This is a genomic window from Caulobacter sp. BE254 (assembly GCF_031457295.1).
In the GTDB taxonomy this organism is placed as follows: Bacteria; Pseudomonadota; Alphaproteobacteria; order Caulobacterales; family Caulobacteraceae; genus Caulobacter.
The window spans coordinates 682811-907912 of the sequence record NZ_JAVDWJ010000001.1; the positions used below are offsets into that span (position 1 = coordinate 682811).

Genomic DNA, 225102 nt, shown 5'->3' on the forward strand with positions numbered 1-225102 from the left:
TGCTGGCGACCCTCGCGCCCGTTGCGCACGCGGCGGATCTGGACGACGGCGGCGACGTCTCGGCGGTGGTCGTCAACGGCAAGCGCAACGCCAGCGCCGCGCAGCAGGTCGAGGCGGTCGGCGCGACCAATGTGCTGTCGGCCGACCAGATCCAGCGCAACCCCGACCAGAACGTGGTCGACGCCCTGGCGCGCCTGCCCGGCGTCTCGGTCTCCCCCACCGACAACATGGGCTCGCCCTCGCAGGGCAACCACCACGGCGTCGACGCCGCCGGTCGCGGCGAAGGGGCCTTCGTCAGCCTGCGCGGCCTGAACGGGGCCTACAACGTCAACCTGCTCAACGGCGTCAACGCCGCTCAGGGCATGCCCTACAGCCGGCAGATCGAGCTGAGCCTGCTGCCGCCAGTCGGCCTGGACCGGATCGTGGTGTCCAAGACCTCGACCGCCGACATGGACGGCGACGCCATCGGCGGCACGATCGACTTTCGCACCCCCACCGGCCTGGACTTCCAGGAACCGATGACGCGGATTTACGTCCAGGCCGGCCTGGCGCAGCTGCCGCTGCGCTACGGCCTCAAGGGCGGCTCGGGCCTGGCCCAGGCGGAACTGGCGCGTCGGTTCGGCCCCGACAACCGGTTCGGGATCTACGCCACCGCCTATTACGGCCAGCGCAACTTCGCCTCGACCATGCAGGACTACCAGGCCGGCCAGTGGGAGCACGCCATCTCCGACGGCGAGCAGGGCAGCAACCCCGTCGGCATGGACAAGAGCGACAACCTGCTGCTGACCAGCCTCAACGCCCAATTCACGCGCGGCCAGCAGAAACGCTACGGGGCGATCGCCTCGCTGGACTGGGAGGGCGAACGCACGACGCTGTACGCCCGCGGCAGCTTCGCTCGCTCGAACATCGACCAGGAGGTCTATCAGAAGAGCATCCAGGCCGACGGCTATTCGGCCGGCGTCCAGCGCCCCGACGGCCTGTACCAGAACGCCGAGGACGACGGCGAGTACCACTACTGGTTCGAGACCTCGCCCGAGGTCTCGGAGCTGGACTCGTTCCAGCTGGGTGGCCAGTCGAAGTTCGGCCGGCTGACCGTGGACTACAACGCCTTCTACAGCTGGGGTGAGAACTCGGCCCCCGATCACGCCGAGATCACCTACCAGACCGACGCCGACAACGACCTCAACGGTCCGTTCACTGTGGCCTATCGCGATCGCTATCCCATTCCGCAGCTGACGCCCGCCCAACTGGCGCGACTGAACGACAGCCGCCTATTCCTGGTCGGCGAGGACAGCGGCGAGTTCACCAGCTCCCACAGCGAGCAGCGCAAGACCGGCGGCAAGGTCGATTTCCACTACGACGTCGATGGCGACGTGCTGCGCGACCTGGCGTTCGGCGCGAAATATGTCGAGAGCCGCCGGGAGACCAGTTCACGCGACTACAGCGGCCTCAATCCCTATCCGGCAGGCTCGACCCTGGCCGACAGTCCATTGATCGACAGGACGCTGGGCCAGACCATCAAGGGCGTCTACCCGTACGCCCTGCCGATCGGCGACGGCGCGGCCCTGACCGACCTGATGGCCGGGCTGTCCAAGGACCAGATCCTATTGGCCGACGACTTCAACAAGAACACCATGTCGGGCACGGAAAAGGTCTCGTCCGTCTACGTGCTGGCCAATCTCAAGCTCGGCGCCGTCGAGGTGCAGCCCGGCCTGCGCTACGAGCACACCGATATCCATGACACGTTCTGGAACCAGGTCACCAATCCGGACGACAGCGCCGGCGCCTCGGCCTTCGCCGCCAACCAGACGCAGTACGATTTCGTGCTGCCGAGCGTGCACGCCAACTACCGTCCCAACGCCGACACAGTGGTGCGGGCCTCGATCTGGCGCAGCTATGTGCGGCCGGCCTTCTTCCAGCTGGCCGGCGGCCGGCGCACCACGCTCAACCCCGACGGCTCGATCGACATCACCGAGGGCAACCCGAACCTGAAGGCGATCTCGGCGATCAATTACGACGTCTCCTACGAGCACGCCGGCGCCACGGGGACCCAGTTCATGGTCGGCCTGTTCCTGAAGGACATGTCAAACTACCTCTACGACCGCGGCAACACCTACCGCGCCCAGGCCGTGGCGCAGACGGGGATTTCCTCGATCAGCCGCCCGGAGAACGGCGGCGACGCGCAGGTCTACGGCCTGGAGATGTCCGGCCGGCGCCAGTTCACGGAACTGCCGGGCCGGCTGGCCGGCCTGGGCGTCAGCGGCAACCTGACCCTGCAGCGCTCGAAGGTCGACCTGAGGGATCCGGACACCGACAGCGGCATGCGGATGCAGGGCTCGCCAGACCTGCTCTACAACGCCTCGCTGTTCTATGATCGCGACGGGGTGACCGCGACCCTGTCCTACCGCTACGGCGGGCCGACCCTGGTCAGCTATCGCTTCGGCGACTACGGCGGCGCCGACCTCAACGAGTGGCAGCGCACCACCCGCACCCTGGACGCCAGCGTCGCCTACCAGTTCCAGAGCGGACTGAAACTGACCCTGTCTGCCTCGAACCTGCTCAACGACTACGGCTACTACCGGACGGTCGGCCGCGACAGCGGGACAATCCCGCAACTGGTTTCGTCGGGTCGTAACGCCTTCATATCAGCGGCCTATAGCTTCTGATCCTTCCCTCGCCCGGCCGCTTCGTGCTCCCCCTAGCGAAGCGGCCCAACCGGAGCGTTCCATGCCCTTCACCCGACGCCGCTTCATGAAGACCGCTTCGGGTGTGGCCCTGGGCGCAGCCGTGGCCGGCGGCCCCGCCCGGGCGACCGCGCCCGGGCGGGGTTCGATCCGCGACGTCGAGCACGTGGTCATCCTGATGCAGGAGAACCGCTCGTTCGACCACTATTTCGGAACCCTGCGCGGCGTGCGCGGCTTCGACGACCCGCATCCCGTGCTCAAGCCGAACGGCGATCCGGTGTGGATGCAGAAGCAGCTGGACAAGGACGGCGGCGAGACGGTCATGCCGTTCCGGCTGAACACGGGCGCGACCGCCGCCCAATGCCTGTCAGGCCTCGACCACAGCTGGAAGGGCAGCCACGACCGCTGGAAGAACTACGACGTCTGGATGCCCGAAAAGGGCCCGATGAGCATGGGCCATCTCACCCGCGAGGACATCCCCTACTACTACGCCCTGGCCGACGCCTTCACGATCTGCGACGCCTATCACGCCTCGGTGCACGGGCCGACCGGCCCCAACCGCCTGTTCCTGTTCTCGGGCACCAACGGCCTCAGCGTCGGCCAGGTCACGGTCTCGGCCGTCTCCAACGAGGGCTCGGACGATAACGGCTGCGCCGACATGGCCAAGGACGATCCGGCCTTCGCGGGCTACGGCTGGACGCCCTACGCCGCGCGCCTGGAGGCGGCCGGCGTCAGCTGGAAGGTCTACCAAGAGTACGACAACTACAGCGACAACCCGCTGGCCTATTTCCCGATGTACCGCAACCTCGACCGCGGCTCTGTGGCCCACAGGCGCGCCCGGGCCTGGGTGGCGGGCTCGACCAAGGAGAACGTCCCGGAGACGACGGGCCAGCACCTGGTCGACGCCTTCGCCGCCGACGTCGCTGCCGACGCCCTGCCCGCCATCTCGTGGATCGTCGCCCCGTTCAAGCTGTGCGAGCACCCCGACGCGCCGCCGGCCTATGGCGAGACCCTGACCGCCCGGCTGATCGCCGCCCTGGGCGCCCATCCGGAGGTCTGGAAGAAGACCGTCTTCATCCTGAACTACGACGAGAACGACGGCTTCTTCGACCACGTGCCCCCGCCGATCCCGGCGATCCGGCCGGACCTCGGGGCCAGCACCGTCGACCTGCGCGGCGAGGACTATCACGGCCAGCCGGTCGGCCTGGGTTTCCGGGTGCCGATGCTGATCGTCTCGCCCTGGACCCGCGGCGGCTGGGTCAATTCGCAGGTCTTCGACCACACCTCGGTGCTGCAATTCCTGGAGCGTCGGTTCGGCGTGGCGGAACCCAACATCGGGCCATGGCGGCGCGCGGTGTGCGGCGACCTGACCTCCGCTTTCGACTTCGACATCTCCGAGGCCGAGCGGCGCGACACGAGCTGGTTGCGGCAATTGCCCGGCACCAGCGACTACAGGACGCGCAGCGACGCGTCCTGCCGCCTGCCCAAGCCCGGCTACGCCCAGCCGCCGACGATGCCGCGCCAGGAACCCGGCATCCGCCCCGCGCGCGCCCTGCCCTACGACCTGGAGGTGCTGGAAAATTGGGCCGACGACAAGCTGACCCTTAACTTCCTCAATCGCGGCCGGGCCGGCGCGGTGTTCACGGTCTATCGCGACGGCGACGATACCGGTCCGCGCTACTACACGGTCGAGGCCGGCAAGACGTTGTCGGGCGCCTGGCCGCTCGCCCGTTCGGACCAGGCCCAGGGCTTCGCCGTTCACGGTCCCGGCGGCTTTTATCGCAGGCTCCACGGTGATCCAGCGTCGCGCCGAGCCTGAAGATCGAACCTCCGGCCTGGCTAGCTCGTAGAGAGGCGTGGAAGCGCCATGTGTTCACCCTAGCGTAAAATCCAGCTGGGCCGGACGGACGCCATCGGCTTCGGCGACCAGTCGCGCCTTGCCGGCTTGGCCGGGACGGGTCCGCAGGATCACCTGGCACAGGCCGCTGAACAGCTGGCGCGTCGGCTCGGTTTCGATCTGCAGGCTGGAGGGATCGCCATTGCCCGTGCCCGCCAACCAGAGAGGACCGTCGAGCGCGAAACGCACGGGCAGTTCCGCGGTCGGCACGGGCCTGCCCGCCGAGTCGACGGTCGAGACGCGCACGATCGCCGTGTCCTGCCCATCCGTCTTGAGCCTGTCGCGCACCGCCGAAAGCCGCAACGCCGCGGGGGCGCCGGCCGTTTCGCGCACGGAACTGGCGATCAGGCGTCCCTGACGATAGCCGCGCGCCTCCAGCTTGCCGGCGGCGAAGGGAACCTGCCAGGTTGAATAGCCGAACTTCTCGACCGTCTTGCGGCCAAGGCTCTTGCCGTTGAGCCGAAGCTCGACCTCATCGAGATTGCTGTAGCACCAGACATCGATCGGCTGGCCCTCACGCCCCACCCAGTTCCAGTGCGGCAGGAGGTGGACCAGCGGCTCGTCCAGCCGCCACCAGGCCCGCATGTAGTAGGCTGTATCCTTCGGAAAGCCGCAGCTGTCGTAGACGCCGAACTGCGAGCCGACGCTGGGGAAGGTGTAGAAGGGCGAGGGCTCGCCATGATAGTCCAGGCCTGTCCACACGAAGCCCCCGGCCACATAGGGCTTGTTCTCGATATCGGGCAGCCACTCGTGCGCGAACTGGCCCCAAGGCACCTTCTCGTTGTCGTAGGCTCGCACGTGCCGACGCTTTTCGTCGCCGACGTAGACGCCGCGCGTACCGACGCTCGACCCCGTCTCGCTGGCGATGACGATCGTCTTGGGAAAAGTCTCGTGCACCTTCACCAGTTCGTTGGGGTTGTAGTTGACGCCGACGAAGTCGAGCGCGCTGGCGAGCGCTTGCGGCTTGGTGAAACTGTTGTCGAACGCCGCGCCGACCAATCGGGTCGGGTCGAGCCTGCGCACGGCGCGGATCATCGTTCGCGCGACCCGGGCACTGCGCACGCTGCCTTCCTGCGGCTCCTCGTTGCCGATCGACCAGAGGATGACACTCGGCCGGTTGCGGTCGCGCAGCACCAGCCGCTTAAGCTGGTCCAGTCCCGCCTCGCTGGAAATCATCTGGCGGTTCTCGGCGATGACCAGCAGGCCCATCTCGTCGCACAGGTCCATGAACTCCGCCGACTGCGGATTGTGCGAGCAGCGGACGGCGTTGCAGCCCATCTCGACCATGCGTTCCAGGCGGAAGCGGTTGAGTTCCTTGGTGACCGCGCAGCCCACGCCCGCATGGTCCTGATGGAGATTGGCGCCGCGAAGCTTGACCGGGCGGCCGTTGAGGAAAAAGCCGCGATCGGCGTCGAAGCGGATGTCCCGTAAGCCGAAGCGGTTCTCGGTCTGGTCGACCACGACGCCGTCGACCTCGACCGCGGTGCGCAGCGTGTACAGTTCGGGACGGTGTACGTCCCAGAGGCGCGGCGACGCGACGTTCAGCGTCTGCGGAACGGTCGCTTCGCCCCAGGGGCTGAGCGCGGTCGTCGACGAGCGCTGGCTGGCGACGACCTTGCCATCCGGGTCCAGCAGGGTCGAGACGACCACGGCGTCGACGGCCTTGTCATCCGCCTGGCGGAGTTGGGTGGCGATCTCCACGCGACCGTCCGCGCGACCGCGGATCAGGACGCCCCATTGGGGCACATGAAGGGACGCCGTCTTCACCAGGTGCACACGGCGATAGATGCCGGCGCCCTCATAGAACCAGCCTTCGCCCAGGGTCGCATCGACGCGGATGGTGATCAGGTTGTGGCCGTCCGGATTGGCGACGTCGGTGAAGTCGACGCTGAAGGGCGCATAGCCGCTTTCGTTGCGGGCCAGGATGTAGCCGTTCACCATGATCAGCGCGTCGCGGAAGATCCCGTCGAACTCCAGCGTCAGCCGCTTGCCCATGTCCGCCTGCGACAGGTCGAACCTGTAGCGGTACCAGCCGATGCTGGTGGCCGGATACTCGCGGCCCAGCGGCTTGAAGCCGTGGCCGTTGCGCGGATCCTCGCTCTTGGGCCCTGTGGCCTTGAACCGATCATTGGGGGTGAACGGCAGCGAGACGGCCCAGTCGTGAGGCAGGATCACGTTCTGCCAGCCGCTGTCGTCGAAGTTCGTCTTGCCCCACTGGATGTCGGTGAAATCCGGCGAGGCGACGTAAGACACGCCGACGCCCTGCTTAGCGTAGGTGCGCTGCAGCGCGCCGAAGCCGAAATCACGATCAGGCTCATGGGCGTCGCCCAGGCGGAATTTCCAGCCCGCGTCGATCGCCGTGCGCTGGCGCAGCCCGCCAGGGCCGGCCGCTTCTGGCGAGACGACGCCAGCCGATGCGGCCGCGGCTGCGGCAGGCAGCGTGACGGCGGGCAGGCTGCCGAGCAGCGTCAGGACGTTGCGCCGGTTGATCATGTTACTCGTCCTTTGATGGGCATTGGCGTCGGCTAGGTGAAATCGTCGCCGGTCGTGTTTCGCGGGTTTGGCGGGTCGTGGTGACACAACTCAGCCGCCCGGCGCCGCTTACGGGGCCTTGCAGTGACGATCGATGAAATCCTGATGCGACGTGACCGCCCGCGCCGAGCGCATGATCTCTTCGCGGCGCAAGTCCATGCCCGTGCGGATCTGCTCCAAGGGATAGAGATCGGCCGATATGTTGTAGCGCGCCGGAATGACGCCGTTGCCCAGCAGGATGGCGAGCCAGCTCGGCTCCATATAGGACTCGGAATCGCCTAGCGCGATTTGTCCGCTGGCGTTCCAGACATCAAGCTTGTGCCGAAGGCTGTCGGGGATCTCGATGTCGCGGCACGCCGCCCACAAGGGCTCGGGACGGCGCGAGAGATAGTAGTGCGCGATGATGAAGTCGCGGATACGCTCGATCTCGCGGGTGGAGAGTTGGTTATATTCGTCGCGCAGAACCGGGTCGATGGTCCGTTCGGGGAAATATCGAAGCAACTTCAAGACCCCCATGACGATCAACTGCAATCCTGTCGATTCCAGGGGTTCGAGAAAGCTGGAGGCGAAACCGATCCCCACGCAATTGCGGTTCCAGAACTGCTTGCGATGGCCGGAGGTAAAACGGAACAGCCGTGGCTCGGCCAGCGGTTCGCCGTCGATATTGCCCAGCAAGGCCTCGCGCGCCCGGTCGTCGCTCCAGAACTCCGAACTATAGACCATGCCATTGCCGCTGCGGTGTTGCAGCGGAATGGTCCAGCGCCAGCCCCCGGCGTGCGCGGTGGATCGCGTAAACGGCGTGGGCGCGTCGGGGCGTTTCGAGGGCGCCGCCATGGCCCTGTCGCAAAGCAGCCAGCGCGACCAGTCGACGAACGGCGTGCCCAGCGCCTTTCCGAGCAATTCTGAGGCGAATCCGGTGCAATCCAGGAACAGGTCGCCAGCGACCGTAGCGCCATTGGCCAGATGGATGGCGGCAATATTGCCGGTCTCGCCGTCCAGATCGACGTGCGTCATCTTGCCTTCGATGCGCTGCACGCCCAGCTCGGTCGCCACGTCCCGCAGATAACGGGCGTACAAGGCGGCATCGAAATGATAGGCGTGGTGATAGCGCGGATTCTGCGGATCGGTCGGGGCGAATTTGTTGTGTTTCGCGACGGCGTAGGCGAACGAATAGTCATCGATCGGATGGTCTTCGCCTGATTGCCGCAACCTCAGCCAATAATGGTGGGTCGCCACCCCTTCAACCTGGTGACCATAGTCGCTGAACGCATGGAAATGCCGGTTTCCGGCAACGCCCCAGTCGCAGAACTCAATGCCCAGCTTGAACGTGCCCTGGGTGCGGCGAATAAAGTCGAATTCATCAATGCCGAGCAGGGCGTTGCATTGCGCCAGCACCGGGACCGTCGCCTCGCCGACGCCGATGATGCCGATCTCCTCGGATTCGACCAGAGTGATGCGCGTTTGATGGCGACCGGTCTTCTTGGCCAGCAGCGCGGCCGCGATCCACCCCGCCGCGCCGCCACCCAGAATGACGATATGCTGCTGATGGCCGCTGTTCATAAACATGCCTCGCCACGAACGTACCCGGCGCGGTGCCCGCCGGATGGGTTTCAGGCCTATGCGGGGGTGGGAGGTCGGTCAAGGCGGGCCAACCGGCCGCGCCCGTGACCTGCGACCCGGCATGAACCGGCCGCGATACTGTAGTCGAAAAGGGAAGGACGCTTCCCGATGAAGCGCCCTCCCCCGTTCAGGCCGTTAGAAGCGCGCCCGCATGGTGACCTCATAGCGCCGATCGCTGACGTTATGGTCGTAGGGCGCGAACACGCCAGGTATGGGCTCCTGAACGGTTTTCGACTTGGTGTCGAGAAGGTTGTTCGCGTTGAACGAGAGGGAAACCTTTTCGCTCACCTTGTAATCGAAGCCCATATCCAGGTAACCGGCCGCCGCCATGTAGGCCGGAACCATGTTGTAGACGGGATAGGAATGGGCCGAGTCAAAGTTGGTCGGGCTGGTGTTGAGGGTGTAAGGATTGCCGCCGCTCGTCGCATAGGACAGCGGATTGACGTTGGTCGACAGCAAGGCCTTGTCGCGCCAGTTGTACGCCAGGCGGGCGTTGATCTTCTTGTAGCTGTACAGCAGCTGGATGTTGTAGGCCCACTTCGACAATCCGGCGTAGGGGAGATTGGGGTAGGTCTGCGGCACGGTGCCGTCCGGATTGAGGCCCCCGTTGGCCGTGCGCGGGCTCAACACGTTGTTGGCCTGCTGGGCGGGGTTGCTGCTTTCGATGTAGGTCACGTTGCCTTCGAGGCCCAGCCCGCGGAACAGGCCCGGCAGATGGTCGAAGAACTTGCGGCCACCGATCTCGAAGCCCTTGATCTTGGCCTTCTCCGTCGACGTCTGGTTCTGCATAAAGACCCACTGAAGATCCAGGCTTGTCTGTGTCACATTCGGATTCGTCTCCACCCCGTTGACCAGCGCCGGTGTCTCACCATTGGGGTATGCCAGCGCCGGAATGGGAAGATTAGGCGCGGTGAACGAGTGGAACACCGGGTGATCCTCGATCTGCTTGGCGAACAGATCGACGTAGAAGAAGCTGGACGACGACGGATAGAATTCGAACGTCACATCTTGGCTGTTGATCATGGTCGGCTTCAGATTTGCGCCCGAGTCGCGGGCGACAACACCCGTGAGAATCGAGGGCGCCTGCGGATTGACGTTGGAAACCGACCTGGCGTCGATGTAACCGCCCGCGCGAATGTCATTGAGGTTCGGCGGAGCAGACGACCGCGACGCCGCACCGCGAATGATGAACTTGTCGGTTACGTCGAACTTGACGTTGAACGAAGGCAGAACGCGCGTGTAATCATAGCTGCGGGTCTGCGTGGAATAACCTCCAACCAACCCATAGAGCGTCGGGAACACCGGCGACGAATTCGGATTAGCGGCCTTCGCTTGCTTCGCGTCGAAGTACGCATTGCTGTCCGCTAGGGTCAGAGCAAGGTTCGCGGCGGCCGGCGTTCGCAGCAGACCGCTCGCCCGCAGAGATTCGTGGAATACACGAACGCCGATATTGCCCGAGAACGCCGGAATGAACCCGATACCATCATGCGCGAACTTGGCCTGGATATAGGCAGCCTTGTTGACGATTCGGCTATCGGTCTTGTTCAGGCCCTGATCGATATTGTCCTGCCAAAACTCAGCCCTGGTCCGAGGCCGTCTCTGCCCGCTGCCTGGAGGATCTTCGATCAGCTGGCCGTTATACGTCTGGAGCAAATGGTACCAGTCATAGCTCTGCATGAGCGATTGGCTGGCGACGTAAAGCTGTCCCGGAACGGCCACTTTGCCGCCGAAGAAATTCGGGAAGGTGGAGACTTCATAATCCGACGTCAGGACATTGGGGTTGCTGAGATACATAATATTCCCCGGCCCAAAGTTTGGGTCGTTCGGATGTTCCCCCCACGGATTCCCCAGCCAGGACTGGCTCAGCGGCGCCCAGTACGTCCCCACGAAGTTGTCGTTTTCGATGCGGTTGGCGGTACGAGCGCCAACAGCGATGCTGCGCAGGAATCCATCGTCGCTGACCCGGTATTCAAGGTCGAGGTGGGCGGCCACCATCTCCCCCGTATTCTTGGGTTCATGATAGCCCATCGCGGACAAGTACGCCGTTTTCTTATCGAGCATGCCGGCGGCGGACAGGCCAGACACGGCCGGCAGGTCCCCCGTCAGATCGACGTCCATCGTCGTCACCAGCGGGCTGGTCTGACTGAGGCCGACATACATGTCCTGCCCGGTCTTACGGGACCGGACATATTGTACAGCGCCACGCACCGCCACCCGATCCGCAGGGGTCCAGACGAAGCTCTGCGAAATATCCAGCGTGGAACTCTTGCTGTGCGATGCCGACGACCCGCTGTTGGGATTCATCGTGCCGGAAGAGCCGCACTGCGCCAGACGCCTACCATTCCAATCCGCAGGGGGATGCGCCGGATCGATACCCCCATCAGCCGACCAGTCCCACTGAATCGTCGACGCGGGAGCGCCATAGGTGGAGCCGCAATCGAGCTGGTACCAACTAGGCACCCAGCCGGGGGTGATGTTCTGGAACTCCACCGCATTGCCGGTGGATCCTTGCGTGAGGCGTCCCTTGCGGAAGGCGCCGTTGGCGTCATACTCAACCGGGGCGCCGAGAACGGGCATAACCGCGGCTGACGTGGATGGGATCCCCCCCACCTGACCGCTGTTCCCATGGCTATCCTCGACATATTGCGAGAAGAACACGGTGTTGGTCAGCGTCAGGTTCGAAGTCGGCTTCCACTGAAGAGCCTGATAGGCGCCGTACCGGTCGCGCTGGCTCTTGTTATAGTTCCAGTTGAACGAGCTGGGAACAAAGGCAAGATCATCGTCGCGCGTGGAGGTCGGCACATACTGGCCGAACATGGCGCCCACCTGCAGGTTGCTGCTTTGCTGGTTCAGACGGCTGTAGGCCAGATCCCACAACACGCCAAATTCGCCGATATTGGTATCGAAACGCTTCGAGAACATGGCCGAAACGCGGGGCGAGGCCTTCTTCACCTGGGTGCCGTAGCTGCCGCCCGCGGTGAGGTTGACCTGGGTGTCCTTGAAATCGAAGGGCAGATGCGTGCGAAGATTGACCGCCGACGCGCCCCCTTCGACAAGGTCGGCGCGTGTGGCCTTGTAGACATCGACTCCCGACATCAATTCGGGCGTAATTTCGTTCCAGCTGATGGCGCTCGCGCCATTGGCGCTGAACACCTGCCGTCCGTTGAGTAGGCTCGAATTGAAGGGAAGGCCGCGCACGGTGATGCCCGTGCCTTCGATCTGGAACGCGCTGCTGCCGCCGTTGCCCGCAGTGAAACGCGAGATCGACACGCCCGACACGCGCTGAAGAACTTCGGTGATCGACGCGTCGGGCAGCTGGCCGGCTTCGTCGGCGACGACCGAGTCGACGATCGTGTCGGAGCTCCGCTTGATCTCGATGGCGCTCTGCAGCGCCTTGCGGCGTGCGGTGACGACCACTTCCTTCACGGTGTCGACGACCTGGTCGTCCTTGGCCGCTGAGGGCGCGTCCTGCGCCGCGACCGGCCCGGCCAGCGCGCAGAGAACACCAAGCGAAGCGCCAGCAACTAGCAAATGGCGCGCGCGGATCGAATTTCTCACGTCAACTCCCCTCCCCAGGGTCCCCTGCGAGCGCCGGTTTGTCGACGCCACTTTCACATATGCTATCCGTTTTTATCTTTTACAGGTCAACAACATTTCATGAGCGCTGATGCGGAAACGCCAAGCTGGGATGCAATGAGCGCGTTGGTCGCAGCCAGGCGGGCCTCGTGGAGCCGGCCAGCCAAGCTCACGGCTGAATCCGCCGGCCGGGAACTGGCGGTTTTTCAAGAATGGCTTGGCGAGGGGCGAAGCCCCCCCTCGATCGCCGGATCATGGATCGACGGCGAGTCGGTTTACGGCTAGAGCCGGCCGCGCGATCCTCAAACCAGGCGGCCGGATCCAGCTTTTTGTTTTCACATGGTTCTTGCGCAAAACCGCCCGCCGGTTCTCCGCATGAACCGCCAAACGCCCCAGTCAGGCGCGCAGCCGATCACAAGCCGGGACCGCCGTCGGTCTTCAGCATCGCGCCCGAAGCCAGCGCGGCGACCTAGGCCGGGAAATTGTCCTTCAGCCGCAGCCTTCTGGGCCTGCTTTTCGCCGCCCCTGCTTCCGCCCGGCCATCGGCCGACAAGGGAACGATGCGTTCATCCCGTTCAAACCAGCCCAATTCCGTGGAGATCCGCTTGGCGGTCGACGCCAGCTCGGCCTGGGCGGCGTATTCGTCGAAGACCTGCGAGCCGTCGATGCGAGCCATGAAGGGAATGGTCAAGGCGGCGACGACGCGGCCGCCAAGACCGAAGATCGGATAACTGATGTCGGTCACGCCGTTGGTGCGCGCACTGGGCCGCATTTCAAAGCCGCGGCTGCGGACGAGCTTGAGGCGGTTCATCACGGCCGCGCGGTCCTTGGGAGACAAGGCCATGTCAGCTTCAAGAACATCGGCGACCCACGCATCGTCACCGAAGCCCAGCAGCACCTGGCCCGAACAACTCCTCACAAGATCCAGGTCCGCGCCGAGCCTTACGATGAAGGCGATGTCACCAGGATTTTGTTGCCTCAGCACGACAAGGCCTCGCCGACCGTTCGGCATCACCAGGTGACAAGATTGATCAATCTTATTGGCGAGTTCACGCATGTGCGGGCCGGCCATGACCGTGAGCTCTTCGGCCGGCGTCGCGCGGAATACGATCTCAAGAATTCTGGAATTTACACTATATTGATCCGTCTCCGGATCTTTATTCAACCATCGGCGACGTTCCATGACGACAATGATTCGAAAGATCTCGCCGATCGAAAGGTCCAGGCCGGCGGCGATTTCACTGGCCGTCAGGCCGCGAGGGGCCTGGGCCAGCAGTTCGATGACGTTGAAGCCTCTCTCGAGCGCCGGCGCGGAATAGGTTTTCGGCGCGGAACGCGGCTCTTGATCGTGTTTCGAGGAGGAGGCACCCATGCCGAGATGGGTATCCCATGGATTTTGCATTTGCAAGCAGCTCGCACAACCAGACCGACCCGAGCGACGACAGGGAAATGATCAGGTCGAACGTTCTTGAGTTCACTCCAAGGTTAGATGCAGCGCCTTGGCGGCATAGTCGCCCGCGAACGATCGTCGATCTTCAGCAGAATATCAATCCGCGGCGCCCGAAAGGTTCGGACACGGGCCGTTCCATGACGGCGGATATGGGCCGCGCGATCTCCTTGCGAAAGATGCAACATCGCCCGCCTATCTCTCCAAAGCGCCCTTCCCCGCGATGATCTTGCCGCGGAACTTCTCGATCCGCGCCAGGCGGGTCGAAGGCTGCTTGGCTTGGTTCAGGGCCAACAGGTAGCTTCTCTGGCGACCTGGCGTCAGCGCATGGAAGGCCTCGCCCAATTCCGGGTCTGCATCCAGCACCTCGACCAGTTCGTTCGGCATGTCGACCTCGCGGTCGGTCTTCGCGGGCCGGGTTCCCGCTTCGGCGTGATCCATCAACTGTCGCAGATAGGCCCGGATCACAGCCTCCCTCTCGCCGACCTGCTGCGTAGCGGTGAAGCGGATCATGCCCGGCGTTCGACTGTTGGGGCCTTGCGGCTCCAGGATGCCCTCGCTGTCGACGAGCAGGCCCGCGTTCATGAAGCTGAGCCGAAAGTCGCCCCGAAACGCTCCGAGGATCGCGATATTGCGCCCGGCGTGCAGGTAGCACGGGTGGGCCCATTTCACCGTTTCTTCCAATCCAACGTCCAAGCAGATCCGGCGCAGGTCGTTCAGCCCATCGATCCACTGCCGGGTCGAACAGTCCGTCGTCGCGAACCTGGCGCACCGACCGCAGCCCTTGGTGAAGAAGTCGTCAGGATTGGTGATCATCGCCATGGTCACATTCCCCCTTCGGCCCGGTCGGTCCTTGTATCAATCGCCCTGAGTCGAGACAGTTCTAGTCTGGGACAGTGGAGACGCAAGGTCGGCCACAGAGCCGGTTGGCCGCCGCCCCCGCCGGTTCATTCCGCCCTCTCCGCCGCTACCGGCGCATCCGGATTGGAGCGGGGCTGCGCCAGCGGCGATCCCGGGTCGGCGCAAGAATACGATCGAACCCGTGGTGTCCGGGATGCGGGCGACCTCAGCGGTCAGCGCTGGATGTCGGGATCTTAGTGGCGCCACGCGATCCCGGAGGCGACGAACCTCCCGCAGGCCGGCAGGCTCATCAGCGGAATAGGCCATCTGCCTCAGCCTTGCCGACGTGCAGCGTATCATCGCCCGGCCCCGGCGCGTCGGGGCTCAAGGGCTTCGCCAGCTCGCGACGATCGGCAGTTTCAGCTTGCCGCCAAATACCTGGCCGACGCGGCCGACATCGCCCCGGCGGAACCGACGCGCCGCCGCGCTGAGCCCCCTCAGACCGAGGACCACCCGCCGTCCGAGGCCAGGACCGCGCCGCTGACGTTCTTGGCCTCGTCGCTGAGCAGCCAGGTGATCGCCGCGGCGATGTCGTCGGCGGCGGCCAGTCCGGGCGCGGCGGCCATCAGCACGGCCATCACCGACTGAAACCCCTTTTCCGACCGCGGCGTGGCGTCGATGCCGGTGATCACGCCGCCGGGCGCGACCACATTGACCCGCACCCCCGTCCCCTTGCAGGCGAAGGCGGCGCTGCGGCCCAGGCCGATCACCGCGTGCTTGGCCGCCGTGTAGGACACCCCGCCCGCCGAGCCGCGAAGGCCCGCCTCCGAGGCGACCTGGACGATCGATCCCGCGCCGGCCGGCTCCATCAGCCGCACCGCCGCGCGGGTGCATCGCATCACCGCCGTGACATTGACCGCCAGCACCCGGTCCCAGGTCTCGTCGTCGACCTCGGCGATCGGCAGGAAGCCGTCCATGACGCCCGCGACATTGGCGAGGCCGTCCAGCCGCCCCTCGCAGGCGTCAAACACCGACGCGACCACGGCGGGCTGGGTGATGTCGCCGGAGACCCTCAGGCCGGCGGCGCCCAGCTCGACCGCGTCGAGGCGGGCCGGATCGATGTCGGTGGCGACAACGCGCGCGCCCTCGGCGGCCAGTCGCTCGGCCGTCGCGCGGCCGATGCCCGATCCTGCGCCCGTGACCACCACGGTCTTGCCGGCGAACCTTGAACTGAAATGCGGCATGTAAAGCGCCCTTTGGCGGGAGGAGGCGCCCTGCCCTTCGCGAGGCGCTCGAAACAGGAAAAGGTGCGGGACACCCGATCGGCGAGCGGCCCGTCAGGGTTCCGGCTCAGTGGAGGAGGAAAAACGTCTTCGTGCGCGGGCGATGGAGCCCCCCCGGCGAGGGTCCGAGGCCGCGGCCTGAACTACTTCTTCGCAGGCAAGGCTGCGAAGTCCTTGTCGATGGCCGCCAGGGCGCTGTCGCTGACGGTGTCCTTGGCGAAGCGCTGCAGTCCCTTCAGAGTCAGCGGACGCGCCATCCGGATCTGGGGATTGGCGAAGACCGACGGCAGATGCCTGTCGACCACGGCCTTGGCGGCCGGGGTGTCGAGGATTTCGCCGATCGTGGTGGTCGCCGTGTTCAGCGGCGACGCAGCGACGGCCACGCCCGCGACGCCCATCAGCAACGCGGCGGCCAGAGCGGTTCGGATGGGACGCATGGTCGGCCTCTTCTCAAGGGTCGTTGGCCCCATGATGCCCCGTTCAGGGACTAAGACAATCCTAAATCGAACGATGTCGATCAATTATGGATCAGCGTTTGCCCGTCTCCGATGATCGGCACGGCGCACGGCCGCTCACGTCGCCTCGAACGGGGTGAAGTCGCCGTCGACATTTCTCGTTATTCATTCGCGAACTAGCGAAAACTACGGATCTTCAATGCGGCTTTCATGGGCTCTCGGTCGGGCATGCGCGCTATTCATAATCCCGACGCGGCGACCAAACGGACGCGCCTGGACGCCAAGATCCGCGACCCTGAGACCGATGCGACCGCACCAGAACCCGCCTATCGCCGCAAAGTCGGGCAAAATAGACCTAAACCGTTCGATTATTGACTCGACGACGACGCCGCTGATACTTGGACGGGAAAAGCCATAAGAACCGGGGTGGAACACGTCATGACGATCAAGCTGGCCGCGACCGCCTTCGCCCTGGCCCTGGCCTCCACCAGCAGTCTGGCGTCCGCGGCCGAACGGCTGACCGTCCCGCTGACCGACGGCTGGCGCTTCACCCAGGACGACGCCCTGTCCGGGGCCGAGGCGCCCAGCTTCGACGACAAGGCCTGGGCCGCCGTCAGCGTGCCCCACACCTGGAACCGCTCCGGCTACTACCTATCGGACGGCCCTCATCTGCACACCCCGGCCACGATCAACGCCAAGCAGGGCGTGGGCTGGTATCGGCTGGCCTTCACCGCGCCGGCCGCGATCAAGGACAAGGCCGCCTGGCTGCAGTTCGACGCCGCCAGCCGCAAGGCCTCGGTCTGGCTCAACGGCGTCCACCTGGGCGACCACGCCGGCGGCTTCTCGCGCTTCCGCCTTGACGCCAGCCAGGCGATCCGGCCGGGTCAGCCGAACCTGCTGGTCGTCAGGGTGGACGCGAGCCGGCCGGTCGCCGGCGGCCCCACCGCCGACATCCTGCCCTTGGGCGGCGACTTCTTCGTCCATGGCGGGCTCTATCGCGCGGTCAACCTGGTCGTCACCGACAAGGCCCATTTCGACATGCTCGATTTCGGCGGCCCCGGCGTCTACGCCCGGACCACTGCGATCGGCGACGGCAAGGCCACGGTGGCCGTGCGCTCCAAGCTCCGCAACGACGCCAAGCGCAACGCCAAGCTGACGCTGACCACCCAGCTGGTCGACGCCTCCGGCGCCGTCGCCGTCCAGGTCGTCACCCCTGTCGCACTGGCCGCGGGCAAGTCGGTCGAGGTCCCGCAGGAGCTGGCCCTGGCCGACGCCCACCTATGGCAGGGCGTGAAGGACCCTTACCTCTACCGGCTGAAGTCGGTGATCAAGGACACGCGCGGCCAGGTCGTCGACAGCCAGGACCAGGGCTTCGGCGTCCGGCAGATCCGCATCGATCCCGAGAAGGGCCTGATCCTAAACGGCCAGCCGCTGCGCCTACATGGCGTGGGTTATCACCAGGACCGCGAGGGCAAGGGCTGGGCGGTCAGCGCGGCCGATACCGCCCAGGACATGGCTATCATCCGCGAGATGGGCGCCAACACGATCCGCTTGACCCATTACCAGCACGGGACGGCTATCCACGAGCTGGCCGACCAGTACGGCCTGATCCTGTGGGACGAGATCCCGTTCGTCAGCGTCATGACCCTGGCCGCCGACCAGGTCGAGCCGACGCCGGGCCTGGTCGCCGACGCTCGGCAACAGTTGCAGGAACTGGTCCGCCAGAACTACAACCACGCCTCCGTGGGCGTCTGGGGCATCGCCAACGAGGTCGACCTGCGCGGCACGCCGCCGTCGTTCATGGGCGCGGCCAAGATCGTCCAGCGCGACCCCACCCCCCTGCTCAAGGACCTGCAGGCCCTGGCCAAGGCCGAAGATCCTGACAGGGCCACGACCCAGGCCACCTGCTGCGAAGGCCTGCAGCCGAACGCGCCCGAGGTGGCCGCCATCACCGACACCAGCGGCGCCAACCGCTATTTCGGCTGGTACTACACGCCCTCGGAGCTGCTGGGCCCGGCCCTCGACGCCCTGCGCAAGAAGCGTCCGGACAAGCCGCTGTCGGTCAGCGAGTACGGCGCCGGCGGCGCGATCAGCCAGCACACCGACGATCCGCTGGGCGGCCCGTTCGACTCGTTCGGCCGCATCCAGCCCGAGGAATACCAGGCCTTCGTGCACGAGAAGAACTGGGCGATCCTGGACTCCAAGCCCTACCTCTGGGCAACCTGGCTGTGGAACAGCTTCGACTTCGCCACGGGCGACCGCCACGAAGGCGACGGCGAGAGCATCAACACCAAGGGCCTGGTGACCTACGACCGCCAGGTCAAGAAGGACGCCTTCTACTTCTATAAGGCCAACTGGAGCGCCGAGCCGTCGGTGCATATCACCGGCCGCCGCTATGTCGACCGCGCCTATCCGGTGACCGATGTGCGCGTCTACAGCAACGCCCTATCCACGGATCTGATGGTCAACGGCAAGTCCCTGGGCGCGCTGGCCGACTGCCCGCAAAGGATCTGCGTCTGGAAGAGCGTTCGCCTCGCGCCAGGCGACAACGCCCTAGTCGCCCAGGGCCGGTTCAAGGAAGGCTCCACCGAAGACCGCCTGACTTGGCGCCTGGCGCCCGACGGCAAGGATCGCTTCACGATCGACAGCGGCGCCCTGTTGGTCCCGGCTGGCCTCGGCGTCCGCATGGGCTCGGACGCGTTCTTCGCCGGCGGGACGGCCAAGGCCATGACGGGCCAGGGCGGCGGCGAGCCGGGGGCAGCGCCGTGGCCCGTCACGCGCACCTATCGTGAAGGCGACTTCCGCTACCAGATCCCCGCCGCGCCGGGCCGCTATACCGTCACCCTGACCTTCGTCGAACCGACCTACGCCAAGGGCGAACGCGTGTTCGACGTGCTGGTCAACGACAAGGTCGTGTTGGCCGATTTCGACATCGCCAGCGCGGCCAAGGGCGAGCGCGCCACCGTCGTGCGCAGCGTCCCCGTCGAGGCGACCGACGCGGGCCTGACGATCACCTTCAAGGGCAAGACCGGCAAGGCCATCATCTCGTCCATCGACGTCGCGCCTCGCCCCTGAACGGGCGCGGGGCGATGGTCTCCAGCGCGCCGCCTAGGCGAAGAGCCGTCGGAGCGTCATCTGGACAAGGCGCGTCAATATCGTGCGATCAGCCTGCGGATGGTTGATCGAGCGCACCGCCAGCCCGTCGAACAGCACGTGGACGATCTCGCAGCGCGCTCGAAAGTCGCCGGCGGCGTCGCCGGGCCGCCTCAATGCGTTCATCAGCTCCTCGAAGGCCGCTCGCCCTTGCCGGTCCACGGCGCGCAGGATCTCGGCGACGCGAGGATTGCGCGCGGCCTCGGCGGCGAGCTCGGTCCTGAGCGCGACCCGGCGGGGATCGAAGCACCGGTCGATCGACTGGGGGACCAGGGCGCAGATTTCGTCGAGCAAACCGACAGGGCCGCCGTCCAGCGCGTCGAGCATCGCTCGCATCTCCGCCAGATCGTCGGTGGCGATCTGAGCGATCAGCGCCTCCTTGCTCTCGAAGATCCGATAGACCTGCCCCACCCCGAGTTCCGCGCGCTCGGCGATCTCGGCCATGGCCGCACCGTGAATGCCCGACAGGGCGATGCAGTCGCGGGCCGCCTCGACGATCCGCTCGCGTCGGTCGTCCAACCCCATCGATCGCCGGGACCGCCGGATCATGAGCACAGTCTCCCGGAGCCTTGCCCGCACCCCGCGAAGGACACCGGGCGTCCGATGGCCACCGCCATGCTCACAACCCTCGCGATCGCTCCACCGACGACGACTACGCCTTGGCCTCGCCATCCTTGAGCGGGACCCCAGGCGTCACGACGCGTGGGGTGACCAGCTTCGCCAGGCGCGGCCGCAGCCATTGCTCGAAGTCGTCGACGAACTCGTAGACCACCGGCACCAGGACGAGCGACAGCAGGGTCGAAGTGATCAGCCCGCCGATCACCGCCACGGCCATCGGCTGGCGGAACTCCGCGCCATGCTCCAGCGCCAGGGCGGTCGGCAGCATGCCGGCGGCCATGGCCACGGTGGTCATGACGATCGGCCGCGCCCGCTCGCGGCACGCTTCGATCAGGGCGTCGCGCTGCCGCATGCCGCCACGCTCCAGCTCGATGGCGTACTCGACCAGCAGGATCGAGTTCTTGGCCGCCAGGCCCAGCAGCATCAGGAAGCCGATCAGCGACGGGATCGACAGCGCCTGGTGGAAGGCCAGCAGGCCCAGGAACGCCCCGCCCACCGCCAGCGGCAGGGCCGACAGGATGACGATCGGCTTGAAGAACGAGCCGAACAGCAGGACCAGCACGCCATAGATCATCGTCACCCCGGCGAAGATCGCCAGGCCGAAGCCGCCGAACAGCTCGGCCATCGCCTTGGCGTCGCCGATCGAACTGGCCCGCACGCTGGCGGGCATGGCCTTAAAGACCGGCAGGCCGTGCACGGCCTTGGTTGCAGAGCCCAGGGTCGCGCCCTGGGTCAGTTCGGCCTCGACGGTCATCTGGCGCTGGCGATCCAGACGGTCGATGCGGGCCGGACCCGCCTGGAAGCTGACATCGGCGACCGCCTCCAGCCGGGTCGTCTCGCCGCTGGCGGTCTTCAGGCGTAGCCCGCGGACGCGGTCGAGGTCGGCGCGGGCGTCGGCCGGCAGGCGCACGCGGATCGGGATCCGGCGCTCCTTGTCGTTCAGCTTGGCGACGTTGGCGTCGATGTCGCCGCTGGTGGCGACGCGGGCGGCCAGGGCGATGGCATCCACCGAGACGCCTAGGCGGGCGGCCTCGTCGGCGCGCGGGCGGATGACGATCTCCGGGCCGACCGGCGGCGCCGACGGATGCGGGTCGGCCAGCTCGGGCAGGTCGCGCATCTGGCGTTGCAGCTCGAGCGCGGCGGCGGTCAGCGCGTCGGGGTCGTCGCCGGTCAGAATCTGCTGGAACCCCGCCTGGCCGTCGGCCTTCAGGAAGCCGATCCGCACGTCCGGAATGGCCATGATGGCGGCGCGATAGCGTTCGCGCAGGGCTTGGCCCTTCACCTTGCGGTCAGCCTTCAGCAGCACGGTGACCGAGCCGCTGCGCAGGTCCGCGCCGCCGCCGCCCCGGAACGGGTCGCCCGAGGTCGAGCCGACCGTGGCGAACACGCCGTCCACGGCGGGCTCCTTGGCGAAGACCGTGTCAATGCGCGAGACCGCCTGGTCCATCTGCTCGAGGGTCGCCCCAGGCGCGCCCTGAATCTTCAGGTTCAGATAGTCGGGGTCGCCTTCAGGCGTGAACGCGGTCGGCAGCAGGGGCAGCAGGGCCAGCGAGCCGATGAACAGCATCCCGCCGATGGCGCAGGCCAGCATCCTGTGGTCGAGGCTCCAGTTCAGGACCTTCAGATAGGTCTTGGGCAACGGGGCCGGTTCGTGGGTCTTGGTCCGCGGCTTGAGCAGGTAGGCGGCCATCAGCGGCGTCAGCAGGCGGGCCACGACCAGCGAGAACAGCACCGCCACCGAGATGGTCAGGCCGAACTCCTTGAAGAACTGGCCGGCGATGCCCGGCATGAAGCTAACGGGGGCAAACACCACCACGATGGCGAAGGTGGTGGCGACCACGGCAAGGCCGATGGCGTCGGCGCCTTCCATGGCCGCGTCATAGGGCTGGTAGCCGGCGACGACCCGCTTTTCGATGTTCTCGATCTCGACGATGGCGTCGTCGACCAGGATGCCGATGACCAGGGTCAGGGCCAGCAGGGTCACGACGTTGAGCGAGAAGCCCAGGAACGCCATGGCCGCGAAGGTCGGGATCAGCGAGATCGGCATGGCCGCCGCCGTGATCAGGGTGGCGCGCCAGTCCTTCAGGAAGAAGAAGACCACGACCGCCGCCAGCGCCATGCCTTCCAGCAGCACGCCGCGCGTGGCCTCGAAGCTGGTGCGCGTCTCGTCGACGGTCGCCGAAATCCGCGTGAAGTGGATCTCCGGCCTGGCCTTCTCCAGCGCCGCCAGCGCCTTGACCACCCGGTCGTCGACGGCCACGTCGCTAGCCTCCCGGGTCTTCATCACCTGGAAGCCGACCACGGGGCGACCGTTCAGCCGGGCGAAGCCCCGCGCCTCGGCCGAGCCGTCGCCGACCTCGGCGATGTCGGCCAGGCGGACATAGCCGCCGCCGCTGGTGGGGATGGTCAGGTCGCGCAGTTTGTCCGTCGTCTCCACCTGGCCCAGGATGCGGATGGCCTGCTCGCGACCGCCGATCTCGACGCGGCCGCCGCCGGCGTTCAGCTGGAAGCCGGCTAGGGCGCTGTTGACGTCGGCGGCCGTCAGCCCCCGCGCGGTCAGCTTGTCCGGATCGACCAGGACGTTGATCTCGCGATTGACCCCGCCGACCCGGGTGACCTGGGCCACACCCTTCTCGGCCTGCAGGGCGCGGGCGATGGTGTCGTCGACGAACCACGACAGCTGAGCGTCCGACAACCCGTCGACTGAGACCGCGTAGGTCATGATCGGGGCGCTGTCGATCTCGACCCGCTGGACCGTGGGGGCGTCGATGTCGCGCGGCAGCTGGGCGCGGACCTGCTCGATCTTGGTCCGGACCTCGTCGGTCTTCTTCTGCAGGTCCTCGCCCATCTGGAAGGTGATGTTGGTGGTCGAGGCGCCCTGGGTCACCACCGACTGAACGTTCTCGACGTTCGAGACGCCGGCGACGGCGTCCTCGACCTGACGGGTTATCTGGGTCTCGATCTCGCCGGGCGAGGCGCCGTTCTGGGTGACGGTCACCGACACCATCGGCAGCTGGACATTGGGGTACTGCTTGATCGGCAGTTGCAGATAGCTGAGCACGCCGGCCAGCAGCAGGGCCAGGAACAGCACCGTCACCGGGATCGGGTTACGGATGGCCCAGGCGGAGATCTTCAGGCCGCCGCCCGTGGTCGGCGCGATCATCGGCCCGCCCCCGTCAGGCTCGCCACCGGACGCACTTTGTCGCCGTCGACCAGCAAGGCCGCGGCGTTCTCGACGATCCGCGCGCCGACGGACGGCCCGGCGGTCAGCCGGACCCAGCCGGCCCCGCGATCCCCGGTCTTGACGGGCGCGCGCCGCACGCGGTCGCCGGCCTCGACGACCATGACGCTGGCCCCGCCGGCGTCGTAGCGCACCGCGCTCTCGGGGACCGAAAGGCCCTGGTCCGCCGCGTCGCCGAACAAGGCGCGGCCAAAGCCGCCCGCCCGAATGTCCGGACGGACCGGCAAGGTCAGGCGCACATAGCCCAGCTTGGACTTCGGATCGATCTGCGGGCTGATCAGGCGCACGCGGCCCGTCGCGGTCGCGCCGCTGGGCAGGGTGACGCTGGCCGACTGGCCGACGCGGATCCGCGCCAGTTCCGCTTCGGCCAACTGGGCTTGAAGCTCGATCTGGCCGTCACGCGCCAGGCGGAACCAGGCGGCCTGGCCGGCCGAGGCCGCATCACCCGGGCGCACACCGCGCTCCAGGACCACGCCGCCGACCGGCGCGGTCACCGCCAGCTTGTCGCGGCGGACTTGCAGGTCGCGCAGCGCCGCCTTCTGGGCCTGGACCGTCGCCAGGGCGGCCTTGGCCTGGAAGCGCCGCTGGTTAATCTGCTCCTGGGCCAGGTCGCCCGAGCCGTCGAGGCCGTTGGTGCGGTTGGCCTGGTCCGCAGCCTGGGCGGCTTGAGCCTCGGCCTGGGCGACCACGGCGGCCTGCTGGGCGATCTGGGCTTCGATCAGGGCCGGGTCCAGGCGGGCCAGCACCTGTCCCGCCCGAACCGTGTCGCCGACATCGGCCAGGACGGCGGTGACCCGATAGCCGCTGACCTCGGGCGTGACGGCGGCTTCCTCGCGCGGCGTCAGGTCGCCCGTGGCGGTCAGGCTGCCGGCGACGGCGCGCGGCGCCAGGGTGATCACCGATACCGAACGCAGCTCGGCCGCGTGCGGCGCGGCCGGGGGTCCGCCCCGATGGCATCCGGTCAAGACCGGAGCGACGGCGGCGACGAGCACGGTCGCCGCCAGGAGCTTCTTGCAAGAGGTCATTTCGAGCTCGCGACAGACGAATAGCGATCGACGGGCCAGCCGCCGCCAAGGGCCTGATAGGCCTGCACCGCCCGCCGAACGGCCTGCACCTGAGCCGAGGTCAGCTGGGTGCGCGTCGTCCGCCAGGCCTGCTCGGCCGACAGGGTGGATTGAAGATCGGTGAGGCCGCGCCCGTAGTTGGCGCGCGCGGCGCGATAGGCCCGCGCGGCGCGGGCCTCGCCGTCGGTCAGGAGGGCGACCTGGCTGCGGTCGGCGTCGAGGCCCACCAGTGCGGCCTCGGAGTCCTTGAAGGCCTGGCGCAGCGTCCGCTCGTAGGCGATGGCCGCCTGGGCGGCTTGGGCCTTCTGAACACCCGCCTGCGACAACAGCCTGGGCATGTCGAACAACGGCTGGCTCAGGGCTAGGCCGAGGCTGGTGGTGGTGGTCGCGCCGCCGGTCGAGGGGCGCGAATAGCCGAGGCCGGGAATGAAGCTGACCGTCGGCAACAGCGCCAGGCGGGCCAGGTTGGCGCGGCCGGACGCGGCGGCCAGCCGTGCCTGCGCCTCGCGCACGTCGGGGCGGCGGGCCAGCAGGTCGCCGGGCACCAGGGCGGGCGGAGCCGGCGCGACCCCGACATCGGCGGCGATGGCGATCGAGGCGGTGGGGTCGACAACCCGGCCGACCAGGATCAGCAGCGCCCGCTTCTGGGCCTGCAGCTGCGCCTCCAGCGACGCCACCCGGGCGTTGGACTGCGAGAGGTCTCCGGCCACCCGGTCGGCGTCGGCTACGGCCGACAGGCCCGCCCGCGCCCGCCGCTCGGTCATGTCGTAGAGCTCTTTCTGGACCCGGGCGCTCTCGTGCGCGTCCTGCAGCTGGATGGCCAGGCCGCGGGCCTGGAAGTAGCTGTCGGCGACCTCGGCCGCCACCGAGGCGCGGGTCCCTTCATAGGCGAACCGGGCGGCGGCGAAGTCGGCCTTGGCGGTCCGGCTGGCGGTGGGCAGCCGCCCGAACAGGTCGACCTGCCAGCTGACGTCGAAATCGCCCGTGGTGATGCGCAGGTCCGTGGCGGCGCCGCCCGTCTTGGTGCGCTGCTTCAGGTACGAGGCGCTGGGATCGCCTTGCGGCAGAAAGCTGGTCAGGGCGCCGGACTTGGTGGCCCGCGCCTCCGCCAGGCGGGCGGCGGCGTCCCGCGCGTCCAGGCCGGTCGCCAGCGCCTCGTCGACCAACTGGTCCAGCAGCGGGTCGCCGAACCGGGTCCACCAGCGATCCAACGAGGCCGGCGCCGCGGCGTCAGCCGAGGGGCCTTCGTAGGCGACCGGCAGCCTCAGGTCGGGCTTGGGCGGCGCGGCGCATCCGGCCAGCGCCAGGCCCGCCATCAGCGCCACGGCGAAGCGGGCGTCCGGACGCCGCGACGAAGCGCGCCGCTTCGTGCCGCCGATCAATGGCGCGCTGTCCATGGTTCCCTCCCGACCGTTCCGCGTGACCGTAATTGAACGGTACCGTTCATTTATCTGATCGTCGAGCGGGCCGGTATTGTCAAGCCTCGGTTTTCGCGATGCAGGGGGCGCCGTCGGCAGGCCGAAAACAAAAACGCCTCGTCAAGCCAGCCGAACCGTCGCCGTTCCGGTTTCGACGCCTTCGCCGCGTGCTTCGACACGCACCTCGCCACGACCGCCCTTGGCCCGCAGGATGGCCAGCGCCCGGCCGCGATAGGTCAGGGCCTGGTTCGATTGCAGCGAACCGACGGCCAGGGGATTGGCGCTACCGAAGGCGAGCAGGTCCGCGGGGCCGGTGACCTCCAGCGAAACCTTGATCCCGGCGTCCGGCGTGAGGCGGCCGGTCGCGTCCAGCACATCGACCACGAGGTAGCTGAGACTATGCCGTCCGCTGCCCGCCTGCTCGCGTTCGGCGCGGATCCGCAGTTTCGCCGGCGCCGCGACGGTCTCCAGGCGCTGGCGGCCGATCTCGACGCCCTGGCGCCAGGCGATCGCCTCCAGGACGCCCGGCGCGTAGGGAACCGCGAACTCCGCGCGCATCTTGTCGCCCGCGCTCAACGCCCTTATCCCCACCTGGACGCCGTCCAAGCGCAGCTCGACCCGGTCGCCGGACGTGTAGACACGCACGGCCAGCGGCTGCCCCTCGGCCCCGGGCCAGGTCCAGCTTCGCAGCTCGTCCGACCAGCCCCACTGGCTGACGACCTCGACCTGGCCGACAGGCACGGGACGTTGCACGGCCAGCTCGAGCCCGCTCACGCCCCAGACCACGTCGCGATAATAGGATTGCGGCTTCTGGTCGCCGATCAGGTCGATGTCGCCGCAGTTGGCGACCACCCACGGATACGGCTGGAGGAACGGCAGCTGCGGTGGTTTCGCGCCGTTCGCCGGCGCCGCGCGATGCACGGCCGCGCCGATGCCCGCCTCGCCCAGATAGTCCATGGCCGTCCAGACGAACTCGCCGATCATGTACGGCGCGCGTTCCCCCAGCGCCCAATAGTCGAAGGCGTTGGCCGGATAGGTCTCCGAGGCATAGAGCACCCGCTCCGGATAGCGCGCGTGATCCGGTTCGATGTCGGCGAGCTTGTAGTTATAGCCCGGCACGTCGAGGAAGATCATCGACGCTTCTCGCGGTTTCGTGCCGCCGCCCACGGTGACCGGCCGGCCGCTGAAGGAATGGATCGCCGCCGTGACCGGACGCGTCGGGTCCAGGCGACGCACCTCGTCGGCCAGGCTCCAGGCGTCGCGAAGCCCTTCGCGCGACGCGCGATCGGGAATCTCGTTGCCGATGCTCCACATGATGACGCTAGGACTGTTGCGCGCGCTGAGCACCGTGGCCGCCAGATCGCGACGCCAATGCTCCGCGAAGAACTGGGCGTAGTCGTCCTTGGTCTTGTGCATGCGCCAGACGTCGAAGGCTTCTTCGATCAGCAGCATGCCGTGCCGCTCGCAAGCCTCGCGGAAGGTTCGCGCGCAGGGGTAGTGGGTGCTGCGGATGGCGTTGTAGCCCCGCGCCTTGAGCCGCAGGATGCGGCGCTCGTCCGCGTCGGCGAACGCCGCCGCGCCTAGCAGGCCGTTGTCGTGGTGCAGGCAGCCGCCGCGGACCTTCACCGTCTCGCCGTTGATGGTCATGCCGCGGTCGGCGCTGAAGGCGACGATCCGGACGCCGAAGGGCTGACTCAGCCGGTCGACGACGCGACCGCCGCGCAGCAGTTGGGTTTCCAAGGCATAGAGGTCGGGATGGGTCGGCGCCCAGAGCCGGGGCTTGGCCAGGCGCAGCACCTGCTTGACCTGGCCCCGGGCGGTGGCGTGCGCCTTGGCCTCCACCACGCCGGCAGCCGAGCGCAAGGTAGTGCGCAGCGTCAGGCCCGGCTCCGGATTGTCGATCGTGGTCGTCACGTCGATCACCGCGCCGGCCGCCGTGATCCGCCGGGTCCAGGCCGCGACGCCCCAAAGGGCGATCCGGGCGGGATCGGCGAAGACATTCAGGGTGACGGACCGGTAGATGCCAGACCCGGCATAGAAACGGGCGTTCTCTCCGAGGTTTCGGACACGGACGGCGATGACGTTGTCGCCGATCGGGTCAAGGTGCGGCGTCAGGTCGTAGGCGAACGGCGCGTAGCCATGCACCCGCGACCCCAGGAGATGGCCATTCAGCCAGACGTCGCTGAGGGCGTACACCCCGTCGAAAACGATCTCGGCGCGGGCGGCGTCGGGCGCCAGACGGAAGCGCTTACGATACCAGCCCTCGCCCCCCAGGGTGAACCCGGTGTTGGCTCCTCCCTCGTTTTTGGCGTCGAAGGGGCCGACGCGGTTTGGCGGCGACGGGTTCGGCAGGTCCTCGACGCTCCAGTCGTGCGGGAGATCGACGCTGCGCCACCCGGAGTCGTCCAGCCCCGCGGACTCCCAGGCCGGGCCCGAACCGCGCGAGAACCGCCATCCGAGATCGAAATCCTGGTCCCGTCCGGGGCCGAAGCCGGATCCGATCGCCAGCGCTTCGGCCGCCGGCAGCAGCGCCGAAAGCGCCGCGCCCGACATCAACAGCAGCGCCTCGCGCCTGTGGAGGTGCGCACGCAACGGGGTCATAGGCCGGGCCACGCGTCTGTCGGGAGCGTCCGGAACTCGGCGTCGATGCGCTCGAGCGCGCCGGGCTTCACGACGCCCGCGAAGAACGAGAACGACGCCATTTCTCGCAACGTCACATTGGTCAAGGTCGCGTAGAGGCGCGGCGCGCGCGCCATCTTGCCAAAGCCGGGAACCTCCCGCTCGACGACGGCGAGCAGGGCGTCGGAGCGCAGCAGATCCGCGACGCTGATGGCGTCGACGCCGAATTCGGTCTGCGCCAGGCGAGGCTCGACATAGCCATCCGTGCGAGAATAGAGCGGCGCGTCCACGATCCCTCCTAGGAATTCCACGACCGGCGCTGAAGGGCTGGATCTGGTTGGCGCGAGACCGGCGTGAACCGGTCCCGCTGGCGTCTAGCGCGCGCCGAAGGCGTAGCGCAGCGACACGCCGATCTCGCGCGGCGGCGTATAGCTGGTCCAGCGATAGCCGCTGTCGCCGAAGAACGAGGTCACCGCGCCGGCCGGGGTCGTGTAGTCCACGTCGCGGCTGGTCTCGACGCCCGTCTTGGTCAGGTTGCGGGCGAAGATATTGATGTCCCAGGCGCCGTCCGGCGAGCGCACGCCGGCGAAGACGTTCAGCAGGCCGTAGTCCGGAACCGTGTAGCCGGCGTTGCGGCGCTTGTTCTCCGGATAGTAGCTGAGCAGGCCCCGGACATAGGCTTCCACCCCGCCGACCGGGCGCCAGTACTCGCTTTGCAGCGTCCCGCTCCATAGCGGGTCACGCGATACCGACACGTTGGACTTGCAGGTCGCCACGTGGAGGTTGCGCGAGCGGAAGTCGCTGAGGGTGGGCGTGCCCTTGTCCGGAACGCCGTCGAAGTTGCTGTCGCGGCAGGGCACGATGTCGTTGTCGACCTTGCCGTCGGCGTAGCTGATCCCGCCGCTGATGCTCCAGTTCGGGATGACCTGGAAGGTGCCGTCGAAGTCGAAGCCCTTGACGATCGAGTCGGCGCCCACATTGAAGGTCGAGTTCTGCACCTGGGTGGTCGCGCCGTTGGCGGCGACATAGGGAATGGAGGTCAGCTGGAACAGCAGGCCGTCGTACTTCTGGTAGAAGGCGGCCAGGTTCAGGCGAAGGCGACGGTCCAGCCAGTTGGTCTTGATCCCCGTCTCGAACGACTTGGACTTTTCGTCGGGCAGGAAGATCAGGCTGGCCAGGACTGGGTCGTTCTCGGCGTTGCCCAGGGCGAAGTTGTTAGCGCCGCGCCGCCATGAGGTGGCGAAGGTGCCGTAGGACAGCACCTGGTCCGAGAAGCGGTGCGAGATCGACAGGTTGTAGACCGTCGGCTTCTCGGTGTTCTTCTGCGAGCTGTTCTGGACCGGCGTCTTGCCGGCCGCGATCGGGATGTCGCAGAAGCCGCCGCCATAGGTGCTGGCGAAGCCGGCGGCCGAGCACGGGAAGCCGATGGCGCGCGAGATCATGCCGGCGCCCAGGAACACGGTCTGGACGTTGTCGACCTTGGAGACGATATGGCGCACGCCGCCCGAGATCTCGGTCGCCTCGCCCAGGTGCAGGCGCACGTTGGCGAACACGGAGTTCTCGGTCGCGTTGTTGTTGACGGTGATCAGGGTCGGCAGGCTGAAGCGGCTGTCGAGCACGCGAGGGTTGGCCGGGGCGCCGGGCGAGCCGAATGAGCCGGGCAGGAACGAGGCGACCTGGGTCCCGCCGGTCCTGCTCGGCGCCTTCGAATAGAAGTAGCCGACCGTATAGTCGATCAGGCGGTCGCTGCCGACCGACGACAGCCGAATTTCGTGCGTCGTCTGAGAGTTCCTGGTGTTGAGGTTCTGGAAGTAGCTGCGCCCGATCAGCACGTTGCCGTAGTCCAGCGCGCCGACCGTGGTGGCGTCGCCCTTGGTGTAACCGCCGACATAGCTCAGGCGTTGACCCAGCACTTCCCAGTTCAGCTGGGCGCTCAGGAAGTCGTTGTCCGTGTAGTTGAAGCGCGGCGAGTCATCGACGTCCAGGCGCTGCGAGGCGGTGATCGCCGGGCCGTTGTAGCCCGCCGGCGCGGCCGCCGAGACGCCGCCCACGGCGCCATTGCCCTCGATCTGGGTGAACTGGCGCTTGTGGCTGTTCAGCTTCTGATAGCTGAGCGTAGCGTCGAAGGTCTCGGTCGGCGTGAAGTTCACGCTGATCCGGCCGCTTCGGGTGCTCTTCACCGGCAGGAAAGCGCTGTTGAGGCTGGTGACGAAGTCGCCCTTGTTCTCGTCGACGACGCCGGCCAGGCGCACGCCCAGGACGCCGTCGACCAGCGGGATGTTCGCCGCGCCCTGCAGGTTGCGGCCGCCGTGGTCGGTCGCCTGGGCGCTGACATAGCCGCCGTAGTCGTGGGTGTCGGCGCGGCGCGTGGTCAGGGTGATGGCGCCGGACGGCGCGGTGCGGCCGCGCAACGTGCCCTGCGGCCCGCGCAGGACCTCGATGGCTTGGATGTCGTAGACCGCTTGGAAGGCCACAGTGCCGTCGATCGGCACGTCGTTCTGATAGATGTCGACCGTCGGCGAGGCCTGGGTGCTGGCGTCGTAGGAGACGCCGCGGATCGAAGGCGCGGGCGAGCGGCCGGCGGTGACGCTCGACGTGCCGAGACTCAGGCCCGGCACCAGGGCCGCGACGTCCTGGAATTGGGTGATCGCCAGCTTCTTCAGCGAGTCGCCGCTGACCGCCGAGACCGTCGTGGGCACGTTCTGCAGGTTTTCCGCTTGCCGGCGCGCGGTGACGATCACCTCGCCGACCGTCTCCGGTTCGGCGGCGGCCGGTTTGGCGACCGTCTGCGCATGGACCGCGCCGGCGCTCAGGGTCAGAACGCTGACCCCCGCGAGCATCATGATCCGAGTGTTGTTCATTTCACCCTCCCTGTTCCCTAGGCCGGCCCGACGCCCGGCGATCGCCGCGTTCCGATGGACGGCGACCTGCTTTGTTTTTCGAAGACGAGCACGAACGTTCGCGCCCGGGCCAGGTTCGCCCGCGCCCCTTCGGGCAAGGCGAACTCGGCGGTGGGCTGGGCGGCGTTCGCCGTCCACGAAGTGCGGAAGCACCCGTTCGTCTCCATCCACTCGCGCCGACCCTGAAGATCGGTCTTGATCGTTGCCGCCAGCCCGCACTGTTCGGGCTGGCGAGAAACGCGCCCGCAAAGCTTTTTCGCGGGGCGTTCGCGACGCCGTGAAAGCTAGGCCGGCGCCGCTGACTTGCGTTGTAAACTGTCCTGACCAGTGGTCAACCAAAAACAGACGGAACCGTTCAATTAGGTTCTTCGGCCTTATTCGCCGTCGGGGGCGCGCGCCACCGCATCCTGACGAGACCACGCGAAAACGCGGCCGTCAGGGCGACAATTTGACGCTGATGTATGATTGATGGCGATCTGACGCCTCGGCGGCGGGGGAAAGCCGTCGCAGGATGGTCGGCGACGGCCTACCCGCGGATCGCGGCGGCGAGGCCCGCCGTGGCGGGCGCCTCGCGAAGACGCCTCGGCGATGCGATCGCCGAGGCGTCGGTCGGTAGGGTTCTACTTCGCGCCGAGCTTGGCGAAGTCGGCGTCGATGTCGGTGAGCTTCTGGTCGGTGACGGTGTCGGCGGAGTACTGCTGGATGGCCTTCAGCGTCATGCCGCGCGCCATGTTGATCTGCTCGTTGGCGACTAGGTCGGGCAGGTGTTTCTTTACCACCGCCGTCGCGGCGGGGTTGTCCAGGATGTCGCCGACCGTGGTTTCGCTGGTCTTGAACTTGGCGGCCTGGGCGGCGCCTGGCAGGCTGGCGGGATCGGCGCCGGCGGACGCCGGAGCGGTTTGGGCGACCTGGGCCAAAACGGCCGCCGGCGCGACCAGCAGCGCGGCGGCAAGAGCGAGGGAAGCTAGACGCATGGGGGTTCTCGTTGTTGTGGACGTTCCTCGAACGCGATCATGGCGCGGGGGCGTGCAAAGGCAACCATAATTGCACGATACCGGTCGATTTTATCGTGAGATGTTGTACGGTCGCCGCCCGGCGGCCCATCCCAATGAATCGGGTTGCCCCACCCGCGACAATTGTGAGAGCTGGACTCACGGCTCGCGCCGAAAGATTTGGATACCGCCTTGGTTAGAAGGTCCATGACCGCCGCGCCCCCGCAAGACACTGTTGGCCAAGACTCGCAGGAGGGAACGCCGCAAGCGCCGCTCCGCCCAGGCCGCCCGACCACGGCGCGCTCCGAGGCGATCAATCCGGCCATCCTGGCGGCGGCGCGCGAACATTTCCTGGCGGTGGGCTTCGACGCCACGCCCATGGAATCCGTCGCCGCGGCGGCCGGGATCGCCAAGGGCACGCTCTATTCGCGCTACCCCACCAAGGAGGCCCTGCTGCACGCCGTGGTCGCCGACCGGGTGCAAGCCTGGCAGGCCGCGGCCGACGCCCGCAACGGGCCGATGCCGGCGGATCTCAAGCAGCGCCTCAACCATATCGCCCGCTCGATCCTGGAATCGCTGGCCTCCGAGGAGATCCACGCCTTCCAGCGCGTGCTGACCAGCAGCTCGGACGCCGGCGGCGAATTGGCCCGCGCGCTTCATGAAGCCGGACATCGCAGCGCCATCGACCTGCTGACCCGCAGCCTGGTTGAAAGCACCAGCAACTTCCCCGCTCCGCCCCGCGACCCGGCCCGAGTCGCCGAGATGCTGATGGCCATGCTAACGGGCTGGTATGACGCCCATCGGCGCGTCCGCGAGATCAGCCACGAGGAAGCGATGGCCTATGCCGAGCACGCCGTCGACGTGTTGTTCCATGGCCGGATGGCCTGGTAGTCGCGATCTAGACGCTTACGTCGAATTCGTTCGCTTGGTCGCTCTGCCCGCCGACCGAAGCGGTAAAACGGGGAACTGGTCAGGCCAATTCATCCATGCGGATCATCCATGCGGAACACTGAACCCGGGTGACTCCCCTGCCCCGAGCCGCTAGCAAGAGGCTGTGAAACGGAGGCGGGGCGACATGAGCGCGGTTGACGAGGGGGCGCGACCGGACGCGAAGAAGGCGCTGTTCACGGCCCGACGCGGGCGCCCCAGCGCCGCCCAGCTGGCGGCGATCTCGGACACCATCCTCTCAACCGCCCAGGCCTTGTTCCTGTCCCGGGGCTACGCCAACACCTCGATGGAGGCGATCGTCGCCGCTTCGGGCGTGTCGAAGGCCACCCTTTACGCCCGCTACGCCAACAAGCACGAGCTGTTCCAGGCCATCGTCGAGGCGCGGATCCAGGCCTGGCAGGCGGCCGCGGCGGCGGACAGCGCCATCGAGGACGAACACCCCGACGAGGACATCGCGGCCTGGCTGCGCCACCGCGCCGTGTCGATGCTGCGGGCTTTGAAGCAACCGGAGATCCGCGCCTTCGACCACCTGGCCGTGTCCGAGGGGCCGCGCTTTCCGGAGCTGGCGCGCCTGTTCCACGAGATGGGCTACATGCTGAACGTCCGGGCGATCGCCACGCGCTTGTCGCGGGCCGACGGCCAAGCCGCGCCGACCGCACGGACCCTGCTGGCCGCCAAGCTGTTCGCCTCGGGCTTGGTCGGATGGATCCGCCAGGAGTCCGGCGTCGGCGAGGTGACCGATGCGGCGTGCGAAGCGGCGGCCGACATGATGGCGCGCCTGCTGATCGACGGACAATCAGCCTGGCGCGCCGGTTAGGACGGTCAGGCCAGCTCCAACAGGGCCACGCCTTCGGGCGGCAGGTCGATGACCAGCTCGCGCGTGGCGCTCAGCTTCAGCACCTGCGGCGCCGGCAGCTCGGCGGCCGCACGGATCTTGGCCAGCTGTTCGCGCGTGGGATACTGCGGCGAGCCCAGCGCGCGCCAGGCCGGATAGGGCGAGCCGCGCTCCATGTCGACATAGCTGACCTTGACGGCCTGGCCCGGCTTGGCGCCCTTCAGCCGCACGCGATACCGCTTGGCCTCGCCGACCACCTTGCGCACGCTGTTGGCGCCGGGGATGCCGCTGGCCTGCGGCGCGTCGGCCAGGTTCCAGACCATGACGGCGCTGCCGCCGCCCGTCCGCCCCGAGGCCAGGGCGGGCCCCTCGGCCTTCAGGCGGCGCGTCCCCAGTCTGTTGAGCAGCTTGAACGTGTTGAAGGTCGGACGCGCGACGTTGCGGGCCGAGAACAGCCCCCAGGCGTTGTCGCCCTCCTTGAAGATGAAGTTGGGGACCAGCACTTCCTCGAACTTGCTGACCTGCCAGTAGGACATGCCCTTCAGATAGGGCAGGCAGCCCTTGATGATGTGGGCGATCATCGCCGGGCTGTCCGACGACCACTCGCCCAGCCACAGCTCGGCGTTCTTGTAGGCGCTGGCGGCGATCTGGTCGCTGACCTGCTTCATCGCCGCGGCGTAGATCTCATTCTGGGTGTATTTGCCCGCCTGGCCGAACACCTTGACCTGATTGTCGCCGGCATAGAGGTGGGTCGAGACAAAATCGACCGGCAGGCTGTTCTGCGCGCAATAGGCCAGGAACTCGGGGATCCACTGGACTTTCGAGGTGGCCGGGCCGCCGACCTTCAGGGTCGGGTCGACGCTGCGGACCGCCTCGACCGAGGCCTTGTAGAGTTCGAAATACTGCTGCTGGGTCCCGCTCCAGAAGAAGCCCAGGTCGGGCTCGTTCCACACCTCGAAATACCACTGGCGCACCTCGGCCGCGCCGTAGCGGTCGACGAGGTGACGTACGAACAGGGCGACGAACGCCTTCCAGTCGTCCAGCGACGCCGGCGGGGTGATGTTGCCGCGATAGGTGCCGAAATTGGCGGTTCCGCTGGCCAGTTTGCTGGGCATGAAGCTGAGCTCGACGAACGGCTTCATGCCGGTCTCGAGCACCCCGTCATAGACGGTGTCGACGTTCTGGAAGTTGAAGCTCTGGCCCGCGGCGCCGATCGCGCCCTTGGGCCGCACCGCCATCTCGTCGTCGTTGAAGATGCCGTGGAAGCGCACCCGCTTGATGCCCGCTTCCTTGTAGGCGCGCTTGGCGTCCAGGCGCCATTCCTCGCGCATGGTCAGGCCGGCCCTGTCGGAGCCGACGCACTCGGACCAGATGTGCGCCAACGCTCCCTCTTCGGTCGTCAGGTCGACATCCACGGTCTCGATGGGAAGCGGCGGGAGCGGAGCTTTCGCCCAGGCCGCCTCGGACAAGGCGGAGGTAGCGGCCAGGGCGCCGGCCGTGGCGATAAGGTCCCGTCGGTTCATCATGCTTCCTCCACTACCCGGCCGAGACTGCGATCGGCGCGACTGTCGTTGGCGCATCCTCGGCGCTTCTTCGCGCGCTCGATGGAAGGGCCGGGAACCGCCTCGCGATCCCGGCCAGGATCATCAATGGCGGCGCTTTGGCTGGCAAGTTAAATTAAACGATAATGGTCAATTAAATATGCCACCTCGTCGAACGGACTGGCTTCGTCGCTGCGACACGACGCTGCTTTGGGCGCGAACAGCTCGGCGCGCGCCGGATCTGAAGGCGTGTATGCAAAGCTACAGGCGCATATTCCACTCAGATTTCCGAAAGATTGGCGCCCTCGCCGGCGACCGTCCGGCCTCAACCGAAGCCGTTTGACGAGACGACGACGATTATCGTACACATTCGTTCAATAACGTGACTCCAAGAGCGCCATCACACCGATGGGGACAAAGGGGGAGGACGATTTGGGACCCACGGGCATCGGCCGCGCGCAGGCCAGGCATCGCCTCATCCTGGCGCTCCTCGGCGCCTCGGCCCTGATGATCGCCCCTCGCGCGGCGCTGTCCGCGCCCGCGGGCGACGACTTGGCGGCCGGCTTCGCCGCCCCGCCCAATAGCGCCAAGCCCCGTGTTTGGTGGCACTGGATGAGCGGCAACGTCTCGGCCGAAGGCGCGCGCCTGGACCTGGACTGGATGCAGCGGATCGGGATCGGCGGGGTCCACGCCTTCTCCGGCGGCAAGCTTCCCGAGCCGATCGTCGTCGATAAACCCATCCCGTTCATGTCGCCCGAATGGCGCGCCATCTTCCGGCAGGCGGTGACCCAAGCCCGCGCGGCCGACATGGAGGTCGGCATCGCCGGCTCGCCAGGCTGGAGCGAGACCGGCGGCCCGTGGGTGACGCCCGTCGACGCGATGAAGAAGTACGTTTGGAGCGAGATCACCGTCGACGGCAGCGGCGCGCCCCTCGCCCTGCCCGCCCCGCCCCGCGCGAGCGGCGGCTTCCAGGGCGCCAAGACCGGTAAGTCCCCGGTCGAGGCGTATGGCGACGCGGCGGTGTTCGCCTATCCGACGCCGCCGCTGGAGACAGCCCCTGCCGTGCCGCTGTGGACCACGCAGAGAGGGCCCGCCACGCCGGCCGAGACGGTCCCGAACGCGCCGACCGAGGGCCTGTCGCTGAAGCTGGCCCCCGCCCCGGGCGAGACCGAGGCCTGGCTGGAAGCGCGGCTCCCCGCCGCCGTGACGCTGGGCGCGATCTCGCTGAGCGTCCAGTTCGGCGCCAAAGTCGTGATCGAGGCCGAGACCGCGCCGGGAGTCTTCAAGGCCGTCGGCGAAGGCGTCGTCGAGGCCACCAGCGGCCCGCTGGCGCACGGGGCGCCGCAGCAGACGATCGCCTTCGCGCCGGTGACCACCCAGCGGCTGCGGCTGCGCTTCGCCGCGCCGTCCGAGGACTTCCAACCGCCCGTCGCCAAGGTGATGGGGCGCCCCAAGCAAGCCAGCTTCGCCATATCCCGCCTGTCCCTGCAGACCGGAGCCCGGATCGACGGCTTCGAAGCCAAGGCCGGCTTTTCGCCGAGCGCGCCCGAGGGCGGGCCAACGATGACGATCCCGGCCGGGGCGCTGATCGACCCGGCCAAGGTGGTCGACCTGACCGGCAAACTCCGCCCGGACGGGACGCTGGACTGGACCCCGCCGAAGGGTCGCTGGACGATCGTCCGGCTGGGCTGGTCCCTGACCGGCGCCGTCAACGCCCCGGCCGAGCCGAGCGCCACGGGCCTGGAGGTCGACAAGTTCGACGCCGCCGCCGTGCGCCGCTACCTCGACCACTATCTGGATCTCTACCAGCAGGCCAGCGGCGACGCCCTGGGGCCCAAGGGCGTCCAGACCCTGCTCACCGACAGCTGGGAAGCGGGGGTGCAGAACTGGACGCCGGCCATGCTGGCGCAGTTCCGCGCCCGCCGGGGCTACGATCCGACGCCGTGGCTGCCTGTGCTGACCGGCCGGATGGTCCAGAGCGCCGACGCGTCCGAGCGCTTCCTGTTCGACTTTCGCCAGACGCTGAAGGACCTGGTGGTCGACAACCACTACGCGGTGCTGGCCCGGGCGCTTAAGGCCCGCGGCATGGGCTACTACACCGAGGTCCAAGGCGACTATCCGCGCGCCATCGTCGACGGCATGACGGCCAAGGCCCGCGCCGACATTCCCACGGCCGAGTTCTGGTACCGCCCCTGGTCCACCGCCCCGGGCCAGCCGCCGCTCAAGGCCGACCTCGAGGAGGCCGCGTCCGCCGCCCACGTCTACGGCAAGCCGCTGGTCGCCGCCGAGGCCCTGACCGTGGCGGCCATGCAGGACCCGTGGTCGTTCTCGCCGGCCATGCTGAAGCCAGTCGCCGACGAGATCTTCGCGCGCGGCGTCAACCGCATCCTGCTGCACGAGTCGCACATGCAGCCGCTGGTCGACGCCAAGCCTGGGCTGGGCCTGTTCATCTTCGGCCAGTACTTCAATCGCAACGAGACCTGGGCCGAGCAGGCCGGGCCCTGGGTCAGCTATCTGAGCCGCACCTCGTACATGCTGCAGCAGGGCCGGTTCGTCGCCGACATCGCGTATTTCTATGGCGAGGAGCGCAATCTCACCGAGCTGTTCAGGGACCGCGTCAACACCGATGTGCCCAAGGGCTACGCCTACGACTACATCAATCCCGAGGCGCTGCTGACGCTCCTGTCGGTCAAGGACGGGCGGCTGGTGACCCCCAGCGGCATGAGCTATCGCGTCCTCTTCCTGCCCGACACAGTCCAGCGGCTCAGCCTGCCCGCCCTGCGCAAGATCCGCACCCTGGTCGCCGATGGCGCGGTGCTGGTCGGCCAGCGCCCGGTCGGCGGACTGGGCATGGCCAGTCCCGACGGCGAGATCGCCAAGCTCGCCGACGAGATCTGGGGCGACGGCGCGCCGGGTCGAAGCCTAGGCCGGGGCCGCGTCTACACCAACCTGGCGTCGGCCCTGGCGGCCGAGAAGGTCACGCCGGACATCGCGTTCGTCGACAAGGCGGTCGCCGCGGACCTGCTGACCCTGCACCGCCGCACCGCCGATGCGGACATCTATTTCGTGTCCAACCAGAGCGCCGAACCGCGCGCGCTCGACGCCGTCTTCCGGATCGATGGCCGCGCCCCGGAGTTGTGGCGCGCCGAGGCGGGCCGGCGGGAGGGTTTGGGCTACGAACAGACGGCGACCGGCGTCCGCACCCGACTGGACCTGGCCGGGCATGACGCGGTGTTCGTGGTGTTCGACAAGCCCATGCGCGAGAAGGCCTGGACCGCGCCTCCGCGGCAGGCCAGCACCCTCGCGACCCTGGAAGGGCCTTGGCGCGTCAGCTTCGAAGCCAAGCGCGGCGCGCCTGAAAACGCGGTGTTCGACCAGTTGATCTCGTGGCCCGAGGCCGCCGACCCAGGGATCAAGTACTTCTCGGGCATTGCGACCTACCAGAAGGAAGTCTCGATCCAGCGTGGCTGGCTGAAAGCCGGCCAGCGGATCGAGCTGGACCTCGGCGAGGTCAAGGAGCTGGCGGCGATCTCGGTCAACGGCAAGCCGGTCGCCACCGCCTGGCATGCGCCCTATCGCGTCGACATCACGGACGCCCTGAAGCCGGGCAAGAACGCGCTGACGATCGCGGTGGCGAACCTCTGGCCGAACCGGCTGATCGGCGACAAACAGCCCGGCGCCAAGCCTGTCGCCTTCGCGCCGGTCTCGCCCTATCGCGCGGACTCGCCCCTGCTGCCGTCGGGCCTGCTGGGGCCTGTTCGGCTCCTTGGCCTGCCGCCCGCCACGACGCGGCCATAGCGCCGCCGCGACCGTCGGGCGTCGCCAATTTCCCTTTCGATCCAGAGGTTCGCCATGGTCATCACGCGTCGAGATCTTGTCGCTGGCGCGCTCGCCGTCGCCGCGACGCCCGCGGCTTCCGCCGCCCCCGCCCTGAACTTCCCGAAGGGGTTCGTCTGGGGCGCCGCCGGCGCCGGGCACCAGATCGAGGGCAACAATGTCAACGCCGACCTCTGGCTGTTGGAAAACATAAGGCCGACGATCTACGGCGAGCGCTCGGGCGACGCGCTGAACAGCTTCGAGCTCTGGCCCCAGGATCTGGATCTCGCGCGGGACATCGGCCTGAACAGCTATCGGTTCTCCCTGGAATGGGCCCGGATCGAGCCGGAGCCCGGGCGCTTCTCGATCGCCATGCTCGATCACTACAAAAGGATGATCGAGGGCTGCCGCCAGCGTGGACTGACGCCGGTGGTCACCTTCAACCACTTCACCACCCCGCGCTGGTTCGCCCAGGACGGCGGGTGGACGAACCCGAGCTCGCCAGATCTGTTCGCCCGCTTCTGCGCGACCGCGCCGCGCGTCATCTAGCCAAGGACATCGGCTACGCCACGACGCTGAACGAGCCGAACCTGCCCAGCATCTTCAAGCTGACCCTGCCGTCGGCGATGCTGGAACGGCGCAAGCTGATGCTGGCCGAGGCCGCGCGGGTGACCGGCTCGGCCAAGTTCGTCGCCGGCAACGCCGTGACCCTGGATGACCTCCCGACCTTCAACGCCAACCTGCTGATCGCCCACAAGCGCGGTCGCGACGCGATCAAGACGGCCCGGCCCGATCTGCCCGTCGGCTTCAGCCTGGCGATGATCGACGACCAGGTCGGTCCGGGCGGAGAAGCCTGCCGCGACAGCGTCCGCGCCGAGCTTTACGGCGCCTGGCTTGACGCCGCGCGCGGCGACGACTTCATCGGCGTTCAGAACTACGAGCGCGCCGTTTGGGGACCGGACGGGAAGCTGCCGGTTCCGGCGGGCGTCGAGACCAATGGCTTCCTGGGCGAGGTCTATCCGGCCTCACTGGCCGGCGCGGTTCGCTACGCGCACCAGGTCAGCGGTGCGCCGGTGCTCGTCACCGAGCATGGGGTGGTCACCAAGAACGACGCCATCCGCGCCCGCTTCATCCCGGCCGCCCTTCGAGAGCTTCACAAGGCCATGGACGATGGCGTGCCGGTCAAAGGATACGTTCACTGGTCGCTGGTCGATAACTTCGAATGGTCTCTGGGCTACTGGCCGAACTTCGGACTGGCGTCGGTCGATCGCGCGACCTTCAGGCGTACGGCGAAGCCCAGCGCAACCGTCCTTGGCGCGATCGCTCGGCGGAACGCCCTCTAGCAGGATCGCGCCGGACCGTTCTCGAAGCGGACGGAATTGCGGGAACCGTCGAATTCGAAACTGGTGTAGGACCAGCGTGACCATAGGGGCTTGGGTTAGTCGATCACGTCTTCTCCGACATGGCCTGGCGGGCGAGGCAGCGAAACTCCTTATGGCGGCGCGCAGACTTCACGCTCAACTCGCCCCTGGCCGAAAAACAGCAATTCGTGCCGCCTTCTTCAAAACTTAGCGGCGAGCAGCAGTTCGAGCCGGCGTCGGCGCGGGTTGCCGACAGCCAGGTTGCGTGAGCACTGGAAAGTCCATCTCGCGGGAAAAGGTAGAGGGAGCATTCGACGACCTCCTGAGGACGCTGACGCCCACGAGGGAGCTTTTCGATCTCGCTACGGCCGTTTTCCGTGACCAGTGGAACGCACAAGCCGGAAAGGCCTCGCAAAGGGTCTCAGAGCTGAAGCGAGAGATATCCGACGTCGATCGCAAGGTGGCTGCCCTTCTCGATCGCATCGTCGAAACTGATAGCAAGACTGTCGCTGCTGCGCTCGAATCACGCGTCGAGGAATTGGATCGGCATCGGCTTGCGCTGAAGGAAAACGCGGCAGGCGCGACTGCTCCAATCAGGAGCTATGACGAAAGTTTTCGAACCGCTCTTGGATTCCTCGCAAGCCCCTGGAGTCTTTGGTCTTCCGAGCATCTCGAAGACAAACGGGCCGCTGTGAAGCTTACCTTCGCAAGCGCTCTGCGTTACAGCCGCGCTGAAGGTTTTCGAACCGCCGATTTATCCTTACCGTTCAAGCTCTTAGAAACCAAAAAAAACAGAGGAGAAGCCGATGGCGCGCCCTGCTGGATTCGAACCAGCGACCGCTCGCTTAGAAGGCGAGTGCTCTATCCAGCTGAGCTAAGGGCGCGAACTCCGAAAGGAGAACTTGGGACGGAAGTCCTAGTGGGTCCAAGGCTGCCTACGGCCGGCGGCGAAGTTGTCGGCATAGGCCTTGATGATCCGCTTGGGCGTCTTGGGTTCGAACAGCTGGAACGGGATCTCATGGCGCTGGGCGTAGGCCACGGCCTCGTCGCGGGTCTCGAAGTTCAGGCGCACCTGGCCGTTCATGTCGCTCGACTGGGTCCAGCCCATCAGCGGGTCCGAGCGTCTGGCCGAGGCGGGTTCGAATTCCAGAACCCAGTCCTTGGTCTTGGCCTTGCCGGACTGCATGGCGGTCTTGGCGGGGCGGTAGATGCGCGCGAGCATGAAAGCCTCTCCAGGTCGGTCGTCGCCCCCCGCAAGGGGGTCTAGGTGGTCGGAGCGGCAGGATTTGAACCTGCGACCCTCTGGTCCCAAACCAGATGCGCTACCAGGCTGCGCTACGCTCCGAAACACCGAGCGGGTGCTCTACAGGGCTTCGTGGCCGGGAGCAAATGGAACGGACGCCGAAAACCCGAAAATGAAGTCAGCCCTTCGGGAAGATTTTGTTGAGCACCCGGTCGCCCGGCAGGATGCCCAGTTGCGCCGCCCGGCCGCCGGGGATTTCCAGCACGCCGCGAACCAGTCCTCCGGAGGGCAGCGGGGTCTCGTCGTGCGGCACGGCGTTGCGGGCGATCGACAGCACCCGGCCGTCGGGCGCGATGTAGAGGATGTCCAGCGGGATCAGGGTGTTCTTCATCCAGAACGCCGCCCGCTGCGGCGGATTGTAGGGGAACAGCATGCCGCGGTCCGGCGCCAGGGCCTTGCGGAACATCAGGCCCCGTTCCTGCTCGGCCCTGGTCACGGCCAGCTCGACGGTGAACTTGACCCGTCCCCGGCTGGTCAGGATCTCGACGGTGTCGAGCTTGCTGGACGGCGTGGCGGCGACAGCGGCCGGCTTGGCCCGCGCCTGCCACGCCTGGGCCGGGCCGCTCGCCAGGACGCCCGAAACCAGGGCCAGGGCGACGAACGCCAGGGTTCGCCGTCCGATCGTCGTCATCAAGGTCACCCGCGCCTCGTCATCCTCGCCGCGTCCCGCGACGCGACGATCCTACGACGTCCTGTCGCGAAGGCGAAAGCCGGCCGCGAGGTCAATCGTCGCTGGGCGTGATCTCGGCCACCACCAGGCCCTTGGGCCCCTCGGCGAAGCGGACCATCACGTCGTCGCCAGGTTGCAGGTCTTCCAGCCCGCCGCGGCGCAGGGTCTCGATGTGCACAAAGATGTCGCCCGGCTGGCCGTCGCGAACCACGAAGCCATAGCCCTTGGTGCGGTTGAACCACTTGACCTTGGCGCGCTCGGCCGGGCCAGCCGGCTCCAGCGTCTGGCGGCCGCTGTCGACGCCCGATCGGAATTGGTCGCGGCGCAGTCCCATGCCCCCGTCGCCGAACGAACGCTTGGGACGTTCCATGGGGGCGCTGGCGGCGCTCTCGTCCAGATCCACGACCTCGGACACCTGCCAGCCCTTGGGGCGCTTGACCACGTCGCAGACGATGATCGCCCCTTCCAGCGCGGTCTCCCGACCGCAGTTGCGCAGGGATGTGACGTGCAGCAGCACGTCCTTCAGGCCCGTCTGGCCTGGATCGTCGGGGACGATGAAGCCGTACCCCTTGCCCGTATCAAACCACTTCACGCGACCGCTGATACGCACGAATTCCTCATGCGATCCCGAGTCCTCGAAATCGAAACCAGACATTCCGCCCCTCTGGCTCGCCCAGACAGCCCAGGGGGCGAGCACCACAGAATAACACTGTTCTCGCGAGACGAGAGCCGTCAATAACCAATTGACGTCACGGGGCGGCCAGAACCGCCGCGCGACATTTCGTCGCAGCGGCTAGACCGACATAAACCTGAAATGTCCGTGGAGGGTGGTAGTCCCTAGGGGAGTCGAACCCCTCTCTCCAGAATGAAAATCTGGCGTCCTAACCGATAGACGAAGGGACCACGGCGCCTGCATTAGGCGGGTATTCGCATGTAAAGTCTAAGTAGGCTTCGCGGTGGTAGTCCCTAGGGGAGTCGAACCCCTCTCTCCAGAATGAAAATCTGGCGTCCTAACCGATAGACGAAGGGACCACGTGGCCGCGAAGAGCAGGCGATATACAAAGCTTCCCCCCCAGGCGCAAGCGACCAAGAGCAGTTTTTTCAAGTCATGCGCATGCGGGGGTCGGCGACATCCTCGATCTCCAGCTGGACCCCTTCGCGGCCCATGTAATCATCCGGTTTCAGACGGCCCACGACGTGCAGCGCACCCCCGCCGGACAGCAGGCGCTCGCCCAGCGGGGTCTCGGCCGAGCGCCAGGAGATCGCCTTGATTCGGTCGCCCGACGGCCCGACCAGGTCGACCCGCACGTGGCCGCCCTTCATCGCCATCATCCGCTCGGGCCGCACGCCGGCCAGGGCGAACATCGGCTCGGGATTTCCCGGGCCGAACGGCGCCAGCTGCTGGAACTCGCTCCACAGGGCGCGGCTGGCGGCGCGCGGCTGGACCAGGGCGTCGATCTCGACCCCCTCGACGCCCACCGCCTCCATCTCGCCGGCCAGGCGCTCTTCCAGGAAGGCGCGGAACTCGGGGATCGAGTCCGGGCGGATCGACAGGCCCGCCGCCATGGCGTGGCCGCCGCCGGCCATCAGCAGGCCCGCCTCGAAGGCCGCCTGGATCGCCGCGCCCAGGTTGACGCCGGGCTGCGAGCGGCCCGAGCCCTTGCCGACATTGGCGGCGCGATCGACGCCGATCACCACCACGGGCTTGCGATAGCGCTCGCGCAGCCGGCCGGCGACGATGCCGATCACCCCGGGATGCCACCCCTCCCCCGCCACCACGATGACGGGGGCGTCGAGATCGAAGTTGCTGCCGCGCTCCAGCAAGGCGGCGGCTTCCTCGACCACGGCGGCCTCGACCGCCTTGCGCTCGGTGTTCAGGCCGTCCAGCTCCTCGGCCAGGGCCCGGGCCTCCAGCGGATCGTCGGTGGACAGCAGGCGCGCGCCCAGGTCGGAGCGACCGATCCGTCCGCCTGCGTTGATCCGTGGGCCCAGGATGAAGCCGGCGTGGAACACCGAGGCCGGGCCAGAGCCCTTGCCAACCTCGAACAGCGCCTTCAGGCCCGGATTGCCCCAGCTGGACATCGTCCGCAGGCCCAGGGTGGTCAGGGCGCGGTTGAAGCCGACCAGCTGGGTGACGTCGCAGACCTCGCCCATGGCCACCAGGTCCAGCCACTGGCGCAGGTCGGGCTGGGGCCGCTCGTCGGTGAACAGGCCGCGCTTGCGGGCCTCGCGATTCAGCGCGGCCAGCAGGACGAAGGTCACCCCGGCGGCGGCCAACACGCCCTGCCCGCTCTGGCAGCCCGGACGATTGGGATTGACCACGGCGGCGGCGGCCGGCGGGTCCTCGCGCATCAGGTGGTGGTCGATCACCACGACCTCCAGCCCGATGGTGGCGGCGCTGGCGATGGCGTCATACGCGGCCGCCCCGCAGTCCAGAGTGACCACCAGCTCGGCCCCGCTGTCGCGGATGGTCTTGAAGGCCGCCGGACTGGGGCCATAGCCCTCGGTCAACCGGTCGGGAATATAGATGGGCAGCTCGACGCCCATATGCCGGAACCAGCGCACCAGCTGGGCGGCGCTGGTGGCTCCGTCGACATCGTAGTCGGCGAACACCATGGTCGGCCGGCCGCTCTCCAACGCGTCGATCAGGATCTCGGCGGCGCGGTCCATGTCGGTGAAGCTGGAGGGGTCCGGAAACAGCGCTTTCAGGGTGGGGCGCAGATAGTGCTCGGCATGGTCGACGCCAACGCCGCGCGAGGCCAGGGCCCGCGCCAGGGGCTCGGACAGGCCGTGGACCTGCTGGTGGCTGCGGGCGACCGCCGCGTCGCCCGGCCGCTCGCGCCAGGCCCGGCCGCTGATCGAGCGGGCCACGTCGAGGAAATGGCCGGTGGTGACGGCGGCGTGTCCATCGGCCACGGCTCAGCGCTCCTGTGTGGAAAGGCTGCCGAAAATGCGGAGCTTGGCTGTCGTGGTCATCTCCCGAACCTACGCCCTTTGGCGGATTCGCTCCACGGCCGGTGTGAGGACGGAAGATGAGACACCGATGCGTCAAAAACGGACGCCAGAACGGCGTTTCCATTTGATACCGACAGGCACATCAGCTTTCTTGTAGCTACAAAATAGTTGACGCGCGCATTTTTGTAGCTACCATTAATGAACCACCAAACCGTAGGTGGCCTCACCGCTAGATGGGACCTGCAAATGACCAAAGGATTGAAGCGGCTTAAGTCGCATCCAGCTAGTACGAGGAATTACTTTGGAACTGGAGTGGGATGAAGAAAAGCGCGCCCTAACCCTTGAGAATAGAGGGTTGGATTTCGCTCACGCAGACAGGCTTTTCGGCGGGCTGACGCTCACCGTGGAGGACGATCGTTTCGACTATGGAGAAACGCGTTTCCAAACCATCGGCCGGATCGGTCGCAAGACAGTTTTGGTGGTCTGGACGCCGCGTGGCGAAGCACGACGCATCATTTCGATGAGAGAGTGCAATGTCAGAGAACGCGAAAGATACGAAAGCGCCGTGGGTTGATCCCGACGACGCGCCGGAGTGGACCGACGAGGTCTTCGATCGGGCCGAGATCAAGAATGGTGATCGCTTGGTGCGCGCCGCCACGGGCACGCTCACCAAGCGGGGGCGTCCCAAACTGGAGACACCGAAGAAGCAGGTCACGCTTCGGCTGGATCAGACGGTCGTCGACAAGCTTCGCGAAGGCGGACCGGGATGGCAGAGCCGGATCAATGAGATCCTCAAGAAGGCGGTCGGCGCTTAGCGCCCGCCGCCTTCTCTCATTCTAGGCCGACAGCTCCGCCACCAGCGTCACCTCGTTGGCCGAGCCCAGCACCACCGGTACGCGCTGATGCAGCTTGGTGGGCTGGATGTCGAGGATAGGGTTCACGCCGTCGGTCGACCGACCGCCCGCGCGCTCGACGATCAGCGACATAGGGTTGGCTTCGTAGAGCAGACGCAGCTTGCCTGGCTTGTCGGGCTCGCGGGCGTCCCAGGGGTACAGGAAGATCCCGCCGCGCATCAGGATGCGGTGGACGTCGGCGACCATCGAGGCCACCCAGCGCATGTTGAAGTTCTTGCCGCGCGGCCCGGCCTTGCCTTGCAGGCAGCCGTCGATATAGCGCCGCACAGGCTCGGCCCAGTGGCGCTGGTTGGACATGTTGATCGCGAACTCGGCGGTGTCGGCCGGGATCGCCACGGTCTGGTGGGTCAGCAGCCAGGTCCCGTCGGCGTCCAGGGTGAAGGCCGCCACGCCCTGCGATAGGGTCAGCACCAGCATGGTCTGGGGGCCGTAGACCGCATAGCCGGCGGCCGCCTGGCGGCGGCCGGGCAGCAGGAAGTCAGCCTCGCTGGGCGCCACGCCGGCCGGCGCGGGCAGGATCGAGAAGATCGTGCCGACCGAGACGTTGACGTCGATGTTGCTGGAGCCGTCCAGCGGGTCGAAGGTCACCAGGAAGCCGCCGACAGCGCCGGTGGTCTCGATCACTTCCAGTTCCTCGGACGCCAGGCCCGCCACCAGCGGGCAGCCGTTCAGCGCGTCGCGCAGGATGTCGTTGGTGATGATGTCGAGCTTCTTCTGCTCCTCGTCCTGGACGTTGACCACGCCGGCCGCGCCCAGGTTGCCCAGGATCGCGCCGGACGCGACGACCTTGCTGATCCGGGCGCAGGCGCCGGCCACCACCTCGACGACAGCCTTCACCTCGTCGCCCGCGGGCTCCTGGGCGAGCCATCCAGCGAGATCGGTCAGCGTGGTCATGCGGGGCCTCGTAAACGGGAAAAAGATTCGCGGGCGACCTTAGCGGAAGGTCGAAGCCTTTTCCGCCGATAGGATCGGGAAAGGCCTCTAATCATGGCTTTGACGCATTTTGACGACGAACGGCGGACGCCGCGTCGAAAAATGCTCTAGGCCTTCCGCTTCATCCGCACTTCGCGCACCGTGCCGGTCGACGAGTTCATCACCAGCGTGTGGGTGTGGACGAAGCCGTCCTTGTAGGTCACCCCGTCCAGAAGGTTGCCCCAGGTGACGCCGGTGGCCGCGAAGATCGCGTCGGCGCGGACGATCTCGTGCAGGTCGTACTTCTTGTCGAGCTCGGTGATGCCCCACTTGGCGGCGCGGGCGCGCTCGTCGCCGTTGCGGAACAGCAGCCGGCCCTGGAACTGGCCGCCGACGCATTTCAGGGCCGCGCAGGCCAGCACGCCCTCGGGCGCGCCGCCGGAGCCGACATAGAGGTCGATGCCGGTCGAGGGATCGGTGGTGGCGATCACCCCGGCCACGTCGCCGTCGGTGATCAGGTAGAGCCGCGCGCCGACCGAGCGGATGCTGGCGATGATCTCGGCGTGGCGCGGACGGTCCAGCACGCAGACGGTGATCTGGTCGGGCGCGACGCCCTTGGCGGCGGCCACGGCCCGGATGTTGTCGGCCGGCGACTTGTCCAGGTCGATCACCCCGGCGGGCAGGCCCGGACCGCAGGCGATCTTGTCCATGTAGGTGTCGGGGGCGTTGAGCAGGCTGCCCTTGGGCGCCCAGGCCATCACCGCCAGGGCGTTGGGCATGGCCTTGGCCGTCAGGGTGGTGCCTTCCAGCGGGTCCAGGGCGATGTCGACGGCCGGCCCCTTACCCGTGCCGACCTTCTCGCCGATGTAGAGCATGGGCGCTTCGTCGCGCTCGCCCTCGCCGATGACGATCTCGCCGTCGATGGCCAGTTCGTTCAGCGCGTTGCGCATGGCGTCGACCGCGGCCTGGTCGGCCGCCTTCTCGTCGCCGCGGCCCACCATCGTCCACGAGGCGATGGCGGCGGCTTCGGTCACGCGGACCGCGTCCAGGACCAGCGAGCGATCCAGGGTCTTCGAACTCATCAACGTCTCCCAGCCTATGCGAGGCTTTCCGGTCCGACCGCTTGGCGCGGTTCTCAGATGCGCGCGACGCGCAAAAGGCGGGGACGCTCTAGCACGGCGTGCAATTTTTCGATGCGGCTAATCGCGTCCAGCAGGTTGGATTCGGGAGTCGCATGGGTCACGAGCACGATCGGCACCCCGCCCGCCCCCTCGACGGGCTTCTGCAGAAAGCTGTCGATCGAGACGGCGCACTCGGCCAGGGTCTCGGAGATGGCGGCGATGGCCCCAGGTTCGTCGCGGACCATGATCCGCAGATAGGCCTTGCCCACCGAGCGGGCCGGATCGACGGCCACGAAAGGCTTCAGCTGGCCGGCGGGAGCCTGGAACACCGGGCGCTTGGCGCCGGTCATCACGTCGGCGATGTCGGCGGCCACGGCGGCGGCGGTCGGGCCCGCGCCCGCGCCGGGCCCCTGGATGAAGATCCGGCCGATCCGCTTGCCCTCGATGAACAGGGCGTTGAGCGCCCCGCCCGCCTGGGCCAGCGGATGCTCCAGCGGCACCAGAGACGGATGCACCTTCACGGCCACGCCGTCGTCGCTCTTGGCGGCGCCGGCTACCAGCTTGATGCGGTAGCCCAGGTCCTTGGCCAGCTTGATGTCCAGCAGTTCGACGTCGCTGATGCCCTCGATCTCGGCGGCGTCGAACTTGGGCGCGCAGCCGAAGGCCAGGGCGGCCAGGATGCTGATCTTGTGACCGGCGTCGAAGCCGCCGACGTCCATGGTCGGGTCGGCCTCGGCATAGCCCAGGCCTTGGGCCTCGCGCAGCACGTCGGCGAAGTCGCGGCCGGTCTTCTCCATCTCGCTGAGGATGAAGTTGCAGGTGCCGTTGAGGATGCCGGCCACGCCGACCACCTCGTCGCCGACCATGGCCTCGCGCAGCATCTTCACGGCCGGGGTGCCGCCCATCACGGCGGCCTCGAACAGCAGCGGGGCGTCGTTGGCCTCGGCCAGGGCGGCCAACTCGGCGCCGTGCTCGGCGATCAGGGCCTTGTTGGCTGTGACTACCGGCTTGCCTAGCTTCAGGGCCGCTTCGACCGCGGCCTTGGCCGGACCGTCCGAGCCGCCGACCAGTTCGACGAACAGGTCGACGTCCGGCGACGAAGCCAGGGCGACCGGGTCGTCGAACCAGGCCAGGCCCGAGATGTCGACCGTGCGCGGCCGCGACTTGGAGCGCGCCGAGACCGCCGTCACCACCGCGCGGTCGCCCGCCGGGGCGAAGTCCGGCTGCTCGGCCAGGAACTGCAACAGCCCCCCGCCGACGGTGCCGAGGCCGGCCACGCCGACGCGCCAGGTTTTCTGAGTCATGTTCTGCGTTCCTGGTCCGTACGAGTTTCTGGCGCCGGGGGTCCGCCCTCGTCCTTCGACAGGCTCAGGATGAGGGCTACTTGCGATGTATCAGTAGAAATCCTCATCCTGAGCCTGTCGCCAAGACAACCTTTGGGGGACGAGGATTTCGGTCCCGGCTCAGACCTGTTCCATCTTGTTGTGCGCCTTGGCCAGGATCGTGTCGGCGTTGGCGATGAACTTCTTGACGTTGCGGGCGGCCTGCTTGATCCGCTGCTCGTTCTCGACAAGACCGATGCGGACATAGCCTTCGCCGTACTCGCCAAAGCCGATGCCGGGAGCGACGGCGACGCCGGCCTCCTCGATCAGCAGGCGCGAGAACAGCATCGAGCCGGCGGCCTCGAACTGTTCGGGGATCTTGGCCCAGGCGAACATCGAGGCCGGCGGGTTGGGGATGTCCCAGCCGGCGCGCTTCATCGACGACACCAGGGTGTCGCGGCGGCTCTTGTAGATGCCGCGGATCTCGTCGACGCAGTCCTGCGGCCCGTTCAGGGCGGCGGCGGCGGCCACCTGCACCGGGGTGTAGGCGCCGTAGTCCAGATAGGACTTCACGCGCGCCAGGGCCGCGCAGATGCGGGCGTTGCCGACCACCATGCCGACCCGCCAGCCGGCCATGGCGTAGGTCTTCGACAGCGAATTGACCTCGACGGCGATGTCCTTGGCCCCGTCGACCTGCAAGATCGAGGGCGGCGGGTTGTTGTCGAAATAGATCTCGCCATAGGCCACGTCGCTGATCACCAGCAGCTCGTGCTTCTTGGCCAGCGCTACGGCATCCTTGTAGAAGTCCAGGTCCACCCACTGGGCGGTCGGGTTGGACGGGTAGGACAGGATCAGCACGCTGGCCGGCGGCACCGAGTGCTTGGCCGCGCGGCTGATGTTGGACAGGTACTGCTCGGGGCTCAGCGCCGGCACGTGGCGGATCACCCCGCCGGCCATGATGAAGCCGAAGGCGTGGATCGGATAGGCGGGGTTGGGGCAGATGATCACGTCGCCGGGGGCGGTCAGCGCCTGGGCCAGGTTGGCGAAACCTTCCTTGGAGCCCAGGGTGGCGATCACCTCGGTGTCAGGGTTCAGCTTCACGCCGAACCGGCGGCCGTAATAGCCGGCCATGGCCTTGCGCAGGCCGGCGATGCCCTTGGACGCCGAATAGCGGCCGGCCTTGGGGTCGCGCGCCGTCTCGATCAGCTTGTCGACGATGTGCTTGGGGGTCGGCATGTCGGGATTGCCCATGCCGAAGTCGATGATGTCGGTGCCCTCGGCGCGCAGGCGCGCCTTGATCTTGTTCACTTCTTCGAAAACGTAGGGCGGCAGGCGACGGATGCGGTGAAAATCGGAGGTCATGAAATGCTCATTGCGCCGCAGCGGCGCGCCGGGAGCGGATGTCGGGCATGGATAGACCCCGAGCGGGGCATAGCCAAGCCAGTTACGGGAATTTTATGCCTCCGTCGCCCTATTGGGGCTTGGACGGAGGCGCGGTAGCTCGCTCGCGGGCCGCCTTGGCGAAGGCTTCGGTCGCGGCGCGGTCGGCGTCGGTGGGGGCGGCGGGCGCCGGAACCTTGGCCACGCGACGGGCCTTGGACGCGTAGCCTTCGGTGTCCGACAGGGTCCAGGTGCCGGGCGCGGTGTCGCGCTTCAGCTTGTCGGCGGCGATCTTCTCGGCGCCCACGGCCTTCTTGAACTGGACGGGCGTGCGCACGTCGGTCGGGATGGCCGGAATGTCGATGAAGCGCGGGGCGACGGCGTCCTTGGAATCCTTGGCCGCGGCGTTGGCCGCGGCGGCCACCGGCGAGCTGGGATCGGCCGGCGGCGGCGTGAACGGCGAGAGCGGCGAGGCGCACGCGGTCAGTCCCGCCAGCAGGCTCACCAGAGCCGCGCCGCGAAAGAGTACGCCAAGACGTGCGATTTTACCGGTTTCGTCGTTCATCTTGTCTCAGGTCTTATGCGATGATCGCGTCGAGCGAAAGGCCATCCGAACCGCCAAGGCGAGATGGTCCAAGAGAACACGGTGGAAGGAAGTCCATGGCCACGACCGAAACCTCCCCCAAACCGCGCAAAAAGCCGACCGCCGGGGCCGATGCGGCGGCGACCGCCGCCAAGACCAAGGCCAAGGCCGCGCCGAAGGTTCCGCCGAAAGCCGACCCGCGGCCGGACTCCCGCGCCAAGGCGGCCGAATCGGCCACGCGCCCCGAGCGCCGGGATCCGCCGCCGGTCTCCACCACCCTCCCCGACTTCGAGGCCTTCCTGTCGCCCGACCAGCGCCAGATGCTGGAGACGCTGTCGGCCAACCTGGCCCGGGCCGCTGTCACGGCCCAGGGCGCGATCGCCGAGGCCGCCCTGCGCCAGGCCGACCGCCCCGCCGCCCTCAGCCCCGACCCCTTTCACGTCGGGCCCGCCTTCAACGAGGTGATGACCAGCCTGGCCGCCCAGCCCGACCGCCTGCTGCGCGCCCAGGCCGACCTGTTCAGCCGCTACATGGACCTTTGGCAATCGGCGGCCCGCAAGATGACCGGCGAGCCGGCCCCGCCCGTGGTCGCCCCCGCCCAGGGCGACAAGCGGTTCAGCGACCCGGACTGGGCGTCCAACCCGATGTTCGACATGATGAAGCAGAGCTATCTGCTGTCGTCGAACTGGCTGAACGACCTGGTCTCGCAGGCCGAGGGGGTCGATCCCGCCGCCAAGCGCCGGGTCGAGTTCTTCACCAAGATGCTGACCGACGCCTTCTCGCCGTCGAACTTCCTGATCTCCAACCCCGCCGCCCTGCGCGAGGTGATGCAGAGCAAGGGCGAGAGCCTGGTGCGCGGCATGCAGAACTTCGCCGCCGACCTGGAGCGCGGCGGCGGCCAGCTGGCGATCAGCCAGACCGACCTGGCCAAGTTCAAGGTCGGCGAGAACGTCGCCACCGCCCCGGGCAAGGTGGTCTACCAGAACGACATCCTGCAGCTGCTGCAGTTCACCCCGACCACCGAGACCGTGCACGAGATTCCGCTGCTGATCTTCCCGCCGTGGATCAACAAATTCTACATCCTGGACCTGCGCCCGGAGAACTCGATGATCCGCTGGCTGACCGGCCAGGGCTTCACGGTGTTCGTGGCCTCGTGGGTCAATCCCGACAGCCGCCAGGCCGACAAGACCTTCGAGGACTACATGTTCGAGGGCGTCTACGACGCCACCCAGCAGGTGATGACCCAGTGCGGCGTCGATCGGGTCAATACCGTCGGCTACTGCATCGGCGGCACCCTGCTGTCCTGCGCCCTGGCCCACATGGCCGCCAAGGGCGACGAGCGGATCAATTCGGCCACCTTCTTCGCCGCCCAGCAGGACTTCGCCGAGGCCGGCGACCTGCTGCTGTTCACCAACGAGGAATGGCTGAAGTCGATCGAGACCCTGATCGACCAGCAGGGCGGTTACCTGCCCAGCCAGTCGATGGCCGACACCTTCAACAGCCTGCGCGGCAACGACCTGATCTGGTCGTTTTTCATCAACAACTACCTGATGGGCAAGGAGCCGCGGCCATTCGACCTATTGTTCTGGAACGCCGACCAGACGCGCATGCCCAAGGCCCTGCACCTCTACTACCTGCGCAACTTCTACAAGGACAACGCCCTGACCCAGGGCAAGCTGACCCTGGGCGGCGAGACGCTGGACCTGTCGAAGGTGAAGACGCCGATCTACGTCCAGTCGTCCAAGGACGACCACATCGCACCCTATCGCAGCGTCTATCGCGGCGCCCGGGCGTTCGGCGGCCCGGTGACCTTCACCATGGCCGGATCGGGCCACATCGCCGGGGTGATCAACCACCCCGACGCCAACAAGTATCAGCACTGGACCAACGCGCAGCTGCCCGCCTCGGCCGAGGACTGGCGCGCCGGAGCGACCGAGCATCCCGGATCCTGGTGGCCGCACTGGGCCACCTGGCTGAAGGCCAGGTCAGGCAAGCAGGTCCCGGCCCGGGATCCCGCCAAGGGACCGCTGAAGCCGATCGAGGACGCGCCCGGCAGCTATGTGCGGGTGCGGTCGAATACGCTGGCTTAATCTGCCGCCCTTCACCGTTGTCATCCCGGAAGCCCCGCAGGGGCTGTCCGGGACCCAGGGGACTGGGCTGACGCGGTGCGGTTCACCTGGATCCGGACAAGCGCTGCGCGCTTTCCGGGATGACAACGTGTGGGGGCTAACCAGTCCAAGTTCGATTGTCGCAGCTTCAGATCAGCCCGACTTCGTAGGCCAGTTCGACCGGCATCGCCTCGGCGCGGTCGATCAGGGGCTGCACGCGCTTCAGATGCTCGGTGAAGCGCGGGTCCTTGCGGAAGCGCTCGGCGTCCTGGGCCGTGTCGAAGGACGAGATCAGCACCACCACGCCCTTGGCCGGAGACTTCAGCATCCGGCTGCCGCGCACGCCCTGGACCTGGCCGCGCACGCGCAGGAACTGGGCATGCTGCAAGGCGACGAACTCGTCGAACTTGCCGGGCTTGGTCTGGATGATGCTGACGCTGAAGACCGGCGGGTCGGACAGGGCGGCGGCGACCGAGGCGCGGTCGGGGACGGTCAGGGTGGTCATGCGGGCTCCTGGAAAGGCATTGCCGTGGAAGGAGCCCTCCGTGTAAAACCTCAACTAAAGTTGAGGTCAAGGGCGAATGTCGAACGCTGATTTTACGTTTCCCGGCGGCGGCCTGAGCGTCGGCGAGGTCGCCCGACGCAGCGGCGTGGCGGTCTCGACCCTGCACTTCTACGAGGCCAAGGGCCTGATCCGCAGCCTGCGGACCGAGGGCAACCAGCGACGCTATCCGCGCGGGGTGCTGCGGCGGGTGGCGGTGATCAAGGTCGCCCAGCGCACCGGCATTCCGCTGGCGACGATCCAGGCCGCCCTGGCCCGCCTGCCCGACGGCCGGGCGCCGACCGCCGAGGACTGGGCCGAGCTGTCACGCGTCTGGCGGGCCGAACTAGACGAGCGGATCCGCAAGCTAGGGCAACTGCGCGACCAGTTGGACGACTGCATCGGCTGCGGCTGCCTGTCCCTGAAGGCCTGCCCGCTGCGGAACCCGCTGGACGTCCTCGGCGCCGAGGGGGCCGGGCCGCGCCTGCTGGAGCCGGACGTGGACTGACGTGGCGCACGGCGACCCCTGTTCGCCCAAAACTCGCCAGGATTGTACTGGAGCTTGGCGGCATGGGACTCGACCGTCGGACCGCGCTGGGATTGCTGATCGCGACGCCGCTGGCCGGCGCGGGCCAAGCCTTCGCGCGCCAGGCTCCCGCGGCCAGCGGCGAACGCCTGGCCCAGGCCGCCCGCGCCCAGGTCGGCGTCACCAAGGACTACGACCCAAGCTATCGCGCGATCCCCTACCCCAATGGCGACGTCCTGCGCTCGACCGGGGTCTGCGCCGACGTCCTGATCCGCGCCGCCCGCGACGCCTGGCGGGTCGACCTGCAGCAACTGGTCCACGAGGACATGACCCGCGACTTCGACGCCTATCCGTCGCGGCGGGCCTGGGGGATGAAGGGGCCGGACTCCAACATCGACCACCGCCGTGTGCTGAACCTGGAGACCTATCTGACCCGCCGGCGCGCCCGGCTGGCCCTCGCCCCCGCCAAGGCGGCCGGCGACCGTTTTGACGATCCGCAGCCGGGCGACATCCTGACCTGGCGCGTCTGGGGCGGTCGCCCGCACATCGGCGTCGTTAGCGAAGGCCCCGAGCGGGTGCGCGTCGTCCACAACATCGGCGGCGGCGCGCGCGAGGAGCCGCTGTGGATGTTCAAGCTCCACACGGCGGTGGGGCACTATCGGTGGCGGGTTTAGGGTTGGCTTGAGGTAGGCGCCACACCTAGCAAGCTGCTTAACGGGACATGCGTGAAGGATTGACCTTTGGCTATCCTAAGAATTGCGCCGAGCCGGAAGTTGAGGGCGCCGGCAGCCATTGCGGCGCTCGCCGTCGCGCAGGCGGCGAGCTGTTGCGACGCTAACTAGTGAGTCTGTTCCATCATCCGCTTGGCGGCCTGAACCAACAGGCCGGAGCGGGTCAGGCCGTGCGCTTCGGCGAAACGGTCGATGTCGCGAAGGGCGTCTTCCGGGAGCGTGATATTCACGCGCACAGCCTTCTTCGCCTCGGTAGCCAGGCGCACGATGATGGCGACGCCGTCGCGGTTGCCGGCGTCGGCCATGACGCCCTCCAGGGAGGAAGGCTCGGGGATGGCGTCGCCATCCTCGACCATGCCTTCGACGTGCAGCGCCAGGGCTTCCTCGGCCATGACTCGGGCGTCGTCCAGCGAGGTCCCGGCCGAGATCACACCAGGAAAGTCGGGGAAGGAGACGCCATAGTCGCTTTCGGTGTCCTTGTGGATCAGGGCAATGTAGTTGGCCATCTCGATCACCTCAGGGTCAAACCGGACTGACGCTCGATGGAGCGTAGCGTTCCGACGGGAATGTCTCTCTTCGGATGAGGAACGGTGACACGCCCCGGCTTCGTTGGGTGCTTGAACTGGGCGTGCGAGCCGCGCCGCGCGACTTCAATCCATCCAGCGGCCTTGAGCGCCGTGATGATGTCGCGGCTATCCACATGCGTATAAATACACACTAACAACGCGCCGTCAACATCGAACACACCAATACACACCGGAGCACCAGGCCGGCGCCCTCGCCCGTTACCGACGCGCGATCGGAGCGAACCCGCCCGCCGAGGACGAACCCTAAAGTCCCGCGCCTTCCTTCAGGCCCAGCATTAGGTTCAGGTTCTGCACCGCCGCGCCGGACGCGCCCTTGCCCAAATTGTCGAGCAGGGCGACCAGGCGCACCTGACCACTAGTCTCCGAGCCGAACACGAACAGCTTCAGGCGGTTGGTGTTGTTCAGGCCTTCCGGATCCAGCGTGGTCAGGGCCTTGGACTCGTTCAGCGACGCCACCTCGACGAAGGCCTCCCGGGCGTAGTGGTCGGCCAGGGCGGCATGGATCTGGGTCATCGAGACACTGCCGTTCAGCATGCTCAGGTGCAGCGGCAGCTCGACCAGCATGCCCTGGGCGTAGCGCCCGACGGCCGGGGTGAAGATCGGCCGGGTCAGCAGGCCCCCATGGGCCTGGATCTCCGGCAGGTGCTTGTGGTTCAGGCCCGTGGCGTAGATCCGGTACGGCACCTTGGTGTAGTTCGGCGAGGTCTGGTCCTCGAACTCGGCGATCATCGCCTTGCCGCCGCCGGTATAGCCCGACACGGCGTTGAACGAGATCGGCAGGTCGGCGGCGATGATGTCGTTGGTGACCAGCGGCCGGACCAGGGCGATGGCCCCCGTCGCGTAGCAGCCGGGGTTCGACACCCGCGTCGACCAGGCGACCTTGCCGCGCTGTTCCCTGTCCAGCTCAGGAAAGCCATAGGTCCAGCCGGCCGCGGTGCGGTGGGCGGTCGACGCGTCGATCACCTTGACCTTCGGGTCCTCGATCAGCGCCACGGCTTCCTTGGCCGCCTCGTCGGGCAGGCACAGGATCACCGCGTCGGCGCCGTTCAGCATCGCCTGGCGAGCTTGCGGGTCCTTGCGCTTGTCCGGGTCGATCGAGACCAGTTGCAGGTCCTTGCGGCCGACCAGGCGCTCGCGGATCTGCAGGCCCGTGGTGCCGGCTTCGCCGTCGATGAAGACTTTCGGGGTCATGGACATCCCATTCGCAAGGACAAGGAGACAAGAAAAAGGCGCTTCGGTCGAAACCGAAGCGCCTTTCCATAAGCACGAAACGTGACGCGCTTAGCGCTTCGAGAACTGGAAGCTGCGGCGGGCCTTGGCCTTGCCGTACTTCTTACGCTCGACGACGCGGCTGTCGCGGGTCAGGAAGCCGTGCGGCTTCAGCAGGGTGCGCAGGCCGGGCTCGTAATAGGTCAGGGCCTTGGACAGGCCGTGACGCACGGCGCCGGCTTGGCCCGACAGGCCCGAGCCTTCCACGGTGACGACGACGTCGAACTGGCCTTCACGGTCGGTGACCTGGAAGGGCTGGGCGATCATCATACGCAGCACGGGGCGAGCGAAGTAGACTTCCTGGTCGCGACCATTGATCGTGATCGTGCCCTTGCCGGGCTTGATCCAGACGCGGGCGATCGCGTTCTTGCGCTTGCCGGTCGCGTAGGCGCGGCCTTGGGCGTCGAGCTTCTGGACGGCCGGAGCGGCCGCTTCGGGGTTGCTGGACAGGCTGGCCAGCGCGTCAAAGCCTTGAGCTTCGGACATGACTTAGGCGCTCCGGGTGTTCTTGGCGTTGCGCGAAGCGAAATCGATCACTTCGGGGCTCTGCGCTTGGTGCGGGTGCTCACCGTTGTTGTAGATGAGCAGGTGGGTCAGTTGCTTGCGCGCCAGGGGGCTTTCCTTGGGCAGCATGCGCTCGACGGCCTTTTCGAGGACGCGTTCCGGGAAGCGGCCTTCCAGCAGCTTGCGCGGGGTGGTCGACTTGACGCCGCCCGGGTGACCGGTGTGGCGATAGTAGACCTTGTCGTCCAGCTTCTTGCCGGTGAACTTGACCTTGTCGGCGTTGATCACGACGACGAAGTCGCCGCAGTCGACGTGCGGGGTGTAGTCGGGCCGGTGCTTGCCGCGAAGACGCATGGCGATGAACGTCGCCAGACGACCGACAACGGCGTCCTGGGCGTCGACCACGATCCACTTCTTCTCGACCTCGGCGGGCTTCAGGGAAGCCGTGGTCTTTTGCATGGGATTGATCCGTATTCCTTGTGCGTCGGGGGCCAAGGAAAGCGGCTCCGTCTGCGTGAGGGGCGGCAGGTACAGGACGGTTCGCGGCCTGTCAACAATGCGCGCGCCAGAAACTCCGCAAACCCTTATGGGACAAGGGATTTCGTAATGCGGTATTACGATACCGCATTATTATCCTCGCACCCTCAGTTGTCATCCCGGGCGAAGCGCAGCGAAGCGCAGCGAAGACCCGGGATCCAGGGGCCGTGCGCACCGCCCCTGGATCCCGGACAGCCTCTGCGAGGCTTCCGGGATGACAACAGAGGGGGAGCGACGCGCTTCTTCCCGTTCCCTCCCTAGCCTACTTCGCCGCCGCCGCGTCGAACCCGTAGGCGTGCCGCATGACCTGGTAGAGGTAGCTCTCCTCGACCACGCCGCGCACTAGGTAGGCGCCCGGCCCGTCGGCGAACACGCCCACGTCCTCGCCCGAGTGGGCGCTGCTGGGCAAGTTGGCGACGGCGTTCTGGTGGTAGTCGATGTCGTCGGTGTCTTCCTTGGACGGATCGGCGCGCGATCCGCCGCCCTCGGGGCCGCCGGGGCCCGTGGCGAAGCTGAGCACCGTGTAGGGCTTGCCGTCGCCGGCCACGACCGGTTCGCCCTCGTTGCCGGCCAGGCCCAGGATCGGGGCGTTGCGGGCGGCGTAGCCCGAGATCACCAGGCCGTGGCTGTGGTCGGCGGTGACGATCACCAGGGTGTCGTCCAGGTTCACCTTGTCCAGCACCGCCTGGACCGCCTTGGAGAACTCGACCGTTTCGGTCAGGGTCCGCTTGGCGTTGTTCAGGTGGCTGCCCATGTCGATCTTGCCGCCCTCGACCAGCAGGAAGTAGCCCTTGGGGTTCTTCGACAGCAGGTCGACCGCCTTGGTGGCCATGGCCGCCAGGGTCGGCACGCCCTGCCCCAGCACGGGGCGTTCGACCTCATAGGGCAGGTGCTCGCTGGCGAACAGGCCCAGCACGGGGCCGGTCGTGGCCGGATCCAGCGCCGCCAGCTGAGCGTCGGTGGTCACATAGGCCGCGTTCGGGGTCTTCAGCCATTCGGCGGTCAGGTCCCGGCCGTCGGCCCGCTTGCCGTCCTTGGCGTCGGGCAGGAAGCGCGAGCGCCCTCCCCCCAGCGCCACGTCCAGCCGCAGGCCCGCCGGGGCCTCGACCAGCTGGCGGGCGATGTCCTTGCAGCCGGCGGCCACGGCGTCGGTCGGCATGTCGCCGTCGCCTTCCCAGTCGCGATAGGCGGTGTGGGCGTAAACCCCCGCTGGCGTAGCGTGGGTGACGCGGGTGGTGGTCACCGCCCCCGCCGACAGGCCGTGGGCCTTGGCCAGCTCGGCGATGGTCTCGACGCGGGTCCCCGCCTCGCTGGCGCAGCTCTCGGGCTTGGCCGCCCCGCTCAGGCCGATGACCTTGTTGCGGGTCTTCACGCCGGTGGTGATGGCCGTGATGCCCGCGGCGCTGTCGGTCACCTGGGTGTCGTGGCTGTAGGTCTTGGACAGCGCCGTCCACGGCAGCTTCTCGAACGACAGGGCGTTGCTCTCGCCGTCGACGCCGCGCTGCTGGCCCTCATAGATGCGGCTGGCGACCACGGTCGAGATGCCCATGCCGTCGCCGAGGAACAGGATGACGTTCTTGGCCTTGCCGGTACGGGGGTTGACCGCCAGGGCCTTGGCCAGGGCCGCCTGGCCGGCCTGGTAGTAGGCGTCGCCGGGCGCCGCGTTGGTCACGGGCGCGGCGGGCTTGGGCGCGGCCAGGGCCGAAGCGGCCGAAACGGCGACGAGGGCGGCGGCGAGGAACAGGGAGGCGCGGGTCACGGAAAGCTCCAGCAAGGACGTCGGACGTCCTGTGCTGGCGTTTCGTGACAGTTCTTTGAGCGGTCGCTTCGAAAGCCGCTGGGCCCTAAGGCCGCCGCACCCGCCAGGCGAAGGCGGTGGCCGTGGCCAGCAGGATCGCCGCCCCGGCCTGGTGCAGCACGCCCAGCGCCAGAGGCACGGCGGACATCAGGGTCCAGATCCCCAGGCCAGCCTGCAGACAGACGACGCCGACCAGGACGAAGGCGATCAGCTTGGCCTCCTCCGGCAGGCGGCGCGAGCGCGTGGCGGCCACACCGATGACGATGGCGGCGACGAACAGGGCGTAGGCCATCAGCCGGTGGTGCAGCTGCACCGCGCCCTGGCTGTGGGCGATCGTGCCCCAGAAGCCGTGGCCGGCGTATTCGGCCGGGACCAGAGCGCCGTTCATCAGCGGCCAGTCGTTATAGACCAGGCCCGCGTCGTTGCCGGCCACCAGGGCGCCCAGCAGGCTCTGGAAGAACACCGCGCCCAGGAAACCCAGGGCCCAGCCGCGCCAGTCGGTGCGCTCCTCGACGCGCGGCGAGCCCGACCAGGCGTCGAGGGCCGTCCAGATGAGGAAGACGAACAGGCCCAAGGCCAGGCCCAGGTGGATCATCAGCCGCTCGGGGGCCACCGAGACCCGCTCGGACAGGCCGCTGGACACCATCCACCAGCCGACCAGCCCCTGCAGCCCGCCCAGGCCCAGCAGCACCGCGCAGCGCCAGATCAGCCGCCGGGGGATCAGCCGCCGGACCAGGAAGAACACGAACGGGATGGCGAACACCGCCCCGACCAGCCGTCCCAGCAGCCGGTGCGCCCATTCCCACCAGAAGATGCCCTTGTAGGCCTCCAGCGTCATGCCGGCGTTGACCAGCCTGTACTGCGGGATCTTCTTGTAGAGCTCGAAATTGGCCCGCCAGGCCTCGTCCGACATCGGCGGCAGGGCGCCCATGATCGGCTTCCACTGGGTGATCGACAGGCCGGAGTCGGTCAGGCGCGTCGCGCCCCCGACCACCACCATGCCAAACACCAGGACGGCCACGACGAACAGCCACACGGCCACGGGCCTTGAACGATCGGAACGCAGGAAGGACGTCATGACAGCCGGAAAGAACGCCAGTTAGGGGCCGAAATACGGCGAAGCCTTGCCGTACGCCCCACATGCGCGGCCGTCCATGACCTCATGACGCGTAAGGCCTCACATGCGATAACGCCCTGTGCTGGATCGGAGACCGGGATGAGCGGGGTTGGCGTTTTCGTGGCCGTGGTGATCGGCATCCTGGCCGGCTGGATCGCCGACCTGGTGCTGGCCCGCCGGCACGGGCTGTTCACCAAGCTCTTGATCGGCGTCGTCGGTTCGTTCATCGGGACCTTCATCGCCCAGCGGCTGGACCTGCGGTTCGACGGCTTCCTCGGCAGCCTGCTGGTCTCCAGCGTGGGCGCGATCTTCTTCCTGGCCGTTCTCGGCATCGTATCCAGCGTCTTCCGGAGACCCGCTTGAGCGCTCCCCTAATCCCCGCCCGCCTTCGCAAGCTGATCGGCGGGATCGGCATCCTGGTGTTCCTGGCCGCCTGGATCTGGGCCTTCACCAGCCTCTATGATTTTCTGCCGGACAATCGCGCCGTGCAGCTGATCTATTTCGTCGTCGCCGGCCTGGGCTGGGGCCTGCCGCTGATGCCGCTGATGTCGTGGATGGGCAAGGCGGACAAGCCGGTCGGGCGCTGAGCTCACCCACTTGCCCCCACCTGATCGCTTTGCGATCTGTCCGCCCCCATAGGGGGCGGAGCCTCAGCGGCGCGGCTCTTCCCCCTCTGGGGGAAGACGATCGCGAAGCGATCCGTAGGGGGCAAGTGGTCGCCGCCAAAACGAAAAAGGCCGCCCCGAAGGGCGGCCTTTCCATTCTTCCGGTCTCAAATCCCCGCGAGGAGGAAATGGTCGGAGCGACAGGATTCGAACCTGCGACCCCTTGACCCCCAGTCAAGTGCGCTACCAGGCTGCGCCACGCTCCGATCCGGAAGGAGCGCCCTTATAGGTGCGAGCCTTGCCGGGGGCAATGGGATTTCTCGGGCAATTCCCAGGGATTTGAAGCGCCCCTCAGGCGCCCCGCAAAAGCCCGTCCAGCCGGGCTTTGACGGCCTGCAGGTCGTCCAACGCCAAGACCAGCCGGTCCCGCGCCTCGTCGGCCAGGTCGCCGCGCGGAAGCGAATCGAGGCTCGCGGCGGCCAGGGCGTCCAGCGAGGCCGAGCCGTTGTCGCCCAGGCCCGCGGCGATCACATGGGTCAGGCCCTGCTCGCGGTGCAGCTTCTGCACGCCCTTGATGGTGTAGCCCTCGGCGTGCAGCAGGGCGCGCACGCCGCTCAGCACGGCGATGTCCTGCGGGCGGTAGAACCGCCGCCCGCCGGCCCGCTTCATCGGGCGAATGAACGAGAACTTGGTTTCCCAGAAGCGCAGGACGTGCTGCGGCACGCCCAGCTCGTCGGCGGCTTCGGAGATCGTGCGGAAGGCGTTGGGCCCCTTCGCCACCGCATCGATTCCTTCTTAGCCGCCGAGGGCGCGGTCGATTCGCGCCTTCATGACCTGCGAGGCCCGGAAACCGATCACCCGGCGGGGCTCGATCTCGGCGGGCTCGCCGGTCTTGGGATTGCGGCCCATGCGCGCCCGCTTGTCGCGCACCTGGAAGACGCCGAAACCGGACAGCTTGACCGTTTCGCCCTTTTCCAGCGCCTCGGCGACCAGATCCAGGGTGCGTTCGACCAGGCCCGCACAGTCCTGCCGGGTCAGACCGACTTCCTCATGGACCGCCTCGCAGAGATCGGCCCGGGTCAATGTCGCGCCTTTCATGACGCCCCCTTACGCTGGATTGACAACCCCAGAGCCCGCGCTTCGGACGGGGTGGAGCCCCGTGTTTCTGCAACGCGCTCTCATCAACTCAAGCCTGCATGCCGTGATTATCGCATGGAGTCAAAGGCTGAGCGCCAAGACTTCAGGCAATGACGCAAGCTGACCACCTAAAACGGCCACGCTTGGTCTAAAGGCGTATCACGCAGGCGCCCCAGGTCAGGCCGCCGCCCATCGCCTCGAGCAGCAGCAGCTGGCCCGGCTTGATGCGACCGTCGGCGATTCCCTGGGCGAAGGCCAGCGGGATCGAGGCGGCCGAGGTGTTGGCGTGCAGGGCGACGGTGGAGATCACCTTGTCCTCGTCGATGCCGACCCGATGGGCCACCCCGGCCAGGATACGCTGGTTGGCCTGGTGGGGGATGAACCAGTCGACCTCGGGGATCGTCACGTCGGCCGCCTTGGCCGCGGCGTGGATCGCCTCGGAGATGTTGATCACCGCGTGCTTGAACACCTGGTTGCCCAGCATGCGCAGCTTGCCGACCGTGCCGGTGGTCGACGGACCGCCGTCGACATAGAGCAGCTCCTGCTTGGTGCCGTCGGCCCGCAGGGCGAAGCCGAGCACCCCCTGGTCGGCCGTGGTCCCCTGCCCTTCGCGGGGCTCCAGCACCACCGCCCCGGCCCCGTCGCCGAACAGCACGCAAGTACCGCGGTCGGTCCAGTCCATCAGCCGGGTCATGGCCTCGGCCCCGATCACCAGGGCGCACTTCGAATGCCCGCGGGCCACGAAGCCGTCGGCGACGCTGAGGGCGTAGACGAAGCCCGAGCAGACGGCCTGGACGTCGAAGGCTATGCCGACCGGCGCGCCCAGCTTGCGCTGGACGATGGTGGCGGTGGCCGGAAACGTCATGTCCGGCGTGGTGGTGGCCACGATGATCAGGTCGACGTCGGCGGCGGTCTTGCCGGCCCGCTCCAGCGCCTGCTGGGCGGCGCGGAAGGCCAGGTCCGACACCGGCTGGTCGTCGGCCACCTTGTGGCGCTGGCGAATGCCGGTGCGCTCGACGATCCAGGCGTCGCTGGTGTCGACGATTTCGGCCAGCTGGTCGTTGGTGACGATGTTGTCCGGCAGATAGGCCCCGACGCCAGTGACGGCGCTACGAATTACGCTCACTCGGAAGCTCCCTGGCCTTCGGCGCCCGACACGCCCGCGGCCTCTTGTTCTTCAGCGCCGGACTTGAGGCCGGTCTCGGTCAGGCGTTTCAGGTTGCGGTCGATCTCGGCCGAGAAGTCGCTGCGGGCCAGGTCGACCGCCACGCGGATGGCCGAGGCGTAGCCGAGGGCGTCCGCCCCGCCATGGCTCTTGACCACGATGCCGTTCAGGCCCAGCAGCGGCGCGCCGTTGACCCGCGCTGGATCCAGGCGCCGACGCATCTTCTTCAAGGCGCCCGAGGCGATCAGCGCGCCCAGCATGGCCAGCGGGCCGGAGGTCAGGGTGCTCTTGATCTCGTTGGAGAAGAACCGCGCCATGCCCTCGGCGGTCTTCAGGGCGACATTGCCGGTGAAGCCGTCGGTGACGACCACGTCGACCGTGCCCTTGGCGATGTCGGTGCCCTCGACGAAGCCGCGATAGTCGAAGTCCAGCTTGGTCTCCTTGAGGATTGCGTGCGCCTCGCGCACCTCCTCGTGGCCCTTCTGGTCCTCGGAGCCGACATTGAGCAGGCCCACGGTCGGGCGCTCGGACCCGTGCACCGCGTGGTGGAAGGCCGCCCCCATGATCGCGAACTCGATCAGCTGCTTGGCGTCGCTCTCGACATTGGCGCCGACGTCCAGCACCGCCGAGACGCCCTGCATCGTCGGCCAGTTGGCCACGATCGCCGGGCGCTCCAGGTTGGCCCCCATGCGCAGGATCAGCTTGGAGATCGCCATCAGGGCGCCGGTGTTGCCGGCCGAGACGACGGCGGCGGCCTCGCCGGCGCGGATCGCCTCGACCGCGTTCCACAGGCTGGTGCCCTTGCCCCGGCGCATGGCCTGGGCGGGCTTTTCCTCCATCGAGATGGCCTTGTCGGTGTGGCGGACCTCGCTGACGGCGCGGGCGTCCGGTTGCTTGGCCAGCTGGGCGTTCAGCTGAGCTTCGTCGCCGTGCAGCAGGAAGCGGACGTCGGGAAGGCTCTTGGCGGCCAACGCCACGGCGGGCACGATCACGGAAGGACCGTGATCCCCGCCCATGGCGTCGATCGAAATGACTACGGGGTTAGGCACGAGGCGCTATCGGCTCCTGTAGCGGCGCACCGCCCGTTCGCGGGCGGTGGCGAAGCGGCGGGACGATACAGCCGCGAGAATATCACGCAAGCGGAAGGACTGGGCCATTTCAGGCCCCGTCTCCCCCGGCGTCGGGGTCGCTCTTCAACGCCTTCAACGCGGCGAAGGGCGAAAGGTCCACGGGCTCGGCCGGCGGTTGAAAGACCGCGCCCGGCTTGCGGGGGAACGGGTCCAGCTCCAGGGCCAGGTGCTCGATGACGTAGCCGGAGACGTCGATGGTCTCGCCCTCCAGCACGTCGGGCGGATCGTCGCCCTCGGGATCCAGCGCCAGGTCGCCGTGCTCGTCGGGCGAGGTGTTCTCGCTGTCGGCCGGCAGCACGCGAACCGAGAAGCGCGACTCGACCGGCTCCTCGAACTCGTCGGCCGACACGCTGCACACCTGGGTGACCCGCGCCCGGATCAGGCCCGAGACCTCGGCGCCGTCCATCCACGGCCGCAGGAAGACCTCGGCCTCCAGAGACTCCAGCGAGACCAGGTTCAGGGTCTTGGCGATGTCCTTGCGGGCCGCCGCGTCGAGGTCGAAACGCAGTTCCAGGCCGCGCCCCATGCGGCCCAGCGTGACGCTGTAGGGCCAGGGATCGATCACGCCTTCGGCCATTGGGCCTCTCCTTGCAGCAGGGTCTCCAGCGGCAGGGCCGCCAATTGGTCGCGCGCGGCGACCACATAGTCGGTCAGGCCCGCCAGGTCGCCCTCGCCGCGCTCCTCGAACGCGGTGCGGGCCAGGGCGGCGCTCATCACCGACCGGTCGGGCAAGGCCTTGGCGGCCTCGTCGAACGCCTTGAGCCGGCCATAGGCGGCGCCCACCAGCTTCTTCATCTTCTTGCCGACGGCGGTGTCGGACACGCCGATCTCGCGGAAGGCGTCGTCCAGGCCGCGGGTATAGGCGTTGAAGGTCTCCTGCGAAACCTCGGCCGCCGAGTCGCCCTGGCCCTTCAGCCGCTCCAGCAGCAGGGCCACGTGCAGGGTGAAAAGCTCGAACCGGCCCTCCATCGAATCGTGCACGCCCATCCGGGCGTAGAACGCCGGCGAGCGGGCCTGAGCCACCGCCGAGACGTAGAGTTTGCCCCCCGCCGCCTTGGCGGGCCTGGGTTTGAGCAGCCGGTCCAGAAACATCAGTTCGCCTCGATTTCGCCGCGACGCGGAACTAGTTAGCCGTTCGATCCACGCGGACCATTGAACTAAGCCCGCGCGGGCGATAGGTCAAAGTCAGCCTGCTCAAGGTTCCGGAGCCTCAATGTCTCGTCCCGCCGTTCTCGCCGCCGCCGTCATCGGCCTCGCCGCCGTCGCCGGGGGCTGTACGCCGCTGACGAGCTATTCCGGCTTCCAGGCGATCGAGGCCAAGCCGGCCGACATGAAGGTGGGCGTGGACAGCAAGTCGACGGTGACCGAAAAGCTCGGCTCGCCCTCGGCCACCTCCACGTTCGACGCCAACGCCTGGTACTACATCTCGCAGACCACCGACCGCGTGGCCTTCTACAAGCCGCGGGTGATCAAGCGCGACGTGGTGGCGATCAAGTTCAGCCCGGCCGACGAGAAGGTCGCCTCGGTCGACACCTACACGCTGAAGGACGGCAAGGTCATCGCCTATAACGGCCATGAGACCCCGACCCGCGGCCGCGAGATGACGATCCTCGAACAGCTGCTGGGCAACGTCGGCCGCGGCGGCATGCTGCCGCAGGACGACCAGGACGTGCCGGGCAACCGCCCGCAGGACCGCCGCTAGGCCGTTTTCCCTGGCAAAGCTTGGCCGTACGATCCGTTAAGGACAAGCGGCTGAAATCCTGCGACAATTTGTCGTCCCGTCAACGATTCCTAAACGACGGTCGCCCCATCCTTTGGGCGTGACGGCCCTGCGGCCGTCGCGGCTTCCGGGGGGATAGCTTTGAGCGCGCCCGATCTGCGCCCTTTGACGGTGCTCATCATCGACGACAGCGCGCCGATGCGCGAGATCATCGGCACGGTCCTCAAGTCGCTGGGCGTGCGCAAGATCCTCGAGGCCAGCGACGGCGTCGAGGCGCTGAAGGCCGTCACCGAGCGCGAAGTCGACATCATCTTCACCGACCTGATGATGCAACCGGTCGACGGTCTGGCGTTCATCCGCTGGGTGCGCACCTCGCCCGCCAGCGCAAATCCGTACACGCCGATCATCATGGTCACCGGCCATGCCACCCGCGCCAGCCTGGACGAGGCCCGCATGGCCGGCGTCACCGAGTTCCTGGCCAAGCCCCTGACCGCGCGCGGCGTGCTGCACCGGGTCAACGAGGTAATCAACAACCCGCGCGACTTCGTCCGGGCGGGGGCCTATTTCGGCCCGTGCCGCCGGCGCAAGATCGACCACGACTATGTGGGCCAGGAACGGCGCGGCGCAGCCGAGACGACCGACTTCCCGGTGTTCGCCGACGCCCATGGCCAGGCCGATCCCGCGCCGGTCCTCGACCCCGAAGACGTGTACTGATCACCGCCGCCACATGAACGGAAGACAACGACCGGCTTCGGGAACATTCAGCCGAGATGGCCTTTTATGGCCGCCATCGGACGCGCCGAGCGCCCGACAGGACATCGTCGGAGACTAAGTCATGAAGCGCACTCTTCTCGCCCTGGCCGCCCTGGCCACCGTCGCCGCCGCCCCGCTGGCCGCTCAGGCCGCCCCGTGGCAGACCATCAACCAACGTCAGGCTAATCTGGAGCACAGGATCGACCAGGGCGTCCGCAACGGCTCGCTGACCCGCGGCGAAGCCCTGCGCCTGCGGGGCGAGTTCCGCTCGCTCAGCCGCCTGGAGGCCAGCTATCGCCGGTCCAACGGCCTGTCGATGCGCGAGCGCGCCGACCTGGACGCCCGCTTCGACCGCCTGAGCCGCCAGGTCCGCATCGAGCGTCACGACCGCCAGGACTACCGCCGCAGCTAGGCTGATCGTCCCGCGCCAATGAAAACGCCCAGGAGGAAAACCTCCGGGGCGTCGTCATGTCAGGGTCGTCTAGTACCTTGCGTCCTTCGAGGCCCGCGTTCGCGGGCGCCTCAGGATGAGGAACATCTTGCTGACTTCCTCATCCTGAGGTGCGTAGCGAAGCGAAGCCTCGAAGGACGCACGGCTTTCATCACACCCCGTGGGCCAGGATCGCCAGCAGCAGCAGGGCCACGATGTTGGTGATCTTGATCATCGGGTTCACGGCGGGACCCGAGGTGTCCTTGTAGGGGTCGCCGACGGTGTCGCCGGTGACGGCCGCCTTGTGGGTGTCGCCGCCCTTGCTGTGCAGCACCCCGTCCTTGTCGGTGAAGCCTTCCTCGATCACCTTCTTGGCGTTGTCCCAGGCGCCGCCGCCGCTGGTCATCGAGATGGCGACGAACAGGCCGGTGACGATCACGCCCATCAGCATGGCGCCGAGCGAGGCGAACGCGTCGACCTTGCCGGCGATGGCCTGGATCACGAAGAACAGCACCACCGGCGAAACGACCGGCAGCAGCGACGGCACGATCATCTCGCGGATCGCCGCCTTGGTCAGGATATCGACCGCCTTGCCGTACTCGGGCTTGACCTCGTAGGTCATGATGCCCGGGTTCTCGCGGAACTGGCGGCGGACCTCGGCCACGACCGACTCGGCCGCCCGGCCCACGGCCGTCATCGACATGCCGCCGAACAGGAAGGGCAGCAGCCCCCCGAACAGCAGGCCGACCACCACATAGGGGTTGGACAGGTCGAAGGTCACCGCGCCCATGCCGTCGAAGAAGCTGCCCGGCGCGGCGTTGTCCGAGAAGAACTTCAGGTCCTCGGTATAGGCGGCGAACAGCACCAGGGCGCCCAGGCCGGCCGAACCGATGGCGTAGCCCTTGGTGACGGCCTTGGTGGTGTTGCCCACGGCGTCCAGGGCGTCGGTGGTGACGCGGACTTCCGGCGGCAGGCCGGCCATTTCGGCGATGCCGCCGGCGTTGTCGGTGACCGGGCCGAAGGCGTCCAGGGCGACGATGAAGCCGGCCAGGGACAGCATGGTGGTCACGGCGATGGCGATGCCGAACAGCCCCGACAGATTATAGGCCACCAGGATGCCGACGATGATTGTCAGGGCCGGCAGGGCCGTGGACTCCAGCGACATGGCCAGGCCCTGGATGACATTGGTGCCGTGGCCCGAGACGCTGGCCTGGGCCACCGACTTCACCGGCCGAAAGCCCGTGCCGGTGTAGTATTCGGTGATCACCACAATCGCCGCGGTGACCGCCAGCCCGACCAGGCCGCAGTAGAACAGGTTGTCAGCGGTGAACATCCGGCCGTCCAGCTCGATCGGGATCGGCACCAGCTGGTGGATCACGTACCAGACCGCCGGGATCGACAGCACGCCGGTGACGATCAGGCCCTGGTAGAGGGCGCCCATGATGTTCTGCTTCTTGCCCAGGCGCACCGCGAACGAGCCGATGATCGAGGTGACGATGCAGACGGCGCAGATGGCCAGCGGCAGCAGCATCATCGACGACACCACCTCGGTTCCGCCGAAGAAGATCGCGGCCAGCACCATGGTGGCGACCGTGGTCACCGCGTAGGTCTCGAACAGGTCGGCGGCCATGCCGGCGCAGTCGCCGACATTGTCGCCGACATTGTCGGCGATGGTCGCGGCGTTGCGGGGGTCGTCCTCCGGAATGCCGGCCTCGACCTTGCCGACCAGGTCGCCGCCGACGTCGGCGCCCTTGGTGAAGATGCCGCCGCCCAGCCGGGCGAAGATCGAGATCAGCGAGGCCCCGAAGCCCAGCGACACCAGCGAGTCGACCACCACGCGGTCGGTCCCCTCATGGCCCATGGACAGCAGCAGGGCGAAGTAGCCGGCCACGCCGATCAGGGCGAAGCCCGCCACCAGCATGCCGGTCACGGCGCCGGAGGTGAAGGCCATCTTCAGACCGGCCGCCAGGCTCTCGGACGAGGCCTGGGCGGTGCGGACATTGGCCCGGACCGAGATCAGCATGCCCGCGAAGCCCGCGGCGCCCGACAGGATCGCGCCCAGGGCGAAGCCCACCGGCTGCTCCCACGACTTGAAGAAGAAGCCCAGCAGGGCGATCACCACCACGCCGACGATGGCGATCGTCGTGTACTGGCGCTTGAGATAGGCCTGGGCCCCTTCCTGGATCGCCGCGGCGATCTCCTGCATCTTCGCATTGCCGGGCGAAGCCCGCATCAGAGAGGCGGTCTGCACGGCGCCGTACAGCACCGCCAGCAGTCCGGCCCCTATGGCCACATAAAGCCAAGAACTCATCGGTCAGTCGCCCTCTTCGCGTTTCAATCACGAGGGGTCGCCGCTTCGACAGGATCACGATCGGAAAGACCGCCCCCGGCCGCACGCGACGGGCGGGCCTATGGCCTCATGCCCCCTCGATGCTCCCTGATGACGCCGGGTCGGCGCCAAGGGATGGACAGTGCCAAATGGACGCAGGGTGTCAACCGCTTGCGGGAACGGCGTTCAGTCAGGCTTGCGGCGGCCTTGGGCGCTTGCGCGAACGCTAGGGGACGAGATCGGAGTCGCCGGCCGGCGCCGGGCCCTGCGCCGGCTTGGCCGTCCCGGGCTTGGGCGCCCCGGGCTTGGCCGGCGGCGCCATGAAGTTGCGCGGCGTCTGCTTGACCACCGTCACCAGCGCCACCTTGCCCGGCCCGATCAGGCCGTTGACCTCACGCAGCACCGAGGCCTTGAGGCGAGCTTCGTCGAGGGCGACGTAGCTGTCGGGGCGCAGGAACGGCTTGCTGTGGGCCTCGCGGACGATGGCGTCGCGCAGCAGCGGCTCCTTGCCCTCGAACACCGTGACCAGCACGCCGGGTTTCAGGGTGACGGTCATCTGCACGAACACGTAGTTGACCAGCTTGCCGGCCGCGATGATCGGCAAGGCCATCGATTGCAGCTTGATCACCGGATCGGCCGCGTCCTCGCCCTCCCCCTCCTTGCCGCCCTTCTTCTCCTTCTTGGCCGAACGCGCCAGCGCCGGCGTCGCCAGCAGGGCCAGCGAGGCGGTCAGGAAGGCGCGGCGGGCGACGGGCGAAGGACGGGTCATGCCCCGTCCCTTTAACCGAGAAGGCTTGAGGTTTTGCTACCGGACGCTGTCGCCTAGAACCCGGATCGCCGATGGGCCTCGACCTCTTCCTTCGAAACATCGGAGGGATAACACTTGGGCGCGTAGCCGCCCGGTTTGCTCCAAGCGCTCCGCCCGCCGCACGCAGCACCGTTGCGCATGGCGTTGTATGGGCAAGGACAGCTTCCCGAGTAGCTGTTGATCGAAGCCTGGATGATCGCCTTGCGGATTTCCGCATCGCTCTGGGGCGCCGCGGCGCTGCTTGTTGCAATCACCGAGCCCGCGACGACCGCGTAGATAAACCGCCTTATCATCGCAAGCCCCTGGTTGAGCTTACGGCGCTGAACGGCCGCACCCCACGCCACAGAGATTGCAGACTTCAGAAAATCAACTTTAAGATCAGCACTTTGCCGATCGAAGCGGCTACCCGTGCAGCCAGCCCAGCCGCTCCGGGGTGATGTCCTTGCCCTTGAACAGGGCGCAGATCCCCTCGCCTTCCACGAACTCGCCGATGTCGCGCACCGGCACGCCGGCCGCCATGGCGGCGGCCTGGAAGGCGGCCACGTCGGTGGGATCGACGGCGCAGACAATCTCGTAGTCGTCGCCGCCGGAGGCCAGCGACATCCGCGCCTCGCCGGCTTCCGGCTGGGCGCCCAGCCAGTGGCGGGCGCCGGGCGACAGCGGCAGGCGGTCCAGGTCGACCTTGACCCGCAGGCCGCTGGCCTTGGCCACGTGGGCGGCGTCGGCCAGCAGGCCGTCGGAAACGTCGGCGGCGGCGCGGGCGTAGGCGCGCAGGGCGTCGCGGATGGCCAGGCGCGGCGGCGGCAGGCGATAGCGGCGCACCAGGCCGCCGTCGGGATCCTCGACCTCGCCCCAGTGGGCCAGCAGGCCCAGCCAGCCGTCGCCGATCGTGCCGCTGACCATCAGGCGGTCGCCGACCCGAGCGCCCTTGCGCAGCACCGCGTCGCCGCTGGGCACCCAGCCCAGGAAGGTGGCCGAGACCACCATCGGCCCCGAGGTGGTGACCGTGTCGCCGCCCAGCAGGCTGACATCGTAGAGCACGCCGTCCTCGGCCAGGCCGCGGGCGAAGGTCTCGCGGTCGGTCAGGGTAGTGCCCGAAGGCCAGCCCACCGCCAGGAAATAGCCGTAGGGAACCGCGCCCTTGGCGGCCAGGTCCGACAGGTTGGTGCGCAGCAGCCGCTTGGCCACCACGTCCAGCTCCTCGCCGGCCAGGAAGTGCACGCCGGCCACCATGGCGTCCTTGGTGATCACCAGGTCGTAGCCGGGACGCGAGGGCAAAACGGCCGCGTCGTCCAGCAGGCTCAGCGCCGCCGCGTCGCCGCGGGTCAGCGGCCGCAGCAGCCGCTCGATCAGACCGAACTCGTCGACGGGCGGCGCGGCGGCCGGCGTCGCGGCCTCATCGAACCACGCGTCGTCGACCGCCGGCGCTTGCGCCGTCGGCTCGTCGAACCAGTCGTCGTCAGCGTCTGGCGTCACGCGCAATGGCGTCCAGGGCGCCGTTGATGAAACCGGATTCCGGTCCTTCGAAGAACGACTTGGCGATCTCGACATATTCGTCGATCACCACCTCTTTGGGCACGTCGGGCCGGTGCATCAGCTCGTAGGCTCCCGAGCGCAGCACCGCGCGGGCCGTGGCGTCCAGGCGCTCCAGCTTCCAGCCCGAGGCCAGTCGGCGGACGATGGCCTGGTCGACGGCGGCCTGGTGCGCGACGACGCCCTTGGCCAGCTCGGCGAAGAAGACCTCGTCGGCCTGAGCCAGGCGGTCGCCGTCCGGCCCATCGACGTCGCGGTCGAAGCGGTGCTCGGAGAACTCGCGGACCACCGCGTCGACGCCGACGCCGGAGACTTCCATCTGGTACAGGGCCTGGACGGCGGCCAGCCGGGCCACCGAACGGGGTTGGATGCGATCGCCCCGGCTCATCGCGCTTGTCCCAGCAACTGACGCTTCAGGCCAACGATCTCGAGGCATTGCTGGGCGGCCTTGCCGCCGCGGTCGCCTTCCGAGGCGCGGGCCCGGGTCCAGGCCTGGTCCTCCTCGTCGACATTGACGACGCCGTAGCCGATGGCCAGGCGCTTGCCGAACGACAGGTCGTTCAAGCCGCGCGCGGTCTCATTGGCCATGACCTCGGAATGATAGGTTTCGCCGCGGATGATGACGCCCAGCGCCACGAACCCGTCATAGCGCACGCCGACCGGACGGTTGCCCGCCTCCTCGGCCATAGCGATGGCGGTCGGCAGCTGCATCGTCTCGGATACGGTGATCACGTCGTACTCGGCGCCCTGGGCGTCGATCGCCTGCGCCGCACCTTGCAGCAACGCGTCGGAAAGCCCCGAATAGCGCCGGGCTTCCACGATCAGCAGGCGAATCTTGTCTTCCACCATAGTCCTTTGACTTCTCCTCGACGGGGCAGGTCACTTCGCACCAAACGGCGCCGTCGCCAAATCGAATCGTAGCCCCGGCGGCTTCGCCGCCGAAACCAAATCGTAGAATGGCGGCCTCGCCCCGAAACCAAATCCGCACCGCCGGCTCCGTCGCCGACGGCCGAATCACAGAATGCGCCTATAGCTCATCCTCGGCGACGTCGCTGAGGCCTTCCTGGCCAAGAAACTTCGCGAAATCGCTGGTTTCCCGGAAATCGCGATAGACCGAGGCGTAGCGGACGTAGGCGACGTCATCGAGCGACTTCAACGCCTTCATGACCATTTCGCCCACCGCCGACGACGGCAGCTCGGTCTCGCCCTGGCTTTCCAGCTGCCGGACGATGCCGTTGACCATCCGCTCCACCCGTTCCGGATCGACCGGCCGCTTGCGCGTGGCGATCGAGATCGAGCGCACCAGCTTCTCGCGGTCGAACGGCGAGCGCCGGCCCGAACGCTTGACGATGGTCAGCTCGCGCAGCTGCACCCGCTCGAAGGTGGTGAAGCGGCCGCCGCATTCGGGGCACAGCCGGCGACGGCGGATGGCCGCCCCGTCTTCCGACGGGCGGCTGTCCTTCACCTGGCTTTCCATGTGGCCGCAGAACGGGCAGCGCATGATCTAGGCCCTCCCGCCTGATGCAGGCCTATTAGTTGTAGATCGGGAACCTTGCCGTCAAGGCCAGGACTTCCTCGCGCACCTTGGCCTCGACCTCGGCGTTGCCGTCGGGACCGTTGGCGGCCAGGCCGTTGACGACCTCGCCGATCAGCTGGCCCACGCGAGTGAACTCGGCCGTCCCGAAGCCGCGGGTGGTGCCGGCCGGCGTGCCCAGACGGATGCCGGAGGTGACGGTGAACGGCGCAGTGTCGAACGGCACGCCGTTCTTGTTGCAGGTCATGTGGGCGCGCTCGAGGCTGTGCTCGGCGTCGCGACCGGTCACGCCCTTGGGCCGCAGGTCGACCAGCATCAGGTGGCTGTCGGTGCCGCCCGAGACGATGTTGACCCCTTGGGTCTGCAGCGCCTCGGACAGCGCCCGGGCGTTGTCGATCACCTGCTGGGCATAGGCCTTGAACGACGGCTGCAGCGCCTCGCCGAAGGCCACGGCCTTGGCGGCGATCACGTGCTCCAGCGGACCGCCCTGCAGGCCGGGGAACACCGCCGAATTGACCTTCTTGATGATCGCCTCGTCATTGGTCAGCACCATGCCGCCGCGCGGACCGCGCAGGGTCTTGTGGGTGGTGGTGGTGACCACGTGGGCGTGCGGGATCGGGCTGGGGAACACCCCGCCGGCCACCAGGCCCGCGAAGTGGGCCATGTCGACCATCAGATAGGCGCCGACCTCTTCCGCGATCTGGCGGAAGCGGGCGAAGTCGATGTGGCGGCTGTAGGCGCTGCCGCCGGCGATGATCAGCTTGGGCTTGTGGGCCTTGGCCACTTCCTCGACCGCGTCGTAGTCGATCAGCTGGTCCTGCTGGCGCACGGTGTAGGACACCGGCTTGAACCACTTGCCCGACTGATTGGCGGGGCTGCCGTGGGTCAGGTGGCCGCCGGCGGCCAGGTCCATGCCCAGGAAGGTGTCGCCCGGCTGCAGCAGCGACATGAACACCGACTGGTTGGCCTGCGAGCCCGAGTGCGGCTGGACGTTGGCGAAGCCGGCCCCGAACAGCGCCTTGGCGCGCTCGATGGCGATGGTCTCGATCTCGTCGACATATTCGCAGCCGCCGTAGTAGCGCTTGCCCGGATAGCCCTCGGCGTACTTGTTGGTCAGGATCGAGCCCTGGGCCTCGAGCACCGCCCGCGAGACGATGTTCTCCGACGCGATCAGTTCGATCTGGTTCTGCTGGCGGTTCAGCTCCAGGCCGATGCGGTCGAAGATGTCGCGATCGGCCGCGGCCAGGTCCGCCCCGAAGAAGGCGTTCTTGTCGGCGGTGATGTTGCTGGCCGGTGCGGTCATGGACGCTCTCCTGTCGATAGGTCGGACTCGGGCGAGTTCGGTCGCGCTCTCTTTACCCCCCTTCGCGCCACGATCAATCCGGGAACCTCATCCCGAGCCGGGGCGTTGCGAAGGAAGCGGCGCCGGTAGAACCGGCAGCCAGGCGTTTTGGCGACCTCCAGACAGATCGAAGACAGGGCGGAAAGAGTATGGCGACGGCGTACGGCGAGGCGGAAAACCATGGCGACGACGTCGATATTCTGGGCCTCAGCGCGTCGATCGTGGCCGCCTACGTGGCCCAGAACACGGTCGCCCGCACGGCGATCCCGGAGCTGATCCGCTCGGTCCACGGCGCCCTGTCGTCCCTGAGCGGCGCCCAGGCCGAACAACAGCCCGCCGAGCGCAACAAGCCGGCCGTGCCGGTCTCGCGGTCGGTGCAGCGCGACTACATCGTCTGCCTGGAAGACGGCAAGAAGCTGAAGATGCTCAAGCGCTACCTGCGCACCCATTACGACATGAGCCCCGAGGAATACCGTCGCAAATGGTCGCTGCCCGGCGACTATCCGATGGTGGCCCCGGCCTACGCCGAGCGCCGCTCCGACTTCGCCAAGTCGATCGGCCTGGGCAAGGGGAAGATGCGGGGGCGCTGACCTACCCCTCCCCCTGTGGGGGAGGCGATCGCGCAGCGATCGGTGGGGGGAGTTTTAGGAGCGGAGATCGTAGGACCGGCTATCGGCCGATCACTCCCCCCTCCGTCGGCTTCGCCGACACCTCCCCCACGGGGGGAGGAACTAAGATCTAAGCCGCGTGGCCGCCCATGCGGGCCACGTTGCAGTGGGCCCAGAGCTTTTCCATCGCCCCGACCAGCTTGCGCATCATCTCGTCGGTGTGGAACGGCGTGGGGGTGAAGCGCAGGCGCTCGGTGCCGCGCGGCACGGTGGGGTAGTTGATCGGCTGCACATAGACGCCGTGGTCGGCCAGCAGCATGTCGCTGATCATCTTGCAGTGGACGGGGTCGCCGACCAGCACCGGGACGATGTGGCTGTCGTTTTCCATCACCGGCAGGCCGGCCGCCTTGAACATCGCCTTCAGCGTCTGGGCGCGCTCCTGGTGGGCCTCGCGGACCTCCGGGTGCTGCTTCAGGTACTTCACGCTGGCCAGCGCCCCGGCGGTCAGGGCCGGCGGCAGCGAGGTGGTGAAGATGAAGCCCGAGGCGACCAGGCGGATGGCGTCGACCACCACCGCGTCGCCTGTGATGTAGCCGCCCATCACGCCGAAAGCCTTGCCCAGCGTGCCCTCGATGATGTCGATCTGGTCCATCAGGCCGTCGCGCTCGGCCACGCCGCCGCCGCGCGGGCCGTACATGCCCACGGCATGGACCTCGTCGAGATAGGTCATCGCGCCGTACCGCTTGGCCAGGGCCACCGTGCCGGCCATGTCGGCGATGTCGCCGTCCATGGAATAGACGCTTTCGAACGCCACCAGCTTGGGCGCGTCGGCCGGGGCGGCGGCCAGCAGCTGCTCGAGGTGCGCCAGGTCGTTGTGGCGGAAGATGTGGCGCTCGCAGCCGCCGTTGCGGATGCCGGCGATCATCGAGGCGTGGTTCTGGGCGTCGGAAAAGATGATCAGGCCCGGCAGGATCTTCTGCAGCGCCGACAGGCTGGCCTCGTTGGAAACGTAGCCGGAGGTGAACAGCAGGGCCGCTTCCTTGCCGTGCAGGTCGGCCAACTCGGCCTCCAGTTCGACATGGTGATGGTTGGTGCCCGAGATGTTGCGCGTGCCGCCCGAGCCCGAACCGTGATGGTCGATCGCCGCATGCATAGCGTCCAGCACCACGGGGTTCTGGCCCTGGCCCAGATAGTCGTTCGAGCACCAGACCACGATCTCGCTCTCGCCGCCGTCTGGACGGGTCCAGGTGGCGCGCGGAAAGGCCCCGCGATGGCGCTTCATGTCGGCGAACACCCGGTAGCGGCCTTCGTCGCGGATCTGGTCGACGACACTGCGGAACGCGGCTTTGTAGTCCATGGTCACTTCATCCGACGGACTTCGACGAGTCCGACCGGTCCCTTCTCAAGGCTCGGCTTTTCGCACCGGCGACGCACGCTGTCCACATAGGTGCGTTTACCTATCGTGTCGAACTACGCGATTGAACAGACTGATCGCGCCAATGAACACCTGGAGTGAACACCCTGGCGACGGATCCGCCAACCGGTTCAGTTCAGGTCGGCGATTTTGCCGCGCAGCATCTGCAGCACGGCCGAGAAGTCCTTGCCGCCGAAGCCGTTGGCGTCGAACAGGGCGTAGAGGGCCTCGGCCTGGGCGCCCATCGGGGTGGAAGCGCCCGCCTTGGCGGCGGCTTCCTGGGCCAGTTTCAGGTCCTTGAGCATCATCGCCGTGGCGAAACCGCCCTCGTAGGCGCGATCGGCAGGGGTGGCGGGCCCCACGCCCGGGACCGGGCAATAGGTCGACACCGACCAGCACTGGCCCGACGACTTGCTGGCGATCTCGAAGAACCGGTCGGCGGCCAAGCCCAGCTTCTCGGCCAGGGCGAAGGCCTCGCAGGTTCCCAGCATCGACACGCCCAGCAGCATGTTGTTGCAGATCTTGGCCGCCTGGCCGGCCCCGTGACCGCCGGCATGGATGGTCGCGCGGGACATCGGGGCCAGCGCCGCCTCGACGGCCGGAAAGTCGTCGGCGTCGCAGCCGACCATGAAGGCCAGGGTCCCGGCCTCGGCGGCCATGATCCCGCCCGACACCGGGGCGTCGGCGAACCGGAAGCCCGCGGCTTTCGCCTGCCCGGCCACGACCCGAGCGCTGTCGACGTCGATGGTCGAGCAGTCGATCAGCAGCGCCGACTTGGCCGCGTGGGCCAGCACCTGCTCGCCATAGACGCCGCGCACGTGCGGTCCGGCCGGCAGCATGGTGATCACCACCTCGGCGTCGGCCACCGCCTCGGCCACCGAGCCCGCCGGATGGCAGCCGGCCGCCGCGGCCTTGTCCAGCGCCGCCGCCGACAGGTCGAAGGCGCGCACATGATGCTGGGCCTTGGCCTGGTTGGCGGCCATGCCGCCGCCCATGTTGCCCAGGCCGATGAAGGCGATGCGGGTCATGTGGATGCTCCCTGCGACGGTCGCGCCTTCGTGGGCCGACCCTTTTTATGTTTCACAACAGGTTGTCATCCCGGAAGCGCGCAGCGCTTCCGGAACCCGGGTGAACCGCACCGCCTTCGCCCAGCCCCCTAGGTCCCGGACAACCTCTGCGCGGTTTCCGGGATGACAACTTTTAGGATTAAAGCGCTTGCCGCCTACCGCGCCCCCGCCGGCTTGCGGAACTTGTAGATGAACTGGTCGGTCTTGCCGCGGATCGACGGGTCGAAGACGCTGAGCTTGCGGGTGTCGGACCGGTCGCGCAGCACCCGGCTTTCGCCCTCGAAGATGAAGCCCGCGGCGGTCACCTCGCGCTTGACGGCCTCCGCGTCGATACGGTGCAGGGTCTCGGTGTCGCGCAGGCCCGAGCCCGGTTCGGCCGAGTGGTCGACGACCAGGTAGACGCCGCCCGGCTTCAGGGCCCGGAAGATCTGGCGGTTGACCACCGACAGGTCGGCCGGCCCCATGAACTTGTCGTGCATGTCGTGGTAGTTCTGGGCGGTGAACACCAGGTCCAGTTTCTCCGGCGTGGCGAAGTTGGGCAGGGTGTTGAGGATCACCGACACGTTCTTGTAGGCCGGGTCGCGGGCGATGGCCGTCACGGCCGGCTCGCGCTTGGCCAGCTTGGTCAGTTCGTCCGGCACATAGGCGTAGACGTGGCCGCGCGGCCCGACGGCCTTGGACAGGATGCGGGTGAAATAGCCGCCGCCGGGGATCAGGTCGGCGACCTTGGCGCCCGGCTTGACGCCGGCGAAGGCCAGGGTCTGGCCCGGCAGGCGGTTCTCGTCGCGGACCATGTCGGCGGCCGGGCGCTTCGAATCGGACAGGGCCGCGGCGATGTTGGCGGGAATCGCGGCGGGCGCGTCGGCCGGCGGAGGCGGCGGCGGCGCTGCGGGGCCCATCGGAGTCGTGGCGCAGCCCGCCAGGGCGAGCACGGCGATGAGGCTGAGTAGCGGCTTACGCATGGGTGTTCCTTCCGACGGCGTCTTCTCGTTGCGGGCAAGCTAGCGCAGCAATCACGCTACGTCAGCGGCGACCACTCCTGATCGACCGGGAGCGGCGCGAAAATCTCATCCAACATGGCGTCGGACACATCTTCAAGCTTGGCCGGATCCCATTTCGGCGCGTTGTCCTTGTCGATGATCACCGCCCGCACGCCCTCAAGGAAATCGTGCCGCCGGACCACGCGCGAGCCGATCCGATATTCCATGGCCATGTTGTCAGCGAAGTCGGTCATCGCCGCCCCCGCCTCCAGCTGGCGGAAGGCGACCTTCAGGGTCTGGGGCGACTTGGTCTTCATTGTCGCCAACTGGGCCTTGCCCCAGTCGCTGCTGTCGGCCTCCAGGAACTCGAAGATCTGCTCGACGCTGTCGCCGACGAACAGGCGGTTGAGGTCCTGCTCGAAGCTGACCAGCGGCGCCTTGCCGGCGTCGGCGCGGTACTTCTTCAGCGTCTCCTCGATGCGGCGGGGGTCGGCGATGATCGCCTTCTTCAGCCCCTCGACGGCGCCGAACTCGACGAAATGGGTGGCGATGCCCAGCCGCAGGCAGTCCGCGCCCTTGATCCGCGCCCCGGTCAGGGCCAGCCACAGCCCCGCCTTGCCCGGCAGGCGCGGCAGGTACCAGCCGCCGCCCACGTCGGGGAACAGGCCGATGCCGGTCTCGGGCATGGCGAAGGTCGTCCGCTCGGTGGCGATCCGGTAGTGGGCCGGCATCGAGATGCCAACGCCGCCGCCCATCACCACCCCGTCCAGGAGGGCGACCACCGGCGTGTCGTAGGTGAACAGCAGGTGGTTCAGCTGGTATTCGGTGTGGAAGAAGGCCCGCGCCTCCTTGGCGTCGCCCGCGCCGCTGCGGGCCAGCATGCGGATGTCGCCGCCGGCGCAGAAGCCGCGTTCGCCGGCATGGTCGATCACGACCATGTAGATCTCCGGATCGTCCCGCCAGTCCAGCAGCGCGCCGATCATCGTCTCGCACATGGTCTGGGTCAGGGCGTGCAGCGCCTGGGGCCGGTTCAGGGTCAGCCGGCCGACGTTCTTCTGGACGCGGACAAGGACTTCGGGTTGGTCGGTCATACGGCTTCCTTGGCGGCTTCCTTGGCCCGTTCGGGGTCTTCGACCGGTTCGCAGTCGAGGCGGTCGATCTGGCCGCCGCTCAGCCGAAAGATCGCGTCCTGCGGCACGTCCTGCTCCAGCGTCTGGGCCGGCGACAGGCCAGCATAGGCGCCGCGCAGCAGGCGGCCGGCGATGCCGTGGCTGACCACGATCAGCCGCCGCTCCGGCTCGGCGGCCTGTTCGGCCAGCCAGCCGCCGACCCGCGCCATCAGTTGGTCGTAGGTCTCGCCGCCGGGCGCGGCGAAGAACCAGGTGCGATCGGCGAACAGTTCGGGATGGTCACGCTGCACGTCGGCGCGCAGGCGCCCTTCCCATTCGCCGACCGTCAACTCCATCAGCCGGTCGTCGAACTCGACGGGCAGGCCCAGCTTGCCGCCGATGATCCCGGCCGTGTCCCGCGTCCGCCGCAGCGGACTGGCGACGATGCGCCAGGGCCGGTCGGCGTCGCGCCGGACTAGGTCATGCAGCAGATCGGCCATCGCCCCGGCCTGGGCGCGGCCCAGCGGCGTCAGGTCGGACTCGCACTGGCCCTGCAGCCGATGCGCGCGGTTCCACTCGGTCTGGCCGTGGCGGCAGAGATAGATCATTCAGGTCGCCGATCTCAGGTCAAAACACTCGACGCCATTGGCGACAGCCACCGTCAGCAGAGCTTCATCGCGTGAGACTAGAGGCCAGCCTTCAGCAACAGCCAGCGCGAAATAGGATGCATCGAAGAGGCTGAGACGCGTCGTTCGCGCCAAAAGCGCGAGCTCTTCGATTCCCGCCGCGGAGGCGTGAAGCTGAATATTGAGCCGCTGATAGTTCAATAAGGCCTTGTCGTAACCCTCAGTGGTCAGCAGGCCTCGCCGCACCATGCCGACGAGCACGTTATAGACCTCCCACGCAAAGATGGCCGGCGCCTGGAAGATCGTCGCATCGATTTGGCCTAGAAAGGCGGACGCGGCCTCGGTCGCCTGCGAAGGCAACAGCCAGGCCAAGGCGGCCGAGGCGTCCAGAACGACCGATTTCACTCGCGAGCCATCTGCTTCAGGTCTTCCCAGGTCAGCTTCTCGACCTCCGGATTGGCGGCGGCGATCGAATCGCGAAGCGCCTTGAATCGGGCGACGAGCTCCTTTGCCGGCGTCTTCCGCGCAAGGCCGGGCTCGGCCTGGAGCGCAGGCGCCAACGTGGCCACCGCGCGACCATGGCGCGTGATGGTCACCGTCTCGCCGTCCTTCTCGACGGCGTCGAGCAGGGCCGACAGGTGGGTCTTGGCTTCGAGCACGCCGACTTCGCGCATGGGAGACTCCCAATTCTGACCAGTTATGGTCAGATTAGCACATCACTGCCGGAACATCTCGCGCGCTATGATCACCCGCATGATCTCGTTGGTCCCCTCCAGGATCTGGTGGACCCGCAGGTCGCGGACGATGCGCTCCAGCGGGTAGTCCTGCAGGTAGCCGTAGCCGCCGTGCAGCTGCAGGGCGTCGTTGGCCACTTGGAAGCCGGCGTCGGTGGCGAAGCGCTTGGCCATGGCGCACAGCTTGGTGGCCTGCGGGTCGCGGTTGTCTAGGGCATGGGCGGCGCGGCGCACCATCAGGCGCGCGGCCTCCAGCTCGGTGGCCATGTCGGCCAGCTTGAACTGCAGGGCCTGGAAGTCCTTCAGGGCCTTGCCGAACTGGTTGCGGGTCTCGAGATAGGCCTTGGCGGTGTCGAGCGCGAACTGGGCGCCGCCCAGCGAGCAGGAGGCGATGTTCAGCCGCCCGCCGTCCAGCCCCATCATGGCGAAGCGGAAGCCTTCGCCCTCCTGGCCGATGCGGTTGGCGGCCGGCACGCGGCAGTCGTCGAAGTTCACCGCGGCGGTCGGCTGGGCGTTCCAGCCCATCTTGCGCTCGTTGGCGCCGAAGCTGAGGCCCGGCGCCCCCTTCTCGACCACGAACGCCGAGACGCCCTTGGCCCCGTCGCCGCCCGTCCGGGCCATGACCACATAGACGTCGGAGACCCCGCCCCCCGAGATGAAGGCCTTGCCGCCGTTCAGCACATAGTGGTCGCCGTCCAGCCGCGCCGTCGTGCGCATGTTGGCCGCGTCGGAGCCCGCGCCCGGTTCGGTCAGGCAGTAGCTGGCGATCAGCTCCATGGTGGTCAGGCGCGGCAGGTAGCGTCGGCGCAGGTCGTCGGAGCCGAACCGGTCGATCATCCACGAGGCCATGTTGTGGATGGTCAGATAGGCCGCGGTCGGCACGTCGCCGTAGCTCAGCGCCTCGAAGATGATCGAGGCGTCCAGGCGCGACAGCCCGCTGCCGCCGACGTCGTCCTGGACATAGATGCCCGCGAAGCCCAGGGACGCCGCCTCGCGCAGCACGTCGACCGGAAAGTGCTTGCGTTCGTCCCATTCGGCGGCGTGCGGGGCAAGGCGTTCCGCCGCGAAGCCCGAGGCCATGTCCCAGATAGCGCGTTGATCGTCGTTGAGCGCGAAATCCATGCGCGATATCCTCCCAAGCGGGGCAGGGTGAACCCCTCGCCTTCTTGGCCGCTGACCTGCCGCGCGCCGGCGACTGTGTCAATCATATCTCACTTGCCGACTTTGAATGCCGCAGTGCGCAAAAAGTCGGAACGAAGTGTCGCACCGCCCTTGATCCGCCCGTCCTCGAGTATCAAATCGCGGCCATCGGAGGCGTCGTCTTTCTGTCATGCGTAAGCTCATTGCCGTTTTCGCCGCCCTCGCGGCCCTTGCCAGCGTGTCGTCGGTCCAGGCGGCCGACCTGGGTATCTGGACGGGGCCCAAGGACAATGTCCGGGTCGCGATCAAGAGCTGCGGGACCAGCACCTGCGGCACCGTGGTCTATGCCAGCCCCAAGGCCGAGGCGGACGCGCGCAAGAGCGGCCTGACCACCCTGGTCGGCCAGCAGCTGCTGCGCGACTTCGAGCCCACCCGCAACGGCAACATGCGCGGCAAGGTCTTCGTGCCGACCCTGAAGGTCACCCTGGTCGGCACCGCCGAGTTCATCGACGGCCGCACCATGAAGGCCAAGGGCTGCGTCTTGGGCGGGCTGATCTGCAAGTCGCAGGTCTGGCGCCGGATCGACGGCGTCCAGCAGGCGCGCGCCGAAAACGTCAACTACGCCCCGTAGTTCGAGCGCCCTTAAGCAACCAACCGCCTTGCCTCGCGCCGCCCGCCGCGCGAAACCCTAGGCCATGACCACGCCGCCCCTCGCCCCCTACCCCGCCACCCGCCTGCGCCGCCTGCGCCAGGCCGACTGGACCCGCCGCCTGGTCCGCGAGACCACCCTGGCGCCGTCCGACCTGATCTGGTCGATGGTGGTGCACGAGGGCGAAGGGACGATCCCGGTGGCCTCCATGCCCGGCGTCGAGCGCCTGAGCGTCAGGGACGCCGCCAAGGCCGCCGTGCGGGCCCGCGACCTGGGCATCCCGGCCATCGCCATCTTCCCGCACATCGACGGGGCCCGGAAGGACCCGGCCGGCTCGATCGCCGCCGATCCGGACGGGGTGATCCCCCGCGCCGTCAAGGCCATGAAGGACGCCGCGCCCGAGGTCGGGATCATGTGCGACGTGGCGCTCGACCCGTTCACCGACCACGGCCATGACGGGGTGGTCGAGGGCGGCAGGATCCTCAACGACCCGACCATCGAGCGGCTGATCGAGCAGGGCCTGATGCAGGCGCAGGCTGGCGCCGACATCCTGGCCCCGTCCGACATGATGGACGGCCGTGTCGGCAAGCTGCGCGCCGCCCTGGAAGGGGCCAACTTTCAGGACACCATGATCATGTCCTACGCCGCCAAATACGCCTCGGCTTTCTACGGCCCCTATCGCGACGCCATCGGCTCGGCGAAACTTTCGGCCGGCCAGGGCGATAAGAAGACCTACCAGATGGACCCGGCCAACAGCGAGGAGGCGATCCGCGAGGTCGCCCTCGACATCGCCGAGGGCGCCGACATGGTCATGGTCAAGCCGGGCCTGCCCTATCTGGACATCCTGCGCCGCCTGGTCGACGAGTTCCGCATGCCCACCTACGCCTTCCAGGTCTCGGGCGAGTACGCGATGATCAAGGCCGCCGGCATGAACGGCTGGATCGACGAGGAGCGCGCCATCCTCGAAAGCCTGACCGCCTTCAAGCGGGCCGGCGCGGCCGGGATCATCAGCTATTTCGCGCCCTGGGCGGCGGAAAAGCTGGGCTGACATGGCCGCGCCGAGGACCGCCTTCAGCCAGGGACGGTTCTACGGCGCGCCCACCGTCGAGCGCCGCCTGCCCCAGATCCGCCTCGCCCACCTGTCGGCCACCACCAGCGCCGAGGACGTGCACGAGCACAGCCACGACGACGCCCATTTCGTCCTGGCCACCCACGGCCGCTACCTGACCACCGCCTGGGGCCCGGAGACCGAGGGGCCGGTCCTGGTCTACAACCCGCCCGGCGTGATCCATCGCGACCGCTTCGTCGCCGCCGGCGGCTACTTCCTGGCGGTCAGCTTCGAGGCCCCCGTCTGGCGCGAGCTTTCCGGGGTCTCCAGGCGAGTCGCCATCGATGCCCTGCGCCTGACCGGCCCGGTCGCCCGCCGCGCCGCCCTGCGCCTGACCCGCGCCCTGCTCAGCCGCGACGCCGACCCGGTCACCCTGGAGAGCCTGGGCCTGGAGCTGGCCGGCCAGGCGATGACGCCCGCCGGCGAGGGCGACCATCCGCCGCCGTGGCTGGCCACGGCCGAGACCTTCCTGGCCGACAGCTTCGACCAGCCCATCACCATCGCCGACGTGGCCCGCGCGGCCGGCGTCCACCCGGTCCACCTGGCCCGCGGCTATCGCCGATGGCTGGGCGCGGCGCCCGGCGAGCGCCTGCGGACCCGCCGCCTGGAACGGGCCGCCGACCTGTTGATGCGCGGCCGCGCCTCGATCGGCCAGATCGCCCTGGCGTCCGGCTTCTGCGACCAGAGCCACCTGAACCGCCAGTTCCATCGGGCCTATGGCGTGACCCCCGGCGAGTTCGCGCGACTGTGCGGACGGCCGCTGGATGTTTCACCCGTCCAAGACGCGGTCCAGGCGGCCGGCTAGACGAGGCCCTCAAGCCCCCTTGGCACCTTCGCCCGGAGAGTCCTGTGAAATCGCTGCTGCTCGCCGCCGCCCTGCTCCTGGCCGTCCCGGTGGCCGTTCAAGCCGCGCCGTCGGACTGGCCCACGGCCGCGCCGGCCGCCGAAGGCCTGTCGGCCGCCCGGCTCGAGGCCATGTCGACCGCCATCAAGGCGGGCCAGTTCCAGCAGATCACCAGCGTCCTGATCGCCCGCCACGGCAAGCTGGCGTTCGAGGCCTATTACGACGACGGCAAGCCCGACGGTGGTGCGGAGGCGCGGCGCAACACCCGCTCGGCGACCAAGACGGTGACCGCCATGCTGGCCGGCGCCGCGCTCGACCGCCACGCCCTTCCCGGCGTCTCGGCCCCGATCAAGGTCTATCTCAAGGACCGCCCGCCCGCCGCCAATCCCGATCCGCGCAAGGACAGGGTCACGGTCGAGGACCTGCTGACCATGAGCTCGATCGCCGAATGCGACGACGACAACCAATATTCGCGCGGCAACGAGGAGCGCATGTACCTGATCGAGGACTGGGTGGGCTTCTATCTCGACCTGCCGGTGCGCGGCTTCCCGGCCTGGTCGCCCAAGCCGGAGGCCTCGCCCTACGGCCGTGCCTTCAGCTACTGCACCGCCGGCGTCACCACCCTGGGGGCGGTGATCCAGGGCGCGGTCGGCAAGCCCCTGCCCGCCTTCGCCGACGAGGTTCTGTTCGGGCCCTTGGGGATCGACAAGCCCGAATGGCAGGTCTCGCCCCTGGGCCTGGCCCAGGGCGGCGGCGGGCTGGGCCTGCGCAGCCGCGACCTGCTGAAACTGGGCCAGCTCTATCTGGACCAGGGCCGCTGGAACGGCCGGCAGGTGCTGTCCGCGGCCTATGTCGCCGCCGCCACGGCGCCGCACGCCCAGGCCCAATCCGACGCCGACTACGGCTACCTGATCTGGCTGCAGACCTTCGGCGGCCACAAGGCCTGGGTGATGAGCGGCACGGGCGGCAACAAGGTCGTGATCGTGCCCGACCTGGCCCTGGTGGCGGTGATCACCACCACCAACTTTGGCGTCCGCCAGCCGCACGCGATCTCCGAGAAACTGCTGACGGAACACATCCTGGCGGCGGTCGAGCCCTGACGCGACTCGAACGAGCGGCTAGGCTGGACGCATGACCCCGCCCAGCATCGACATCGTCACCGCCGTGATCCGCGACGCGGCCGGCCGCATGCTGGTGGTCCGCAAGCGCGGCACGGCGATCTTCATGAAGCCGGGCGGCAAGCGCGAGCCCGGCGAGGACGACCTGACCGCCTTGGCGCGCGAACTGGACGAGGAGATCGGCTGCCGGCTGATCGGCGCGACCCTGCTGGGCGCCTTCGAGGCCCCGGCCGCCAACGAGCCCGGCTTCACCGTGCGGGCGGCCACCTACCTGGCGACGGTCGAGGGCCAGGTCGCCGCCCGGGCCGAGATCGAGGAACTTGCCTGGATCGACCCCGCCGCGCCGGGCGACATCGTGCTGGCCCCGCTGATGCGGGTGGTGCTGGCGGCGCTCGCCGCCTAGATCCTGGTTCTAGCAGCCCCAAACGTTGTCATCCCGGCTGTAGCGAAGCGGAAGGCCGGGATCCAGGTGAACCGCACCGCATCCGCCCAGTCCCCTGGGTCCCGGACAGCCTCTGCGAGGCTTCCGGGATGACAACGGCTCTTGGATTCCGACATTCGCGTCCAGTTTTGCGCGCGAAACCTAGATCCGCTCGAACGCCTCGCGCAGGATCGTGGCCCGCCGCCCTTCCGGCCGGATCATCAGGAACTTGCCCGACCACACCGCGGGAATGGACCACTGGCCGCCGATCTCGGTGGCGTCGGCGCTCAGGGCGCCATCATAGGCCACGGCGTGGGTCCAGCCGTTCGTGCCGTCATAGGTCTTGGTGAACGCCACCGCCTGGCCGGCGCGCTTGCCCAGCAGGGTGGCGAACACCTCGCACCAGTCGCCCCACTCGTCCTGCGCCGTTTCGTGGATCGAACCGCTGAGCCAGGCGCCGCTCTCGATCAGGGTGGCTGTGAAGCCGACCGGCGCGAACGCTCCAGGATAGGAATAGAGCCCCTGCCAGATGCCCGTCAGATTGCCGTTCGCCGCCATGGTCGCGCCCCCGCCCTCGCGCGCTCATAGGCGCCACCCCCACGCCTCCCGTCAAGGTCGAGGCCCTCGCGCGAAACCTCGAACGGGCCTAGGGTGTTCCTAGTGTTCGGCCCGAGGCCGCGTACGACGGCCGGGTCCGACCTCAACGACAAGCGGAGGTGACGCATGGACGCCGATTTCAACGACACCGGAAGACCCGAACTGCTGGCCCATGAGCAGACCTATCACGGCTTCAGCATCCTCCTGCGATGGTGCATGCTGGGCCTGGCCACCGTCATTCCGACCCTGACCCTGTGGTTCGCCACCCCGGCCGGCTTCTGGGGCGGCCTGATCGCCGGGATCGTGGTGTTCGCGGTCGGCTACATGATCCTGGTGCGCCACGAGGAAAAGCAGCCGCTGAACCTGTGGGTCGAAGGGCGGTAACGCCCTCGACCTGAGGGATCCGATCGCGGAGACAGTCGGGGACGCGCTCTCACGGCAAGGCGCCGGCCGATTTGCAGGGCGCTTGGGGTGAGTGCGTGTCCCCAACGGACCCGCTGAGTCCGGCGCTGAAGTCTCGTGACGCCGTGGATGGCGTTGGGGACATGCACTCACTCTCTTTGCCGTGGATCGATCCGCGAGGCCTTGCCGTGAGAGCACGTCCCCGGCTGTGCTCGGCGTTCAGCGGACAAACCCCCACGATTCCAACGCCCTGAACTTTCTCGACCCGTTTTGATCCCCACCCTTCCAGACCGCCCTTATCCTGACCTCACCTCGTCGCAGGGAAAGGGCGCATGGCCAGCGACCGATGCGGCGGCGGGGGGCGATCGAGCGGGGAGCTCCGTCGGCGGTCCCTTGGGACCAAACCTCGCGTCTCTGGAGCCGGTCGGGCCTGGAACACAAAAACGACGTGGCGCGAGGGCTGGCGGAGCAACAGGCGGGCGGTGACGCGCTCGCGGTCCGGGACCGGGGTTCGTTGACCTGGCCCGCCCGTCGGAGGCTTCAAGGCGGCGAGGCTCCAACAGGGCTCAGCGCCGCGGGCTTCCGGATAACGACCGCGCGGAGCGATCGGGCTTCGTCGAAACGGTACACAAACTCAAACACTCCGGACGATGTCCGGCGCTCCGCGTCCCTTTCCATACCTTCAGCGGCCAGCCGCGTGAGGCGGCCAAGCCGTGCATCCAAGATCCTCCCCCTGTGGGGGAGGTGTCGGCGAAGCCGACGGAGGGGGGAGTGATCGGCCAATGACCATAGCCCGGATCTTCGACCCTAAAACTCCCCCCACCGATCGCTGCGCGATCGCCTCCCCCACAGGGGGAGGATCGTCGAAAGGCGGTCCGTTGGGGGCAAGTGGTCGTCGCCCTATTTCTCCAACCGCGCCACCAGGCTCGAGGTGTCCCACCGATGACCGCCCATCGCCTGCACCTCGCCGTAGAAGCCGTCGATCATCGCCGTGGCCTGCAGGTTGGCGCCGTTGGCGGCGGCCTCGGCCAGGGCGATGCCCAGGTCCTTGCGCATCCAATCGACCGCGAAGCCGAAGTCGAACTTGCCTTCCGACATGGTCTTCCAGCGGTTCTCCATCTGCCACGACTGGGCCGCGCCCTTGGAGATCGCCGCCAGCACGTCGTCGGTCGGCAGGCCCGCCCGCTTGGCGAAGTGCAGCGCCTCGGCCACGCCCTGGACCACGCCGGCGATGGCGATCTGGTTGCACATCTTGGTCAGCTGGCCCGCGCCCGATGGCCCCATCAGGCGGATGGCCTTGGCGTAGGCCGCCAGCACCGGCTCGACCCGGACGTAGGCGGCCGGGTCGCCGCCGGCCATGATCGTCAGCTGGCCGCTCTCGGCCCCGGCCTGGCCGCCCGACACCGGGGCGTCGACGAACCAGCGGCCAACGGCGCGGGCCGCGGCGTCCATCTCGCGGGCCACCATCGCCGAGGTCGTGGTGTGGTCGACGATCACCCCGCCCTCGCCCATGGCCGGCAGCGCCTGCGCCACGACGTCGCGCACGTCGTCGTCATTGCCCACGCACAGGCAGACCAGTTGCGCGCCCGCCACCGCCTCGGCGATGGTCGGACGGCGGGCGCCGCCATGCTTTTCGATCCAGCGCGCGGCCTTGTCGGGACTGCGGTTGAACACGGTCACCGCGTGGCCGGCGGCCTGCAGGTGGCCGGCCATCGGAAAGCCCATCACGCCCAGGCCGATAAACGCCGTCTTCATCCGCGAAACTCCTCATGGCAGCGGCCGTCCATCGCCCTTCACGGCTCCGATCGCAACGGCATTTTAACGTCCACCCGTCAGGTTCGATCGAACAGGGTTAAGCAGGCTTAAGCACAATGGCCGTCAGCGGCGAACAGCCGATCGTCATCAAGAAGGTCAAGAAGGTCGTCGGCGGGGGTCACCACGGCGGCGCCTGGAAGGTGGCCTATGCCGACTTCGTGACCGCGATGATGGCCTTCTTCCTGCTGATGTGGCTGCTGAACGTCACCAGCCCCGAGCAGAAGCAGGGCATCGCCGACTATTTCGCTCCGGCCTCGATCTCGTCCACCACCAGCGGCTCGGGCGGCATCCTGGGCGGCACCTCGCTGGGCGACGACGGCGCCAAGGCCGACGGCAAGATGTCGGTCGTCCAGCAGATGGCGCCCGAAGCCCCCACCCAGACCGACAAGGACGGTCAGAGCTCGACCACGGCCAGCCTCGATTCCGCCAGCGAGCAGGCCCTGCGCGACGCCTTGGCCAAGAAGGAGCAGGACAGCTTCGCCTCGGCCGCCCAGTCGCTGCGCCAGTCGCTGCAGGAAATGCCGGAACTGGCCGAGCTGTCCAAGCAGATCATGATCGACCAGACCCCCGAGGGCCTGCGCATCCAGCTGATCGACCAGGACGGCCGCTCGATGTTCAAGGAGAACTCGCGCGAGCCCAACGACCGGGCCCGCATCCTGCTGCGCGCCGTGGCCAAGATCATCAACCAGCTGCCCAACCGCATCACCATCTCGGGCCACACCAGCGCCAGCGCGGCCGGCAAGCGTTCGGACAGCGACTGGTCGCTTTCGGCCGAGCGCGCCGACGCCTCTCGCCAGGTGCTCCGTGGCGCCGGGGTCGACGAGGATCGCATCTACCAGGTTTCGGGCAAGGCCAATTCCGAGCCGCTGTACGCGGACGACCCCACCCTGGCGGGCAATCGTCGCATCTCGATCGTGCTGCTGCGCGAGAAACCGGTGCTGCCCGATGGGCTTTGAGGGCGCCTGCGACGTGATGACGCTCGGCGGCGCCGCGGAGCTTGCGCAACCGCCGCGGATGCCGCCTAATCCCTTATCGGCCCAGCATCCAGGGCGTGACGACTAGAGGGATCGGACGCTTTCCGTGACGCAGCATTTTCCGACGCGACAGCTGCGCTTCTTCCTGACGGCGCCCACGCCTTGCCCCTACCTGCCCGGCCGCGAGGAGCGGAAGGTCTTCGCCCACCTGCCGCTGTCCGACGGCCCCACCGTCAACGACAGCCTGACCCAGGTAGGCTTCCGTCGCTCGCAGAACATCGCCTACCGTCCGGCCTGCGAGACCTGCCGCGCCTGCCAGTCGGCCCGCGCCCCGGCCGCCGACTACGTCTTTTCGCGCTCGGAACGCAAGGTCCTGACCCGCAACACCGACCTGGAACGCCACCTGGTCGAGGCCGAGGCCACGTTGGAGCAGTTCGAGCTGCTGCGCCGCTACCTGCTGACCCGCCATGCCGACGGCGGCATGGCCGAGATGACCTGGCCCGACTACGTGGCCATGGTCGAGGACACGGCGGTCCGCACCCACCTGATCGAATACCGCCTGCGACCGCAGGACCGCGGCCCGGGCGACCTGATCGCCTGCGTGCTGGTCGACGTGCTCGCCGACGGCCTGTCGCTGGTCTACAGCTTCTACGACCCCAGCTTGATCAAGCGCAGCCTGGGCTCGTTCATCATTCTGGACCACATCCTCCAGGCCCAGCTGAACGGCCTGCCCTATGTCTATCTGGGCTACTGGGTGCCGGGCAGCGAGAAGATGGCCTACAAGGCCCGCTACTCGCCGCTGGAGATCCTCAAGCCCGGCGGCTGGGCGCTGATGTCGGCCCGCGAGCGCGGCGCTCGCCCGCCCAAGCCGGTGGGCTGCGGCTCCAACGCCGGGGTCGAGCTCAGCGACGCCGAGCCGGCCGAGCTGGGCGGCTTCCCGTCGCCAGGTAAGCCCTAGCTACGCTTGGGAACAGGCGCATGCGCCTGTCCCAGCGGCGACCTCAGCGCGCGAAGCTGACCCCGCCGTCCACGGTGACGGCCGACCCCGTCACATAGTCCCCGGCCCGCGACGCCAGGTAGATCGCCGCGCCCGCCATGTCCTCGGTCGTGCCGATCCGGCCGGCCGGAATGGCCTTGGAGACGGTGTCGGCATGGTCACGGGCGACCTTGTTCATATCCGAGGCGAAGGCCCCCGGCGCGATGCAACTGACCGCGATGTTGTCGGTCGCCAGGCGCAGGGCCATGCGCTTGGTCATGTGCAGCAGGCCGGCCTTGGAGGCGCCGTAGGGATAGGTCTCATCGGTGGTCACCGACTGGCCGTCGATCGAGGCGATGTTGATCACCTTGGCTACGTGATCCTTGCCGGCCGCTCGCAGGTGACCGATCAGGGCCTGGGTCAGGAAGAACGGCGTCTTCATGTTCAGGTCCACGACCTTGTCCCAGCCGCTCTCGGGGAACTCGTCGAACGCCGCGCCCCAGGCCGCGCCGGCGTTATTGACCAGGATGTCCAGCTTGTCCTCGCGCTCGGCGATCCGCGCCACCAGGCCGTTGATGCCTTCCAGCGTCGAGACATCGGCCGGGAGCGAGACGCACTCGCCGATCGCCGACAGCTCCTCGGCCGTGGCGTCGCAGGCGGCCGCCTTGCGGGCCGAGACATAGACCCGGCGCGCGCCATAGGTCAGAAAGCCCTCGGCGATCATCTTGCCGATCCCGCGCGAGCCGCCGGTGACCAGGGCCACGCGGCCCTTCAGGGAAAACAGGTTCTGCATCATGATGGTGTCCTTCAGAAATGGCGGCCGGCGCCGAGCGCGCCCAGCCGCTGGGTGATGTCGAAGGGGCGCTGGCCAGGGGATAGCGGGCGATCCAGCCCATCGGGGCCTGGACGATCGGATATCTGGCGCCCGTATGGGCAAGCCCCCCTGTTGCCGGTCATGGGATCAGCAGCACCCGACCGACGGCCTGGCGGCTCTCGATATAGGCGTGGGCCGCCGCGGCCTCCGAGAGCGGGAAGGTCTTGTCGATCAGCACTTGCAGCTCGCCGCGGGCGGCCTGGTCGATCAGGGTCTGGATCATGTCGTGCACGCGGTCGGTCATGATCTCCGCGCCCAGGAACACGCCGGTCAGGCTGCGGTTGCCGATCATCAGCGACGACACGTCGACCTTGGTCGGCTCGCGTCCCGCCTGGCCAACCAGCGAGATACGCCCCCGATAGCCCAGGGCCAGAATGCTGGCCTGCAGGGTCGGACCGCCGACCGGGTCGACCACCAGGTCCACCCCCTTGCCGCCGGTCAGGGCCATTACCTGCTCGACCACGTCGTCGCGGCCGTAATTGATCCCGTGGTCCAGGCCGAAGGGCTTGAGGCGCTCCAGCCGCGCGTCGCTGGAGGCGGTGGCTAGCACCGTCGCCCCGGCTCGCTTGGCCAGCTGGATCGCCGCGACGCCGACCGCTCCCGCCCCGGCCTGGACCAGCACCGTTTCGCCGGCCTTCAGGTGGCCGGCTCCGAACAGGCATTCGTGCGCCGTGCCGAACGGAACCGGAATGGCCGAGGCCTTCTGGATGTCGAACCCGTCGGGAACCGGCCAGGCGTTGCGGGCCGGCACGCTGCGCAGTTCGGCGTGCGAACCGAAGGCGTTCACAGTGACCACCTTCTGGCCGACCTTCAGGTGCGTGACCTCGGCCCCCACTTCGACGATCTCGCCGGCGGCCTGGTAACCGACGATGTGCGGGCTGCCGGCCATCTGGCCGCCGCCGCGATTGAGGGTGTCGCCGCCCTCGATGCTGACCGCCTCGACGCGGATGACCACGCCGCCTGGGTGGCAGGGCGGATCCGCGACGTCCTCGTACCTCAGCACGTCCGGCGAACCGGTCTCGTAATAGACGGCGGCCTTCATGGCGCACTCCCTGACGCTTGTTCTTGTCGGCCCAACGGGCCCTATTTCGCCGGGTCGACCAGGGCCTGATAGACCAGGGTCGCGGCGTTTTCGTCGATGTGGGCCAGCGCCGGATCGGCCTCCTTGCCCAGGATGTGGATCATGCCCAGCATGAAGAGGTCGTTCTTCGGGTCGATCCAGAACCAGGTGCCGGCCGCCCCGCCCCAGCTATAGGTCCCCTCCCCGCGCAGCGTGCCGGCCCGGGCCGGGTCGGCGACCACCGCAAAGTCGAGGCCGAAGCCGACGCCCCTGGCCGGCGAGAAGGCGGCGCCGGGCGCGGCCATCACCACGTCGGACAAGTGGTTGGACGCCATCAGCTTGATCGTGCCGGGCGCCAGGATGCGCGCCCCGTCCAGCTCGCCGCCGTTCAGCAGCATCTGAGCGAAGCGGGCATAGTCGGTGGTGGTCGAGATCAGGCCGCCGCCGCCCGAAGCGATCGCCGGCGGCATGGTGACGTCCAGCACCATGAAGCTGTCGGCCGGAACCAGTTTCCGCGCCTTGGGATCGATCATGTAGAGCGCCGCCAGACGCTCGCTCTTGGCCGGCGGAACCCAGAAGGCGGTGTCGGTCATCTTCAGCGGGTCGAAAATCCGGGTCTTCATGAAGTCGGCCAGGCTCATGCCCGACAATCGCTCGACGATCAGGCCCTGGATGTCGACCGAGACGCTGTAGCGCCATTCGGTTCCGGGCTGGCTGGCCAGGGGCAGCTTGGCGAGCGCGGCCAGGAACTCGGCCTGGGTCTTGGAGCCCAGCAAGCCGCTGTCGCGATAGGCCTTCTCGACGGGCTGGTCGGTGCGCAGGCCGTAGGCGAAGCCACCGGTGTGGCTCATGATCTCACGCATGGTCGGCGCGCGCGCCGCGGGTTCGGTGACGAAGGTCCCGTCCGGGTTCTGGCTCTTGTAGACCCGCAGGTTGGCCAGTTCGGGCAGGAACTTCGTCACCGGGTCGTCGAGGCGCCACTTGCCCTCCTCGAACAGCATCATCATCGCCACGCCGGTCACGGGCTTGGTCTGGGAGTAGATCCGGAAGATCGTGTCCTTGGCCATCGGCGCGCCGCCGATCGCCGTCCTGCCGAAGGTCTCGTAGCTGACGATCTTGCCGTGGCGGGCGACCAGCGTGATCGCGCCCGGTAGGTGGCCCTGGTCGACCAGGCCCTGCATATAGCCGTCCAGGCGCTTGAGGCGTTCGGGCGAGAAGCCGGTGTTGTCGGGGGCGGCCGGCGCCAGGACCGCGACGGACGCGGCCTTGGGCGCGCTCCACGCTGGCGCGCCGACGAGAGCCAGGGCGGTCATCGCCGCCGCCATCATCACCCGCATTCGCGCTCCCCGTCGAACGATCGTTTGAGGCCACCTTAAACCGGTTTCGCGACACGGCAACTCACGAGGTGAGCGGCCTTGCCCGAGCCCGTCGGTTGCGGCTAAGGAGAACGCCGCCGCCGGATCCCGGCGGACCGGCGCCGGTTTAGCTCAGCGGTAGAGCAGCGGTTTTGTAAACCGAAGGTCGGGGGTTCAATCCCCTCAACCGGCACCACTCTCCTGACGACAAAGCGCAAAAAGACAACCGCCCGATCCGCAAGGGACCGAGCGGCGACATGCGCTCCGACGATGGAATCAGAACGTCTTGCGCAGGGTCACGCCGTAGGTGCGCGGCGGAGTCGGGTAGCCGCTGTAGCTGCCGTCCTGGGCGACGGTCGGGAATGTCGAGATCAGGCTCTCGTCATTGGTCAGGTTGCGCGCCCAGAGGGTGATCTCGACCTGATGGGCGTCATTGGTGACGCCGAGGCTGGCGTTGACGACGTTCTGCCCCCAGCTCGACAGGTTCGGCGGGGTCGTCTCGGTCAGCTGTGTCTTGCTGACATAGTCGTATTCGACGCGCAGATAGCCGGCATAGCCGTTGCCGAGATCATGCGAAACGGTCGCCGAGGTCGAGACGCTCCACTTCGGAATCCCCGCGGGACGATCGCCGGTCAGGTCGCGGAAATTGGGCCGCAGGCCGGTGGCCGGGTTCACCGGACAGCGGGTCGTGTCGTAGTTGACGCAGGCCGCGCCGGTGAACGAGTCATACTTCGGATTCAGGTAGGTCGCCGCCGCTGTCAGCGACAGCCAGTCGATCGGCCGGTAGGCGCTGTCGATCTCGAAGCCCTTCACCGACTCCTCGCCGGCGTTGACCAGGCTGTAGCCGATGCCGGTATAGGCGTTGGACTGGAAGCCCTTGATGGACTGGTCGAAGACCGCGAGGTTCAGGTAGCCGCCCTGGAAGTTGGCCTTCAGACCGGCCTCGTAGACGCTGACGTCTTCCGGCGCGGCGGTGCGGCCTACGCCGTTGGCGTTCGGCGGCCGGCTGTCGGACGACAGGTTGTAGGCCCCCGCCTTCCATCCCGTCGAATAGCTGACATAGGCGTTCACCCAGCCGAAGTCGTAGGCGGCGCGGACGGCGTAGGTGACCTTGTCGCCCTTCAGTTCGCCGGACTCATTGGCGTTGGGGAAGTTGACCGGGCCGTGGGTCGGCGAGTTGCCGTAGTAGAACTGCAGGCTGCCCAGGGCGCCGTACAGATTGCCCGGCAGGCCCAGGGCCGTGAATTGCGGCACGCTCTGCAGGTTCAGGGCCGAGAACGGGTCGCGCAGCACCACGTTCGAAACCACGCGCTTGCGATCATTGAGATACGACAGGCCGCCGGTGATCGTCAGCTTGTCGGTGATCTTGTAGTCGGCCTGACCGAACAGCGAATAGGACCGCTGCTTCATCGCATAGTCGTCGTCGATGCCCTGGCCGGCTTGGAAGTAGGTCTTGCCCGGGACGATCGACGGGGTGGCCAGACTTTGCAGGAACTCCAGCGCGTAGAGATTGGACCGGCCGGTCAGGGCCGGGCGGAGGGCGGGCGGCAAGGCGCCGAGCAGAGCCGCCGGAACCCGGCCGCTCAAGCCTTCGGCATAGGCGCGAATGTCGCCGCCGTAGTCGATCGTCCGGCCCGTATCGAGCTTTTCGTCCTGGTAGAAGCCGCCGACCAGCCAGCTGAACGGTCCATCGCCGCTCGAGGCCAGGCGCAGTTCCTGGGTGAAGGTCTTGATGGTGTTGCCGTCGTCCTTGTTGGCCAGGTCGGCGCCGGTGAAGTCGACGTCCTGGTACGAGGCGCTGGTCTGCTTGCGATAGGCGGTGATCACCGTCAGCTTGGCGAAACCCAGGTCGTGGTCGAGCTGGCCCGAGATCCCCTGCCCGGTTAGACGGTTGGAGGGGTCGGTGTTGAAGACCACGTCGCGGTCGAAGATCTTGCTCGGATCGCCGACCGGCTTGCCCAGGCCGAACGGCGACGGCGCGCCGATAAACTGGGTGGCCGGGCCGTTATAGACCGCGTTCACCGCGCAGCAGACTTCGGTGATCTTGTTGTAGTCGGCGATGATGCGAACCTGGGTCTGATCGGTCGGGACCCACAGCAGGTCGCCGCGGATCGACCAGCGATCGCGATTGTTGACGTCGTTGCCGGTGGTGACGTTGGTCGCATAGCCGTCGCGCTTGTTCACGCTGCCCGACAGGCGCACGGCGACCGTATCGCTCAGCGGGCCGGTGACGGTCGCCTTGACCTGCCGCTGGTCGTAATTGCCCAGGCTGACCTCGGCCTTGCCGCCGAACTCGAACTGCGGCTGCTTGGTCACGATGCTGATAGCGCCGGCCGAGACGTTCTTGCCGAACAGCGTCGACTGCGGTCCACGCAGCACTTCGACGCGCTCCACCTCGGGCAGGTCGTCCAGGGCGGCGGCCGAGCGTGAGCGATAGACGCCGTCGATGAAGACGCCGACAGAGCTTTCGATGCCGTCGTTGCCGTTGCCGTTGCCGAAACCCCGGATGACGAAGTTGGTCTGGCTGGCGGCGTTGAGCTGGGTGACCTTCAAGGATGGCACGACCGACTGCAGGTCAATCAGGTCTCGGATCTGGGCGCGCTCGATGGTCTTCTGGCCCGTCACCGCCACCGAGATCGGCACGTCCTGCAGCGTCTGCTCGCGCTTGGTCGCGGTGACGATGACTTCCTCGACGGTCGAGGCGGTGTTGGCGGGCGGTGTCTGACCCTGCGCCAAGGCAGGCCCGGCCACGGCCAAGGCCAGCAGCGACGCGCCGACGAAATGCACCTTCTTCACGTTATTCTCCCTGGATCTTGTTCTTGTCGTTTTGAATGGGCGATGCGCATGCCGAGGCGATCCGCGTCGATGCGGCCACTTCGGCGATCCTAAATTCGGTTGAGCGGTACGGTGGCCAGGTCGCTACCCTTGAGGGAGCGCGAACGCGGCTCTGCATGGCGTTCGCAGCCATCTCTGTTTCCCCCCAGGCGCGGCCCCTGTCTCGGGGCTTCGCGTCGTTAGGCGCGATTCTAGTACACCCCCGATATTCTAGGGCAAGTTAGAAAATATAGGACGAAACAGAACGCCGTCTTCAACCCGCTTGCTCAGGAAGACGTCCGACCGCTACCACTGCGGAAGTTCCGTGAAGAGAACATCAGAGGGAGGGGAGCCTTGACCGGCGAAGACGACATCGTCACGGCCGCGCCGGACTGCCAAAGATCGCTGTCCCAGAGCCTTAAGTCGGCCAAGAAGCGGGACGCCATTCTCCGGGCGGCCACGGAGATCATCAACATCAAGGGCTATGCCCTGGCCACCATGACCGAGATCGCCGCCGCGCTCGATCTACGCGACGCGGCGCTCTACTATTATTTCCCCAACAAGCAGGCGCTGGTCTTCGCCTGTCACCAAAGCTCGCTGGAGCGCTTCGACCGGGTCTTGAGCGAAAACATCGCCGATGGCGTAACCGGCTTCGAAAGGCTGGAACGGTTTTTGAGAGCCCTGCTCGTGGAGTCCGCCCGGAATGGGCCGCTGCTCTATTTCGGCGATCGATCCTATCTGGATGAAGACCAGCGCGAGGCGATCGCCGCCTGCAGCGAACACCTAACCCGCCGCCTGGAACGGGTCATACAGGACGGCATGGACGATGGTTCGATCGTCCCATGCGAGTCGTCGTTGGTCGTGCAGTTGCTGCTGGGCATGCTGATCTGGCTGGCCAAGTGGGCGCCGACCGTCGAGGGCGTGACGGTCGACCGCCTGATGGCGGCGATCGGCCTAGTCGGCCTGCGAGGCCTGAAGACCACCGTCTAGAGCAAGCCGCGCGATATAAGAATCGCTCGGCTTGCTCTAGATTTTTGTTCTCGCATCGCTTTTGCGGAAAACCCGGCATCCACTTTTTCGCGCGATGCTCTAGGCGCCCAGCAGCGCCTCATAGCGGGCGACGTTCTCGGCCAGCCATTGCCGCAGCCGCTCAAGTTCACCGATGTGGACGTGGGTTTCGTCCTCCACGGAGCCGTCCTCGGTCCGTGCGCCCACTTGCAGTTTGCCGCTGCGCAGGGCCTCCAGGCGCTGATCGAGCGCCTCCTGCTCGGCCTTGTGTCGCTCGACGACGCGATTGATTTCGGCCTTGTCCATACCCGGGTCTCCACTAGGGCCATCGTTCGATCGACGACCAAGCCGCTTAGAGCCCGAGTTTACGGCGCGCGCCGGGGCGCGTCGATCAAACTATGATGCGCAGGCCTGTCCAGACGCCCGCCCCGCCCGGACAAAGGTTCTAGTTTCGCACCCAGTGGCAAACCTTCTGCTTTTGGCCGTGATGGCGCTCCCACTTGCAAACCTTGTGCCCGTGGCAATGATGCGGATCTCGCCCGCTCGCCGACGCGGGCGCCGCGATGGTTAGGCTCAGGGCGGCGACGGTCACGGTGGCGGCTCCGAACAGTTTGGCGAAGGTCATGTGCGTCTTGATCTCCCAGACGTGACGACCGAAAGCGGTCACGGGCACAGTCCCAGGGGGATGTTGTCGCGATATTGCGATGTGTTTCCAAGCCGTCGGACCATGCCGCCGCCCGGCCACCAAACAGCCAAAAAAAGCCCGGCACGAAGGCCGGGCAGTCATTAGGGAGGAAACGCCCAGGAAGGGCAGGAGCGCCAAGGGCGGCTCCACGGGTTGATAACTAGTGCGCCGAAATGGCCAATCAAGGGCAAGACCGCCACGCCTCAAGGTGAAGCTGTGGAGAACGCCTGTTTGTATGCATCGCGTGCAACCGCGTGATCGGCGCCCAAACCCTGAGCGAAAACCTAGGCCCGGAGAGCGAAGGAAAAGGCCGCGAAGAAGCGAAGGCAGGTCTGATCGCAGGTCGATTCGCCGACAGAGCTCGACGTGGACAGCCGAACTAGCGCCGGCTAAACCTTCAGCGCTCGACGGCCAAGGTAAAGACCGATGAACGCGCCCCTGACCAGCGTCTTCGCCGAACGGGTGACCGGCGCCCACCGCTTCGGCCTCGAACGTGTCCGCCGCGCCGTTCGCTTCGCCGTCGCCCACCGCGACCGCAAGCTTCCGCGCCTCGCACAGATCCGCAACCTCGACTATCCCGCCGCCAGCGGAAAGCGCGCCGCCCGGCTCTATGTGCCCCTCCACGCCCCCGCCGTGGGGCCCGCGATCCTGTTCTTCCATGGCGGCGGCTTCGTGATTTCGGACATCGAGACCCATGACGCGCTCTGCCAGCGTCTGGCCGACGCCGCGGGTGTCCGCGTCGTGTCGGCCGCCTACGGCTTGGCGCCCGAACACCCCTTCCCCTCGCAGATCGACGACGCCCGAGCCGCCTTCGCCTGGCTGCTGGACCAGGCCGCCGAACTTGGCGTCGATGTCGACCGCATCGCGGTGGCCGGCGACAGCGCCGGAGCCTATCTGGCCGCCACAGTGGCCAACGAAGCCAACACCCGTCGTCCCGGCGCGGTAAAGGCTCAGGGCCTGTTCTACCCCCTCGTCCACCTGGACGACGAGATCTGGGCCCAGACCCTGCTGCGGGACGCCCGGCTGATCGGAAGGCTCGCCGTGGCCTATATCAACGCCCAACTTGCCCAGGCTCGCGCCCCTTCCCTGCTGGAGGCCGTCGGCTCGGCCACGCCGCCGACCTTTCTGGTTAGCGGCGCGGGGCTCGACCCGGTCCGCCCGGACGCGATGACCTACGCCCAGGCTCTGGAGACGGCGGGCGTGCCGGTGGAACTACGGGCCTATCCGGGCCAGGCCCATGGCTTCGTCAACTTCACCCATGTGCTGCCGGTGGCCGTCGAAGCCGTCGCGGCGCTTGGCGCCCGGTTGGGGAAGGCGCTACGAGACGGCGCATGACCGTTCTCTACATCGACGCCGACGCCTGCCCCGTGAAGGACGAGATCTACAAGGTCGCCGCCCGCTATGGCCTGAAGACCTTCGTGGTCTCCAACAGCTGGATTCGCGTCCCCTTGACGCCCGCCATCGAGCAGATCGTGGTCGACGCCGGCCCCGATATCGCCGACGACTGGATCGCCGAGCGGGCTGGCCCCGGCGACGTGGTGATCACCAACGACATTCCGCTGGCCGATCGCGTGCTGAAAGCCGGCGGCCAGGCCTTGGGCACGACGGGCCGATTGTTCACCCTCGACACCATCGGCTCGGCCCTCGCCTCGCGGATGATCGGCGAGCATCTAAGATCGATGGGCGAGGTCACCAGCGGTCCAAAGGCCTTCGGTCCGGCCGACCGGTCCAAATTCCTGCAGGCGCTGGACACCGCGGTGGTCAAGGCCAGGCGTATGGTCCGATGATCGAGATCACCTCCTGGCTGCGGATCGAGGACGACGAGATCGTCGAAAAGGCCACCCGCGCCTCGGGCCCTGGCGGCCAGCATGTAAACAAGACCAGCACGGCGATCGAGCTGCGCTTCGACGTGCGCAACTCCCCCACCCTGCCCGACGAGGTCAAGACGCGGCTCGAGGCCCTGGCCGGCAGCCGCCTGACCCAGGACGGCGTGATCGTCCTGTTCGCCCAGGGCAGCCGCTCGCAGGAAATGAACCGGCAGGAAGCCCGCGACCGGCTGGTCGAGCTCATCCGCCGCGCGACGGAAAAGCCCAAGCCCCGCCGACCGACCAAGCCGACCTATTCCAGCAAGCTCAAGCGGCTGGAGACCAAGGGCAAACGCGCCGGCATCAAGAGCCTTCGGGGAAGACCTCGCGGCGACGACTAGACCCGAAGTTCGCCCGTCAACCCCGGTTCCAGGCCGGTTCTACGGGACCGGGTCCGAAAGACAGCACTTCGTGCTTCCACTCCGGCTCGGTGATCAGCCCGCCCAGGATCTTTTGAAGATAGGTCGCCAGATTGACCTGCTCCTCTTCGGTCAGCTCGGCGCAGACCTCCTGGTTGATCGGGTGAATGTCCTCGCGGATTCGTCCCAGGACCGCATGACCTTCCGCCGTCAGACGGACCACCACCTTGCGGCGGTCCGACGCCTGGGCCCCGCGCTCGACCAGACCTTCACGGATCAGACCATCGACCGAACGGGTCAAGGTCGTACGATCCGCTGCCGACAGTCGCGCCAGGCGCGTCATCGAACATTCGCCGAACCGCGCCAGCGAAGCCAGCGCCACCCACTTGGCGAAGCTCAATCCATGCTGCGCGATACAGTCGGCCGCCAGGGCGCGCCTATGTTGCTCAGTCTGGTACATCAGATAGCTGACATAGGTCGGCAACGGCAAACCGCGGCCCTCCCCTTGCTTCTGCTCTGACATGGTTCCCCCCACGCCAAATGGCGCGCTTACATGTCACACGCGGAAGCCACATACAATCACGGCTCCGCTTATCCGCGCGCGAACGCACGCGTCTGCATGCTTTTGGAACTCGACGCCGTTCCCCCTGGCGTGAACAATGGCGAACATCGTTCGATCGTGGCTAACGTCGCGTCGAACATACGGTTCCAGACGAAACAGCCTCCGCGAACAAAGTTCGCGGAGGCTGTGTATTTCTCGCCCATGGCGCCTGAAAAATGGATCAGGCGGCGCGGCTGGCGATCGCTTCCGGCATCGTCGCATTGCGCGCCCGAGCTCGGGTCAGCCAGTCGTCGGGATAGGTCTCGCGCACCACGATCGACTTGAACTGACCGACGGGGATGCGGGTGTGCTCGCCGGGATTGAGATCGCGCGACACAGAATGGCCGGCGAACTCTTCGATGATGGTGATCACCTGGCTGCTGCCAGCTGTGTTCTCGATCAAGACCATGTTCATTGGAAAGTGTCCTGGTGTTCTGGCTTCGTCGACGGTCAGGCGGTGTGGCGTTCGATCCGGGCGGCTGGGCGGGCCCATGCCTTGACGTCCGATGGCGAAACCAGCTTGCGGAAGGCGCCGCGGGCGTGATCGTCGCAATAGGAGCCGCGGGCGGTCTTCTCACGGCCGCAGAAGCCGAAGTCGTGGGAGTCAGGATTGCCGATCGGCCAACGGCAGGAATGGATCTCCAGGCCCAGGATGTTCGCGGTCGGCGCCATCTCGGCGATCTCGAGCAGACGAAGAGCGGGACGCTGGGTGGCGGCGGCGTCGCGAACCACACGGGCCCGGGGTTGGGCTCGAACGGCGGTGCGCATGGCGGCGCGTTGGCGGGTGGGGACTTCTCGGACCGTGATGCCCAGACGGTGCACCTTGCCGATCACCGCGCTACGGCTGACGCCGCCCAATTGCCGCGCTACTTGGCTCGCGCTCATACCCTCGAGCCACAGCTTGCGAAGCGTGGCGGTGCGCTCTTCGTTCCAGTCCATGATCCGTTTTCCTACCCGGTCGCCGGAGCAGCCCCTCCGGCGCTTTCTGGGTACGTTTATGGTTAATTCTGGTCAATTTTTTATGTGCAGACCCACGGTTTGTAATCGGGCATTTTGCTTTTACATTCTGTGAGATAACGCGCGTTGTCGCAGGGCGTTCTCTGAAACGTGGCGAGACCTTGACCGGATAACAGCGTTATATATTGGATGCAGGACCCACAGTTGGGCCAGAAAATGAATGCGGCGCCACGCCGCACAGCTTGCGGCATAATGTCAGTCGGGAATTAGTGGATGCGTCAGTTTCAACTCGCCGTCGCGACGGTCGCCTGCGTTCTTTTGGTTGGTTGCTCGAAGCCCAGCGGGGAGGCTTCCGACAGCGGATCAGCCGTTTCGACGCCGGCGGCGACGCCGAACGACGCGGAAAAGCAGGCCTTGCTGGCTGCGCTCCCCGCCCCCTACAACACCGGCGACCTGATGAACGGCCAGAGCAAGTTCGCACTCTGCCGCTCGTGCCACACCATCACCGAAGGGGGCCCCAACATGACCGGTCCCAACCTCTATGGCGTGTTCGGTCGCAAGGCGGGCAGCAAGCCTGACTACAAGTATTCGCCTGTCGTCGCAGCCGCTGGGTTCGACTGGGACGCCGAGCACCTCGACAAGTGGCTGGACAATCCACGCGGCTTCATGCCGGGCACCAAGATGACCTTCGCGGGACTGCACGATCCCAAGGACCGCATAGATCTGATCGCCTATCTAAAGGTCGAGACTGGCTACAAGCCTCCGAAAGGCTGATGGGCGAATAACCATGGAAGACGCGCATGCGCTGCCGACCAAGGTCCGTCCAACACCCCGCCAGCGGGATTTCACCGCTCGTTTCGCCGTGCCGACGCTTGGCGGCGAGGCCTGACGATGGCCGACGCCCGCGACATTGTCGTTCGGCTGCACGAAGCGATCGGCCGTCGCGACGCCGACGCAGCGGCGTGCCTTTTTCACCCCCAGGCTCGATTCCGGAACTATTTGGATGAGGGCGAGGTGATCGGACGGAATGACGTGCGAGCCTTTTACCGAAAGCTGTTTGAAACCCTCGCGCCGAATATCGACTTGATTTCGGTGCGAACCTTGGCCGATGGCCGCGTTCAGGCCGAACTACAAGTATCCGTCCATGATCGCTCGGGTCGCCTCTGGTCAGACAGCCGTGTCACAGCAACCTATGCGATCCGCGACGGCCTGGTTGAGAGCGTCGACTTAGGCCCCGATCGCCCCGCCTAGATCAGCAGGTCGGCGCAGGCGTCGAGGATGGCGTCGGCGTTCAGACGGTACTTGGCGTAGAGATCCGGCAGGTCACCTGACTGGCCGAAAGCCTCCAGCCCCAGCGCCCGCAGCCGCATGCCGCGCACCGAGCCCAACCAGGACAGCGTCGAGGGGGCGCCGTCGATTACCGTCACCAGACCGGCGTCACGGGATAGCGGTTCCAACAAGGTTTCGATCGTTGAAACACGCGGCTTGTCGTTCGTCCAACGCGAGCGGCCCGCCGCGGTCCAGTCACGGTGCAGGACGTCCGCCGAGGTTACCGCCAGCAGGCCCGCACCCGGCTCGTCCTCCAGCACCGCCTCAAAGGCCGCGAGGGCCTCCGGGGCCAGTGCGCCGGCATAGGCGATGGCCAGGCGCGCGCCGGCCGCCGGCGGACGCAACCAGTAGGCGCCCTCGACCACACCCCCGCGCCAGGCGTCGTCCGACCGCTCCGGTTGGGTGATCACGCGGGTCGAGAGCCTCAGGTAGGTCGAGGCGCCCTGCTCAGCCTGAATCTGGCCGAAGGCGTGGGCCATCAGCACCGCCGTTTCGTCGGCGAAGGCCGGCTCGTAGCTGTCCAGGCCCGGCTGGCTCATGCCGATCAACGGCGAGCCGATGGACTGGTGCGCGCCGCCTTCGGGCGCGAGCGTCAGCCCCGAAGGCGTGGCCACCAGCAGGAAGCGGGCATCCTGATAGCAGGCGTAGTTCAACGCATCGAGGCCACGGGCGATGAACGGGTCGTAGAGCGTGCCGACCGGAAACAGGCGCTCGCCGAACAGCGGCGCGGTCAGGCCCAGGGCGGCCAGGGCGATGAACAGGTTGTTTTCGGCGATGCCCAGTTCGATGTGCTGACCGGTCTCGCCCTTGGACCAGACCTGGGCCGAGGGGATCCGCCGGCGCTTGAAGACGTCCTCGTGCGCCCGGCGTTGGAAAACGCCCCGACGATTGACGAAGCCGCCGAGATTGGTCGAGACCGTGACGTCGGGCGAGGTCGTCACCACGCGGCCAGCGAACTCGTCGTCCCGGCGGGCGATCTCGAACATCACCTTGCCGAACGCCGCCTGGGTGGACTGCTCGCCGCCTCCAGCGACCGGGACCAGCAGGTCTTCGGCGGTGGGGATCGCGATGAACGGCGCGACGTGATCGCGCTCAACTTGGGCGGCGAAAGGCGCGCGGGCGACTAGGCCCTTCAGCGCGGTGTGCTCAGCGGCGGACAGGCCCGACAGGGCGTCCCATTCCTCGCCCTCGACCACGCCCAACCGCTTGCGCAACTCGGCGATCTGGGACTCGGTCATCAAGCCGGCATGGTTGTCCTTGTGCCCCTGGAACGGCAGGCGCAGGCCCTTGACTGTGTAGGCGATGAAGAAACGCGGGGCGTCGTCCTGGCTGGCCCGTTCGAAGGCCTCCAGGATGGTTTCCATGCAGTGGCCGCCCAATTCCGTCATCAACTCGCCGAGGTCGACGTCCTTGTAGGTCGCGACCAGCTTCAGAGCGGCGGCGTCTTCGGCCAGGTCGGTGTTCAGCCGCTCGCGCCAGGCGGCTCCGCCCTGATAACTGAGCGCCGCATAGAGATCGTTGGGCGCGGTCTCGATCCAGGCCTTCAACGCCTCGCCCCCGGGCTTGGCGAACGCCTCCCGCTGACGCCGGGACCACTTCAGTGTCTCGACAGTCCAGCCCGCGGCTTCGAAGATCTCGCCGTAGCGGGTGAACATCCGGTCCTGGGTGGTCGCGTCCAGGCTTTGGCGGTTGTAGTCGCCGATCCACCAGGTGTTGCGGATGTCGTGCTTGCAGGCCTCGATCAGGGCTTCGTAGATGTTGCCCTCGTCCAGCTCGGCGTCGCCCAGCAGCGAGATCATCCGCCCCATCCGCTCAGGCTTCACCGCCCCGCGCGCCGCCAGATAGTCCTGGGTCAGCGAGGCGAATGCGGTCATCGCCACGCCCAGTCCCACCGAACCGGTCGAGAAGTCGACATCGTCGGTGTCCTTGGTTCGGGACGGATAGGACTGGGCGCCGCCCAGGGCGCGGAAAGCCTTCAGCTTCTCCAGGCTCTGGCGACCGAACAGGTGCTGGATGGCGTGGAACACCGGGCTGGCGTGCGGCTTGACCGCCACCCGGTCCTGCGGCCGCAGCGCCTTCATGTAGAGCGCCGTCATCAGGGTGGTCATCGAGGCGCAGGAGGCCTGGTGCCCACCGACTTTCAGCCCGTCGCGGCTCTCACGCAGGTGGTTGGCGTTGTGGATCGTCCACGAGGCCAGCCAGAGAATGCGTTCCTCGATGCGTCGCAGAAGCGCAAGCTCCTGCCGCTTCGCCGCCAATACGGCTTCAGCCATGCTTCCTCACCCAGTTCAGACGGGTGAGGCATGCCCCTCCCCGCTCTTCTCGCGGGCTTCATAGTCCTCGATCTGCCGAGAAGTCCACTCCGGAGACTTCGTGAAGCGGGCCAGCAGGTTGTAGAACACCGGCACCACGAACAGCGTCAGCAGGGTCGCGAAGATCGCGCCGGTGAAGATCACCGCCCCGATCGTCTTGCGGCTGCCCGCGCCGGCCCCGGCCCACAGCATCAGCGGCAAGGCGCCCATGGCGGCCGAGATCGACGTCATGATGATCGGACGCAGGCGCAGCGCCGCCGCTTCGATCACGGCCTCGCGCACCTTCAAGCCCTCGTCGCGCAGCTGGTTGGCGAACTCGACGATCAGGATCCCGTTCTTGGCGGCGATGCCGACCAGGATGATCAACCCGATCTGGCTGTAGGTGTTGATCGTCGAGCCGGTGATCAGCAGACCGAACAGACCCCCCAAGGCCGCCAGCGGCACGGTCAGCATGATGACCGCGGGGTGGATCCAGCTCTCGAACTGCGCGGCCAGCACCAGGAAGACCAGCAGCAGCGCCAGGCCGAACGCCAGGCCCACCGCGCCAGAGGCTTCCAGATAATCCTTGGCCTGGCCGCCCCACTTGACGCTGACGCCGGGCGTAGGATGAGCGGCGGCCTGGTCCTGGAAGAAGGTCACGGCGTCGGCGACCGTATAGCCGGGGTTCAGCTGGGTGGTCAGGGTCACCGACCGCAGGCGATCGACGCGCGGCCGATCGGGGGTGTCGCCGCGCAGCTCGGTGGTGACCACCGTCGACAACGGCACCAAGGCGCCCGACAGAGTCCGCACCTGCAGACGGTTGAGGTCCTCGATGCCGCGACGCTGGTCCAGCGCCGTCTGCAGGATGACGTCGTATTCCTGGCCGCTCTTGATGTAGGTGGTCACCTGGCGCGAGCCGAACATCGTTTCCAGCGCCCGGCCGATGGACCGGGGCGAAACCCCCAGGGTCGCGGCCTTGTCGCGGTCGATCTGCACCGACAAGCGCGGCGCCGTCGGCTCGTAGTCGAGGCGCGGCCGCGACAGCCCCGGATTGGCCTGGGAGGCGCTGAGGATGGGCTTGAGCCAGTTGGCCAGCTGGACGTAGTCGTTGCCCACGGCGATCAGGTCGACGTTGGTGCCGCCACCACCGCCTCCACCGCCGCCACGCTGGAACGCGCCGCGCACCGAAGCCACGGCCCGGACGCTGGTGATCTTCGAGAGACTCTTGTTGAGCTCGGCGGCGACGTCGTCGGCGGACTTGTTTCGCTCGCCCCACGGCTTGAGCGCGATAACCGCGTTGCCGGTGTTGAATTGGTTCTGGCCAAAGCGCGGCACGGTGATGATCGTGCGTTCGGCCACCCCGTCCCTCCGATACTGGTCGAGGATCTTCTCGATCCTGTCGGCGACCCTCACCGTCGCGTCGAAGCCGCTACCCTCGGGGCCGTTGATCGTCACGTCGACGCGTCCGCGGTCCTCGGCGGGCACCAGCTCCTGCGGCAGCAGGGCGAACAGGCCGCCGGCGCAGACCGCCAGGACCAGCACCGACAGGCCGGTGACCAAGGTGGCCGAACCTTTGCCGAGCAGGCCTTCCAGCGAGTGGCGATAGCTGTCCTTCAGCGCGTCCATGGCGCGGTCCACCCGGCGCGACAGCCAGTTGGCGTTGGCCGGCCTGAGCAGCTTGGAGGCCATCATCGGCGACAGGCTCAACGCCAGCAGCGCCGAAAAGCCCACGGCGGCGGCGATGGCCACGGCCAGCTCGACGAACAGCCGGCCGATATAGCCGGGCAGGAACATCAGCGGGGCGAACACCGAGATCAGCACCACGGTGGTGGCCACCACGGCGAAGAACACTTGGCGGGTGCCGCGCAGGGCCGCCACCGGCGCGGGCTCGCCCTCGTCGACGCGACGCTGGATGTTCTCGACCACGACGATGGCGTCGTCGACCACCAGGCCGACCGCCAGAACCAGGGCCAGCAGGGTAAGCAGGTTCAGCGAAAAGCCCAGCGGGGCCAGCACAATGAAGGTCGATAGGATACAGATCGGCGCGACGATCGACGGGATAAGGGCCGAGCGCCAGCTGCCCAGGAACAGCAGGTTGACCAGGGCGACCAGGGCGATCGAGATGCCCATGGTGATCCACACCTCGTGGATCGCCTCTGCGGTGAACACCGAGTTGTCGATCGCCACGATCATCTTGGAGCCGGCCGGCAGGGTCTTGTTGATCGTCTCGACTTCCTTGCGGACCGCCTCCGAGATCGCGACGTCGTTGGCCTGCGACTGGCGGGTCAGGGCGATGCCGACCTGGTTGACGCCATTGCCCCGGAACAGCTTGCGGCGTTCGTCCGCGCCTTCCTCGACCCGCGCCACGTCGCCCAGGCGGACCACGAAGCCGTCGGCGTTCCCGGCGCGCAGGGGCAGCTTCAGGAAGTCCTCGGGCTTGGAATAGGCGCGGCTGACGCGGATCGTGAAGTCCTTGGTCGCCCCTTCCAGCGCGCCGGCGGGCAGTTCCACGTTCTGGGCGTTCAGCGCGTTCTCGACGTCGTCGACGGTCACGCCGCGGGCGGCCATCGCGTCGGCGTCCAGCCAGATGCGCATGGCGTACAGCGGCGCGCCGTAGAGGTTGGCCTGGGCCACGCCGGGGATGGTCGACATCCGCTCGACCAGATAGCGGTCGGCGTAGTCGGCCAGCTCCAGGGTGCTGAGCGTGCTCGAGGTCAGGTTCAGGACGATGATCGGCGAGGAGTCGGCGTTGGCCTTGGCGATCTGCGGCGGGTCGGCCTGATCAGGCAGGTTCGCCGCCACCCGGCTGACCGCGTCGCGCACGTCGTTGGCGGCCGCGTCGAGATCGCGGTCGAGGGTGAAGGTGATGGTGATCTGCGAGCGGCCGTCGCGCGAGGAGCTGTTGACCCGGTCGATGCCCTGGATCCCGGCGACCTGTCGCTCGATGATCTGGGTGATCCGCTCCTCGATGACCTCGGCCGAGGCGCCGCGATAGGCGGTCGAGATCGACACCACCGGCGGATCGACGCTCGGCAGCTCGCGGATCGGCAGGCTCTTGAAGGCGGCCAGGCCGATGACGCAGAGAATGATGGCGGCGACCGCGGCGAAGACCGGGCGGCGGACGGAAAGGTCGGAAAGCATCAGCCGGCCTTCTGCTTGCGATCACCCTGGCCAGCTTGAGGGCCGCCCTGAGGCTTGCCGCCGCCGACGCTGACCGGCGCGCCGTCCTGCACGCGGTTGAGGCCGTCGCCAACGATCTTGTCGCCCGCCTTCAGGCCCGAGGTGATTTCGATGAAGCCGTCGGCGTCGACGCCGGTCTGCACCGAGGCGCGGCGCGCGACCAGGCCCTTGGGTCCCTTGGCGATCAGGAACACCGAAGCCTGGGCGCCCTCGAACTGCACGGCCGCCTCGGGAACGGCCACGCCCTGGTGCTGCCCCTGGTCGATGCCGACCTTGATCAGCATGCCGGGCTTGAGACGACCATTGGCGTTGGGAAACTCGGCACGCGCCTTCAGCGCGCGGGTCGCCGGATCGATGCGCGTGTCGATCTGGGCGATGCGGCCCGTGAACATCTCGCCCGGCAGGGCGTCGGGCTTGGCGGTGATCGCCAGGCCCTCGCGCAGGATCGGCAGGTAGCGGTCGGGCACGGAGAAGTCGACACGGATCAGCGAGACATCGTCCAGGCTGACGATGGGGGTTCCGGGGCTGATCAGGGCTCCTGGGGCGATGTCCGAAATGCCCACCCGGCCCGAGAACGGCGCGCGGATGACCTTGTCCAGCTTCTGGGCGCTGGCCGCCGCCAGGGCGGCTTTGGCTGTGTCGCGCGCGGCCATGTATTGCTCGGCCGAAGCACGCGGAGCAATGCCGCGCTCGGCCAGGGTCTTCCATCGCGTATATTCGCGTTCGGCCTGGGCTAGCTGCGCCTGAGCCTCGGCGATGCCGGCGGTCTCCTGGTCGGCCTTCAGCTCGACCAGCACCTGCCCCTTGGTGACGGCCTGCCCATCGCTGAAGTGAACGGCGGTGATCAGTTCGGCCGTGTTCGAGGTGAGGGTGACCGACTGGCGGCCCTTGGCGACGCCGAGCACTTCGATCCGATCGGTGAAGGCGCGTGGCTGGACGACGACCTGAGACACCGGGGTCGCCCGTCCACCGCCGGCCGGGCCGCCCTGCCCTGGCGCCTTGCCGCCGAAAGCCAGTTTCAAGCCGCCAGCCACCAGCATCAGCAGAACAGCGACGACCGCCGCGACGAGAAAGAAGTGTCTGCGGATCACGAAAGGCTCCGGGCGCCGGGAAAGAACGGCTCAGCTAATACAAAGCGGCTCATTAGCCGCCAGCCCTAGCCTGCGTCCAGTGACACACGGATGACCAAGTATTACAGCGCTGAAATATTAGAACCGCCGCCACACCGCCACGACCGGCCCGCGATCGGCGGGGGTTTCGCGGCCCAGGATCGCCTGACGCCAGCCGGCTTGCAGACTCCAAGCGCCCAGGTCGCGCGTCAGGGAGATCTCACTCTTGGACCAGCGCGATCTAACAGGCCGGGAATCCGCCTGGCCAGCATAGGTTTGCACCATCAACAGCCAGCGGCGCGTGGGTCTGACGCCCATCGTGGCGTCGATTCTGGTCTCGTCGGCCAAGCCGCTGCGCTTGAGCCGGGCGACCTGCAGTTCGGCGAAGACGGGCGTCGTACGCCACCGGCCCGAGACCCCCGCCAGCAGGCGCGCCTCCAGATCCATGTCGCCCTGTCCTGGCGCCGCATACCCCGCATTGCGCCCCACGCCGTCCCGAGCGGCGCCCAGATAAAGGCTGACGACTGATCGATCCCTATGCAGCAGCGCGTACCGAAGACCCAGTTCGACGGCCCCCAAACCCTCATAGTCGACGAAACTGTCGTGGCCGCGAGTCAGGGCCGTCTTGGATTGCAAGGTCAGTCGGTCGGTCAGTCCATACTCGCCATACAGCGACAAGGTCTGGTCGTGACGGGGCGCGATCGCCACCTCCACGCCGTCGGGGTCAAAACCCGTGTCCGCCTTCTGGTCCTCGTATTTCAGGATGGCCAGTCCCTCGCCGTCCTTCATCGGCCAGGCGCCCGCCCAGGCGGGAGCGGACAGGCCGCCCGACGCGCAAAAGAAAGCCGCCGCGGCCCCGAAGGCCACGGCGGCGTTTCGTTTTCGCCGTCTGGGCGTCAATCCGCGTAACCGGGGGACTCCCGGTCGAGCTTGCGCAAGCAGCCCGGCCACGCCAGGCCGGCGATCATGCCCATGCCCATGCCGGTCTGGCTGCGGACCTCGGCCTGGGCTTGTTCGGGCGCTTCGAGCACGTTCGCGCGGCCCGCGCTCAACGCCATCACCTGCTGGGCGCAGGCCCGTTCCAGGAAGAACATCCCCAGCCAGCACTCAGCCGCCGTCGTCCCCACCGACAAGGTGCCGTGGTTGCGCAGCATCATCAGCTTTTTCTCGCCGAGGTCGGCCACCAGGCGTTCCCGTTCGTCAAGGTTGAGAGCAATGCCTTCATAATCGTGATAGGCGAGTTGAGGCAAGACAATTAACGACTGCTGCGACAGCGGCAGCAGGCCGTCCTTGTTCGCCGAGACCCCCACGCCCTGGTCAGTGTGCAGGTGCATGACGAAATGGGCGTCCTCGCGGGCGGCGTGGACCGCCGAATGGATCGTGAAGCCCGCCGGATTGATGAAGTAGGGCGTCTTGTCGATGACGTTGCCGTCCAGGTCGACCTTGACCAGGCACGAGGCGGTCATCTCGCCGAAGAACATGCCGTAGGGATTGATCAGGAAATGATGTTCCGGTCCCGGAATGCGGGCGGAGATGTGGGTGAAGATCATGTCGTCCCAGCCGTGGACAGCGACCAGGCGATAGAGCGCGGCCAGATCGACGCGGGCCTTCCATTCGGCCTCGCTGACCTTGTCCTTGAGCGACGTGGTGATGGGCGATGCACCGTCGGCCATGAGCGGATCCTCCGTAGGTTATCATTGTTAGGTTGGAGGGTCGCGCCGCTGGGTCCTTGCGTCAAGCGGCCGTTCGAGGGAGGGACATTTGTCCCCTTCCCATCGGAACGCGTTCCCATGATCCCCTGGCAGCATCTCGACACGGCCCAGGTGCCCGGCGACGGTGAAGACCTGCGGCTGATGCGGCGTGGGACCGAGTTCTCGATCATGACCGGCGGCATCGAGCTGATGAACAGCCGGCTCAGCGGCTCGGAAGAGGCGATGGCCGCCCTGGCCTTCGGGCGCGTCGGCCAGCGCCTCAAGCCCCGCGTGCTGATCGGCGGGCTGGGCATGGGCTTCACCCTGCGCGCCGCCCTCGCCGCCTTCGGGCCCGACGCGGAGATCGTCGTCGTCGAACTCGTGCCCGGCGTGGTCGCCTGGGCGCGGGGGCCGCTAGCGGACCTGCACGGGGACAGCCTCGACGATCCCCGCGTCAGCATCCACCAGGGCGATGTCGGCGAGCCGATCCGCGCCGGCGAAGCGGCGTTCGACGCCATCCTGCTGGATGTCGACAACGGCCCCGGCGGCCTCAGCCGCAAGGAGAACGACGGCCTCTACAGCCCCTCGGGTCTGGCCGCCGCCAAGCGCGCCCTGCGGCCTGGCGGTGTGCTGGAAGTCTGGTCCTCGACCCGCGACAGCGCGTTCACCACGCGACTGAAACGGGCGGGCTATGGGGTCGAGGAGATCGGCGTGCGCGCCCACAAGGGACGCGGCGCCCGGCATGTGATCTGGCTGGCCACGAAGCTTTAGGGAACCAACGGTGATGAAGACCCTGTTGATAGCCGCAACGATCCTGACGGCTTGTACGTCGCCGGCCTTGGCTCAGGACGCCGTCATTCGCGACAATCCGGCGGGCTTGTTCACCAGCCCCCGCTTCACCAATGTCGTCGAGGTTCCAGCCGGCACCGCCCTGGTCTTCGTATCGGGCCTGACCGCCCAGGGTCCCGATGGCGCGGCGCCGACCGACGCCCAAGGCCAGGCGCAGGCGGTGTTCCGCAACCTGCGCACGGCCCTGGCCGCGCGCGGTCTGAAGCCCGCCGACGTGATCCAGATCCGCGGCTTCCTGGTCGACATCCAGACCACCTTGCCCGCCTACCGCCAGGCGGCGGGCGACTTCTTCGGCAAGGCTCCGCCACCGGCCAGCACCGTGGTCGGCGTCGCGGACCTTGTCCGTCCGGACCTGTTGCTGGAGGTGGAACTGATCGCGGCCAGGCCTGTCCAAGCTCGATAGCCGCGAGGCTTGGTGCTCGGCGATCAGTCCCCCCGGTCGCCCTTCATCAGCCGGGCCTTGTCGCGCTGCCAGTCGCGGGCGGCCTCGGTCTCGCGCTTGTCGTGGTTCTTCTTGCCCTTGGCCAGGCCGATCTCCAGCTTGGCCAGGCCCTTCTCGTTCCAATAGAGCTTGAGCGGGATCAGGGTGCGGCCGTCGCGCTGCACCGCGCCGATCAGCTTGTCGATCTGCTTGCGGTGCAGCAGCAGCTTCCGGTGCCGACGGGGCTCGTGGTTGAAGCGGTTGGCGTGGCCGTAGGGCGGGATGTCGGCGTTGATCAGCTTGATCTCGCGCCCTTCCACCGAGGCGTAGGACTCGGCGATGTTGGCCCGGCCCACGCGCAACGACTTCACCTCGGTGCCCGTCAGCATCAGCCCGGCCTCGAAGGTCTCCTCGATGAAGTAGTCGTACCGCGCGCGGCGGTTCTCGGCGATCGGCTTGGTCATCAGACCAGACCCGCCTCGCGCATGGCCTCCAGGATCGCAGCCTTCACCGCCTCGCTGCACGGGGCGATCGGCAGGCGGACGTCGGCCTCGCACAAGCCCAGATGAGCCATGGCGAACTTGGTCGGCGACGGCGAGGCGTCGAGGAACAGCGCCTTGTGCAGCCTCACAAGGCGATCCTGCCAGTAGAGCGCGGTCTCCCATTCGCCGTTCAGGCAGGCATTGACGAAGGTGGCGCAGGCGTCCGGCGCGACGTTGGCGGTGACCGAGATCACGCCGTGGCCGCCATGGGCGACGTAGCCGAGCGCCGTGGGATCGTCGCCGGACAGCATTACCCAGTCGGGACCGCACATGATCCGCTGGAAGCTGGCGCGGGTCAGGTCTCCCGTGGCGTCCTTGATGCCGACGATGTTGGGCAGCTTGGACAGCCGCTCCAGCGTCTCGTTGGCGACGTCCGACCCCGTGCGCCCAGGCACGTTGTAGACCAGCACCGGCAGTTGCACCGCGTCATTGATGGCCTTGTAGTGCTGGTAGACCCCTTCTTGGCTGGGGCGCACGTAGTAGGGCGAGACCACCAGAGCCGCGTCGGCGCCGACGGCCTTGGCGTGGGCGACCAGCTCGATCGCCTCGGCGGTCGAATTGGAACCGGCGCCGGCGATCACCGGCACGCGGCCGCGGGCGGTCTGCACGCACAGCTCGACTACACGCTTGTGTTCGTCATGGCTCAGGGTGGCGGTCTCGCCCGTGGTGCCGACCGGCACCAGGCCGTGCACGCCGCCGGCGATCTGACGTTCGACCAGGGCCACGAAGGCTTTCTCGTCCACCGCGCCGTCGCGGAATGGCGTGACCAGCGCCGGAATGACGCCCTTGAACGGAGAATGAGCCATGACTTGCAATTTGCCGTGAGAAACGCGCCGCGACGGTTGCGGCCTGAGGATGGGGGCGGACAATATGTCCCGCTTCCCATGTCCCGCAACCGGTCCGTGACGCTCTGCACCGATTTGGGGACGTTTCTGCAAGGGTCAATCCGTCGCGAAGCGGTCTATAGGTGCAAATCCGGGATCGCAAGCGCCGCAAATCGGCCCCGCCGCTATCGGAAAACGGCGAGAATGCAGCCCGTGTGGGCCAGAGAATCGAAGGGAGACGACGTTTTGGCGTCAGGGTTGTTGGGTAAGGTGTTGCTGGGCGGATCCGCGGTGGTGGCGCTCTTTGGGGTGGCGCTTGCCCAGGACGACGTCGACCTGCCCCGCGCGCCGCAGCCCTATACGGGCTCGGCGACACCCCAAGGCCTGATCACCACACCGCCGACCGCGACCTACGCCACGCCCGCCGAGGCCGACGCCGCCAACCTGCGCATGGCGGTCAGCAGCCGTGACCCCGCCACCATCCGCATGGCGATGTCCGGCATCCAGGATCCGCTGTCGCGCAAGATCGCCCTGTGGGCGCTGGTCGACGCCGGCGCCGAGAGCATGAGCTTCTTCGAACTGGACCAGGCGCGCCGCGACCTGACGGGTTGGCCCCGCGCCCAGCGCCGCGAGAACGCCGCCGAAAAGGCCCTGGCCGTCTCCGGCCTCGACGCCCAGCGGATGATCGCCTGGTTCGGCGGCCGCGACCCGCAGACCGCGGAAGGCGCCTTGTCGCTGGCCGCCGCCTACCAGGCCGCCGGCCGCGGCAGCGATGCGACCAGCCTTATTCGCCGCTGGTGGCGCGACCAGGTGTTCGAACTCGACGCCCAGCGCGCGATGCTGGCCCGCTTCGGCGCGCTGCTGACGACCGACGACCATGTCCGCCGCGCCGACGTTCTGCTGTACGGCGCGCAAGGCCCCGCGGCCCGCGACATGGTCGCCCTGCTGCCCTACGACCAGCAGGCGGTGGCCCAGGCGCGCATCGCCTTCCGCTCGAACGCCAGCAACGCCAACGACCTCTACGCCGCGCTGACGCCGGCCCAACAGGCCCAGCCCGGCGTCGTCTTCGAACGCGCAGCCTATTTGCGTCGCAAGGGCCTGGACACCCTGGCCCTGCCGCTGGCCGCCCAGTTCCCCGCCCCGCCGCCCAGCGGTGACGCGGCCTCGGCCATCTGGCGCGAGCGCAAGCAGCTGGTGGTCTCGGCCCTGAAGAACGGCGACGGCGCTGGCGCTTACGCCGCGGCCAACGCTCGCCTGAAGGAGGGCGCCGACGCGGCCGAGAGCGAGTTCTACGCTGGTTGGATCGCCCTCACCCGCCTGAAGGACGCCGACCGCGCCGCCGCCCACTTCGCCCGCATCGCCGAGATCGGCGCCTCGCCGATCACCCGCGGCCGCGCCCTCTACTGGCAGGGGCGGGCCGCCGAGGCCCAGGGCGACGGCATCGCCGCCCAGGCCTTCTATGCCGAAGGGTCGCGCTACATCACCACCTTCTACGGTCAGCTCGCCGCCGAGAAGGCCGGGATCAAGGAGATCCGCCTCGACAAGGATCCGACGATCACCCAGGCCGACCGCGCCCGCTTCGAGGGCCGCGAACTGGTGCGGGCGGTGCGCACCCTGATGGCGGCCGGGGCGCGCGACCAGGTGCGGATCTTCGTGCTGTTCATCGACGACCAGCTGCCGTCGGCGGAAGAAGAGGCCCTGCTGGTGGATCTGGCTCGCAGCTACGGCGATCCGGACCTGGCCATGCGTGCGGTCCGCACCGCCGCCCAGCGCGGATTCACCCTGCCCGAGCGCGGCTACCCGCTGCTTGACCATCTGTTCACCCCGGGACCAGGCGCTGCAGAGACGGCCTTCGTCTATTCGATCTCGCGCCAGGAAAGCAATTTCGACCCCAACGCCCGCTCCGCCCCCGGGGCGCGCGGCATGATGCAGTTGATGCCGGCCACCGCCGCCATCGTCGCGCGGCAGCTGGGCGAGAGCCATAGCGTCGATCGGCTGTCGGACCCGTTCTACAACATGCGCCTGGGCTCGACCTATCTGGGCAGCATGGTCAGCAACTTCAGCGGCTCGTACATCATGGCCGCCGCCGCCTATAACGCCGGCCCCGGCCGGCCGGCCGCCTGGGTTTCGCTATGCGGCGACCCGCGCGGCGCGACTACCGATCCGCTGGACTTCATCGAGTGCATCCCGTTCTCCGAGACCCGCAACTACGTGATGCGGACCATCGAGACGACGATGGTCTACCGCGCCCGCCTGAACGGCGGCGTGGCCCCGTTGACCCTGTCGAGCGACCTCAAGCGCGGGGGCTACAGCTATGCGGGTCCGACGAGCGCGACGCCGAGCGGCCTGCCGCCGATCGGGGGAAGCACGACGGCGATCCCGCAAGGCGGCTACGTGCCAGGAACGCGCTAAACCGACCTTTTCGCGGGAGAGGACGAGGCCCGTCGCGCCGCCACGATCAGACCCGCCGGCGTCTCGACCAGAGCGCCGTCCAGCCGGAACACCTCGGCCAGAACGGTCGGCGACAATGCCTCGACCGGCGCGCCTTCCGCCGCCACGCGGCCGTGGTCCAGCACCAGGATTCGATCGCAGCACCGCGCCGCCAGGCCCAGGTCGTGCAGGGTGACGACCACGGCGGCCCCACCGGCCGCCTCGGCGCGCAGCAGATCGAGCGTCAGGAGTTGAGCGTCGGGATCCAGCCCCGCGACCGGCTCGTCGGCGACCAGCAGCGGCGCGCGCGTCGCCAGCAGGCGGGCCAGCAGCACCCGGGCCCGCTCGCCCCCCGACATGTCAAGCACGCCGCGCTGGACCAGATCGGCCACGCCCACCCGGTCCAGGCGTTCTCGGGCGATGGCCAGGGCTTGGCTGGACGGCAGGTCCGGCGCGCCGAAAGCGGCGACCTCAAGGGCCGGCAGGTTCCAGGCCAGACGGCGTTCCTGCGGCAGGTAGCCGACCAGGCGCGCCCGCTCGACGGGGTCCAGTCCGACGACCGGACGTCCGGCCAGCCGCGCCTGCCCCGTCTCCAGCGGCATCAGCCCCAGACCCGCCCGTAGCAGGCTGGTCTTGCCCGCGCCGTTGGGGCCGACCACGCCCAGCACCTCGCCCGGCGCGACGCTCAGGGCCGCGCCGTCCAACACCAGAGCCTTGCCGCGCCGGGCCCTGGCGTCCGCGATGGTCCAGGCCGCGGTCACGACCGCCAGCTCCGCGCCGCGCGCCAGGCCAACAAGGCGAAGACGGGCGCGCCGAACAGGGCCGTGACGACGCCCAGCTTCAGTTCCTGCTCGGTCGGGATCAGGCGGGCGGCGAGATCGGCGGCGACCAGCAGCACCGCTCCCGCCAGAGCCGAGGGCCGCAGCAGCCGGCCCGGATCGTCGCGCACGGCGGTCCGCACCAGGTGCGGCGCGGCCAGGCCGACGAAGCCGATCACCCCCGCCGCCGCGACCGACGCCCCCGCGAGCAAGGCCGAGCCCGCCACCGCCGCCACCCGCAGCCGCGCCATCGGCAGGCCGGACATCTGGGCCGCCTCCTCGCCCAGGGTCAGCATCCGCAGGCCCTTGGCGGCGTAGAGGCAGAGCCCCGCCCCGACCGCCATCGGCCCCGCCCCCCGCAGGATGTCGGTGAAGTCGCGGTTCTCGACCGAACCCATCAGCCAGGCCAGCACCTCGGCGATGGCGACCGGCGACGGCGACAGGTTGAAGACCAGGGCCGTCAGGGCGCCGGCGAAGGCGGACAACGCCACCCCGAACAGGATCAGCACCTCGGGCTCGCGAAACCGCGCCGCCAGGCCGACGACCACCGCGCCGGCGGCCAAGGCCCCAGCCAGGGCCGCCAGCTCGATCGCGCCCGGGAAGGCCGCCAGACCGCCGGCGATGGCCAGGGACGCGCCCAGGCCCGCCGTGGCCGAGACGCCCAGCACCCCGGGCTCGGCCAGCGGATTGCGCAGCAGGCCCTGCATCGTCGCGCCCGCCAGGCCCAGGCCCGCCCCGACCAGGGAGGCCATCAGCACCCGCGGCAACCGGATGGCCCACAGCACCTCGGCCGGCGGGGATCCAAGGTCGGTCAAGGCCTGATGGTACTGCGCCGCGTTCAGCGAGCTCTCGCCCAGGCCGATGGCCACCATCGCCGCCGCGACCAGGACCAGCAGCAGACCCAGTTCCAGACGACGCGGGCTCATCGCGCCGCCTCCGCCAGCACCCGCGCCCCATCGGCGGCGAACCAGGCCGAGCAGCCCAGCATGGCCCCCGGCAGCGAGGCGACCACTCGCCCCCGTGTCGCCTGGCGCAGCGCCGCGTGACGTCCCGGCCCCCACCGGTCGGCCCCGGCCCGGGTCAGGTCGAAGAAGCCCAGCACCACCGCCTTCGGCGGCTTCAGCACCAGGCTCTCCAGCGGCGCGGGGGAGAAATAGGGCTGGGCCGCGGCGTTGGTGAAGCCCGCCGCCCGCAGCATGGCATCGATCATGGTGCTGGGACCGGCCGTATAGCCGCCTGGCGTCAGGTAGAAGGCGGCCCGCCCCTGGCCTGCACCGGCCGAACGCGCCAGGTCGGCGTCCATGCGCGCCAGCAGGGCCTCGCCCGACGGACCGCGATTCAAGGCGTGGGCCACCTGGCGGACATTGGCGCGCACGCCGTCAAAATCGGTGGCGTCACCCAGGCTGATCGTGCGCACGCCGCGCCGTGCCAGGGCGGCCGTCAGACGGGCGTCGCCGCCCCATTGGCGCACCACGACATTCGGGCGCGCGCCCAGCACCGCCTCCAGCGTCGTCCGCCGTTTCGGCAGGTCGATCGCCTTGACGCGAAGGAAGGAATCCGGCGCGGCGGCGCGCGGCGAGACGCCGACAATGGTCTCGCGCGCCGCCAGGGCCAGGACATACTGGTCGGCGCAGGAGTCCAGCGACATCACCCGCTGGGAGCTGGTCTGGGCGACGGCGGGCGTCGCGATCACCGCTAGGCCGACGGCGAGGCCGGCGAGCAAAGCGGCGCGCATGGGTGTCAGTCCGTCACCAGACCGTGCAGCAGCCCGTCCAGCGTGACCTTCATCAGCTCCTCGCGCGGAGCCCAATTGCGGTCGGGCAGGGTGATCAGCAGGGCCACCAGGCCATGGCAAGCGGCCCACAACACTTGGGCGGCGCTCTCGCCGGAGCCGGTGCGCAGACGGCCGGCGGCGGCGATCTCGTGGATCGGACCGCTGAACTCGGCGAAGCAGCGATCGCCCAGTTCGGCGGTGGCGGCCTGCTTCTCCTTGGAGATCACGTCGCGCGAACCGCAAAACACCAATTGATAGGTGTTGGGATTGTCGAGCGCGAACTTCATGTAAGCCTCGAGCATAAGCCGCACCCGCGCCACGGCGTCGATCGGCCGATGGGCGATGTCGACGTTCACGGCCAGAAGCTGGCCGATCGCGTCGTCGCTGATCTCCAGCAGGATCTGGTCCTTGTCGCGGAAGTGCATGTAGAGGGCGGTCGAGGAGACGCCCACGGCGTCGGCGATCTTGCGGATCGTCGCCCCCGCATAGCCTTCGGCGATGAAGATCCTTTCGGCCGCGGCCAGGATCTCTCCGCGACGCAAATGGCCGTCGCCTTTAGGCTTGCGGGCCGACTTGTGCGGCTTCTTCAGCGCGACCGTCACGATTTGGCTTTCCCCTACCTCGTCCCCGAACCCGACACTAAACGGGAATCACCCATGCGTCGCAACTCCCGAGGATTTCCCCAAAACACGTGTTTTTCTGTTTGACACTTCAAGGTTGAAGATTCGCTATCTGCTCGCTGGATCCGATTGTTCGCGGCGGGGGCAATGGCGCGAGAAGAAAGAGACCAGCGGCGACGCGTGTTTGGGAACAAACCGGTCGACAGGGATTGGATCGAGGCGCCCAGGAGCGAACCGGTGGCCGCGGCCTTGCCCGACGGCGCTCATCGCCGCCTGTCGCGTGGCCAATTGATCGGGTTGGCGGTCTTGCTGACCCTCCTGCTCCTTCTGGCGACCTTCCAGACTCGGGCGACGCTGGAAGGCTTTCACCTGCTGTTCTTCGTCGGTTTCATGGGCCACTCGGCCGTCAAGCTGGTCGCCGCCTTCACGCCGCGCCGGCCGATCGCCGCGGCGTCGCTGCCCGACGAAGCCCTGCCCGGCTATACGATCATCGTGCCGCTCTATCGCGAGGCGTCGGTGGCGGCGGAGCTGGTGGCCAATCTCACACGGCTGGACTATCCGCGCGACCGCCTTCAGGTGCTGATCGCCCTGGAAGCCAACGACCATGAGACCCAGGCCGCCTTCGCGGCCCCGGACCTTCCAGCCGGCTTCCAGGTGCTGGTCGCGCCGCCCGGCTCGCCGCAGACCAAGCCACGCGCCTGCAACGTGGCCCTGGAACGGGCGCATGGCGACCTGGTCGTCATCTACGACGCCGAGGATGCGCCGCATCCCGGCCAATTGCGCGAAGCCGCCGCGCGCTTCGCCCAGGCCGACGCGAACCTGGCCTGCCTGCAGGCGCCCTTGCGGATCGAGCCCGACCCGCGCTTCCTGCCCGACCAGTTCGCCCTCGAATACGCCGTGCTGTTCGAGGTCTTCCTGCCGGCCCTGGCCCGCTGGGGCCTGCCTTTCCCGCTCGGCGGCACCAGCAACCACTTCCGCGCCGAGGCCCTGCGCGCCGTCGGCGGCTGGGATCCGTACAACGTCACCGAGGACGCCGACATTGGCTTTCGCCTGGCCGCGGAGGGCTATCGGCTGGATGTCATCAGCCAGCCTACCCTCGAGACCTCGCCCGCCACCTTGAGGGTCTGGACGCCGCAACGGGCGCGCTGGATCAAGGGGCACCTCCAGACCTTGGCCGTTCACGCTCGAGGGCCCGTCGTGCGAACCCCGCGAGGGGCCGTCGCGTTCGTCCTGACCCTGGCCTTGCCCCTGGCCTCGTCCCATCTGCACGGCCCTCTGTTCGCCTGGCTCCTGCTGCAGTGGGCTGGGTCGACGGTCGACCTGTTGCCCGCCGTGCCGGCCATGGACTGGATGCTGGTGTTCTTCGGCTGGACCTGTATCGCGCTCGCCGGAGCTCAAGCCCAACGACGGGCCGGGCATCGGCAACGCCCCCTCCCCCTACTGGGCGCGATCTTCTATTGGCCGCTCCAGAGCGTCGCGGCGGCCAAGGCGCTTTGGCAGTTCGTCGTCGCGCCGTTCCACTGGGACAAGACCCCGCATACGCCCCGTTCCGCGAACCGGTCGCTGCCTCGCCTGCTGGCGCGGACTGGACGGGCCTTGCCCTGAGCGCGTATTGGCGGGGACATGACTCCGACCATCGCCACCGCCCCGCTCGTCATGCGCACCACCGGCTGGGCCGACTACGCCCTGCTCGACAGCGGCCATGGCAGGAAGCTGGAGCGCTACGGCCGCTACACCGTGGTGCGGCCCGAGCCGCAGTGCTTCTGGGCCCCGCGCCTGGACCAGAAGGTCTGGGACAACGCCGACGCCGTCTTCGATCCGTCGGACGAGGACGAGGCCGGCCGCTGGCGCTTCAAGGGCAAGCCGCTGGAGAAGTTCGACCTGGCCTGGGGCGAGACCAAGTTCCATGGCCAGTTCACCCCGTTCCGCCACCTGGCCTTCTTCCCCGAACAGGCCGCCAACTGGGCGTGGCAGGACGCCCGGGTCCGCGCCTTCAAGGGCCGCCAGCCCAAGGTGCTAAACCTGTTCGGCTATACCGGCGTCGCCAGCCTGGTCTGCGCCGCCGCCGGCGCTGCGGTCACCCATGTGGACGCCAGCAAGAAGTCGGTCGGCTTCGCCCGCGAGAACGCCGCCTTCGCCGGCCTGGCCGACAAGCCGATCCGCTGGATCGTCGAGGACGCGCGCCGCTTCGTAGCCCGCGAAGTGCGCCGCGGCTCGCAATATGACGGCATCATCCTAGACCCGCCGAAGTTCGGCCGCGGGGCCGACGGCGAGGTCTGGCGCCTGTTCGAGGACCTGGCCGAGCTGACCGCCAACTGCGCCCAGATCCTGGCGCCTGACGCTTCGTTCCTACTGATGAACGCCTATGCCGCCCGGGTTTCGGGCGCGGCGATGTCGGGCCTGCTGGCCCAGGAGCTGAAGGGACGCGACGGGGTCATCGACTGGGGCGAGCTGTCGCTGGTCGAGGAGAAGGGCGACCGCCAGATCGGCCTGTCGTTCTTCGCCCGCTGGGCTTCGGAAAGGTGATCGCGATGAACGCCCCCCACGCACCGAAGACCGTCACCTCGCTGTCGAACGCCACCGTCAAGGCCGTCCGCGCCCTGCACATGCGCAAGGAGCGCGAGGACAGCGGCCTGTTCCTGGCCGAGGGCTTGAAGATCGTCATCGAGGCGATCGACTGCGGCCACGCGCCCAAGATCCTGATGTACGGTCGCGACGCCGCCGACCATCCGATGCTGCAGAAGGCCAGCCAGGCCTGCCTCAAGGCCGGCGGCGAGGTGATCGAGGTCAATCGTGAGATCCTCGAAAAGGTTTCGCGGCGCGACAATCCCCAGGCCGTGGTCGGTGTCTTCAAGCAGGTCTACACGCCCTTGTCGGCCATCGTGGCGGAGAGCGCCCCGTGTTGGGTGGCCATGCAGGCCGTGCGCGATCCTGGCAACCTGGGCACGGTGATCCGCACGGCCGACGCCGCCGGCTGCGGCGGGGTGATCCTGGTCGGCGACTGCGTGGACCCTTACTCGGTCGAAGGGGTTCGGGCGACCATGGGCTCGATCTTCGCGGTCAAGATCGCCAAGGCCTCGGTGGCCGAGTTCCTGGCCTGGCGCGAGTCCTGGCCGGGCTCGGTGGTCGGCACCCTGCTGACCGCGACGGTCGACCACAAAAGCGCCGACTACGTGAAGCCCTCGCTGATCCTGATGGGCAACGAGCAGCAGGGCCTGCCGCCGGAACTGGCCGCCGCCTGCGACGTCAACGTCAAGATCCCGATGCGCGGTCGGGCCGACAGCCTGAACCTGTCGGTGGCGACAGGGATCATGATCTACACGGTGACGGGTTAGACGAAGTCCAGGACAGGCTCTTAGGCCCGTCCCCGCACCATGGCCTACTTGATCCGCGTCCACTTCTCGGTCTTGCACAGCGGGGCCACGATGCAGCCCTTCAGCTTCAGCTCGTTGGCCGAGAGCAGGGTGATCGTCCCCGAATAGGTGCCGCCGTCGGCGGCGTTGTAGACCTTGCCGCCGGTCCACTTGGTCGGCCCGCCGGTGAAATCGTACAGCATCTGCATGTTCTTCAGCGGCCGGTTGCGCAAGGACGCGTCCTTGTTCTTCTCGTCCTTGACCGACGGGTCGCTCCTGATGTGGTCCGAGCTGACCAGCTTGCCGCACAGGCTGTTGCCGCAGCGGCTGATCTCGACCTGGCCGCCGTTGGTCTGGGTCTGCCACAGGCCCGTGACGTCCTGGGCGAAGACCGGAGCAGCGACGAGGGTCAGGGCGGCGGCGAGGATGGGCAGTTTCATTGGCGTTTTCTCCCGGAGTTGTCGCCCCTTTCTAACGCGCGTTCGGCTAAACCGGCCATGAATTGATGGCCAAGTTCGAACAAGGCTAGCCGAACTAGACCGCACGTCGCTTCAGGCCCGAGCTCGAACAGGTCGTGTAGCCGGTCGCGGTCAGCCGGCCGGCGACCATGCCCAGCTTGCCCGGCAGCTCGCGGACATGCGATACGCCCACCGCCTCGACGGCCGCCAGGGCGACGCTGCCGCAGGCATAGGCGTCCTGGGCCGCGTCGTGGTGCTTGAAGTCGACGCCCAGGAAGTCGCAGACCGCGTTCAGCTTGGCCGACGGCAGCCGCGGCCAGGTGTTCTTGGCCACCTGCACGGTGCAGAGGTAGTCGAAACACGGGAAGGCCAGGCCGTAGAACTCGCAGGTGCGGCGCATCACGCTGATGTCGAACGCGGCGTTGTGGGCGATCACCGTCGCCCGCTCGAGCCGGTCCTGGAGGCGCGACAGCACGGCCGGAAATTCGTCGGCGTCCTCCACATCGGCCGGCCGGATGCCGTGGACGGCGACGTTCCAGCCCGAGAACCGCATCTCGGCCGGACGGATGTAGTGGTGCTCGACCTGCGTGATCCGCCCGTCCTCGATCCAGGCCAGGCCGATGGCGCAGGGGCTGGAGCGCTGCTCGTTGGCCGTCTCGAAGTCGATGGCGACGACAGGCATCAGGTTCTTGCCCTGGAAGTCGGACGACCTTGAGGCCGAACAGTCTGAAAATAGGTTGTCATCCCGGAAGTCTCGCAGAGGCTGTCCGGGACGCAGGGGACTGGGCTGATGCGGTGCGGTTCACCTGGATCCCGGACAAGCGCTGCGCGCTTTCCGGGATGACAACCGTGAGGTGGGTTTCACCTGGAGCGCTCATCCCTAGCTTCCCACCATGGCCAGCCACTCGTCCTCGGTCATCACCTCGACGCCCAGTTCGGTCGCGGTCTTCAGCTTCGAGCCCGCCCCGGGGCCGGCCACCACCAGGTCGGTCTTTTTCGAGACCGACGAGGCGACCTTGGCGCCCAGGGCCTCGGCCTGGGCCTTGGCCTCGTCGCGGGTCATTTTCTCCAGCGCGCCGGTGAAGACGATGGTCTTGCCAGCCACCGCGGTGTCGGTCTTGGGCTTGGCCACCGGCTGGATGTCCAGCTCGGCGATCAGGTTGGCCACCTTCTCCCGATTGTGTTCCTCGGCGAAGAAGCGGGCGATCGACTGGGCCGCCACCGGACCGATCCCGTCGATGGCCGCCAGCTGCAGGTAGTCCTCGCCCGGCGCGCCCTGCCCGGCCTCGGCCAAGGCCCGGGCGAAACCATCCCAGTCGCCATAGCGTTCGGCCAGGGCCGCCCGGGCAGGCTTGTTCAGCTTGGGCACAGCGTGGCCGATCTTGACCTCCAGGCTGTCGGCCTCCGGCCACGGATCGGCCTTCAGCCCGCCCTTGCCCGCCTCGGCCAGCTCGTCGCGGGCCTTGGGACCGACCCCAGCCGCGCCGGCCAGCTCCAGATAGACCGCGCCCGGCAGCTGCCCCGCCGCCCGCTCGGCGGCGGCCTGAAGGTCCTCGAAACGGTTGAAATTGCGGGCCAGGACCGTCGAGGTGGTCTCGCCGATGTCGCGCATGCCCAGGCCGTAGATCACCCGATCCAGGCCGATGGTCCGCCGCGCCTCGATGCCCTTGACCAGGTTGGCGACCGACGTTTCACCATAGCCGTCCCGCGTCCGAAGCTCGGCCAGCTTCTCTTCGTCGCGGGCCAGCTTGAAGATGTCGGCCGGCTCCTTGATCCACCCGGCCTCGAAGAAGGCGGCCAGCTGCTTTTCGCCCAGGCCCTCGATGTCGAAGGCGCGGCGGGAGACGAAGTGGCGAAGGTGCTCGATGCGCTGGAACGGACAGGCGAATTCGCCGGTGCAGCGGCGGACCACCGACTCGGTCCCCGAGGCGTTGACCTCGCGGGCCAGCGGCGTCTTCAACGGGCACGGGCATTCGTGGGGAAATTGATAGGGTTTCGGCGGGGGGCTGGGCCGCTCATCCAGGGCCACTTGGACGATCTGCGGGATGACGTCGCCAGCGCGCTGGATCACCACGGTATCGCCGACACGGACGTCCAGGCGCTCGATCTCGTCGGCGTTGTGCAGGGTGGCGTTGGTCACCGAGACCCCGCCGACCGTCACGGGCTTCAGCCGCGCCACCGGGGTGATCGCGCCGGTGCGCCCCACCTGCAGGTCGATGGCCTCCAGGATCGTGCGGGCCTGCTGGGCCGGGAACTTGCGGGCGATGGCCCAGCGGGGCGAGCGCGACACGAAGCCCAGGCGGCGCTGCTGCTCCAGATCGTCGACCTTGTAGACCACGCCGTCGATGTCGAACGGCAGCTTGGGCCGCAGGACCTCGAATTCGGCATAGGCGTCCAGCAGCCCCTGGGCGTCCTGGACGCGCCGGGCCGGCGGGGCGGTGGTGACGAAGCCCCAGTCGTGGAGCTTTTCCAGCGCCTCCCACTGGCCGGCCGCGAACGGTCCGCTGACCAGGCCCCAGGCATAGGCGAAGAACCGCAGCGGCCGCTGGGCGCTGATCTTCGGGTCGATCTGGCGCAGCGAGCCGGCGGCGAAGTTGCGGGGGTTGGCGTAGGTGCGCTGACCGGCCTCCAGGGCGGCGGCGTTGAAGGCGGCGAAGGCCTCCAGCTCGACATAGACCTCGCCGCGGATCTCGATGACGTCCGGCCAGCCGGAGCCCTTCAGGCGGTGGGGGATGTCGGCCAGGGTGCGCAGATTGGCGGTGACGTCCTCGCCCACCTTGCCGTCGCCCCGGGTCGCGCCCTGGACCAGCACGCCTTTCTCGTAGCGCAGCGAGGCCGACAGGCCGTCGATCTTCGGCTCGGCGGTGTAGAACACCGGCTCGGTCGTCAGCCGCAGGAAGCGGCGGATACGAGCGTCGAACTCGGTCGCCTCGTCGTTGGAGAAGGCGTTGTCCAGGCTCAGCATCGGCACGCCGTGCTCGACCGCCGAGAACTGCTCGGCCCGCGCCGCCCCCACCCGCATCGACGGCGAGTTCTCGCGGATCAACTCGGGAAATCGGGCCTCGATGTCGAGGTTGCGGCGCTTGAGGGCGTCGTACTCGGCGTCGCTGATCGTCGGCGCGTCCTGCTGGTGATAGCGCAGGTCGTGCGCCGCCAGTTCGTCGGCCAGCCAAGCCAACTCGGCGTCGGCTTGGTCCTTGGTGAGGTCGGCGACGGCGATCTGGGACACGGGCGAATCCGGAGGCTGGAGAACGGGGGCAGACTAGCGGGGGGCGGGGGATCGGGGGAGATGTCTTGTGTCGGATCGTGCGCCCCTCCCCCGTGGGGGAGGCGATCGCGCAGCGATCGGTGGGGGGAGTTTTGGGGGTGTCGATCCGGGTTGTGGCCGCCTGCCGATCACTACCCCCACCGTCGGCTGCGCCGACACCTCCCCCACAGGGGGAGGATCTGATTGGCACGGCTTCGCCGCCTCATGCGGCTGGCCGCTGAGCATATGGAAAGGGACGCGGAGCGCCGGACATCGTCCGGAGTTCTTTAAGTTTGTTACCGTTTCGACGAAGCCGATCGCTCCGCGCGGTCGTTTTCCGCCAGCGTCCGGTGGGCAGCCCTGTTGAGGCTTAGCCGGACCCGGTCTCGATCCCTTTCGGGAGAAACCGGACGCCGGGGGCGCGGGCCTATGGGCATACTCGCGCTTTATCCCCGTTCGACGCCGACGGCGGGCGGGCTCCCCAACGATGGAAGGCCCCGGACACGCTGAAGTAACCCCCTCCAGCCCAGTCCCGCTCGATCGCCCCCCGCCGCCGCATCGGTCGCTGGCCATGCGCCCTTTCCCCGCGACGAGGTGAGGACAGGATACGGCGGTCTGGAAGGGTGGGGATCAAATCGGGTCGAGAAAGTTCAGGGCGTTGAAATCCTGAAACTTTATTAGCTGAACGCTGAGCGCAAGCCGGGGACGTGCACTCACGGCACGGCCTTGCCAAGCGACCCGCGGCCCCTGGGTGAGTGCATGTCCCCAACGCCACCCACGGCGTCATGGGACCTCAACACCAAACTCAGCGGGTCCGTTGGGGACACGTACTCACCCCAAGCGCCCTGCAACCTAGCTGGCGCCTTGCCGTGAGTGCGCGTCCCCGCTGATCCTGCAGCCCCACACTGGCCCAGCTCTTGCTGCCGTCAGCCAAAGGAGCCCTTTCCCCATGTCCCAGACCGCCGCGATGTCCCAGAACGGTCCAGGCCGGAACATCGGCCTGTCCCGAGGCGGCGCCCTGGATCTGCTGCGGTTCGTGGCCGCGCTGTTCATCGTGCTCTATCACGTGGCCGAGAGGGCCCCGGTGTCGCTGTTCGCGATCCACCCGGCCCTAGGCCGCGGCTACCTGGCCACCGACTTCTTCCTGATGCTGTCGGGCTATGTCCTGGCCCGCACCTACGGACCGCGTCTGCTCGGCCACGACGTCACCACCGGCGAGTTCCTCAAGCGCCGCATCCTGCGCATCTGGCCCGCCCACCTGGTGATGCTGGCGCTGTTCGTCGCCTTCGTCCTGGGGACCGGCGCCGTCGGCCTGGCCCCGCAGAACCCGCAGTGGTTCCAGTGGCCCCAACTGCTGCCGCAGGTCTTCCTGATGCAGGCCTGGTTCGTGCCCGGCCCGTCGGGCTGGAACATGCCGACCTGGACCCTGTCGGCCCTGATCGTCTGCTACGCCGGCTTCCCGGCCGCCTGGCGGGCGACCGCCAGGATCCGCTCGCCCTGGACCACCCTGCTGATCGGCGTGGCGATCTTCCTGGCCGTGGACTATGCCGCCAAGGCCGTGACCGGCATCCCGGGCCACCAGCTGCCGCTGCGGTTCGGCCTGGTGCGCGGGATCCCGCTGTTCACCCTGGGCATGCTGGTCGCCCGCTTGCCGACGGCGATTTCGTCCCGCTGGGCCGACGGCCTGGCCATCGCGGCCGGCGTCGGCGTCGTGGCCCTGCAGGTCTTCGGCCGCTTCGACCATGCCAGCCTGGCCCTGCTGGCCCTGCTGATCTACGCCGCCGGCGCTTCGGGCGCCAAGGGCTGGGGCTGGGCCGGCCTGGCCGGCCGCCTGTCGTTCTCGCTGTTCCTGACCAACCAGCTGGTCGCCGTGGTCTGGTTCGGCCTGCTGCGCGCCGCGACGAACAAGCTGGGGCTCGACGGTCCACTGCTGTGGACGGCCTGGGCCATGGCCCTGCCCGCCTGCGTCATCGCCGCCTGGCTGTTCGAGCGCTTCGTCGACACGCCGCTGCAGGCCTGGATCAAGGGCTGGTCGCGCAAGGACGTGGCGCCCAAGGCCGAGCCGGCGCTGGCTTGACGGCGGCGCCCAGCATCCTTCGAGGCTCGCCTACGGCTCGCACCTCAGGATGAGGACAACCTTTGCACTGAGTTCCTCATCCTGAGGCGCCCGCGCAGCGGGCCTCGAAGGACGCAGGACCTCAGCCGATCAGCGCCTTGGCCGCGGCCCGCGCCGCCTCGGTGACCTCGGCGCCGGACAGCATGCGGGCGATCTCCTCCTGCCGCTCGGCGGCCGACAGCGGCTCAACCCGCGTGCGGATCGACCTGTCGTCGCCCGACTTGGAGATCCGCCAGTGGGCGTCGGCCCGGGCGGCGACCTGGGCCGAGTGGGTGACCACCAGCACTTGCGCGCCCTTCCCGCTCGAACCATCGGCCAGGCGCTTGAGGCGCAGGCCCACCGCGTCGGCCACGGCCCCGCCGACGCCCTGGTCGACTTCGTCGAAGATCATCAGCGGTTGGGGCCCCTCGCGCCCCGCCAGGGCCGCCTTCAGGGCCAGGGCGAAGCGGGCCAGCTCGCCGCCCGAGGCGATGGCCTCCATCGGCCCGAACGGCGCGCCGGGATTGGTCGAGATCTCGAAGGCCACGCGGTCGGCGCCGGTCGGGCCGGCCCGGTCCTCGTCCAGCGGCTCGACGGCGACCCGGAACCGGGCCTTTTCCAACTTCAGCGGCGCCAGCTCAGCCTCGACGGCGGCGGTCAGGCGATCGCCGGCGGCGCGGCGCTCGGCCGACAGGGCCTGGGCGGCGAACAGATAGGCGGCGCGGGCGTCGGCGGCCTCCCGCTCGGCGGCAGTCAGCGCCTCGGCCGAGGACTCGATGGCCTGCAGCTGGGCGGCGAACTCGGCGCGCTTGTCGGGCAGCAGCTCGACGGCGACGTTCAGCTTGCGGGCCATGCCGCGCAAGGCGAACAATCGCTCCTCGGCCTTCTCCAGCCGGTCGGGTTCGAACTCGAAACCCTCGGCGGCGGCGTCGATAGCGGCGGCGGCCTCCTGGGCCTCGACCAGGGCGCGGTCGACCGCCTCGCAGGCGGCGGCCAGCTTGGTGACGGCCGGACCATCGGCCGGCGCGCCGGCCTGGATGGCGCGATCCCGCGCTCTCTCAAGAGCGCGGAAGGCGCTGGCCAGCTTGCCCGACAGGGCGTCGCCGCCCAGGGCTTCGCTGGCGGCGGCGATGTCGGCCAGGGCCTTCTCGGCCGAGCCCAGCAGGGCCCGCTCCTCGGCCAGGGCCGTCTCCTCGCCCTCGCGCGGGTCCAGGCGGTCCAGCTCCGACAGGCGCAAGGTCAGTTCCTCGGTCTCGGCGGCGGCGCGGTCGGCCAGGTCGCGCAGGGCCGCGGCCTTCTCGCGGGCGGCGCGCCAGGCGCTCCAGGCCGAGGCGACGGCGCCGACCCTGACCGCCCCGAAGGCGTCCAGCAGGGTGCGGTGGGTGCGCACGTCCAGCAGGCCGACGGTCTCGTGCTGGCCATGGACCTCCAGCAGCAGGGCGCCCAGGTCCTTGAGCACCCCGACGCTGGTGGCCTGGTCGTTGACGAAGGCGCGGCTGCGGCCGTCGGGGGACAGCTGGCGGCGCAAGACCAGGTCCTCGTCGCGGGCGTAGTCCAGACCCTTGTCGTCCAGATAGGCGAAGGCGGCGTGGTCGGCCGGCAGGGCGAAGATGGCCGTGGCGCTGGCGTGGCCGGCGGCCCCTCGACGAACGAGCCCCGCGTCGGCCCGCGCGCCCGTCGCCAGGCCCAGGGCGTCCAGGATGATCGACTTGCCCGCCCCGGTCTCGCCGGTAAGCGCGGTCAGGCCCGGGCCGATGGCCAGGTCCAGGCTTTCGATGAGCACGACGTCGCGGATGGAAAGGCCGATCAGCATGGGCCTAGGATCGCCGGGAATCAGCATTTTTCAAAGGGGCCTCGTTCCCGGGCTGTTCTCGTCGCCATCGAAGGACCTTCCGAAACGAAAAACGGGCCGATCCTGGAGGATCGGCCCGTCAAAATCGGACGTTTGCGCCTACATGCCCAGGACGCCCTTAAGGCCGCCCTTTTTCTTCTTGGCCGCGCCCGGCGGGGCCAGGGTGTCGTCCTTGTCGTGGATCAGGCGGTCGAGGAAGTTCTTCTTGTTGCCGGCCTTCAGCGGCTCGACGGCGGGCTTGAGACCGTTGTTGGTGAGCAGCTTGTAGGCCTCGGCGTACCAGGGATCGCCCGGGAAGTTGTAGCCCAGCACCGCGCCGTTGCGCTTGGCCTCGTCCAGCAGGCCCAGGGTCAGGTAGCTCTCGACCAGGCGGTAGAGGGCCTCGGGGGCGTGCGAGGTGGTCTGGTGGCGGTCGACCACGGTGCGGAACCGGCCGATGGCGGCCAGGGTCTGGCCGTTGCGCAGATAGTAGCGCCCGATGGTCATTTCCTTGCCGGCCAGCTGGTCGCTGACCATGTCGATCTTCAGCCGGGCGTCCTGGGCGTATTCCGAGTTGGGGTAGCGCTGGACGACGTCGCGCAGGGCGGCCATGGCCTGCTCGGTGGCGGCCTGGTCGCGGTTGACGTCGACGATCTGCTCGAAATAGCAGACGGCCTTCAGGTAGTAGGCGTACGAGGCCGACGGATTGCCCGGGTACAGGCCGATGAAGCGGTCGGCGTCCGAGATCGCCTCGTTGTACTGGTTGCCCATGTAGTGGGCGTAGCCGGTCATCAGGATCGAGCGGCGCGACCATTCCGAATAAGGGTGCTGGCGCTCGACCTCGCGGAAATAGTCGACGGCCTCGTTCCAGCTGCCGCGGTCCAGGCGGTTGGCGCCGGTCGAATAGAGCAACTCCACCGGGCGCTCTTCGTAGGCCAGGCTCGGCTTCTTGCGCTTGCCGGCGCAGGCGGAGACCGACAGGGCGACCAGCACGGCGGTCGCGACCATGGCCACCTTGCGTCCCGAGATATTACGAAGCACGGACTTTTCACCCTCGAAGCAAACGTGCGCCCCTGCGCCGTGCAAGGCTTCTACACCACGCCGATGCGGGCGCAAATGGAAGCCGAGCCGTGACGAGGATACGCCCCAAGACGCATCCCCCGGGGAATCCGCCCAAACCCTACAGACATCGGCTTTTTGACCAAATCAGGTCGAAGAGCTGCGCCTGGGTATCGGATCGTCAGACGGCCTGAGCCAATTCCACCGAATGGGCGCGCATCCGCCAGGCGGACGGGTTGGCCATCAGGGCCCGGACGACGGCGTTGTTCAGGCCGTGGCCGGCCAGGACGCCCTCGAAGCGGCCGATGATCGGCGCGCCCAGCACATAGAGGTCGCCCACCGCGTCCAGCGCCTTGTGGCGCACGAACTCGTCGGGACGGCGCAGGCCCTCGGGGTTGAGCACCCGGTCGCCGTCGATGACCACGGCGTTCTCCATCGTGCCGCCGCGGGCCAAGCCGATGGCGCGCAGGGCCTCGACGTCGCGGACGAAGCCGAAGGTGCGGCAGTCGGACAGCTCGGCGCGGAACGATTCCTCGTCGACGGTCAGGTCGACGCGCTGGCGGCCGATGGCCTTGCTGGCGAAGGCGATTTCGAAGGCCACCTCGAAGCGGTCCGACGGCGACAGGCTGGCGCGCTTGTCGCCCTCCTCGACCGTCACGGTCTTGAGAATCTCGATGTAGCGGCGGGCGGCTTCCTGCTTGCGGCGGCCGGCGCGGTCCAGGATCTGCACGAAGGGCTCGGACGAGCCGTCCATGATCGGCACTTCCGGACCGTCCAGCTCGACCACGCAGTTGTCGATGGCCAGGGCGGCCAGGGCGGCCATCAGGTGCTCGATGGTCGAGACGCGCACGTCGGCGGCGTTGTTGATGACGGTGCCCAGCTGGGTCTGGCAGACGGCGTCCGGCCCGACCGGCACGCGGTTGTCCCGGTCGTGGACATCGGTGCGCACGAAGACGACGCCGGCGTCGACCGGGGCCGGGCGCACGGCGACCCGCACGTGCGAGCCGGTGTGCAGACCCACCCCGGCGAAGATGACCGGTCCGGCGACCGTATGCTGAAAATAGGCCGAAGCCGACACGTGAGACCCTTACCTTGACCAGCGGGGCGGTTCATCGACCGCCTTCTCGCCCCGTCTAACATCTAGGGAAAATGCTGCGTCGCGGCAAAGCAAGTCCTGTTTCCGATTGTTACCCTCCTAGCCGATTGTTTTTGACGGCTTTTTTGGACGCTTGACGGTCATTTTTTCGTCGCATTGCGAAGCTTGGAGACTCAAGGGGCGATCTTGCCCTTCCTCTGGCTTCGCTGGCATGTCGTCGCTAGGCTCCAGCCTCTTTCCGGCGACAACGCCTCGTGGATACCGCTTCGATGACCAAGACCTTGCGCCTAGCCGCTTCCGCCTTCTCCCTGTCCGTCGCCGCCTTCGCCGTAGCGCCCGCCGCCGTCGCCGCCGAGACCCGCGGCTTCACCGCCAAGGACATGGTGCAGCTGGAGCGGATTAGCGATCCGCGCGTATCGCCGGACGGCCGCTTCGTGGCCTACAGCGTACGGACGATGGACTACGCGGCCAACAAGGCCTCGATGTCGCTGTGGATCGCCGACCTGAAGGCCAGGATGGCCCCGCGCCGGCTGGCGGTCTCGGATGGCGGCGCCAGCAGCCCCCGCTGGTCGCCCGACGGCAAGGCCCTGTACTTCGTCTCGGGACGGACCGGCGGCCTGGACCAAGTCTATCGCACCGACGCGGCCGGCGAGACCGCCGTCCAGGTGACCAAGGCCCCGTTCGACGTCGGCGCCTTCAAGATCGCGCCCGACGGCAAGACCATCGTCATCGCCCAGGCCGTGTTCCCCGACTGCGACACGCTGGAGTGCACCAAGGACAGGCTGGCCGCCAAGGGCGGGCGGAAGACCACCGGCGTCGTCTACGACAAGCTGTTCATCCGCCACTGGGACACCTGGGCGGACGGAACGCAGAATCACCTCTACGCCCTGAAGCTGGACGAAACCGGCGTGGCCACCGGCGCGCCGGTGGCGCTGATGAACGGCTTCAACGGCGACACGCCGACCAAGCCGTTCGGCGGCGACGAGGATTTCGCCATCACGCCGGACGGCAAGGCGGTGGTGTTCTCGGCCAAGCCGGCCGACCGCGAGGAATCGTGGAGCACCAATTACGACCTGTGGCGCGCGCCGCTGGACGGTTCGGCCAAGCCGCAGAACACGACCGGCGCCAACAAGGCCTGGGACGCCCAGCCCGGCGTCTCGCCCGACGGCAAGACGGAGGCCTGGCTGGCCATGAAGCGCCCTGGCTTCGAGGCCGACCGCTTCGCCATCATGATCCGCGAAGGCGACAAGGTCCGGGAACTGAGCCCCGCCTGGGACCGTTCGGCCCAGTCGATCGCCTGGAGCGCCGACGGCAAGACGATCTACACGACCGCCGAGGACGTCGGCCAGACCAAGCTGTTCGCCGTCGACGTCAAGACCGGCAAGGTCACGGCCCTGACCGGCGAAGGCCATGTCAGCGGCTTCAGCGTCGGCCCGCAATCGATCGTCTACGCCCAGGACAACTTGAAAGGCCCGGCCCAGCTCTACGCCCAGTCGACGGTCAAGAAGGGCGAGACGCCCGTCAGACTGACCAACAACAACGCCGAAGCGCTGAAGGACGTCGCCATGGGCGAGCCCGAGCAGTTCAGCTTCCCCGGCTGGAACGGCGAGACCGTCCACGGCTACGTGGTCAAGCCGGCCAATTTCGATCCGGCCAAGAAATATCCGGTCGCCTTCCTGATCCACGGCGGCCCGCAGGGCTCGTTCGGCAACCTCTTCCACTACCGCTGGAACGCCCAGACCTACGCTGGCGCCGGCTATGCGGTGGTGATGATCGATTTCCACGGCTCGACCGGCTACGGCCAGGCCTTCACCGACGCGATCAGCCAGCACTGGGGCGACCGTCCGCTGGAGGACCTGCAGAAGGGCTGGGCCTTCGCCACCGGCAAGTACGGCTTCCTGGACAAGGACCGCGCCTGCGCCCTGGGCGGCTCATACGGCGGCTTCATGATCAACTGGATCGCCAGCCAGTGGAAGGAGCCCTGGAAGTGCCTGGTCGACCACGACGGCATCTTCGACAGCCGGTTCATGGGCTATTCGACCGAGGAGCTGTGGTTCAGCGAATGGGAGAACGGCGGCCCGCCCTACCAGGCCGGCACGACCTATTCCAAGTTCAACCCGGCCGACCATGTGGACCAGTGGAGCGTGCCCGAACTGGTGGTCCAGGGGGGCCAGGACTTCCGCGTGCCGCTCGAGGAAGGCATCGGCACGTTCACCGCCCTGCAGCGCAAGGGGGTGCCCAGCAAGCTGCTGTATTTCCCCAACGAGAACCACTGGGTGCTGAAGGCCCAGAACTCGGTGCAATGGCACGACGAGGTCCTGAAGTGGCTGGACCAGTGGACCAAGAGCGGGAACTAGGGTCAGCCACGAATGGGGACAGGCGCATGCGCCTGTCCCCGACCGTTCCAACTCGATATCAGACCCGCCCGGTCGCCACCGCCCAGGTCAGACGCAGGCGCTTTTCCAGCTCGCCCAGTTCGCGCCCGCCGGTCTGGGCCGTTGCCAGGGCCGCCGGGACGGCGGCGGGGAATGCGGCCACCGGCAACGCCTTGAGCGCCAGGTTCGCCTTGGCCCGCGCCTCCCCCACCCGCCGGCGGACGTCGGCCTGCGACCAGTCCGTTGGCAGCCGCTGGACCCCCGCCCGCCCCAACCGCCACAGCCCCGCCAGCCCGTAGGCCCGGGCGGCGTCCTGCACCGCGTGGGGATCGGCCTTGGGATCCAGCCGCCAGGCGGCCAGCATCGCCGTCGCCCCGGCCGTGGCGTCGACATAGGCCAGGACCTCGGCCTCGGTCTCGAACGGCGCGGCATCGAGATCGGCCATCCGGGCCTCCGCCATCTCGGCCAGGGCGCTTAGGGGATAGCCGGCGGCGGCCACGGCCTCGACCGTGGGGTGGCGGCGCGGCGGCTGGCCGGCGGCGATCTCCTCCATGGCCTCTCGCCACCAGGTCAGGCGGATCTCGCCCATCAGGGCGTTGCTGACCCCGCCGGCCACCCGGGCCAGCTCGTAGTTGAAGGCGTACAGCGCGATCACGTCGGTCCGGGCCTTGGGATCGGCGATGAACCGGCTGGCCAGCCAGCGGTCGGGATCGACGCGGCGCACCAGGGCGTCCAGGTCCGTGTCCGGCGCCTCATTGCGGTGGGCGGTGTCCAGCGTGGTCTTCGGGGTCGTCATGGGCGCGGCTTATGCGCCGCCTGGCCCAAAAGAAAAAGGCCCACGGATCCCGCGGGCCTTCTTCGTTCGATATGGTCGGGCGATCAGTTGAACAGCGTCTGGTACATCGTCATCGTCGCCAGCATCGGGATGCTGAGCAGGGTGTTGATGCGCGAGAACAGCATGGCCATCTTGGCCGCCTTGGCCTTGGCGTCGGCGTCCACCTCGATGATGCCCAGGGCCCTCTTCTGGTTCGGCCAGATCACGCCCCAGACGTTGATGAACATGATCGTCGCCAGCCACATGCCCAGGCCGATGAAGGTGAAGCCCATGTCGACGCCGCGCTCGTAGCCGCCCCACAGGCCGAAGGTCGCCGCCTCGGCCAGATAGCCGCGGCTGAACGCCAGGACCACGCCCATCACCCAGGTGGCCAGGGCCGCCCAGCGGAACCAGAACAGCGCCTCGGGGGCGATGTACTTGGACACCGCCGGCTTCAGCTCGGCCGGGATCTGCGGCATGACGCGGATCTGCACGAAGTTGAAATAGTACAGCAGCCCGATCCACAGGATGCCGAAGAACACGTGCAGCAGGCGGAACACCGCCTGGAAATAGGCCTGGTCGAAGCCGTGCGGGCTGTGGCCGAAGCCGAACGCGATCACCAGCGCCAGCAGGACGCTGACGATGATGGTGTTGCGGAAATTGGAAAGTAGTCCGGTCATGTCCAGGCCCCCTAATGCCCCTGTTGTGGGGTCAGGTATAGGGCGCCCGGCGGAGTCGGCAAAGGGACACGCTGGATAGTCAGGGCGCCGGCGAACAGGCGAAACCCAGGTTGTCATCCCGGAAGCCTCGCAGAGGCTGTCCGGGACCCAGGGGACTGGGCGGAAGGCCTTGCGGTTGCCCTGGGTCCCGGACAAGCGCTGCGCGCTTTTCGGGATGACAACGAAGGAGCGTTCGAAGGCGGCGTCGAGCGTCAGACGGCGATCAGGGCCGCCGCCAGCCGCCGGCCTTCGCTGGCCAGGACGTTGTAGGTGCGGGCCGCGGCCTCGGTGCTCATGAACTCCAGCCCCACGCCCGCCGCCTTCAGGGCGTCGCGCACGGGGCGCGGCGGCAGGGCGTTGACCAGGCCCACGCCCAGCAGCACGAACTCCACCGCCCCGACGGCCGCGAAGACCTCGGCGAAGTCTTCCGGCGTCAGGGTCGCCAGGCTGGTGGCGCTCCAGGACCGCGGCTGGTCGTCGATGATCAGCAGCGAGCCCGGACGCCAGTCGCCGGAGACGCGGAATCCGCCGCCGCCCCAGGCGTCGATCGATGGCGGCTGGCGCAGCATCAGGGCCGGGTGCCGGCGCCGAGCTTGATCGGCGTGGCTTCCTCGTCGCCCCGCTTGACGCCCCAGACGAGGATCAGCGGCAGAGCGATATAGACCGACGAATAGGTGCCGATCAGGATGCCGAAGGTCATGGTGAAGACCAGCGGGAACAGCACCGGGCCGCCGAACACCATCGTGCCGCCCAGGGCCAGCAGGGCCGTGGAGCCGGTGATGATCGTCCGCGACAGACGCTCGTTCTCCGACAGGTCGATGATGTCGCGCAGCGGGGTGGTCTTGTACTTGCGCAGGTTCTCCTTGAGCCGGTCGAAGGTGATGACCTTCTCGTTCATGGAGTAGCCGATCACGGTCAGCAGGGCCGCGATCGAGGTCATCGAGAACTCGATCTGCAGCACTGACAAGAGGCCTAGCGTCAGGATGATGTCGTGGAACACGGCCACCACCGCGCCGACGCCGAACTGCCACTGAAAGCGGAACCAGATGTAGCCCAGCATCAGCACCAGGGCGATGCCCAGGGCCTTGAAGCCGCCCATCAGCAGCTCGCCCGAGACCTTGGCCCCGATGACCGACGGAGCCGGCATGGTCATGCCGGGGAACTTGGAGATGATCTCGGCCTTGACCCGGTTGGCCTCGGCCATGGCGTCGCCGCCGGCCGTGGGCAGGAAGCGGATCATCGCCGCGTTGGGCGAGCCGAAGTTGTCCTGCACCTGGACGTCATGCGCGCCGGTCGCCCGAGCGACCGTGCGCAGGGCGTCGCCGGAGATGGGCGTGGGCATGCGCGCTTCCATGGCGACGCCGCCCTTGAAGTCGATGCCCAGGTTCAGGCCCTGGGTGAAGAACGAGACGCACGAGCCGGCGATCAGCAGGGCGGAGATCGCCGCGGCGACCGGAGCCCACTTCACGAAACGGAAGTGGGTCTGGCGGGGGATCAGGCGGATAAGGGGCCAAGCCATGATGGGAACCTAAGCGATCGGCAGCTTCTTCGGACGGGCGGTCTTGAACCACCAGCCGATGAGCACTTGAGTGATGATGATGGCGGTGAACACCGAGGTGAACACGCCGATCGACAGGGTCCAGGCGAAGCCCTTGATGGGGCCCGAGCCGAACCCGAACATGATCGCCGCGGAGATCAGGCTGGTGATGTTGGCGTCCATGATCGAGACCATGGCCCGGCGGAAGCCGGTGTCGGCCGCCGACATCGGCGATCGTCCCGCCGCCGCCTCGTCCCGCATCCGTTCGTAGATCAGCACGTTGGCGTCGACCGCCACCGCCAGGGTCAGGATCAGGCCGGCGATGCCGGGGAAGGTCAGGGTGGCCTGGGTCATCGACATGATGCCGACGATCAGCAGCACGTTGACCACCAGGGCCAGGGCCGCGAACACCCCGAACAGACCGTAGGCCAGGATGATGAACACGAACATCGCCGCCGCGCCGATGGCCAGGGAGATGGCCCCGGCCCGGACGGCGTCGGCGCCCAGCTCGGCCCCGACGGTGCGCTGCTCTTCCAGGTTCAGCTTGGCCGGCAGGGCGCCCGAGCGCAGCAGCAGGGCCAGCTCGGCGGCGCTTTCCGGCGTGAAGTTGCCGGTGATGATGCCCGAACCGCCCGGCAGCGGCTGGTTGATGCGCGGGTCGGAGATGTACTTGCCGTCCAGCACGATCGCGAAGCGCTTGCCGACATTGCGGGTGGTGGCGTCGCCGAACTTGCGGGCCCCGGCGCCGCCGAAGCGGAAGCCGACGGCGGGCGCGCCGTTCTGGTCGAACTCCTGGTTGGCGGTCACCAGGTCCTCGCCGGTCACCAGGGCGCGCTTGGCGACCGGGATCGGCGGCCTGCCGGGCTCGGTGCTCGGGATGACCACGACGCCGGGCGGGATGCGGCCGGCGACCATGTCGTCCTGCGAGACCGTCTCGTCCACCATCTGGAAGGTCAGCTTGGCGGTCTGGCCGATCACCGCCTGCAGGCGGGCCGGGTCGCTTTCGCCGGCCGCCTGGATGACGATCCGGTTGCTGCCCTGCTTGGTGATGGTTGGTTCCTTGGTGCCCAGGGCGTCGATCCGGCGGCGGATCGTCTCGATGGACTGGTCCACGGCCTTGACGGCGTCGGCCTTGGCGGCCTCCGGCACGAAGGTCAGTTCCAGCCGGCCGTCGCCCTTGTTGCTGACCGAGGTGTCCCGCCCGCCGATGGCGCCGGCCAGGGGCCCGCCGATCGAGCGGCGCAGCAGGCTGACCGCCTGATCCACCTTGGCCGGATCGGTGATGCGGACCCGCACGACGCCGCCGGCCTCGCCCAGCTCGCCGAACTCGATCTGGTCGTTGCGCAGCGTGGTGCGCACGTCCTCGACCATGTTGGTCAGGCGTTCGGCCCGCAGCGCGTCGGTGTCGACCTCGTAGAGCAGGTACGAGCCGCCCTGCAGGTCGAGCCCCAGGTTGAGCTTCTGGTGGGGAACCCAGCCTGGAAGCGCGTCGAGCATCTTCTGCGGCAGCACGTTGGGCAGGGAGAAGACGATGCCGAAGATCACCGACAGTATGACGGCGGTGACTTTCCAGCGGGAGAGGGTCAGCATGGATTACAGGCTCTGGACGACGCTTTTCAGCGTCTAGTGGCGGGCGGCGCCTCGTGTTCGGCGCGAAGGGTGATCAGCTCTTGGGATCGTTGGCCGGGGCGGGTTCGCCCTTGGCGCGGATCTCGGCGATCATGCTCTTGACCACCTTGACGGTCACGCCCTGGGCGACCTCGACGCCGACCTCGGTCTCCTCGACCCGGACGACCTTGCCCAGCATGCCGTTCGACAGCACGACATTGTCGCCGCGCTTGACGGCCGCGATGGCCGCGGCGTGCTGCTTGGCGCGCGTCTGCTGCGGGCGGATCAGCATGAAATAGAAGAGCACGACCATCAGGATGATGGGCGCGATCTGGATCAGTTGGGCTTGCAGTCCACCGGACATGTCGTCTCCAAGAAATTCGAGTAGCGTCCCCGCCCACATGGGGGGTCCGCCAAGTCGGCGGAAGCTATGCGTTCACCTCCCCTTTTGCAATGACGGCTGGGTGGGGCTAGGGAGCAACACATGAACGACGCCGCCCTGCCCCTGCTCGCCCGCATCGCCGACGCCCTGGAGCGCCTGGCCCCGGCCGCTCCGGCCGCCCCCGACTTCGCCGCCGGACGACTGTTCCGGCATGAACCGCAAGGTGGCGGCTTCGTCCCCGCCCCCGACTATCCGATGCCGCTGGACCTGCTGATCGGCGTCGAGCGGCAGAAGGACCGGTTCGTCGAGAATCTCCGCCGCTTCGCCGTCGGCCTGCCCTGCAACCACGTGCTGCTGTGGGGCGTGCGCGGCACGGGCAAGAGCTCGCTGACCAAGGCCGCCTTCATGGGGATGGCCGCCGAATATCCGGCCCTGAAGCTGGTCGAGGTCGATCGCGACGAGGTCACCGCCCTGCCCCCGCTGTTCGACCTGTTGCGCGCCCGTGCGGAACGCTTCGTGGTGCTGTGCGACGACCTGTCGTTCGAGGACGGGGCGGCGGCGGCCAAGGCGCTGAAATCGGCCCTGGAGGGCGGCGTGGCCGGCCCGCCGGAAAACGTGCTGTTCGTGGCCACCTCCAACCGCCGCCACCTGATGCCGCGCGACCATGTCGAGACGCAAGGCGCGATCGCCGCCGCCGAGAACGCCGAGGAGGAGATGAGCGTCTCCGATCGTTTCGGCCTATGGATCGGCTTCCCGCCCATGGACCAGCCCACCTACCTGGCGGCGATCCACGGCTATGCCGAGCGGTTCGGCCTGGAGGTCGAGAACCTCGAGCGCCGGGCCCTGCAATGGTCGCAGCTGCGCGGCGCCCGCTCGGGCCGGGTGGCCTACCAGTTCATCCGTGACCTGGCCGGGGAGCTGGGTGTAAACTTGCCGGCGTAAAACCCTGCGGGAGGCCCGGATGGGCAAGCCTTGGTTTCGCGTGAAGCGCTACGGGTTCGGCGCCGGCCTGCCGTGTAGTTGGGAGGGCTGGGCGCTGCTGGCCGGCTTCCTGGTCGTCGTCGTCACCAGCGGCGTCGTTTTCATGGATCGCAATCCGCTGCTGCATTTTGGCATCGTGCTGGCCGCGACGGCGATCCTGATCGTCGTCAGCTGGCGCAAGAGCGACGGCCCGTGGAAGTGGCGCTGGGGACAGGACTGACCTGATCCTTCTCCGCTTGCGGGAGAAGGTGTCAGCGAAGCTGACGGATGAGGGGTTTCCCCCAACGAAACCGCCGCGACCGGCCCCTCGGCTGATCGCGGCGGTTATGACTTTCAACCCCTCACCCGACCTCCTTCGGAGGTCACCTCTCCCGCAAGGGGAGAGGGATAGGAGCTTATCTCGGCAGCACCAGGCCCGGGTCGACCGGACGCGCCTTGTCCTTCGGGGTCGGGGCGTAGCGGACCTCGAAGTGCAGTTGCGGCTCGGGGACGCCGCCGGTCTGGCCGACCGCGCCCAGGGTGGCGCCTTGGGCGACCTGCTGGCGCATCTTGACCTCAGTGGTCGACAGGTGGGCGTAGGCCGTCACCCAGCCGTCGGCGTGCTTGACCAGCACCAGATTGCCGAAGCCGGGCACCTGGTTGCCGGCATAGACGACCTCGCCGGCCGCGGCGGCGCGGACCGGCGTGCCGGCCGGGGCGCGGATGTTGACGCCGTCGTTGCGCTGGCCCGTGCCCTTGGCGCCGAAGTCCGAGATCGTCTCGCCCTGCAGCGGCCACACGAAGCGGCCGCGGCCGGCGGCGGTGATCTCGGCCTCGGTCGGCGGCGGGCTGGAGCCGATGATCTGGCCGGCCGACGGCGGCGGCGTCACCGGCTGGGCCGAGACCGGCCCGCTGGGCGGACGCGGATAGCTCGTGCCCGGCGACGGCGTATAGGGCCGCGGCGACGAGGGCAGACCGGCCGGCGGCGTCGATGGGGTCGTCGCGGCGGGCGGGGTGTAGCTGGGCGTCGGCGTGACCGGACGCGGGGTCGTCGGACGCGGCGCGGCCGGGGTGGTCGTCACCGTGGTCTTCAGCGGACCCTTGTCCCTGAAGCCGGACGGCAGGCGCAGCTTCTGGCCCTTCCTGATCGCGGCCGAGGTGCGCAGGTTGTTCTCTTCGGCCAGGGCGGCCGGCTTGACGTTGAAGCGCTTGGCCACGTTGGCCAGGGTGTCGCCGGTTTGGACCACATAGGCCTTGGCCGTGGTCGCCGGGCCCTTCAGCTTCTGGCCGGGCTTGATGCGGTACGGCGCGTCGAGGTCGTTGTCCTTGGCCAGGTCCGCGCGGGTGGTGTCAAGGCTGCGGGCGATGGCGTCGATATTGTCGCCCCGCTTGACGGTGTAGGTGCGGCGAGGGCCGGCGACCTCGACCACCGGCCCTGTGACGCTGACGGTCGTGGTGGTGACCGGACGGCCGGCCGGGGCCTCGTCCTCCTCGACCTCGCGGGTCGGAACGGACGTGCGGCCGGGCGTCGAGCCGATCGGCGGCAGGCCGCCGGTCGCCGACTCCTGGGCGACCGGCTGCATCACGGTGGTCCGGCTGGGGCCCTTGTCCCTGTAGCCTTCCGGCAGGCGCAGTTTCTGGCCCTTGCGGATCGCCGAGCCGGCGCTCAGGTCGTTCGCCTCGGCCAGGGCCGCGGCCGTGACCGAGAAGCGCTTGGCGATGGCGAACATGGTGTCGCCGGTCTGGACGACATAGGCCTTGGCGTCCTTGGTCTCCGGCCCCTGCAGCACCAGGCCCGGATGGATCCGGTACGGCGACTTCAGGTCGTTGTCCTTGGCCAGTTGGGCGCGGGTGGTGCCCAGGGTGCGGGCGATGGCGTCGATATTGTCGCCCGCCTTGACCTTGTAGCTCTTGGGCGGGCCGGCGATCGTCACCACGGGGCCGCCGACGGTGGTGACCACCACGGGACGGGCGGCGGGCGCGGGTCGGGTCTCGGCGACCGGAGGGGGCGGCGGAGGCGGCGGCGGCTGGGTGGTCGTCGCCGGGGCCAGGGGCTGGCTGGAGACCCCGACATTGCCGGCGGGCGCGGAGAAGGTGGGTTGCGGCTCGTCCGGCGGGGTCGAGGGCCCTTCAGGCTGCTGGTTGGCCGGCGGGGCCTGGACGATGGGGAAGTTCGGCGTCGGGGTCTGCGTCCGGGTGGGGTATTGCGCGCCGCCCGTGCTCTCGCAGGCCGCGAGGGTTCCAGCCGTCAGGGCGATCACCGCCGCGCGCGTCCACAACTGCCTCATAGCCTCTCCTTTGCCTCGCGAGGCTCCAGTCGCCGTCGCAAGGGTAAATCAATCATTAAACATAGCGCCCCGCCCCGAGAACCCCGTGCAGGACTCACGGGAGAAACCCGGCGGCGCGGCCCGCTATTCGCGGGCGACGCCGTCCAGGATCGGGACGAAACGCACGTCGCACAGGACTTCGACCGTGAAGCCCCCCTTTCCGTCGCCGGCGTAGCGGCGAAGGCTCTGCACCGGCCCCTTGCCCACGGGCGCGACGAGCACGCCCTGGGGCTTGAGCTGCGAAAGCAGAGTTTCGGGTTCATCCTGCGCCGCCGCCGTGACCAGAATGCGGTCAAACGGCGCCTGTTTGGGCCAACCCTCCCATCCGTCCCCGAATTTCGTGATGACATTGGTCAGGCCCAGCACCGCGAAGCGGGCCTCGGCCTCCTTCATCAGGGTGCGGTAGCGCTCGATGGTGTAGACCAGCCGCGAGACGCGGCTGAGCACGGCGGTCTGGTAACCCGAGCCCGTGCCGATCTCCAGCACCCGGCAGCGCGGCTCCAGGGTCAGGGCCTGGGTCATCAGCCCGACGATGAACGGCTGGCTGATGGTCTGGCCGCAGGCGATCGGCAGGGCCGAATCCTCCCAAGACCGCTCCTTGAACAAGTCGGGCGTGAACAGCTCGCGCGGGGTCTTCTCGATGGCGTTCAGCACGGCCGGGTCGGTGACGCCCTGGGCGCGCAGGGCCTTCATCAGCGCCTGCAGCCGGGCCTCGGGCGTGTCGGCCTTGGCCTGGGCCATCACGAGCCGGCCTCCAGCTTGGGCGGCGCGCCGCCGAGCACGCCCTTCATGGCCGCGATCGTCGGGTTGTGGGTCAGGTCGATGTGCAGCGGCGTGACCGAGATTCGCCCCTCATAGACGGCTTTCAGATCCGTGCCCTCCGCCGGCGTGGACGGCTTGAGAACAAAGCCCGTCCAGTAATAGTCGCGACCCCGCAGGTCGGTCCGCTTTTCCATGCTCCGCATGTGCGAGTCGCGGAAGCCCTGGCGCGTGACTTCCACCTCGGTGACCTGTTCGGGGGCAAGGGCCGGGAAGTTGACGTTCATGATGACGTCCCTGGGCCAGCCGATCTCCAACAGGCGGCGCACGACGCCCGGCCCGAAGTGCTCGGCCGTCTCCCAGTGAGCCACCACCTCGTCGTGGAAATAGGTCATGGCCTGGGACAGGGCGATCGACGGGATGCTCAGGGCCATGCCCTCGATGGCGCCGGCCACCGTGCCCGACAGGGTGACGTCCTCGGCCAGGTTCTGGCCGCGATTGACGCCCGACAGCACCAGGTCCGGGGCCGGCCCCTCGATCAGCTGCTGAACGGCCATGGCCACGCAGTCGGTGGGGGTGCCCTCGACGGCGAAGCGGCGATCGTCGACCCGACGCACGCGGATTGGGTCCGACAGGGTCAGGGCCCGGCCGGCCCCGGACTGCTCGTACTCCGGCGCGACGATCCAGATGTCGTCCGACAGCGTCCGGGCGATGCGCTCCAGGCTTTGCAGCCCCTCGGCGTGGATGCCGTCGTCGTTGGTCAGGAGGATGCGCATCAGGCGGCCGCCTCAACAACGGTTGTCATCCCGGACAAGCCCGGCGAAGCCGGGCGCAGATCCGGGATCGCCGGAAGCGCGGCGTTCACGCGTCGGTCCCGGATCTGCGCGCTGCGCGCTTGTCCGGGATGACAGGGCTGATGGATGAACGGGTTGATCACCCCTCCCCCCCGATATGCGTCACGCCGCCCATGTACGGGACCAGCACATCCGGCACCGTGATCCGCCCGGTCTCGTCCTGATAGTTCTCCAGCACGGCCACCAGGGTGCGGCCGACGGCCAGGCCAGAACCGTTGAGGGTGTGGACGTAGTGCGTGCCCTTCTCGCCGGCCTTCTTGAAGCGGGCGTCCATCCGGCGGGCCTGGAAGTCGCCGCAGTTGGAGCACGAGCTGATCTCGCGATAGGTGTTCTGCGACGGCAGCCAGACCTCCAGGTCGTAGGTCTTGCGGGCGCCGAAGCCCATGTCGCCGGTGCACAGCAGCATGGTGCGGAACGGCAGCTCCAACGCCTTCAGCACCGCCTCGGCGCAAGCGACCATGCGCTCGTGCTCGGCCTCGGACTGGTCGGGGGTGGTGATCGAGACCAGCTCGACCTTGTAGAACTGGTGCTGGCGGATCATGCCGCGGGTGTCGCGGCCGCTGGCCCCGGCCTCCGAGCGGAACGACGGCGTTAGGGCGGTCATCCGCAACGGCAACTCGGCCTCGTCGGTGATCTGCTCACGCACGATGTTGGTCAGGGAGACTTCGGCGGTGGGGATGAGCCAGCGGCGGCCCTCTTCGGCGTGCTTTTCCGCAAACCGGGCGACAACGTCGTGCACAGCCTCAGCTTTGTATTCCGGCAGGTGTCGCCGTTCGAGGTGATCGCGCTCAAGCTCCGCCATCAAAGCGGCTTTCCATTCGACGCTTGTCTGGAAAAGATCTTCTTTAAACTTCGGCAGCTGACCCGTTCCAAACAGCGCCTCGTCCTTGACCAGCAGCGGCGGGCTGATCTCGGCGTAGCCGTTCTGGACCGTCTGGAGGTCGAGCATGAACTGGCCCAGCGCCCGTTCCAGCCGGGCGATCTGGCCCTTCAGCACCACGAAGCGGGCGCCGGACATCCGGGCGGCAGCCTCGAAGTCCATGCCGCCCAGGGCCGCGCCCAGGTCGACGTGGTCCTTGGGATTGTTCAGCCGTCCGGCCGGCAGCTTGGACGGATCGCCCCAGCGGCGGACCTCGACATTGCCCGCCTCGTCCTCGCCCTTGGGCACCTCCGGCGCGGGGATGTTGGGCAGGCTGGCCAGTAGGTCCTTCAGCTGTCCGCCGACCTCGGCCTCGGTCTGGGCGGCCGAGGCCATGACGCCCTTCAGATGCTCGACCTCGGCCATCAGGCGCGCGGCTTCCACCTCATTCTTCTTGGCCTTGGCCATGCCGATCAGCTTGGAGCTCTCGTTGCGCTTGGCCTGGGCCTCCTGCAAGGCGGTCAGGGCCGCGCGCAGGGTCGCGTCCAGCCTGACCGCCTCGGCGGCCGCGCCCGAGCGGCCCTTGGCCGACCAGGCGGCTTCGAAGGCTTCGGGATTGTCGCGGATGGCCTTGATGTCGTGCATCGGAACGCTCGGAAGAGAAGTCGTTAAGAAGCGACCTCTCTAAGGCGCGTCGGCGGGGGCGCCAAGCGCGGTGTCTCGCCTCTCCACCGCCCCAACGTCCGTCTTCCTCGGACTTGTTCCGAGGACCCCTGCTTCAACCGAGAAGAAGAATGATCCTTGGAGCGGTGCGTTCGCGGATCATCCCCATCGACAAACCAGCGGACAAAGGGGTCCTCGGAACAAGTCCGAGGATGACGGTCGAGAGCTAGACCGCCACCACGTCCTTGCCCGCTTCGCGCTCGTCCTTGGCCTTGCGGCGCTCGATCAGCCACACGCACCAGATCGAGATCTCGTAGAGCAGGCACATCGGGATGGCCAAAGTCATCTGGCTGATCGGGTCGGGCGGGGTCAGGATGGCGGCGGCGATGAACACCCCGACGATGGCGTAGCGACGGCCCTCGCGCAGCAGCTTGCTGGAGACGATGCCCGCCATGCCCAGCAGCGAGACCACCACCGGCAGCTGGAAGCACAGGCCGAACGCCAGCAGCAGGGTGGTCACCAGGGTCAGGTAGTCGCTGACCTTGGGCAGCAGTTGGATCGAGATGCCGGCGGTGCTGATCTGCTGGCTCAGCGAGAACCACAGCACGAACGGCAGCATCACGTAATAGACCAAGGCCGCGCCCAGCACGAACATGAACGGCGAGGCGATCAGGAACGGCAGGAAGGCGTAGCGCTCGTTCTTGTAGAGGCCGGGGGCCACGAAGCGGTACAGCTGCCAGGCCAGCACCGGGAAGGTCAGGACCACCGCCCCGAACCCGGCCAGCTTCAGCTTGGTGAAGAAGAACTCCAGGGCGGCGGTGTAGACCAGGCCCAGGGCCTTGGTGTCGGTGGCCGGAATGTCCTTCAGGCCCAGCAGGGCCAGCAGCAGGTCGAACGGCCCGTGATGGCCGCCGGCGTGCTGGGCGGCCAGCAGCTTCTGGGCCACGGTGAACGGTTCGACCAGGAACAGGAAGATCCGGTCGGCGAAGGCGAAACAGATCCCGAAGCCGACGAACAGCGCGACCACGCAGATGATCAGCCGCATGCGCAGCTCGATCAGGTGGTCCATCAGCGGGGCGCGCGAGGCTTCGATCTCGTCTTCCGGATCGTGTCCGATGGCGTTGGTCACGAGGCGGTATCCGAATTGGTCGAGGTCTTGGCGGCGCGCTTGCGGGCCGGCTTGGCCGGGACCGACAGGTCGGCCTTGGACGCCTTGGCGGCCTTGGGCTTGGAGACGATCTCGGTCGCTTCGGCCGCCGCCTTCCTGGCCGGAGCCTTGCGCTTGGGCTTGGAGACGATCTCGACGTTGGGGACGGGCGCTTCCAGCGGGGTCGCCGGCTGGTAGGCGTCGTGCGGCGAGACCTTGACGGCGCCGCTGTTGAGGCTGGCGTCGATGTCGGCGAACACCTGGTCGACGTGGCTGGCGTCGCCGGCCTGGGCCGCGGCGTCGCGCATCGGGGCGGTGTACTGCCCCTCGCGCATGGCCTGGACTTCCTTGCGCAGCTCGTCCAGTTCCGACTGGCGGGCCATTTCGTCGAAGCTGGCGCGGAACTCGTTGGCCATGCCGCGGATCTTGGCGACGAACTGGCCGAGCTTGCGGAGCAGCACAGGCAGGTCCTTGGGCCCCACCACGATCAAGGCGACCGCGGCGATGACCAGGAGTTCCGTTCCGCCGATATCAGGGAGCATGGACGCGCCTTAGAGCGAGCGGCCTTGAAAGGCCCGCGCGCGAAGTGAACGATGGTCGCGGCCGCCCTCCCCTCGTGGAAGCGCGGCGCGACGAATCTCCTACGACTTGCGCAGGTCTTCCTTCTCGGCCTCGGTGCGCGGCAGGGCGCCCGTGGACTTGTTGGCGGCGACATCGTCGGACGGATCGTCCTTCAGGCCGTCCTTGAAGGCTTTGATGCCCTTGGCCGCGTCGCCCATGATGCCGGACAGCTTGCCGCGCCCGCCAAACAGCAGGGCCACGACCGCGATCACGATCACCCAGTGGATCCAGCTCATGCTACCCATGACGACGATGCTCCTTGCGACAGCGGCCCATTAGCCGCTGTGGCGTGTCGTTACAATATCTCTGACAATATAGGCCGACGCGAGGCGGGGGGCAAAGCGGCGCCGCACGATAAGCGGGCGCCTGCGACGATGTGTAAAGCCCCTAGCCCCGCTCCAGGTCTCCCAGGAAATCCTGAGCGAATTCCGGCGCCTCGTCGCCGTCCTCCAGCGGGTCCTCGTCCTCGCCGGCCCGCAGGCCCATCGGATCGGGGACGGAGAAGCCCGGCGGCAGGTCCAAGGCCAGCAGGCCGGCCGCGCGCATCTCGGCGATTCCCGGCAGGTCGCCCAGGGTCGCCAGACCGTAGTGCTCGAGGAAGGCGTCGGTGGTGCCGAACGTCACCGGGCGACCGGGCGTGCGGCGGCGGCCGCGCATCTTGACCAGGCCCAGCTCCAGCAGCACGTCCAGCGTGCCCCGGCTGGCCTGGACCCCGCGCACCGCCTCGATCTCGGCCCGGGTGACGGGCTGGTGGTAGGCGATGATCGCCAGGGTCTCCTGGGCGGCCTTGGACAGCCGCCGCGGCTCCTCGCGCTCCTCGGTCATCAGGAAGGCCAGGTCCGTAGCGGTCTGGAACCGCCAGCGGCCGGCCACCTGCACCAGTTCGATGCCGCGGCCGACATAGCGCGCGTGCAGGTCGGCCAGGCCCGCGCCGATGTCCGCCCCCTCGGGCAGGCGCTTGGCCAAGTCCTCGACGCTCAGCGGCTCGGCCGCTGCGAACAGCAGGGCCTCGATGCAGCGGGTGGTGAAGAGCGGGTCGATGGTCATGGATAAATCCTCCCCCTGTGGGGGAGGTGATCGCGCAGCGATCGGAGGGGGGATACGGCCGAGGTGGGACGACTCCCCCCACCGGCCCGTTCGGGCCGCCTCCCCCACAGGGGGAGGATCTTGGAGGACGGGCTCATACGATCGGCTCCAGCGGCTCGGCCCGCGTGCGCAGGTAGATGTCCGAGAAATGCTCCATCTGCCGCGCCTCGAGGATCCCTTCCTTCACCAGCTCCAGGCTGGCCGACAGGGTCGAGGCCAGGTAGCTGGCGGGGCTCGGGCCGTCCGGATCGTCCTCCCAGCGCTCGACCGGGGCGACGCCCGACAGGGTGGTCCAGTCCTTCATCTCCGGCAGCAGGTCGCGCAGGCGGTCGCGGGCGTCCTCCAGCGGGTAGGCCTGGGGCGGGCGCGGGGCGTAGTGGCGACCATGCTCGCGCTTGCGCTGGGTGATGTAGGCGGTCATCAGGGCGTAGAGGTCGCCCTCGAAGCGGGTCGAGGAAACGATCTTCACCGCCTCCGGGTCGCCGCGCATGAACACGTCGCGCTTGAGGATCGGACGCTCCTTCAGGGCCTCCACGGCCTTGCGCATCACGTCCAGCTTGGCCAGGCGGAAGGCCAGCTGGGCGGCCATCTCCTCGGCCGGCGGCTCCTCGGCCTTGGGACGCTCGGGCTTGGGCAGCAGCAGGCGCGACTTCAGATAGGCCAGCCAGGCGGCCATCACCAGATAGTCGGCGGCCAGCGAGAACCGCACGCGGCGGGCCTGCTGCACGAAGGCCAGGTACTGCTCGGCCAGCTTGGTGATCGACAGCTGCAGCAGGTCGACCTTCTGGCTGCGCGCCAGGGCCAGCAGCACGTGCAGCGGACCTTCGTAGCCGTCGATGTCGATGACCAGCGCCGCACCGTCCTCGGCCGCCTCGTTGGCGGCCTCGAAGTCGAGGGTGGGCTGGAAGCCCGTGCTCACGCAAAGCGTCCGTCAAAAGCCGCGTCGAACCGGGCGCGGGCCTCCGCCACGTCCAGCGGCTCGGGAACCTTGACCAGCCGGCCCATGACCGCCTGGACCCGCCGACGGGCCTCGCGCGATAGCTTGCCGACGCCGGACATCACCGCCTTCATCTCGGCCATGTCGCCGTTGCAGTGCAGGACCACGTCGCAGCCGGCGGCCAAGCTGTCCTTGGCGCGCTGCTTGAAGTCGCCCGACAGCGCCTTCATCGACAGATCGTCGCTCATCAAAAGTCCGTCGAAGCCGATGGATTCCCGGATGATCTTCCTGATCGCCTTCTTCGACGTCGTGGCCGGACGGGACCGATCGATCGCCGTGTAGACGACGTGGGCGGTCATCGCCATGGGCATGTCCGACAGCACGCGGAACGGCGCGAAGTCGCGGGCGTCCAGCTCGGCCAGCTTGGCCTTGACCACCGGCAGCTCCAGGTGGCTGTCGCTCATGGCGCGGCCGTGGCCGGGGATGTGCTTGATGATCGGCAGCACGCCGCCGGCCAGCAGGCCCTCGGCCGCGGCGCGGCCCAGGGTCGCCACCTGCTGCGGCGTGTCGCCATAGGCGCGGTCGCCGATGATCTCGTGGCCCTGTGGATCGGGCACGTCCAGCACCGGCACGCAGTCGACATTGATGCCCAGCGACAGCAGGTCATGGGCGATCAGGCGCGCCCCCAGGCGGGTGATCTCGCGGGCGACCAGGGGGTCGTTGGCCACCAGCTCGCCATAGGCGCGGCCGGGCGGATAGGTCTTCCAGTGGGGGGCGCCCAAGCGGGCGACGCGGCCGCCCTCCTGATCGATCAGGATCGGGGCGTCGGCGCGTCCGACCGTCGCCCGCAACGCCGCCGTCAAGGCCCGGACCTGGTTCGGATCGGCGATGTTGCGCTTGAACAGGATGAAGCCCCACGGCTTCACGTCCCGGAAGAACGCAACCTCTTCCGCCGTCAGAGTGGTCCCGGCGCAGCCGAGAATGGCGGCGGAAATGCTGGCCATGGGCCCTGCTCCCCTATTTCACGAAGCAGGATTTGCCGGCGGCGCTGAGGGCGTCGCAGAACGCCTTGGCCTCGGCGCGGCTGGCGAAGCCGGTGACGGCGGTGCGGTAGAGGGTCGTGCCGTTCTTGTCGATCGCCTCGACCCGCTTGCCCTTGCCCGCGGCCAGGCCCGGTGCGATGCGGGCGGCGTCGGACCAGGCCTTATCGGCCAGGGCGGTCGAGGACAGGGCGCCGATCTGCACGCTGGCCGGGCCGCCGGCCGAGGCGGTGGGCGCCGGCGCGGCGGCGGGCTTGGTCGCGGCCGGAGCGGTGGCGCGCGGCGAGACCGCGGCGGTGGCCAGGCCTTCGATGGTCTGGGCCGGCTTGGCGGCGGGCTTGGTCGCCGGGGCGGCCGAGACCGGCGCGCTGGGGCCGGCCGGCGCCGGCTTGGCCGGCTGCAGGGTCGCGGTCTGGACCGGGGCGCTGGGCGGCGGCGGGGTTGGACGGGCCAGCGGCGCCTCCGGCTGGGCGGCGAAAGTCGGCGAGGCCTCGGGCGCCTCGCTCTTGTAGATCTGCAGGCCCGAGGCCGGATCGGCCGGCTGGGCGGTCCCGGCCGGCGGCGCGGCCTTCATCTGGGCGACGGGCTCGCCGACGGTGCGCGGCGGCTCATTGGGGCCGCGCACGCCGCCGCGATAGATCAGCAGCACCGCGACGACCAGGGTCGCCAGCACCACGGCGCTGATGATCAAGGTCATGGGCAGGGGCCGCGAGCCGCGAACAGGCTGACGCGCGTCGAACGAGAGCGGCGCATCGGTGGGCGGCGTATAGGCGCCGCGGTGGGGATCGGACATTCGCGTCGAGGCTCCAGACTTCATGCGCGCGGGATCGCTCACAGCGAATCGGACGCGCGCCAACATAGTTTATCGGAGCCCGGGCCCGCCCAGAACTACCCGTGAACATCGCCGCCCCGCTTTCGCGCGGGCTAGTTCCAGACGTCCAGCTGGAACAGCTTGCGATGTTCCTCGATGGCGAACCGGTCGGTCATGCCCGCGATGTAGTCGCAGACGACGCGAGCGCGGCCGGCCTCGTCGCGGTTCTGCGACCGGGCGAACCATTCCGACGGCAGGACGTCGGGCTCGGCCAAGAAGAGATTGAACATCTCGGCGAGAATGCGGCGCGCCTGGCTGCGCGTCCGATTGACGCGCCAGTGGCGGTACATCCGGGCGTGCAGGAACTGGCGCAGCCGCGCCAGGTCCTCGGCCATGTCCGGCGAGAAGGCGACCAGGGCGTGGTCCAGGGCGCGGACGTCCTGGGCCGATTGCACCCCGGTGGCGGCGGCGCGCTGCAGGGTCTCGCCCATCACGTCGTCGACCATGGCCCCGATCATCCGTCGCACGGCCTCCAGCCGGGTCAGGCGCGGGTCCAGGTCCGGGCGCTCGCTGCGGACGGCGACCAGGATCGGGCCGATCAGCGGCACGTCCATCAGCTCGTCCAGGGTGAACAGCCCCGCCTCGACCCCGTCGTCGATGTCGTGGTTGTTGTAGGCGATGTCGTCGGCCAGGGCCGCGACCTGGGCCTCGGCCGAGGCCCAGGTGTTCAAACCCAGCTTGTACTCGCTGTCGTACTTGGAGATCGCCTTCCACGACGGCTTGCCCAGCTTCTCGGTCACCGGGCCGTTGTGCTTGATGATCCCTTCCAGCGTCTCCCAGGTCAGGTTCAGGCCGCTGAAGTCCGGATAGCGGCGCTCCAGCTCGGTGACGACGCGGAAGGTCTGGACGTTGTGATCGAAGCCGCCGAACGCCTTCATGCACGACTGCAGCTCGTCCTCGCCGGCGTGGCCGAACGGCGGATGGCCGATGTCGTGGCCCAGGGCGATGGTCTCGGCCAGGTCGCTGTCCAGGCCCAGCGCGGTCGCCAGCGAACGCGCCACTTGCGCCACCTCCAGCGAATGGGTCAGGCGGGTGCGGAAGTTGTCGCCCTCGTGGGCGACGAACACCTGGGTCTTTTCCTTCAGCCGGCGAAAGGCCGAGGTGTGGATGATGCGGTCGCGGTCGCGGGCGAACGGGGTGCGCGTGCGGCTCTCGTCTTCCGGGAAGCGGCGGCCCAAGGACTTGGCCGGATCCTCGGCGTAGGGGGCGCGCTGGACGAAGAAAGGAGACGACGACATGGAAGGCCTTTGCTGATCGCCCCTTTCCCTGGGGCGCGCACGCCCTCATATAGGCGAAGTATGGATTTTCCACAGCCATGACCGACACCGCCGTAACGCTTTCTCCCAACGCCGCCCGCCGGCTGCAGACGATCTCGGAGGCCGAGGGCCATCCGGTGATGCTGCGCGTCGCCGTCGACGGCGGCGGCTGCTCGGGCTTCCAGTACCGGTTCGACCTGGTCGACAGCGCCCAGCCCGACGACCTGAAGGTCGAGCGCGACGGGGCCGCGGCCCTGGTCGACGTGATCTCCCTGGCCCTGCTCAAGGGTTCGGAGATCGATTTCGTCGACGAACTGGCCGGCGCGGAGTTCCGCGTGCGCAACCCCAACGCCAAGTCCAGCTGCGGCTGCGGCGTCAGCTTCTCGATCTGAGGCGGCTCAACTTTTAGGTTGTGCTACGCGTTCGCTTATGCCAAAAATTGAGAACAAACCATAAACGGGTTGCGCAGGGCTCGCGCTGGAGAATGGTCGAGAGGATGGCCGCGCCGAAAAGCCAATTGAATCCGGCCCGCTCCAGTCGCAGGATCGACCCATGACCCGCGAAGAGATCGAAGCCAAGCTGGAGGCCGTCGAAGCGCGGACGGAAACCCGCTTCGTCGAACTTAGCGGTAAGATCGATCGGCTGGGTGAAATCCTCACCGGCGAACGCGGCGTCCTGGCGCAAATGGCCGCTCTGCGAACCGATATCTTCGCTCAGATGGCGGCGCTCCGAACGGACGTCTTCGCGCAGATGGGCGCTCTGCGGACAGACACCTTGGAACAGATGGCGACCTTGAGGGACGACATCTCCACGCAAATGGCGGCGTTGCGAACGGATACGTCTACTCAGATCGCCGGCCTGAAGGAAGACGCCACCGCGCAGATGGCGGCTCTCAAGGCCGACAACGTCGCGCAGACGCTCGCCCTGAAAGCGGACAATAAAACCACGCGCTGGACTGTGATCGTCACGATGATCACCTCGGTGTTGGCCGCCGCGGCCCTGGTCTTGAGCGTGCAGGCCAATCTGTTGTCGGCGTTCCAGGCCGGGCAGCCGCAAGGCGCGATGTCGGCGCCGCGCTGACCGGCCTGCGGGAAATCCGGAACCGCGACTTGAGCGGGCCGCCCATGCGCCCTAGCCTCCCGCCGCCGACTGGAGCCCTCGATGCGCATCGCCACCTGGAACGTCAATTCCGTCAACGCCCGCCTGGAACGAGTCCTGGAATGGTTCGAATCGGCCGCGCCCGACGTGGCTGTGCTGCAGGAGATCAAGTGCCTGGACGAGAAGTTCCCGACCGAGGCCTTCGAGCGCCTGGGCTACAACGTCGCCGTCCACGGCCAGAAGACCTATAACGGCGTGGCCTTGCTCTCGAAGTTCCCGCTGGAGGACGTGCGCAAGGGCCTGCCCTTCCTGCATGACGACGAGGTCGATGAGCAGGCGCGCTACATCGAGGCGGTGATCGCCGCCCCGACCCCGTTGCGGATGGTCGGCATCTACCTGCCCAACGGCAATCCGATCGGCACCGAGAAGTTCGCCTACAAGCTGGCCTGGATGAAACGCCTGCACGCCCACGCCCAGGGCCTGCTGGCCCTGGAGGAGCCGCTGGTCATCGCCGGCGACTACAACGTCATCCCCGAGGTCGAGGATGTGGCCAATCCCGAGGCCTGGCTGGGCGACGCCCTGTTCCAGCCCGAGAGCCGGGCCGCGTTCCGGGCCCTGAGGAACCTGGGCTTCACCGACGCCTATATGCAGGCCGACGGCGCGCCGGGCGGCTACACCTTCTGGGACTACCAGGCCGGCGCCTGGCCGCGGAACCTGGGCATCCGCATCGACCACCTGCTGCTATCGCCCCAGGCGGCCGACCGGCTGGCCGGCGTGGCGATCCACCGCGACGAGCGCGACAAGGAAAAGCCCTCGGACCACGTGCCGGTGGTGGCCGAGCTCGACCTCTGAAACCCGTCTGTTCGAAATCAGGGACTCCCGCTAGCCTGATCCCATGAGCGAACTCTGGCGTCTCTTGCTGCTCGTGACCTTGTCGGCCTCCGCGGTGACCTTCGTGGGCAGCGCCGCCATCTGGTTCATGGACGAGGAGCGCCGGATCCGCCGCGCCCTGCGCCATGTGCTGAAGGGGCCGCCGGAGACCGTGATCGTCGCCAAGGGGCGCGGCCGGGGCGCGGGCTTCAACTTCACCACCAACCAGGCCGCCGTGGCCTGGGACAGCGGCGCCTGGTGCCTGATCTACCGCATCGACGAGTTGATGGGCGCGGAGCTGTCGGTCGACGGCCAGGTCATCGGCCGGGTGTTCCGAGGCGAGCAGCGCCGGGCCATCGACCAGATCGTCCAGCAGGCCGCCCAGGTGACCCTGAAGCTGATCTTCGACGACCCGCGCCATCCCGACTTCGAGCTGGACCTGTGGCTGGAGGGCGACCAGCAGCACCGGGAGAGCCGCTCGCCGGCCAACGCGATCCAGGAGGCCAACCGCTGGCTTCTGCGCGCCGACGCCATCGTTCGCCGCCCGCTGGCGCCGAGAGCCAGGGCCGCGCCGCCGTCCGAGCCGTCCCTCCAGTCGCGGCCGTCGAGCGTCGAGCCGGACGTCGCCCGCGCCGCGCACAAGCCCTACACGCCCGCCCTGGAGGCGGTCAGCGCCACGTCGCCGCAGGCGCGCCCGACCGCCACCGCGCCGCTCTTCGACGAGATCGGCACCACCGCCGATCCGGCGGAAGCCCCCTGGGACGACGAATTGAGGGAAGACGACGAACTGGGGAACGCCCTGGACGACGATCCCCCGCTGATCCTGGAAAAGACCTACAAGCCGGTCTCCAAGGCCGACCGTCCGTCCCGGAACGACCAGGACGAGCTGCCTTTCGACCTGGACGATTGATCCCGTTTGACTCCTCGCGCGTTTGACCGCCCAAATGCCTTGTCCGCTTGCCTTGCGAGCCTTGGGGAGTCCCGATCGATGCGCCTGGTTCTCGCCGCCGTCCTCGCCGTTTTCTGCGCCGCGCCGGCCCTGGCCGCGCCCCGACCGCTGGCGCTGACTCCGGCCGACACGGATCGCGACGGCGTGGTCAGCACCGAGGAGGCGGCGACCTGGCTGGATCGCGATCGCGGGGTCATCGTGCCGGTCAGGCTGGGCGCCTCGGCCCGCGCTGCGGCGGCGATGGAGCAGCGCCGCACGATGTTCGACCAGGGCCTGCTGCGGCCCAACGACTTCCGCGCCCCCGCGCCGGAGGACCGCCCGCCGGAAGACCTATTCTACAAGGATTTCAAGAAGATCAAGAAGTAGGCGAGGCGGCGCTCGCCGCCGTTACCAAGCCCGTGGGAGATCCGGATGTCCGTTTCGCGTCCCCTTGCAGCCCTGGCGTTCGGCGCGGCCCTGCTGGCCCCTGCCCTGACTTCCGCCCAGCAAACCCCTCGCCTCCGGCTTGACCTGGCCGACACCGATCATGATGGGCAGGTCAGCGACGCCGAGCGCGCGGCCAGCCTCGCCGAGGCCGACGCCGACCTCGCGCCGGTCGCCGCGCCGGCCGATCCGCAGCCCCGGCTCCGACACGTCGCCCACGATCTTCCTCCAGGCCCCCTCGACATGGCCCGGCGGATCGTCCCGCCCAGCGAGTTCGAGACCCTCTTGGAATATCGCTTCAACCGCGAGGTCGAGCGGCGCGGAAAAAGCAAGGATTGAAGCGCCGGCGCGGGCAGTTCAAAACGGCCCGCCACGGTCCGCCGGAGAGTCAGATGACGAAATCGCTTGTCGAGGCGCGCGCCCGGCTTCGCTGCCTGGTCGGCGTTTGGGACGGCGCCGGCCAGGTTTATCCCAATCCGTTCGGGCCGGACGGCCTGACCTCGGGCCGCTGGACATTCAGGATGGATCCCGACGCGATAAACCTGATCGGGGACTACGCCGAGGAACGCGCCGGCGGACATCGCTTTCACGGCCATGGCGTCCTGACGATCGACCCGGAACGCCTGGATGCGATCTGGTTCTGGTTCGACACCTATGGATTCCCGCCCACCGCGCCGGCCCGCGGCGGGTGGGACGGTGATCAGCTGACGCTGGAGAAGACCACCCCGCGCGGCGCCGGCCGGACCCTGTTCAGGATCGACGGCGACCGGCTCCTGCACGAGGTGTCGGCCCGACTGAATGGCGAGGAGACCTTCCGCCAGATCTCCTCGATGACCCTCGCCCGGATCGACGCGGCGGAATAGCGCTTCAGATGTCGGCGTAGACGTGGGTTTCTTCGGCGGCGCCCGGATGGGTGGTCGCGCCCAGATAGGCCGGTCCCACCAGCTGGGCGAACTTCCAGATCGCGCCGCTGTTGTAGTCGTGCCGACGCGGCTGCCAGTGACGACGGCGGTTCTCCAGCTCAATCGGATCGACCTCGAGGTCGATCGTGCCCTTGGTGGCGTCGATGCTGATGATGTCGCCGTCCTGGACCAGGGCGATCGGACCGCCCACGGCGGCTTCCGGCCCCACGTGACCGATGCACAGGCCACGCGTGGCGCCCGAGAAGCGGCCGTCGGTGATCAGGGCGATGTTCTCCACGCCCTGGCCGTAGATGGCGGCGGTGGTCGACAGCATCTCGCGCATGCCCGGCCCGCCCTTGGGGCCTTCGTAGCGGATGACCAGGACGTCGCCTTCCTTGTAGTCGCGGTTCGACACCGCCTCGAAGCAGGCCGCCTCGCCGTCGAACACCCGGGCCGGGCCACGGTGCACCTGGTGCTTGAGGCCGGCCACCTTGACGATGCCGCCGTCGGGGGCCAGCGAGCCCCACAGGCCCACCACGCCGCCGGTCGGCGACAGCGGATCGGAGACCGGGCGGATCACGTCCTGATCGTCGCGCCAGACCACGTCGGCCAGGTTCTCGGCCAGGGTCTTGCCGGTCACGGTCATGCAGTCGCCGTGCAGCAGGCCGGCGTCCAGCAGGGTGCGCAGCAGCATCGGCACGCCGCCGGCCTCGCCCATGTCCTTGGCCACGTAGCGGCCGCCGGGCTTGAGGTCGGCGATGTAGGGCGTGCGGGCGGCGATCTCGGCCACGTCCTTGAGGGTGAACTCGATGCCGCACTCGTGGGCCATGGCCGGCAGGTGCAGGGCGCCGTTGGTCGAGCCGCCGGTGGCGGCCACGACCACGGCGGCGTTCTCGAACGCCTTGCGGGTGCAGATGTCGCGTGGCCGGATGTTCTGCTCGATCAGCCGCATCACCGCCTCGCCCGAGGCCACGGCGTACTGGTCGCGGTCCAGGTACGGGGCCGGCAGGGCCGACGACAGCGGCAGGGCCAGGCCGATCGCTTCCGACACGCAGGCCATGGTGTTGGCGGTGAACTGGCCCCCGCAGGCGCCGTCCGACGGACAGGCGTGCTGCTCCAGTTCGCACAGGGTCTTGGCGTCCATGGTCCCGGCCGCATGGGCGCCGACGCCCTCGAACACGTCCATCACGGTGATGTCGCGGCCCTGGAAGCGGCCCGGCAGGATCGAACCGCCGTACAGGAACACGCTGGGCACGTTCAGGCGCAGCATGGCCATCATCATGCCCGGCAGGCTCTTGTCGCAGCCCGCGACGCCGACCAGGGCGTCATAGCCGTGGCCGCGCATGGTCAGCTCGACCGAGTCGGCGATCACGTCGCGGCTGACCAGGGACGAGCGCATGCCCTCGTGGCCCATGGCGATGCCGTCGGTCACGGTGATGGTGCAGAACTCGCGCGGGGTGCCGCCGGCCGCCTTGACGCCCTTGGCCACGGCGTTGGCCTGGCGCATCAGGGCGGTGTTGCACGGCGCCGCCTCGTTCCAGCACGAGGCCACGCCCACGAACGGCTGGGCGATCTCCCGCGTGCCAAGGCCCATGGCGTAGTAATACGAGCGGTGCGGCGCGCGGGCCGGCCCTTCGGTTACATGCCGGCTCGGGAGTTGCGACTTGTCCCAGGTGCCGTCGGGTTTCTTGGTCATGATCGTACGCCTTCCAAATAGTGCGCCGTGGTTAGCTCAGCTGACGGCGCGACGGAAGGGTTGGACGCCGAGTTTTTACCGGAAACCGGGCGCTCGACGCCCGTTTCATTGCGAACGGTTCGCGGAAGCATGGCCGCCGCGCATGATCAAACCCCTACTCCTCCAGGCTGCCGCGCCGTCGGCGCCAAGCGGCTATACGGCGGGGCCAGAATAATGGTACCGGTCCCAATGACACCGCTCCAGCACGAGGGCGGACCATTGCAGGAAGGGACCCGCCGCCATGACCACTACCCCCGCCCGGACCTTGCTCCGCAGCGCGATCCTGGCCTCGGCCCTGGCGGCGCTTCTGGCGGGATCCGCCTCCGCGCAGAATAAGCCGGCCATCCGCCACATCGCCATCGACGCCAAGGCCCCGACGACACCGCGCGACCGCTTCTACGACCTGTCGGTGGGTTCGGACTATCCGGGCACCCTGCTGCGCGACGACAGCCTGGCCCAGATGAAGACCGCCCGCGACGAGCTCGGGTTCCGCTATGTCCGCTTCCACGCCATCTTCCACGACGTGCTGGGGACCTATCGCGTCGTCGACGGCAAGCCGGTCTATGACTGGACCAAGATCGACCAGCTGTACGACCGCCTGCTGAAGATGGGCGTCAAGCCGTTCGTCGAGCTGGGCTTCACCCCCGACGCGATGAAGACCTCGGAACAGACGATCTTCTACTGGAAGGGCAACACCTCCCACCCCGACCCCAAGCAGTGGGCGGCCCTGGTCGACGCTTTCGTGCGCCACTGCCAGCAGCGCTACGGCGAGGCCGAGGTGCGGTCCTGGTATTTCGAGGTCTGGAACGAGCCCAATCTGGACGGCTTCTGGGAAAAGGCCGACCAGAAGGCCTATTTCGAGCTCTACGACAACACCGCCCGGACCATCAAGGCCATCGACCCGGCGCTGAAGGTCGGCGGCCCCTCGACCGCCGGCGCGGCCTGGACGCCCGAATTCCTCAGCCACGTCCAGGCTTCGGGCGCGGGGGTCGATTTCGTCACCACCCACACCTACGGCGTCGACGGCGGCTTCCTGGACGAGAAGGGCCAGCAGGACACCAAGCTGTCGCCCTCGCCGGACGCCATCGTCGGCGACGTGCGCCGCGTGCGCCGCGAGATCGAGGCTTCGTTCAAGCCCGGCCTGCCGCTGTATTTCACCGAGTGGAGCACCAGCTACACGCCCCGCGACCCGGTGCACGATTCCTATGTCAGTGCGCCCTACATCCTCAGCAAGCTGAAGGCCAGCGAGGGCCTGCTGCAGGGCATGAGCTACTGGACCTACAGCGACCTGTTCGAGGAACCCGGCCCGCCCTCCGCGCCATTCGAGGGCGGCTTTGGCCTGATGAACCCGCAAGGGATCCGCAAGCCGGCCTGGTTCGCCTACAAGTACCTGAACCAGCTGGGCGACAAGGCGGTGAAGGTCGCCGACGCCGAGACCTGGGCCACGGCGGACAACGGTGGCGTCCAGGCCCTGGTCTGGGCCTTCCGCCAGCCGGTCCAGGCGGTCAGCAACCGCCCCTACTACACCAAGGTCCAGCCGACCCGCGACGTCGAGCCGGTCAGCCTGGACCTGAAGGGCCTCAAGCCCGGCCGCTACGACGTGCAGATCTTCCGCACCGGCTTCAAGGCCAACGACGCCTATACGGCCTATCTGGAGATGGGCTCGCCCAAGACGTTGAGCCAGCAGCAGGTCAGTGACCTGAACGCCTTGACCACGGACAAGCCCGAGACGCGGGCCCTGACCATCGGCAAGACGGGCGCTGCCAGCGTGTCGGTGACGATGCGGGCCAATGACGTGGTGCTGGTGAAGGTGGCGCCGAAGTAGGCGCTCGGCATTCAAGACAGTGTGTGGTCCTCGTCCTTCGACAAGCTCAGAATGAGGACCATTTACGGCCCCAGACAGCAGAAAACTTCATCCTGAGCCTGTCGAAAGACGAGGTTTCGCCCCAGGGCTGATGTCGAACGCGCTAGACGCCCAGCAGGCGGTCGCGCTGCTGGTGGATCACGGCCGCCAGGTGGTCGCCGACCGCGCGCACCGCCGCCAGCCGGCGCAGGTCCTCGTGCACGGCCAGCCACAGGCCGCGGTTGGGCGGCGCGGCGCCTGACCAGCGTCGCAGCCCGGGGTCCGGGTCGGCCATGAAGCAGGGCAGCAGCACCACGCCCAGGCCGGCCCGCGCCGCCGGCTGCAGGATGGCCATGTCGTTGCTGCGGAAGCTGACCGGCCGCCCGGCCGCGAAGGCGCGCAGCCAGGCCTGCTGCGGCAGGCGGTCCATCTCGGCGTCGTAGCTGACCAGCGCCCAGTCGCCATCGGGTTCGTTTGGATAATCGACGGCGGCGTAGAGCGCATAGGCCATCTCGCCGACCTTGCGGGCCACGCTGGTCGGCTCGTCCGGGGCCTGCAGGCGCAGGGTCAGGTCGGCCTCGCGCCGGGTCAGCGACACCAGGGACGCCTCGCCGCGCAGGGTGACGGTGATCGACGGCTGCTCCCGGCGCAGGGCGGCCAGGCCGCCGGCCAGCATGAACATCGCCAGGGCCGGCGGGGCGCTGACCACCACCTCGACCCTAGGCGGCTGGCGCTCGGCCTGGACCAGGCGCTCGACCGCCAGCACCCGGTCCTCCATGTCGAAGGCCAGGGCCGCGACCCGTTCGCCGGCCTCGGTCAAAGCCGTGCCGCGACCGCGGCGCTCCAGCAGGCGCAGGCCAGTCCGCGCCTCCAGGGCCGCGACACGCCGGCCGACCGTGGCGTGGTCGACGCCGAGGGCGCGGGCCGCGCCGGAGAGCGACCCCAGCCGCCCGACGGCGGCGAGATGGCGAAGATCTTCCCAGTCCATCCGTGCGTTTTCGCACATGGCGATTGCGAGATCATGGAATTTTCAGGAGATCGACGCCGGCGCACTCTGGAACTCCAAGGAGAGCCCCCATGATCCGCAGCATCGAACTTCTCGCCCCCGGCGGCGTCGACCAATTCCAGCTGGCCCGTCGTCCGCTCGCGCCGCCCGCCGCCGGCGAGGTGCGGGTCCGCCAGCACGCGGCCGGCGTCAACTTCCTCGATATCTATTACCGGACCGGCCTCTATCCCCTGCCCCTGCCAGGCGTGCTCGGCGTCGAGGGCGCGGGGGTGGTGGAAGCGATCGGCGCCGGCGTCGAGGACCTCGCGGTCGGCGACCGCATCGCCTATGCCGGCGCGCCCCTGGGCGGCTATGCCGAAGCGCGCAACCTGCCGGCCGCGCGGGCTGTCAAGCTGCCCGCCGACATCGACACGCGCCTGGCGGCCGGCGCCATGCTGCGCGGCCTGACGGTCCAGATGCTGCTGCGCGGCCCGCGTCCGCCGGTCCCGGGCTCGACCCTGCTGGTGCATGCCGCCGCGGGCGGCTTGGGACAGGTGCTGACCCGCTGGGCGACGCGGCTGGGCTTCACGGTCATCGGCACGGCCAGTTCCGAGGCCAAGGCCCAGGTGGCGCGCGAGGCCGGGGCGACGCAGGTGATCGTCGGCCGCGACGCCGACTTCGTGACCCAGACCCTGGACCTGACCGGCGGACGGGGCGTCGACGTCGCCTATGACGGCCTGGGCGGCGCCTATCTGCGCAGGACCTTCGACGCCGTCGCGCCGTTCGGCCTGGTGGTCAATGTCGGCCAGGCGGCCGGCGCCGTCCCGCCCGTGCTGGTCACCGACCTCGGCAAGCGGGGCCTCGCCCTGTGGCGGCCCAGCGTCATGGCCTTTGTCGCGGACGTTCCCCGCTACCGGGCGGCGGCCGCCGACCTGCTGGGCGCGCTCGGCCGCGGCGACCTGACGGTCGAGATCGGCGGAACCTATGCGCTAGAGGACGCCGGGAAGGCCCAGGCCGACCTGGAGGCAGGGCGGACGACGGGGAGTCTGTTGCTGGTTCCCTAGCCGCCCGCCGCCTGCTCCACGGCCAGCCCCAGATCCAGCGCCCGCGCCGCTTCCTCGCCCGTCACCACCGGGCGGGGCGCCTCGCCGCGCACGGCCTTGAGGAAGCCGGCGACGCTCTGGCCCAGGGGGTCCTTGCCGGCCGGGGTCTCGGTGAAGTCCTCGATCAGCGGGAACGGGGTGGTGTTTCGGAAGGTGCGGGCCAGAAAGTCGATCTCGACCTCGCCGGAAGGGTAGACGACCTTCATGGTCCGCTCGCGGGCCTCGGCGACGCGCGATGAGTCGAACACGGCGGTGAAGCCGTTGTCGAAGGTGGCTTCGGCCTTCACCCAGTCCAGCGAGGTGGAGCGGGTGATCGCCCCCTCGCCTTCCACGGTCACCGGCTCGCCGTCGCAGAGAGCCAGGGCCAGGTCGATGTCGTGGATCATCAGGTCTAGCACCACCGAGACGTCGAGGTTGCGGTCCGAGGGCGTGCCCCGGCGCACAGCTTCCAGGCGCAGCGGCGGCTCGGGAATGTCCAGCAGGCCCATGGCCTGGAACACCACCCGCTCCTGGTGGCCGCAGGCCAGGGGCAAGCCGGCCTTGGCGGCGGCGGCGACCAGGGCGTCGGCGTCGGCCGGCGTCACGGCCAGGGGTTTTTCGGAATAGACCGGCTTTCCGGCCTTCAGCGCCGCCAGGCCGGCCTTGGCGTGGTGCACGGCGGGGGTGGCGACTGTGACCACGTCGACGGCGGCCAGGAACGCGGCCATGTCGTCGAAGGCCCGCGCGCCCAACGGCTCGGCCAGGGCCCGGGCCCGGGCCAGGTCGATGTCGAACACCGCGACGAGCTCGACGCCGCCCAGCTCGACATACTTCTTGGCGTGATAACCGCCGAACACGCCGGCGCCGACGACGCCCGCCTTGAGAAGATCTTGGGTCATGCCGGCTGTCTAAACCGTTCGCTTTCGTGCGGGAAGCACTGGAGGCGCGGGCGAGACCGGTCTAAACGTTCGTTTGAACAATGCGCCTCGATCACGAGGCTCGGGAGGAACGACCATGGTCACGTCGCGCGAAATCCGTCTGAAGAGCCGCCCGGTGGGCGAGCCCGTGCACGACAACTTCGAACTGGCCACCGTCGAGGTCGCCGCACCGGGCGACGGCGAGATCCAGGTCCGGAACCTGTGGATGTCGGTCGATCCCTACATGCGCGGCCGCATGACCGACAGGAAGAGCTACGTGCCGCCGTTCGAGCTGGGCAAGGCGCTGCAGGGCGGCGCGATCGGCGAGGTCACGGCCTCGAACGACCCGGACTTCAAGCCGGGCGACATTGTGTCGACGATGTTCGGCTGGCGCGAAGCGTTCAATGTCTCGCCCAAGGCCCTGGCCGCCGGCGGGATGGGCGCGGTGACCAAGATCGACACCCACGGCCTGCCGCCCCAGACCTTCCTGGGCGTGGCCGGCATGCCGGGCCTGACCGCCTATGTCGGCCTGCTGCGCATCGCGGCCCTGAAGGACGGCGACGTCGTGTTCGTCTCGGCCGCGGCCGGGGCCGTGGGCTCGGTGGTCTGCCAGATCGCCAAGCTGAAGGGCCACACGGTGATCGGCTCGGCCGGCGGGCCCGAGAAGGTCGCCTTCCTCAAGAGCATCGGCGTCGACCACATCATCGACTACAAGGCCACGCCCGACGTGGTCGCCGAACTGGAGAAGGCCGCCCCCAAGGGCATCGACGTCTATTTCGAGAACGTCGGCGGCGTGCACCTGGAAGCGGCCCTGAACTCGGCCCGTCCCTTCGCCCGCTTCGCCCTGTGCGGCATGATCTCGCAGTACAACGAGACCGGAAAGCTGACCGGCCCATCCAACATCATCCAGGCGGTGGGCAAGAGCCTGCGGCTGGAGGGCTTCATCGTCTCCAATCACTACGACCTGGCCCCGCAGTTCCTCAAGGACATCGCCGGCTGGATCGGCGCGGGGCAGATCAAGTGGAACGAGACCGTGGAAGACGGCGTCGAGCGGGCGCCGGACGCGTTCATCAAGCTGTTCAAGGGCGAGAACCTGGGGAAGATGCTGGTGAAGCTGGGGTAGTCGCTCCTCCCCTGTGGGGGAGGCGATCGCGCAGCGATCGGTGGGGGGAGTTCTGGGATCGTCAGTCCGGGTGTCAGCAACGCCCGATCACTCCCCCTCCGTCGGCTGCGCCGACACCTCCCCCACAGGGGGAGGATCCTTGAGCGCCACTGAGTCGCCCCATCCGCCCCTTGCGGAGCGTGAAAACGGCCCCCATTTGCGCTCCTCACCCCAGGCAACCAACCTGCCCCCATCGCCGCTATCCCAAGCGGTACGCCACTTTGCGCGGCGCCCCTGTGTTAAAGCGGCGCAGCGGCGCGGCAGCCCCTTCCAATGCTGCCGCGTTTCCATATCTAATCCATGTAAGGCGGGTTGTTCGGCCCGCCGGGAGAAAGCGGTCAATGGCCGAGCGAAAGCAAGGCGGACAAAACAACGGCGCGGGCTCTTCGGTCATCACGGAAGTGAAGCCGAAGACACAAAAGCCCTCGCTGTATCGCGTACTGATCTTGAACGACGATTATACTCCGATGGAGTTCGTCGTTTACGTACTTGAACGTTTCTTCAACAAGTCGCGCGAAGATGCGACCCGGATCATGCTGCACGTTCACCAGCATGGCGTCGGCGTTTGCGGCGTTTTCACCTACGAAGTTGCCGAGACCAAGGTCGCGCAAGTGATCGACTCGGCGCGCAGGCATCAGCACCCCCTGCAGTGCACCATGGAAAAGGATTGAGGAGCCTCCCCTTGCCCTCTTTTTCGCGCCCACTTGAAGAATCCCTGCATCGCGCCGTCGCTTACGCCAACCAGCGCAAGCACGAATACGCCACGCTTGAACACCTGCTGCTGTCGCTCACCGACGACGACGACGCGGCCGGCGTCATGCGGGCCTGCGATGTCGACCTCAACGCTCTGAAGAAGAGCCTCGTGACCTATCTCGACGTCGAACTGGCCTCGCTGGTCGTCGACGACGAGGACGACGCCAAGCCCACGGCGGGCTTCCAGCGCGTGATCCAGCGCGCGGTGATCCACGTCCAGTCCTCCGGCCGCGAGGAAGTGACCGGCGCCAACGTGCTGGTCGCCATCTTCTCGGAACGCGAGAGCCACGCCGCCTACTTCCTGCAAGAGCAGGACATGACCCGCTACGACGCGGTGAACTTCATCGCCCACGGCATCGCCAAGAAGGCCGGCGCGTCCGAGCCCAAGGCGGCCAAGGGCGCCACGGTCGAGGAAGACGTCGAGAAGCCCAACGCCAAGACCGGCGGCGAGGCCCTCGAAGCCTATTGCGTCGACCTCAACGAAAAGGCCCGCCAGGGCAAGGTCGACCCGCTGATCGGCCGCGCGAACGAAGTGGAACGCGCGATCCAGATCCTGTGCCGCCGGACCAAGAACAACCCGCTGCTGGTGGGCGAGCCGGGCGTCGGCAAGACCGCCATCGCCGAGGGCCTAGCCCGCAAGATCATCACCAACCAGGTCCCCGAAGTCCTTGCGGAAGCCACCATCTACTCGCTCGACATGGGCGCGCTGCTGGCCGGCACCCGCTATCGCGGCGACTTCGAGGAACGCGTCAAGCAGGTGGTCAAGGAACTGGAGAACCACCCCAACGCGGTGCTGTTCATCGACGAGATCCATACGGTGATCGGCGCGGGCGCCACCTCGGGCGGGGCGATGGACGCCTCCAACCTGCTGAAGCCGGCCCTGGCCTCGGGCACCCTGCGGTGCATGGGCTCGACCACCTACAAGGAGTTCCGCCAGCACTTCGAGAAGGATCGGGCCCTGGTCCGTCGCTTCCAGAAGATCGACGTCAACGAACCGACGGTGGAAGACACCATCAAGATCCTCAAGGGCCTGAAGACCTACTACGAGGACTTCCACAAGCTGAAGTACACCAACGAGGCCCTGAAGGTCGCGGTGGAGCTGTCGGCCAAGTACATCACCGACCGCAAGCTGCCCGACAAGGCGATCGACGTGATCGACGAGGCCGGCGCGGGCCAAATGCTGCTGCCGGAAGGCCGCCGCAAGAAGGTCCTGGGCGTCAAGGAGATCGAGGCCGTCGTGGCCAAGATCGCCCGCATCCCGCCCAAGTCGGTCAGCAAGTCCGACACCGAGTCCCTGCGCGAGCTGGAGGCGGACCTCAAGCGCGCCGTGTTCGGCCAGGACGAGGCGCTGCTGCAGCTGTCCTCGGCCATGAAGCTGGCCCGGGCCGGCCTGCGCGATCCGGAAAAGCCGATCGGCAGCTACCTGTTCAGCGGCCCGACCGGCGTCGGCAAGACCGAAGCCGCCAAACAGCTGGCCTCGACCCTCGGGATCGAGATGATCCGCTTCGACATGTCGGAGTACATGGAGCGCCACACCGTCAGCCGCCTGATCGGGGCCCCTCCCGGCTATGTCGGCTACGACCAGGGCGGTCAGCTGACCGACGCCGTCGACCAGCACCCGCACGCCGTGGTGCTGCTGGACGAGATCGAGAAGGCTCACGCGGACGTCTACAACATCCTGCTCCAGGTCATGGACCACGGGGTGCTGACCGACAGCAACGGCAAGAAGGTCGACTTCAGGAACGTCATCCTGATCATGACCACCAACGCCGGGGCTTCGGACGCCCAACGCCAGGCGATCGGCTTCGGCCGCGACAAGGTGCAGGGCGAGGAAGAGGCCGCGCTCAAGCGCCTGTTCACGCCGGAGTTCCGCAACCGTCTCGACGCGGTGGTGGCCTTCAAGCCGCTGACGCCGGAGATCATCCGGATGGTCGTGCAGAAGTTCGTCCTGCAGATGGAAGTCCAGCTGGCCGACCGGAACGTGACGATCTCTCTGAGCGACGACGCGGCCGACTGGCTGGCCAAGAACGGCTTCGACGAGCTCTATGGCGCCCGCCCCCTGGCGCGGGTCATCCAGGAGCACATCAAGAAGCCGCTGGCCGACGACATCCTGTTCGGACGCCTGGTCCGGGGAGGCCACGTCAAGGTCATCCTCAAGGACAGCAAGATCGACTTCGAGATCGAGAGCAATCCGGAAAAGCCCAGCAAGGCTCCCAAGGAAGACGAAGCCGAACCGGCCCTGGCCGAATAGGCTTTACCAGCGGCAAGACAGCGGGAGGCCCGGAGCGATCCGGGCCTTCTTGTTTTTCTCGCTCGCGAATGACGACTGGACAAAACGAGAACACGCGACTAGGTTGATCGCATGAACGTCGCCTTCGACACCCTCAGCGCCTCGAAACGCCTCCGCGACGCGGGGTTGGAAGAACGTGCGGCCGAGGCGATCGTGGAACTGGTGCAGTCGGCGGCGCACTTTCCAGATGTCTGTGGTTTAGCGACAAGGATCGACATCGCCGACATGGCGACCAAGGCCGACTTCGCCAGCATGGCGACGAAAGCTGACATCGCCGACATAGTGAGAAAAGCTGATATCGCCGACATGGCGACGAAGGCCGACTTGGCCGATCTGGCCAGCACGACCAAGATGGACATCCAGGGCCTGAAGGCGGACTTGGCCATAACCAAGAACCAGATCCTGGCCGAACTGAACGACAAGCTCCGCTTTCAGAGCTTCGCCTTGATGGGTGGCGTGACCGCGATCGTCGGCTTGGCCACCGCCATCCTCAAGCTAGGGCCTTGACGGCGGGCGCTCTCACAGCGCCGCCGCGATCTTCTCCGCCAGCGCCTTCAGTTCCTCGACATCCGCCATACCCTCGCCGTGCCGGCCCAGCGCCTCGCCCTCGTAGCGGGGGATGACGTGGAAATGCAGGTGGAACACGCTCTGGCCGGCGGCGGCGCCGTTGAACTGGGTGACCACCACGCCGTCGGGCTTCAGGGCCGCGGTCACCGCCTGGACCGCCTTTTGCACCGCGCCGATCAGCCGGCCCAGGGTCTTGGTCTCGGCCTCCAGCAGGTTGCGGGCCTGGCTGGTCTTGGAGATCACCAACACGTGGCCGCGGGACTGCGGGAAGACGTCCATGAAGGCCAGGACCTGGTCGTCCTCGAACACCTTCACGGCCGGGATCTCGCCGCGGATGATCTTGGCGAAGATGTTGCCCGTGTCGTAGCTTCCGTGAAGGCTCATGATCGTCTCCTGTCTTGCAGGGCGGTCGTAGCAAACCTCGGGAGGGGCGCAAGCATGGGCATGAAGGACGGCTCCACCGAGCACCTCACCGAACGCCAGAAGAAGTGGTTCGCCTCGGTGCAGGCCAGCCTTGAGCGCGACACCGGCAAGACCCTGGCCCAGTGGGTCGAGATCGTGCGCCGCGACTGCCCGGAGGCCAAGCCTCGCGCCCGCGTCCAGTGGCTCAAGGACGCCCATGGCCTGGGCGTCAACCGCGCCGCCCACATCCTGTCCGAGGCCTTCCCCTCCGAAGGCCCCAACTGGGACGACGCCGACGCCCTGCGCGCGACCCTGTGGACCGACCCGGCCTCGGCCGCGATCCTGGAGGCGCTGCAGGCGGCGGTCGCCGGCTTCGACGGCCTGGTCACCGGCCAGCGCAAGGGCTTCACCGCCTGGTCGCGCGAGTTCCAGTTCGCGGCGGCCAAGCCGGTCAAGGGCGGCGGGGCGATGCTGGGCCTGGCCCTGACGCCCGACGCCTCCCCTCGCCTGTCGCCGGCGAAGACCGAAAGCTGGTCCGAACGCTTGAAGTCCAAGATCGCCTTGGCCGCGCCGGCCGAGGTCGACGCCGAGATCCGGGCGCTGCTGAAGGCGGCCTGGGAGCGGTCCTGATAGCCGGCGCCCAGCCGATCGCCCGGCCCCGCCGTCGCGCGGTGGACGGTTGACGATCTTGGGCCGAATTCCTCGTCCTTCGACAGGCTCAGGATGAGGAACTCTACTGAACCACGTTACCACCAGCCCTCATCAACAGTAGCCCTCATCCTGAGCCTGTCGAAGGACGAGGGAGGCGCCCTCCACGCTAGACGCCTACCTGTCCACAGCGCGCCCTACCGCTCCTCCCGGAACGGCGAATATTCCTCGGTCAGCATCTCCATCTCGGCGCTGACCGCCTCGCGTTCGCGCTCCAGATACCGGGCCACCGGTTCGCGCAGGGCTGGATCGGCGATCCAGTGGGCCGAATAGACCGGGCTGGGCAGGTAGCCTCGGGCGATCTTGTGCTGCCCCTGGGCCCCGGCCTCGACGCGCGGCAGGCCCAGGCGGATGCCGTGCTCGATGGCCTGGTAGTAGCAGAGCTCGAAATGCAGGAACGGCACGTCCTCGGTGCAGCCCCAGTGGCGGCCGTAGAGGCAGTCGTCGCCGATCAGGTTCAGGGCCCCGGCGATCCAGGGCCCGCTCGGCCGGCGGGCCAGGATCAGCAGCACCTTGTCGGCCATCCGCTGGCCCAGCAGCGAATAGAAGGCCCTGTTCAGATAGGGCCGGCCCCACTTGCGGCCGCCGGTGTCCATGTAGAAGCCGAAGAAGGCGTCCCAGTGATCCTCGGTCAACTGGTCACCGGTCAGGGCGACGATCTCCAGGCCGGCCTGGGCGTCGCGGCGCTCGCGACGGATGGTCTTGCGACGGTTGGACGACAGAGCCGCCAGGAAGTCGTCGAAGCTGGCGTAGCCGTTGTTGAACCAGTGATACTGCTGATCCTGGCGACGCAGCATCCCACGCTCGCCCATCCACGCCCATTCGTCGGCCTTGGGAAAGGTCACGTGCAGCGACGAGGCCTTCAGCCGGTCGCAGAGGGTCAGGGCGCCGCCCAGCAGCGCAGAGCGGCCGTCGTCGGCGTCGATGTCGGGCCTGACGATCAGCCGCGGACCGGTGACCGGCGAGAACGGCGCGGAACACTGGAGCTTGGGATAATAGCGCCCCCCGGCCCGCTCGTAGGCGTCGGCCCAGCTGTGGTCGAAGACGTATTCGCCCTGGCTGTGGGACTTCAGATACAGCGGCATGACCGCCGCCACGCGGCCCGCCTCGTCCTCGACCGAGAGATGGTGCGGCGCCCAGCCGGTGCGTTCGACCGCGCAGCCGCTTTCCTCCAGGGCGTCCAGGAAGTCGAAGCTGACGAAGGGATCGCCGTGCGGGGCGGCGCAGGCGTCCCAGGCGTCGCGGCCGATCTCGGCGATGCGCCGGTGGACGTGCACCTCCGCCTTGACGGCTGTCACGCGGCGAAGCCCTCGAAGATCAGGTTGTCGCAATGGCCGCGGACGCTGTCCCACTGCTCGGCCGAGCGCACGGTCCAGGCGATCACCGGCATGCCCTGGGCGCGCAGGGCGTCGGCGCGGGCGTTGGGCAGCATGTCCATGCCCAGGGCCAGGAAATCCGGCCGGGCGATCTCGACCTGCTCCAGGTTGGCCAGGGACTTGCGAAGCTCCGGCGCCAGCTTGCGGGCGTTCTCGTCGGCCCAGCCATAGCTGTCCAGGCCGCGCAGGATCTGCGGCTGGTGCTCGGCGAACCAGGCGTGGGAATAGGGATTGAAGCCGATCACGGCCGTGGGGCCATTGTGGTCCAGCAGGATCTGGCTGACCTGTTTTTCCAACTCGCCGACCTCGCCGAACGGGGTCTTCAGTTCGATATAGACCATCGCCCGGTGACCGATCACGGTCAGGGCGTCGGCCAGGGTCGGGATGGTTTCGTCCGTCCCCGACAGGCTCAACCGGCCCAGGTCGGCGGCCGTGTGGTCGCGCAGCCTGCCCGGCGCGCCCGTCAGGCGCTCCAGGTGGTCGTCATGGAAGACCACGACGTGGTTGTCGGCGGTCAGCTGGACATCCAGCTCGATCGCATAGTCGTGGGCGCAGGCGGCCTGGAAGGCGGCCAGGGAGTTCTCGGGCGGGCCGCCGGGCGACCACAGGCCGCGGTGGGCCACGGCCGGCGCGAACAGGCGCTCCCACGCCTCGCCGAAGACTTCGGTTCCGGGCCGGGGCCGCGCCGCGCGCATCAGTCCACCTCGACCACGGCGTCGACCTCGACCGAGAAGCCCAGCGGCAGCCTGTAGACGCCGACCGCCGAGCGCGCGTGGCGGCCGGCGTCGCCGAACACCTCGACCATCAGGTCCGAGCAGCCGTTGATCACCTTGGGGATGTCGACGAAGTCCTGGCTGACCTGGACGAAGCCGCCCAGCTTGACCACGCGCTTGACCCGGTCGAGGTCGCCGACCGCCGCCTTCATCTGGGCCAGCAGGTTGATGCCGCACAGCCGCGCGCCCTGCTGGGCGGTCTCCAGGTCAACGTCCGTCCCGACCGTGCCCTTCAGGCCGCCATTGGCGTCGAGCGAGATCTGGCCGGAGATGTGGATCAGGTTTCCCGTCGCGACGAAGGGCACATAGTTGGCGACGGGCGCGACCGGTTGCGGCAGCACGATCCCAAGTTCCGCCAGACGCTGTTCGACCTTCGACATCACACACTCCAATGACTTGGACGCATGCTTAGCGCGGCGGGATGGCAGGACAAGAAAAAAGGCCCGAACCGTTGCCGGCTCGGGCCTTCAAACTGTTCTCGGCTCTGGAAGGAGCCGATCGCCTCTAGCGGGCGGCCTGCAGCTTTTCGACGGTCGCGGTGACGCGTTCGTTCAGCGGCTTGACCGAGTCCTTGATCGAGGCCGAGACGATCTCCGAGGCCTTGCTGACCTGGGCGATGTAGGCTTCCAGGGCCGACTTGGCCCAGGCGGTCTGCAGCTCGACGGCTTCCTGGACGCTCTTGGCGCCGGCCAGCGACTTGGCGGCGGCGACCTGGTCCTCGGCGGCCTTCTTCGAATAGGCGAAGGTCTGGGCGCCCAGGGCTTCGGCGCCCTTGGTGGCGGCGGTCACCGAAGCGACCACGGCTTCGAGGTTCTTCTTGGAATGGGTGTTGGCCTCGGCCAGAGCGGCCAGAGACTTCTCGACGCCGTCCTTGAACGCTTGGTTCGAGGCGGTGCTGAATTGTTCGACGGTGTTCTTCAGGGTTTCAGCGGCGGCCATGGGGGAGGCTCCTGGGCAATGGGCGGGGCATGGCGGCGGAGAAGCGGGATCCGGACCATGCGTTGGGACAACACCGGTGTCTCATGTTGCACTGCAGCAGTCAAGAAAATTGTGCAGCGCACCACAACCTGACATGGATTCTAGCTCGCGCGAGGGGCGAGAGCGAAGCTTCGCCGCAACGCCTTGAAATTATCCATCTCTGCGGCGAAATCGCTCACCACTTGTTTACCTTAGCGAAAGGCCACGACGCGCATGCTAGGGTCACGCGTGTGGCGGTGCGGAACCGCTCAGTTCAAATGACGGACGCATTCGCCATGTTCGCCAAGCTTATCCCGGTCCGCTCCGTTCTCGCCGCCCTCGGTCTCGCCGGCGCCATGCTGTGCGGCCTGGCCGCGCCTGTCGCCGCCGAGGCGCAGATCCCGTATCTGCAGATGAACAGCGCCGAGCCGAAATACGCGGCCATCGTCATCGACGCCAATTCGGGTGAGATGCTCTACGACAAAAGAGCCGACAGCCCGCGCTATCCGGCCTCGGTCACCAAGATCATGACGCTGTACCTTACCTTCGAGGCGCTCAGCGAAGGCCGATTGAAGCTGACGGACCGCGTGCCGTTCTCATCGCACGCCGCCGCCCAGAGCCCGACCAAGCTGGGCCTGCAGCCCGGCGACAGCATCAGCGTCGACGAGGCGATCCGCGCCATGACGGTGAAGTCGGCCAATGACGCCGCCGTGGCCATGGCCGAGCGACTCGGCGGCAGCGAGTCACGGTTCGCCGCGCTGATGACCCTGCGCGGCCAGGAACTGGGCATGCGCAACAGCCGCTTCGTCAACGCTTCGGGTCTGCCCGACAGCCGCCAGATCTCGACCGCCCGCGACCTGGCCATCCTGTCGCGCGCCACCATGCGCGACTTCCCGCAGTACTATTCCTACTTCAGCATCAAGGGCTTCGAGTTCCGAGGCCGCTATATCCCCGGCCACAACCGCCTGCTGACCAACATGGAAGGCTTCGACGGCCTGAAGACCGGCTACACCAACGCCTCGGGCTACAACCTCGCCGGCTCGGCCGTGCGCGATGGCCGCCGCCTGATCGCCGTGGTCCTGGGCGGTTCGTCCACGGCCTGGCGCGACAACAACATGGAAGACCTGCTGACCACGGGCTTCGACGTGCTCAAGCGCCGCTCGCACGGCGAGCGCACGACCATCGCCGCCAACCTCTACGAAGACGAGCCGACCGGCCCGATCATGCGCCCCTCCACCGAGGAAGGCGACGGCGACCAGGCCGGCCTGAAGATCGTGCTGACCGACAACCCCCGCCCCCCCGCCGCGCTGAAGGTCTCGCCGACCCTGAAGACGGCCCAGGCCAAGCCCGCGTCGAAGAAGGCCAAGGGCGAATGGGCCGTGCAGGTCGGGGCGTTCAAGTCCAAGAGCCTGGCCAACGAACAGCTGATGCTGGTGCGCTCGCGCTTCTCGAAGTTCGTGGCCGACGCCGAGGGCGCGGTCGAAGGCGCCGCCAGCAGCACCTTCCGCGCCCAGTTTCAGGGCCTGACCGCCGACGCGGCCCGCGGCGCCTGCCGCGCGATCAGCGCCAAGCGCCAGCCCTGCATGGTCCTGGCCCCGCGGTAAGCGGTCACGCCGGGCGTGCGCACTCTCCCCGTTGTCATCCCGGAAGCCTCGCAGAGGCCGTCCGGGACCCAGAGGACTGGGCGAAGGCGGCGCGGTTGACCTGGATCCCGGGTCTTCGCTGCGCTACGCCCGGGATGACAACCCCGGAAATGGCGAAACCTGGGATCGCAACTCCTACTTCCCGTCCAGCAACCGGTCCCGCGCGGCGTTGAGCTGCGCGGCCAGGCCGGCGGTGCCGCCCTTGTCCGGGTGGGCCATGCGGATCAGGCGCGAATAGGCCGCCTGGATCTCCGCCTTCGACGCCTGCGGCCCCACGCCCAGGATCGCCCGCGCCTCGGAAATGCTGGGTCCTGAATTCACGGGCGTCGCCTTTCTGACGGACGGGCGGCGGGCGGTTGTGGCGCTCCAGGCGCCGATCACCAGCAGCACGATGCAGATCGGCCACTCGCTGCGCACGCCGGCATAGGCCCCGCCGGCGAAGGCCAGCAGCGCGGTTATGCCCGCGCCGATCCGCCAGCCGTCGCCCTTCAAGACGCGGGTGGCGCGGCCCGACAGAACGAACAGCAGGATCGCGCCGCCCAGCAGCAGATAAAACATGAGGCGTGAATCCCGGCGCCGACCCTTGCGCTATTGGGCGGCGAGCAGAGTTTCCCCGGAATAGGCCGAAAGGCCAAGGGCGTGCATCAGGGCCCGCAGTTCCTGGCGCGCGGCCAGGTGCTGCAGCGACACCGGCACGGGGCGCACCTGCGGCGACAGGTCGGCGATGGTCAGGCCGAACGGGAACAGCTCGCGATAGATCACCCGGTCACGCAGGCCGGGGCCCATGCGGAAGCCGACCCGCTTGGACAGGGCCGTCAGGCGATCCTCGACGCGCTTGCGGTTGCGGGCCTCGGTGGTGGCCAGGCGATTGCGCAGCACCACCCAGTCCAAGGCCTGGCGCTGCCCCGACAGGGCGCGGGCCTTGCGGGCTTCCCAGACGGTCAGGGAGTAGAGGCTGGGCTTCTGCAGCTCCATGGTCACCGGATCGACATGGCCCAGCATGTCGAAGTCGACGAAGCTGTCGTTCATCGGGGTGACGATCAGGTCGGCCAGGCCGTGGGCCATCCGCGAGATGGCCGTGTCACCGCCGGGGGTGTCGATCAGCACGAAGTCGGCGGCCTCGCGGGCGGCGACGAAGGCGGCCTCGAACTTGGCCACCTGGTCGGCTTCCGGCGCGGCGGCCAGGGCGACGTCGTCGTCGCTGAGCCGGAACGGCAGCGGCTCGGGCAGGGTCACGCCGTTGCCGGCCACCCAGGCCTTACGGTTCTCGAAGAACCGCATCGAGGTGCATTGGCGCAGGTCGAGATCCAGCAGCGCGATCTTGGCGCCGCCATAGAGCAGCGCCGTGGCGAGATGAACGGCGATGGTGGACTTGCCCGCCCCGCCCTTCTCGTTGCCGACGACGATGACACGCGTTTCGGCCATGCCTTCTTTCCTTCTTTTCGCCCGACTCGGCGACTCTCAATGAAAGATTAACATGCAGGAGACGCCCTGAGAGGACGCCACGTCAATCCCGGGGTCCCTTCCCTGTGGACCCATTGTCGCAGGTGGACGCCCGGGCCCGCGTCCGTCATAAGCCAACGCCTGTTCGAGACAGGAGTTCGCCGTGGCCGACCAGAAGCCGAACAAGGCGCTGACCATCGTCCGCACCGTCGCCGACCTGCGCGCTCAAGTCCGCGCCTGGAAGGCGGCCGGCGAGCGCGTGGCGCTGATCCCGACCATGGGCGCCCTGCACGAAGGCCATCTGTCGCTGATCGCCCTGGGCCAGTCCCGCGTCCAGCGCACCGTGGCCAGCGTCTTCGTCAATCCCAGGCAATTCGCCCCGCACGAGGACTTCGACTCCTATCCGCGCGGCGAGGCCCGCGACGCCGATCTGCTGGCCGGGGCCGGCTGCGACCTGATGTTCGCGCCGGGCGTCGAGGAGATGTACGCCCCGGGCTTTTCGACCACCGTCGACCTGACAGGCGTGTCCGAGCCGCTGGAGGGCGCGGCGCGTCCGCAGTTCTTCGGCGGGGTAGCCACCGTCGTGACCAAGCTGCTGATGCAGTCGCAGCCCGACGTCGCGATCTTCGGCGAGAAGGACTACCAGCAGCTACAGGTCATCAAGCGGGTGGTCCGGGACCTGGACATCCCGGTCGAGATCGTCGGCGCGCCCACCGCCCGGGCGGCGGACGGCCTGGCCCTGTCCTCGCGCAACGCCTATCTCAGCCCCGAAGAACGCGCCGCCGCCGTCGCCCTGCCCAACGCCATGAAGGCCGCGGCCCAGGCCGTGGCGGCGGGCGGGCGCATCGACGAGGCCGAGGCGACGGCCAAGGCCGCCATCCTCGCCGCGGGCTTCCGCCAGGTGGACTATGTCGATGTCCGCGAGGCTGGCGACCTGTCGCGCCTGGGCCCAGGCCCGATCGGCCAGGCCGACGGCCGCATCCTGGTGGCGGCCTGGCTGGGCAGGACCCGGCTGATCGATAACATGGCGATCTAGCTCAAGAACCCGTTCATCCCGGCGAATGCCGGGACCCAGATCCTATGGCGTTGCGCCTGAAGGGATGAACTCAGAGCTAGAGGAACCCGCCTCCCAGCCATCCCATCTGGTCCCGGCGTCCGCCGGGATGAGCGGATTATGGGGTGATCACCACGCCCCAAGCTCCCGCAACTGACGCGCCAGGTCGGCCGGCATCTCGGCGGCCTCCGCCTCGGTGAGGTCCGGTGGAACGTCCTCGTGCTTGAGATACCGCCAGCCCTGGAACGGGCGACGCGGCGTGGGCGCGACGCGGACGATGGTCGGATCCACAGTCACCTCGCAGCGTGACGCCTGACCCTCGCCGACCGTGTCGATTCTCAGGATCGTCTGGCGGCACAGGATCTGGCCCTTCATCACCCGGTACAGCGAGCCGCCGTCCAGCACCTCGTCGACGCGCTTGGGCGTCATGCGGGTGTGCATGATCCACGGACGGTCGACTTCGGCGTGCCAGGCGACGAGTTCGTCGATGTTGTCGCAGCCGACGACCAGCTTGATGATGTGCAGGGGCATGACCGGTACTTAGGCGACCGGCTCCAGCTTCGCCAGCACGACGCCTTCGCTCACCTGCCCGCCGGCGACGGCCGACAGCTCGGCGACCACGCCGTCGAACGGCGCGGCCAGGGCGTGCTCCATCTTCATGGCCTCAAGGGTCAGCAAGGTCTGGCCCTTGACCACCGCCTGGCCGGCTTCGACGGACACCGAGACGATCTTGCCCGGCATCGGCGACAGGATCGCGCCGTCCGAGGCGGCGGCATGGGCCCCGCCGGCCTGGTAGGCGAAGTCGAACTCGCGGACGTCGCCGCCCTCGAACACATAGAGCGGGTCGCCGCCGTAGGTCGTGGGCAGCACGTCGACGTCATCCAGCGGCCGGCCGTCCTCGACCGTGATGTCCCACGACCAGTCGTCGCCGGTCCCCCCCGCCAGGGCCACCCGCAGCGGCACGGGCTTGCCATCGATGCGCAGAGGCAGGTCCATCGCCGCCCGGGGCGCGTTCATCCGGAAGCCCAACAGGCGCGACGGCGCGCTGGCCCAGACGTCAGCCCGGGGCTGGTCGACCTCCATGAAGGCCTCCAGGCGCTGACCGATCGCCGCCAGGGTCGAGGCGTCGGAGAAGGTCCGCTGGGTCAGGTCCTCCAGCCGCGCCTCGATGAAGCCGGTGTCGACGTCGCCATCGACGAAGTCGGGATGGCTGGCGCACTGGGCCAGGAAGGCGGCGTTGGTCTTGACGGGATACACCTCGACCAGGCGGCAGGCTTCGGCCAGGCGGGCGGCGGCGTCCTCACGATCGACGCCGTGGGCGATCAGCTTGGCGATCATCGGGTCGTAGAACGGAGTGACCTCGCCGCCCTCCTCCACGGCGCTGTCGACCCGCACGTCGCCCTCGGGAAGGCGGAAGTGGGTCAGGGGTCCTGTGCTGGGCAGGAAGCCGGTGGCGGGGTTCTCGGCATAGAGGCGAGCCTCCATGGCCCAGCCGTCCAGCGTGATCTCGTCCTGGGCCAGCGGCAGGGGCTCGCCCGAGGCGACCAACAGCTGCCACTCGACCAGGTCCTGGCCGGTGACCATCTCGGTGACCGGATGCTCGACCTGCAGTCGGGTGTTCATCTCCATGAACCAGATGCGGTCGGCGCGCAGGCCCTCGGAGGCGTCGGCGATGAACTCGACCGTGCCCGCCCCGACATAGCCCACCGCCTGCGCCGCCTTGACCGCCGCGTCACAGGCCGCGGCGCGGGTGGCTTCGTCCATGCCGGGGGCCGGGGCCTCCTCGATGACCTTCTGGTGGCGGCGCTGCAGCGAGCAGTCGCGCTCGAACAGATGGACGACATTGCCGTGGCTGTCGCCGAACACCTGCACCTCGATGTGGCGCGGACGGGTGACGTACTTTTCCAGCAGCACCCGGTCGTCATTGAAGCTGGCCGAGGCCTCGCGCTGGCAGGAGGCGAGCAAGGCGGCGAAATCCTCGGCCCTGTCGACCTTGCGCATGCCCTTGCCGCCGCCGCCGGCCACGGCCTTGATCAGCACCGGGAAGCCGATCTTGGCCGCCTCGGCCGCCAGGCGCTCGGCCGACTGATCCTCGCCCAGATAGCCGGGGGTGGTGGGCACGCCGGCCGCGATCATCACCTTCTTGGCCGCGTCCTTCAGGCCCATGGCGCGGATGGCCGAGGGCGGCGGGCCGATCCAGACCAGGCCGGCGTCGATCACCGCCTGGGCGAAGTCGGCGTTCTCGGACAGGAAGCCGTAGCCCGGGTGGATCGCCTCGGCGCCGGTCTGTCGGGCGGCGGCCAGGATCTTTTCCGGGACCAGGTAGCTCTCGCGGGCCGGGGCCGGGCCGATCAGGATGGCGACATCGGCCTCCATCACGAACGGCGCCTGCGCGTCCGCCTCGGAATAGACCGCGATCGTCCGCACGCCCAGCTCGCGGGCGGTGCGGATGATCCGACGGGCGATTTCGCCGCGATTGGCGATGAGAACGGACGAGATCAAGACGACATTCCTAGATCTGGGCCAGGGCCAGAAGCGCCAGGCCGACGAGCAGGAGGGAGAAGGAAAACACGGTGGCCCACCAGACGATCAGCGTCTTGAGCGCCGCACCCACGATGCTGGACCCGTAGGCGCCCCGCAGCGTCTGGAACAGGTTCACGGGCGTCCAGAGCACCAGGAGCCCGAACCACCAGGTCTTGGCGGCGTCGGGTAGGACCAGGCCCAACGCGTTGGTCAGGAACGCGAAGGACAGCAGGTTCATCGCCACCAGCAGGTGGTCGTAGATGAAGAACTTGGGCTTGTTGCGATAGACCAGGGCCAGGGCCAGGCCGACGATCGGCAGCAGCAGCACCGCCATGCGGTGGCCCCAGGTGAACAGCACCAATACGTAGAATTCGGGGTTCTCGCGAGCCTTGGCGATGCTTTCCTTTAGCCAGCCGCCGCTCCAGCGGAGGGCCTTGGACGGATCGTGCCCCTTGGCCCTGGCGTCCTTGATCGCGGCTTGGGCTTCCGGCGGAAGGGCCGTCGCGCCGGTTTCCACCTTGCCGTTGTCGCGGACCGTCACGGAAGGAACCTCGCCGTCGCCGCTGAACGACAAGCCGCGAATCTGCTCGGCCTCGGCCTTGCGCTTCTCCTCCGGCGTCTGGCCCATACCCTCGGGCAGCTTGCCCGCCGCCAGCAGGTCGGCCGTGGCGATCGTCTTGGCGTAGTCGGCCTGGGCCTTGGCGACGGCTTCCTGGTAGTCGGCGGGCGCCTTGGTCGCGACCTTCTGGTAGCGCTCCAGGACCCGAGCCTTGTCTTCGTCGGGATCCTTCAGGTCCGCGTCGCGGTCGACGGCGGCCTCGGCCAGGGTCGCGTCACGATCCGTCGCCGCTTCCTTCAGGCTGGCGTCACGGTCCTTGACGGCTTCGGCGCGCAGGCGGGCGGCCTCGGCGGCCCGGCCCCGCGGCGTAGCCAGGGCCTCGGCGCGCTTGTGGGCCTCCTCCTCGGCGTGGTGCTGGGCCGAATGGATGGCGTGCTCGGCCGCGAAGATGAACAGCAGCAGGGCCACCAGGAAGGTGCGGAACGGCGGCACGTGCCGCACGATCCGGCCTTCCATATAGTCCTTGGCCAGGCCGCCCGGTTTCAGGAACAGGGCCGGAAGGGTCAGGGCCAGGCGCCCGTCGAGGTGGAACATCCCCTCGATGGCCTCCCAGATCAGGTGGCCGATCGAGCGATGATGGGTGTCGGCGTTCTGGCCGCAGGCGTGGCAGTAAGGGCCTTCAAGCGTGGTCCCGCAGTTGGCGCACGGCTTTCCGACGCCCTCGAAGGCGTGCTTCCTGCGCCGCTTGAAGAACGCGCTGAACGAGTCCGCCGCCGCCGCTTCCATTTCACCCGTCATATGGCCCCCTGCTCGACTCTAGATGGTCCAGCCGGGTTTACGGCGTTCGAGGAAGGCGCGCACGCCTTCTTGGCCTTCGTCCGACACGCGGCGGCGGGCGATGCGCCTTGCCGTTTCATCGAGCAGGCCGCGGTCGATCTTCTGGCCGACGAAGTCGTTGACCAGGGCCTTGGCGTCGCCGATAGCGCCGGGCGCGCAGGCCGCGACCTCCTCGATCAGCGCCTCCTGGGCCGCGGCCAGCCCAGCCGCGTCGTCGAACACCTCGTCGACCAGGCCGTAGCTCCAGGCGTGGTCGGCGTCGAACACCCGGCCGGTGGCGAACAGCAGCTTGGCGGTGCGCGGCCCCAGGGCGGCGATCACATAGGGACTGATGGTGGCCGGGGTCAGGCCCAGCTTGACCTCGGAGAAGGCGAACCGCGCGTCGGCCGTGGCCAGGGCGTGGTCGCAGGCCGCCACCAGGCCGGCTCCGCCGCCAAAGGCCGGCCCCTCGACCAGGGCCACGGTCAGGGCCCGGATGTCGTGCAGGGCCTTCAGCATCTGGGCCAGAGCCAGGGCGTCGTCGCGGTTGTCGTCCTCGCTCCAATCGGCGGCGGCCCTCATCCACTCCAGGTCGGCCCCGGCGCTGAACGCCCCGCCCACCCCGCGCAGGAAGACGATCCGCACGCCCTCGGCGCCGTGCAGGGTCTCGAAGGCCTGGTGCAGCGCCGCGATGGTCGCCGCGTCGAAGGCGTTCTTCTTGGCCGGACGGTTGATCCAGACGGTGACCGCGCCGCCGGGCGTGGAATCCAGATGGACCAGCGGGGTCATGGCGTCGGTGTCGGGAACTTCGACGATCGGGTCGGCGATGGGGTTGGTCATGGCTTGTCCTTTCCCGGCTTACATCCGGAAGACGCCGAAAGTGGTCTCGGGGATCGGGGCGTTGAGGCTGGCGCTGATCGCCAGGCCCAGCACGTCGCGGGTCTGGGCCGGGTCGATGATGCCGTCGTCCCACAGGCGGGCGGTAGCGTGGTAGGGGTCGCCCTCCGCCTCGTAGCGGGCGCGGATCGGGGCCTTGAAGGCCTCCTCGTCCTCGGCCGCCCAGGTCTCGCCCTTGGCCTCCATCCCGTCGCGCTTGATCGTGGAGAGCACGCTGGCCGCCTGCTCGCCGCCCATCACGCTGATGCGGCTGTTGGGCCAGGTGAACAGGAAGCGCGGGCTGTAGGCCCGGCCGCACATGCCGTAGTTGCCGGCCCCGAAGCTGCCGCCGATCAGCACCGTGAACTTGGGCACCTCGGCCGAGGCGACCGCCGTGACCAGCTTGGCGCCGTCCTTGGCGATGCCGCCGGCCTCGTACTTGCCGCCGACCATGAAGCCCGAGATGTTCTGCAGGAACACCAGCGGGATCTTGCGCTTGCAGGCCAGCTCGATGAAGTGCGCGCCCTTGACGGCGCTCTCGCTGAACAGCACGCCGTTGTTGGCCAGGATCGCCACCGGCTGGCCCCAGATACGGGCGAAGCCGCAGACCAGGGTCGCGCCGTAAAGCGCCTTGAACTCGTCGAACTCGCTGCCGTCGACGATGCGGGCGATCACCTCGCGTACGTCGTAGGGGGCGCGGACGTCGGTGGGCACGACGCCGTACAGGTCCTCGGCGTCGAACAGCGGCGGTTTGCTGTCGCGGATTTCGGTCTCGACCCGCTTGGTGGTGTTGAGATTGGCGACGATCGAGCGGACGATCTCCAGCGCATGCTCGTCGTCATTGGCCACGTGGTCGACCACGCCCGAGCGGCGACCGTGGGTGTCGGCCCCGCCCAGTTCCTCGGCGCTGATCACCTCGCCGGTGGCGGCCTTCACCAGCGGCGGGCCGGCCAGGAAGATCGTGCCCTGGTCGCGGACGATCACCGTCTCGTCGCTCATGGCCGGCACATAGGCGCCGCCGGCCGTGCACGAGCCCATGACGCAGGCGATCTGGGCGATGCCCGCCGCGCTCATCCGCGCCTGGTTGAAGAAGATGCGGCCGAAATGGTCGCGGTCGGGGAACACCTCGGCCTGGTGCGGCAGGTTGGCCCCGCCGCTGTCGACCAGATAGACGCACGGCAGGCGGTTCTGCTGGGCGATCTCCTGGGCGCGCAGGTGCTTCTTCACGGTTATCGGGAAATAGGCGCCGCCCTTCACCGTGGCGTCGTTGGCGACGATCATCACCTCGCGGCCGGACACCCGGCCGATGCCTGCGATCAGGCCCGCGCCCGGCGCCTCGCCGTTATAGAGGTCGCAGGCGGCCAGTTGGCCGATCTCCAGGAACGGCGAGCCGGGATCCAGCAGGCGCTCGACCCGTTCACGCGGAAGGAGCTTGCCGCGCGCCGCGTGGCGCGTCCGGGCGCTTTCGGGACCGCCTAGGGCCGCCTGCGCGACCCTTTCGCGCAGGGTCTCCACCAGCGCGCGATTGTGCGCGGCGTTTTTGGCGAAAGTCTCGCCGTTTTTGTCGATACCCGTGTTCATCTTCGGCATTAGCGAGGCATAGCCTTTTCCGTTTCCCACCGAAAGCCGCAGTTTTTGACCTTCGATGGCCAAGATCCGCGGTTCAAGTTAGCGTCCCACCCGTGGTCACCCTGCCCGACTTCATGGCCGATACGGCCCTCGCCCGGCTCTTCGCGCAAGAACACCGCGAAGGCGACGCCGCCTGGTTCTCCCTTCCAGGCGGCGCGACACTGTACGCGCCCGGCGAGGCGGCGGACTATCTCTACTTCCTGCGCACCGGGCGGCTGGGCGCTTTCCGGCGGGAGGAAGGCCAGGAGCCCCAGTTCCTCGGCGTGATCCGCCCCGGCGAGCCGGCCGGCGAGATGGCGATGATCGCCGGCTCGGCCCACTCGGCCAACCTGGTGGCCCTGCGTGATTCGGAAGTCCTGGCCCTGCCCCGCGCCGCCTTCTTCGAGGCCGTCGAGCGCGATCCGGACGTGATGATCGAGCTGTCGCGGCTGATGATCCGCCGGGCGCGCAACGCCGGGGCCCACGCCTCGATCGGCGATCCTTCGGTGTTCGGCTTCATCGCGGTCGAGCCCGGCAAGGCGATCCGGCCGGTCGTCGAGCGCATCGCCCACGCCATCGCCGTTCTGGGCTATTCGGTCACCGTCGAGGGCGCGGCGTCGCTGCTGGCCCCGACCGAATGGTTCAGCACCGTCGAGCGCGAGCACGACTTCGTCCTCTATGTCGCCGAGGCCGAGGAAACCGCCTGGAAGCACGTGGTCGGCCGCCAGGTGGACCGGCTGTTCCGCGTCGGCCTGGGCGACCGCCGGCCGCCGGCCGTCATTCCGTCCTACGCCTCGGGCCCGCTGCAAGACCAGCGGCTGGTCGACCTGATCCTGCTGCAGCCGGCCAAGGTCACCCATCCCAAGGGCTCGGGCGAATGGCTGGACGCCACCCAGGCCGCGCGGCTGTTCCATCTGCGCGAGAACGGCATGGCCGACGTGCAGCGCCTGGCGCGGGTGCTGACCGGGCAGTCGGTGGGCCTGGTGCTGTCCGGCGGCGGAGCGCGCGCCTACGCCCATATCGGCGCCATCCAGGCCCTGCGCGAGCGCGGCGTGCCGATCGACTTCGTGGGCGGCGCCTCGATGGGCGCGGTCGTCGCCGCGGGCCTGGCCATGGGCTGGGACGATGGCGAGATGGAGACCCGCATCCGCAAGGCCTTCGTCGACACCAGCCCCCTGGACGACATCGCCTTCCCCCTGGTGGCCATGACCCAGGGCCTGAAGGTCAAGGCGCGGCTGGCCGAGCACTTCGACGACATCGAGATCGCCGACCTGTGGCTGCCGTTCTTCTGCGTGTCGTCGAACCTGACCTCGGGCGCCTATCACCTGCACCGCCAGGGCGTGCTGCGCGAGGCGCTGCGGGCCTCGATCTCGCTGCCCGGCGTGCTGCCGCCGGTGGCGGACGGCAATTCGGTGCTGGTCGACGGGGCAGTGATGAAGAACTTTCCGGCCGACGTCATGCGCGCCTTCCAGCTGGGGCCGATCGTCGGGGTGGACGTCACCCGCGGCCGCAGCATCACCGCCGACGACGTCGACCGCCCGGCCTCGCTGTGGCGCTGGCTGTGGTCGGGCGAATGGCGCAAGGGCCCGCCGATCGTCGCCCTGCTGATGCGGGCGGCCACGGTGTCGACGGGCCGCGACCTGGCCGCCAGCCGCGAGGCCTCGGACGTGCTGATCACCCCCAAGCTCAACGAGGTCGACATCCGCGACTGGAAGGCCTTCGAGCCCGCCGTGGCGGCCGGCCGCGCCGCTGCCGCCCTGGTCCTGGACAGCCTGGGCAAGCCCGTGACCGAGCTGCGCCGCCGGCCCAGCCTGGCCGACCTGGCCGCGCGAGAGAGTCTGGGAGCGCCCCTCAGTAGCGGCGGGCGACCACGAACAGCCGGCTGAAGGGGAACAGGGTCACCCCGTCCTCGCGGCGCGGATAGTCGACCGCCAGCCGCGCGCGCCACGCCGCCAGGAACGCCGCCCGCTCGGCCGGATCGCCCAGCGCTTCCAGGTAAGGCCGCAGGCTGGTCCCCGATGTCCAGTCGACGATGGGATCCTCGCCGCCGAGGGCGTGGACATAGGTCGTCACCCAGACGTCGAGGTCTTGGCTCAGCGGCGACAGCCAGTCGTGGTAGGGGCGCGGATCGACGCCGGAGCGCACGCGCTCGACATCGGCCAGCCGCGCCGACCAGGGCCCGTCGAGAGCCGTCTCGCGCAGGCTGCGCCGCCAGCCGTCGTCGGCCACCACGGGGATCTGGCAGGCCAGGACGCCGCCCGGCGCCAGCAGCCCCATCAGGCGCGGGAACAGCGCCTCGTGGCCGTCCACCCATTGCAGGGCGGCGTTGGTGAAGATCAGGTCGGGCGGCATCTCGGGGGCGAAGGTCGCGATATCGCCGAGCACCCAGTCGATGTCGGCCCGCATGGCCCGCCCGCGCGCCAGCATCTCCGGGCTGGAGTCCAGGCCGTGCACGCGCGCGTCCGGGTGGCGGGCCGCCAGCAGGGCCGCGTGCTCGCCCGTCCCGCAGCCCAGGTCCCAGATTTCGCGTGGCGCCAGATCGCGGGGGATCTGCAGCATCAGGTCCAGGGCCGGCCGGTCGCGATAGGCCTTGTAGCGCTGGTAGACGTCGGGATCCCAGACCGGCATGCGGCCCTCCGTGAGCGAACTGCGACAATCGGTCCGGCCATTTGGACCGATCCGTCGCTTTTGTCGCATGGGTGCGGAGGCGCCGAGCGCCTATTCTTTGGTCAAGGCGCGATTTCAGAGCGCCGCAGGATGGAAACAAACGTGAAGCGCCCCGCCGCCACCGCTGTCGCCCTCACCGCCGAACCCTCGGCCGTGGCCCTGTATCGCCTGGGCCTGCTGGCCGTGAACCTTGGTCTTTGGACCCTCATCGTCGTGATCGTGCGGGCCCTCTAGCCCGATCCCGACGATGCGGCCCCGGGTCGCGCTTGCCCCCCTTGCGCGACCCGGGAGTGCCCTTCCGCTCGCCCTCACCCGCCTCTCAACGAAGCAGTCGCAGGCCGCGACGTCCGGTCGCGACATTGCCCCCTTTGCAGGACGGCCGATCGGCGCCCATATTCGTCTTGTGTTGTTCAACAACTGAAAGGAGGTGACCAGTGTCTCATTGTCTCCAACCGTGGTCGCAAGTCGTGACCTGGGGCCTGAAGATCGAGGTCTCCAACTGAAGGCGTTGAACGCCTAAGGTTCGAAGTCACGCTGCGGACGCGGCTACGACGATGGAGGGCCGCCCCGAGCAATCGGGGCGGCCCTTACATTTTGATCCTCCCCCCGGTGGGGGAGGTGTCGGCGAAGCCGACGGAGGGGGTGATCGGGCGATGGTCGATCCCCCGATCGACCCCAAAACTCCCCCACCGATCGCTGCGCGATCGCCTCCCCCACAGGGGGAGGATCTACGCCCCCACCAGCTCTCGCCCGATCAGGAACCGCCGGATCTCGTTGGTCCCGGCCCCGATGTCGTAGAGCTTGGCGTCGCGCATCAGGCGCTCGACCGGCCATTCCTTGGTGTAGCCCGCCCCGCCCAGGGCCTGGATGGCCTCCAGCGACACCCGCACCGCGCTTTCCGAGGCCATCAGGATGGCGCCGGCCGCGTCGAACCGCGTGGTCCTGCCCGCGTCGCAGGCCCGCGCCACGGCGTAGACATAGGCCCGGGCCGAGTTCAGGGCCACGTACATGTCGGCGACCTTGCCCTGCATCAGCTGGAACGAGCCAATCGCCTGGCCGAACTGCTTGCGCTCGCGGACATAGGGCAGCACAACATCTAGGCACGCCTGCATGATGCCTAGCGGACCGGCGGACAGCACGGCGCGCTCGTAGTCCAGGCCGCTCATCAGCACCCCGACGCCGCCTCCGACGGGGCCCACCACGTTCTCTTCCGGAACCTCGCAGTCCTCGAACACCAGCTCGGCGGTGTCCGACCCGCGCATGCCCATCTTGTCCAGCTTCTTGGAAACGCTGAAGCCCTTCATGCCCTTCTCGATCAGGAAGGCGGTGATGCGGCGCTCATCGGTCTTGGCGTAGACCACCAGGGTGTCGGCGTGCGGGGCGTTGGTGATCCAGAACTTCGTGCCGTTCAGCACGTAGCGGTCGCCGACCTGCTCGGCCTTCAGCTTCATCGACACCACGTCCGAGCCAGACCCGGCCTCGCTCATGGCCAGCGAACCGACGTGCTCGCCGCTGATCAGCTTGGGCAGATAGCGCTGCTTCTGCTCGGGCGTGGCCCAGCGGCGGATCTGGTTAACGCAGAGATTGGAGTGGGCGCCGTAGCTGAGGCCGACCGAGGCCGAGGCGCGACTCACCTCTTCCATGGCGATCACGTGCTCAAGATAGCCCAGGCCCAGGCCGCCGAACTCTTCTTCCACGGTGATGCCGTGCAGGCCCAGGTCGCCCATCGGGACCCACAGCTCGCGGGGGAAGGTGTTGGTCTCGTCGATGCGGGCGGCGATCGGCGCGATGCGGTCGGCCGCGAAGCGGGCGGTGGTGTCACGGATCGCGTCGGCCGTCTCGCCCAGCGCGAAGTCCATCGAGGGTGCGGTTTGGTTGGTCATGACCGCCTGCATAGCACAAACGCCCGCGGATCAAGCAGACCCGCGGGCGTTCATGCTCCGGATCATTCCATCCAGGGTCTAGTCTTCGCCGTGCGGATCGGGATCGCCCAGCCGGCGCATCAGCAGATAGGCCGCCGTGGCGAAGCAGATCATGCCGATCACGCTGGCGCCCCAGCCGAACATCTTGACCAGCGACACGCCTTCGCTGGCCGCGACGCTGAGGTTCCACAGGATGCCGCCGCCGAACAGGGCCAGGCCCAGCAGGCCCAGGCAGACCAGCAGGCTGACGCCGCCGAAGGCGTGCGGCTGCACGTGAGCGAAGGCGACGTCCTGGGCTTCCAGTTCGACAGGTCCGCTGGTCGAGAAGCCGCCCAGATTGAACAGCGAACCGCCAGGCGCCGGACGGGCCGTCTCGAACAGACTCGGCTCGGCCGGCGTCGGGGATGCGGCCGACTCGGCGGCTGGCTCCTCCGGCGTCAGCTGGAACGGCGTGGCGGCGGCCGCCGGCTCGGCCGGCGCATGGATGGACGGCGGCGGCGCGGCGGCGGCCGGGACCGGCGGCTCCGGCAGGACCAGGTCCTGGACCGGCGCGACCAGGCCCTGGAACGGCGTGGAGGCGACGGCCGCCTCGTCCGGCAGGATCGCTTCCAGACGCGCGCCGACGGCGGCGGCGGCCTGTTCGCTGGCGCTGGGCCCGGCGCCGGTCAGGGCGGGCGCGGCCGACCCGTCCGCGCGCAGGGCCACGGCCTTGTCGCCGGTCAGGGCGGTGACGAGCGCGGCCGGGGTTTGGCTGGGCACCAGCCGGCCGGCGTCATGGTCGATCTTGGGCCGCAGCACCGAGCTGGGCGCGGCCACCCAGTGGCCGTCAGGCGGGGTCAGGAACAGCGCCTTCTCGGCCGAGCGGCGGCGAACCAGGGCGTCGACGACGATGCGCTCGCCCTCGAAATCGGCCTTGCGCCACACCTCCATCTCGCAGGCGGCCTGCAGCAGCGCGCCCTCGTTGAGCCGGCGCAGCACGTCCGAACGGACGAAATTCTCCGTGCCGATGTTGAAGGCGAAGCAGACCAGAGCGTCGAACTGGTTCTGGTTCAGCGGCGTGTAGACGTTCTCGTTGACCGTGTGGGCCACGGTGATCAGGTCGTAGAGCAGCAGGGCCTCGGCGTCCTGTTCCGAGACGGAAGTTCCGGCGCGCGCGGTCAGGGTGTGGCCATAGCCCAGCGTCCAGCGCCCGTCGGGCAGCTGCGCGGCTTTCATCCGGTAACCCTCGAATCTCTTGATGAGATCGACGGCGGCGCGGGAGACCTGATAACGCGGTTTCATCGCCAAGAATGACCCAGTTTGAGACAGACGCGGATGCGTTCGGGGTGTGCGGCGCAAGATGGGCGCCGCTGGCGGCGCCCCCCGCCCGGTCTAACGGTTGATCATCCAAGACGTCGCGCGGAGCCCCCTTCGCAGTCGGTCCATCGTGCGCCTTTGGGGGCGGTCCTGTCGAACCGAGCGCTGTTAGTGCAACAACAGCGCCGCGATCAGCAGGACGGCGAAGAACCCCGTGAAATCGGTCAGGAAGGTCACGAAGATCGACGAGGAGACCGCCGGGTCGCGTCCCATCTTGGCCAGGGCCAGGGGCGCCAGGATGCCGCCCACCGCCGCCGTGAAGATGTTGGCGATCAGGGCCAGGCCGACGATGATCGCCAGCTTGTCGTGGTGGTCGGCAGGGCCGAAGAACAGGTAGGTCGCCGTCCCCATGACCAGGGCCAGGGTGCAGCCGTTGACGATGCCCACGGACAGTTCGCGCAGGACGATCCGGCGGGCGTTGGCCGTGGTCAGCTCCTTGCTGGCCAGGGCGCGCACGGCCACGGCCAGGGTCTGGGTCCCGGCGTTGCCGCCCAGGGACGAGACGATCGGCATCAGGATGGCCAGGGCCACCAGTTGGGCGATCTCGCCCTGGAACACGGCCACGCCGCTGACGGCGATGGTGGCGGTCACCAGGTTGAGCAGCAGCCACGGCAGGCGCGACTTGACGATGTCCACGACATTGGCGTCGCGGCCGGCGTCGCTCACACCAGCCAGGGCCAGGATGTCCTCCTCGGCCTCCTCGCGAATGACGCCGACAATGTCGTCCACCGTGATCTGGCCCACCAGACGGCCGCCGGGCTCGACGACCGGGGCGCTGATCAGGTGGTACTTGTCGAAGATGTAGGCGACCTCTTCCTGGTCCATGTCGACGGTGATCTCGGTCACCGGCTCCATGATCTCGGCCAGGGGCGTCTCGCGCTTGTTGGTCAGCAGCTGGCTGATCGGCAGGGCGCCGACCGGCGTGAAGGATGGGTCGACCACATAGACGTCGAAGAACAGCTCCGGCAGGTGGTCGCCGGACTCGCGCACGTGATCAATGGTCTGGCCCACGGTCCAGAACTGCGGCGCGGCCAGGAACTCGCGCTGCATCAGGCGGCCGGCGGTCTCGTCCTCGTAGGACAGGCTGGTTTCGATCGCCGCGCGGTCGCCCTCGTCCATGGCGGCCAGCACCTGGGCGCGCTTGCCCTCGTCCAGGTCGTCGATGACGTCGGCGGCGTCATCGGAGTCCAGCTCCTCCAGCGCCCTGGCCAGGGTGGCCGACGGCGTGGCCTCCAGCACCTCCTCGCGCAGGTTGTCGTCCAGTTCGGCGATGATCTCGCCCAGCCATTCCGGGTCGAGGACCGGGATCACCTCTTCGCGATAGCCGGCCGACAGGAAGCCCATCAGGTCGGCGACGTCGGCCGGCTCCAGGGCGTGGACCAGCTCGCGCAGGCGCGCGGTGTCGCCGCGGTCGGCCGCGTCGATGACCATCTCGACATAGTCGGGATTGAGCGCGTAGTCGTCGCCGAGCGCGAGGTCTTCCAGATCCTCGATCGCTTCGGGTTCGGGGATGACCAGGCTGTGGCGCGGATCGTCTGTCAGGTCGGTTGTTTCCCGAGACATGGGGACCTCCTGAACTCTAAAGACGTGCGTCCTGCGCGTGACCTGAAGCTGCGAAGGGCCAAGCCCTCCCCGGAAAATGGTTAGAGCGCCCCTGGCGAGTCGGAAACCGATTTCGCCGGAAGCGCTCTATCCGTTGTCTCACCTGGTGCGGTCGAGAAGACTCGAACTTCCACGGGTTGCCCCACAGCGACCTCAACGCTGCGCGTCTACCAATTCCGCCACGACCGCTCATGGTGAGGCGCGGCAGGTAGCAAACTGAGTTTGATTTGGAAAGAGCGGAGTTGGTTTGGTGCGAGAAAGCCGCCTAGGATTGTCGGCATGAAACCGCCCTGGTCCGTATTTCCCCACATTCCGAACGGCTCGATCGGCTGGCGCATGGGCGAAGGTGAAGACGTGCGAACTCATTTCTATCGAGCGTTCTCGGATCTGTCGGCCAATGCTCGGGACGACTACGAACGCCTCCATCCAGAACCGCCGGGTTGGGAGGGTTTTTACGACAGGATCAGAGCCAGGCCCTGGCCTAATGAGCGCTAAATCGCGCTCAGGTGCCGCCGGCCATGTAGTCGTAGACGTCGGCGGCGCGGGTCACCTGGATGGCGATGCGGTCGTCGCTGATCTGGATCTCGCCCCGGGCGATCGGGTGGTTGTTGGCCAGGATCCAGACCTCGTCATTGGTCTTGGCGTCCAGCGGGATCACCGCGCCGCGGCCCATGCGCAGCAGCTGCTGCATCGGCAGGATCGAGCGCCCCAGCAGAACGGAGATCTCGACATTGACGGCGTTGACCTGGCTCACGAAGTAAGTCCCTGAAGAACACGCGCGACCAAGGTCGGTCGCGCAGCGCCCCTTGCAAGACTAAGGCCGTATGCTTGATCGCCCGTTAAGCCCTGAAAACAAAGCCCTTCCATGGCTGGGAGCGCCCGAAGGCGCGCCGGCCGGGTGGGCGGTTTCGGCCGGGTACGTGCCCTACCCGGCAGCCGTTGCCGCCATGGAAGCCCGCGCGGCCGCCATCGCCGACGGGACGGCCGGCGAACTGGTCTGGCTGCTGGAGCACCCGCCGCTCTATACGGCCGGCGTGTCGTCCAAGCCCGCCGACCTGATCGCCCCCGACCGTTTCCCGGTGTTCGAGAGCGGCCGCGGCGGCCAGTTCACCTATCACGGCCCCGGCCAACGCGTGGTCTATGTGATGCTCGACCTGACCCGGCGGGGCCGTGACGTGCGGGCGTTCGTCGCGGCGCTGGAGGCCTGGATCATCGACGCCCTGGCCGCCTTCAACGTGACTGGCGAGATGCGCGAGGGTCGGGTCGGGGTGTGGGTCGAACGCAAGGGCCCCGGCTGGTCGCGCGAGGACAAGATCGCCGCGATCGGCGTCAAGCTGCGCCGCTGGGTCAGCTTTCACGGGATCAGCCTGAACGTCGAGCCGGACCTGGAGCATTTCAGCGGCATCGTGCCCTGCGGCCAGGTCGAGCACGGGGTCACCAGCCTGGTGGACCTGGGCCTGCCGGTGACGATGGACGAGGCCGACGAAGCCCTGCGGGCGGCCTTCCAGCGGGTGTTCGGACCGGTCGAAGCCGAGGCGCCGCCGTTCTAGGACTCGCCTAGACCGCCGACGCCGGCTTCAGGGGATTGAGGCCATACCGATTGGCGCCCTGCTCGCTCGGCATCACGCCCAGCTCGACGATCGCCCAGACGACGACGCCGCTGAACAGGAAATCCAGGAAGTGCCTCGGGGTCGGCCAGACGGCCACCAGCGACAGCAGCACCAGCGCCGCCCACCAGCCCGACCGGCCACGGTCGTGCAATCGCTTGGACAGTACGCAGGTCGCGAAGAACAGCAGCGGTGGATAAACGAGCCAGCCGGTCAGCAGGTGCAGGGTGATGCCGAACGACTCGTAGAGCACGGCGAAGGCCAGCAGCGCCGCCGAGGCCATCAGGAACGGACCACGCGCCGTCCGGCCCGAGGCCGACAGGAACAGGTCCCACCACTCCGCGCGATCGTTCATTCAGCCAGGCCCCACAGGTCTCCCCACGAACCTAGGCCGCGTCGCGACCGGGCGAAAGAGCCTAGGCGAACACCTTCTCGAGTTCGGGATCGGCGGGCCCGCCAATGCCCTTGGGCGAAGGTCCGAAACGGTTGCGTCCCTGGGTGCCGTCCAGGATGCCCAGGTTGATCAGGGCCCAGAAGCCGCCGATGATCGGAATGAATTCGATCAGCAACCACCAGGCGCTTTGATCGCGGTCATGGCAGCGCTTCGCGCCGAGCGCCAGGCTGGGCCAGAGAAGCGCCAGGGTCACGACCACTTGCAGGATCATGGACGCGTTCGAGTCGCTGGCGACGTCGACGCCCACCACCGCGGCCACGATGTAGGCCACGACCACCAGAACACCCAACAGGATGCTGAGGAGCCAGTAGTCCCGGCGCCGAATCCGGCCTTCGAACGAAAAAAGCTTCTGCGCCAGCGTCATCGAACGTCCCCTGAGCTCAACCCAGGGGCAACATGACCACGTCTAGGCGAACTCCACCAGCACCTCGTCCGCGGCGACGGGGTCGCCGCTCTTGGCGTTGACGGCCTTGACCACGCCGTCGCGCTCGGCGCGGATGATGTTCTGCATCTTCATGGCCTCGAGCACGCAGACGACCTCGCCCTCGCGGACCTGCTGGCCGGGGACGACGTCCATGCTGACCACCAGGCCGGGCATGGGCGAGAGCACCAGCCTTGAGGTGTCGGCGGCCTGCTTTTCCGGCAGCTTGTCGTGCAACTCGGCCGAGCGCGGGGTCAGGACCAGCACCTTGGCCTTGGCGGCCCGGTGACGGATGGTGAAACCCTCGGCGGCCGGGGCCACCTGGACGGTGAAGGCGCGGCCGTCCAGCTTGCCCAGGAACACCGGCTTGCCGGGACGCCAGTCGACGGTCTCCAGGACCAGGGTCCGGCCCTCGTCCGGCAGCTCGACCGACAGGCGCGCGCCTTCGCCCGACAGGGCGACCCGGCGCTTGGCGGGACCGACGGCCACCACCCATTCGGTGCGGACCGGATTGCTGAGCCCGGCCCCCGTCGAGCGGGCCCGGGCGGCGTAGACCCGCTGCATCGCCGCGCCCACCGCGGTCAGGACGTCGACCTGGCCGGGGGTGGGATCCACGCCCTTGAAGCCGCCCTCGAACTCGTCCTTGATGTAGTTGGTCGAGATCGTGCCCGAGCGGAACCGCTCCTGGTCCATCACTGCGGCCAGGAACGGGATGTTGTGGGCGGGACCTTCGATGTGGAAGTCCTCCAGCGCCCGCCCCATGCCGTCGATCGCCGCCAGCCGGGTCGGGGCCCAGGCGCACAGCTTGGAGATCATCGGGTCGTAGTACATCGAGATCTCGTCGCCCTCGCGCACCCCGGCGTCGTTGCGGACCTTATAGCCATCGTGCTCGCCCTCGGCTGGCGGGTCATACCGGACCAGCCGGCCGATGCTGGGCAGGAACTTGCGGTAGGGGTCCTCGGCGTAGATCCGGCTCTCGATCGCCCAGCCGTTGATCGACAGGTCCGACTGGGCGAAGGCCAGCGGCTCGCCCCAGGCGCTGCGGATCATCTGCTCGACCAGGTCCAGACCCGTGATCAGCTCGGTGACCGGGTGCTCGACCTGCAGGCGGGTGTTCATCTCCAGGAAGTAGAAGCTCTTGTCCTGGCCGGCCACGAACTCCACCGTGCCGGCGCTGTCGTAGTTCACCGCCTGGGCCAGGGCCACGGCCTGGGCCCCCATGGCCGCGCGGGTCGCCTCGTCGAGCAGCGGCGACGGCGCCTCCTCGATGACCTTCTGGTTCCGGCGCTGGATCGAGCATTCGCGCTCGAACAGGTGGACGACATGGCCGTGCTTGTCGCCCAGCACCTGGACCTCGATGTGGCGCGGGCTCTCGATGAACTTCTCGATGAAGATGCGGTCGTCGCCGAACGCCCCGGCGGCCTCGGCCCGCACGGCCGGAAAGCCTTCCTCGACGTCCTGGCGGCTCCAGGCCACGCGGATGCCCTTGCCGCCGCCGCCGGCCGAAGCCTTGATCATCACCGGATAGCCGATCTCTTCGGCGATCCGCACCGCGTGGGCGGTGTCGTCGATCTCGCCGATGTGGCCCGGCACGCAGGAGACCCCGGCGGCTTGCGCGAACTTCTTGCTCTCGATCTTGTCGCCCATCGCCGAGATGGCGCCGGGATTGGGACCGATGAACACGATCCCTTCGTCGGCGCAGCGCTGGGCGAATTCGGCCTTCTCCGACAGGAAACCGAAGCCCGGGTGCACCGCTTCGGCCCCCGTCGCCTTGCAGGCGGCGATGATCTTGTCGGCCACCAGATACGACTGGTTGGCGGGAGCCGGGCCGATGTGCACCGCCTCGTCGGCCATCTCCACGGCCAGGCTGTCGGCGTCGGCGTCCGAATAGACGACCACGGTCCGGATGCCCAGGCGACGGCAGGTCTTGATCACGCGGACCGCGATTTCGCCCCGGTTGGCGATCAGCAGCTTCTTGAACATCCGACCGTTCCCTACGCTTTTCTCGTTGTCGTTTGGGACAGGCACTAGCAGGCCGCCGGAGGTTTGCAACGGCGCCGCAGCGTGACATTGTGCATGACACCGGTTTCCATGAGGAGCCGCAACGATAAGCAAGGATTGGCGCGCAAGGTTTCTGCCGCCGTTCGCGCCGCTTGAGAGGAAACTGTCGATGCTTCGTTCCGCCTTCGCGCTGCTGACCCTGGCCGGCGTCCTGGCCGCCGGCTCCGCCCTGGCCCAGACCGTCTCCGCGCCGGGCCCCGCCCCTTCGGCCGCGCCCCATGCTCCGCCGCCAGCCCCGCCCTACGGCCGCCCGGTCACCCTGGCCGAGGCCAAGGTCGCGGCGACCGCCGCCGAGGCCGAGGCCCGCAAGCAGGGTTGGTCGATGGTCATCGTCGTGGTCGAGCCCAGCGGCGCCCTGGTGCTGAGCCAGAAGATGGACGGCGCCCAGTACGGCTCCAACGACGTGGCCCGCCGCAAGGCCGAAACCGCCGCCAACTTCCGCCGGCCCACGTCCTATTTCCAGGAGGCGGTGAAGGGCGGAACGCTCAATTCCATCTTCACCGGCGCCTTGGCCATCGACGGCGGCGAACTGCTGATCGTCGACGGCAGGATCGTCGGCGCCATCGGGGTGTCGGGCGGCTCCGGCGCCCAGGACGGCCAGGTGGCGCGGGTCGCGACGGCGGCGCTGAAATAACGTCGGACGGTCCTCATCCCGGTCTTCGCCGGGATGAGGGAAGCCGAACTTAGTTCTCGAACTCCCGGGCGAACATGGCCACGTAGTCGTCGTGCTGGCCCTCCGGCGCGACCAGCCGGCAGATCGCGGCGCTGAAGGTCACCGGGGCCGAGCCCGGCGCGGTGACCAGCTTGCCGTCGGCCACCGCCTTGGGCGTGTCGACATAGCGCTCGATCCCGGCATAGGCCGGCGCATGGCCGGCCAGCCAGTCCGCGCCGTTCGAGGTGTGGGCCTTGCCGGCCAGGAGCCCAGCCCGGGCCACGGCGACGGTCGCGCCGCAGATCGCGCCGACGATCTTGCCGTCGGCGTGGACCTGCCGCAGCAGGCTGTCGAACGCCTCGTCGCGATAGCCCGGCCAGGCGTCCGAGCCGATCAGCAGGAAGACGTCGGCGTCGGCCAGCACCGGGTCGGAGAACCGATAGTCGGCTGCCGCCAGCACGCCGCCGATCGAGGTCTGTGGCTCGCCGTCCGGCGTGGCGATCTCGATCTGCACGCCGTAATATTCGCGCAGGGCGGCCAGCACCTGCCCGGCCTCCCAGTCGGCCCAGCCCGGTTGCAGAAAGGCGACGGCGACGGTCATGGCTGGATCCTTTCGACGGTTCGGAACGAATGCGCTCGACCGTCTTATGCTCTGGCACGACCGCCCTTGTCAGCAGGCCTTCGCCCTCTACCGCAACGCCCGCCGAGCGCCCATATTGCCGACCATGACCGACACAGCCCCCCTCTCCGCCCAGTCTTCCAGCGGCTTCGACCTGACCCCGCCGACCGAGCCGGAACGCCAGCGCCTGGAGGCCGACCTGACGGCCGAGGAGGCGCGCGTCCTGCTGCACCACGGCACCGAGGCCCCGTTCTGCGGCGGCCTGCTGGGCGAGAAGAGCCCCGGCGTCTATTGCTGCCGCGAGTGCGGCCTGCCGCTGTTCGAATACCGGACCAAGTTCGAGAGCGGCACCGGCTGGCCCAGCTTCTACGCCCCGTTCGACCCGGCCCACGTCAAGGAGGTGCGCGACACCGCGTACGGCATGGTCCGCATCGAGACGCGCTGCGCCCGCTGCGACAGCCACCAGGGCCACGTCTTCCCCGACGGCCCGCCCCCGACCCGGCTGCGCTACTGCATCAATTCGGTATCGCTGCAGTTCGTGAAGGCCGGCGATCCCCTGCCCGACCCGCTGCACCGCGGTGACAAGGTTCCCTAGCGCGCGACGACGTTTCCACCCTCGGTGACCATCGGGTTGCTGTAGGCCAGGTAGCCGCGCTCGACCATGCGCCGCATGGCCTCGTAGACCTCGGCCAGTTCCTCGTAGGCGGCGCGCAAGGTCGCCAGGCGGGCGACCTGCTCGGGCGCGATCGCCGCCCCGCCCTCGGTCATGGCCACGGCCTCGGCCACCCAGCGCGACCGGGCCAGGGCCGCGGCCACCGCCAGGTGCTGGAACTTGCCGCCGTCGCTCTTGCCGAGCACCTGGGCGATCACCGCGGTGTTGGAGGCGAAGGCGGTGTAGTCGATCTGCTCCAGATGGCCGCGCAGGCGGCGCTGGGTCTGGGGATCGGTGTCCTGGGGCTCGAAATGGTCGTGGGTGCGGCGAAAGCTGGAGGTCACGGTCGAGGACATGACGGTCTTCCCTGGGCTCCGCCTTGCCGGCGGGTTGTCGAAAACTCTGCGCCAACAGCCTTAACGGCCGATTGAGAAGCGTCAGCACGTCAGCCGGACGCCTCGCCAAGCTGCGACAGCGCCCGCTCACGCTGGATCTCGGCCGCCGAACGTCGCGGACCGCCTACGTCATCGCCGACCTCAAGCCCATCCGGATCATTCCAATGGCCCGAATGGAACGAATCGAACGATTTTGTCCGACAAAAGGCGTTCGATGCGGCCTGGAAGTAGGGATGGGGATGAACCGATGAACGGTTTTTACGCAACGATCGCGGCGCTAGGCGCAGCCCTTCTCGTGGCGGCTCAACCGGCCACAGCCCAGGACACCGCCGTCACCCCTTTGCATCTCGACGGCAAGGCGACCGGGGCGACGTTCGAGGGCATTGGAGTGGTCGACGGCGGCGGCGCGACCTCGGTCCTTCTGAAGGACTATCCAGAGCCGCAGCGGCAGCAAATTCTCGATCTGGTGTACAAGCCGAAATTCGGCGCGTCCGTGAGCGCGCTCTATGTCGAAATCCCCGGCGACGGCAACTCGACCCAGGGCTCGATGCCAAGCCACATGCACAGCCGGGACGATCTCAACTACGGTCGCGGCTATATCTGGTGGGTCATGACCGAGGCTCGCCGGCGCAATCCCCGGCTTTCGCTCGACGGCGCGGCCTGGAGCGCTCCCGGCTGGGTGGGCGACCGCGGCGTCCGCTATGGCCATGCCGACGAGCCGTTCTTCTCGAAAGACGGGGTCGACTATTACATCTCCTGGCTCAAGGGCCTGCGCGACGTGCACGGCCTGACTCTCGATGCGATGGGCCTTCGGAACGAGAAGGGCGTCAGCTACGATTTCGCCAAGGCCATGCGGCAGGCGCTCAACGCCAATGGCTTCGCCGCCGTCCGGCTTCACGGCTTCGACAATTGGCAGGACGACCGCTTCGACTTCGTCAAGGACATGGCCCGCGACGGGTCCTTGCGCGCGGCGCTCGACATCGCGAGCGCGCATGTCAGCCCGGTGGAAGGGACGAAGGTCTCGCCCGAGGTCAAGCTATTGGCCGCACGGATGGGCAAGCCGCTCTGGAACACCGAGCAGCACGTCTATCAGGCTGGCTACGAAGGGCTCCTCAACACCGTCAAATCGTTCAACGAAGGCTATATCACCGACGGCTTCACCCGGATCACCGACTGGTACGGTATCGCGGGGCTGTACACGATGGAGCCCTATTCGGGAGAGAAAGAGGCGCTTGTCCGGGCGAACTGGCCTTGGAGCGGCCGGTATATCGTCAACCCAAAGCTCTGGGCCTATGCCCACTACGGTCAGTTCACCGAGATTGGCTGGACGTATCTGGTGGGCGGAAGCGGCCCGCTGAAAGGCGGCGGAACCTACGTTGCACTGAAATCGCCCGGCGACGACTACAGCATCATTGTAGAAACCGCCGACGCGAAAGAGGCCCAGTCCGTCCGGCTCGACGCCCTCAATCTCGCTTCAGGGCCGCTGGCCGTATGGCGAAGCACCGCGGCCGACCAGTTCGTGCGCCAGCCCGACGTCGCGTTGTCCAACGGTGTCGCAACCCTCCGGCTTGAGCCAGGGGCGGTCTACTCCTTCACCACGACCCGCGGACAGCAGAAGGGGCGTTTCGACGCGGCGCCCGAAGCCAGACCCTTTCCTTTTCCGTACCGCGAGACGTTCGACGACTATGACCAGCCCGCGCGATGGGGCTATCTGCCCCGCTACTTCGCCGACATCTACGGGGCGTACGAACTGGCGCGTTGTCCGCAGCGCAAGGGTGTCTGCCTTCGCCAGGCGGCGCCAACTCATCCCATATCCTGGGCTCCTGGCTGGCTCCCCTACACCATCCTCGGGGACGACCAGTGGCAGGACTACGCCGTCAGCGCCGACATCTATCTGAAACCCGGCGAAACCGGCGGCGTGATGGGCCGGATCAACAATGTCGGAAGCGGCTACGGCTCCATCCCGAAGGGCTATGTCCTGCGGTTGTCGTCAGCCGGCGAGGTCAGCATCGTGGTCGTCCGAGGCAAGGTCGACAAGAAGGCGCTCGTGGGCGACGCCGTGCAGCAGGCGATCATCAAGAGCGGCGCGGATGCCGGCGAGGGCGGCGAAAAGACCCTCGCGACCGCGCGGCTTGACCGGATGGGGCCTGGTGGCTGGCATCGGCTGAAGCTGCAAATGCAAGGGGACGATTTGACGGGGTTCGTCGACGGCAAGCCGGTGGTGAAGGCCTCCGACACGCTTTATCGGTCGGGAATGGCGGGGCTGCAGGCTGGCGCGAGCGAGCGGTCCATGAGCACGCCCTTCTTTGACGACATTGAGTTGGCCGCTGTCGGAGGGCTGGCGCCTCGCGTCGCGGCGTCGCCGCCCGCGGCAAAGCCGATCTATCCCCGCGCGCGCTAGGTCTGCGTTTTGCGGTCTTGGTGATCGCCCTACCCCAGCGCCTTCCAGCCGAACGTCAGCAGCGGCCGGGCGTGGGCGACGAAGTCGGCGATTACCTCCGCCAACTCCGCCCCGCCGATCTCGGCCCCGGTCAGCGGGCGGCGGACCAGCCAGCGGGTGCGCTTGAGCGCGGCCTCCAGAGGGCCGCCGGCGTGCGCCTCGAAGCCCTTGGGCATGCGCTTGGTCGGCTCGCCCGAATCCAGAGCCAGGCCCTTGGCGGCCAGGGCCTTCTCGACGGCCGCCCAGCCCTTGGGGTCGGCGGCGATGGCCCGGCGAAAGGCGTCGATGTCCGGGCGTTCGGTCAGGTAGAAGCCGGCCGCCGCGAACGGGCCGTTGCCGAAATAGCCCGCCTCGGCCGCCTGGGCCGACGGCAGGGTCGAGGGGTCCAGCGGGTCGATGGTCTCGGGGTCGAAGGCCGGCGCCGGCCCGCCCTCCGGCTCGATGTGCACATAGACCAGGCCCGGCGACAGTTTCTGCCAAGTTCCATCAAGATTGGCGCGGGTGAGCGTGGCCGAGACGTGGGTCTTGTACGGCCGCTTGTCCTTGGAGAACCGCACGTCGCGGTGGATGCGGAACACGCTCTTCTTGGGATCGCCCGCCAGCGGCAGGTCGCGCGCCACGAAGGCCGCGTTCAGGGCGTCGATCAGGGCGGCCAGGGTCGGCTTCAGGCGCTGGTCGTAGACGGCGCGGTTGGCCGTGAACCAGTCGCGGTCGTTGTGGGCGGCCAGGCCCGTCAGGAAGGCCAGGTCGGCGGCGGCGAAGCCGGGGAAGGACGTGCGAGTCATGGCCCGAGGCTAGAGCAGAAGGCGGCCGCCTGTCCCTGCTGACACCTCCTGTCAGCAACCGCGCCGAAGCGGAACCTATGGGGAACAAACAGTCTTGCGCGAAGACTTGGGAGGGTGGACGGTCCGCCCTGGTCCTCACCCCCACCCAGGAGCCTTCCATGAGCATCCAAGACATCGCCGCCGACCTGACAGCCCTTTGCAAGGCCGGCAAGTTCGACGAGGCCGGCGAGAAATACTGGGCCGACGACGTGGTCAGCATCGAGGCCATGCCCGGCGACATGGCCCGCATCGCCGGCAAGGCCGCCGTGCGCGGCAAGGGCGAATGGTGGGCCGCCAACAACGAGGTCCACGGTTTTACGATCACCGGCCCGTTCGTCAACGGCGATCAGTTCGTGGTCGGCTTCAAGATGGACGTGACGCCCAAGGCCACCGGCCAGCGCACGACCCTGGACGAGGTCGGCCTCTACACGATCCGCGACGGCAAGATCGTCGAGGAGCGGTTCTTCTACTGAGGACGGCGCTCTGACCCTTTCTCCCTTGCGGGAGAAGGGGTCAGAGAAACAGCCCTACAGCTCCAGGAACGCCTCGAAGCCGCCGAAGATCATGCGCTTGGTGTCGAACGGCATGTTGGCCATGTCGGCCTTCAGGCGCTCATCGGCCATCACCTTGGCCATGATCTCGTCGCGCGAGGCCTTGTCCTTGTAGGTGATCCACGAGAACACCACGATCTCGTCGTCGGTCGCCTGGACCGCGCGCGGGAACGAGGTCAGCTCGCCATAGGGCACGTCGTCCGCCAGGCATTCGACGTAGGACAGCGCGCCGTACTCCATCCAGACCTTGCCGGCCAGCTGGGCTATCTTCTTGTAGGCCTCGATCTTGGCCTTGGGGACCGCGAGCACGAAACCGTCGACATAGGACATGGCGTCCTCCTCTGCTGGATTGTGAAACAGAGGACGCTCGAAGGCGCGGCGTTCCGACAGGATGGGCGAAAAAAGAACAGCCCGTGGGCTCCCTTCTCGGCTGATCAGGGCTGGACCGTGTAGCCCGCCGAGGCCGGCACCCAGATCAGGGTGTCGTTCATGTCCTGTCGCGCGACGCCGTCCATCGTGACCTGGGCGATCCACCAGTCGCCGCTGCGCCGGTAGGTCGTGCAGACCTCCTTGCCCAGCACGTTCGCCATCGACGCCGCCACCTGGGCTCGGGCGGGCGCAGCGTCCTCTTCAGGCAGTCGACGGCCCCGAACCAAGATCTGGGCCTTGTCGACGCCCGACAGCGGCCCGCAGACCGCGCCGTCGCGCACCGTCACCGGCGACACGGTCCTCATCGTCACCACCGGCGAGGCCTGCAGCACCACCTCGGCCTGGTTCAGGATCTGGCCGCCGGCTCCGAAGGTGTAGCCGGCCATGGCGCGGCAGGTCCTGCGAACCGGATCGGCGCCGTAGCATTGCAGGTCGCCGATCCGGGCCGGCGCCAGCGGATCGGCGACAATGGCTGACGAGGCGGTCGAAGGGGCGGCGGCCTGCACCGCCGCCGCCAGGATGACGCCCAGCACGCCTAGCCTTCCGTCTTCAGGTAGATCTCCGACCCCTGCTCGCGGAACTTGTCGCTCATCTCGGCCATGCCCTGTTCGATGGAGTTCGGCGCCATGCCGGCCGCGAATTCGCGGACTTCCTGGCTGATCTTCATCGAGCAGAACTTCGGACCGCACATCGAGCAGAAGTGGGCGGTCTTGTGGGCCTCCTTGGGCAGGGTCTCGTCGTGGAAGGCCCGGGCGGTCTCGGGGTCGAGGCCCAGGTTGAACTGGTCCTCCCAGCGGAACTCGAACCGCGCCCGGCTGATGGCGTCGTCCCACATGGCCGCGCCGGGGTGGCCCTTGGCGAGGTCGGCGGCGTGGGCGGCCAGCTTGTAGGTGATGACGCCGGTCTTGACGTCGTCGCGGTCGGGCAGGCCCAGGTGCTCCTTGGGCGTGACGTAGCAGAGCATGGCCGTGCCGAACCAGCCGATCATCGCTGCCCCGATCGCGCTGGTGATGTGGTCGTAGCCAGGGGCGATGTCGGTGGTCAACGGGCCCAAGGTGTAGAAGGGGGCCTCGTGGCAGTGCTTGAGCTGCTCGTCCATGTTGGCCTTGATCTTGTGCATGGCCACGTGGCCCGGCCCTTCGATCATCACCTGCACGCCGTGCTTCCAGGCCACCTTGGTCAGCTCGCCCAGGGTGCGCAGCTCGGCGAACTGGGCCTCGTCATTGGCGTCGGCGGTCGAGCCCGGGCGCAGGCCGTCGCCCAGCGAGAACGACACGTCGTAGGCGCGCATGATCTCGCAGATCTCTTCGAACCGCTCGTAGAGGAAGTTCTCCTTGTGGTGGGCCAGGCACCACTTGGCCATGATCGAGCCGCCGCGCGAGACGATGCCGGTGACGCGTTTCGCCGTGAGAGGAATGAACGGGAGACGGACGCCGGCGTGGATGGTGAAATAATCCACCCCCTGCTCGGCCTGCTCGATCAGGGTGTCGCGGAAGACCTCCCAGTTGAGGTCCTCGGCCACGCCGTTGACCTTCTCCAGCGCCTGGTAGATCGGCACCGTGCCGATCGGCACCGGGCTGTTGCGGATGATCCAGTCGCGGATGTTGTGGATGTTGCGGCCGGTCGACAGGTCCATGACCGTGTCGGCGCCCCAGCGGGTGGCCCAGACCAGCTTGTCGACCTCGTCGGCGACCGTGCTGAGCACGGCCGAATTGCCGATGTTGGCGTTGATCTTGACCAGGAAGTTGCGGCCGATCGCCATCGGCTCCAGCTCGCCGTGGTTGATGTTGGCCGGGATGATGGCCCGGCCGCGCGCCACTTCCTGGCGCACGAACTCGGGGGTCACGAAATCCGGGATCGAGGCGCCGAAGTCCTCGCCGTCGCGGATGCAGGGGCGATCCTGTTCGCGGCGCAGGTTCTCGCGGATGGCGACATATTCCATCTCGGCGGTGACGATGCCGGCCCGGGCGTATTCCAGCTGGGTGACCAGCTTGCCTTGGGCGCCCTTGAAGATCGGCCGCTTGGCGGTGAATTGCGGGGCCAGGTGCTTGCCCTGGGCGAAGCCGTTGTCCTCGGGCTTCACCTCGCGAGGATTGGTCACCAGCTCGACGTCGCCGCGGGCCATGACCCAGGGCTCGCGCACGCGCTGCAGGCCCTGCTCGATGTCGATCTTGGCGTGGGGGTCGGTATAGGGCCCCGACGGGTCGTAGATGGTGACCGGCGGCTCGTTGGCGCTGGGATGGACCTCGACCTCGCGGAACGGCACGCGAATGTCGGGGAACAGCGAACCGGCCTGGTAGACCTTGCGGCTGCCGGGGCGTTCGCCCGTCGGAATGGCGCCGATGGCGTCTTTGATCGGCAGTTGGACGTTCATTTCGGGCGCTCCTCAGGCTTGAAGGAGACCCGGACGTGCGCGCTAAGTCGGTCTACGGACGAGCCCTTTCAGGTCGCGTCCGCGTTCCCTCCCTTCGCCGGCATGACCCGGATCAGGTTCTACGGGTCAGGGCTTGCGCCCAATCTCAGCCGCGCGAAGCGGCCCCCCGGTGAACGGGGCGACACTAGGCCGATGGCCGCCAGGGTCAAGGGCGGGCGTCAACGCCGCACCGCTATGTCGCGCAAAGCTAGAGCGTGCGATGTTTGGTCGCGTCGGAGCTTCCTCAACGGTAAGATGTCGTTGATATCCTCAGGTCAAATGTCGGGCGTCGCCTAGAAAAGACGAAGAAGAAGGACGCGGAAATGCGAAGACCGGGGCCCCATGACCTCGGATCGGGCTCAAGGCCGGGATCGACGGCCGGCGCCCACGATCGCCGATCTTCGGCCGAGCCCGCGACGAACCCGTCCGACCGCGCCCAGGAGCGGATCAGCCGGGCCGCCGCCGAGCTGGCCCTGGCCGAGCAGAACCGTCGCTTCGACGCCGCCCTCAGCAACATGCCCCACGGCCTGTGCATGTTCGACGGCGACACCCGGCTGATCCTGTGCAACGCCGCTTACCGGCGGCTCTACGCCCTGCCCGAACACCTGACCCGTCCCGGCACGCCGCTGCAGGACATCTTCGACCACCGGATCGCCAACGGCACGGCTCCCGTCGACTGGGAGGCCTATCTCGACATCGTCGCCGAGTCCGAGCAGCGGGGCGGCGACCTGATCAATCGGCACATCCAGCTGCAGGATGGCCGGACCATCCAGATCACCCACAACCCGATCCCCGAGGGCGGCTATGTCGCCAGCCACGAGGACGTCACCGAGGTCCTGGCCGCCGCCGCCGACCGACACCTGGCCCGCCACGACGCCCTGACCGGCCTGCCCAACCGCATCCTGTTGCACGAGCGGCTCGACCGGGCGCTGGTCCGGTCGCGCAAGACCAACCCGCTGGCGGTGCTGTGCGTCGACCTCGACCACTTCAAGGCGGTCAACGACACCCTGGGCCACCCGATCGGCGACCAGCTGCTGCGAGCGGTGACCGGCCGGCTTACGGCCTGCGTCCGCGAGCGCGACACCGTGGCCCGCCTGGGCGGCGACGAGTTCGTGGTGCTGCTGCCCGGGGTGCAGGGCCGCAGCCAGGCCCAGGACCTGGCCCGGCGACTGATCGAGACGGTCGGAGCGCCGTTCGAGATCCAGGGCCATCGCATCACCATCGGGGCCAGCATCGGCCTGGCCATGGCTCCGGACGACGGCGACGAGGCCGACGCCCTGCTGGTCAACGCCGACCTGGCCCTCTATCGCGCCAAGGCCCAGGGACGGGCCACCGCCTGCTTCTTCGAGCCGGGCATGGACGCCCGGGCCGAGGTCCGCCGTAAGCTGGAACAGGACCTGCGCGAGGCGGTCCAGAACGAGCGTTTCGAACTGCATTACCAGCCGGAGATGGACACCGCGACCGGCGCGATCGTCGGCTTCGAGGCCCTGCTGCGCTGGAACCGTCCGGACCAGGGCATGGTCTCGGCCGCCGACTTCATCGCCCTGGCCGAGGAGACCGGCCTGATCGCCCCGCTGGACGAGTGGGTGATCGGCCGCGCCTGCGCCGACGCCGCCCGCTGGCCGCAGGCGGTGCGGGTGGCGGTCAACCTGTCGCCGGCCCAGTTCCGCAGCCGGACCCTGGTCGACACCGTGGCCTGCGCCCTGGCGGTTTCGGGCCTGGCCCCGGAGCGGCTGGAGCTGGAGGTCAGCGAGTCGGTGCTGCGCAGCGACGGCGAACGGGCCCTGACCACCCTGCACCGGCTGCGCGACCTGGGCGTGCGCATCGCCATGGACGATTTCGGCTCGGGCTATTCGTCGCTGGGCTGCCTGCGGCAGTTCGCCTTCGACAAGATCAAGATCGACCCGTCCTTCATCACCGGCCTGTCCGAGCCCGGCCCCTGCGCCGCCATCGTCAAGGCGGTGGCCGCCCTGGGGACCAGCCTGGGCGTGGTCACCACCGGCGAAGGGGTCGAGACCGCCGAGCAGCTGGCGCGGCTGCGCGAACAGGGCTGCGACACGGCCCAGGGCTACCTGCTCGGCCGGGCCGCTCCGGCCAGCGAGGTCTCGGCGCTGTTCGGGAAGTGAGAGCTTCCTACAGCGTCCGCGCGCCGAAGGTGTCGCAGGCGCCGGGGTCGCCGGCGTCGTAGCCCTTGCCGAACCAGCGCATGCGCTGGGCCGAGGTGCCGTGGGTGAAGCTGTCGGGCATGACGCGGCCCTTGGCCTGCTCCTGGATGGCGTCGTCGCCGACCGCCGCCGCCGCGCCCAGGCCGTCCTCGATGTCGGCCCGGGAGATCTGGATGCCGCCGTTCGAGGCCTCGGGCGCGTGGCGGGCCCAGACGCCGGCGTAGCAGTCGGCCTGCAGCTCCAGCCGCACCGAGCCGCTCTGCGCGCCCCGTGCGCCGAGGCGGCGGGCCTGGTCCGAGGCGCCGGTCAGGGTCTGGATGTGGTGGCCGATCTCATGGCTGATCACATAGGCCCGGGCGAACTCGCCCTTGGCCCCGAACCGCGTCTCCAGCTCGTTCCAGAAGCTGGTGTCGAGATAGACCTTGTTGTCGGCCGGACAATAGAACGGCCCCATGGCCGACTGGCCCGTGCCGCAACCCGTGCCCGTCGCCTGGGTGTACAGCACCACCGCCGCGGGCGGGCGATAGTCGACATTGTGCTTGGCCAGCAGCGGGCCCCAGACGTCGGTGTTGGAGGTCTCGATCACGTCGATGAACTGGCCCTCGCGGTCGCTGACCTGGCCGCGCACGCCTTCCTGAGCGGCCGGCTGCTGGACGCCGTTGACCACGCTCATCGTCTGCTCGGGGCTGATGCCGAAGACGAAGTAACCGACCGCCGCCAGCACCAGCGCGCCGATGCCGCCGCCAGCCACGCCCACCGGGCCCAGGCCGCGCCGATCCTCGATATTGCCTTCGCGCCGTCCCCCACCCCATTCCATGCGATCAGTCTCCTTGCAGCATTGTCGAGGGCGTCAGGACGCCGGCTTGATCGCCCGCAGGCGCGCGTTGCTGGCCGCCAGGGCCTGGTCGGTCAGGCGGTCCATCTGCTGGATGTCGGCGGCCATGGCCTCGGCGCCGGCCCCGCGCGGCGGGGTGGGCGAGAGGGCCGGCCGCAGCGAGGGCTGGGTCGGCGGCGTCGCGGCCTGGTCCAGCGTCCTCAGGGTCAGCTGCGTGGCGTAGCGGTTCTGGGCCGCCGCCTGTTCGCGCTGGGCGGCCAGGGCGTTCTGGCGGGCGATGTCCTGCTGCTGCAGGATCTCGTCGCGCTGACGCAGGGCCCGCAGGTCGGCCTGGGCAAAGGCGGACGCGCCGAGGGCCAAGGCCAGGCCCGTCGCCAGGATCGTCGTGCCAATCGCGGTCATGTCCTCAGGGACTCCGATTCAGGACCCTAGATATAACGCCTTCAAGGCGTTCGGTTCAGGGCCGCTTGACGGTAAAACGCGTGAGTTCCTTTTTGGGCGCGTCCCAATCGGGATCCAGTTCGGCCGCCTTGCTGTAGTCGCGATAGGCGGCCGTCAGGTCGCCCAGGTTCTCGTGGGCGATGGCGCGGGGGTGCGCCAGGTCGTGCTTTTCCGATCGCCAGCATAGCACGGCCGCGCCCGAGCCTGTAGGGAATCGGCCAACGCTCGCCCTTCCGCTCTGCAAGGACGCCCCATGCACCTGGCTCGCTTCCCCCGCGCCCGCTTCGCCCACCTGCCGACGCCGCTGGAGCCCCTGCCCCGCCTGGGCGCCGCGCTGGGGATCGACCTGTGGGTCAAGCGCGACGACTGCACCGGCCTGGCCGGGGGCGGCAACAAGACCCGCAAGCTGGAGTTCCTGCTGGGCGAGGCCCTGGCGCAGGGGGCCGACACCCTGGTCACCCAGGGCGCGGTGCAGTCCAACCACGTGCGCCAGACCATCGCGGCCGGCGCGCGGTTCGGGCTGACGAGCGAAATCATCCTGGAGGAGCGCACCGGCTCCAAGGCCAGCGACTATGTCGGCAACGGCAACGTCCTGCTGGACCGGCTGATGGGCGCTTCGATCCGCTTCGTGCCGAGCGGGACCGACATGGTCGCCGAGCTGGAAGCCAGCGCCGAAGCGGTGCGCCAGAGGGGCGGCAAGCCCTATGTCATCCCCGGCGGCGGCTCCAACACGGTCGGCGCCCTGGGCTATGTCGACTGCGCCCGCGAGCTGGTCGTGCAGGCCGATCAGATGGACCTGAAGATCGACCGCCTGGTCACCGCCACCGGCAGCGCGGGCACCCATGCCGGCTTGGTCGCCGGCTTCGCGGCGCTCAGCATCGACATCCCGATCCTCGGCTTCGGCGTCCGTGCGCCCAAGGCCAAGCAGGAGGAGAACGTGTTCAACCTGGCGGTCGGCACGGCCGAGACGATCGCCGCCGCCGGCCGGGTGACGCGCGCGAGCGTCGTGGCCGACTGCGACTATGTTGGCGCCGGCTACGGCCTGGTCGACCAGGGCGTGATCGACGCCCTGACCCTGGCGGCCCGCACCGAAGGCCTGCTGCTGGACCCCGTCTATTCGGGCAAGGCGATGAAGGGCCTGATCGACCAGGCCCGCAAGGGCGCGTTCGCCGGCGAGCGGGTGGTGTTCCTGCACACTGGCGGGGCGCAAGGGCTGTTCGGGTATCAGAGCGAGTTGGAGGCTGCCCTTGTCTAAGGTGTTGGGCGTCCTCGGCGGCATGGGCCCCGCCGCCACCCTGGATTTCCTGGCCAAGCTGCAGGCGGCGACTCCGGTCAGCCGCGAGCAGGACCACCTGCGGGTGCTGGTCGACATCAACCCCAAGGTCCCCGATCGCAACGACAGCTACGACGCGGCCGGACCGGTGCTGGCGCAGATGGCCGTGGGCCTGCGCGAGGCCGGCGCCCAGGTGTTGGTCATCGCCTGCAACACCGCCCACGCCTATGTCGACCAGGTCAAGGCCAGCGGCCTGCCCCTCATAGACCTGATCGAGACCGCCGGCCTGGCGGCCAAGGCGCAAGGCGCCGAGCGCGTCGGCGTGCTGGGCACGGGCGGCGCCCTGGCCCTCTATCGCCGGACCTTCGCGCACCTGGGGATCGAGGCGGTGACCCTGGACGACCACGAACAGGTCGAGTTCATGGCCCTGCTCTATCGCATCAAGCACGGCGATCTGGGCCCCGACAGCCGTCAGACCATGGCCGCCCTCGCCCATCGCCTAGTCGGCAAGGGGGCCCAGGTGGTGGTAGCCGGCTGCACGGAGGTGCCGCTGGTGATGGACGCGGCCGACCTGGCCGTACCGTTCATCGACGCGACGCAAGCGCTGGCGCGGCGATGCGTGGAGGTCTGCCTAGCTTCCGACTGATCCTCGATCTCCGCGACCAGGCCGACCTACTCGGCCGCGACCACCGCGGGCTCGGCGAACGGCGTCACCACGGCCATCGCCCGCTCGACCCAGGCCGCCTTCTCCCCCACGGGCGCCACATAGTGGATCGCGGCCTCGGCCGCCTCGCGGCCCGCGCCGCGCAGGATCATCCAGGCGGCCAGGTATTGCGAGGCCAGGCAACCGCCGGCGGTGGCGACAGGGCCATTGGCGAAGAACGGCGCATCGACGACGTTCACGCCCGCTTCCACGACCCAGGGCTTGGTGGTCAGGTCGGTGCAGGCCGGGACGCCGTCGATCAGGCCCAGCTTGGCCAGGATCAGCGTGCCCGAGCATTGCGCCGCGATCAGCTGGCGGGCGGGGTCCAGGCGGATCTGGGCCAGCAGGGCCGGATCGGCGGCGATTTCCCGCGTGCGGACGCCGCTGCCGATGATCACCGCGTCGGCCTCGGCGGCGAAGTCGAGGGGCTTCTGCCGGCGCACGACGACGCCGTTCATCGAGGTCACCTCGTCGGTCGGCGCGGTGATGTGCGCCTTCCAGCCCTGCGACTTCATGCGGTTGAGGATCGCCGCGGCGACGAACGAGTCCAGCTCGTTGAAACCGTCGAAGGTGAGAACCGCGATCTGCATGGGCCTGGTCCCTGGAGGCGTTGCGCCTCTCAGGTCTTAGGCGATCCCCGCGCCGTCGTCTTGGGTTTTGGCGGCGGTTTCGGTCGAGAAACCGCGCAGGGCCTCAGTCCGGCGCGGCGCCGGCGGCGGTTCCGCGCCAACGCGGTCAGCGTCCGCAGCAGCCGCCGTGACCGCCGGTCGAGCCGCCGCCATGGCCGCCGCCGTGTCCGCCGCCGCCATAGTGGCCGCCGCCCGAAACCGTCACGCTGGTCGAGGAACTGGCGCTGGAACTGGCCCGGGCGCTCGACGCGGCGCCGGCCCAGCCGCTGGAATAGCCGCCCGAATAGCCCGACCGGCCATAGGACTGGCCGCCGAGCCAGCCGCCGCCGGCCCCGTAACGCGCGCTGGAGTAGCCGTAATAGCCCCCGCCGCCGACGCCGCCCAGCGACTGGGCGTAGCCGTCGCCGGCCATGTAGCTGCCCTGCGAGCTCCAGCCCTGACCTTCCTCGCTATAGCGGCTGGACTCCGACTCGTAGCTTTCCTCGGAGCGCTCGATACCGCCCTCGGCGTGGTCATAGACCCGGCCCTGTTCGTAATAGCCGCGGTCGTCGTCGCAATCGCAGCCGCGACGCTCGACGCGACGCTCCTGGTGTTCGACATAAACCGGCACCCTGACGACCCGTTCGACCGGCACTTCCACGCGCTTTTCGATGATGCGATCGACAGGACGGTCGACATAGACGGGGCGATCCACCGGGATCTCGACGCGCCTCTCGACGACGCGGTCCACCGGACGGTCGACATAGACGGGGCGGTCGACCGGGATCTCGACCCGCTTCTCGATGATGCGGTCCACCGGACGGTCGACATAGACGGGACGGTCCACCGGGATCTCGACCCGCTTCTCGATGACGCGGTCAACGGGACGATCGATATAGACGGGGCGGTCGACGGGCTTCTCGACGATCCTGACGACCGGGATCTCGACCCGCTTCTCGATGATGCGGTCGACGGGCACTTCCACCCGCTTCTCGACGATGCGCTCCACCGGACGGTCGATATAGACCGGGCGGTCGACGGGCACCTCGGTGCGCTTCTCGATATAGACCGGCTGCTTGACGATCTTTTCGACATAGACGGGGCGTTCGACGATCTTGACCCGGGTTCGGACCACGGGCTTCGGCTTGGCGACGGGGGCGACGCTGGCCGGATAGCCGTCCGCCAGCGCGGTCGCCGCGGGTCCCAATGCGGCGAGCATCATCGTAGTCGCTCCGATCAGGAGCACTGCCTTCGGGTTCATTCCAAGCGCCTTTCCGACTACGCCGCCCAGCACCTCCCGACCATTCTCCGCCGAATGATCGAAAAGCGTCCCATTCTGGGTCGCGGCGCAGGCTTGGCAGCAAGCGGCGGGCCATTCCCTCGTTCCCCGGCCGCCCTGGCGTTCGCCGGGCCCGCGGGCGGAAAGTCACAGCCCGAAGAGGCGCCGGAGCCATTTTGGCACACGCCTGGGTCGTGGCACGGGCTCCACGACCTCCGGTTCGGCGCGCTCGACCCGGTCGTGGCGCGGTTCCGGCGGGCCGTCCCGCGCCACCAGCCCGGCTTTCAGGCCGCTGGTCATCACCTCGCGCCAGATGCGGGCCGGCAGGTCGCCGCCGACCACGTGCTTCATCGGCGAATGGTCGTCGTTCCCCACCCAGACCCCAACCACCAGGTCGCCGGTGAAGCCGACGAACAGGGCGTCGCGATAGTCCTGGGTGGTGCCGGTCTTGCCATAGGCCTTCTGCCCCAGGCGCGCGGCCCGGCCGGTGCCCTCCTCAACCACCGCGCCCAGCAGGTCGTAGAGCGCCGCCCGCTCGGCGGTGTCCATGTCGGCGGCAGCGATCGGCGTCGTGCGCGGGCGCCCGTACGGCCGAACCGGCATCTTGCCCGAGGCGACGGCGGCGTAGGCGCCCGTCAGCTCCAGCAGGCTGGTCTCGGCCGTGCCCAGGGCCAGGGTGGCGTCGTCCTCCCGCAGCGGCGAGACGATCCCCAGGTCCCGCGCCGCCCGGACCACCTCCGCCCCTCCCGCCTGCTGGTACACCCGCGCGGCGATGATGTTGTTGGACTGGGCGAAGGCGTCGCGGATCGTCAGGTCGCGTCCACCGCCGCCCTCGTAGTTGCTGGGCGTCCAGCCGCCGATGGTCACCGGATCGCCGATCACCAGGTTGTCGGGCGTGGCCCCATCGCGCAGGGCGGCCAGATAGACGAACAGCTTGAAGGCGCTGCCGGGCTGCCGCCTTGCCTGGACCGCGCGGTTGAACGGCGACTGGCGATAGTTCGCGCCGCCCAGCATGGCCACCACCTGGCCGTCCGGCCGCATGGCGACGACGGCCACCTGCCCGACCCCGGCCTTGACGGCGCCCTTCATCTGCTTGGCCACCGCCCGCTCGACGATCCGCTGCAGGCGGCTGTCCAGGGTGGTGGGCACGCGTACCTCGCCATAGCCCGGCCGGTCGAAGGCCGACTTCACCTGTGGCGAGATCCAGTCCGCGAAATAGCCGCCCACCGGCAGATCGGCGCGGGCGGCGTGGACGACGACGGGGCTGGCCGCGTCGGCCTGCTGGCGGGTGATGGCCCGGGTCTCGACCATGGCGTCCAGCACCAGCCGGGTCCGGGCCTGCGCCGCCTGGGGGTGATCGACGGGATCTAGGTCGACCGGCGCCTTGACGATCCCGGCCAGCATCGCCGCCTCGCCGATGGACAGCTGCTCGGGGGCTTTTCCGAAATAGTGCCGGGCCGCCGCGCCCAGGCCGTAGACCCCGTCGCCAAAATAGATGCTGGACAGGTAACGCGACAGGATCTCGTCCTTGGACAGCCGCAGCTCCAGCCACAGCGCGATCATCGCCTCCTGGCCCTTGCGGCGCAGGCTGCGCTCGGGCGTCAGGAACGCGTTCTTGGCCAGCTGCTGGGTGATGGTGCTGCCGCCCTGGACTGTGCGGTGGGCCTTGGCGTTGGCCAGCAGCGCCCGGGTCGCACCTTGAAAGTCGATGCCGATGTGGCGGTAGAAGCGGCGGTCCTCGATGGCCACGAAGGCGGCCGGCACGGTCTTGGGCAGCGCCGCGATGACCACCGGCGCCTCCTTGTAGGCCCCGCGCCGGGCGAACGGCCGGCCCTGGTTGTCCAGCAGGATCAGGGCGCGACTGGGCAGGGGTTCCAGGGCGCGCGAAATCGGCAGGCTGGCGCCCAGCCAGACCAGCAGCACCGCCAGCGGCAGCAGCGCCCCGATCCCGGCCCCAAACCACAGCCGGTGGCGCAAGACGAAGCCGCGCGCCGCCGTCCAGGCGACCGCCAGCCTTGTCTTCGCCTGCTCCGGACTCATCAGCGACGCGCCTCCGCGACCTCAGCGCCGCTCAAGCTTGCACAACGGCCCGGCAGGGTGGCGGTTCACCGTGTCAGCAGATGGGCGGTCCTTCGAACGGGCTCAGGCCAGCGACATGAAGGCGTCGACCTTGTCGAGGGCCGCCAGCGGGGCGTGGATGCGGCAGCGCAGGCCCTCGGGGCGATAATCGACATCCACCGCGCCGCCCAGTTCGTTGGGCAAGGCCAGCTCGACGATGCGCGAGCCGAATCCGCGCCGCTCGGGTGGATGGACGGGCGGGCCGCCCTTCTCGGTCCAGGTGATGTCCAGCTGGTCGCCGCGCGCCGCCCAGCCGATGTCGACATGGCCGCCCGCCGCCGACAGGGCGCCGTACTTCAGGGCGTTGATCGCCAGCTCGTGGAAGGCCAGGGCCAGCACCACGGCCGGCTTGGGCGAAACCATCAGGTCGTCGCCGCTGATGGTCAGCTGGGACGGATTGCTGCGATAGGGCGTGACCGAGCCGTCGATGATCTGGCGCAGGCTGGCGGCCGACCAGTTCTCGTCGGTCAGCACGTTGTGGGTGGCGGCGATCGCCATCAGCCGGCCCTCGAACGCGCCGCGCACCGCCAGGTCGACGCCAGCGTTGCGCAGCGACTGGCTGGCGATCGACTGGATGGTGGCCAGGGTGTTCTTAACCCGGTGGTTCAGCTCGTTGACCAGCAGTTGGCGCTGAGCCTCGGACCGCATCTCGCCGGTGACGTCGCGCGAGGTGGCCAGGACACGGATCACCCGGCCCTCGTCGAGGATCGGCGACACCGTGGTGTCCCACCAGCGCGGGTCGCCCTTGGCGGTGGGGCAGAGGGCGCGGAAGGCGGCGGCCTCGCCGGTCAGCGCCGTGTGCAAGGCCTGCTCGACGGCGCCCCGGCTCTCGGACGGCCACATGTCGGGCCAGTAGCGGCTGCGGTTGCGGCCCGCGAAATCCTCGATCTCGAACAGCGCCTGCCCGCGGGCGTTCATGTATTCGACGAAGCCTTCGGCGCTGATCACCCGGATGCAGTCGCGGCTGGCCTCCACGATGCTGAGGAAGTACGCGCCCGCGCCTTCCAGAACAGCCTTGTCCGATCCCTCGCCCGCCACCAGGGTCTCCTTGCTGGAGCCCATGTTCACCGAGCCGCGCAGCAATTCAAGCGACGCGTGTATCTTGGGAACGGGTTTGCGAGGAAACGAGCGATCCACGCGCCGGGCTAACCCGGCTGTTCTTCGCGGCTGGCTTCCAGCATGCCGACCAAGGCGGCCGACAGACGCGAGGTCTGGGCCATGCGGCGCAGCGCCTCACGGGCGTGCTCGCTGTCGGCGAGCTCGGCTTGCCGCTCCAGATGCTCGGCTTCGTTCAGGTGATCGTGTTGGCTGGGCATGATGCGTATTTACGAAGGATGAACGCGAGCAACCATGTGACCGCTGGTCGCAGAACAGTGTAACACCACATAAAAAACAAGAGCTTACATGTTACCGGTCGCAAAACTGAAAACGGCCCCGGGTCATTTCTGACCCGGGGCCGTCGTCCTGTTCCCCAACAGGACGGCGTCGCGCGCTACCAAAACCCGGCGCGGCGGCGTCGCCTCAAAAACCGATGGCCTGTTCTCGCCGAACGACCGGCCGCGCACAAGGTGACGGCCTGTCGCAGGAGTCTGACGCGGAGTCATATAACAAAGCTCCGCCAAAAGGCTCTGGTCAAGTCATGACACCGGTATCATAACTGCGATCAACACCGCGCCGGCCAACGGCGACGGGGGTTTCGGCAAGGACCGACCGGGAGGACGACCAGGATCGAGAGGCGCTGGAACAGCCCTCCTGCTCCCCTTCCCGGCCGCCTGCCGCGTCCTTGCGTCGCGGGCGGTTCGACGTGAAGGTCCCTGGGAGAGTACCGCCACCATGCCGCTTAGCCCCCTCACCCGCCGCCGCCTGCTGGCGACGACCACCGCCACCTTCGCCGCCGCCGCGGCCATGGCCCCGCTGAAGGCCCTGGCCCAGGGTTCCGCCCCGTCCAAGGGCCAGGTCCTGGCGACGATGAGGAAGGCCACCACCTTCATGGCCGAGAAGGCCGCCTACGAGGGCGGCTATGTCTGGAGCTACCTGCCCGACTTCTCGCGCCGGTTCGGCGAGATGGAAGCCTTCCCGACCATGATCTGGGTCCAGCCTCCGGGCACGGCGACCATGGGCCACCTGTTCCTGGACGCCTATCACGCTACCGGCGACGACTATTACTACGAGGCGGCCAAGAAGGCCGCCCAGGCGCTGATCAAGATCCAGCACCCGGCGGGCGGTTGGAACTACATGGGCGACCTGGCCGGGCCGGAGTCGCTGAAGAAGTGGTACGACACCATCGGCAAGAACGGCTGGCGGCTCGAGGAATTCCAGCACTACTACGGCAACGCCACCTTCGACGACGAGGGCACGGCCGAAAGCTGCCAGCTGATGCTGCGCATCTACCTGGAAAAGAAGGACAAGGCCTTCAAGCCGGCGCTGGACAAGGCCATCCAGTTCGTCCTCGACGCCCAGTATCCGAACGGCGGCTGGCCGCAGCGCTTCCCGCTGTCGGGCGGCTTCGAGAACAAGGGCCACCCCGACTACACCGGCTACATCACCTTCAACGACGGCGTCGTCGACGAGAACATCAAGTTTCTGCTGATGGTCTGGCAGACCCTGGGCGACAAGCGCGTGCTGGACCCGATCAAGCGCGCCATGGACATCTACATCGCCGCCCACCAGCCGATGCCGCAGCCCGGCTGGGGCCTGCAGCACACCGTCGCCGACCTCAAGCCGGCCGGGGCGCGCACCTACGAGCCCAAGGCCTTCGCCAGCCACACCACGGCGGGCAACCTCGAAAACCTGATGGACTACTACCAGCTGACGGGCGACCCGAAGTACCTGGACCGCATCCCCGAGACCATCGACTGGCTGGCGGCCCTGAAGCTTCCCGACCACATCGCCCCGGGCAAGCCGCGCTATCCAACCTTCATCGAGATCGGCACGAACGAGCCGCTCTACGTGCACCGCCGCGGCTCGAACGTCTTCAACGGCGAGTACTTCGTCGACAAGCACTGGGAAAACACCATCGTCCACTACTCGTCGTTCCGCGCGGTCAATATCGACAAGCTGCGCAAGCGCTACGAGACGCTGAAGGCCACGCCGCCCGAGGTCGCCAGCAAGGACTCGCCGCTGAAGGTCAAGGGCGGCAGCCAGGCCCTGCCGCGCTACTTCACCACCAAGGACATCTCAGTCTCCGACCTCAATGTCGGGGCCCTGAAGGCCGCCGACGGCAAGACCTCGGAGACCCAGGTCGCCCAGCTGATGTCCGAGCTGAACGCCGAGGGCTGGTGGCCCACCCCGATGAAGGCGGTCAGCAACCCCTATATCGGCGACGGCTCGATGACCGTGACCCCCGGCGAGTTCTCGCAGACCCGCGTGGGCGACCCCACCGACACCTCGCCCTACATCGCCGACGTGCCCAAGCCGGGCATCTCGACCGGCGCCTATATCGAGAACATGGCGGCCCTGATCCGCTACGTCACGGCCTAGGCTCCGGGGCCGACCCGGGGACGCGCGCATGCGCGCGTCCCCGCCCGCTATGCCAAGGTCTTGCGCATGAACCAGCGCGGATAGAACGGCGCCGGGCCCTCCATCTCGGCGAAGACCGCAAAGCCCAGCCGCTCGTAGAACGGCCGGGCCTGGAAGGCGTAGGTGTCCAGCCACATCAGGTGGCAGCCGCGCGCCCGCGCCTCAGCCTCGGCGCGCCTCATCAAGTCGGTCCCGATGCCCGCGCCGCGCAGGGCCTCGGGCACGACGATCATGTCGACATAGAACGCGCCCCACCGCGACTGCCCCCACAGGCCGCCCAGCACGGCCTCCTCGCCCGGCGCGGTGATCAGCAGGGCGAAGTCGCGGTTATCGGGCGGCCCCACCGTCTTGCCGGTGAAGGCGCGCAGCACGGCCAGCCCCTGTCGGTAGGACTCGAGGGAGGGCGTGTCGGTTTCCCGGAGCGCGTAGTCGACCATGTTTCCTCGCTGGACAGACAAGGCTACCGCGTTTTCTCCCCTCCGACGTCCCGGATGAAAAGGGGCCTGTGTCGCCGAATTCGCACGCCGGTCTTGATCGCTCACGACGCGCGGCTAGGGTGGATCAAACAATCGTTCGAGATCATCCCATGACCGACGCCTTCATCTGCGACGCCATCCGCACGCCGATCGGCCGCTACGGCGGGGCCCTGTCGGGCGTGCGGGCCGACGACCTGGCGGCGCTGCCGATCCGGGCGCTGGTCGAGCGGAACGCCGGCGTCGACTGGGACGCCCTGGACGACGTGGTGCTGGGCTGCGTCAACCAGGCTGGCGAGGACAACCGCAACGTCGCGCGCATGGCCGCCCTGCTGGCCGGCCTGCCGACCACCGTCTCCGCCTCGACCGTCAACCGGCTCTGCGGCTCGGGCCTTGACGCCCTGGGCGTCGCCGCCCGCGCCATCAAGGCCGGCGAGGCCCAGCTGGTGATCGCCGGCGGCGTCGAGAGCATGAGCCGCGCCCCGTTCGTGATGGGCAAGGCCGAGAGCGCCTTCTCGCGCAGCGCCGAGATCTTCGACACCACCCTCGGCTGGCGGTTCGTCAATCCGGCCATGCGCAAGGCCTATGGCGTCGATTCCATGCCCGAGACGGCCGAGAACGTCGCCGACGGCTGGCGGATCGGCCGCGCCGACCAGGACGCCTTCGCCCTGCGCAGCCAAGCCCGCGCGGCCGTCGCCCAGGCCTCGGGCCGGTTCGACGCCGAGATCGTTGCGGTCACCCTGCCCCAGCGCAAGGGCGATCCGGTCGTGGTCTCCCGCGACGAGCACCCGCGCGTCACCACGATCGAGGCGCTGTCGGGGCTGAAACCCATCGTCCGGCCCGACGGCACGATCACCGCCGGCAACGCGTCGGGCGTCAATGACGGGGCCGCGGCGCTGATCGTCGCGTCGGAGGCGACCGCCAGGACTCACGGCCTGACGCCCCGCGCCCGAATCCTGGGCGTGGCCGCCGCCGGGGTCGAGCCGCGCGTGATGGGCGTCGGTCCGGTCCCGGCCGTCCGCAAGCTGCTGGCGCGCCTGGACCTGTCGATCGGCGACATCGATGTGGTCGAACTGAACGAGGCCTTCGCCGCCCAGGGCCTGGCGGTGCTGCGTGACCTGGGCCTGCCCGACGACGGCGAGCACGTGAACCCCAACGGCGGCGCCATCGCCCTGGGTCATCCGCTGGGTATGAGCGGCGCGCGGCTGGGCCTGACCCTGGTCGAGGAACTGCACCGCCGCGGCGCCCGGTACGGCCTGGCCACCATGTGCATCGGCGTCGGCCAAGGCATCGCCATGATGGTGGAGCGAATCTAGCGCCGAGTCGCCCGGATCGCCTTCTCCAACGCTGTCCGCCGCGCCTCGAAGCCCTCCATCGCCGCCGCCTCCTCCGCGTCCAGCGCCGAGCGGCGCTCGGCGAAGGCCAGTTCCGAGGCCTCGGCCTCGTCCTCGACGGCCTCAAGGTCCGCCTTCAGGGCCGCCAGCTTCTCGGCCCGTGCGGTTTCGGCCTTGGACGGCTTGAGCCGCGCCCTGGCGGGCAAGGCCTTCAACGCGGCGCCAAGCCCGCCGGCCGGGGTGGTGATCACGGTCTCGGGCGCCTCAAGAGCGGCCTCACGAGCCCGTCCTTCGGCGATCTCGCGCGCCGTGCCGTCCTTGAACAGGTCGCGGCCGACGTCCCACGCCGCCAGCGCCTTGGCGCGCGAGGTCGTCGCCACGGTGTAGTCGTGGAGACCGTCGGACCAGGAAAATACCTTCAGCTTGCGCGCCATGCGCTTCGAACGGTCGGATTGCTCAGCTTGTTCCGGAGTTTAGCCCTCGAATCTTCGCAAGGAACCTCATGTCCGCGCGACGGATTTTCCTTCCACAGCAGATGGAGGACGACGATGCCTCAAGGCGACAAGTCGAAGTACACCGACAAGCAGGAGCGCAAGGCCGATCACATCGCCGAAGGCTACGAAAAGCGCGGCGTCTCCGAAAAGGAGGCCGAGCGGCGGGCCTGGGCGACGGTCAACAAGGACGACGGCGGCGGCAAGGAGCCCGGCGGCTCGGGCCGCGGCAAGGATACCGGCCACCCGGCGGCCCACAAGGGCGGCGAGAAAGGCGGGAAGGCGGCGGCCTCGCGCACGGCGGCCGAGCGCTCGGCCTCGGCCAAGAAGGCGGCCGCGACCCGCAAGCGCAACGCCGAACACCACACCCACCACTAGGAACCGTCATGGGCGAGAAGAACAACACCAAGGGCCGCGCGGAAAACCAAGCCCTTCCGCTGGGCGAGCGTTCGGGGCTGGTGTCGAACGAGGATACCGAGAAGACCGGCCGCAAGGAACGCCGCACCGCCGGGCCGGACGGCGGCGATTCCCGCGAGGTCGGCGACACGTTCAAGGACAGTCCCGGCGGCCGGGTCTAAGCCTCGGCGGAAGCCGGGGACAGGCGCATGCGCCTGTCCCCGTCGGCGTCACCGCCCCTACGATTTGCCCAGGTCCATGCCCAAGGTCGGGCCGATCCCTTCCGGATGCTCGCCGAACGGGTTGCTCGACCGCCGCTTGGCCGCCGCCTCGAGCTTGCGGCGCAGGTCGTCGTCCAGGGCCAGCTCGGGCTTGGGAACGGGGTCGTCCTCGTCCACCGGATCGTCGACGATCGAAGCCGCCAGCACCTGGCGCAGCCGGGCGCCGAAACGGGCGTCCTCCGCCGTGCCCGGCGCGGGCGGATCGGCGAGGAATTCCATGATCTCCTCGAGGGCGGTGTCGTTGTCGACGTGATCGGTCACGGGAGTCTCCAGGCCAAGTTTCACCCGGAGTGGAACGGCCACGCCCCCATGGCGGTTGCGGAATCCCGCCGACCGGTCCTAGACAGGCCCGCTCACTTCTCTGGACGCCCCGACCATGGCCTGGACCCGCCTCTATGAAGAAGCCGAGCCGCAGCGCGTCAATCGCTGGCTGGCCCAGAACGGCGTCTGCTCGCGGCGCGAGGCCGAGGCGCTGATCACCCAGGGCCTGGTGTCGATCGACGGCCAGCGCGTCGACGACGTCGGCCGCAAGATCGAACCGGGCCAGACCCTGGTGCTGTCCGACCGCGCCCAGGCCCAGCTGGACGGCGCCCTGACAGTGATGATCCACAAACCGATCGGGATCGTCTCGTCGCAGCCAGACCCTGGCCAGGTGCCGGCCGTGCGCCTGCTGACCCGCGAGGCCCTGGTCGGCGCCAGCCCGGTGATCCCAGGCTTCGAAAACAAGCTGGCCCCGGTCGGGCGGCTGGACATGGATTCGCGCGGCCTGCTGATCCTGTCGGAGGACGGCGTGGTGGCCAAGGCGGTGATCGGCCCGGCCTCGGAGCTGGAGAAGGAATATCTGGTCTGGGTCGACGGCTGGATCACCGACGACAAGCTGGCCCTGCTGCGCCATGGCCTGGAGCTGGACGAGCGCCAGCTGCGGCCCGCCCAGGTCGAGGTGGTCGGCCGCCAGCAGCTGCGGTTCGTGCTCAAGGAAGGCCGCAACCGCCAGATCCGCCGGATGTGCGAACTGGTCGAGCTTACCGTCGTCGACCTGCTGCGGGTCAGGATCGGCGACCTGGTCCTGGGCGACCTGCCCGAGGGCCGCTGGCGGCCGCTGACCGCCGCCGAACGCTCCAGCCTGATCGGCGCCGCCCCGCGATAACCCGCGTTGACCACGCCCCCACGCGGAGGCAGGGTCGCAATACCTCTTGGGAGATCGGGCCGGGAGGCTTAAGTCGATCGCCTGTCGCTTTCGGCCCGTCGCCTTCAGTTCATGCAGCCATGATCGCCATCACGCCCGCAGTCGCCCCTCCGGTCCGCAAGAAGAACCGCAACCGCCACCGCAAGCCGGTGCGGACGCTTCGAGTCATCCTTCCGGCCATCGCCATCGGCACGGCCGTGGCGATCGTCGGCCAGGGCGCGATCCTGGCCATGGCGGTCAAGCCCGCCGCGCCCGCCGCCGTCGCGCCGCTGCGCATGGACAATCCGCGTTTCACCGGCACGCTGAAGGACGGACGCGCCTTCCTGATCACCGCCACCACGGCGACGCGCGACCTGAACAACGCCGACCAGGTGTTCCTGAAGAACCCGCAGCTGACCCGCGGCTACGGCTCGGACAAGCCCACC

General features: G+C 68.2%; 215 protein-coding genes, 7 tRNA genes, 2 pseudogenes and 1 riboswitch (2 of these 225 only partly in view). Of the genes and pseudogenes, 77 read left to right on the forward strand and 147 right to left on the reverse strand.

What is annotated here, in order from left to right:
* Together J2X41_RS02935 and J2X41_RS02940 are read left to right on the forward strand one after the other, a co-directional pair.
* On the forward strand, positions 1–2666 hold the 3' portion of the coding sequence (locus J2X41_RS02935) for a TonB-dependent receptor (RefSeq protein WP_310079513.1). The gene continues 100 nt to the left of window position 1, outside the view; 2666 of the gene's 2766 nt are visible here — the last part of the coding sequence; its start codon lies beyond the left edge, outside the window; its stop codon occupies positions 2664–2666.
* 61 nt (positions 2667–2727) lie between these two features.
* Positions 2728–4503, forward strand: coding sequence for a phosphocholine-specific phospholipase C (locus tag J2X41_RS02940; RefSeq protein WP_310079515.1), 1776 nt, complete (start codon positions 2728–2730; stop codon positions 4501–4503).
* A 54-nt stretch (positions 4504–4557) separates the two neighbouring features.
* Here J2X41_RS02940 and galA read toward each other — a convergent pair whose 3' ends face one another.
* The 7 genes from galA to J2X41_RS02975 all read right to left on the reverse strand — a co-directional run bounded on the left by galA (position 4558) and on the right by J2X41_RS02975 (position 16316).
* A complete protein-coding gene (gene galA / locus J2X41_RS02945; RefSeq protein ID WP_310079518.1) occupies positions 4558–7074 on the reverse strand; it encodes a beta-galactosidase GalA in 2517 nt (838 codons plus the stop codon).
* Positions 7075–7182: 108 nt separating this feature from the next.
* Positions 7183–8673 (reverse strand): tryptophan 7-halogenase, encoded by a 1491-nt coding sequence (locus tag J2X41_RS02950; RefSeq protein ID WP_310079520.1) that lies wholly within the window; start codon positions 8671–8673, stop codon positions 7183–7185.
* 195 nt (positions 8674–8868) lie between these two features.
* Positions 8869–12291: a TonB-dependent receptor gene (locus J2X41_RS02955; RefSeq protein WP_310079521.1), complete on the reverse strand. Its 3423-nt coding sequence runs from the start codon at positions 12289–12291 to the stop codon at positions 8869–8871.
* A 487-nt stretch (positions 12292–12778) separates the two neighbouring features.
* On the reverse strand, positions 12779–13711 hold the full coding sequence (locus J2X41_RS02960) for an IclR family transcriptional regulator (protein ID WP_310079522.1): 933 nt from the start codon (positions 13709–13711) through the stop codon (positions 12779–12781).
* A gap of 240 nt (positions 13712–13951) precedes the next feature.
* On the reverse strand, positions 13952–14578 hold the full coding sequence (locus J2X41_RS02965; RefSeq protein ID WP_310079523.1) for a YdeI/OmpD-associated family protein: 627 nt from the start codon (positions 14576–14578) through the stop codon (positions 13952–13954).
* Positions 14579–15093: 515 nt separating this feature from the next.
* The gene (locus J2X41_RS02970; protein ID WP_310079524.1) at positions 15094–15840 is read right to left on the reverse strand and encodes an SDR family oxidoreductase; all 747 of its coding nucleotides are present in this window, start codon (positions 15838–15840) and stop codon (positions 15094–15096) included.
* A 182-nt stretch (positions 15841–16022) separates the two neighbouring features.
* On the reverse strand, positions 16023–16316 hold the full coding sequence (locus J2X41_RS02975; RefSeq protein ID WP_310079525.1) for a hypothetical protein: 294 nt from the start codon (positions 16314–16316) through the stop codon (positions 16023–16025).
* Positions 16317–16772: 456 nt separating this feature from the next.
* Here J2X41_RS02975 and J2X41_RS02980 point away from each other — a divergent pair, with 456 nt between their 5' ends.
* Complete coding sequence (locus J2X41_RS02980) at positions 16773–19409, forward strand: glycoside hydrolase family 2 TIM barrel-domain containing protein (protein WP_310079527.1); 2637 nt, start codon at positions 16773–16775, stop codon at positions 19407–19409.
* Positions 19410–19442: 33 nt separating this feature from the next.
* Here the strand turns inward: J2X41_RS02980 and J2X41_RS02985 are convergent, their stop codons facing one another.
* The 8 genes from J2X41_RS02985 to J2X41_RS03020 all read right to left on the reverse strand — a co-directional run bounded on the left by J2X41_RS02985 (position 19443) and on the right by J2X41_RS03020 (position 32321).
* Positions 19443–20036 (reverse strand): TetR/AcrR family transcriptional regulator, encoded by a 594-nt coding sequence (locus J2X41_RS02985; RefSeq protein WP_310079848.1) that lies wholly within the window; start codon positions 20034–20036, stop codon positions 19443–19445.
* 103 nt (positions 20037–20139) lie between these two features.
* A complete protein-coding gene (locus J2X41_RS02990; RefSeq protein WP_310079528.1) occupies positions 20140–23268 on the reverse strand; it encodes an efflux RND transporter permease subunit in 3129 nt (1042 codons plus the stop codon).
* Complete coding sequence (locus J2X41_RS02995; RefSeq protein ID WP_310079529.1) at positions 23265–24371, reverse strand: efflux RND transporter periplasmic adaptor subunit; 1107 nt, start codon at positions 24369–24371, stop codon at positions 23265–23267. Before J2X41_RS02995 ends, J2X41_RS02990 begins: the two co-directional genes overlap by 4 nt.
* Positions 24368–25807, reverse strand: a complete 1440-nt coding sequence (locus J2X41_RS03000; protein ID WP_310079530.1) for a TolC family protein — start codon at positions 25805–25807, stop codon at positions 24368–24370. The genes J2X41_RS02995 and J2X41_RS03000 overlap by 4 nt, the downstream gene beginning before the upstream one ends.
* Positions 25808–25948: 141 nt before the next feature.
* On the reverse strand, positions 25949–28429 hold the full coding sequence (locus J2X41_RS03005) for a glycoside hydrolase family 2 TIM barrel-domain containing protein (RefSeq protein ID WP_310079531.1): 2481 nt from the start codon (positions 28427–28429) through the stop codon (positions 25949–25951).
* Entirely contained in the window at positions 28426–28737 is a 312-nt protein-coding gene (locus J2X41_RS03010) for a hypothetical protein (RefSeq protein WP_310079532.1), read from the reverse strand. Before J2X41_RS03010 ends, J2X41_RS03005 begins: the two co-directional genes overlap by 4 nt.
* 84 nt (positions 28738–28821) lie before the next feature.
* Entirely contained in the window at positions 28822–31308 is a 2487-nt protein-coding gene (locus tag J2X41_RS03015) for a TonB-dependent receptor (protein WP_310079533.1), read from the reverse strand.
* 659 nt (positions 31309–31967) lie between these two features.
* Entirely contained in the window at positions 31968–32321 is a 354-nt protein-coding gene (locus J2X41_RS03020; RefSeq protein ID WP_310079534.1) for a hypothetical protein, read from the reverse strand.
* A gap of 225 nt (positions 32322–32546) precedes the next feature.
* Here J2X41_RS03020 and J2X41_RS03025 point away from each other — a divergent pair, with 225 nt between their 5' ends.
* Together J2X41_RS03025 and J2X41_RS03030 are read left to right on the forward strand one after the other, a co-directional pair.
* On the forward strand, positions 32547–33230 hold the full coding sequence (locus J2X41_RS03025; RefSeq protein ID WP_310079535.1) for a TetR/AcrR family transcriptional regulator: 684 nt from the start codon (positions 32547–32549) through the stop codon (positions 33228–33230).
* Positions 33231–33414: 184 nt separating this feature from the next.
* A complete protein-coding gene (locus tag J2X41_RS03030) occupies positions 33415–34104 on the forward strand; it encodes a TetR/AcrR family transcriptional regulator (RefSeq protein WP_310079536.1) in 690 nt (229 codons plus the stop codon).
* A gap of 5 nt (positions 34105–34109) precedes the next feature.
* On the opposite strand, the gene J2X41_RS03035 is transcribed toward J2X41_RS03030, so the two are convergent.
* Positions 34110–35648: a GH39 family glycosyl hydrolase gene (locus tag J2X41_RS03035; protein WP_310079537.1), complete on the reverse strand. Its 1539-nt coding sequence runs from the start codon at positions 35646–35648 to the stop codon at positions 34110–34112.
* Positions 35649–36095: 447 nt separating this feature from the next.
* Here J2X41_RS03035 and J2X41_RS03040 point away from each other — a divergent pair, with 447 nt between their 5' ends.
* The 3 genes from J2X41_RS03040 to J2X41_RS03050 are packed head-to-tail and all read left to right on the forward strand — an operon-like array spanning position 36096 to position 40822.
* Positions 36096–39461, forward strand: a complete 3366-nt coding sequence (locus J2X41_RS03040; RefSeq protein ID WP_310079539.1) for a glycosyl hydrolase — start codon at positions 36096–36098, stop codon at positions 39459–39461.
* A 54-nt stretch (positions 39462–39515) separates the two neighbouring features.
* Positions 39516–40028, forward strand: coding sequence for a family 1 glycosylhydrolase (locus tag J2X41_RS03045; protein WP_310079540.1), 513 nt, complete (start codon positions 39516–39518; stop codon positions 40026–40028).
* Entirely contained in the window at positions 39962–40822 is an 861-nt protein-coding gene (locus J2X41_RS03050; protein ID WP_310079541.1) for a family 1 glycosylhydrolase, read from the forward strand. Before J2X41_RS03045 ends, J2X41_RS03050 begins: the two co-directional genes overlap by 67 nt.
* A gap of 825 nt (positions 40823–41647) precedes the next feature.
* Here the strand turns inward: J2X41_RS03050 and J2X41_RS03055 are convergent.
* The 8 genes from J2X41_RS03055 to recJ form a co-directional block, all read right to left on the reverse strand.
* Positions 41648–41724: transfer RNA gene (locus J2X41_RS03055), tRNA-Arg, on the reverse strand.
* A gap of 32 nt (positions 41725–41756) precedes the next feature.
* Positions 41757–42062, reverse strand: coding sequence for an ETC complex I subunit (locus J2X41_RS03060; protein ID WP_310079542.1), 306 nt, complete (start codon positions 42060–42062; stop codon positions 41757–41759).
* A 46-nt stretch (positions 42063–42108) separates the two neighbouring features.
* Positions 42109–42185, reverse strand: a tRNA-Pro gene (locus J2X41_RS03065).
* Positions 42186–42261: 76 nt separating this feature from the next.
* Positions 42262–42774 (reverse strand): DUF192 domain-containing protein, encoded by a 513-nt coding sequence (locus J2X41_RS03070; RefSeq protein ID WP_310079849.1) that lies wholly within the window; start codon positions 42772–42774, stop codon positions 42262–42264.
* 91 nt (positions 42775–42865) lie between these two features.
* Positions 42866–43468, reverse strand: coding sequence for a stationary phase survival cold shock domain protein CspD (gene cspD / locus J2X41_RS03075; RefSeq protein ID WP_310079544.1), 603 nt, complete (start codon positions 43466–43468; stop codon positions 42866–42868).
* Positions 43469–43641: 173 nt separating this feature from the next.
* Positions 43642–43716: transfer RNA gene (locus J2X41_RS03080), tRNA-Glu, on the reverse strand.
* A gap of 54 nt (positions 43717–43770) precedes the next feature.
* Positions 43771–43845: transfer RNA gene (locus J2X41_RS03085), tRNA-Glu, on the reverse strand.
* 69 nt (positions 43846–43914) lie between these two features.
* Complete coding sequence (gene recJ / locus J2X41_RS03090; RefSeq protein ID WP_310079546.1) at positions 43915–45729, reverse strand: single-stranded-DNA-specific exonuclease RecJ; 1815 nt, start codon at positions 45727–45729, stop codon at positions 43915–43917.
* 340 nt (positions 45730–46069) lie between these two features.
* On the opposite strand from recJ, the gene J2X41_RS03095 reads away from it, so the two are divergent.
* The gene (locus J2X41_RS03095) at positions 46070–46342 is read left to right on the forward strand and encodes a BrnT family toxin (protein WP_310079547.1); all 273 of its coding nucleotides are present in this window, start codon (positions 46070–46072) and stop codon (positions 46340–46342) included.
* Positions 46302–46583, forward strand: coding sequence for a BrnA antitoxin family protein (locus tag J2X41_RS03100; RefSeq protein ID WP_310079548.1), 282 nt, complete (start codon positions 46302–46304; stop codon positions 46581–46583). The genes J2X41_RS03095 and J2X41_RS03100 overlap by 41 nt, the downstream gene beginning before the upstream one ends.
* A gap of 21 nt (positions 46584–46604) precedes the next feature.
* On the opposite strand, the gene J2X41_RS03105 is transcribed toward J2X41_RS03100, so the two are convergent.
* The 5 genes from J2X41_RS03105 to J2X41_RS03125 form a co-directional block, all read right to left on the reverse strand.
* Positions 46605–47576, reverse strand: coding sequence for a class 1 fructose-bisphosphatase (locus J2X41_RS03105; protein WP_310079549.1), 972 nt, complete (start codon positions 47574–47576; stop codon positions 46605–46607).
* A 146-nt stretch (positions 47577–47722) separates the two neighbouring features.
* The gene (glpX, locus tag J2X41_RS03110; RefSeq protein WP_310079550.1) at positions 47723–48676 is read right to left on the reverse strand and encodes a class II fructose-bisphosphatase; all 954 of its coding nucleotides are present in this window, start codon (positions 48674–48676) and stop codon (positions 47723–47725) included.
* Positions 48677–48729: 53 nt separating this feature from the next.
* The gene (locus J2X41_RS03115; protein ID WP_310079551.1) at positions 48730–50019 is read right to left on the reverse strand and encodes a homoserine dehydrogenase; all 1290 of its coding nucleotides are present in this window, start codon (positions 50017–50019) and stop codon (positions 48730–48732) included.
* Positions 50020–50178: 159 nt separating this feature from the next.
* Positions 50179–51399, reverse strand: coding sequence for an LL-diaminopimelate aminotransferase (locus J2X41_RS03120; protein ID WP_056760040.1), 1221 nt, complete (start codon positions 51397–51399; stop codon positions 50179–50181).
* Positions 51400–51508: 109 nt separating this feature from the next.
* Positions 51509–51982, reverse strand: a complete 474-nt coding sequence (locus J2X41_RS03125; RefSeq protein ID WP_310079552.1) for a hypothetical protein — start codon at positions 51980–51982, stop codon at positions 51509–51511.
* Positions 51983–52077: 95 nt separating this feature from the next.
* Between J2X41_RS03125 and J2X41_RS03130 the strand changes: the two genes are divergently transcribed.
* Positions 52078–54090, forward strand: coding sequence for a class I poly(R)-hydroxyalkanoic acid synthase (locus J2X41_RS03130; protein ID WP_310079553.1), 2013 nt, complete (start codon positions 52078–52080; stop codon positions 54088–54090).
* A gap of 166 nt (positions 54091–54256) precedes the next feature.
* Here J2X41_RS03130 and J2X41_RS03135 read toward each other — a convergent pair whose 3' ends face one another.
* On the reverse strand, positions 54257–54613 hold the full coding sequence (locus J2X41_RS03135; RefSeq protein ID WP_310079554.1) for an antibiotic biosynthesis monooxygenase: 357 nt from the start codon (positions 54611–54613) through the stop codon (positions 54257–54259).
* A gap of 76 nt (positions 54614–54689) precedes the next feature.
* Here J2X41_RS03135 and soxR point away from each other — a divergent pair, with 76 nt between their 5' ends.
* Entirely contained in the window at positions 54690–55157 is a 468-nt protein-coding gene (soxR, locus tag J2X41_RS03140) for a redox-sensitive transcriptional activator SoxR (protein ID WP_310079555.1), read from the forward strand.
* A 62-nt stretch (positions 55158–55219) separates the two neighbouring features.
* Positions 55220–55849 (forward strand): DUF1287 domain-containing protein, encoded by a 630-nt coding sequence (locus tag J2X41_RS03145; RefSeq protein WP_310079557.1) that lies wholly within the window; start codon positions 55220–55222, stop codon positions 55847–55849.
* A gap of 164 nt (positions 55850–56013) precedes the next feature.
* On the opposite strand, the gene J2X41_RS03150 is transcribed toward J2X41_RS03145, so the two are convergent.
* From J2X41_RS03150 to J2X41_RS03180, 7 genes are all read right to left on the reverse strand, one after another.
* Entirely contained in the window at positions 56014–56412 is a 399-nt protein-coding gene (locus tag J2X41_RS03150) for a type II toxin-antitoxin system HicB family antitoxin (RefSeq protein WP_310079558.1), read from the reverse strand.
* 5 nt (positions 56413–56417) lie between these two features.
* Complete coding sequence (locus J2X41_RS03155; protein WP_310079851.1) at positions 56418–56606, reverse strand: type II toxin-antitoxin system HicA family toxin; 189 nt, start codon at positions 56604–56606, stop codon at positions 56418–56420.
* Positions 56607–56736: 130 nt separating this feature from the next.
* Positions 56737–57690: an N-acetyl-gamma-glutamyl-phosphate reductase gene (gene argC, locus J2X41_RS03160; protein WP_310079559.1), complete on the reverse strand. Its 954-nt coding sequence runs from the start codon at positions 57688–57690 to the stop codon at positions 56737–56739.
* 84 nt (positions 57691–57774) lie between these two features.
* A complete protein-coding gene (rpsI, locus tag J2X41_RS03165; protein ID WP_028040415.1) occupies positions 57775–58248 on the reverse strand; it encodes a 30S ribosomal protein S9 in 474 nt (157 codons plus the stop codon).
* A gap of 3 nt (positions 58249–58251) precedes the next feature.
* Entirely contained in the window at positions 58252–58725 is a 474-nt protein-coding gene (gene rplM, locus J2X41_RS03170) for a 50S ribosomal protein L13 (RefSeq protein WP_028040416.1), read from the reverse strand.
* A 340-nt stretch (positions 58726–59065) separates the two neighbouring features.
* Positions 59066–60562: an alkaline phosphatase gene (locus J2X41_RS03175; protein ID WP_310079561.1), complete on the reverse strand. Its 1497-nt coding sequence runs from the start codon at positions 60560–60562 to the stop codon at positions 59066–59068.
* An 85-nt stretch (positions 60563–60647) separates the two neighbouring features.
* Positions 60648–61679: a COX15/CtaA family protein gene (locus tag J2X41_RS03180; RefSeq protein ID WP_310079562.1), complete on the reverse strand. Its 1032-nt coding sequence runs from the start codon at positions 61677–61679 to the stop codon at positions 60648–60650.
* 138 nt (positions 61680–61817) lie between these two features.
* On the opposite strand from J2X41_RS03180, the gene J2X41_RS03185 reads away from it, so the two are divergent.
* Positions 61818–62081, forward strand: a complete 264-nt coding sequence (locus J2X41_RS03185; RefSeq protein WP_089930269.1) for a GlsB/YeaQ/YmgE family stress response membrane protein — start codon at positions 61818–61820, stop codon at positions 62079–62081.
* Positions 62078–62305, forward strand: coding sequence for a DUF2842 domain-containing protein (locus J2X41_RS03190; RefSeq protein WP_310079563.1), 228 nt, complete (start codon positions 62078–62080; stop codon positions 62303–62305). The genes J2X41_RS03185 and J2X41_RS03190 overlap by 4 nt, the downstream gene beginning before the upstream one ends.
* Positions 62306–62512: 207 nt before the next feature.
* Here J2X41_RS03190 and J2X41_RS03195 read toward each other — a convergent pair.
* The 7 genes from J2X41_RS03195 to J2X41_RS03225 all read right to left on the reverse strand — a co-directional run bounded on the left by J2X41_RS03195 (position 62513) and on the right by J2X41_RS03225 (position 66847).
* Positions 62513–62589: transfer RNA gene (locus J2X41_RS03195), tRNA-Pro, on the reverse strand.
* Between the two features lie 85 nt (positions 62590–62674).
* Positions 62675–63103, reverse strand: a complete 429-nt coding sequence (locus J2X41_RS03200) for a MerR family transcriptional regulator (protein ID WP_057183480.1) — start codon at positions 63101–63103, stop codon at positions 62675–62677.
* Between the two features lie 15 nt (positions 63104–63118).
* Positions 63119–63421, reverse strand: a complete 303-nt coding sequence (locus tag J2X41_RS03205) for an integration host factor subunit alpha (protein WP_012287059.1) — start codon at positions 63419–63421, stop codon at positions 63119–63121.
* Between the two features lie 187 nt (positions 63422–63608).
* Complete coding sequence (locus tag J2X41_RS03210) at positions 63609–64586, reverse strand: beta-ketoacyl-ACP synthase III (protein WP_310079564.1); 978 nt, start codon at positions 64584–64586, stop codon at positions 63609–63611.
* Positions 64583–65674 (reverse strand): phosphate acyltransferase PlsX, encoded by a 1092-nt coding sequence (plsX, locus tag J2X41_RS03215; RefSeq protein ID WP_310079565.1) that lies wholly within the window; start codon positions 65672–65674, stop codon positions 64583–64585. Before plsX ends, J2X41_RS03210 begins: the two co-directional genes overlap by 4 nt.
* A 109-nt stretch (positions 65675–65783) precedes the next feature.
* A complete protein-coding gene (locus J2X41_RS03220; protein ID WP_310079566.1) occupies positions 65784–66332 on the reverse strand; it encodes a DUF177 domain-containing protein in 549 nt (182 codons plus the stop codon).
* Positions 66317–66847: a ubiquinol-cytochrome C chaperone family protein gene (locus tag J2X41_RS03225; RefSeq protein WP_310079567.1), complete on the reverse strand. Its 531-nt coding sequence runs from the start codon at positions 66845–66847 to the stop codon at positions 66317–66319. The genes J2X41_RS03220 and J2X41_RS03225 overlap by 16 nt, the downstream gene beginning before the upstream one ends.
* A gap of 121 nt (positions 66848–66968) precedes the next feature.
* Here J2X41_RS03225 and J2X41_RS03230 point away from each other — a divergent pair, with 121 nt between their 5' ends.
* The 3 genes from J2X41_RS03230 to J2X41_RS03240 all read left to right on the forward strand — a co-directional run bounded on the left by J2X41_RS03230 (position 66969) and on the right by J2X41_RS03240 (position 68640).
* Positions 66969–67457 carry an outer membrane protein assembly factor BamE gene (locus J2X41_RS03230; protein WP_310079568.1) on the forward strand — a complete coding sequence of 163 codons (489 nt, stop codon included), beginning with the start codon at positions 66969–66971 and terminating at the stop codon, positions 67455–67457.
* A gap of 159 nt (positions 67458–67616) precedes the next feature.
* Positions 67617–68189 (forward strand): response regulator, encoded by a 573-nt coding sequence (locus J2X41_RS03235; RefSeq protein ID WP_310079569.1) that lies wholly within the window; start codon positions 67617–67619, stop codon positions 68187–68189.
* 121 nt (positions 68190–68310) lie between these two features.
* Positions 68311–68640, forward strand: a complete 330-nt coding sequence (locus J2X41_RS03240) for a hypothetical protein (RefSeq protein ID WP_310079571.1) — start codon at positions 68311–68313, stop codon at positions 68638–68640.
* A 69-nt stretch (positions 68641–68709) separates the two neighbouring features.
* Here J2X41_RS03240 and J2X41_RS25245 read toward each other — a convergent pair.
* The 8 genes and pseudogenes from J2X41_RS25245 to glyA all read right to left on the reverse strand — a co-directional run.
* Positions 68710–68820: pseudogene (locus tag J2X41_RS25245) on the reverse strand (hypothetical protein); the annotation flags it as partial.
* Positions 68821–68830: 10 nt separating this feature from the next.
* Positions 68831–70969, reverse strand: a complete 2139-nt coding sequence (locus J2X41_RS03245) for a sodium-translocating pyrophosphatase (RefSeq protein WP_310079572.1) — start codon at positions 70967–70969, stop codon at positions 68831–68833.
* Positions 70970–71213: 244 nt separating this feature from the next.
* A complete protein-coding gene (locus J2X41_RS03250; RefSeq protein WP_310079573.1) occupies positions 71214–71756 on the reverse strand; it encodes a hypothetical protein in 543 nt (180 codons plus the stop codon).
* A gap of 441 nt (positions 71757–72197) precedes the next feature.
* Positions 72198–73271 carry a thiamine-phosphate kinase gene (thiL, locus tag J2X41_RS03255; protein WP_310079575.1) on the reverse strand — a complete coding sequence of 358 codons (1074 nt, stop codon included), beginning with the start codon at positions 73269–73271 and terminating at the stop codon, positions 72198–72200.
* Positions 73255–73716: a transcription antitermination factor NusB gene (gene nusB / locus J2X41_RS03260; RefSeq protein WP_310079576.1), complete on the reverse strand. Its 462-nt coding sequence runs from the start codon at positions 73714–73716 to the stop codon at positions 73255–73257. Before nusB ends, thiL begins: the two co-directional genes overlap by 17 nt.
* Positions 73713–74177 (reverse strand): 6,7-dimethyl-8-ribityllumazine synthase, encoded by a 465-nt coding sequence (locus J2X41_RS03265; RefSeq protein WP_310079577.1) that lies wholly within the window; start codon positions 74175–74177, stop codon positions 73713–73715. The genes nusB and J2X41_RS03265 overlap by 4 nt, the downstream gene beginning before the upstream one ends.
* 178 nt (positions 74178–74355) lie before the next feature.
* Positions 74356–74829: a transcriptional regulator NrdR gene (nrdR, locus tag J2X41_RS03270; protein WP_028040434.1), complete on the reverse strand. Its 474-nt coding sequence runs from the start codon at positions 74827–74829 to the stop codon at positions 74356–74358.
* A gap of 31 nt (positions 74830–74860) precedes the next feature.
* A complete protein-coding gene (gene glyA / locus J2X41_RS03275; RefSeq protein ID WP_310079580.1) occupies positions 74861–76165 on the reverse strand; it encodes a serine hydroxymethyltransferase in 1305 nt (434 codons plus the stop codon).
* 188 nt (positions 76166–76353) lie between these two features.
* Between glyA and J2X41_RS03280 the strand changes: the two genes are divergently transcribed.
* Positions 76354–76794: a MucR family transcriptional regulator gene (locus J2X41_RS03280; RefSeq protein WP_310079581.1), complete on the forward strand. Its 441-nt coding sequence runs from the start codon at positions 76354–76356 to the stop codon at positions 76792–76794.
* A gap of 148 nt (positions 76795–76942) precedes the next feature.
* Here J2X41_RS03280 and hemA read toward each other — a convergent pair whose 3' ends face one another.
* The 8 genes from hemA to J2X41_RS03320 all read right to left on the reverse strand — a co-directional run bounded on the left by hemA (position 76943) and on the right by J2X41_RS03320 (position 83864).
* Positions 76943–78169, reverse strand: coding sequence for a 5-aminolevulinate synthase (gene hemA, locus J2X41_RS03285; RefSeq protein ID WP_310079583.1), 1227 nt, complete (start codon positions 78167–78169; stop codon positions 76943–76945).
* A 188-nt stretch (positions 78170–78357) separates the two neighbouring features.
* A complete protein-coding gene (mmsB, locus tag J2X41_RS03290) occupies positions 78358–79260 on the reverse strand; it encodes a 3-hydroxyisobutyrate dehydrogenase (protein WP_310079853.1) in 903 nt (300 codons plus the stop codon).
* Between the two features lie 188 nt (positions 79261–79448).
* The gene (locus J2X41_RS03295) at positions 79449–80255 is read right to left on the reverse strand and encodes a class I SAM-dependent methyltransferase (RefSeq protein WP_310079585.1); all 807 of its coding nucleotides are present in this window, start codon (positions 80253–80255) and stop codon (positions 79449–79451) included.
* A gap of 56 nt (positions 80256–80311) precedes the next feature.
* On the reverse strand, positions 80312–81364 hold the full coding sequence (locus J2X41_RS03300; protein WP_310079586.1) for an enoyl-CoA hydratase/isomerase family protein: 1053 nt from the start codon (positions 81362–81364) through the stop codon (positions 80312–80314).
* Positions 81361–81990, reverse strand: coding sequence for a histidine phosphatase family protein (locus tag J2X41_RS03305; protein ID WP_310079587.1), 630 nt, complete (start codon positions 81988–81990; stop codon positions 81361–81363). Before J2X41_RS03305 ends, J2X41_RS03300 begins: the two co-directional genes overlap by 4 nt.
* Complete coding sequence (locus tag J2X41_RS03310) at positions 81991–82413, reverse strand: type II toxin-antitoxin system VapC family toxin (RefSeq protein ID WP_310079588.1); 423 nt, start codon at positions 82411–82413, stop codon at positions 81991–81993. It abuts the gene before it with no gap.
* Entirely contained in the window at positions 82410–82682 is a 273-nt protein-coding gene (locus tag J2X41_RS03315) for a type II toxin-antitoxin system prevent-host-death family antitoxin (protein ID WP_310079589.1), read from the reverse strand. Before J2X41_RS03315 ends, J2X41_RS03310 begins: the two co-directional genes overlap by 4 nt.
* Positions 82683–82724: 42 nt before the next feature.
* On the reverse strand, positions 82725–83864 hold the full coding sequence (locus tag J2X41_RS03320) for an isobutyryl-CoA dehydrogenase (protein ID WP_310079590.1): 1140 nt from the start codon (positions 83862–83864) through the stop codon (positions 82725–82727).
* Positions 83865–84072: 208 nt separating this feature from the next.
* Between J2X41_RS03320 and J2X41_RS03325 the strand changes: the two genes are divergently transcribed.
* The 5 genes from J2X41_RS03325 to J2X41_RS03345 all read left to right on the forward strand — a co-directional run bounded on the left by J2X41_RS03325 (position 84073) and on the right by J2X41_RS03345 (position 88004).
* Entirely contained in the window at positions 84073–84513 is a 441-nt protein-coding gene (locus J2X41_RS03325) for a DUF2147 domain-containing protein (protein WP_310079591.1), read from the forward strand.
* Between the two features lie 64 nt (positions 84514–84577).
* A complete protein-coding gene (hemB, locus tag J2X41_RS03330; RefSeq protein ID WP_310079594.1) occupies positions 84578–85579 on the forward strand; it encodes a porphobilinogen synthase in 1002 nt (333 codons plus the stop codon).
* A 1-nt stretch (position 85580) separates the two neighbouring features.
* Entirely contained in the window at positions 85581–86444 is an 864-nt protein-coding gene (locus tag J2X41_RS03335) for an AraC family transcriptional regulator (RefSeq protein WP_310079596.1), read from the forward strand.
* 44 nt (positions 86445–86488) lie between these two features.
* Positions 86489–87583 carry a serine hydrolase gene (locus J2X41_RS03340; RefSeq protein WP_310079597.1) on the forward strand — a complete coding sequence of 365 codons (1095 nt, stop codon included), beginning with the start codon at positions 86489–86491 and terminating at the stop codon, positions 87581–87583.
* A gap of 31 nt (positions 87584–87614) precedes the next feature.
* Positions 87615–88004: an NUDIX domain-containing protein gene (locus J2X41_RS03345; RefSeq protein WP_310079599.1), complete on the forward strand. Its 390-nt coding sequence runs from the start codon at positions 87615–87617 to the stop codon at positions 88002–88004.
* 180 nt (positions 88005–88184) lie between these two features.
* Here the strand turns inward: J2X41_RS03345 and J2X41_RS03350 are convergent, their stop codons facing one another.
* On the reverse strand, positions 88185–88580 hold the full coding sequence (locus J2X41_RS03350; protein ID WP_310079600.1) for a hypothetical protein: 396 nt from the start codon (positions 88578–88580) through the stop codon (positions 88185–88187).
* A 165-nt stretch (positions 88581–88745) separates the two neighbouring features.
* Here J2X41_RS03350 and J2X41_RS03355 point away from each other — a divergent pair, with 165 nt between their 5' ends.
* On the forward strand, positions 88746–89003 hold the full coding sequence (locus tag J2X41_RS03355) for a hypothetical protein (protein ID WP_310079601.1): 258 nt from the start codon (positions 88746–88748) through the stop codon (positions 89001–89003).
* Between the two features lie 918 nt (positions 89004–89921).
* Here the strand turns inward: J2X41_RS03355 and J2X41_RS03365 are convergent.
* A complete protein-coding gene (locus J2X41_RS03365; RefSeq protein ID WP_310079602.1) occupies positions 89922–90776 on the reverse strand; it encodes an NAD(P)-dependent oxidoreductase in 855 nt (284 codons plus the stop codon).
* A gap of 116 nt (positions 90777–90892) precedes the next feature.
* Here J2X41_RS03365 and J2X41_RS03370 point away from each other — a divergent pair, with 116 nt between their 5' ends.
* Positions 90893–91792: a flagellar motor protein MotB gene (locus tag J2X41_RS03370; protein ID WP_310079603.1), complete on the forward strand. Its 900-nt coding sequence runs from the start codon at positions 90893–90895 to the stop codon at positions 91790–91792.
* Between the two features lie 124 nt (positions 91793–91916).
* Complete coding sequence (locus J2X41_RS03375) at positions 91917–92768, forward strand: arginyltransferase (protein ID WP_310079604.1); 852 nt, start codon at positions 91917–91919, stop codon at positions 92766–92768.
* A gap of 43 nt (positions 92769–92811) precedes the next feature.
* On the opposite strand, the gene J2X41_RS03380 is transcribed toward J2X41_RS03375, so the two are convergent.
* The 3 genes from J2X41_RS03380 to J2X41_RS03390 form a co-directional block, all read right to left on the reverse strand.
* Complete coding sequence (locus tag J2X41_RS03380; protein WP_310079854.1) at positions 92812–93579, reverse strand: SDR family oxidoreductase; 768 nt, start codon at positions 93577–93579, stop codon at positions 92812–92814.
* Positions 93580–93739: 160 nt separating this feature from the next.
* Complete coding sequence (locus tag J2X41_RS03385) at positions 93740–94702, reverse strand: zinc-binding alcohol dehydrogenase family protein (protein ID WP_310079606.1); 963 nt, start codon at positions 94700–94702, stop codon at positions 93740–93742.
* Positions 94703–94743: 41 nt separating this feature from the next.
* Positions 94744–96057 carry a serine hydrolase domain-containing protein gene (locus J2X41_RS03390; RefSeq protein WP_310079608.1) on the reverse strand — a complete coding sequence of 438 codons (1314 nt, stop codon included), beginning with the start codon at positions 96055–96057 and terminating at the stop codon, positions 94744–94746.
* 139 nt (positions 96058–96196) lie between these two features.
* Between J2X41_RS03390 and J2X41_RS03395 the strand changes: the two genes are divergently transcribed.
* Positions 96197–96271, forward strand: a tRNA-Thr gene (locus J2X41_RS03395).
* 80 nt (positions 96272–96351) lie between these two features.
* Here the strand turns inward: J2X41_RS03395 and J2X41_RS03400 are convergent.
* Positions 96352–98871 carry a TonB-dependent receptor gene (locus tag J2X41_RS03400; RefSeq protein ID WP_310079610.1) on the reverse strand — a complete coding sequence of 840 codons (2520 nt, stop codon included), beginning with the start codon at positions 98869–98871 and terminating at the stop codon, positions 96352–96354.
* A 372-nt stretch (positions 98872–99243) separates the two neighbouring features.
* Between J2X41_RS03400 and J2X41_RS03405 the strand changes: the two genes are divergently transcribed.
* Positions 99244–99879, forward strand: a complete 636-nt coding sequence (locus J2X41_RS03405) for a TetR family transcriptional regulator (protein ID WP_310079611.1) — start codon at positions 99244–99246, stop codon at positions 99877–99879.
* Between the two features lie 99 nt (positions 99880–99978).
* Here the strand turns inward: J2X41_RS03405 and J2X41_RS03410 are convergent, their stop codons facing one another.
* Both J2X41_RS03410 and J2X41_RS03415 read right to left on the reverse strand, forming a co-directional pair.
* Positions 99979–100203, reverse strand: coding sequence for a hypothetical protein (locus J2X41_RS03410; RefSeq protein WP_310079612.1), 225 nt, complete (start codon positions 100201–100203; stop codon positions 99979–99981).
* A 139-nt stretch (positions 100204–100342) separates the two neighbouring features.
* On the reverse strand, positions 100343–100564 hold the full coding sequence (locus J2X41_RS03415; protein ID WP_310079613.1) for a hypothetical protein: 222 nt from the start codon (positions 100562–100564) through the stop codon (positions 100343–100345).
* A gap of 444 nt (positions 100565–101008) precedes the next feature.
* Here J2X41_RS03415 and J2X41_RS03420 point away from each other — a divergent pair, with 444 nt between their 5' ends.
* From J2X41_RS03420 to arfB, 3 genes are read left to right on the forward strand one after another with little or no spacing between them, the layout of a single operon-like run.
* Positions 101009–101917 (forward strand): alpha/beta hydrolase, encoded by a 909-nt coding sequence (locus J2X41_RS03420; RefSeq protein WP_310079614.1) that lies wholly within the window; start codon positions 101009–101011, stop codon positions 101915–101917.
* Positions 101914–102369, forward strand: a complete 456-nt coding sequence (locus J2X41_RS03425; RefSeq protein ID WP_310079616.1) for a YaiI/YqxD family protein — start codon at positions 101914–101916, stop codon at positions 102367–102369. Before J2X41_RS03420 ends, J2X41_RS03425 begins: the two co-directional genes overlap by 4 nt.
* On the forward strand, positions 102366–102788 hold the full coding sequence (arfB, locus tag J2X41_RS03430; RefSeq protein WP_310079618.1) for an alternative ribosome rescue aminoacyl-tRNA hydrolase ArfB: 423 nt from the start codon (positions 102366–102368) through the stop codon (positions 102786–102788). Before J2X41_RS03425 ends, arfB begins: the two co-directional genes overlap by 4 nt.
* Positions 102789–102804: 16 nt before the next feature.
* Here the strand turns inward: arfB and J2X41_RS03435 are convergent, their stop codons facing one another.
* The 3 genes from J2X41_RS03435 to J2X41_RS03445 form a co-directional block, all read right to left on the reverse strand.
* A complete protein-coding gene (locus J2X41_RS03435; protein WP_310079857.1) occupies positions 102805–103329 on the reverse strand; it encodes a MarR family transcriptional regulator in 525 nt (174 codons plus the stop codon).
* A 259-nt stretch (positions 103330–103588) separates the two neighbouring features.
* Positions 103589–103822, reverse strand: a complete 234-nt coding sequence (locus tag J2X41_RS03440) for a hypothetical protein (RefSeq protein WP_310079620.1) — start codon at positions 103820–103822, stop codon at positions 103589–103591.
* A gap of 35 nt (positions 103823–103857) precedes the next feature.
* Entirely contained in the window at positions 103858–104346 is a 489-nt protein-coding gene (locus tag J2X41_RS03445; protein WP_310079621.1) for a GcrA family cell cycle regulator, read from the reverse strand.
* 291 nt (positions 104347–104637) lie between these two features.
* Here J2X41_RS03445 and J2X41_RS03450 point away from each other — a divergent pair, with 291 nt between their 5' ends.
* Together J2X41_RS03450 and J2X41_RS03455 are read left to right on the forward strand one after the other, a co-directional pair.
* Positions 104638–105138 carry a cytochrome c family protein gene (locus J2X41_RS03450; RefSeq protein WP_310079624.1) on the forward strand — a complete coding sequence of 167 codons (501 nt, stop codon included), beginning with the start codon at positions 104638–104640 and terminating at the stop codon, positions 105136–105138.
* Positions 105139–105255: 117 nt separating this feature from the next.
* On the forward strand, positions 105256–105615 hold the full coding sequence (locus J2X41_RS03455; protein WP_310079625.1) for a nuclear transport factor 2 family protein: 360 nt from the start codon (positions 105256–105258) through the stop codon (positions 105613–105615).
* Here J2X41_RS03455 and J2X41_RS03460 read toward each other — a convergent pair.
* The 5 genes from J2X41_RS03460 to J2X41_RS03480 form a co-directional block, all read right to left on the reverse strand.
* Entirely contained in the window at positions 105612–107966 is a 2355-nt protein-coding gene (locus tag J2X41_RS03460; RefSeq protein ID WP_310079627.1) for a transketolase, read from the reverse strand. The genes J2X41_RS03455 and J2X41_RS03460 overlap by 4 nt on opposite strands.
* A gap of 15 nt (positions 107967–107981) precedes the next feature.
* Entirely contained in the window at positions 107982–111125 is a 3144-nt protein-coding gene (locus tag J2X41_RS03465) for an efflux RND transporter permease subunit (protein ID WP_310079629.1), read from the reverse strand.
* Positions 111125–112255, reverse strand: a complete 1131-nt coding sequence (locus J2X41_RS03470; RefSeq protein WP_310079631.1) for an efflux RND transporter periplasmic adaptor subunit — start codon at positions 112253–112255, stop codon at positions 111125–111127. Before J2X41_RS03470 ends, J2X41_RS03465 begins: the two co-directional genes overlap by 1 nt.
* A gap of 117 nt (positions 112256–112372) precedes the next feature.
* Complete coding sequence (locus J2X41_RS03475; RefSeq protein WP_310079632.1) at positions 112373–113140, reverse strand: hypothetical protein; 768 nt, start codon at positions 113138–113140, stop codon at positions 112373–112375.
* A 29-nt stretch (positions 113141–113169) separates the two neighbouring features.
* Positions 113170–113946: a class II aldolase/adducin family protein gene (locus J2X41_RS03480; protein ID WP_310079633.1), complete on the reverse strand. Its 777-nt coding sequence runs from the start codon at positions 113944–113946 to the stop codon at positions 113170–113172.
* Between the two features lie 117 nt (positions 113947–114063).
* Here J2X41_RS03480 and J2X41_RS03485 point away from each other — a divergent pair, with 117 nt between their 5' ends.
* Both J2X41_RS03485 and J2X41_RS03490 read left to right on the forward strand, forming a co-directional pair.
* On the forward strand, positions 114064–114735 hold the full coding sequence (locus tag J2X41_RS03485) for a spermidine synthase (RefSeq protein ID WP_310079634.1): 672 nt from the start codon (positions 114064–114066) through the stop codon (positions 114733–114735).
* A gap of 13 nt (positions 114736–114748) precedes the next feature.
* A complete protein-coding gene (locus J2X41_RS03490) occupies positions 114749–115216 on the forward strand; it encodes a RidA family protein (RefSeq protein WP_310079636.1) in 468 nt (155 codons plus the stop codon).
* A 23-nt stretch (positions 115217–115239) separates the two neighbouring features.
* Here the strand turns inward: J2X41_RS03490 and smpB are convergent, their stop codons facing one another.
* Complete coding sequence (smpB, locus tag J2X41_RS03495; protein WP_028041248.1) at positions 115240–115698, reverse strand: SsrA-binding protein SmpB; 459 nt, start codon at positions 115696–115698, stop codon at positions 115240–115242.
* On the reverse strand, positions 115698–116582 hold the full coding sequence (gene dapA / locus J2X41_RS03500; protein WP_310079637.1) for a 4-hydroxy-tetrahydrodipicolinate synthase: 885 nt from the start codon (positions 116580–116582) through the stop codon (positions 115698–115700). Before dapA ends, smpB begins: the two co-directional genes overlap by 1 nt.
* A 264-nt stretch (positions 116583–116846) precedes the next feature.
* Between dapA and J2X41_RS03505 the strand changes: the two genes are divergently transcribed.
* Positions 116847–119012, forward strand: a complete 2166-nt coding sequence (locus J2X41_RS03505) for a lytic transglycosylase domain-containing protein (RefSeq protein ID WP_310079638.1) — start codon at positions 116847–116849, stop codon at positions 119010–119012.
* Here J2X41_RS03505 and J2X41_RS03510 read toward each other — a convergent pair.
* From J2X41_RS03510 to J2X41_RS03525, 4 genes are read right to left on the reverse strand one after another with little or no spacing between them, the layout of a single operon-like run.
* Complete coding sequence (locus tag J2X41_RS03510) at positions 119009–119791, reverse strand: ABC transporter ATP-binding protein (protein WP_310079639.1); 783 nt, start codon at positions 119789–119791, stop codon at positions 119009–119011. The genes J2X41_RS03505 and J2X41_RS03510 overlap by 4 nt on opposite strands.
* Positions 119788–120828, reverse strand: coding sequence for an iron ABC transporter permease (locus tag J2X41_RS03515; protein WP_310079859.1), 1041 nt, complete (start codon positions 120826–120828; stop codon positions 119788–119790). The genes J2X41_RS03510 and J2X41_RS03515 overlap by 4 nt, the downstream gene beginning before the upstream one ends.
* Positions 120771–121583 (reverse strand): ABC transporter substrate-binding protein, encoded by an 813-nt coding sequence (locus J2X41_RS03520; protein WP_310079642.1) that lies wholly within the window; start codon positions 121581–121583, stop codon positions 120771–120773. The genes J2X41_RS03515 and J2X41_RS03520 overlap by 58 nt, the downstream gene beginning before the upstream one ends.
* Before the next feature lie 5 nt (positions 121584–121588).
* Positions 121589–122224: a TetR/AcrR family transcriptional regulator gene (locus J2X41_RS03525; RefSeq protein ID WP_310079644.1), complete on the reverse strand. Its 636-nt coding sequence runs from the start codon at positions 122222–122224 to the stop codon at positions 121589–121591.
* Positions 122225–122479: 255 nt separating this feature from the next.
* On the opposite strand from J2X41_RS03525, the gene J2X41_RS03530 reads away from it, so the two are divergent.
* From J2X41_RS03530 to J2X41_RS03540, 3 genes are read left to right on the forward strand one after another with little or no spacing between them, the layout of a single operon-like run.
* The gene (locus J2X41_RS03530; RefSeq protein ID WP_310079646.1) at positions 122480–123847 is read left to right on the forward strand and encodes a glycosyltransferase; all 1368 of its coding nucleotides are present in this window, start codon (positions 122480–122482) and stop codon (positions 123845–123847) included.
* Positions 123848–123865: 18 nt separating this feature from the next.
* Positions 123866–124768 (forward strand): class I SAM-dependent methyltransferase, encoded by a 903-nt coding sequence (locus J2X41_RS03535; RefSeq protein ID WP_310079648.1) that lies wholly within the window; start codon positions 123866–123868, stop codon positions 124766–124768.
* 5 nt (positions 124769–124773) lie between these two features.
* On the forward strand, positions 124774–125577 hold the full coding sequence (locus tag J2X41_RS03540) for an RNA methyltransferase (RefSeq protein WP_310079649.1): 804 nt from the start codon (positions 124774–124776) through the stop codon (positions 125575–125577).
* 44 nt (positions 125578–125621) lie between these two features.
* Here J2X41_RS03540 and J2X41_RS03545 read toward each other — a convergent pair whose 3' ends face one another.
* The 3 genes from J2X41_RS03545 to ligA form a co-directional block, all read right to left on the reverse strand.
* Complete coding sequence (locus J2X41_RS03545; RefSeq protein ID WP_310079650.1) at positions 125622–126035, reverse strand: DUF2147 domain-containing protein; 414 nt, start codon at positions 126033–126035, stop codon at positions 125622–125624.
* A gap of 94 nt (positions 126036–126129) precedes the next feature.
* The gene (locus J2X41_RS03550; protein WP_310079652.1) at positions 126130–126735 is read right to left on the reverse strand and encodes a 3'-5' exonuclease; all 606 of its coding nucleotides are present in this window, start codon (positions 126733–126735) and stop codon (positions 126130–126132) included.
* A gap of 198 nt (positions 126736–126933) precedes the next feature.
* Positions 126934–129282, reverse strand: a complete 2349-nt coding sequence (gene ligA / locus J2X41_RS03555; RefSeq protein ID WP_310079654.1) for an NAD-dependent DNA ligase LigA — start codon at positions 129280–129282, stop codon at positions 126934–126936.
* Positions 129283–130267: 985 nt separating this feature from the next.
* Between ligA and J2X41_RS03560 the strand changes: the two genes are divergently transcribed.
* Together J2X41_RS03560 and J2X41_RS03565 are read left to right on the forward strand one after the other, a co-directional pair.
* The gene (locus tag J2X41_RS03560) at positions 130268–131377 is read left to right on the forward strand and encodes an acyltransferase family protein (protein ID WP_404979871.1); all 1110 of its coding nucleotides are present in this window, start codon (positions 130268–130270) and stop codon (positions 131375–131377) included.
* 3 nt (positions 131378–131380) lie between these two features.
* Positions 131381–131505 (forward strand): annotated as a pseudogene (locus J2X41_RS03565) (hypothetical protein); the annotation flags it as partial.
* On the opposite strand, the gene recN reads toward J2X41_RS03565, so the two are convergent.
* The 3 genes from recN to lpxC all read right to left on the reverse strand — a co-directional run bounded on the left by recN (position 131499) and on the right by lpxC (position 135363).
* On the reverse strand, positions 131499–133208 hold the full coding sequence (recN, locus tag J2X41_RS03570; protein WP_310079658.1) for a DNA repair protein RecN: 1710 nt from the start codon (positions 133206–133208) through the stop codon (positions 131499–131501). The pseudogene J2X41_RS03565 and the gene recN sit on opposite strands and share 7 nt — an antisense overlap.
* A gap of 138 nt (positions 133209–133346) precedes the next feature.
* On the reverse strand, positions 133347–134234 hold the full coding sequence (locus tag J2X41_RS03575; protein WP_310079860.1) for an outer membrane protein assembly factor BamD: 888 nt from the start codon (positions 134232–134234) through the stop codon (positions 133347–133349).
* A 232-nt stretch (positions 134235–134466) separates the two neighbouring features.
* Positions 134467–135363 (reverse strand): UDP-3-O-acyl-N-acetylglucosamine deacetylase, encoded by an 897-nt coding sequence (lpxC, locus tag J2X41_RS03580; protein ID WP_310079660.1) that lies wholly within the window; start codon positions 135361–135363, stop codon positions 134467–134469.
* Between the two features lie 287 nt (positions 135364–135650).
* Between lpxC and J2X41_RS03585 the strand changes: the two genes are divergently transcribed.
* A complete protein-coding gene (locus J2X41_RS03585; protein WP_310079662.1) occupies positions 135651–137738 on the forward strand; it encodes a S9 family peptidase in 2088 nt (695 codons plus the stop codon).
* Between the two features lie 58 nt (positions 137739–137796).
* Here the strand turns inward: J2X41_RS03585 and J2X41_RS03590 are convergent, their stop codons facing one another.
* The 6 genes from J2X41_RS03590 to yajC form a co-directional block, all read right to left on the reverse strand.
* Positions 137797–138552, reverse strand: a complete 756-nt coding sequence (locus J2X41_RS03590) for a squalene/phytoene synthase family protein (RefSeq protein ID WP_310079664.1) — start codon at positions 138550–138552, stop codon at positions 137797–137799.
* A gap of 83 nt (positions 138553–138635) precedes the next feature.
* A complete protein-coding gene (locus tag J2X41_RS03595; protein ID WP_310079666.1) occupies positions 138636–139250 on the reverse strand; it encodes a urate hydroxylase PuuD in 615 nt (204 codons plus the stop codon).
* Positions 139251–139501: 251 nt separating this feature from the next.
* Positions 139502–139855: an MTH938/NDUFAF3 family protein gene (locus tag J2X41_RS03600; protein WP_310079861.1), complete on the reverse strand. Its 354-nt coding sequence runs from the start codon at positions 139853–139855 to the stop codon at positions 139502–139504.
* Positions 139856–139857: 2 nt separating this feature from the next.
* The gene (gene secF / locus J2X41_RS03605; protein WP_028040741.1) at positions 139858–140808 is read right to left on the reverse strand and encodes a protein translocase subunit SecF; all 951 of its coding nucleotides are present in this window, start codon (positions 140806–140808) and stop codon (positions 139858–139860) included.
* Between the two features lie 9 nt (positions 140809–140817).
* Positions 140818–142416 (reverse strand): protein translocase subunit SecD, encoded by a 1599-nt coding sequence (gene secD, locus J2X41_RS03610; protein ID WP_310079668.1) that lies wholly within the window; start codon positions 142414–142416, stop codon positions 140818–140820.
* Positions 142417–142489: 73 nt separating this feature from the next.
* Positions 142490–142798 carry a preprotein translocase subunit YajC gene (gene yajC / locus J2X41_RS03615; RefSeq protein ID WP_310079670.1) on the reverse strand — a complete coding sequence of 103 codons (309 nt, stop codon included), beginning with the start codon at positions 142796–142798 and terminating at the stop codon, positions 142490–142492.
* Positions 142799–142918: 120 nt separating this feature from the next.
* On the opposite strand from yajC, the gene J2X41_RS03620 reads away from it, so the two are divergent.
* Both J2X41_RS03620 and J2X41_RS03625 read left to right on the forward strand, forming a co-directional pair.
* Positions 142919–143758 (forward strand): ATP-binding protein, encoded by an 840-nt coding sequence (locus J2X41_RS03620; RefSeq protein WP_310079672.1) that lies wholly within the window; start codon positions 142919–142921, stop codon positions 143756–143758.
* Positions 143759–143777: 19 nt separating this feature from the next.
* Complete coding sequence (locus J2X41_RS03625) at positions 143778–144017, forward strand: hypothetical protein (protein ID WP_310079673.1); 240 nt, start codon at positions 143778–143780, stop codon at positions 144015–144017.
* Positions 144018–144192: 175 nt separating this feature from the next.
* On the opposite strand, the gene J2X41_RS03630 is transcribed toward J2X41_RS03625, so the two are convergent.
* From J2X41_RS03630 to J2X41_RS03685, 12 genes are all read right to left on the reverse strand, one after another.
* The gene (locus tag J2X41_RS03630; protein ID WP_310079674.1) at positions 144193–146064 is read right to left on the reverse strand and encodes a LysM peptidoglycan-binding domain-containing protein; all 1872 of its coding nucleotides are present in this window, start codon (positions 146062–146064) and stop codon (positions 144193–144195) included.
* 123 nt (positions 146065–146187) lie between these two features.
* The gene (locus tag J2X41_RS03635) at positions 146188–146844 is read right to left on the reverse strand and encodes a protein-L-isoaspartate(D-aspartate) O-methyltransferase (protein ID WP_028040735.1); all 657 of its coding nucleotides are present in this window, start codon (positions 146842–146844) and stop codon (positions 146188–146190) included.
* Complete coding sequence (gene surE / locus J2X41_RS03640) at positions 146844–147638, reverse strand: 5'/3'-nucleotidase SurE (protein ID WP_310079676.1); 795 nt, start codon at positions 147636–147638, stop codon at positions 146844–146846. The genes J2X41_RS03635 and surE overlap by 1 nt, the downstream gene beginning before the upstream one ends.
* Before the next feature lie 157 nt (positions 147639–147795).
* The gene (serS, locus tag J2X41_RS03645; protein WP_310079678.1) at positions 147796–149220 is read right to left on the reverse strand and encodes a serine--tRNA ligase; all 1425 of its coding nucleotides are present in this window, start codon (positions 149218–149220) and stop codon (positions 147796–147798) included.
* Between the two features lie 244 nt (positions 149221–149464).
* Positions 149465–150367, reverse strand: coding sequence for a twin-arginine translocase subunit TatC (tatC, locus tag J2X41_RS03650; protein ID WP_310079679.1), 903 nt, complete (start codon positions 150365–150367; stop codon positions 149465–149467).
* Positions 150364–150927: a Sec-independent protein translocase protein TatB gene (gene tatB / locus J2X41_RS03655; protein ID WP_310079681.1), complete on the reverse strand. Its 564-nt coding sequence runs from the start codon at positions 150925–150927 to the stop codon at positions 150364–150366. Before tatB ends, tatC begins: the two co-directional genes overlap by 4 nt.
* A gap of 99 nt (positions 150928–151026) precedes the next feature.
* Positions 151027–151251 (reverse strand): twin-arginine translocase TatA/TatE family subunit, encoded by a 225-nt coding sequence (locus tag J2X41_RS03660; RefSeq protein WP_028040730.1) that lies wholly within the window; start codon positions 151249–151251, stop codon positions 151027–151029.
* A 142-nt stretch (positions 151252–151393) separates the two neighbouring features.
* Positions 151394–152053 (reverse strand): SMC-Scp complex subunit ScpB, encoded by a 660-nt coding sequence (gene scpB / locus J2X41_RS03665; RefSeq protein ID WP_310079683.1) that lies wholly within the window; start codon positions 152051–152053, stop codon positions 151394–151396.
* 133 nt (positions 152054–152186) lie between these two features.
* Positions 152187–153011, reverse strand: coding sequence for a ScpA family protein (locus J2X41_RS03670; protein WP_310079684.1), 825 nt, complete (start codon positions 153009–153011; stop codon positions 152187–152189).
* Complete coding sequence (gene nagZ, locus J2X41_RS03675) at positions 153008–154033, reverse strand: beta-N-acetylhexosaminidase (RefSeq protein WP_310079685.1); 1026 nt, start codon at positions 154031–154033, stop codon at positions 153008–153010. Before nagZ ends, J2X41_RS03670 begins: the two co-directional genes overlap by 4 nt.
* Before the next feature lie 13 nt (positions 154034–154046).
* Positions 154047–154862, reverse strand: a complete 816-nt coding sequence (locus J2X41_RS03680) for an SPOR domain-containing protein (RefSeq protein WP_310079687.1) — start codon at positions 154860–154862, stop codon at positions 154047–154049.
* A gap of 131 nt (positions 154863–154993) precedes the next feature.
* Positions 154994–156178 (reverse strand): deoxyguanosinetriphosphate triphosphohydrolase, encoded by a 1185-nt coding sequence (locus tag J2X41_RS03685; RefSeq protein WP_310079688.1) that lies wholly within the window; start codon positions 156176–156178, stop codon positions 154994–154996.
* A gap of 77 nt (positions 156179–156255) precedes the next feature.
* Between J2X41_RS03685 and erpA the strand changes: the two genes are divergently transcribed.
* From erpA to J2X41_RS03720, 7 genes are all read left to right on the forward strand, one after another.
* On the forward strand, positions 156256–156588 hold the full coding sequence (erpA, locus tag J2X41_RS03690) for an iron-sulfur cluster insertion protein ErpA (RefSeq protein ID WP_310079689.1): 333 nt from the start codon (positions 156256–156258) through the stop codon (positions 156586–156588).
* Positions 156589–156748: 160 nt separating this feature from the next.
* Entirely contained in the window at positions 156749–157276 is a 528-nt protein-coding gene (locus tag J2X41_RS03695; RefSeq protein WP_310079691.1) for a hypothetical protein, read from the forward strand.
* 81 nt (positions 157277–157357) lie between these two features.
* On the forward strand, positions 157358–158146 hold the full coding sequence (gene xth, locus J2X41_RS03700) for an exodeoxyribonuclease III (protein ID WP_310079693.1): 789 nt from the start codon (positions 157358–157360) through the stop codon (positions 158144–158146).
* Between the two features lie 43 nt (positions 158147–158189).
* On the forward strand, positions 158190–159074 hold the full coding sequence (locus J2X41_RS03705) for a hypothetical protein (RefSeq protein WP_310079695.1): 885 nt from the start codon (positions 158190–158192) through the stop codon (positions 159072–159074).
* Between the two features lie 78 nt (positions 159075–159152).
* Entirely contained in the window at positions 159153–159479 is a 327-nt protein-coding gene (locus J2X41_RS03710; protein ID WP_310079696.1) for a hypothetical protein, read from the forward strand.
* Positions 159480–159524: 45 nt separating this feature from the next.
* The gene (locus J2X41_RS03715; RefSeq protein ID WP_310079697.1) at positions 159525–159875 is read left to right on the forward strand and encodes a hypothetical protein; all 351 of its coding nucleotides are present in this window, start codon (positions 159525–159527) and stop codon (positions 159873–159875) included.
* Between the two features lie 53 nt (positions 159876–159928).
* Positions 159929–160399, forward strand: coding sequence for a hypothetical protein (locus tag J2X41_RS03720; protein ID WP_310079699.1), 471 nt, complete (start codon positions 159929–159931; stop codon positions 160397–160399).
* 4 nt (positions 160400–160403) lie between these two features.
* On the opposite strand, the gene ilvD is transcribed toward J2X41_RS03720, so the two are convergent.
* Positions 160404–162134: a dihydroxy-acid dehydratase gene (gene ilvD, locus J2X41_RS03725; RefSeq protein WP_310079700.1), complete on the reverse strand. Its 1731-nt coding sequence runs from the start codon at positions 162132–162134 to the stop codon at positions 160404–160406.
* Positions 162135–162414: 280 nt separating this feature from the next.
* Here ilvD and J2X41_RS03730 point away from each other — a divergent pair, with 280 nt between their 5' ends.
* Positions 162415–163998 (forward strand): GH39 family glycosyl hydrolase, encoded by a 1584-nt coding sequence (locus J2X41_RS03730; RefSeq protein ID WP_310079702.1) that lies wholly within the window; start codon positions 162415–162417, stop codon positions 163996–163998.
* Between the two features lie 142 nt (positions 163999–164140).
* On the opposite strand, the gene J2X41_RS03735 is transcribed toward J2X41_RS03730, so the two are convergent.
* On the reverse strand, positions 164141–165004 hold the full coding sequence (locus tag J2X41_RS03735) for a LysR family transcriptional regulator (RefSeq protein WP_310079705.1): 864 nt from the start codon (positions 165002–165004) through the stop codon (positions 164141–164143).
* 89 nt (positions 165005–165093) lie between these two features.
* Between J2X41_RS03735 and J2X41_RS03740 the strand changes: the two genes are divergently transcribed.
* On the forward strand, positions 165094–166065 hold the full coding sequence (locus tag J2X41_RS03740) for a quinone oxidoreductase (RefSeq protein WP_310079706.1): 972 nt from the start codon (positions 165094–165096) through the stop codon (positions 166063–166065).
* Here J2X41_RS03740 and J2X41_RS03745 read toward each other — a convergent pair.
* The gene (locus tag J2X41_RS03745; RefSeq protein ID WP_310079708.1) at positions 166062–166982 is read right to left on the reverse strand and encodes a Gfo/Idh/MocA family oxidoreductase; all 921 of its coding nucleotides are present in this window, start codon (positions 166980–166982) and stop codon (positions 166062–166064) included. The genes J2X41_RS03740 and J2X41_RS03745 overlap by 4 nt on opposite strands.
* 115 nt (positions 166983–167097) lie before the next feature.
* On the opposite strand from J2X41_RS03745, the gene J2X41_RS03750 reads away from it, so the two are divergent.
* The 4 genes from J2X41_RS03750 (at position 167098) to J2X41_RS03770 (ending at position 171712) form a co-directional block, all read left to right on the forward strand.
* The gene (locus J2X41_RS03750) at positions 167098–168123 is read left to right on the forward strand and encodes an NADP-dependent oxidoreductase (protein ID WP_310079710.1); all 1026 of its coding nucleotides are present in this window, start codon (positions 167098–167100) and stop codon (positions 168121–168123) included.
* 380 nt (positions 168124–168503) lie between these two features.
* Positions 168504–168833 carry an ATP-dependent Clp protease adapter ClpS gene (gene clpS, locus J2X41_RS03760; protein WP_007672483.1) on the forward strand — a complete coding sequence of 110 codons (330 nt, stop codon included), beginning with the start codon at positions 168504–168506 and terminating at the stop codon, positions 168831–168833.
* An 11-nt stretch (positions 168834–168844) separates the two neighbouring features.
* Positions 168845–171166, forward strand: coding sequence for an ATP-dependent Clp protease ATP-binding subunit ClpA (gene clpA / locus J2X41_RS03765; protein ID WP_310079711.1), 2322 nt, complete (start codon positions 168845–168847; stop codon positions 171164–171166).
* Between the two features lie 111 nt (positions 171167–171277).
* Positions 171278–171712, forward strand: a complete 435-nt coding sequence (locus J2X41_RS03770) for a hypothetical protein (RefSeq protein ID WP_310079713.1) — start codon at positions 171278–171280, stop codon at positions 171710–171712.
* Positions 171713–171724: 12 nt separating this feature from the next.
* On the opposite strand, the gene J2X41_RS03775 is transcribed toward J2X41_RS03770, so the two are convergent.
* Complete coding sequence (locus tag J2X41_RS03775) at positions 171725–172156, reverse strand: HIT family protein (protein ID WP_310079714.1); 432 nt, start codon at positions 172154–172156, stop codon at positions 171725–171727.
* A 60-nt stretch (positions 172157–172216) separates the two neighbouring features.
* Here J2X41_RS03775 and J2X41_RS03780 point away from each other — a divergent pair, with 60 nt between their 5' ends.
* The gene (locus J2X41_RS03780) at positions 172217–172804 is read left to right on the forward strand and encodes a DUF4287 domain-containing protein (RefSeq protein ID WP_310079863.1); all 588 of its coding nucleotides are present in this window, start codon (positions 172217–172219) and stop codon (positions 172802–172804) included.
* Positions 172805–173019: 215 nt separating this feature from the next.
* On the opposite strand, the gene J2X41_RS03785 is transcribed toward J2X41_RS03780, so the two are convergent.
* The 4 genes from J2X41_RS03785 to J2X41_RS03800 form a co-directional block, all read right to left on the reverse strand.
* On the reverse strand, positions 173020–174180 hold the full coding sequence (locus tag J2X41_RS03785) for a GNAT family N-acetyltransferase (protein ID WP_310079715.1): 1161 nt from the start codon (positions 174178–174180) through the stop codon (positions 173020–173022).
* Entirely contained in the window at positions 174177–174953 is a 777-nt protein-coding gene (locus J2X41_RS03790) for a glycerophosphodiester phosphodiesterase (protein ID WP_310079716.1), read from the reverse strand. The genes J2X41_RS03785 and J2X41_RS03790 overlap by 4 nt, the downstream gene beginning before the upstream one ends.
* Positions 174953–175411, reverse strand: coding sequence for a RidA family protein (locus J2X41_RS03795; RefSeq protein ID WP_310079717.1), 459 nt, complete (start codon positions 175409–175411; stop codon positions 174953–174955). The genes J2X41_RS03790 and J2X41_RS03795 overlap by 1 nt, the downstream gene beginning before the upstream one ends.
* Before the next feature lie 124 nt (positions 175412–175535).
* A complete protein-coding gene (locus J2X41_RS03800; RefSeq protein WP_035078511.1) occupies positions 175536–175970 on the reverse strand; it encodes a phasin family protein in 435 nt (144 codons plus the stop codon).
* A 314-nt stretch (positions 175971–176284) separates the two neighbouring features.
* Here J2X41_RS03800 and J2X41_RS03805 point away from each other — a divergent pair, with 314 nt between their 5' ends.
* A complete protein-coding gene (locus J2X41_RS03805; RefSeq protein ID WP_310079718.1) occupies positions 176285–177592 on the forward strand; it encodes a D-alanyl-D-alanine carboxypeptidase family protein in 1308 nt (435 codons plus the stop codon).
* Positions 177593–177766: 174 nt separating this feature from the next.
* Here J2X41_RS03805 and J2X41_RS03810 read toward each other — a convergent pair whose 3' ends face one another.
* Together J2X41_RS03810 and J2X41_RS03815 are read right to left on the reverse strand one after the other, a co-directional pair.
* Complete coding sequence (locus J2X41_RS03810; protein WP_310079719.1) at positions 177767–178189, reverse strand: DnaJ domain-containing protein; 423 nt, start codon at positions 178187–178189, stop codon at positions 177767–177769.
* Positions 178190–178219: 30 nt separating this feature from the next.
* Positions 178220–179056: a division plane positioning ATPase MipZ gene (locus tag J2X41_RS03815; protein WP_056752781.1), complete on the reverse strand. Its 837-nt coding sequence runs from the start codon at positions 179054–179056 to the stop codon at positions 178220–178222.
* Between the two features lie 208 nt (positions 179057–179264).
* Between J2X41_RS03815 and panC the strand changes: the two genes are divergently transcribed.
* The gene (gene panC, locus J2X41_RS03820; RefSeq protein ID WP_310079864.1) at positions 179265–180110 is read left to right on the forward strand and encodes a pantoate--beta-alanine ligase; all 846 of its coding nucleotides are present in this window, start codon (positions 179265–179267) and stop codon (positions 180108–180110) included.
* Between the two features lie 147 nt (positions 180111–180257).
* On the opposite strand, the gene J2X41_RS03825 is transcribed toward panC, so the two are convergent.
* Genes J2X41_RS03825 through J2X41_RS03845 form a run of 5 tightly spaced genes read right to left on the reverse strand, consistent with a single transcriptional unit; the run spans position 180258 to position 186492 of the window.
* Entirely contained in the window at positions 180258–180659 is a 402-nt protein-coding gene (locus J2X41_RS03825) for a DUF1489 family protein (RefSeq protein WP_310079720.1), read from the reverse strand.
* Between the two features lie 9 nt (positions 180660–180668).
* A complete protein-coding gene (locus tag J2X41_RS03830; RefSeq protein ID WP_310079722.1) occupies positions 180669–182630 on the reverse strand; it encodes an acetyl/propionyl/methylcrotonyl-CoA carboxylase subunit alpha in 1962 nt (653 codons plus the stop codon).
* Positions 182631–182640: 10 nt separating this feature from the next.
* Complete coding sequence (locus tag J2X41_RS03835) at positions 182641–184008, reverse strand: DUF3667 domain-containing protein (RefSeq protein ID WP_310079724.1); 1368 nt, start codon at positions 184006–184008, stop codon at positions 182641–182643.
* An 18-nt stretch (positions 184009–184026) separates the two neighbouring features.
* A complete protein-coding gene (locus J2X41_RS03840) occupies positions 184027–184866 on the reverse strand; it encodes an enoyl-CoA hydratase-related protein (RefSeq protein WP_310079726.1) in 840 nt (279 codons plus the stop codon).
* A gap of 18 nt (positions 184867–184884) precedes the next feature.
* A complete protein-coding gene (locus tag J2X41_RS03845; RefSeq protein ID WP_310079728.1) occupies positions 184885–186492 on the reverse strand; it encodes a carboxyl transferase domain-containing protein in 1608 nt (535 codons plus the stop codon).
* A gap of 113 nt (positions 186493–186605) precedes the next feature.
* On the opposite strand from J2X41_RS03845, the gene J2X41_RS03850 reads away from it, so the two are divergent.
* Positions 186606–188396 (forward strand): patatin-like phospholipase family protein, encoded by a 1791-nt coding sequence (locus J2X41_RS03850; RefSeq protein ID WP_310079866.1) that lies wholly within the window; start codon positions 186606–186608, stop codon positions 188394–188396.
* Here J2X41_RS03850 and J2X41_RS03855 read toward each other — a convergent pair.
* Positions 188362–189138 (reverse strand): methyltransferase domain-containing protein, encoded by a 777-nt coding sequence (locus tag J2X41_RS03855; RefSeq protein WP_310079731.1) that lies wholly within the window; start codon positions 189136–189138, stop codon positions 188362–188364. The two genes, J2X41_RS03850 and J2X41_RS03855, sit on opposite strands and share 35 nt — an antisense overlap.
* A 141-nt stretch (positions 189139–189279) precedes the next feature.
* On the opposite strand from J2X41_RS03855, the gene J2X41_RS03860 reads away from it, so the two are divergent.
* Positions 189280–189411, forward strand: a complete 132-nt coding sequence (locus J2X41_RS03860; protein ID WP_310079733.1) for a hypothetical protein — start codon at positions 189280–189282, stop codon at positions 189409–189411.
* A 494-nt stretch (positions 189412–189905) separates the two neighbouring features.
* On the opposite strand, the gene J2X41_RS03865 is transcribed toward J2X41_RS03860, so the two are convergent.
* The 5 genes from J2X41_RS03865 to J2X41_RS03885 form a co-directional block, all read right to left on the reverse strand.
* Positions 189906–191060 (reverse strand): isovaleryl-CoA dehydrogenase, encoded by a 1155-nt coding sequence (locus J2X41_RS03865; protein WP_310079735.1) that lies wholly within the window; start codon positions 191058–191060, stop codon positions 189906–189908.
* Between the two features lie 78 nt (positions 191061–191138).
* Positions 191139–192380, reverse strand: coding sequence for a lysozyme-family localization factor SpmX (gene spmX, locus J2X41_RS03870; protein ID WP_310079737.1), 1242 nt, complete (start codon positions 192378–192380; stop codon positions 191139–191141).
* A gap of 183 nt (positions 192381–192563) precedes the next feature.
* Positions 192564–194018, reverse strand: a complete 1455-nt coding sequence (gene mgtE, locus J2X41_RS03875; protein WP_310079739.1) for a magnesium transporter — start codon at positions 194016–194018, stop codon at positions 192564–192566.
* A 143-nt stretch (positions 194019–194161) separates the two neighbouring features.
* Positions 194162–194246: transfer RNA gene (locus J2X41_RS03880), tRNA-Leu, on the reverse strand.
* A gap of 313 nt (positions 194247–194559) precedes the next feature.
* The gene (locus tag J2X41_RS03885; protein ID WP_028040691.1) at positions 194560–194811 is read right to left on the reverse strand and encodes a FliM/FliN family flagellar motor switch protein; all 252 of its coding nucleotides are present in this window, start codon (positions 194809–194811) and stop codon (positions 194560–194562) included.
* A gap of 70 nt (positions 194812–194881) precedes the next feature.
* Here J2X41_RS03885 and lipB point away from each other — a divergent pair, with 70 nt between their 5' ends.
* Positions 194882–195607, forward strand: a complete 726-nt coding sequence (lipB, locus tag J2X41_RS03890) for a lipoyl(octanoyl) transferase LipB (protein ID WP_310079741.1) — start codon at positions 194882–194884, stop codon at positions 195605–195607.
* A 7-nt stretch (positions 195608–195614) separates the two neighbouring features.
* On the opposite strand, the gene J2X41_RS03895 is transcribed toward lipB, so the two are convergent.
* The 3 genes from J2X41_RS03895 to J2X41_RS03905 all read right to left on the reverse strand — a co-directional run bounded on the left by J2X41_RS03895 (position 195615) and on the right by J2X41_RS03905 (position 198522).
* Entirely contained in the window at positions 195615–196019 is a 405-nt protein-coding gene (locus J2X41_RS03895; protein ID WP_310079743.1) for a DUF805 domain-containing protein, read from the reverse strand.
* A 61-nt stretch (positions 196020–196080) separates the two neighbouring features.
* Positions 196081–196482: a DUF805 domain-containing protein gene (locus J2X41_RS03900; RefSeq protein WP_310079745.1), complete on the reverse strand. Its 402-nt coding sequence runs from the start codon at positions 196480–196482 to the stop codon at positions 196081–196083.
* Positions 196483–196524: 42 nt separating this feature from the next.
* Entirely contained in the window at positions 196525–198522 is a 1998-nt protein-coding gene (locus J2X41_RS03905) for an acetyl/propionyl/methylcrotonyl-CoA carboxylase subunit alpha (protein WP_310079748.1), read from the reverse strand.
* Between the two features lie 187 nt (positions 198523–198709).
* On the opposite strand from J2X41_RS03905, the gene J2X41_RS03910 reads away from it, so the two are divergent.
* On the forward strand, positions 198710–199234 hold the full coding sequence (locus tag J2X41_RS03910) for a heme-binding protein (RefSeq protein ID WP_310079750.1): 525 nt from the start codon (positions 198710–198712) through the stop codon (positions 199232–199234).
* A 49-nt stretch (positions 199235–199283) separates the two neighbouring features.
* Here the strand turns inward: J2X41_RS03910 and J2X41_RS03915 are convergent, their stop codons facing one another.
* A complete protein-coding gene (locus J2X41_RS03915) occupies positions 199284–199853 on the reverse strand; it encodes a DJ-1/PfpI family protein (protein ID WP_310079753.1) in 570 nt (189 codons plus the stop codon).
* A 124-nt stretch (positions 199854–199977) separates the two neighbouring features.
* Between J2X41_RS03915 and msrB the strand changes: the two genes are divergently transcribed.
* The gene (gene msrB / locus J2X41_RS03920; protein WP_310079755.1) at positions 199978–200466 is read left to right on the forward strand and encodes a peptide-methionine (R)-S-oxide reductase MsrB; all 489 of its coding nucleotides are present in this window, start codon (positions 199978–199980) and stop codon (positions 200464–200466) included.
* On the opposite strand, the gene J2X41_RS03925 is transcribed toward msrB, so the two are convergent.
* On the reverse strand, positions 200463–200879 hold the full coding sequence (locus J2X41_RS03925) for a hypothetical protein (protein WP_028041461.1): 417 nt from the start codon (positions 200877–200879) through the stop codon (positions 200463–200465). The two genes, msrB and J2X41_RS03925, sit on opposite strands and share 4 nt — an antisense overlap.
* A gap of 286 nt (positions 200880–201165) precedes the next feature.
* Here J2X41_RS03925 and J2X41_RS03930 point away from each other — a divergent pair, with 286 nt between their 5' ends.
* Positions 201166–203319, forward strand: a complete 2154-nt coding sequence (locus tag J2X41_RS03930; protein ID WP_310079758.1) for a hypothetical protein — start codon at positions 201166–201168, stop codon at positions 203317–203319.
* A gap of 29 nt (positions 203320–203348) precedes the next feature.
* On the opposite strand, the gene J2X41_RS03935 is transcribed toward J2X41_RS03930, so the two are convergent.
* A complete protein-coding gene (locus J2X41_RS03935) occupies positions 203349–204143 on the reverse strand; it encodes a TIGR02453 family protein (RefSeq protein ID WP_310079760.1) in 795 nt (264 codons plus the stop codon).
* 158 nt (positions 204144–204301) lie between these two features.
* Here J2X41_RS03935 and J2X41_RS03940 point away from each other — a divergent pair, with 158 nt between their 5' ends.
* A complete protein-coding gene (locus J2X41_RS03940; RefSeq protein ID WP_310079762.1) occupies positions 204302–204655 on the forward strand; it encodes a nuclear transport factor 2 family protein in 354 nt (117 codons plus the stop codon).
* A 54-nt stretch (positions 204656–204709) separates the two neighbouring features.
* Here the strand turns inward: J2X41_RS03940 and J2X41_RS03945 are convergent, their stop codons facing one another.
* The 3 genes from J2X41_RS03945 to thiC form a co-directional block, all read right to left on the reverse strand.
* Positions 204710–205063, reverse strand: coding sequence for a DUF1428 family protein (locus tag J2X41_RS03945; RefSeq protein WP_310079764.1), 354 nt, complete (start codon positions 205061–205063; stop codon positions 204710–204712).
* Between the two features lie 104 nt (positions 205064–205167).
* Entirely contained in the window at positions 205168–205695 is a 528-nt protein-coding gene (locus J2X41_RS03950) for a hypothetical protein (protein ID WP_310079766.1), read from the reverse strand.
* 2 nt (positions 205696–205697) lie between these two features.
* On the reverse strand, positions 205698–207536 hold the full coding sequence (thiC, locus tag J2X41_RS03955) for a phosphomethylpyrimidine synthase ThiC (protein ID WP_310079769.1): 1839 nt from the start codon (positions 207534–207536) through the stop codon (positions 205698–205700).
* 72 nt (positions 207537–207608) lie between these two features.
* Positions 207609–207715, reverse strand: a riboswitch (TPP riboswitch).
* Positions 207716–207898: 183 nt separating this feature from the next.
* Here thiC and J2X41_RS03960 point away from each other — a divergent pair.
* Positions 207899–209701, forward strand: a complete 1803-nt coding sequence (locus tag J2X41_RS03960) for an EAL domain-containing protein (RefSeq protein WP_310079771.1) — start codon at positions 207899–207901, stop codon at positions 209699–209701.
* A gap of 7 nt (positions 209702–209708) precedes the next feature.
* On the opposite strand, the gene J2X41_RS03965 is transcribed toward J2X41_RS03960, so the two are convergent.
* From J2X41_RS03965 to J2X41_RS03975, 3 genes are read right to left on the reverse strand one after another with little or no spacing between them, the layout of a single operon-like run.
* Positions 209709–210557: a neutral zinc metallopeptidase gene (locus J2X41_RS03965; protein ID WP_310079773.1), complete on the reverse strand. Its 849-nt coding sequence runs from the start codon at positions 210555–210557 to the stop codon at positions 209709–209711.
* Between the two features lie 33 nt (positions 210558–210590).
* A complete protein-coding gene (locus tag J2X41_RS03970; protein ID WP_310079776.1) occupies positions 210591–210977 on the reverse strand; it encodes a hypothetical protein in 387 nt (128 codons plus the stop codon).
* Positions 210978–211032: 55 nt separating this feature from the next.
* The gene (locus tag J2X41_RS03975) at positions 211033–211206 is read right to left on the reverse strand and encodes a tetratricopeptide repeat protein (RefSeq protein ID WP_310079778.1); all 174 of its coding nucleotides are present in this window, start codon (positions 211204–211206) and stop codon (positions 211033–211035) included.
* A 63-nt stretch (positions 211207–211269) separates the two neighbouring features.
* Here J2X41_RS03975 and J2X41_RS03980 point away from each other — a divergent pair, with 63 nt between their 5' ends.
* Positions 211270–212271, forward strand: a complete 1002-nt coding sequence (locus J2X41_RS03980) for a D-cysteine desulfhydrase (RefSeq protein ID WP_310079780.1) — start codon at positions 211270–211272, stop codon at positions 212269–212271.
* Positions 212264–212935 (forward strand): amino acid racemase, encoded by a 672-nt coding sequence (locus tag J2X41_RS03985; protein ID WP_310079781.1) that lies wholly within the window; start codon positions 212264–212266, stop codon positions 212933–212935. The genes J2X41_RS03980 and J2X41_RS03985 overlap by 8 nt, the downstream gene beginning before the upstream one ends.
* Before the next feature lie 26 nt (positions 212936–212961).
* On the opposite strand, the gene J2X41_RS03990 is transcribed toward J2X41_RS03985, so the two are convergent.
* The 5 genes from J2X41_RS03990 to J2X41_RS04010 all read right to left on the reverse strand — a co-directional run bounded on the left by J2X41_RS03990 (position 212962) and on the right by J2X41_RS04010 (position 218313).
* Complete coding sequence (locus J2X41_RS03990) at positions 212962–213582, reverse strand: DJ-1/PfpI family protein (protein ID WP_310079783.1); 621 nt, start codon at positions 213580–213582, stop codon at positions 212962–212964.
* 145 nt (positions 213583–213727) lie between these two features.
* Entirely contained in the window at positions 213728–214822 is a 1095-nt protein-coding gene (locus J2X41_RS03995; protein ID WP_310079784.1) for an articulin, read from the reverse strand.
* Between the two features lie 204 nt (positions 214823–215026).
* The gene (locus J2X41_RS04000) at positions 215027–216919 is read right to left on the reverse strand and encodes a transglycosylase domain-containing protein (RefSeq protein ID WP_310079785.1); all 1893 of its coding nucleotides are present in this window, start codon (positions 216917–216919) and stop codon (positions 215027–215029) included.
* A 102-nt stretch (positions 216920–217021) separates the two neighbouring features.
* A complete protein-coding gene (locus tag J2X41_RS04005) occupies positions 217022–218035 on the reverse strand; it encodes an HWE histidine kinase domain-containing protein (protein WP_310079867.1) in 1014 nt (337 codons plus the stop codon).
* A gap of 107 nt (positions 218036–218142) precedes the next feature.
* On the reverse strand, positions 218143–218313 hold the full coding sequence (locus J2X41_RS04010; protein ID WP_310079786.1) for a hypothetical protein: 171 nt from the start codon (positions 218311–218313) through the stop codon (positions 218143–218145).
* 517 nt (positions 218314–218830) lie between these two features.
* On the opposite strand from J2X41_RS04010, the gene J2X41_RS04015 reads away from it, so the two are divergent.
* Positions 218831–220477 carry a pectate lyase gene (locus J2X41_RS04015; protein WP_310079787.1) on the forward strand — a complete coding sequence of 549 codons (1647 nt, stop codon included), beginning with the start codon at positions 218831–218833 and terminating at the stop codon, positions 220475–220477.
* Between the two features lie 47 nt (positions 220478–220524).
* On the opposite strand, the gene J2X41_RS04020 is transcribed toward J2X41_RS04015, so the two are convergent.
* Complete coding sequence (locus J2X41_RS04020; protein WP_310079788.1) at positions 220525–220953, reverse strand: GNAT family N-acetyltransferase; 429 nt, start codon at positions 220951–220953, stop codon at positions 220525–220527.
* 149 nt (positions 220954–221102) lie between these two features.
* Here J2X41_RS04020 and pcaF point away from each other — a divergent pair, with 149 nt between their 5' ends.
* Complete coding sequence (gene pcaF / locus J2X41_RS04025; RefSeq protein WP_310079789.1) at positions 221103–222305, forward strand: 3-oxoadipyl-CoA thiolase; 1203 nt, start codon at positions 221103–221105, stop codon at positions 222303–222305.
* Here pcaF and J2X41_RS04030 read toward each other — a convergent pair.
* Entirely contained in the window at positions 222302–222757 is a 456-nt protein-coding gene (locus J2X41_RS04030; protein ID WP_310079790.1) for a hypothetical protein, read from the reverse strand. The two genes, pcaF and J2X41_RS04030, sit on opposite strands and share 4 nt — an antisense overlap.
* Positions 222758–222871: 114 nt before the next feature.
* Between J2X41_RS04030 and J2X41_RS04035 the strand changes: the two genes are divergently transcribed.
* Both J2X41_RS04035 and J2X41_RS04040 read left to right on the forward strand, forming a co-directional pair.
* The gene (locus tag J2X41_RS04035) at positions 222872–223192 is read left to right on the forward strand and encodes a plasmid stabilization protein (RefSeq protein WP_310079791.1); all 321 of its coding nucleotides are present in this window, start codon (positions 222872–222874) and stop codon (positions 223190–223192) included.
* Positions 223193–223200: 8 nt separating this feature from the next.
* Positions 223201–223392: a hypothetical protein gene (locus tag J2X41_RS04040; RefSeq protein WP_310079792.1), complete on the forward strand. Its 192-nt coding sequence runs from the start codon at positions 223201–223203 to the stop codon at positions 223390–223392.
* A 57-nt stretch (positions 223393–223449) separates the two neighbouring features.
* On the opposite strand, the gene J2X41_RS04045 is transcribed toward J2X41_RS04040, so the two are convergent.
* Complete coding sequence (locus J2X41_RS04045) at positions 223450–223752, reverse strand: hypothetical protein (RefSeq protein ID WP_310079793.1); 303 nt, start codon at positions 223750–223752, stop codon at positions 223450–223452.
* Between the two features lie 115 nt (positions 223753–223867).
* On the opposite strand from J2X41_RS04045, the gene J2X41_RS04050 reads away from it, so the two are divergent.
* Entirely contained in the window at positions 223868–224638 is a 771-nt protein-coding gene (locus J2X41_RS04050; protein ID WP_310079794.1) for a pseudouridine synthase, read from the forward strand.
* 119 nt (positions 224639–224757) lie between these two features.
* Positions 224758–225102 carry the 5' portion of an LPS export ABC transporter periplasmic protein LptC gene (lptC, locus tag J2X41_RS04055; RefSeq protein WP_310079795.1) on the forward strand. It continues 273 nt past the right edge of the window, so 345 of the gene's 618 nt are visible here — the first part of the coding sequence; the start codon lies at positions 224758–224760; the stop codon falls past the right edge of the window.

Coding starts and splice junctions, on each gene's coding strand:
- J2X41_RS03965 (WP_310079773.1), bottom strand. CDS start 210,557: ATGGAATGGGGTGGGGGACGGCGCGAAGGCAATATCGAGGATCGGCGC.
- J2X41_RS03205 (WP_012287059.1), bottom strand. CDS start 63,421: ATGAAAGGCGCGACATTGACCCGGGCCGATCTCTGCGAGGCGGTCCAT.
- J2X41_RS04035 (WP_310079791.1), top strand. CDS start 222,872: ATGCCTCAAGGCGACAAGTCGAAGTACACCGACAAGCAGGAGCGCAAG.
- J2X41_RS03790 (WP_310079716.1), bottom strand. CDS start 174,953: ATGCGCGCGGCGCGGCCCCGGCCCGGAACCGAAGTCTTCGGCGAGGCG.
- J2X41_RS03595 (WP_310079666.1), bottom strand. CDS start 139,250: ATGACCGGACTACTTTCCAATTTCCGCAACACCATCATCGTCAGCGTC.
- J2X41_RS03540 (WP_310079649.1), top strand. CDS start 124,774: ATGAACGCCCCCCACGCACCGAAGACCGTCACCTCGCTGTCGAACGCC.
- J2X41_RS03930 (WP_310079758.1), top strand. CDS start 201,166: ATGAACGGTTTTTACGCAACGATCGCGGCGCTAGGCGCAGCCCTTCTC.
- J2X41_RS03125 (WP_310079552.1), bottom strand. CDS start 51,982: ATGAACGACGAAACCGGTAAAATCGCACGTCTTGGCGTACTCTTTCGC.
- J2X41_RS03625 (WP_310079673.1), top strand. CDS start 143,778: ATGGGCAAGCCTTGGTTTCGCGTGAAGCGCTACGGGTTCGGCGCCGGC.
- J2X41_RS03940 (WP_310079762.1), top strand. CDS start 204,302: ATGAGCATCCAAGACATCGCCGCCGACCTGACAGCCCTTTGCAAGGCC.
- J2X41_RS03385 (WP_310079606.1), bottom strand. CDS start 94,702: ATGAAGGCCGCCGTCTATTACGAGACCGGTTCGCCGGACGTGCTGAGG.
- J2X41_RS03635 (WP_028040735.1), bottom strand. CDS start 146,844: ATGGCCCAGGCCAAGGCCGACACGCCCGAGGCCCGGCTGCAGGCGCTG.
- xth (WP_310079693.1), top strand. CDS start 157,358: ATGCGCATCGCCACCTGGAACGTCAATTCCGTCAACGCCCGCCTGGAA.
- secF (WP_028040741.1), bottom strand. CDS start 140,808: ATGGCTTGGCCCCTTATCCGCCTGATCCCCCGCCAGACCCACTTCCGT.
- J2X41_RS03715 (WP_310079697.1), top strand. CDS start 159,525: ATGTCCGTTTCGCGTCCCCTTGCAGCCCTGGCGTTCGGCGCGGCCCTG.
- J2X41_RS02990 (WP_310079528.1), bottom strand. CDS start 23,268: ATGATCGCGCCGACCACGGGCGGCGGCCTGAAGATCTCCGCCTGGGCC.
- J2X41_RS03365 (WP_310079602.1), bottom strand. CDS start 90,776: ATGAAGACGGCGTTTATCGGCCTGGGCGTGATGGGCTTTCCGATGGCC.
- J2X41_RS03025 (WP_310079535.1), top strand. CDS start 32,547: ATGACCGCCGCGCCCCCGCAAGACACTGTTGGCCAAGACTCGCAGGAG.
- J2X41_RS03245 (WP_310079572.1), bottom strand. CDS start 70,969: ATGAGTTCTTGGCTTTATGTGGCCATAGGGGCCGGACTGCTGGCGGTG.
- J2X41_RS03030 (WP_310079536.1), top strand. CDS start 33,415: ATGAGCGCGGTTGACGAGGGGGCGCGACCGGACGCGAAGAAGGCGCTG.
- secD (WP_310079668.1), bottom strand. CDS start 142,416: ATGCTGACCCTCTCCCGCTGGAAAGTCACCGCCGTCATACTGTCGGTG.
- J2X41_RS03795 (WP_310079717.1), bottom strand. CDS start 175,411: ATGTCGAAGGTCGAACAGCGTCTGGCGGAACTTGGGATCGTGCTGCCG.
- J2X41_RS03445 (WP_310079621.1), bottom strand. CDS start 104,346: ATGGACTGGAACGAAGAGCGCACCGCCACGCTTCGCAAGCTGTGGCTC.
- J2X41_RS03230 (WP_310079568.1), top strand. CDS start 66,969: ATGTCTCGTCCCGCCGTTCTCGCCGCCGCCGTCATCGGCCTCGCCGCC.
- J2X41_RS03710 (WP_310079696.1), top strand. CDS start 159,153: ATGCGCCTGGTTCTCGCCGCCGTCCTCGCCGTTTTCTGCGCCGCGCCG.
- lipB (WP_310079741.1), top strand. CDS start 194,882: ATGCTTGATCGCCCGTTAAGCCCTGAAAACAAAGCCCTTCCATGGCTG.
- J2X41_RS03805 (WP_310079718.1), top strand. CDS start 176,285: ATGTTCGCCAAGCTTATCCCGGTCCGCTCCGTTCTCGCCGCCCTCGGT.
- J2X41_RS02940 (WP_310079515.1), top strand. CDS start 2,728: ATGCCCTTCACCCGACGCCGCTTCATGAAGACCGCTTCGGGTGTGGCC.
- J2X41_RS02965 (WP_310079523.1), bottom strand. CDS start 14,578: ATGGCGATGATCACCAATCCTGACGACTTCTTCACCAAGGGCTGCGGT.
- J2X41_RS02960 (WP_310079522.1), bottom strand. CDS start 13,711: ATGCAAAATCCATGGGATACCCATCTCGGCATGGGTGCCTCCTCCTCG.
- J2X41_RS03545 (WP_310079650.1), bottom strand. CDS start 126,035: ATGAAACTGCCCATCCTCGCCGCCGCCCTGACCCTCGTCGCTGCTCCG.
- J2X41_RS03020 (WP_310079534.1), bottom strand. CDS start 32,321: ATGCGTCTAGCTTCCCTCGCTCTTGCCGCCGCGCTGCTGGTCGCGCCG.
- J2X41_RS03335 (WP_310079596.1), top strand. CDS start 85,581: ATGGCCGCGCCGAGGACCGCCTTCAGCCAGGGACGGTTCTACGGCGCG.
- J2X41_RS03585 (WP_310079662.1), top strand. CDS start 135,651: ATGACCAAGACCTTGCGCCTAGCCGCTTCCGCCTTCTCCCTGTCCGTC.
- mgtE (WP_310079739.1), bottom strand. CDS start 194,018: ATGTCTCGGGAAACAACCGACCTGACAGACGATCCGCGCCACAGCCTG.
- J2X41_RS03680 (WP_310079687.1), bottom strand. CDS start 154,862: ATGTCCGATCCCCACCGCGGCGCCTATACGCCGCCCACCGATGCGCCG.
- J2X41_RS03150 (WP_310079558.1), bottom strand. CDS start 56,412: ATGGCCAACTACATTGCCCTGATCCACAAGGACACCGAAAGCGACTAT.
- glyA (WP_310079580.1), bottom strand. CDS start 76,165: ATGACCGCACCGGCCAGCAACATCACCGCCGACAAGAACGCCTTCTTC.
- J2X41_RS03815 (WP_056752781.1), bottom strand. CDS start 179,056: ATGGCCGAAACGCGTGTCATCGTCGTCGGCAACGAGAAGGGCGGGGCG.
- J2X41_RS03300 (WP_310079586.1), bottom strand. CDS start 81,364: ATGACCGACCAACCCGAAGTCCTTGTCCGCGTCCAGAAGAACGTCGGC.
- J2X41_RS04030 (WP_310079790.1), bottom strand. CDS start 222,757: ATGGCGCGCAAGCTGAAGGTATTTTCCTGGTCCGACGGTCTCCACGAC.
- J2X41_RS03390 (WP_310079608.1), bottom strand. CDS start 96,057: ATGCGGGTGATGATGGCGGCGGCGATGACCGCCCTGGCTCTCGTCGGC.
- J2X41_RS04010 (WP_310079786.1), bottom strand. CDS start 218,313: ATGCCCAGCCAACACGATCACCTGAACGAAGCCGAGCATCTGGAGCGG.
- J2X41_RS03425 (WP_310079616.1), top strand. CDS start 101,914: ATGACCGTTCTCTACATCGACGCCGACGCCTGCCCCGTGAAGGACGAG.
- J2X41_RS04020 (WP_310079788.1), bottom strand. CDS start 220,953: ATGGTCGACTACGCGCTCCGGGAAACCGACACGCCCTCCCTCGAGTCC.
- J2X41_RS03660 (WP_028040730.1), bottom strand. CDS start 151,251: ATGGGTAGCATGAGCTGGATCCACTGGGTGATCGTGATCGCGGTCGTG.
- J2X41_RS03015 (WP_310079533.1), bottom strand. CDS start 31,308: ATGAACAACACTCGGATCATGATGCTCGCGGGGGTCAGCGTTCTGACC.
- J2X41_RS03980 (WP_310079780.1), top strand. CDS start 211,270: ATGCACCTGGCTCGCTTCCCCCGCGCCCGCTTCGCCCACCTGCCGACG.
- smpB (WP_028041248.1), bottom strand. CDS start 115,698: ATGACCAAGCCGATCGCCGAGAACCGCCGCGCGCGGTACGACTACTTC.
- msrB (WP_310079755.1), top strand. CDS start 199,978: ATGACCGACACAGCCCCCCTCTCCGCCCAGTCTTCCAGCGGCTTCGAC.
- cspD (WP_310079544.1), bottom strand. CDS start 43,468: ATGTCTGGTTTCGATTTCGAGGACTCGGGATCGCATGAGGAATTCGTG.
- J2X41_RS03460 (WP_310079627.1), bottom strand. CDS start 107,966: ATGGCTGAAGCCGTATTGGCGGCGAAGCGGCAGGAGCTTGCGCTTCTG.
- J2X41_RS03590 (WP_310079664.1), bottom strand. CDS start 138,552: ATGACGACCCCGAAGACCACGCTGGACACCGCCCACCGCAATGAGGCG.
- J2X41_RS03745 (WP_310079708.1), bottom strand. CDS start 166,982: ATGACCCAAGATCTTCTCAAGGCGGGCGTCGTCGGCGCCGGCGTGTTC.
- J2X41_RS03465 (WP_310079629.1), bottom strand. CDS start 111,125: ATGCTTTCCGACCTTTCCGTCCGCCGCCCGGTCTTCGCCGCGGTCGCC.
- J2X41_RS03130 (WP_310079553.1), top strand. CDS start 52,078: ATGGCCACGACCGAAACCTCCCCCAAACCGCGCAAAAAGCCGACCGCC.
- J2X41_RS03070 (WP_310079849.1), bottom strand. CDS start 42,774: ATGACGACGATCGGACGGCGAACCCTGGCGTTCGTCGCCCTGGCCCTG.
- J2X41_RS03100 (WP_310079548.1), top strand. CDS start 46,302: ATGTCAGAGAACGCGAAAGATACGAAAGCGCCGTGGGTTGATCCCGAC.
- J2X41_RS03485 (WP_310079634.1), top strand. CDS start 114,064: ATGATCCCCTGGCAGCATCTCGACACGGCCCAGGTGCCCGGCGACGGT.
- spmX (WP_310079737.1), bottom strand. CDS start 192,380: ATGAAACCGCGTTATCAGGTCTCCCGCGCCGCCGTCGATCTCATCAAG.
- J2X41_RS03280 (WP_310079581.1), top strand. CDS start 76,354: ATGGCGACGGCGTACGGCGAGGCGGAAAACCATGGCGACGACGTCGAT.
- J2X41_RS03750 (WP_310079710.1), top strand. CDS start 167,098: ATGGTCACGTCGCGCGAAATCCGTCTGAAGAGCCGCCCGGTGGGCGAG.
- J2X41_RS03105 (WP_310079549.1), bottom strand. CDS start 47,576: ATGACCACGCTGACCGATCTCGCTGGATGGCTCGCCCAGGAGCCCGCG.
- J2X41_RS03865 (WP_310079735.1), bottom strand. CDS start 191,060: ATGACCAACCAAACCGCACCCTCGATGGACTTCGCGCTGGGCGAGACG.
- J2X41_RS03910 (WP_310079750.1), top strand. CDS start 198,710: ATGCTTCGTTCCGCCTTCGCGCTGCTGACCCTGGCCGGCGTCCTGGCC.
- J2X41_RS03800 (WP_035078511.1), bottom strand. CDS start 175,970: ATGGCCGCCGCTGAAACCCTGAAGAACACCGTCGAACAATTCAGCACC.
- J2X41_RS03350 (WP_310079600.1), bottom strand. CDS start 88,580: ATGGCGGCGAACGGCAATCTGACGGGCATCTGGCAGGGGCTCTATTCC.
- J2X41_RS03345 (WP_310079599.1), top strand. CDS start 87,615: ATGACCCCGCCCAGCATCGACATCGTCACCGCCGTGATCCGCGACGCG.
- J2X41_RS03225 (WP_310079567.1), bottom strand. CDS start 66,847: ATGTTTCTGGACCGGCTGCTCAAACCCAGGCCCGCCAAGGCGGCGGGG.
- J2X41_RS03305 (WP_310079587.1), bottom strand. CDS start 81,990: ATGATCTATCTCTGCCGCCACGGCCAGACCGAGTGGAACCGCGCGCAT.
- J2X41_RS02970 (WP_310079524.1), bottom strand. CDS start 15,840: ATGCCGCATTTCAGTTCAAGGTTCGCCGGCAAGACCGTGGTGGTCACG.
- J2X41_RS03895 (WP_310079743.1), bottom strand. CDS start 196,019: ATGAACGATCGCGCGGAGTGGTGGGACCTGTTCCTGTCGGCCTCGGGC.
- hemA (WP_310079583.1), bottom strand. CDS start 78,169: ATGGACTACAAAGCCGCGTTCCGCAGTGTCGTCGACCAGATCCGCGAC.
- J2X41_RS02985 (WP_310079848.1), bottom strand. CDS start 20,036: ATGATCCGGCGGTCCCGGCGATCGATGGGGTTGGACGACCGACGCGAG.
- J2X41_RS03240 (WP_310079571.1), top strand. CDS start 68,311: ATGAAGCGCACTCTTCTCGCCCTGGCCGCCCTGGCCACCGTCGCCGCC.
- recN (WP_310079658.1), bottom strand. CDS start 133,208: ATGCTGATCGGCCTTTCCATCCGCGACGTCGTGCTCATCGAAAGCCTG.
- J2X41_RS03410 (WP_310079612.1), bottom strand. CDS start 100,203: ATGGACAAGGCCGAAATCAATCGCGTCGTCGAGCGACACAAGGCCGAG.
- J2X41_RS03370 (WP_310079603.1), top strand. CDS start 90,893: ATGGCCGTCAGCGGCGAACAGCCGATCGTCATCAAGAAGGTCAAGAAG.
- J2X41_RS03845 (WP_310079728.1), bottom strand. CDS start 186,492: ATGCCGAAGATGAACACGGGTATCGACAAAAACGGCGAGACTTTCGCC.
- J2X41_RS03720 (WP_310079699.1), top strand. CDS start 159,929: ATGACGAAATCGCTTGTCGAGGCGCGCGCCCGGCTTCGCTGCCTGGTC.
- soxR (WP_310079555.1), top strand. CDS start 54,690: ATGTCGAACGCTGATTTTACGTTTCCCGGCGGCGGCCTGAGCGTCGGC.
- J2X41_RS04050 (WP_310079794.1), top strand. CDS start 223,868: ATGGCCTGGACCCGCCTCTATGAAGAAGCCGAGCCGCAGCGCGTCAAT.
- J2X41_RS04040 (WP_310079792.1), top strand. CDS start 223,201: ATGGGCGAGAAGAACAACACCAAGGGCCGCGCGGAAAACCAAGCCCTT.
- J2X41_RS03320 (WP_310079590.1), bottom strand. CDS start 83,864: ATGGATTTCGCGCTCAACGACGATCAACGCGCTATCTGGGACATGGCC.
- J2X41_RS03575 (WP_310079860.1), bottom strand. CDS start 134,234: ATGGTCGCGACCGCCGTGCTGGTCGCCCTGTCGGTCTCCGCCTGCGCC.
- rplM (WP_028040416.1), bottom strand. CDS start 58,725: ATGCAAAAGACCACGGCTTCCCTGAAGCCCGCCGAGGTCGAGAAGAAG.
- pcaF (WP_310079789.1), top strand. CDS start 221,103: ATGACCGACGCCTTCATCTGCGACGCCATCCGCACGCCGATCGGCCGC.
- J2X41_RS03315 (WP_310079589.1), bottom strand. CDS start 82,682: ATGCGCGAAGTCGGCGTGCTCGAAGCCAAGACCCACCTGTCGGCCCTG.
- J2X41_RS03535 (WP_310079648.1), top strand. CDS start 123,866: ATGACTCCGACCATCGCCACCGCCCCGCTCGTCATGCGCACCACCGGC.
- J2X41_RS03630 (WP_310079674.1), bottom strand. CDS start 146,064: ATGAGGCAGTTGTGGACGCGCGCGGCGGTGATCGCCCTGACGGCTGGA.
- serS (WP_310079678.1), bottom strand. CDS start 149,220: ATGCACGACATCAAGGCCATCCGCGACAATCCCGAAGCCTTCGAAGCC.
- J2X41_RS03420 (WP_310079614.1), top strand. CDS start 101,009: ATGAACGCGCCCCTGACCAGCGTCTTCGCCGAACGGGTGACCGGCGCC.
- J2X41_RS03115 (WP_310079551.1), bottom strand. CDS start 50,019: ATGACTCAGAAAACCTGGCGCGTCGGCGTGGCCGGCCTCGGCACCGTC.
- hemB (WP_310079594.1), top strand. CDS start 84,578: ATGACCACGCCGCCCCTCGCCCCCTACCCCGCCACCCGCCTGCGCCGC.
- J2X41_RS03265 (WP_310079577.1), bottom strand. CDS start 74,177: ATGGTGGAAGACAAGATTCGCCTGCTGATCGTGGAAGCCCGGCGCTAT.
- J2X41_RS03850 (WP_310079866.1), top strand. CDS start 186,606: ATGGCCGATACGGCCCTCGCCCGGCTCTTCGCGCAAGAACACCGCGAA.
- arfB (WP_310079618.1), top strand. CDS start 102,366: ATGATCGAGATCACCTCCTGGCTGCGGATCGAGGACGACGAGATCGTC.
- J2X41_RS03840 (WP_310079726.1), bottom strand. CDS start 184,866: ATGACCAACCCCATCGCCGACCCGATCGTCGAAGTTCCCGACACCGAC.
- J2X41_RS03440 (WP_310079620.1), bottom strand. CDS start 103,822: ATGAACATGGTCTTGATCGAGAACACAGCTGGCAGCAGCCAGGTGATC.
- J2X41_RS02950 (WP_310079520.1), bottom strand. CDS start 8,673: ATGAACAGCGGCCATCAGCAGCATATCGTCATTCTGGGTGGCGGCGCG.
- ilvD (WP_310079700.1), bottom strand. CDS start 162,134: ATGACCAAGAAACCCGACGGCACCTGGGACAAGTCGCAACTCCCGAGC.
- J2X41_RS03560 (WP_404979871.1), top strand. CDS start 130,268: ATGTCCCAGAACGGTCCAGGCCGGAACATCGGCCTGTCCCGAGGCGGC.
- J2X41_RS03455 (WP_310079625.1), top strand. CDS start 105,256: ATGGCCGACGCCCGCGACATTGTCGTTCGGCTGCACGAAGCGATCGGC.
- J2X41_RS02995 (WP_310079529.1), bottom strand. CDS start 24,371: ATGACCTCTTGCAAGAAGCTCCTGGCGGCGACCGTGCTCGTCGCCGCC.
- dapA (WP_310079637.1), bottom strand. CDS start 116,582: ATGGCTCATTCTCCGTTCAAGGGCGTCATTCCGGCGCTGGTCACGCCA.
- nusB (WP_310079576.1), bottom strand. CDS start 73,716: ATGAGCCGGGGCGATCGCATCCAACCCCGTTCGGTGGCCCGGCTGGCC.
- J2X41_RS03780 (WP_310079863.1), top strand. CDS start 172,217: ATGAAGGACGGCTCCACCGAGCACCTCACCGAACGCCAGAAGAAGTGG.
- nagZ (WP_310079685.1), bottom strand. CDS start 154,033: ATGGCCAGCATTTCCGCCGCCATTCTCGGCTGCGCCGGGACCACTCTG.
- J2X41_RS03935 (WP_310079760.1), bottom strand. CDS start 204,143: ATGACTCGCACGTCCTTCCCCGGCTTCGCCGCCGCCGACCTGGCCTTC.
- J2X41_RS03960 (WP_310079771.1), top strand. CDS start 207,899: ATGCGAAGACCGGGGCCCCATGACCTCGGATCGGGCTCAAGGCCGGGA.
- J2X41_RS03915 (WP_310079753.1), bottom strand. CDS start 199,853: ATGACCGTCGCCGTCGCCTTTCTGCAACCGGGCTGGGCCGACTGGGAG.
- J2X41_RS03135 (WP_310079554.1), bottom strand. CDS start 54,613: ATGACCACCCTGACCGTCCCCGACCGCGCCTCGGTCGCCGCCGCCCTG.
- J2X41_RS03685 (WP_310079688.1), bottom strand. CDS start 156,178: ATGTCGTCGTCTCCTTTCTTCGTCCAGCGCGCCCCCTACGCCGAGGAT.
- J2X41_RS03705 (WP_310079695.1), top strand. CDS start 158,190: ATGAGCGAACTCTGGCGTCTCTTGCTGCTCGTGACCTTGTCGGCCTCC.
- J2X41_RS03925 (WP_028041461.1), bottom strand. CDS start 200,879: ATGTCCTCGACCGTGACCTCCAGCTTTCGCCGCACCCACGACCATTTC.
- J2X41_RS03250 (WP_310079573.1), bottom strand. CDS start 71,756: ATGACCCGTCCTTCGCCCGTCGCCCGCCGCGCCTTCCTGACCGCCTCG.
- J2X41_RS03520 (WP_310079642.1), bottom strand. CDS start 121,583: ATGCGCGCCGCTTTGCTCGCCGGCCTCGCCGTCGGCCTAGCGGTGATC.
- J2X41_RS03770 (WP_310079713.1), top strand. CDS start 171,278: ATGAACGTCGCCTTCGACACCCTCAGCGCCTCGAAACGCCTCCGCGAC.
- J2X41_RS03035 (WP_310079537.1), bottom strand. CDS start 35,648: ATGATGAACCGACGGGACCTTATCGCCACGGCCGGCGCCCTGGCCGCT.
- surE (WP_310079676.1), bottom strand. CDS start 147,638: ATGCGCATCCTCCTGACCAACGACGACGGCATCCACGCCGAGGGGCTG.
- J2X41_RS03145 (WP_310079557.1), top strand. CDS start 55,220: ATGGGACTCGACCGTCGGACCGCGCTGGGATTGCTGATCGCGACGCCG.
- J2X41_RS03945 (WP_310079764.1), bottom strand. CDS start 205,063: ATGTCCTATGTCGACGGTTTCGTGCTCGCGGTCCCCAAGGCCAAGATC.
- J2X41_RS03740 (WP_310079706.1), top strand. CDS start 165,094: ATGATCCGCAGCATCGAACTTCTCGCCCCCGGCGGCGTCGACCAATTC.
- J2X41_RS03990 (WP_310079783.1), bottom strand. CDS start 213,582: ATGCAGATCGCGGTTCTCACCTTCGACGGTTTCAACGAGCTGGACTCG.
- J2X41_RS03060 (WP_310079542.1), bottom strand. CDS start 42,062: ATGCTCGCGCGCATCTACCGCCCCGCCAAGACCGCCATGCAGTCCGGC.
- J2X41_RS03490 (WP_310079636.1), top strand. CDS start 114,749: ATGAAGACCCTGTTGATAGCCGCAACGATCCTGACGGCTTGTACGTCG.
- J2X41_RS03380 (WP_310079854.1), bottom strand. CDS start 93,579: ATGCAGAACCTGTTTTCCCTGAAGGGCCGCGTGGCCCTGGTCACCGGC.
- J2X41_RS03695 (WP_310079691.1), top strand. CDS start 156,749: ATGACCCGCGAAGAGATCGAAGCCAAGCTGGAGGCCGTCGAAGCGCGG.
- J2X41_RS03450 (WP_310079624.1), top strand. CDS start 104,638: ATGCGTCAGTTTCAACTCGCCGTCGCGACGGTCGCCTGCGTTCTTTTG.
- yajC (WP_310079670.1), bottom strand. CDS start 142,798: ATGTCCGGTGGACTGCAAGCCCAACTGATCCAGATCGCGCCCATCATC.
- J2X41_RS03735 (WP_310079705.1), bottom strand. CDS start 165,004: ATGGACTGGGAAGATCTTCGCCATCTCGCCGCCGTCGGGCGGCTGGGG.
- J2X41_RS03825 (WP_310079720.1), bottom strand. CDS start 180,659: ATGCCCCTGCACATCATCAAGCTGGTCGTCGGCTGCGACAACATCGAC.
- J2X41_RS03355 (WP_310079601.1), top strand. CDS start 88,746: ATGGACGCCGATTTCAACGACACCGGAAGACCCGAACTGCTGGCCCAT.
- J2X41_RS03005 (WP_310079531.1), bottom strand. CDS start 28,429: ATGACCCCGTTGCGTGCGCACCTCCACAGGCGCGAGGCGCTGCTGTTG.
- J2X41_RS03185 (WP_089930269.1), top strand. CDS start 61,818: ATGAGCGGGGTTGGCGTTTTCGTGGCCGTGGTGATCGGCATCCTGGCC.
- J2X41_RS03295 (WP_310079585.1), bottom strand. CDS start 80,255: ATGCGTAAGCCGCTACTCAGCCTCATCGCCGTGCTCGCCCTGGCGGGC.
- J2X41_RS03835 (WP_310079724.1), bottom strand. CDS start 184,008: ATGACGGGTGAAATGGAAGCGGCGGCGGCGGACTCGTTCAGCGCGTTC.
- scpB (WP_310079683.1), bottom strand. CDS start 152,053: ATGACCATCGACCCGCTCTTCACCACCCGCTGCATCGAGGCCCTGCTG.
- J2X41_RS03775 (WP_310079714.1), bottom strand. CDS start 172,156: ATGAGCCTTCACGGAAGCTACGACACGGGCAACATCTTCGCCAAGATC.
- thiC (WP_310079769.1), bottom strand. CDS start 207,536: ATGAACGTCCAACTGCCGATCAAAGACGCCATCGGCGCCATTCCGACG.
- rpsI (WP_028040415.1), bottom strand. CDS start 58,248: ATGTCCGAAGCTCAAGGCTTTGACGCGCTGGCCAGCCTGTCCAGCAAC.
- J2X41_RS02980 (WP_310079527.1), top strand. CDS start 16,773: ATGACGATCAAGCTGGCCGCGACCGCCTTCGCCCTGGCCCTGGCCTCC.
- J2X41_RS03730 (WP_310079702.1), top strand. CDS start 162,415: ATGACCACTACCCCCGCCCGGACCTTGCTCCGCAGCGCGATCCTGGCC.
- argC (WP_310079559.1), bottom strand. CDS start 57,690: ATGTCCATGACCCCGAAAGTCTTCATCGACGGCGAAGCCGGCACCACG.
- J2X41_RS03855 (WP_310079731.1), bottom strand. CDS start 189,138: ATGCCGGTCTGGGATCCCGACGTCTACCAGCGCTACAAGGCCTATCGC.
- J2X41_RS03180 (WP_310079562.1), bottom strand. CDS start 61,679: ATGACGTCCTTCCTGCGTTCCGATCGTTCAAGGCCCGTGGCCGTGTGG.
- J2X41_RS03550 (WP_310079652.1), bottom strand. CDS start 126,735: ATGCCTGTCGTCGCCATCGACTTCGAGACGGCCAACGAGCAGCGCTCC.
- J2X41_RS03000 (WP_310079530.1), bottom strand. CDS start 25,807: ATGGACAGCGCGCCATTGATCGGCGGCACGAAGCGGCGCGCTTCGTCG.
- galA (WP_310079518.1), bottom strand. CDS start 7,074: ATGATCAACCGGCGCAACGTCCTGACGCTGCTCGGCAGCCTGCCCGCC.
- J2X41_RS04015 (WP_310079787.1), top strand. CDS start 218,831: ATGCCGCTTAGCCCCCTCACCCGCCGCCGCCTGCTGGCGACGACCACC.
- J2X41_RS03970 (WP_310079776.1), bottom strand. CDS start 210,977: ATGACCGCGATTGGCACGACGATCCTGGCGACGGGCCTGGCCTTGGCC.
- J2X41_RS03220 (WP_310079566.1), bottom strand. CDS start 66,332: ATGGCCGAAGGCGTGATCGATCCCTGGCCCTACAGCGTCACGCTGGGC.
- glpX (WP_310079550.1), bottom strand. CDS start 48,676: ATGAGTTCGAAGACCCTGGATCGCTCGCTGGTCCTGGACGCGGTCCGC.
- clpS (WP_007672483.1), top strand. CDS start 168,504: ATGGCCGAGCGAAAGCAAGGCGGACAAAACAACGGCGCGGGCTCTTCG.
- J2X41_RS03810 (WP_310079719.1), bottom strand. CDS start 178,189: ATGTTTTATCTGCTGCTGGGCGGCGCGATCCTGCTGTTCGTTCTGTCG.
- J2X41_RS03120 (WP_056760040.1), bottom strand. CDS start 51,399: ATGACCTCCGATTTTCACCGCATCCGTCGCCTGCCGCCCTACGTTTTC.
- nrdR (WP_028040434.1), bottom strand. CDS start 74,829: ATGCGCTGCCCGTTCTGCGGCCACATGGAAAGCCAGGTGAAGGACAGC.
- J2X41_RS03045 (WP_310079540.1), top strand. CDS start 39,516: ATGGTCATCACGCGTCGAGATCTTGTCGCTGGCGCGCTCGCCGTCGCC.
- J2X41_RS03480 (WP_310079633.1), bottom strand. CDS start 113,946: ATGGCCGACGGTGCATCGCCCATCACCACGTCGCTCAAGGACAAGGTC.
- J2X41_RS02975 (WP_310079525.1), bottom strand. CDS start 16,316: ATGCGTCCCATCCGAACCGCTCTGGCCGCCGCGTTGCTGATGGGCGTC.
- J2X41_RS03900 (WP_310079745.1), bottom strand. CDS start 196,482: ATGACGCTGGCGCAGAAGCTTTTTTCGTTCGAAGGCCGGATTCGGCGC.
- J2X41_RS03325 (WP_310079591.1), top strand. CDS start 84,073: ATGCGTAAGCTCATTGCCGTTTTCGCCGCCCTCGCGGCCCTTGCCAGC.
- J2X41_RS03905 (WP_310079748.1), bottom strand. CDS start 198,522: ATGTTCAAGAAGCTGCTGATCGCCAACCGGGGCGAAATCGCGGTCCGC.
- erpA (WP_310079689.1), top strand. CDS start 156,256: ATGACCGACACCGCCGTAACGCTTTCTCCCAACGCCGCCCGCCGGCTG.
- tatB (WP_310079681.1), bottom strand. CDS start 150,927: ATGCTCCCTGATATCGGCGGAACGGAACTCCTGGTCATCGCCGCGGTC.
- J2X41_RS03435 (WP_310079857.1), bottom strand. CDS start 103,329: ATGTCAGAGCAGAAGCAAGGGGAGGGCCGCGGTTTGCCGTTGCCGACC.
- J2X41_RS03995 (WP_310079784.1), bottom strand. CDS start 214,822: ATGATGCTCGCCGCATTGGGACCCGCGGCGACCGCGCTGGCGGACGGC.
- J2X41_RS04000 (WP_310079785.1), bottom strand. CDS start 216,919: ATGAGTCCGGAGCAGGCGAAGACAAGGCTGGCGGTCGCCTGGACGGCG.
- J2X41_RS03620 (WP_310079672.1), top strand. CDS start 142,919: ATGAACGACGCCGCCCTGCCCCTGCTCGCCCGCATCGCCGACGCCCTG.